This window comes from Bacillota bacterium (genome assembly GCA_013178415.1).
GTDB lineage: Bacteria > Bacillota > SHA-98 > Ch115 > Ch115 > Ch115.
In genome coordinates this window covers 115,344-346,029 of record JABLXA010000002.1, presented here as the reverse complement: position 1 = coordinate 346,029, position 230,686 = coordinate 115,344, and the positions used below count along the sequence as shown (strand labels likewise).

Annotated in this window: 213 protein-coding genes, 1 other RNA gene and 2 pseudogenes (2 of these 216 only partly in view); 187 read left to right on the top strand and 29 right to left on the bottom strand. The window is 52.0% G+C overall.

The features are described from left to right. The 3 genes from HPY52_02965 to HPY52_02955 all read left to right on the top strand — a co-directional run. Positions 1-169, top strand: partial view of an extracellular solute-binding protein gene (locus HPY52_02965; protein ID NPV79228.1) — the 3' portion only. The gene continues 1,160 nt to the left of window position 1, outside the view; the window shows 169 of its 1,329 coding nt (coding positions 1,161-1,329); its start codon lies beyond the left edge, outside the window; it ends in the stop codon at positions 167-169. Between the two features lie 105 nt (positions 170-274). Next, entirely contained in the window at positions 275-1,168 is an 894-nt protein-coding gene (locus HPY52_02960) for a sugar ABC transporter permease (protein ID NPV79227.1), read from the top strand. An 85-nt stretch (positions 1,169-1,253) separates the two neighbouring features. Further along, positions 1,254-2,147 carry a carbohydrate ABC transporter permease gene (locus HPY52_02955; GenBank protein NPV79226.1) on the top strand — a complete coding sequence of 298 codons (894 nt, stop codon included), beginning with the start codon at positions 1,254-1,256 and terminating at the stop codon, positions 2,145-2,147. A gap of 372 nt (positions 2,148-2,519) precedes the next feature. Here the strand turns inward: HPY52_02955 and HPY52_02950 are convergent, their stop codons facing one another. The 7 genes from HPY52_02950 to HPY52_02920 form a co-directional block, all read right to left on the bottom strand. After that, a complete protein-coding gene (locus tag HPY52_02950) occupies positions 2,520-2,786 on the bottom strand; it encodes a type II toxin-antitoxin system RelE/ParE family toxin (protein NPV79225.1) in 267 nt (88 codons plus the stop codon). Beyond that, positions 2,786-2,995 (bottom strand): hypothetical protein, encoded by a 210-nt coding sequence (locus HPY52_02945; protein ID NPV79224.1) that lies wholly within the window; start codon positions 2,993-2,995, stop codon positions 2,786-2,788. Before HPY52_02945 ends, HPY52_02950 begins: the two co-directional genes overlap by 1 nt. Further along, a complete protein-coding gene (locus HPY52_02940; protein NPV79223.1) occupies positions 2,992-3,177 on the bottom strand; it encodes a helix-turn-helix domain-containing protein in 186 nt (61 codons plus the stop codon). The genes HPY52_02945 and HPY52_02940 overlap by 4 nt, the downstream gene beginning before the upstream one ends. Positions 3,178-3,191: 14 nt before the next feature. After that, positions 3,192-3,395, bottom strand: a complete 204-nt coding sequence (locus tag HPY52_02935; protein NPV79222.1) for a hypothetical protein — start codon at positions 3,393-3,395, stop codon at positions 3,192-3,194. 494 nt (positions 3,396-3,889) lie between these two features. Continuing rightward, positions 3,890-4,531 carry a hypothetical protein gene (locus HPY52_02930; protein ID NPV79221.1) on the bottom strand — a complete coding sequence of 214 codons (642 nt, stop codon included), beginning with the start codon at positions 4,529-4,531 and terminating at the stop codon, positions 3,890-3,892. A gap of 487 nt (positions 4,532-5,018) precedes the next feature. Next, positions 5,019-5,165: a transposase gene (locus HPY52_02925; protein ID NPV79220.1), complete on the bottom strand. Its 147-nt coding sequence runs from the start codon at positions 5,163-5,165 to the stop codon at positions 5,019-5,021. 77 nt (positions 5,166-5,242) lie between these two features. Beyond that, positions 5,243-6,016, bottom strand: coding sequence for a hypothetical protein (locus HPY52_02920; GenBank protein NPV79219.1), 774 nt, complete (start codon positions 6,014-6,016; stop codon positions 5,243-5,245). A 389-nt stretch (positions 6,017-6,405) separates the two neighbouring features. Here HPY52_02920 and HPY52_02915 point away from each other — a divergent pair, with 389 nt between their 5' ends. Beyond that, entirely contained in the window at positions 6,406-6,573 is a 168-nt protein-coding gene (locus HPY52_02915; GenBank protein NPV79218.1) for a hypothetical protein, read from the top strand. On the opposite strand, the pseudogene HPY52_02910 reads toward HPY52_02915, so the two are convergent. Then, a pseudogene (locus tag HPY52_02910) lies at positions 6,551-6,679 on the bottom strand (IS110 family transposase). The gene HPY52_02915 and the pseudogene HPY52_02910 overlap by 23 nt on opposite strands. A 169-nt stretch (positions 6,680-6,848) precedes the next feature. After that, positions 6,849-8,366 (bottom strand): hypothetical protein, encoded by a 1,518-nt coding sequence (locus tag HPY52_02905; GenBank protein ID NPV79217.1) that lies wholly within the window; start codon positions 8,364-8,366, stop codon positions 6,849-6,851. A 362-nt stretch (positions 8,367-8,728) separates the two neighbouring features. Between HPY52_02905 and HPY52_02900 the strand changes: the two genes are divergently transcribed. The 12 genes from HPY52_02900 to HPY52_02845 all read left to right on the top strand — a co-directional run bounded on the left by HPY52_02900 (position 8,729) and on the right by HPY52_02845 (position 25,218). Next, entirely contained in the window at positions 8,729-11,074 is a 2,346-nt protein-coding gene (locus HPY52_02900; GenBank protein NPV79216.1) for a PAS domain-containing protein, read from the top strand. A gap of 126 nt (positions 11,075-11,200) precedes the next feature. Next, positions 11,201-12,601 carry a sigma-54-dependent Fis family transcriptional regulator gene (locus HPY52_02895; GenBank protein ID NPV79215.1) on the top strand — a complete coding sequence of 467 codons (1,401 nt, stop codon included), beginning with the start codon at positions 11,201-11,203 and terminating at the stop codon, positions 12,599-12,601. A gap of 200 nt (positions 12,602-12,801) precedes the next feature. Next, positions 12,802-12,999: a hypothetical protein gene (locus HPY52_02890; GenBank protein NPV79214.1), complete on the top strand. Its 198-nt coding sequence runs from the start codon at positions 12,802-12,804 to the stop codon at positions 12,997-12,999. Continuing rightward, positions 12,977-13,366, top strand: a complete 390-nt coding sequence (locus HPY52_02885) for a (2Fe-2S) ferredoxin domain-containing protein (GenBank protein ID NPV79213.1) — start codon at positions 12,977-12,979, stop codon at positions 13,364-13,366. The genes HPY52_02890 and HPY52_02885 overlap by 23 nt, the downstream gene beginning before the upstream one ends. A gap of 15 nt (positions 13,367-13,381) precedes the next feature. After that, a complete protein-coding gene (gene nuoF / locus HPY52_02880; protein NPV79212.1) occupies positions 13,382-15,247 on the top strand; it encodes an NADH-quinone oxidoreductase subunit NuoF in 1,866 nt (621 codons plus the stop codon). A gap of 49 nt (positions 15,248-15,296) precedes the next feature. Next, positions 15,297-17,066 carry a 2Fe-2S iron-sulfur cluster binding domain-containing protein gene (locus HPY52_02875; protein ID NPV79211.1) on the top strand — a complete coding sequence of 590 codons (1,770 nt, stop codon included), beginning with the start codon at positions 15,297-15,299 and terminating at the stop codon, positions 17,064-17,066. Positions 17,067-17,139: 73 nt separating this feature from the next. Beyond that, positions 17,140-17,634 (top strand): NADH-quinone oxidoreductase subunit NuoE, encoded by a 495-nt coding sequence (nuoE, locus tag HPY52_02870; protein ID NPV79210.1) that lies wholly within the window; start codon positions 17,140-17,142, stop codon positions 17,632-17,634. 148 nt (positions 17,635-17,782) lie between these two features. Next, positions 17,783-19,294: an IMP dehydrogenase gene (guaB, locus tag HPY52_02865; protein NPV79209.1), complete on the top strand. Its 1,512-nt coding sequence runs from the start codon at positions 17,783-17,785 to the stop codon at positions 19,292-19,294. A 227-nt stretch (positions 19,295-19,521) separates the two neighbouring features. Then, positions 19,522-20,358, top strand: a complete 837-nt coding sequence (locus tag HPY52_02860) for a DUF4384 domain-containing protein (GenBank protein ID NPV79208.1) — start codon at positions 19,522-19,524, stop codon at positions 20,356-20,358. Positions 20,359-20,451: 93 nt separating this feature from the next. Beyond that, on the top strand, positions 20,452-21,846 hold the full coding sequence (asnS, locus tag HPY52_02855) for an asparagine--tRNA ligase (protein ID NPV79207.1): 1,395 nt from the start codon (positions 20,452-20,454) through the stop codon (positions 21,844-21,846). 20 nt (positions 21,847-21,866) lie between these two features. After that, positions 21,867-23,807, top strand: a complete 1,941-nt coding sequence (locus tag HPY52_02850; GenBank protein NPV79206.1) for a tetratricopeptide repeat protein — start codon at positions 21,867-21,869, stop codon at positions 23,805-23,807. A 1-nt stretch (position 23,808) separates the two neighbouring features. Next, the gene (locus tag HPY52_02845) at positions 23,809-25,218 is read left to right on the top strand and encodes an NAD(P)/FAD-dependent oxidoreductase (GenBank protein NPV79205.1); all 1,410 of its coding nucleotides are present in this window, start codon (positions 23,809-23,811) and stop codon (positions 25,216-25,218) included. A gap of 1,029 nt (positions 25,219-26,247) precedes the next feature. Here HPY52_02845 and ilvC read toward each other — a convergent pair. Genes ilvC through ilvB form a run of 3 tightly spaced genes read right to left on the bottom strand, consistent with a single transcriptional unit; the run spans position 26,248 to position 29,442 of the window. Continuing rightward, positions 26,248-27,246: a ketol-acid reductoisomerase gene (gene ilvC, locus HPY52_02840; GenBank protein NPV79204.1), complete on the bottom strand. Its 999-nt coding sequence runs from the start codon at positions 27,244-27,246 to the stop codon at positions 26,248-26,250. A gap of 22 nt (positions 27,247-27,268) precedes the next feature. Then, a complete protein-coding gene (ilvN, locus tag HPY52_02835) occupies positions 27,269-27,769 on the bottom strand; it encodes an acetolactate synthase small subunit (GenBank protein NPV79203.1) in 501 nt (166 codons plus the stop codon). Further along, positions 27,766-29,442, bottom strand: coding sequence for a biosynthetic-type acetolactate synthase large subunit (gene ilvB / locus HPY52_02830; protein ID NPV79202.1), 1,677 nt, complete (start codon positions 29,440-29,442; stop codon positions 27,766-27,768). Before ilvB ends, ilvN begins: the two co-directional genes overlap by 4 nt. A 479-nt stretch (positions 29,443-29,921) precedes the next feature. Between ilvB and HPY52_02825 the strand changes: the two genes are divergently transcribed. From HPY52_02825 to HPY52_02660, 34 genes are all read left to right on the top strand, one after another. Further along, positions 29,922-30,152: a hypothetical protein gene (locus tag HPY52_02825; GenBank protein NPV79201.1), complete on the top strand. Its 231-nt coding sequence runs from the start codon at positions 29,922-29,924 to the stop codon at positions 30,150-30,152. 11 nt (positions 30,153-30,163) lie between these two features. Then, positions 30,164-30,364 (top strand): 50S ribosomal protein L31, encoded by a 201-nt coding sequence (gene rpmE / locus HPY52_02820; protein ID NPV79200.1) that lies wholly within the window; start codon positions 30,164-30,166, stop codon positions 30,362-30,364. Positions 30,365-30,464: 100 nt separating this feature from the next. Continuing rightward, on the top strand, positions 30,465-31,349 hold the full coding sequence (locus HPY52_02815) for a DUF1385 domain-containing protein (GenBank protein NPV79199.1): 885 nt from the start codon (positions 30,465-30,467) through the stop codon (positions 31,347-31,349). Between the two features lie 20 nt (positions 31,350-31,369). Next, a complete protein-coding gene (gene prfA / locus HPY52_02810; protein NPV79198.1) occupies positions 31,370-32,437 on the top strand; it encodes a peptide chain release factor 1 in 1,068 nt (355 codons plus the stop codon). After that, positions 32,430-33,335 carry a peptide chain release factor N(5)-glutamine methyltransferase gene (gene prmC, locus HPY52_02805; protein NPV79197.1) on the top strand — a complete coding sequence of 302 codons (906 nt, stop codon included), beginning with the start codon at positions 32,430-32,432 and terminating at the stop codon, positions 33,333-33,335. The genes prfA and prmC overlap by 8 nt, the downstream gene beginning before the upstream one ends. Before the next feature lie 42 nt (positions 33,336-33,377). Beyond that, positions 33,378-34,439: a threonylcarbamoyl-AMP synthase gene (locus HPY52_02800; protein ID NPV79196.1), complete on the top strand. Its 1,062-nt coding sequence runs from the start codon at positions 33,378-33,380 to the stop codon at positions 34,437-34,439. Positions 34,440-34,642: 203 nt separating this feature from the next. Then, the gene (locus HPY52_02795) at positions 34,643-34,891 is read left to right on the top strand and encodes a (2Fe-2S) ferredoxin domain-containing protein (GenBank protein NPV79195.1); all 249 of its coding nucleotides are present in this window, start codon (positions 34,643-34,645) and stop codon (positions 34,889-34,891) included. A 35-nt stretch (positions 34,892-34,926) separates the two neighbouring features. After that, positions 34,927-36,753, top strand: coding sequence for a 4Fe-4S binding protein (locus tag HPY52_02790; GenBank protein NPV79194.1), 1,827 nt, complete (start codon positions 34,927-34,929; stop codon positions 36,751-36,753). Next, positions 36,750-37,895, top strand: a complete 1,146-nt coding sequence (locus tag HPY52_02785; protein ID NPV79193.1) for a SpoIIE family protein phosphatase — start codon at positions 36,750-36,752, stop codon at positions 37,893-37,895. Before HPY52_02790 ends, HPY52_02785 begins: the two co-directional genes overlap by 4 nt. Before the next feature lie 38 nt (positions 37,896-37,933). After that, entirely contained in the window at positions 37,934-38,530 is a 597-nt protein-coding gene (nuoE, locus tag HPY52_02780) for an NADH-quinone oxidoreductase subunit NuoE (protein NPV79192.1), read from the top strand. Positions 38,531-38,547: 17 nt separating this feature from the next. Further along, positions 38,548-40,503 carry an NADH-quinone oxidoreductase subunit NuoF gene (gene nuoF / locus HPY52_02775; protein ID NPV79191.1) on the top strand — a complete coding sequence of 652 codons (1,956 nt, stop codon included), beginning with the start codon at positions 38,548-38,550 and terminating at the stop codon, positions 40,501-40,503. Positions 40,504-40,518: 15 nt separating this feature from the next. Beyond that, the gene (locus HPY52_02770; GenBank protein NPV79190.1) at positions 40,519-42,645 is read left to right on the top strand and encodes a 2Fe-2S iron-sulfur cluster binding domain-containing protein; all 2,127 of its coding nucleotides are present in this window, start codon (positions 40,519-40,521) and stop codon (positions 42,643-42,645) included. 37 nt (positions 42,646-42,682) lie between these two features. Further along, entirely contained in the window at positions 42,683-43,342 is a 660-nt protein-coding gene (locus HPY52_02765) for a redox-sensing transcriptional repressor Rex (protein NPV79189.1), read from the top strand. 107 nt (positions 43,343-43,449) lie between these two features. Next, the gene (locus HPY52_02760) at positions 43,450-43,914 is read left to right on the top strand and encodes a low molecular weight protein arginine phosphatase (protein NPV79188.1); all 465 of its coding nucleotides are present in this window, start codon (positions 43,450-43,452) and stop codon (positions 43,912-43,914) included. A gap of 5 nt (positions 43,915-43,919) precedes the next feature. Beyond that, entirely contained in the window at positions 43,920-44,381 is a 462-nt protein-coding gene (rpiB, locus tag HPY52_02755) for a ribose 5-phosphate isomerase B (protein NPV79187.1), read from the top strand. A 43-nt stretch (positions 44,382-44,424) separates the two neighbouring features. Next, the gene (upp, locus tag HPY52_02750; GenBank protein NPV79186.1) at positions 44,425-45,054 is read left to right on the top strand and encodes a uracil phosphoribosyltransferase; all 630 of its coding nucleotides are present in this window, start codon (positions 44,425-44,427) and stop codon (positions 45,052-45,054) included. A gap of 20 nt (positions 45,055-45,074) precedes the next feature. After that, the gene (locus tag HPY52_02745; protein ID NPV79185.1) at positions 45,075-45,569 is read left to right on the top strand and encodes a cytidine deaminase; all 495 of its coding nucleotides are present in this window, start codon (positions 45,075-45,077) and stop codon (positions 45,567-45,569) included. A gap of 54 nt (positions 45,570-45,623) precedes the next feature. Beyond that, the gene (locus tag HPY52_02740) at positions 45,624-46,682 is read left to right on the top strand and encodes an undecaprenyl/decaprenyl-phosphate alpha-N-acetylglucosaminyl 1-phosphate transferase (GenBank protein NPV79184.1); all 1,059 of its coding nucleotides are present in this window, start codon (positions 45,624-45,626) and stop codon (positions 46,680-46,682) included. A gap of 27 nt (positions 46,683-46,709) precedes the next feature. Then, positions 46,710-47,879: a UDP-N-acetylglucosamine 2-epimerase (non-hydrolyzing) gene (gene wecB / locus HPY52_02735; GenBank protein NPV79183.1), complete on the top strand. Its 1,170-nt coding sequence runs from the start codon at positions 46,710-46,712 to the stop codon at positions 47,877-47,879. Positions 47,880-48,004: 125 nt separating this feature from the next. Beyond that, a complete protein-coding gene (murA, locus tag HPY52_02730) occupies positions 48,005-49,294 on the top strand; it encodes a UDP-N-acetylglucosamine 1-carboxyvinyltransferase (protein NPV79182.1) in 1,290 nt (429 codons plus the stop codon). Between the two features lie 86 nt (positions 49,295-49,380). Continuing rightward, the gene (gene spoIID / locus HPY52_02725) at positions 49,381-50,394 is read left to right on the top strand and encodes a stage II sporulation protein D (protein NPV79181.1); all 1,014 of its coding nucleotides are present in this window, start codon (positions 49,381-49,383) and stop codon (positions 50,392-50,394) included. Positions 50,395-50,587: 193 nt separating this feature from the next. Then, positions 50,588-51,460, top strand: coding sequence for a M23 family metallopeptidase (locus tag HPY52_02720; GenBank protein NPV79180.1), 873 nt, complete (start codon positions 50,588-50,590; stop codon positions 51,458-51,460). 64 nt (positions 51,461-51,524) lie between these two features. After that, entirely contained in the window at positions 51,525-51,842 is a 318-nt protein-coding gene (gene spoIIID, locus HPY52_02715; GenBank protein ID NPV79179.1) for a sporulation transcriptional regulator SpoIIID, read from the top strand. Between the two features lie 36 nt (positions 51,843-51,878). Then, complete coding sequence (locus HPY52_02710) at positions 51,879-52,901, top strand: rod shape-determining protein (protein NPV79178.1); 1,023 nt, start codon at positions 51,879-51,881, stop codon at positions 52,899-52,901. A gap of 65 nt (positions 52,902-52,966) precedes the next feature. After that, on the top strand, positions 52,967-53,611 hold the full coding sequence (locus tag HPY52_02705) for a DUF1614 domain-containing protein (protein ID NPV79177.1): 645 nt from the start codon (positions 52,967-52,969) through the stop codon (positions 53,609-53,611). A 350-nt stretch (positions 53,612-53,961) separates the two neighbouring features. After that, the gene (locus HPY52_02700; GenBank protein NPV79176.1) at positions 53,962-55,482 is read left to right on the top strand and encodes an AMIN domain-containing protein; all 1,521 of its coding nucleotides are present in this window, start codon (positions 53,962-53,964) and stop codon (positions 55,480-55,482) included. Continuing rightward, a complete protein-coding gene (locus HPY52_02695) occupies positions 55,454-57,490 on the top strand; it encodes a hypothetical protein (protein NPV79175.1) in 2,037 nt (678 codons plus the stop codon). The genes HPY52_02700 and HPY52_02695 overlap by 29 nt, the downstream gene beginning before the upstream one ends. A gap of 185 nt (positions 57,491-57,675) precedes the next feature. Further along, a complete protein-coding gene (locus HPY52_02690; GenBank protein ID NPV79174.1) occupies positions 57,676-63,690 on the top strand; it encodes a hypothetical protein in 6,015 nt (2,004 codons plus the stop codon). Between the two features lie 184 nt (positions 63,691-63,874). Further along, positions 63,875-65,614, top strand: coding sequence for a BamA/TamA family outer membrane protein (locus HPY52_02685; protein ID NPV79173.1), 1,740 nt, complete (start codon positions 63,875-63,877; stop codon positions 65,612-65,614). 22 nt (positions 65,615-65,636) lie between these two features. Next, positions 65,637-66,167: an OmpH family outer membrane protein gene (locus HPY52_02680; protein ID NPV79172.1), complete on the top strand. Its 531-nt coding sequence runs from the start codon at positions 65,637-65,639 to the stop codon at positions 66,165-66,167. 72 nt (positions 66,168-66,239) lie between these two features. Next, entirely contained in the window at positions 66,240-67,580 is a 1,341-nt protein-coding gene (locus tag HPY52_02675) for a hypothetical protein (protein NPV79171.1), read from the top strand. 75 nt (positions 67,581-67,655) lie between these two features. Next, positions 67,656-68,702, top strand: a complete 1,047-nt coding sequence (lpxD, locus tag HPY52_02670; GenBank protein NPV79170.1) for a UDP-3-O-(3-hydroxymyristoyl)glucosamine N-acyltransferase — start codon at positions 67,656-67,658, stop codon at positions 68,700-68,702. 20 nt (positions 68,703-68,722) lie between these two features. Next, the gene (locus tag HPY52_02665) at positions 68,723-69,664 is read left to right on the top strand and encodes a hypothetical protein (protein ID NPV79169.1); all 942 of its coding nucleotides are present in this window, start codon (positions 68,723-68,725) and stop codon (positions 69,662-69,664) included. A gap of 36 nt (positions 69,665-69,700) precedes the next feature. After that, complete coding sequence (locus HPY52_02660) at positions 69,701-70,447, top strand: Nif3-like dinuclear metal center hexameric protein (protein NPV79168.1); 747 nt, start codon at positions 69,701-69,703, stop codon at positions 70,445-70,447. 100 nt (positions 70,448-70,547) lie between these two features. Here the strand turns inward: HPY52_02660 and HPY52_02655 are convergent, their stop codons facing one another. After that, positions 70,548-71,777: an aminotransferase class I/II-fold pyridoxal phosphate-dependent enzyme gene (locus tag HPY52_02655; protein NPV79167.1), complete on the bottom strand. Its 1,230-nt coding sequence runs from the start codon at positions 71,775-71,777 to the stop codon at positions 70,548-70,550. A gap of 321 nt (positions 71,778-72,098) precedes the next feature. On the opposite strand from HPY52_02655, the gene HPY52_02650 reads away from it, so the two are divergent. Further along, positions 72,099-73,097, top strand: a complete 999-nt coding sequence (locus HPY52_02650; protein ID NPV79166.1) for a fumarylacetoacetate hydrolase family protein — start codon at positions 72,099-72,101, stop codon at positions 73,095-73,097. A 53-nt stretch (positions 73,098-73,150) separates the two neighbouring features. Here HPY52_02650 and HPY52_02645 read toward each other — a convergent pair whose 3' ends face one another. The 4 genes and pseudogenes from HPY52_02645 to HPY52_02630 all read right to left on the bottom strand — a co-directional run bounded on the left by HPY52_02645 (position 73,151) and on the right by HPY52_02630 (position 77,174). Then, on the bottom strand, positions 73,151-74,263 hold the full coding sequence (locus HPY52_02645) for a geranylgeranyl reductase family protein (protein NPV79165.1): 1,113 nt from the start codon (positions 74,261-74,263) through the stop codon (positions 73,151-73,153). 5 nt (positions 74,264-74,268) lie between these two features. Further along, positions 74,269-75,633 carry a germination protein YpeB gene (ypeB, locus tag HPY52_02640; protein NPV79164.1) on the bottom strand — a complete coding sequence of 455 codons (1,365 nt, stop codon included), beginning with the start codon at positions 75,631-75,633 and terminating at the stop codon, positions 74,269-74,271. 25 nt (positions 75,634-75,658) lie between these two features. After that, positions 75,659-76,219, bottom strand: a complete 561-nt coding sequence (locus HPY52_02635) for a hypothetical protein (GenBank protein ID NPV79163.1) — start codon at positions 76,217-76,219, stop codon at positions 75,659-75,661. Next, positions 76,219-77,174: pseudogene (locus HPY52_02630) on the bottom strand (L-lactate dehydrogenase). The gene HPY52_02635 and the pseudogene HPY52_02630 overlap by 1 nt, the downstream one beginning before the upstream one ends. 322 nt (positions 77,175-77,496) lie before the next feature. Here HPY52_02630 and HPY52_02625 point away from each other — a divergent pair. The 42 genes from HPY52_02625 to rodA all read left to right on the top strand — a co-directional run bounded on the left by HPY52_02625 (position 77,497) and on the right by rodA (position 118,081). After that, positions 77,497-78,303 carry a DeoR/GlpR transcriptional regulator gene (locus HPY52_02625; protein NPV79162.1) on the top strand — a complete coding sequence of 269 codons (807 nt, stop codon included), beginning with the start codon at positions 77,497-77,499 and terminating at the stop codon, positions 78,301-78,303. Further along, a complete protein-coding gene (locus HPY52_02620; protein NPV79161.1) occupies positions 78,304-79,257 on the top strand; it encodes a hypothetical protein in 954 nt (317 codons plus the stop codon). A 137-nt stretch (positions 79,258-79,394) separates the two neighbouring features. Further along, on the top strand, positions 79,395-80,699 hold the full coding sequence (locus HPY52_02615) for a sugar ABC transporter substrate-binding protein (protein ID NPV79160.1): 1,305 nt from the start codon (positions 79,395-79,397) through the stop codon (positions 80,697-80,699). A 179-nt stretch (positions 80,700-80,878) separates the two neighbouring features. Then, complete coding sequence (locus tag HPY52_02610; GenBank protein NPV79159.1) at positions 80,879-81,784, top strand: sugar ABC transporter permease; 906 nt, start codon at positions 80,879-80,881, stop codon at positions 81,782-81,784. 16 nt (positions 81,785-81,800) lie between these two features. Continuing rightward, a complete protein-coding gene (locus HPY52_02605) occupies positions 81,801-82,631 on the top strand; it encodes a carbohydrate ABC transporter permease (protein NPV79158.1) in 831 nt (276 codons plus the stop codon). Positions 82,632-82,742: 111 nt separating this feature from the next. Further along, complete coding sequence (locus tag HPY52_02600; GenBank protein NPV79157.1) at positions 82,743-83,711, top strand: hypothetical protein; 969 nt, start codon at positions 82,743-82,745, stop codon at positions 83,709-83,711. Between the two features lie 128 nt (positions 83,712-83,839). Next, the gene (locus HPY52_02595; GenBank protein NPV79156.1) at positions 83,840-84,631 is read left to right on the top strand and encodes a hypothetical protein; all 792 of its coding nucleotides are present in this window, start codon (positions 83,840-83,842) and stop codon (positions 84,629-84,631) included. A gap of 526 nt (positions 84,632-85,157) precedes the next feature. After that, positions 85,158-86,714 carry a phosphoenolpyruvate carboxykinase (ATP) gene (gene pckA / locus HPY52_02590; protein NPV79155.1) on the top strand — a complete coding sequence of 519 codons (1,557 nt, stop codon included), beginning with the start codon at positions 85,158-85,160 and terminating at the stop codon, positions 86,712-86,714. 205 nt (positions 86,715-86,919) lie between these two features. After that, complete coding sequence (locus HPY52_02585) at positions 86,920-88,938, top strand: hypothetical protein (protein NPV79154.1); 2,019 nt, start codon at positions 86,920-86,922, stop codon at positions 88,936-88,938. A gap of 68 nt (positions 88,939-89,006) precedes the next feature. Continuing rightward, complete coding sequence (locus HPY52_02580; protein ID NPV79153.1) at positions 89,007-89,537, top strand: hypothetical protein; 531 nt, start codon at positions 89,007-89,009, stop codon at positions 89,535-89,537. 17 nt (positions 89,538-89,554) lie between these two features. After that, positions 89,555-89,905 (top strand): hypothetical protein, encoded by a 351-nt coding sequence (locus tag HPY52_02575; GenBank protein ID NPV79152.1) that lies wholly within the window; start codon positions 89,555-89,557, stop codon positions 89,903-89,905. Next, a complete protein-coding gene (locus tag HPY52_02570; GenBank protein ID NPV79151.1) occupies positions 89,902-90,366 on the top strand; it encodes an anti-sigma regulatory factor in 465 nt (154 codons plus the stop codon). The genes HPY52_02575 and HPY52_02570 overlap by 4 nt, the downstream gene beginning before the upstream one ends. 20 nt (positions 90,367-90,386) lie before the next feature. Then, entirely contained in the window at positions 90,387-91,790 is a 1,404-nt protein-coding gene (locus HPY52_02565; protein ID NPV79150.1) for a 4Fe-4S dicluster domain-containing protein, read from the top strand. A 43-nt stretch (positions 91,791-91,833) separates the two neighbouring features. Continuing rightward, positions 91,834-92,184, top strand: coding sequence for a serine kinase (locus HPY52_02560; protein NPV79149.1), 351 nt, complete (start codon positions 91,834-91,836; stop codon positions 92,182-92,184). A gap of 14 nt (positions 92,185-92,198) precedes the next feature. Further along, a complete protein-coding gene (locus HPY52_02555) occupies positions 92,199-92,945 on the top strand; it encodes a PHP domain-containing protein (GenBank protein NPV79148.1) in 747 nt (248 codons plus the stop codon). Then, the gene (locus HPY52_02550) at positions 92,938-93,543 is read left to right on the top strand and encodes a sensor histidine kinase (GenBank protein ID NPV79147.1); all 606 of its coding nucleotides are present in this window, start codon (positions 92,938-92,940) and stop codon (positions 93,541-93,543) included. The genes HPY52_02555 and HPY52_02550 overlap by 8 nt, the downstream gene beginning before the upstream one ends. After that, on the top strand, positions 93,527-93,961 hold the full coding sequence (locus tag HPY52_02545) for a SoxR reducing system RseC family protein (GenBank protein NPV79146.1): 435 nt from the start codon (positions 93,527-93,529) through the stop codon (positions 93,959-93,961). The genes HPY52_02550 and HPY52_02545 overlap by 17 nt, the downstream gene beginning before the upstream one ends. 277 nt (positions 93,962-94,238) lie before the next feature. Continuing rightward, positions 94,239-94,553 (top strand): (2Fe-2S) ferredoxin domain-containing protein, encoded by a 315-nt coding sequence (locus tag HPY52_02540; GenBank protein NPV79145.1) that lies wholly within the window; start codon positions 94,239-94,241, stop codon positions 94,551-94,553. 128 nt (positions 94,554-94,681) lie between these two features. Continuing rightward, entirely contained in the window at positions 94,682-95,176 is a 495-nt protein-coding gene (gene nuoE, locus HPY52_02535; GenBank protein NPV79144.1) for an NADH-quinone oxidoreductase subunit NuoE, read from the top strand. A gap of 101 nt (positions 95,177-95,277) precedes the next feature. Beyond that, positions 95,278-96,897, top strand: a complete 1,620-nt coding sequence (nuoF, locus tag HPY52_02530; GenBank protein ID NPV79143.1) for an NADH-quinone oxidoreductase subunit NuoF — start codon at positions 95,278-95,280, stop codon at positions 96,895-96,897. Between the two features lie 52 nt (positions 96,898-96,949). Next, positions 96,950-98,704 (top strand): 4Fe-4S binding protein, encoded by a 1,755-nt coding sequence (locus tag HPY52_02525; GenBank protein ID NPV79142.1) that lies wholly within the window; start codon positions 96,950-96,952, stop codon positions 98,702-98,704. Positions 98,705-98,846: 142 nt separating this feature from the next. After that, positions 98,847-99,707 carry a sulfide/dihydroorotate dehydrogenase-like FAD/NAD-binding protein gene (locus HPY52_02520; protein NPV79141.1) on the top strand — a complete coding sequence of 287 codons (861 nt, stop codon included), beginning with the start codon at positions 98,847-98,849 and terminating at the stop codon, positions 99,705-99,707. Continuing rightward, positions 99,692-101,104, top strand: a complete 1,413-nt coding sequence (gene gltA, locus HPY52_02515) for an NADPH-dependent glutamate synthase (protein NPV79140.1) — start codon at positions 99,692-99,694, stop codon at positions 101,102-101,104. Before HPY52_02520 ends, gltA begins: the two co-directional genes overlap by 16 nt. Before the next feature lie 24 nt (positions 101,105-101,128). Next, on the top strand, positions 101,129-102,802 hold the full coding sequence (locus tag HPY52_02510; GenBank protein ID NPV79139.1) for a formate--tetrahydrofolate ligase: 1,674 nt from the start codon (positions 101,129-101,131) through the stop codon (positions 102,800-102,802). Between the two features lie 94 nt (positions 102,803-102,896). Beyond that, positions 102,897-103,331 (top strand): nucleoside-diphosphate kinase, encoded by a 435-nt coding sequence (gene ndk / locus HPY52_02505; GenBank protein NPV79138.1) that lies wholly within the window; start codon positions 102,897-102,899, stop codon positions 103,329-103,331. After that, positions 103,328-104,656, top strand: a complete 1,329-nt coding sequence (rsxC, locus tag HPY52_02500) for an electron transport complex subunit RsxC (protein NPV79137.1) — start codon at positions 103,328-103,330, stop codon at positions 104,654-104,656. The genes ndk and rsxC overlap by 4 nt, the downstream gene beginning before the upstream one ends. Positions 104,657-104,672: 16 nt before the next feature. After that, entirely contained in the window at positions 104,673-105,629 is a 957-nt protein-coding gene (locus HPY52_02495) for an RnfABCDGE type electron transport complex subunit D (protein NPV79136.1), read from the top strand. Beyond that, a complete protein-coding gene (locus HPY52_02490) occupies positions 105,622-106,197 on the top strand; it encodes an RnfABCDGE type electron transport complex subunit G (GenBank protein ID NPV79135.1) in 576 nt (191 codons plus the stop codon). The genes HPY52_02495 and HPY52_02490 overlap by 8 nt, the downstream gene beginning before the upstream one ends. Before the next feature lie 21 nt (positions 106,198-106,218). Then, entirely contained in the window at positions 106,219-106,830 is a 612-nt protein-coding gene (locus HPY52_02485) for an electron transport complex subunit E (protein ID NPV79134.1), read from the top strand. A gap of 52 nt (positions 106,831-106,882) precedes the next feature. Next, entirely contained in the window at positions 106,883-107,482 is a 600-nt protein-coding gene (rsxA, locus tag HPY52_02480; protein ID NPV79133.1) for an electron transport complex subunit RsxA, read from the top strand. A gap of 62 nt (positions 107,483-107,544) precedes the next feature. Beyond that, positions 107,545-108,378: an RnfABCDGE type electron transport complex subunit B gene (locus tag HPY52_02475; protein NPV79132.1), complete on the top strand. Its 834-nt coding sequence runs from the start codon at positions 107,545-107,547 to the stop codon at positions 108,376-108,378. A 54-nt stretch (positions 108,379-108,432) separates the two neighbouring features. After that, positions 108,433-109,200, top strand: coding sequence for an NAD(+) synthase (gene nadE, locus HPY52_02470; protein NPV79131.1), 768 nt, complete (start codon positions 108,433-108,435; stop codon positions 109,198-109,200). Between the two features lie 56 nt (positions 109,201-109,256). Then, positions 109,257-109,847 (top strand): septum formation protein Maf, encoded by a 591-nt coding sequence (gene maf, locus HPY52_02465; protein ID NPV79130.1) that lies wholly within the window; start codon positions 109,257-109,259, stop codon positions 109,845-109,847. 110 nt (positions 109,848-109,957) lie between these two features. Beyond that, complete coding sequence (gene radC, locus HPY52_02460; GenBank protein ID NPV79129.1) at positions 109,958-110,653, top strand: DNA repair protein RadC; 696 nt, start codon at positions 109,958-109,960, stop codon at positions 110,651-110,653. Between the two features lie 36 nt (positions 110,654-110,689). Continuing rightward, entirely contained in the window at positions 110,690-111,727 is a 1,038-nt protein-coding gene (locus HPY52_02455; protein NPV79128.1) for a rod shape-determining protein, read from the top strand. Between the two features lie 50 nt (positions 111,728-111,777). Next, complete coding sequence (mreC, locus tag HPY52_02450) at positions 111,778-112,653, top strand: rod shape-determining protein MreC (protein NPV79127.1); 876 nt, start codon at positions 111,778-111,780, stop codon at positions 112,651-112,653. Beyond that, a complete protein-coding gene (gene mreD / locus HPY52_02445; protein NPV79126.1) occupies positions 112,653-113,174 on the top strand; it encodes a rod shape-determining protein MreD in 522 nt (173 codons plus the stop codon). Before mreC ends, mreD begins: the two co-directional genes overlap by 1 nt. Then, the gene (mrdA, locus tag HPY52_02440; GenBank protein ID NPV79125.1) at positions 113,155-115,011 is read left to right on the top strand and encodes a penicillin-binding protein 2; all 1,857 of its coding nucleotides are present in this window, start codon (positions 113,155-113,157) and stop codon (positions 115,009-115,011) included. Before mreD ends, mrdA begins: the two co-directional genes overlap by 20 nt. Before the next feature lie 33 nt (positions 115,012-115,044). Continuing rightward, positions 115,045-115,722, top strand: coding sequence for a septum site-determining protein MinC (minC, locus tag HPY52_02435; GenBank protein ID NPV79124.1), 678 nt, complete (start codon positions 115,045-115,047; stop codon positions 115,720-115,722). 4 nt (positions 115,723-115,726) lie between these two features. After that, entirely contained in the window at positions 115,727-116,527 is an 801-nt protein-coding gene (gene minD / locus HPY52_02430) for a septum site-determining protein MinD (GenBank protein NPV79123.1), read from the top strand. A 27-nt stretch (positions 116,528-116,554) separates the two neighbouring features. Next, entirely contained in the window at positions 116,555-116,887 is a 333-nt protein-coding gene (minE, locus tag HPY52_02425) for a cell division topological specificity factor MinE (GenBank protein NPV79122.1), read from the top strand. Positions 116,888-116,968: 81 nt separating this feature from the next. Continuing rightward, the gene (gene rodA / locus HPY52_02420) at positions 116,969-118,081 is read left to right on the top strand and encodes a rod shape-determining protein RodA (GenBank protein ID NPV79121.1); all 1,113 of its coding nucleotides are present in this window, start codon (positions 116,969-116,971) and stop codon (positions 118,079-118,081) included. Between the two features lie 28 nt (positions 118,082-118,109). Here the strand turns inward: rodA and HPY52_02415 are convergent, their stop codons facing one another. From HPY52_02415 to HPY52_02405, 3 genes are read right to left on the bottom strand one after another with little or no spacing between them, the layout of a single operon-like run. Beyond that, positions 118,110-118,763 carry an ABC transporter permease gene (locus tag HPY52_02415; protein ID NPV79120.1) on the bottom strand — a complete coding sequence of 218 codons (654 nt, stop codon included), beginning with the start codon at positions 118,761-118,763 and terminating at the stop codon, positions 118,110-118,112. Positions 118,764-118,770: 7 nt separating this feature from the next. Further along, positions 118,771-119,838, bottom strand: coding sequence for a methionine ABC transporter ATP-binding protein (locus tag HPY52_02410; protein ID NPV79119.1), 1,068 nt, complete (start codon positions 119,836-119,838; stop codon positions 118,771-118,773). 16 nt (positions 119,839-119,854) lie between these two features. Then, a complete protein-coding gene (locus tag HPY52_02405) occupies positions 119,855-121,051 on the bottom strand; it encodes a glycerate kinase (GenBank protein ID NPV79118.1) in 1,197 nt (398 codons plus the stop codon). A gap of 369 nt (positions 121,052-121,420) precedes the next feature. Between HPY52_02405 and HPY52_02400 the strand changes: the two genes are divergently transcribed. From HPY52_02400 to HPY52_02370, 7 genes are all read left to right on the top strand, one after another. Then, on the top strand, positions 121,421-121,585 hold the full coding sequence (locus HPY52_02400; protein ID NPV79117.1) for a hypothetical protein: 165 nt from the start codon (positions 121,421-121,423) through the stop codon (positions 121,583-121,585). Next, positions 121,582-122,619 (top strand): AI-2E family transporter, encoded by a 1,038-nt coding sequence (locus HPY52_02395; protein ID NPV79116.1) that lies wholly within the window; start codon positions 121,582-121,584, stop codon positions 122,617-122,619. Before HPY52_02400 ends, HPY52_02395 begins: the two co-directional genes overlap by 4 nt. Before the next feature lie 110 nt (positions 122,620-122,729). After that, a complete protein-coding gene (alaS, locus tag HPY52_02390) occupies positions 122,730-125,396 on the top strand; it encodes an alanine--tRNA ligase (GenBank protein ID NPV79115.1) in 2,667 nt (888 codons plus the stop codon). A gap of 29 nt (positions 125,397-125,425) precedes the next feature. After that, a complete protein-coding gene (locus HPY52_02385) occupies positions 125,426-125,695 on the top strand; it encodes an IreB family regulatory phosphoprotein (GenBank protein NPV79114.1) in 270 nt (89 codons plus the stop codon). Between the two features lie 29 nt (positions 125,696-125,724). Next, the gene (locus HPY52_02380; GenBank protein NPV79113.1) at positions 125,725-126,702 is read left to right on the top strand and encodes an aldo/keto reductase; all 978 of its coding nucleotides are present in this window, start codon (positions 125,725-125,727) and stop codon (positions 126,700-126,702) included. 34 nt (positions 126,703-126,736) lie between these two features. Beyond that, positions 126,737-127,204: a Holliday junction resolvase RuvX gene (ruvX, locus tag HPY52_02375; GenBank protein NPV79112.1), complete on the top strand. Its 468-nt coding sequence runs from the start codon at positions 126,737-126,739 to the stop codon at positions 127,202-127,204. A gap of 65 nt (positions 127,205-127,269) precedes the next feature. Continuing rightward, complete coding sequence (locus tag HPY52_02370; protein ID NPV79111.1) at positions 127,270-127,641, top strand: DUF1292 domain-containing protein; 372 nt, start codon at positions 127,270-127,272, stop codon at positions 127,639-127,641. A 181-nt stretch (positions 127,642-127,822) separates the two neighbouring features. Here the strand turns inward: HPY52_02370 and HPY52_02365 are convergent, their stop codons facing one another. From HPY52_02365 to HPY52_02355, 3 genes are read right to left on the bottom strand one after another with little or no spacing between them, the layout of a single operon-like run. Beyond that, a complete protein-coding gene (locus HPY52_02365; protein NPV79110.1) occupies positions 127,823-129,472 on the bottom strand; it encodes a methionine synthase in 1,650 nt (549 codons plus the stop codon). A 4-nt stretch (positions 129,473-129,476) separates the two neighbouring features. After that, the gene (locus HPY52_02360) at positions 129,477-130,571 is read right to left on the bottom strand and encodes an NAD(P)-binding domain-containing protein (protein ID NPV79109.1); all 1,095 of its coding nucleotides are present in this window, start codon (positions 130,569-130,571) and stop codon (positions 129,477-129,479) included. Between the two features lie 41 nt (positions 130,572-130,612). Next, positions 130,613-131,614, bottom strand: coding sequence for an ATP-grasp domain-containing protein (locus HPY52_02355; GenBank protein NPV79108.1), 1,002 nt, complete (start codon positions 131,612-131,614; stop codon positions 130,613-130,615). Between the two features lie 685 nt (positions 131,615-132,299). On the opposite strand from HPY52_02355, the gene mltG reads away from it, so the two are divergent. The 22 genes from mltG to HPY52_02245 all read left to right on the top strand — a co-directional run bounded on the left by mltG (position 132,300) and on the right by HPY52_02245 (position 153,661). Then, entirely contained in the window at positions 132,300-133,373 is a 1,074-nt protein-coding gene (gene mltG / locus HPY52_02350; protein ID NPV79107.1) for an endolytic transglycosylase MltG, read from the top strand. Between the two features lie 13 nt (positions 133,374-133,386). Next, positions 133,387-135,054, top strand: coding sequence for a penicillin-binding protein 2 (locus HPY52_02345; GenBank protein ID NPV79106.1), 1,668 nt, complete (start codon positions 133,387-133,389; stop codon positions 135,052-135,054). A 48-nt stretch (positions 135,055-135,102) separates the two neighbouring features. Beyond that, on the top strand, positions 135,103-135,810 hold the full coding sequence (gene sigK / locus HPY52_02340; protein NPV79105.1) for an RNA polymerase sporulation sigma factor SigK: 708 nt from the start codon (positions 135,103-135,105) through the stop codon (positions 135,808-135,810). 84 nt (positions 135,811-135,894) lie between these two features. Continuing rightward, on the top strand, positions 135,895-136,503 hold the full coding sequence (locus tag HPY52_02335; protein ID NPV79104.1) for a YqeG family HAD IIIA-type phosphatase: 609 nt from the start codon (positions 135,895-135,897) through the stop codon (positions 136,501-136,503). Positions 136,504-136,557: 54 nt separating this feature from the next. Beyond that, on the top strand, positions 136,558-138,642 hold the full coding sequence (priA, locus tag HPY52_02330; protein NPV79103.1) for a primosomal protein N': 2,085 nt from the start codon (positions 136,558-136,560) through the stop codon (positions 138,640-138,642). Positions 138,643-138,720: 78 nt separating this feature from the next. Then, on the top strand, positions 138,721-139,176 hold the full coding sequence (gene def, locus HPY52_02325) for a peptide deformylase (GenBank protein ID NPV79102.1): 456 nt from the start codon (positions 138,721-138,723) through the stop codon (positions 139,174-139,176). Positions 139,177-139,226: 50 nt separating this feature from the next. After that, the gene (locus HPY52_02320; protein NPV79101.1) at positions 139,227-140,186 is read left to right on the top strand and encodes a methionyl-tRNA formyltransferase; all 960 of its coding nucleotides are present in this window, start codon (positions 139,227-139,229) and stop codon (positions 140,184-140,186) included. Positions 140,187-140,211: 25 nt separating this feature from the next. Next, positions 140,212-140,904, top strand: a complete 693-nt coding sequence (locus tag HPY52_02315) for a zinc metallopeptidase (protein ID NPV79100.1) — start codon at positions 140,212-140,214, stop codon at positions 140,902-140,904. Then, entirely contained in the window at positions 140,897-142,324 is a 1,428-nt protein-coding gene (rsmB, locus tag HPY52_02310) for a 16S rRNA (cytosine(967)-C(5))-methyltransferase RsmB (GenBank protein NPV79099.1), read from the top strand. The genes HPY52_02315 and rsmB overlap by 8 nt, the downstream gene beginning before the upstream one ends. A gap of 160 nt (positions 142,325-142,484) precedes the next feature. Next, positions 142,485-143,948, top strand: coding sequence for a SpoIVB peptidase (spoIVB, locus tag HPY52_02305; GenBank protein ID NPV79098.1), 1,464 nt, complete (start codon positions 142,485-142,487; stop codon positions 143,946-143,948). Between the two features lie 33 nt (positions 143,949-143,981). Further along, positions 143,982-144,767, top strand: a complete 786-nt coding sequence (gene spo0A, locus HPY52_02300; GenBank protein NPV79097.1) for a sporulation transcription factor Spo0A — start codon at positions 143,982-143,984, stop codon at positions 144,765-144,767. Between the two features lie 70 nt (positions 144,768-144,837). Beyond that, positions 144,838-145,986, top strand: coding sequence for a hypothetical protein (locus HPY52_02295; protein ID NPV79096.1), 1,149 nt, complete (start codon positions 144,838-144,840; stop codon positions 145,984-145,986). Positions 145,987-145,998: 12 nt separating this feature from the next. Further along, positions 145,999-146,940 carry a copper transporter gene (locus HPY52_02290; GenBank protein ID NPV79095.1) on the top strand — a complete coding sequence of 314 codons (942 nt, stop codon included), beginning with the start codon at positions 145,999-146,001 and terminating at the stop codon, positions 146,938-146,940. After that, entirely contained in the window at positions 146,900-147,625 is a 726-nt protein-coding gene (locus HPY52_02285) for a glycosyltransferase family 2 protein (GenBank protein ID NPV79094.1), read from the top strand. Before HPY52_02290 ends, HPY52_02285 begins: the two co-directional genes overlap by 41 nt. A gap of 33 nt (positions 147,626-147,658) precedes the next feature. Further along, on the top strand, positions 147,659-148,480 hold the full coding sequence (locus HPY52_02280) for a glycosyltransferase (protein ID NPV79093.1): 822 nt from the start codon (positions 147,659-147,661) through the stop codon (positions 148,478-148,480). Between the two features lie 20 nt (positions 148,481-148,500). Then, positions 148,501-149,358 carry a deoxyribonuclease IV gene (locus tag HPY52_02275; GenBank protein NPV79092.1) on the top strand — a complete coding sequence of 286 codons (858 nt, stop codon included), beginning with the start codon at positions 148,501-148,503 and terminating at the stop codon, positions 149,356-149,358. Between the two features lie 83 nt (positions 149,359-149,441). Next, positions 149,442-149,870 (top strand): YjbQ family protein, encoded by a 429-nt coding sequence (locus tag HPY52_02270; protein NPV79091.1) that lies wholly within the window; start codon positions 149,442-149,444, stop codon positions 149,868-149,870. Between the two features lie 34 nt (positions 149,871-149,904). Further along, positions 149,905-150,366, top strand: a complete 462-nt coding sequence (locus HPY52_02265; protein NPV79090.1) for an NUDIX domain-containing protein — start codon at positions 149,905-149,907, stop codon at positions 150,364-150,366. Positions 150,367-150,637: 271 nt separating this feature from the next. Next, the gene (locus HPY52_02260; GenBank protein NPV79089.1) at positions 150,638-151,246 is read left to right on the top strand and encodes a sigma-70 family RNA polymerase sigma factor; all 609 of its coding nucleotides are present in this window, start codon (positions 150,638-150,640) and stop codon (positions 151,244-151,246) included. A gap of 3 nt (positions 151,247-151,249) precedes the next feature. After that, complete coding sequence (locus HPY52_02255; GenBank protein ID NPV79088.1) at positions 151,250-151,813, top strand: hypothetical protein; 564 nt, start codon at positions 151,250-151,252, stop codon at positions 151,811-151,813. Positions 151,814-151,815: 2 nt separating this feature from the next. Further along, complete coding sequence (locus HPY52_02250) at positions 151,816-152,433, top strand: hypothetical protein (GenBank protein NPV79087.1); 618 nt, start codon at positions 151,816-151,818, stop codon at positions 152,431-152,433. 43 nt (positions 152,434-152,476) lie between these two features. Then, positions 152,477-153,661 carry a DUF4097 family beta strand repeat protein gene (locus HPY52_02245; protein NPV79086.1) on the top strand — a complete coding sequence of 395 codons (1,185 nt, stop codon included), beginning with the start codon at positions 152,477-152,479 and terminating at the stop codon, positions 153,659-153,661. Between the two features lie 110 nt (positions 153,662-153,771). Here the strand turns inward: HPY52_02245 and HPY52_02240 are convergent, their stop codons facing one another. Continuing rightward, positions 153,772-154,602 (bottom strand): ABC transporter permease subunit, encoded by an 831-nt coding sequence (locus HPY52_02240; protein NPV79085.1) that lies wholly within the window; start codon positions 154,600-154,602, stop codon positions 153,772-153,774. Then, positions 154,583-155,677, bottom strand: coding sequence for an ABC transporter ATP-binding protein (locus tag HPY52_02235; GenBank protein ID NPV79084.1), 1,095 nt, complete (start codon positions 155,675-155,677; stop codon positions 154,583-154,585). Before HPY52_02235 ends, HPY52_02240 begins: the two co-directional genes overlap by 20 nt. A gap of 274 nt (positions 155,678-155,951) precedes the next feature. On the opposite strand from HPY52_02235, the gene HPY52_02230 reads away from it, so the two are divergent. The 24 genes from HPY52_02230 (at position 155,952) to HPY52_02115 (ending at position 185,089) form a co-directional block, all read left to right on the top strand. Beyond that, complete coding sequence (locus HPY52_02230; GenBank protein NPV79083.1) at positions 155,952-156,668, top strand: class II aldolase/adducin family protein; 717 nt, start codon at positions 155,952-155,954, stop codon at positions 156,666-156,668. Between the two features lie 26 nt (positions 156,669-156,694). After that, a complete protein-coding gene (locus HPY52_02225) occupies positions 156,695-158,206 on the top strand; it encodes a rhamnulokinase (protein NPV79082.1) in 1,512 nt (503 codons plus the stop codon). Positions 158,207-158,226: 20 nt separating this feature from the next. Beyond that, entirely contained in the window at positions 158,227-159,447 is a 1,221-nt protein-coding gene (gene rhaI, locus HPY52_02220) for an L-rhamnose isomerase (protein NPV79081.1), read from the top strand. A 226-nt stretch (positions 159,448-159,673) separates the two neighbouring features. Beyond that, positions 159,674-160,711 (top strand): extracellular solute-binding protein, encoded by a 1,038-nt coding sequence (locus tag HPY52_02215; GenBank protein ID NPV79080.1) that lies wholly within the window; start codon positions 159,674-159,676, stop codon positions 160,709-160,711. 92 nt (positions 160,712-160,803) lie between these two features. Beyond that, positions 160,804-161,712: a sugar ABC transporter permease gene (locus tag HPY52_02210; GenBank protein ID NPV79079.1), complete on the top strand. Its 909-nt coding sequence runs from the start codon at positions 160,804-160,806 to the stop codon at positions 161,710-161,712. Next, positions 161,696-162,580, top strand: coding sequence for a carbohydrate ABC transporter permease (locus HPY52_02205; protein NPV79078.1), 885 nt, complete (start codon positions 161,696-161,698; stop codon positions 162,578-162,580). The genes HPY52_02210 and HPY52_02205 overlap by 17 nt, the downstream gene beginning before the upstream one ends. A 231-nt stretch (positions 162,581-162,811) precedes the next feature. Then, positions 162,812-164,005 (top strand): protein translocase subunit SecD, encoded by a 1,194-nt coding sequence (gene secD / locus HPY52_02200; protein ID NPV79077.1) that lies wholly within the window; start codon positions 162,812-162,814, stop codon positions 164,003-164,005. A gap of 11 nt (positions 164,006-164,016) precedes the next feature. Continuing rightward, entirely contained in the window at positions 164,017-164,934 is a 918-nt protein-coding gene (gene secF, locus HPY52_02195) for a protein translocase subunit SecF (protein ID NPV79076.1), read from the top strand. A 269-nt stretch (positions 164,935-165,203) separates the two neighbouring features. Next, entirely contained in the window at positions 165,204-166,685 is a 1,482-nt protein-coding gene (locus HPY52_02190) for a magnesium chelatase (protein NPV79075.1), read from the top strand. Further along, positions 166,682-168,436, top strand: a complete 1,755-nt coding sequence (locus tag HPY52_02185) for a VWA domain-containing protein (GenBank protein NPV79074.1) — start codon at positions 166,682-166,684, stop codon at positions 168,434-168,436. The genes HPY52_02190 and HPY52_02185 overlap by 4 nt, the downstream gene beginning before the upstream one ends. Positions 168,437-168,462: 26 nt before the next feature. Next, on the top strand, positions 168,463-168,867 hold the full coding sequence (locus HPY52_02180; protein ID NPV79073.1) for a DUF1049 domain-containing protein: 405 nt from the start codon (positions 168,463-168,465) through the stop codon (positions 168,865-168,867). After that, complete coding sequence (recJ, locus tag HPY52_02175; GenBank protein NPV79072.1) at positions 168,864-170,591, top strand: single-stranded-DNA-specific exonuclease RecJ; 1,728 nt, start codon at positions 168,864-168,866, stop codon at positions 170,589-170,591. The genes HPY52_02180 and recJ overlap by 4 nt, the downstream gene beginning before the upstream one ends. A gap of 193 nt (positions 170,592-170,784) precedes the next feature. Beyond that, positions 170,785-172,887 carry a bifunctional (p)ppGpp synthetase/guanosine-3',5'-bis(diphosphate) 3'-pyrophosphohydrolase gene (locus HPY52_02170; protein NPV79071.1) on the top strand — a complete coding sequence of 701 codons (2,103 nt, stop codon included), beginning with the start codon at positions 170,785-170,787 and terminating at the stop codon, positions 172,885-172,887. A gap of 40 nt (positions 172,888-172,927) precedes the next feature. After that, on the top strand, positions 172,928-173,377 hold the full coding sequence (locus tag HPY52_02165; protein NPV79070.1) for a D-tyrosyl-tRNA(Tyr) deacylase: 450 nt from the start codon (positions 172,928-172,930) through the stop codon (positions 173,375-173,377). A gap of 153 nt (positions 173,378-173,530) precedes the next feature. Then, on the top strand, positions 173,531-174,748 hold the full coding sequence (locus HPY52_02160) for a tetratricopeptide repeat protein (protein NPV79069.1): 1,218 nt from the start codon (positions 173,531-173,533) through the stop codon (positions 174,746-174,748). Between the two features lie 5 nt (positions 174,749-174,753). Continuing rightward, a complete protein-coding gene (locus HPY52_02155) occupies positions 174,754-176,046 on the top strand; it encodes a histidine--tRNA ligase (protein NPV79068.1) in 1,293 nt (430 codons plus the stop codon). A gap of 69 nt (positions 176,047-176,115) precedes the next feature. Continuing rightward, positions 176,116-177,951 carry an aspartate--tRNA ligase gene (gene aspS / locus HPY52_02150; GenBank protein NPV79067.1) on the top strand — a complete coding sequence of 612 codons (1,836 nt, stop codon included), beginning with the start codon at positions 176,116-176,118 and terminating at the stop codon, positions 177,949-177,951. A gap of 76 nt (positions 177,952-178,027) precedes the next feature. After that, positions 178,028-178,215: non-coding RNA, 6S RNA (ssrS, locus tag HPY52_02145), on the top strand. A 42-nt stretch (positions 178,216-178,257) separates the two neighbouring features. Beyond that, positions 178,258-178,980 (top strand): tRNA threonylcarbamoyladenosine dehydratase, encoded by a 723-nt coding sequence (locus HPY52_02140; protein ID NPV79066.1) that lies wholly within the window; start codon positions 178,258-178,260, stop codon positions 178,978-178,980. A 46-nt stretch (positions 178,981-179,026) separates the two neighbouring features. Next, complete coding sequence (locus HPY52_02135; protein ID NPV79065.1) at positions 179,027-180,373, top strand: replication-associated recombination protein A; 1,347 nt, start codon at positions 179,027-179,029, stop codon at positions 180,371-180,373. 70 nt (positions 180,374-180,443) lie between these two features. Continuing rightward, on the top strand, positions 180,444-181,586 hold the full coding sequence (gene mnmA, locus HPY52_02130) for a tRNA 2-thiouridine(34) synthase MnmA (protein ID NPV79064.1): 1,143 nt from the start codon (positions 180,444-180,446) through the stop codon (positions 181,584-181,586). Positions 181,587-181,857: 271 nt separating this feature from the next. Beyond that, the gene (locus HPY52_02125) at positions 181,858-182,337 is read left to right on the top strand and encodes a MarR family transcriptional regulator (GenBank protein ID NPV79063.1); all 480 of its coding nucleotides are present in this window, start codon (positions 181,858-181,860) and stop codon (positions 182,335-182,337) included. Between the two features lie 5 nt (positions 182,338-182,342). After that, entirely contained in the window at positions 182,343-183,848 is a 1,506-nt protein-coding gene (locus HPY52_02120) for an MATE family efflux transporter (GenBank protein NPV79062.1), read from the top strand. A 125-nt stretch (positions 183,849-183,973) separates the two neighbouring features. Continuing rightward, positions 183,974-185,089: an HD-GYP domain-containing protein gene (locus HPY52_02115; GenBank protein NPV79061.1), complete on the top strand. Its 1,116-nt coding sequence runs from the start codon at positions 183,974-183,976 to the stop codon at positions 185,087-185,089. Between the two features lie 75 nt (positions 185,090-185,164). Here the strand turns inward: HPY52_02115 and glgA are convergent, their stop codons facing one another. Next, positions 185,165-186,616, bottom strand: a complete 1,452-nt coding sequence (gene glgA / locus HPY52_02110; GenBank protein NPV79060.1) for a glycogen synthase GlgA — start codon at positions 186,614-186,616, stop codon at positions 185,165-185,167. 41 nt (positions 186,617-186,657) lie between these two features. After that, the gene (galT, locus tag HPY52_02105) at positions 186,658-187,698 is read right to left on the bottom strand and encodes a galactose-1-phosphate uridylyltransferase (GenBank protein NPV79059.1); all 1,041 of its coding nucleotides are present in this window, start codon (positions 187,696-187,698) and stop codon (positions 186,658-186,660) included. A 528-nt stretch (positions 187,699-188,226) separates the two neighbouring features. Here galT and HPY52_02100 point away from each other — a divergent pair. From HPY52_02100 to HPY52_02090, 3 genes are read left to right on the top strand one after another with little or no spacing between them, the layout of a single operon-like run. Beyond that, complete coding sequence (locus tag HPY52_02100; protein NPV79058.1) at positions 188,227-188,691, top strand: YbaB/EbfC family nucleoid-associated protein; 465 nt, start codon at positions 188,227-188,229, stop codon at positions 188,689-188,691. A gap of 21 nt (positions 188,692-188,712) precedes the next feature. Continuing rightward, entirely contained in the window at positions 188,713-189,312 is a 600-nt protein-coding gene (locus HPY52_02095) for a hypothetical protein (protein NPV79057.1), read from the top strand. A gap of 29 nt (positions 189,313-189,341) precedes the next feature. After that, a complete protein-coding gene (locus tag HPY52_02090; protein ID NPV79056.1) occupies positions 189,342-189,698 on the top strand; it encodes a hypothetical protein in 357 nt (118 codons plus the stop codon). 92 nt (positions 189,699-189,790) lie between these two features. Here the strand turns inward: HPY52_02090 and HPY52_02085 are convergent, their stop codons facing one another. After that, complete coding sequence (locus HPY52_02085; GenBank protein ID NPV79055.1) at positions 189,791-189,982, bottom strand: 50S ribosomal protein L28; 192 nt, start codon at positions 189,980-189,982, stop codon at positions 189,791-189,793. 349 nt (positions 189,983-190,331) lie between these two features. Here HPY52_02085 and HPY52_02080 point away from each other — a divergent pair, with 349 nt between their 5' ends. The 6 genes from HPY52_02080 to HPY52_02055 all read left to right on the top strand — a co-directional run bounded on the left by HPY52_02080 (position 190,332) and on the right by HPY52_02055 (position 196,582). Next, positions 190,332-190,706, top strand: a complete 375-nt coding sequence (locus HPY52_02080; GenBank protein ID NPV79054.1) for an Asp23/Gls24 family envelope stress response protein — start codon at positions 190,332-190,334, stop codon at positions 190,704-190,706. A gap of 25 nt (positions 190,707-190,731) precedes the next feature. Beyond that, positions 190,732-192,462 carry a DAK2 domain-containing protein gene (locus HPY52_02075; GenBank protein ID NPV79053.1) on the top strand — a complete coding sequence of 577 codons (1,731 nt, stop codon included), beginning with the start codon at positions 190,732-190,734 and terminating at the stop codon, positions 192,460-192,462. Beyond that, positions 192,368-194,632, top strand: a complete 2,265-nt coding sequence (recG, locus tag HPY52_02070; GenBank protein ID NPV79052.1) for an ATP-dependent DNA helicase RecG — start codon at positions 192,368-192,370, stop codon at positions 194,630-194,632. Before HPY52_02075 ends, recG begins: the two co-directional genes overlap by 95 nt. 259 nt (positions 194,633-194,891) lie before the next feature. Then, entirely contained in the window at positions 194,892-195,452 is a 561-nt protein-coding gene (gene rsmD / locus HPY52_02065) for a 16S rRNA (guanine(966)-N(2))-methyltransferase RsmD (GenBank protein ID NPV79051.1), read from the top strand. 56 nt (positions 195,453-195,508) lie between these two features. Then, the gene (coaD, locus tag HPY52_02060; protein NPV79050.1) at positions 195,509-195,994 is read left to right on the top strand and encodes a pantetheine-phosphate adenylyltransferase; all 486 of its coding nucleotides are present in this window, start codon (positions 195,509-195,511) and stop codon (positions 195,992-195,994) included. Between the two features lie 30 nt (positions 195,995-196,024). Continuing rightward, positions 196,025-196,582 (top strand): hypothetical protein, encoded by a 558-nt coding sequence (locus tag HPY52_02055; GenBank protein NPV79049.1) that lies wholly within the window; start codon positions 196,025-196,027, stop codon positions 196,580-196,582. Between the two features lie 87 nt (positions 196,583-196,669). On the opposite strand, the gene ylbJ is transcribed toward HPY52_02055, so the two are convergent. After that, entirely contained in the window at positions 196,670-197,887 is a 1,218-nt protein-coding gene (ylbJ, locus tag HPY52_02050; protein ID NPV79048.1) for a sporulation integral membrane protein YlbJ, read from the bottom strand. Positions 197,888-198,190: 303 nt separating this feature from the next. Between ylbJ and HPY52_02045 the strand changes: the two genes are divergently transcribed. The 32 genes from HPY52_02045 to trmFO form a co-directional block, all read left to right on the top strand. Continuing rightward, complete coding sequence (locus HPY52_02045; protein ID NPV79047.1) at positions 198,191-199,060, top strand: serine hydrolase; 870 nt, start codon at positions 198,191-198,193, stop codon at positions 199,058-199,060. A 169-nt stretch (positions 199,061-199,229) separates the two neighbouring features. After that, positions 199,230-200,003, top strand: a complete 774-nt coding sequence (locus HPY52_02040; GenBank protein NPV79046.1) for a patatin family protein — start codon at positions 199,230-199,232, stop codon at positions 200,001-200,003. A 5-nt stretch (positions 200,004-200,008) separates the two neighbouring features. Beyond that, positions 200,009-201,019 carry a PDZ domain-containing protein gene (locus tag HPY52_02035; GenBank protein NPV79045.1) on the top strand — a complete coding sequence of 337 codons (1,011 nt, stop codon included), beginning with the start codon at positions 200,009-200,011 and terminating at the stop codon, positions 201,017-201,019. Continuing rightward, positions 201,009-201,851: a hypothetical protein gene (locus HPY52_02030; protein ID NPV79044.1), complete on the top strand. Its 843-nt coding sequence runs from the start codon at positions 201,009-201,011 to the stop codon at positions 201,849-201,851. The genes HPY52_02035 and HPY52_02030 overlap by 11 nt, the downstream gene beginning before the upstream one ends. 100 nt (positions 201,852-201,951) lie before the next feature. Next, positions 201,952-202,551: a DUF177 domain-containing protein gene (locus tag HPY52_02025; protein ID NPV79043.1), complete on the top strand. Its 600-nt coding sequence runs from the start codon at positions 201,952-201,954 to the stop codon at positions 202,549-202,551. 31 nt (positions 202,552-202,582) lie between these two features. Beyond that, on the top strand, positions 202,583-202,777 hold the full coding sequence (gene rpmF / locus HPY52_02020) for a 50S ribosomal protein L32 (GenBank protein ID NPV79042.1): 195 nt from the start codon (positions 202,583-202,585) through the stop codon (positions 202,775-202,777). Between the two features lie 305 nt (positions 202,778-203,082). Then, positions 203,083-203,661, top strand: a complete 579-nt coding sequence (gene fapR / locus HPY52_02015; protein NPV79041.1) for a transcription factor FapR — start codon at positions 203,083-203,085, stop codon at positions 203,659-203,661. After that, the gene (gene plsX, locus HPY52_02010; GenBank protein ID NPV79040.1) at positions 203,662-204,669 is read left to right on the top strand and encodes a phosphate acyltransferase PlsX; all 1,008 of its coding nucleotides are present in this window, start codon (positions 203,662-203,664) and stop codon (positions 204,667-204,669) included. Positions 204,670-204,713: 44 nt separating this feature from the next. Beyond that, positions 204,714-205,748, top strand: a complete 1,035-nt coding sequence (locus HPY52_02005; protein ID NPV79039.1) for a ketoacyl-ACP synthase III — start codon at positions 204,714-204,716, stop codon at positions 205,746-205,748. Continuing rightward, positions 205,732-206,703 carry an ACP S-malonyltransferase gene (gene fabD / locus HPY52_02000; GenBank protein ID NPV79038.1) on the top strand — a complete coding sequence of 324 codons (972 nt, stop codon included), beginning with the start codon at positions 205,732-205,734 and terminating at the stop codon, positions 206,701-206,703. Before HPY52_02005 ends, fabD begins: the two co-directional genes overlap by 17 nt. Beyond that, the gene (gene fabG, locus HPY52_01995) at positions 206,687-207,430 is read left to right on the top strand and encodes a 3-oxoacyl-[acyl-carrier-protein] reductase (GenBank protein NPV79037.1); all 744 of its coding nucleotides are present in this window, start codon (positions 206,687-206,689) and stop codon (positions 207,428-207,430) included. Before fabD ends, fabG begins: the two co-directional genes overlap by 17 nt. Positions 207,431-207,477: 47 nt before the next feature. After that, positions 207,478-207,741 (top strand): acyl carrier protein, encoded by a 264-nt coding sequence (locus HPY52_01990; protein ID NPV79036.1) that lies wholly within the window; start codon positions 207,478-207,480, stop codon positions 207,739-207,741. Positions 207,742-207,821: 80 nt separating this feature from the next. Continuing rightward, positions 207,822-209,063, top strand: coding sequence for a beta-ketoacyl-ACP synthase II (gene fabF, locus HPY52_01985; protein ID NPV79035.1), 1,242 nt, complete (start codon positions 207,822-207,824; stop codon positions 209,061-209,063). Between the two features lie 22 nt (positions 209,064-209,085). Beyond that, positions 209,086-209,880 carry a ribonuclease III gene (gene rnc, locus HPY52_01980; GenBank protein ID NPV79034.1) on the top strand — a complete coding sequence of 265 codons (795 nt, stop codon included), beginning with the start codon at positions 209,086-209,088 and terminating at the stop codon, positions 209,878-209,880. 75 nt (positions 209,881-209,955) lie between these two features. Further along, positions 209,956-210,216, top strand: a complete 261-nt coding sequence (locus tag HPY52_01975; GenBank protein ID NPV79033.1) for a stage V sporulation protein S — start codon at positions 209,956-209,958, stop codon at positions 210,214-210,216. Between the two features lie 186 nt (positions 210,217-210,402). Next, the gene (locus HPY52_01970; protein ID NPV79032.1) at positions 210,403-211,086 is read left to right on the top strand and encodes a sigma-70 family RNA polymerase sigma factor; all 684 of its coding nucleotides are present in this window, start codon (positions 210,403-210,405) and stop codon (positions 211,084-211,086) included. Between the two features lie 95 nt (positions 211,087-211,181). Continuing rightward, positions 211,182-214,748 (top strand): chromosome segregation protein SMC, encoded by a 3,567-nt coding sequence (smc, locus tag HPY52_01965; protein ID NPV79031.1) that lies wholly within the window; start codon positions 211,182-211,184, stop codon positions 214,746-214,748. Then, complete coding sequence (ftsY, locus tag HPY52_01960) at positions 214,745-215,776, top strand: signal recognition particle-docking protein FtsY (protein NPV79030.1); 1,032 nt, start codon at positions 214,745-214,747, stop codon at positions 215,774-215,776. The genes smc and ftsY overlap by 4 nt, the downstream gene beginning before the upstream one ends. A gap of 85 nt (positions 215,777-215,861) precedes the next feature. Beyond that, positions 215,862-217,205, top strand: a complete 1,344-nt coding sequence (gene ffh / locus HPY52_01955; protein ID NPV79029.1) for a signal recognition particle protein — start codon at positions 215,862-215,864, stop codon at positions 217,203-217,205. A gap of 66 nt (positions 217,206-217,271) precedes the next feature. Continuing rightward, positions 217,272-217,571, top strand: coding sequence for a 30S ribosomal protein S16 (gene rpsP, locus HPY52_01950; GenBank protein ID NPV79028.1), 300 nt, complete (start codon positions 217,272-217,274; stop codon positions 217,569-217,571). A 21-nt stretch (positions 217,572-217,592) separates the two neighbouring features. Further along, positions 217,593-217,820: a KH domain-containing protein gene (locus HPY52_01945; GenBank protein ID NPV79027.1), complete on the top strand. Its 228-nt coding sequence runs from the start codon at positions 217,593-217,595 to the stop codon at positions 217,818-217,820. A 3-nt stretch (positions 217,821-217,823) separates the two neighbouring features. Next, entirely contained in the window at positions 217,824-218,600 is a 777-nt protein-coding gene (trmD, locus tag HPY52_01940; protein NPV79026.1) for a tRNA (guanosine(37)-N1)-methyltransferase TrmD, read from the top strand. Between the two features lie 59 nt (positions 218,601-218,659). Further along, positions 218,660-219,013 carry a 50S ribosomal protein L19 gene (rplS, locus tag HPY52_01935; GenBank protein NPV79025.1) on the top strand — a complete coding sequence of 118 codons (354 nt, stop codon included), beginning with the start codon at positions 218,660-218,662 and terminating at the stop codon, positions 219,011-219,013. Between the two features lie 14 nt (positions 219,014-219,027). Beyond that, positions 219,028-219,630: a signal peptidase I gene (gene lepB, locus HPY52_01930; protein NPV79024.1), complete on the top strand. Its 603-nt coding sequence runs from the start codon at positions 219,028-219,030 to the stop codon at positions 219,628-219,630. Positions 219,631-219,673: 43 nt separating this feature from the next. Beyond that, the gene (locus tag HPY52_01925; protein NPV79023.1) at positions 219,674-220,300 is read left to right on the top strand and encodes a ribonuclease HII; all 627 of its coding nucleotides are present in this window, start codon (positions 219,674-219,676) and stop codon (positions 220,298-220,300) included. Between the two features lie 98 nt (positions 220,301-220,398). After that, positions 220,399-223,911 (top strand): pyruvate:ferredoxin (flavodoxin) oxidoreductase, encoded by a 3,513-nt coding sequence (gene nifJ, locus HPY52_01920; GenBank protein NPV79022.1) that lies wholly within the window; start codon positions 220,399-220,401, stop codon positions 223,909-223,911. Between the two features lie 202 nt (positions 223,912-224,113). Beyond that, positions 224,114-224,515 carry a YraN family protein gene (locus tag HPY52_01915; protein ID NPV79021.1) on the top strand — a complete coding sequence of 134 codons (402 nt, stop codon included), beginning with the start codon at positions 224,114-224,116 and terminating at the stop codon, positions 224,513-224,515. 15 nt (positions 224,516-224,530) lie between these two features. Beyond that, entirely contained in the window at positions 224,531-226,123 is a 1,593-nt protein-coding gene (locus HPY52_01910) for a YifB family Mg chelatase-like AAA ATPase (protein NPV79020.1), read from the top strand. An 18-nt stretch (positions 226,124-226,141) separates the two neighbouring features. Next, complete coding sequence (dprA, locus tag HPY52_01905) at positions 226,142-227,341, top strand: DNA-protecting protein DprA (protein ID NPV79019.1); 1,200 nt, start codon at positions 226,142-226,144, stop codon at positions 227,339-227,341. Between the two features lie 24 nt (positions 227,342-227,365). Further along, positions 227,366-227,836 carry a DUF494 family protein gene (locus HPY52_01900; protein ID NPV79018.1) on the top strand — a complete coding sequence of 157 codons (471 nt, stop codon included), beginning with the start codon at positions 227,366-227,368 and terminating at the stop codon, positions 227,834-227,836. A 138-nt stretch (positions 227,837-227,974) separates the two neighbouring features. Then, positions 227,975-230,134, top strand: a complete 2,160-nt coding sequence (gene topA, locus HPY52_01895) for a type I DNA topoisomerase (GenBank protein ID NPV79017.1) — start codon at positions 227,975-227,977, stop codon at positions 230,132-230,134. Next, positions 230,121-230,686: the start of a methylenetetrahydrofolate--tRNA-(uracil(54)-C(5))-methyltransferase (FADH(2)-oxidizing) TrmFO gene (gene trmFO, locus HPY52_01890; protein ID NPV79016.1), read on the top strand. Its footprint extends 784 nt past the window's final position; only the first 566 of its 1,350 coding nucleotides appear in the window; the start codon lies at positions 230,121-230,123; the stop codon falls past the right edge of the window. The genes topA and trmFO overlap by 14 nt, the downstream gene beginning before the upstream one ends.

Genomic DNA, 230,686 nt, shown 5'->3' with positions numbered 1-230,686 from the left:
GCAAGAAGAGGCGAGAGATATAAACGCCAACCTGAGCAAGTACATGCAGGAAGGTAATACCTTGTGGTTCAAGTTCTTCGCGGGGGAAATGGGCCCGGAAACCTACCTGGATGAACTAATAAAACTGCGGAAAAAGGCATGGGATCAGCTCAGAAAATTCGGAAAGTGACTTACTCGGTAGAAGCCGGCTCACTTTTTTGAGTGAGCCGGCTTCATAAAATTGACTGTGGGCATAGAATCGGCCAGAGGGCCGCGAGGTTGGGAGGCGAACATTTTGACCGCAAGAATGCAGCGCACCCTGTTGATTGTAAGTTTTCTGTTTATACCAATGACCCTTCATACGGTTTTTTTCGCTTACCCTGTTTTGAGCGCATTTAGGGTTGTCTTGTACAAGTGGAGCGGGCTCTCATGGGAGATGACATATATAGGATTGCGTAATTTCTTGCAGCTCCTCTCAGATCCAGTCTTTCCTCTTGCTCTAAGGCACAATCTGACGCTTCTCCTGGTTGCAGGTCCTATTGTGTACTTCCTCGCGCTATTCATCTTGTTTCTACTCAATCTTCCCTGGGTAAAGGGAAGGCGCGGCTTCATTTCCATATTCTATTTTCCAGCCATAATATCAGAGGTGGCAGTAGCCCTCGTCTGGGTATTTATATATAATCCTCAATTTGGACTGTTGAACGGGATTTTGAGGGCGGTAGGACTTGGGGCATATCAGCGTGCTTGGCTTGGGGAATCAAGGCTAGCCTTTCCTTCTATGATGGGAATAGTCATCTGGGGAGGACTCGGCGGGCTGATACTGTATCTTCAAGCAGGACTGCAGAGAATTCCTACTTCACTATACGAAGCTGCCAAGATTGATGGCGCAGGAAACCTGCAGATTTTCCTTAAGATAACATTGCCGCTTCTCTGGGAGATTCTCCGAATCCTGATCGTGCTTTCCGTGATCGGTTATCTCCAGGCGTTCGGCATATTTTTTGTGGCCAAGGAACTCGCAGTGGGAATAGATCTTAATACAGTTGTTCTCGGTACCTATATCTACTACCAGGCATTCCAGAATTTCAACTTTGGATACGCCACGGCAATAGCCATGGTAGTAATGGTGATAGTCATGGCCGCCACGATCCTTTCCAGGAGATTCACATCGGGGGAATCGGTGGAGATCTGATGGGTAATGGCGTCGCCTGGCGCCGGATCCGTCCGGGAGCGGCGGAGATTTATGAATTATAACATGCAGGATAGGGGGATAGATGATGACTGCTTTGATAGTCAAATTCAGGCAAGTAAAATCTGGACGCGTCAATGTGGGCAGGAGTCTTGGGCATATTGCGTCTTTAGGCCTCACTTATGTAGTACTTCTTGCCCTATCCTCACTCTACATATTTGTTTTCATATGGACACTCTATTCGAGCTTAAAGACTAATCCCGAGCTTTTCAGTAATGTCTGGGCGCTTCCGAAATCTCCGCAATGGAGAAACTATCTTACGGTTATGACCACCGGCAACATGCTGCTATATTTCATGAATTCAGTGAAATACGCTGTGACCATAGTGGTGGGACGGGTCATCCTTTCATCAATGGCCGCATATGTTCTAGCCCGATTCAAATTTCGCCTGGCAAACCCTATTCTCTACTACTTCCTCTCCTCTCTAATGGTCCCAAGCCTGCTGACGGTAGTGCCGTGTTTCATTCTTATGAAAAACCTTGGATTGCTGGGGAGCCAGTGGGCGTACATCATCTTGGCGCTGACAGGTCTCCCCTTCAACATTTTTGTGCTGATTGGGTTTTTCAAGACCCTGCCGCGGGAGTTGGCTGATGCTGCCTACATCGATGGCTGCGGCGAATTTGGGGTATTCTGGAGAATCATGCTTCCGCTGGCGCGCCCAGGCCTCTTGACTGTAGCAGTCATTAATACAATAGGCACGTGGAATGATTTCATGGGTCCACTGATTTTCATTAGAAACAAGGCTCATTACCCGCTTGCTACAGCCGTGTATTTCCTTAAGGTCACCATGCAATACAACGCCGACTGGGTGGCCATGCTGGCTTCAGTGGTAATTCTGATGGTGCCTGCCCTCATAATGTTCGTTGTGTTCCAAGACCAGGTCATGAGAGGGCTCAATCTTGGTGAAGCTTTGAAATATTGAGTCCGGATTTCGCAATGATTTGAAAAAAGGCGAGCAGGTCCTTGAGCTGAGAAATGGATCCTCCTCCATGGCCTCAAGGGCCGCGTCTAGCCTGGCCGCCGTATCCGTATCTACCCGCTCATAATGACGCCGCGCCTTGCGAGAAAGTTCAACCCAAAACCTTTGTCCGCCGGATCGCACGCCAGGGCACCACCTCTCAACGGGCTATTTCCGCTTTGGCTTCCTCTATCTCCTGCCGTTCCTCCGGGCTTAACCCCACCTTGTCGGCCTAGAGCCACCTGGTGTACTCGAGAAGTTCCTCCAGGTCCTCCTCGCCCATGGCTTCTATTATCCTCAATAGCTTCTCACGAACGCTCATCGTCCCGGCCTCCCTCAATGTTTGAACACATCACCACGGGGCCTTATCTCGTATATCTTTACCAACCGCGCCCGTTCGTCCACCTCGTAGAGGATACGCCAACCGCCCACCTGGTACCTATAGCACCCGGATTCCCCGGAAAGCTTCTTTACGTTCGGTCCCCAGGTCGGGTTAACCTCCAAATATGCGATGCACCGATCAATGCCCTTCTGAAGTTTCGCCGTCAGCCGTGCATAGGTCTTTCGTGCGCTCTTGGTCAGTATCACCTCATAGGATAACATCAGGCATCACCGTTTCGCTTTAGTTCACGCCACCTTACGTATTCCCCGCGGGCAAACTCCTCCCGGCCTCTTGCTATGGCCGTGCGTTCCTCTTCTGTAGGTTCCACCTCTTCAGGCTCCTGAAGCAGCCGCACATAATCGAGGACGGCTTCTAAGTTTTCCTCGTCCATGGCCTCTATAGCTTTTATAAGCTCCTCACGAATGCTCATGTCTGCTCCTCTCCCTTCAATGCTGGCCGGGAAAGAAAGGCCTGCAGGTCCTCTTCCCTAACTCGCCATACCCGGCCTATCTTCACGCCCTGCAGTTCCCCACTTTCCAGTAGGGAATAGACGGTCCTCACGGTAACCTTCAAGATATTAGCCACCTCTTGTGTGGTTAATAGCGCCTCCACATTCTCACCTCCGCTTACAGAATCGCCTGGTGTTTTCCCCGGGCTTCTATGCCAGCATACCGGTATTCCCCTTCGTAAAACTCTCTCCGGTCCAGAATCCGCTTTACCTGCATCTTGTGGAACGCACGGCCTTGCGCCGTTGTATGCCCCTCGCGGTTCAACTGATCTGCAATAGCCTGCAGGCTCCATTGTAGCGCCAGAAATCCCTTCGTCAGAATACACTCTCACCACCTCAAAACCCTGGGCCTTCGCGAAACCATCTATGGCCGTCCTCTGATCCGCCAGTCCAAATTTGTCCTCATACCTGCCCTTCTGTTGAAACCCTCAGGTATGCCGCCGCCCGCGTCATGGTCTCCAGTCCTCCTGCTTTAATGATAATTTCAACTTCCGTTACGATTAAAGTATAACATGAAAGAAGATGAATATAAATACCTAAATGCAAATTTGTTTCATGAGGTCTTATGAAGGCCTCCGATAGATGCAAGCAAGATAAATAACAAGGAGTAGCCACTCGGCCACTCATTTGGCTTTTTATGTCCTCTCGAAACTCTCAAAATTCCCTGCCTGCTTGATGGTCACTTTGACCTCTAGGCATCCCAATTTCGCTCCTACAGGCCTCCACACCCAGAGTAGGTATAATCCCTCCTTACCTACCTACCTTGCGTGCTTCCCCAAAGGGAGCAACAATTCGTGGCGCCTCAAGTCGCCGAGGTCAGACTACACCCACGGGCTCTTTAGCACCAAGTAAGATCCGACCTCCTTCAACCGGTTCATAGAATAACATTCGCCGTGGCCATATTTTCATCCTTTCGATGGTGCCGGCCCGAAGGCCGGCATGGGCGACTCCCCCAAAGAATTCGAAGCCTTCAACGTGGCATTCAAGCCAGTGACGCTTATCCATACGATCGACGACCTTGAGGAACATATGCCTGCTAAACGCAAGCACCATGATGAATGCCCATAGCCTGTAGGTGGTTCCGGTAACCGGATGACACCATCTTCCCAGATATCCGTAGTCAATTTGAACCTCCTCACCAGGAGGGACCTCCGGTCTATAGACCACCACCTGGTCAGGCCTGAGGCCGGCGTCTGGCATTGTAGCCCGAACATATCGACAAAAGGTGCTGATACTTACGTCAAGACCCGTCGCCTCACACAGCCGCTGCCATACTGTGCTCATGTGGTTGGTCTTGAGGCCTTCGGCGATGTAATCTCGGTACTGGTCAAGCTCGCCGAAGCGGCTTGAACGTACTGTCTGGTCCACGGTCTCTGGGAACTGCGCGCCACCGGGGTGGGGGAATTTCTTGATTGCCCCCTGGGGGAATTTCGTGATTGAGGGGTGGGGGAATTTCATGATCGGGGGGGTGGGGGAATTACGTGACGTTTTTTATCTCTTATGTGGGGGAATTACGTGATCGTCGACAGTAAATACAGATTTTACGCGGGTTTTCAGCCTTCGTTTTGGTATTTTTTGAGGTACAATTTGCCTCCATCGTACCAAATCAGGCACCGAATATCGGGGCATCGGGCGCCGACGACAACGAGATGCCCGGCCTTTCGACCGGGCACAAAGGGTGAACAGTCGATGTAATAAAGCTTCATCTACCAAGGGGGCCCTTTCTCCTTCTTGAGCCCCTTCTTCTCCTCTTTACACCATTATACGGGATACGGGCGCTACTCGCTTTTTTAAAGATTGGCGATTATGTTTTTCATGGTTCCCCATTATACATTTGCCGCAGGTTAGCCAGCATTCTGGGAGTTGCCTGCCATCATCACCCCGGCCTTGAGGGGTGCCACACTTCCTTTTCTCCCAGGGTCATGCCCCGAGAGCATCGAGCGTTCTAGCGGCGATATTTAGCTCTGTCCCCGTCGGACCGGTAGTCGCACCTGATGCACCTGAACCAATCCCGAGTCTTACGGTTGTACCAGGAAGCGTTCCCGCACCGCGGGCAAGTTTGGGAAATCTCCCTAGAGTCGACGTAGACCACGGGTACTCCAGCAAGCGCGGGTTTGTATTTCGGGAGACACTTTACAATTCCGTCTTAACCTTCAATTTGAAGCCCCGCTATTGTTCGACCACAACCTCCTGCTCCTCGGGCGCTTCCTCCTGCGTCACGGTCCCTTCCTCGGCTTGCTCCTCTTCCGCCGAACTCTCCTCCTCAACTGCTATTTCCTCTTCAGGAGCGGCTTCCTCTCCGATGGCTTCCTGTTTCTCAGGAGTTTCCTCTATAATAGCTTCCTTTTCCTCAGATTCGGGTGCGACCCCTTCCTCGATCTGCTCCTCGGGGAACTCTTCCTCCGATATTACTTCCTGTCCTTCAGTCGCCTCCTCCGGGACTACCTCCTCTTGCTCACCGGTCATCTCTTCTTCGGGGATGGATTCCTCTGTGATAGCCTCCTCTTCCTCAGGAACTCCTTCCTCTATGGTCTCCTCAGATTCAGGAGTAGCTTCTTCTACCGTGACTTCCTCCTCGGGGGCCTCTTCCCCTATTGCTGTCTCTTCCTCAGTTGGTTCCTCCGGGGCTATCTCCTCCTGCTCAACGGTTATCTCCTCCTCAGGAACGGTTTCTTCTTTCTCAAGTTCAGATGCGGTCTCTTTCTCGGCCTGCTCATCAGAGGCCTCTTCCTCTGCTGTTACCTCTTCTTCCTTGATAAGTCCTTCTTCAGCCGGAGCCCCCTCTTCAATTGCTTCTTCCTCAAGGGCCTGCTCCTCCGTTGCCTGTTCCCCTTCCTGAGTCGCTTCCTGACCTTCGTCCGCCCATGCAGGGATAACGTAGTAGACTGAAAGCACACCGACCAGCGTAGCAATCAAAATGACCTTTAAGAGACGCAGAACCATTTAATATACACCTCCTTGGGGATCTAGATGCGGTCACTGAGTTACTTTCACCCCACCGTGCCATATCAGAATATATTGATTCTATAATTTTAGAATAAACTCCTTCTTTGGGGTCATGAAAAATAAAGAAAATTTGGTTAATCATTTAGAAGATCGCGGTCTGTGACACTGGTTCCAGTGGGCAGGGATGCGGAGTTCCTCCCCGGCGAACTCGACGAGAAGCTCGCACCATACCATGCAAGCTCCTATGATGCTCTCGCCTTTATCCTGCTCCGGCAGCATAAATGGCCCTTATTATGAGGAAGCAGGGTGAGGACTATCCCTCTTTGTCTGGAACTTTCCGTGGGGAACTCTCGTTACTATACTTAATAGAAAGGGGGTGAAAAACTATGTTTAAGAAAGGAATTCCCTTACTGTTATTTGTATCTATCCTGTTGATCCTTGGGTTTGGAACCGCCTTTGCGGCCCCATGGGGAGGGAAGGCTGACCGGGGATGGTTTGGGCCTTCGTGGTTATCTCAAGGGATCCTCAAGTTTTCAAAATGTGATACACTATGATCAAAATCGTGTGTCCAACAGCTACTGTAGCTCTATTAGCCCGTCGCTTTGCAGCAATACGGTGATATTGAGCAGAAAGATAGGTGTTCTTTGTACGCGCGGCTGAACCGTGCGAATAATAACACTGGAATCACAATAGTCAAACATATCGGTGCCATCGAAGGATGAAAATATCGATCGGCTGCTCTCAGAATAGCGCAGCGCAATGCCACTCAATCGTCGCGCGTGGCCGTAGAATTGTGGCGTAAGCCTGCTTAATTACGGCACAGGGTCGCTCAGCTACCTGAGGACTTCCGGTCTATCTGGTAAAGGGCATCGGCGATTTCAGAATAGAGAGCGAAGCTCTTTTGGTAATGTGGGACCAATGACTCATCCGGCATAATGGTTTCTCTTATGCGAAGCGTCTTTTGCACAGCATCTTGTTCATCCCTGTAGACCCCGGCCCCGATCCCGGCGAGGATTGCTGCCCCCTGCGCCGTTGCCTCTGTTACTTCGGGAAGCATTATGGGCACATTCAATACCGTTGCCTTGATGGAGATCCAGAAGGCATTCTTCGCGCCGCCGCCGATGGCGATGAGACTGGGAATCGGCATCCCCGCGGCCTTTTGCAGAGCTTCGATGCCTAATTTGAGCTCAAAACATGATCCTTCTATGACTGCCCGGGCGAAATCTGATATGGTCGCATGAGATTGGACTCTCACAAATGCTCCGGTTGCCTGCTGGTCAGTGGTTGGAGGACCGCTGCCTCGGATCCTCGAGATAAATAGCGCTCCATGCGCGCCAGGAGGAGATTGACTTGCGATCCGGATTACATCCTCATAGGTTTGACGGCCTCCACTGAATTCCCGAATGAACCATTCCACAGCGCCGCCTGAGGCAGGCACCCCGCCCAGCGCATAGTGCATGTTCTTGATCACATGGTGGCCAAAGGTGAACCCGCTGCTGCATATGGCGCTTGCGAGAGACGTATCAGTGATGGGGAATAAGACGCTCTCCGCAGTCCCACAGGAATCAAGCACTTTCCCCGGCGTGATGACCCCAACTGCCAATGCTCCGCATACATGATCATGTCCTCCGATGAAAACCGGAGTGCCTGCGGTTATGCCAGTTTGCTCCGATGCCTGTGGCGTGATATGTCCAACGAGGGTCCCGCCGGGGACTGCCTGAGGAAGTATCTTTGGAGGTATTCCTGAGAGCTCTAGTAATTCATTAGACCAGCACGCCCGCGCCTGGTCGAAGAGCATCGTCCTAGAGGCTTGAGAATAGTCTATGGCATAGTTTCCGGTGAATCTGTAAGCCACATAACTACATACTGGTAACCATGTTGCGAGCTTTTCCCTCATAGACTCAACATTCTCTAAGAGCCAGAGGATTTTCGTGGCTGTATACATGGGCTTTATTGGCAAACCTGTAATTGCCGCAGTCCTGGCCTTCCCGATATTTTCATCCCACCAGCGTGCCTGCGGCATAGTCCTGGGGTCAAACCATGCAATTATCGGATACAGCGGCTGGCCATGGCGATCAAGAGGTACGCCTGATTCTCCCACGCTCGCGGCGCAGATCCCCACGATCTGGCCCGGTTGGATATCTAGTCCCCCTGTGGCGCCGCGGATCGCTTCCGCGACCTTACCCCATATACTTTCAGGATCCCATGTTACCCATCCCTGATCATTGGATGAATATGGAGTGTCCAACACCGACTTTGCTAGTTCTTTCCCGAACTCATCGAAAATGACGGCTTTGATGTGCGTCGTTCCTACATCGATTCCCAGGAGAAGTGGCTTCATATCCATGGACAATGTCTCACTCCCTCGGCTATTCTATAGCATGCTGAATCGCCCTATCCTCATATCTGAAGCAAAGAACCTGCGATGGCACATTTTCGGTCATTATTCCTGTGTCCCCGTGATGCCGCGCTGACATGTATAGCCCATTTTCCAGTCATTCTTTTGTCTTCGACGTGCTATATAATGAAGAACATATTTAATGTGTTCGACGCACCAGAACAATGTCCCTCCTGCGAACGAGACAAATGTGACTTTTATGCGACGAAACTGCCACACGTGCCCCTCAGGACTCAGGGCACTCCTGAGGACGAACCCCGTTGCCCAAATTCAGTCCAGGATGTAGAATTGACGATAGGGGAGGAGAAGCCGTGGGTGTCGTTTCTACTATTGAGGGAAGATGCAGGAGATGTTATTCCTGCGTCAGGAATTGCCCTGTTAAGGCCATAAAGGTTGAGAACGGCCAGGCCAAAGTGGTAGATGAATTCTGTATTTCTTGTGGCCATTGTGTGAGGGTCTGTTCCCAAGACGCGAAATATATACAGGATGATAGGGATGCTGCTCTCCGTCTGGCCTCGACCGGCAGGGCTGTGCTGATTCTGGCCCCGTCATTTGTAGCCGAATTCTCGAATCATGATCCGGGTGTCGTGGTGGCTGCCGGACACCTCTTGGGTTTTCCTCGGGTGGTGGAAGTTGCCTGGGGAGCAGAAAGGGTGACTCAGGAATACATCAAATTCCTGGGAGAGTCGCCTCGCTCCCGCGGGACCATCGCCACGCCATGTCCGGCTGTGGTCAACCTGGTGCAAAAGCGTTTCCCCAACCTCATACCACGGCTCGCTCCGATAGTATCTCCTATGATAGCCACCGGCAAGATGATCCGTGCCCTGTGGGGCCAGGATACGCCGGTGGTCTTCGTAGGCCCCTGTGTCGCAAAAAAGAGCGAGGTCGGGGATTATAGCGTATCTGGGGCCGTAGATCTAGCGCTGACTTTCCGTGAATTTCGGCAGCTTTTGGATCAATGTGGCATCCGTTTGGATAGGCTTTCGCCGGAACCGCCTGATGCTTTTCATCCGAGGCTTGGCCGTCTTTATCCGATTTCCGGGGGGCTATTGAAAAGCGCCGCCATTCAAGCCGATATCCTTGAGAACGATATCGTAGTAGTCGAGGGTAAGGATAATTGCCTTGAGTTTCTTGAATTGATGTCGAAAAAGAAAATAGACCCGGAATTCGTAGATATGCTCTTTTGTGAGGGGTGCATCAATGGCCCTATAATGACAACCCCTCTGGTCGGGCATGCAAGGCGAAAGATTGTTGTAGATTTTGTCAGGCAGAGAGATAAATCTACTATTTCTAGCCCCGGATATATTTCTCAGGGGGACTTCCCAGAAATTGACGCCAGGAGAAGCTTCCGCGATCAGAGTGTCAAGCTGCAGCATCCGACTGAATTGCAGATCCGCGAGATCCTGGCTGAATTGGGCAAGACCCGTCCAGAAGATGAGCTAAATTGCGGCGCGTGTGGCTATCCTACCTGCCGTGAAAAGGCAATCGCTGTGTTCAGAGGACTGGCTGAAAACAAGATGTGCCTGCCGTACCTCATCAGCGAGCTTGAGAAGACAAATGAGGAACTTGCCGCGCTCAAGGATTACAATAAAAACATTGTGGATAGCATAGCGGAGGGCATCATTGTGGTGGATTCCAACTGCGTCATAACGACATTCAATGATGCCGGCGGTAGAGTCACGAAGTTGAGCCAGGGCAGGGGTCCGGTGCTCAATTCCCCCCTGGACCTTGCCTTGCCCAAGCTGGGCACAGAAGAGTTCATGAAAATCCTCAGAAATACCATCGAGAGCGGCGAGCCTGCCCAGCTAGCCAACCATAATTATGATTTCAATGGAGAGTCAATCACTGTCAATATAAAGATCTATCCCTTACGGAATGGATCCGGAACGAAGCATGGGGCCGTGATAATCACGGAAGATGTGACCGAGAGGATAAAGCTTGAAAACCAGCTTCGCCAGGCGGATAAACTCTCAGCCCTGGGACAGATGGCGGCAGGCGTCGCTCATGAGATCAATACTCCCCTTACAATCATTTCTGGTTATACCGAGCTTCTCCTCAGGGAACTAAAGGCATTGGGTGTGCAAGGGGCAACGGAGAAACTCAAGATGGTTTCTGAGGAGGTTGACCGTATAGCGGAAATCGTCCGAAACTTACTGAGGTTCGCAAGGCCTTCTAAGATTTCATCTGATCATTGCAGTGTAAACGAATGTGTCAGACGCACCCTTGCGCTGGTGGAGAGGCAAATGGCTTATAGAGGAATAGCGCTTGAGATGCACTTATGTGATTCTGAGCCTGTAGTGATAGCAGATGCAGGCGAACTCGAGCAGTTATTTCTAAATATCGTCTTGAACGCAATACAGGCCATGCCTTCCGGCGGGTACCTCCGGGTTGCCAGCAGCACGGCAGATAGCAGGTCAGGCTCTGGCGGTCCCCAGGTATCAATTGAATTTCAAGATACAGGATGCGGTATACCAGGGGAAAATCTTACCCGGATATTTGATCCGTTCTTTACCACGAAGGAAGTCGGAAAGGGAACGGGCCTTGGGCTTTCTGTAAGCTATGGCATAGTGCAGAAATATGGGGGCAGCATTTCCGTTGCGAGCAAATTAGGCAAGGGCACCACATTTATCGTGAGACTCCCGCTATCTGCTGGTTGAGATCGGGGTCGTGGCGCCACCGGCGCTGGGCTTGAGGGAAGTGTATGGACTCGCGAAGAAGGTGCCCGTGTGGGGTGAAAAATCTTGGCTGGAGAGAAGATACTCGTGGTTGATGATGAACCCAAGATGTGTGATTTTTTGGAGATAGTCCTCAAGGAGGAAGGATATGATATTAGCTCCAGCACATCCGGCGAGGATGCGCTAAACCGGATTTCGCAGGAGGAATTCGATGTCGTAGTGACAGATCTCATGATGCCAGGCATAGATGGCATGAAGCTCCTGGAAAGAGTAAAGCAGATTTCTCCTGATACTACGCTCATAATGATCACCGGCTTTTCTACGGTTGAGAGCGCTGTTGAGGCCATGAAGAAGGGAGCCTTCGACTATTTACCTAAGCCTTTTAAAATTGACGAGATCAAAGTTGTCATCAGAAAGGCCCTCGATCAGAGGAGGATCCTGGCTGAAAATCGCAGGCTTCGTGATGAATTGCGCGCTGTACGGGGCAGATCAGCCAAATTGATCGGCAACAGTGAAAAGATGCAGCAGGTTTATGCACTGATAGAGAAGGTAGCGAAGTCGGACAGCAATGTCTTGATACGTGGTGAAAGCGGTACAGGCAAGGATTTGGTCGCACGGGCGATTCATGAGGCCAGCCATAGGGCAGATAAGCCATACTTGAGCATCAACTGTGCTGCTTTGCCTGAGACCCTCCTGGAGTCTGAACTCTTTGGTCATGCTAAAGGCGCATTTACTGGTGCCACCACCTCCAAGCGCGGGCTTTTGGAAGAGGCTGATTCCGGCACAATATTCCTGGATGAAATCGGAGATACCAGCATCGCATTTCAGGCAAAGCTGCTCAGGTTTCTACAGGATCGGGAATTTCTGCGTGTGGGTGAGACTACTCCCCACAAGGTGGACGTAAGGGTTATTGTCGCGACAAACAAGGACCTAGAGGGAGCCATTGCGAAAGGGGCTTTCAGGGAAGACTTGTATTACCGGTTGAACGTGATTACTATAAGCCTTCCACCGCTCAGAGAGCGGGTGGATGATATCCCAGTTCTGGCTAAATACTTCGCCGGGAAGATATGGCAGAGGACGGGCAGGGGGCCAACAAGGTTTTCAGAAGAAGCAATGGCTGCCCTCATGGCCTATAAATGGCCAGGAAATGTGCGGGAACTTGAGAATGCTGTAGAGAGGGCCATGATCCTGGGGGAAGGCGCCACCATTGAGCTCAAGGATCTGCCTGAGGCAGTCCGAAAAGCCACGGCAGAGGGAGAGACTCCTGCCCAGGAGGACGCGGCAGGCGACGCGAAGCCTGGTCTTGGGGTTGATACTAGCAAGGAACTCCCCTTCAAAGAGGCCGTCCTCGAGTTTGAAAGGAGATTGATACTCTCTGCCCTCGAGGAGACTGGGTGGATTCAGGCCAGGGCTGCTGAACGTTTGGGTATCAAGAAGACTACATTGAGTGAGAAGATGAAGCGGCTTGGCATTAGGGAAAGAGGCGATGGCGTCCAAAGTCTTGGATAGATATTCAAAAAAATGAACCCGAGATGGGTTCCTGTCCGATAATTTGAATTGGGGAAGAAGGGGATCTGTGTGAGACCTGGGAGGATCTTATGCAGATCCCTTTTATTTCGCCATTTTTCGCAAATCTGCTTTCATTTGGCTTGCCGGTCAGGTTGGCACATCCTATGCAATCATCTGATCAGCGACAGGGAGGGATGACCATGTCGCAGGAAATCAAGGTCTTAGAAATATCGGCGAGGAAAAAACTCTCAGGCGGTTCGTCCGCTGATGAAGGCTATGCCAGAATCCAGGCTCGCTATGATTGCCTGGAACCCAATATAGAATGGTTTGCCAGGGCCGAACGATTAGAGCGAGAAATCAGAGAGGCCCGAATGGATGAAAGATTCAATGAGAATTGAGCAAGGCGGCGATAATATGCGTTCCTTATCAGATCTAGAGCGGATAAGGCAGGGAGCCATACAACAGCTTAACCCGAGAGTTGTTGATAAATCCCCCAGGGTCACCTTCATTGTTCATATGGGCACTGAGGGCATAGCTGCTGGGGCCAGGGATGTGCTCCTTGCGATTCTTGATGAGCTGAAATCCAGGCGCGTATATGATTGCCGGGTGACGCAGACGCACTTTACCGGGTTCGGCCTTAGGCCGCCTGTACTAGACATCATCATCCCAGGACGCCATGTCGAGACGTATTCGGGTGTGACTCCTGATAATGCTCGACAGATAGTGAACGACATATTGACTCAAGCTCGGGCGGCCGTGGGTTAGGGAGGAATATTTTATATGGAGAAATTTTACAGGGCACATGTCCTGGTCTGCGGTGGGGCCGGGTGCGTGTCCTCAGGGTGTAAGGCTGTGGAAAACGCGCTCAGAACTGAGATCGCCAATCAAGGGCTTGAAGAGGAAATATGCGTGGTTGTCACGGGTTGCATAGGATCATGCGATCTAGGCCCGGTCATGGTCATTTATCCTGAAGGCGTATTCTATAGGAAAGTCCGCCCCGAGGACGTGAAGGATATCGTGGAGGAACACCTCCTCAAGGGAAGGCCTGTGGAACGATTGATGTATCGCGCGTCAAACCATGAGGCCATACCACAACTGGATGAAATCGGATTTTTCACGAAGCAGCGGAAAGTCGTGCTCAGGAATTGTGGGATCATCGATCCGGAGAATATCGAGGAGTATATCGCGCGTGATGGTTACGAGGCTCTTGCTCGTGTGCTGACGGAAATGACCCCTGAGGAAGTCATCGATATCGTCAAGAAGTCGGGTCTCAGGGGCCGTGGCGGCGGGGGATTCCCCACAGGTCTCAAATGGGAATTTTGCGCTAAAGCTACTGGGAGACCTAAGTATGTAGTGTGTAATGCAGACGAAGGCGACCCGGGAGCATTCATGGACAGGAGCGTTCTTGAAGGCGATCCACATAATGTGTTGGAGGCTATGGCGATAGCAGGAAGAGCCATTGGTTCGAGCCAGGGCTATATATATGTAAGAGCCGAATATCCGCTGGCGATACAGAGACTGAAGGTAGCGATCAAGCAGGCTCGTGACTATGGGCTATTAGGAAAGGACATATTCGGGACGGGTTTTGACTTTGATGTAGAGATAAGGGTAGGAGCTGGGGCTTTTGTATGCGGTGAGGAGACTGCCTTGCTGCAATCTATCGAAGGCAAACGCGGAATGCCTCGTCCAAGGCCGCCTTTCCCTGCAAATGAAGGGCTATGGGGCAAGCCCACGCTGATCAATAATGTTGAAACTTACGCAAATATACCTGCCATAATTCTCAATGGGTGGGAGTGGTTCGCAGGCATTGGGACAGAAAGAAGCAAGGGGACTAAGGTGTTCGCCCTTGCCGGCAAGATCGCCAACACAGGGCTAGTTGAAGTGCCCATGGGCACTACCTTGCGGGAAATTGTCTACGATATCGGCGGCGGCATCCTCGGAGGAAAGAAATTCAAGGCGGCTCAAACCGGAGGTCCTTCAGGTGGATGTATTCCAGCAGAATTTCTAGATACGCCCATGGAATACGATACCCTCATCAAGCTAGGGGCAATGATGGGATCTGGTGGACTCATCGTCATGGACGAGGGAACTTGCATGGTAGACATAGCAAAGTTCTTCTTGCAGTTTACGCAAGACGAATCTTGTGGGAAATGCATCCCTTGTCGGGAAGGGACCAGGGCGATGCTTGATATCTTGACCCGCATCACTGAAGGCAACGGTCGTGAGGGGGATATAGAGCTCCTCGAAAACCTTGCCAAGACTGTGAAGAACACCGCCCTTTGCGGACTCGGCCAGACAGCGCCGAATCCAGTGCTGAGCACCATCAGGTACTTCCGTAATGAATATGAGGCTCACATCAGGGATAAGAAATGCCCTGCCGGGGTGTGCAGCGCTCTGGTGCGCTATGAGATCATTCAAGATAAATGCAAGCGGTGCGGCCTATGCCGGAGACAGTGCCCGGTAAACGCCATAGAAGAGGTTCCTGAGGCTGAATTGGTGAGTGTGGGCGTTGGTTCCAAGGCTGACACAGGCTCAGCTGGCGCCGCGAAGTCCCGCCGTATGCCGCTAGTGATCAATCAGGACCGCTGCATCAAATGCGGCGCCTGCATGAAAGAGTGCAGGTTCCAGGCCATTGCGCGGCACTAAGTTGGAAGGTCTAAGCAAAACGGCTGGACAGAGACGGGAGGAAGAGTAAATGGCGAAGATCAAATTGACTATAGATGGTCGAGAAATAGAAGTTGAAAAGGGGAGCACCATACTTGAGGCTGCCAGAGAGGCCGGCATCGATATCCCTACCCTTTGCTACCATCCGGCGGTAGGGCCTTCAGGAGCATGCAGAGTATGCGTCGTTGAAGTTGAAGGGGCAAAGAGCCTTGTGGCATCCTGTGTCTATCCTGTAGCCGAGGGAATGGTTGTAAGGACCAACTCTCCCCAGGTCAGGGATGCCAGACGGATGGTGGTGGAGCTTCTGATTTCCACTCATCCACAGGATTGTCTCAGCTGCGACAAGAATGGAAAATGCGAATTGCAGGCGCTGGCCCGCCGGCTGGGTGTGAAGGAAGTAAGATTCAGGGCGCAGAAGCCGCACCATAAACCTGATACATCTAGCGTTTCAATACTACGTGACTCTGATAAGTGCATCCTCTGCGGTCGTTGTGTGACCATGTGCAGAGATATCCAGGGCATAGGCGCCATAAGTTTCGCGTATCGCGGGCGCCGGACCCTCATTACTCCTTCATTCGAACATGGGATAGGAGAGAGCGACTGTGTCAATTGCGGTCAGTGTTCAAAGGTCTGCCCGGTCGGCGCGATAGTTGAACAAGATGAGACAGAGGCTGTTTGGCATGCTCTCGATAATCGAAATCTGAAGACTGTTGTCCAGGTCGCCCCTGCCGTGCGGGCAGCGCTGGGTGAGGAATTTGGACTTCCAGCCGGGACTTCTGTTACCGGCAAGCTTGCCAGGGCGCTTCACCTTTTGGGATTCGACGCTGTATTTGACACCCAGTTTGCGGCTGATCTCACCATCATGGAGGAAGGTCATGAATTTCTCGAAAGGCTGAAGTCAGGTCACGATTTGCCGCTCCTCACTTCTTGTAGTCCGGGATGGATCAAGTATTGTGAGACATTTCATCCGGAATTTCTGGATCACATCTCTACATGTAAGTCCCCTCAACAGATGATGGGGGCGGTGATCAAGTCGTATTACGCCAGGTTGAAAGGGCTCAAGCCCGAGGAAATCTTCAGCGTCTCGGTCATGCCATGCACCGCTAAGAAATATGAAGCTAGACGTCCGGAAATGAACGCCTCTGGCGTCAGGGATGTAGATGCCGTGCTCACTACACGTGAGTTGGCCAAGATGATACGACTAGCGGGAATAGATTTTGTAAATCTCGAAGATGACGATTTCGACTCGCCTTTGGGTGAGTCTTCAGGTGCCGGCACCATCTTTGGGGTAACGGGCGGCGTAATGGAAGCGGCTCTCAGGACTGTCTATGAAATGGTCACAAAGAAGACCCTAGATGCCATTGACTTTACTCAGGTCAGAGGATTTGCGGGCGTGAAGGAAGCAGAAATATTGGTCGGTTCCGCTAGAGTGAGAGTCGCCGTTGTCCATGGCCTGGGCAATGCAGGAAAGTTCCTCGAGAGTCTAAGATCCAGCGGCGATCGCTATCATTTTGTAGAGGTAATGGCTTGCCCTGGGGGCTGCATAATGGGAGGAGGCCAGCCTGCTTCACTTGATGCGGATATCGCTCAGAAGAGGGCTTCGGTTCTCTATCGTGAGGATATAGGCAAGGCTGTCCGGAAATCCCATGATAACATGGCTGTGCGCAAGATATACGAGGAATTCCTGGGTGAGCCTGGCAGTGAAATAGCTCACAGGCTGCTCCATACTTCATATGTCGCCCGCGGCCGTGCGGCGGCGCAGGAGCTGGCCGTTCTAGCGGGCTATGTGGCTGGGGCATAAGGTCCGGCGGTCTGGTATTAGATACAATGGCAGTGTATATTGTTGGCTGCATGCGATGAAAGGATGATCGGTTATGTCAACTGCGACATGCAAATGTGGCGGAACGCTCACAGATGATAGATGGATGAAGCTTGATCAGATAATTGAGAGGCATCGAGGCAAGAGGGGGGCACTTATACCTATATTGCATGAGGCTCAAGAGCTATTCGGTTGCCTATCGGAGGATGTCCAGCTCAGGGTGGCGGAATCTCTCGGGATCTCGCCGGCAGAAATATATGGAGTCGCCACATTTTATTCTTTCTTTACTTTACAGCCACGTGGAAAACACAAGATAGCCGTCTGTCTTGGGACAGCCTGCTATGTGCGCGGCGCTTCTGAGATATTATCAGCTCTGAAGAAAGAATTACAGGTCGAGGTCAATGGGACAACATCAGATGGGAAATTCAGCCTCGAAGTAGTAAGATGCCTTGGAGCATGTGGGCTCGCTCCGGTCATGATGATTGGGGACAATGTATACGGACGAGTAAAGCCTGACGAGGTTCCAAACATCTTGAAGGAATTTAAATAATAAGATATCTCCGCCCCACGCATATGGAGGAGGTCCGAGGGAGCCGGGCCTTCTCCTTTTTAATCGACAGAATGTCCTTGTCACCCTTGAGTTTGGATAACCTGTCTGCTATCATGGGACTAATAAGGGCGGCAGGGAGGTTTATTCGATGAATTATAGTCATAGAAATCAGGACAGTGCAGGAGCGCAGAATGAATTGCCTTTGGGTCTCACTTTTGACGATGTTTTGCTCATCCCCAATGAATCAGAAGTGATACCTAGAGAAGTAGATATAAGCACCTATCTTACGAGAAACATCAAATTGAATATCCCGGTATTGAGCGCGGCTATGGACACGGTCACTGAAGCTCGCCTCGCTATCGCCATTGCCAGGGAGGGGGGGCTTGGGGTCATTCACAAGAATATGTCCATTGAAAAGCAGACCTCTGAGGTGGATAAGGTAAAGAGGTCAGAGCATGGGATAATTGTGGATCCGATCTACCTTTCGCCACACAATACGATACGGGAAGCTTTGGCCATAATGGAGCGGTATCGGATCTCTGGGGTCCCGATCACAGACAATGGGAAATTGGTGGGGATACTCACAAACCGTGATTTGAGATTTGAGACGAATTTCGACCAGCCCATCGAAAATGTAATGACAAAGGAAAACCTCATAACGGCACCTGTCGGGACTACCATCGAGGAAGCGAAGGCCATACTACAAAAACACAAAATCGAAAAGCTTCCTCTGGTAGATGAGAACTTTATGCTGAAGGGGCTGATCACCATCAAGGATATCCAGAAGGCCATCCAATACCCGAATGCTGCCAAGGATGCGAAGGGAAGGCTGAGAGTGGGAGCCGCCATCGGTGTCGGAAGAGACACCTTTGAGAGAGCAAAGGCGCTGGTCAAGGCTGGAGTCGATGTCCTGGTGGTAGATACGGCCCACGGTCATTCAAAGGGTGTTGTGGAGACTGTACGCAAGGTCAAGGAACTTTTCCCTGATGCGGAGATCATCGCTGGCAATGTGGCGACTGCAGAAGCGACACGGTCCCTTATAGAAGCAGGGGCGTCTGCTGTCAAAGTTGGTGTTGGGCCCGGGTCCATATGCACGACCCGTGTCGTTGCCGGTATCGGGGTGCCGCAGATTACAGCCATCTCCTGGTGTGCCAAGGAGGCCTCCAAATATGGAATTCCGGTGATAGCGGATGGCGGGATCAAATATTCCGGTGATATAACAAAGGCCCTGGCGGCCGGCGCAAACTGCGTCATGATCGGAAACCTCCTCGCTGGGACGGAGGAAAGCCCTGGCGAAAGGGTGATCTATAAGGGACGCAGTTTCAAAGTCTATAGGGGCATGGGATCCATTGGCGCCATGAAGGAAGGCTCGCGTGACCGTTATTTCCAGGAGAATGCTGAGAAATTAGTGCCAGAAGGAATTGAAGGGCGGGTGCCGTATAAAGGTCCCCTTGCGGACACGATCTTTCAATTGGTAGGGGGACTCAAAGCAGGAATGGGTTACTGCGGCGCGCGAAATATCGAGGAATTGCAGACAAAGGCGCGATTCATCAGAATAACCAACGCAGGCCTTCGAGAGAGTCACCCGCACGATGTGGTCATTACTCAGGAAGCGCCCAACTACAGCCTGACTGATACCGAAACTCAGGATTACTGGTGAGTCGTTGGTAGATCAGCCCTCTTTTATCAGAACGGGTATTGATGACTCTCTGACCTCCGCTGGGGCAAATAGGATCATATGGTGAAATGAGACAGTATTGGGACCTCGGTCACGAATATTATATAGGCAGGCCAATGTATCTCATGTCGAGCACGAGGCTCTTTGATATCAAGGCATGGGTGCATTAGAATGCGATGTAGTGATTTCGGTAGAAAGGAGTGATATGAGTGAGACTTGCCAAAGTGCGCTGGCTGATGGCCGTGGCCATGCTTCTCGTATTGGTGCTTGTCCCGGTTGCCGGTCGGGCAGATGAGCCAAAGCTCAAGCTTTTCGTCAACCCTATGCCGGTTTTCTCTACGAATATTTGGGTGGATCGAGGCGAGGGCAGCACCTATTACCCAGGGGAAAACGTCAGGATATCCTTCCGGGCCACGAGGGACTGTTATGTCTACATCCTGGATGTAGACCCCGCCGGTGTGTATCGCTGGCTTCTACCAAGTGTGTGGTGGGGAAACAACTACATCAGGGCCAACCAGACCAGGACATTGCCAGAGGGCCCGTATGAGCTGACAGTGGGCGGTCCTCCTGGAGTGGAGCATCTCTACATCTTTGCCTCTACTCGGCCCCTGGACATGCCATATCTGGAACGTTCCCTCAAATCCGGCCAATTTGCGCCGCGGATAGAGGCACAGGCGGAGATCATTGAAAAAGAGATAAAGGCCAGGATCAATGTGGTTCCAAGTTCGTCGTGGGTAAGTGATTCAACTTACTTCTATGTAGGCGGAAATAGCGCCTGGCCACCGGCTATTACACCCCCGCCTCCACCGCCACCTCCGGCACCGCGGGGCGCGATCAATGTGACCTCCTCACCATCAGGCGCGCGTGTGTTCCTGGATGGCCAGGAAAAGGGGTATACGCCGTTGTTCATCAGAGATGTGCCCCTTGGGGATCATGAGATAGTCCTGGTGGTGCCGGGGTATTACGCCGTAACACACCAGTTTGAGATGAGCTATCCCGGAACATTTTACATAAGCCGTAGCCTCAGGCCTATTCCGAAGAGGTAAAATGTCGGGATCATGAAGTGAAGATCGGCTGGAGATGCTGCCGTTCCCTGTAACCGATAGATATTACGGGGGACGGCCTTTTTATGCCATGATATGGAGTGGTATAATAGCACTGTCTGGATTAACCTGACTAAAGAGGAAGGGGGCGAGGCGCGTTCCTCCTGGCGAACCCGGAGGTCTACCGCGCCGAATTCTGTGAAACGCGTTCATATAAGCGATCTCGGAGCACATGAAGGAGAAGACGTGGAAATTCGCGGGTGGTTATATAACAGGAGATCCAGCGGCAAGATCCAGTTTTTGCAAATCCGGGATGGCAGCGGTATTGTCCAGTCAGTGCTCGTGAAAGGGGAGGTCGATGACGGGCTATATGATTTGGCTGACAGGTTGACCCAGGAATCTTCTGTCATCATTCGTGGCACGGTGCGTAGCGACAGGCGAGCGCCAGGCGGATATGAACTTGCCCTCAGAGATCTCGAAGTCGTGCAAATTGCCGAACCTTACCCGATAGCGCTCAAGGAACACGGGATCGACTTCTTGTTAGATCATCGTCATCTATGGATTCGTTCGCCGAGGCAGGCGGCTATTCTTAAGATACGTAGTGATCTTGTCAAGGCAGCCAGGGATTTCCTTGACGATAAGGGATTCGTTCTCCTCGACGCGCCAATTCTTACGCCATCTGCCTGTGAGGGAACCACCACTCTCTTTGAGACGGATTATTTTGACACTAAGGCCTATCTTACGCAAAGTGGGCAGCTTTATATGGAAGCTGGGGCCATGGCTCTCGGGAAAGTATATTGCTTTGGACCAACCTTTAGGGCAGAGAAATCCAAGACGCGCCGACACCTCATAGAATTCTGGATGCTGGAGCCAGAGATGGCTTACACGGAACTGGATGAGAGCATGGAACTCCAGGAGGAGCTCATTTCCTTCCTTGTGCAGCGAATCTTGGATAAGAGAAAGGCCGAGCTCGCTCTTCTAGGGAGAGATATCTCGCTGCTGGAGGATATAAAGCCTCCTTTCCCGAAGATCACGTATGATGAGGCAGCCGGCATTCTCAGGCGCCACGGTGTGGATTTCAAATGGGGCAACGATTTCGGTGGGCAGGATGAGACCATTATCTCCAATGAATTCAAGAGGCCCGTTTTTGTACACCGGTATCCTGTGGAATGCAAGGCCTTTTATATGAAACCGGATCCGGCAAGGCCTGAGGTCGCGCTCTGCGCTGACCTTCTGGCGCCTGAAGGATATGGAGAGATAATAGGCGGAGGACAGAGAATTGATGATCCTGAGCTCCTGGCGGAGAGGATCAAGGACAATAAACTGCCAGAACATGCTTATTCCTGGTATCTGGATCTCCGCAGGTATGGTTCGGTTCCACATTCAGGATTTGGTCTGGGTATAGAAAGAACCGTGGCATGGATTTGCGGGCTGGATCATGTCAGGGAGACTATTCCCTTTCCTCGTTTGCTCAACAGGATCTATCCATAGATGGGGGTGATACTCAGCTGATGTCTCGAATCATATTCATCCGGTCAGGTCAGGGTAAGGGTATCCTTGTGCTGGCGGGGATATGCCTTGCTTTCCTGGTCCTACTTTGTTCGCATGTACGCGCTCAAACACATTTAGGCCTCGCTGAGAGCTATTTCGACAAATCAGGGGCCCAGTCGGCAATCGATTATCAGATCGGCCTCTGGACAGAACCCTATTATGTCGCACGCTATTCTCTGAAAGGAGCGTCGCCCAAGGATAAGGGGTTTCTTGAGAGGTGCTTGCGGGAGTATGAGATTGCTGCATCAGAAGACCCACGCAATGTGGAAGCCCTGGTAGGGATGGGCTGGGCCCAGTTTGCCTTGAAGGACTATGGGGCCGCGGCACAATCTTTTGAGATGGCTTACTCCCTATTGAAAAATGCTGGGGCGCCAAAGTCAGACCAATCCCGCGGAGATGTTGCAGTGGCCCTGGCCTCAACGTATTTCCAGTACGGTAGGATAGAACAGGCCAAGGCCTTATTTGAGGAGGCAGTTGAGCGAGAGAAGTTGTCCAAGCGAAGCATGGGATTGGCCCACTTCGGACTCGCCATGATAGGCTACTGGAATATGGACTTTGACGGGGCAGCGGCTCATTTATCTGAAGCCGAGAAATCCCTTGGTGGAAGGATCTACATAAGGCGTGCCAGGGCATCATTGCTGGCATGTAGCGGAAAGCTGTCCGAAGCGGTGGATGCCCTCAAGCAGATATTGAAGGACGCCCCTGAAGATACTCTGGCCCATGATATGCTTGCCAGCATTTTGATGTCGCCGTGGCCTAAGAATTCTGGCTCCAAGCCGGATATCGAGCCGGAAGTGCATCTCAAGGCGGCTATTTCTGGAGATCCGGGCCTTATCAGAGCATATTTCATGCTTGCCAAGCTATATCGGGAAAAGGGGCAGGTTGACAAGGAGATAGAGCTCCTGCGCTCCGCCCTAAAGGTGGCGGACGAGCCGGACAGTGAGGTCATTCAGCGTACTCTGAGGTCAATTACTGAGAAAGAAAAAACCAGCGAGTCCAGTCCGCCATCTGATACTGGGAAATCCAAGGATGAGCCGGGCAAGAGCCAGCTATCCGAGCAATCATCAAAAATATATATGATAATCAATAATGGCACTCGGTATTCCTTGCACAACGTAATCCCAGTGGTATTCAGGGGGATTAATGCAAGGCGGGTATATGGAATCCGAAGCGAATCAGGAGATAGGATCGACTGGAGCCCATGGTACAGGCCCGTCCTGTGGGTGAGGCTGCCTTCGGGGGATGGAAAGAAGAGGCTAGATTTCTCATTGGTTGATGTTTCCGGCCGGGCTGTGACTGTTCAGGGAGAGATCATCCTGGACGTTTCCCCGCCCCGCGGACAGATAGAAATCATAGCTGAAAGAGGGGTTACTTCATCCCGCACCGTGACCCTTGAGCTCCGTGCATATGACGAGGGAAGCGGGGTTGAGGCTGTGAGCTTTGCGGAGGATGGGATGCCTTGGGGACCCTGGGAAAAGTATTCCTTCAGGAGGCCATTCACCATTTTCGGCCCGGAAGGTGAAACGTGGGTCTATGTTAGGTTTAGGGATAATGCCGGCAATGTCTCTCAGGCTTACGGGGATTCCGTCATCCTAGACCTCACTCCTCCCAAGATCAAGGCTGTGTCACCGGCTTCTATAAAAGGAGGGAGCGCGACCATATCCTGGTTCACTGACGAGGAATCTGATTCCCTTGTGGAATATGGCACTCGTCCGCGTGAATATACCCGCCAGGCGAGGGACGGGAAATATACCACCTGGCATGTCATCACGCTGGAAGAATTAGAGCCAGGTGTAACATACTATTGTCGCATTAGATCCAGAGACCTGGCGGGCAATCCGTCCGAATACAAGGAATTAAGATTTACAATGCCGGCACATTCGACGAAGGCAGGGATCTAACTTGGCCAATGACTCGAAGGCATATGATGTCATAATCATCGGCGCGGGCCCTGCAGGCATCTTCGCTGCACTTGAGCTTGCGGGTGAAGCAGGTCCTGCCCCGAGGGTGTTGATTCTTGAAAAGGGGAGGAGCCTGGATGAAAGAGTCTGTATCTCGCAAGAACATCCGGGAACCAGTTGCAGACGATGTTCACCATGCAGGGTAGTATCCGGTTGGGGCGGGGCAGGGGCCTTCAGCGACGGGAAGCTGACGCTCTCCCCGGAAGTTGGGGGAATGCTGGATTCGTACATTTCCAGCTCCGAGCTTTCAGCCTTGATTCGTTATGTTGATGATATATATCTGAGATTTGGGGCGCCGGAGCAGGTTTATGGAGAAGACAGCGAGGCTGTAAGCGAGCTCGCGCGAAAGGCTACGCTTGCAGAATTGCGTCTCATCCCTTCAAAAGTCAGGCATCTTGGCACCGGCCGCACCAAGGAGATTCTCAAACGGATGCAGCATCATCTCGAGAGTAGGGTTGACATCCGGCTTGGCGTGGCTGCTTCCAGGGTTGTGGCAAAGGACGGAGAGGTAAGGGGAGTAGAAATCCAGGACGGGAGATTTATCCCCGGCAGATACGTGGTTGTGGCTCCGGGGAGAGAAGGGGCACAGTGGCTCGCCTCTCAAGCCAAGGGCCTTGGGCTCCAAATGGCCATCAATCCTGTAGACATAGGCGTCCGTGTTGAATTACCTGCCATCGTAATGGAGCCTCTTACAGATGTAACGTACGAAGCGAAACTCATTTACCATTCCAGATCTTTTGATGATAAGGTCCGGACTTTTTGCATGTGTCCTTATGGAGAGGTCGTGACAGAAAGCAGCGACGGCCTCATAACAGTCAACGGGCACAGCCATGCGCACAGGAAGACATCAAATACAAACTTCGCTCTGCTTGTGAGCAAGACATTCACGGAGCCCTTCAAGGAACCCATAGCTTATGGCAAATACGTGGCGGGTCTAGCTAACCTTTTGGGCGGCGGGGTCATTGTACAGAGACTTGGAGATCTCATATCGGGCAGGCGATCAACTCATGAAAGGATCCGTAAGGGGACGGTAAACCCTACTCTTGAGGATGCAACGCCCGGCGACTTGAGCCTTGTTTTCCCTTACCGCCATCTCATAGATATACTGGAAATGCTCCGGGCCCTTGACTCTTTGGCGCCGGGCGTCTATTCCCGCAACACTCTCCTTTACGGCGTGGAGGTAAAGTTCTATTCCTCCCGCCTTAGCCTGAGCAATGTCCTCGAGACACAGATCAAGGGACTTTTCAGCGCAGGTGATGGAGCTGGGGTCACGAGAGGTCTCATGCAGGCCTCCATCTCAGGCGTCATCGTGGCAAGAGAAATACTCAGGCGATTTTCCGGAGACCGATGATGCTCGAATCTTGTGCAATATCAGCTGGGCCGTCCCCAGGCGGGTGTTGAACTGTTGGCTAAGACGGACCGCAGAGCACCCGCCCTTTCTTTGGCGGCTGAATCGCTGGATTTGGCGCGGCTAAAGATGTATAAGCTTGGTCTTGATTCCAGCTGAGAGGCAAATCCCAATCTTGTTCTGTCATAGGACGTAATTCAACAGCCACACCCCGAGCCGATTTTCCCATTAATCACATATTGTGTTCTCTGATTGCCTGCACAGGACCTCCCCCGTTCATTGATCGTTTTCCAGGTGTTATAGGACCGGTGCTCCGTCTACAAGATAGCCAAGACTCTCGCCACCTTACCTTAGAGCAGAGACTAGCAGGATTCTAGTCCAGGTTCCACGTTCAGAGGGGCCAGAATATCGCCGGCTCTAGCCAATATATCCTATAAAATTCCTTATTATGGATGACCGTACCTTATAATTTTCCGACTCAAGGGTAGGTGGTAGGATTTTCGCCATTTGAAAGTAGAGGCTGACGAGACTCCAGCCACCTCCGCGTCCAAACTGGCCAAATTCTCGCCACCTCCAGCCAATGTATTCCATAAAGTTCCTCTTTATGGATGATTGCAACCTATAATCTTCCAATTTGGGAGCAAAGTAGCGAGAAATTCGCCACCCTGAACCAGGGGCTGGCGAAATCTTGACCACATTTGAGCAAAACCTGCCTGAATTTCAGCCACCTCAAGGTGAGATCAACCCAGAATTTGCCAAGATATCCCCGACCTGACGGAAATGTCGCCACCCTGGTGAGGAAGCTGACGGATTTTCAGTCACTTCTGCGGGGGACCTGCCTATAATCTTGTCATCCTCGGTCTAAGCTGACGAATTCTAAGCCACTTCCACGCGGGACCTGCTTGAAAACTCGTCACCAGCGATTTGAGATGACCAGAAACTCGCCACCCACGGACGGGGCGGCATCACCATCCCCGGCTACGCCGCCTCCGTCATACTCCCGGCAGGACAAGACGGCATATCCGCCCCAGATTACTTACTCTTCTTGATCCAGGGCATCATGTCGCGGAGCTTCTTACCCACTATCTCAATAAGATGGTTCTGCTCTTTTTTCTTCATAGCATTATAGACTGGACGGCCGGCCTGGTTTTCGAGAATCCATTCTTTCGCGAATTTGCCTGTCTGTATATCCTCCAGGATTCTCTTCATTTCCTTACGGGTCTCCTGAGTGATTATACGCTTGCCCGCTGTCATGTCACCGTATTCGGCCGTATCGCTGATAGAGTATCTCATCCAGCTTATGCCGCCTTCATACATGAGGTCAACGATCAGTTTCAACTCATGCAAACATTCGAAATATGCGATCTCGGGCTGGTAACCTGCCTCCACGAGGGTGTCAAAACCCGCCCGAACCAATTCTGTGCAGCCACCACACAGGACTGCCTGCTCTCCAAATAGGTCGGTCTCAGTTTCTTCCTTAAAGGTGGTCTCGATGACTCCTGCCCTGGTCGAACCAATTCCCTTCGCATAGGCCAGAGCTATATCCATAGCCTTGCCAGTATGATCTTGATAGACTGCCACCAATGACGGGACTCCTACACCATTTTCGTACATCCTTCGGAGGAGATGACCGGGGCTCTTGGGCGCGACCATGAATACATCCACATTTTCCGGCGGGACGATCTGACCAAAATGAATGTTGAAACCATGGGAGAAGCCAAGTGCCTTGCCCTCAGTTAGATAGGGAGCTATCTCATTCCGGTAGAGGTCTCGTTGCAGTTCATCTGGCACCAGTATTTGAATGATGTCCGCCTGTTGAGCCGCTTCGCTTGCCGATACAGGATTAAAACCATCTGCCACTGCCTTTTTCCAATTAGCCGAGCCTTTTCTATTGCTTACTATTACGTCAAGCCCGCTATCTCTTAGGTTTTGCGCCTGGGCATGCCCCTGGCTCCCATAGCCTATGATGGCAATTTTCTTTCCTTTCAGCACTTCGATATTTGCATCACTATCGTAATAGATCTTCGCCATTACTTTTCCCTCCTGGATCTTATTATTTTGTTTCCACAGTTGTTGTCTTGGGCCCCCTCACCATGGCAATCTTTCCGGTCCTCACCAGCTCCTTGATGCCATAAGGTCTTGCCAGTTGAACGAAGGCATCGATCTTATTTTCATCCCCGGTGACCTCGATGATCATGGCCGTCTCGCTCACATCTACTATTTTGCCCCGGAAGATCTCCACCACCTGAAGGATCTCAGAACGATTCCTCGAGTCGGCGCTTACCTTCAGCAGGGCTAGCTCTCTGTCGACAAAATCATCGGAGGTGATATCGCTGATCTTGACAACATCGATCAATTTATGAAGCTGCTTTGTGATCTGCTCAAGGGTGGCGTCATCTGCCTCCGAGACTATGGTCATCCTGGATAGCCCGGGAAGCTCTGTGCGTCCCACCGCGATGCTCTCTATGTTGAATCCTCTTCTACTGAAGAGTCCTGCGACTCTTGCGAGCACTCCTGACCGGTTCTGCACAAGGATTGCCAGAGTGTGTTTCATCTTACACCCTCCTCTAGCATGTTATTGAGAGTCCCATCCGGTGGGACCATTGGGAATACATTTTCTTCTGGCTCGATCCTGAAGTCCAGCACAACTGGCCCGTCCAAATCAAAAGCCCACTTCAAAGCATCATGGATTTCATCAGGCTCGGTGACCATGCGTCCATGTGCGCCATATGCCTCGGCAAGCTTCACAAAGTCTGGGTTGCTCTTCGCGATGATGGTGTGAGAATATCGTCGTTTGAAAAAGAGCTCCTGCCACTGTCGCACCATTCCAAGGCAGCCATTATTCAAGAGAACGACCTTGACTGGAAGGTTGTATCCTACGGCTGTGGCAAGTTCCTGAATGTTCATCTGGAAACTGCCATCGCCTGCAATGTCTATGACCAGCTTGTCGGGACATCCCACCTGGGCACCTATGGCCGCCGGGAAACCGAAGCCCATGGTACCTAGCCCACCCGATGAGATGAATGTTCGCGGATGGATTGGCTTGATGATCTGGGCGGCCCACATTTGATTCTGGCCAACCTCGGTGGTAATTATGGCTTTACCGTCTACCAGTTCATTTATGGCTTCTATGATCATCTGAGGCCGAAGTTTCCCGTCTTTCTTATAAGTTAAAGGATAACGGGTTTTCCATTCACTTATTAGAGCTTTCCATTCAGGATGGGATTTCCTCTTGACAAGCGGAAGAAGCGCCTTGAGTACCCTTTTTGCATCTCCCACGACTGGAATATCCACGTGGAAGTTTTTGCCTATCTCGGCTGGATCAATGTCTATATGAACTACCCGGGCCTTTGGAGCGAATGCCTCCACCTTGCCAGTGACGCGATCATCGAATCGAGCCCCTACGGCGATGAGCAGGTCGCATTCGCACACCGAATAGTTTGCGGCTTTTGTCCCATGCATTCCCAGCATCCCAAGGGAAAGCTCATGGGTGGCAGGAAAAGCCCCTAGACCCATTAATGTCATTGTAACAGGGATGTCTGCCAATTCAGCAAGAGCGCGAAGCTCTTCATGCGCTCCGGATGTTATGACGCCTCCACCCACGTAGAGAAGAGGCCTTGACGCCTCCTCGATCGCCTTGGCCACACGCTGGATCTGCATGGCATGACCATCATATGTGGGCTTATAGCCAGGGAGACTGATCTCTTTCGGATGTGACGGCCTTATTTGAGCCGCAGAAACATCCTTGGGGAGGTCTATCAGCACAGGTCCAGGCCTCCCTGTAGTTGCTATATGGAAAGCCTCCTTTACTATCCTCGGAATATCTCTGGCATCCTTGACCAAATAGTTGTGTTTGGTTATAGGGATCGTTATCCCAGTAATATCTGCCTCCTGAAAGGAGTCTTTCCCTATCATCGTGGTTGCGACCTGCCCGGTGATGGCCACAATTGGTATGGAATCCATATAGGCATTGGTCAGGCCTGTTACCAGATTTGTCGCTCCTGGACCAGATGTGGCCATTACGACACCAGGCTTGCCCGTTGCTCTTGCATACCCGTCAGCTGCATGGGCGGCACCCTGTTCATGTCTTGTAAGTATATGGCGTATTGGGCTATCAAGGAGAACATCATATAGGGCCAGAACCGCCCCACCAGGATATCCAAAGACAACATCTACTTTCTGTTCCAAGAGGCTTTCTATCAACGCTGCTGCGCCACTTGTCCTCATTCTTCTCCCTCCTTAGTATCATGTGGTGAGTAATGTAGTTATAAAAAAACGTCCCCGCACGTTCACCCTTGGAACGTCCGGGGACGGAAAAATCTCCGTGGTACCACCCCAAATTCATAGCGCCTTTCTCTAAGAAGCCGGAGATAAACAGCATCATAGGTGATCATGATGAAGAAACATGACAGTATAGAGAAGATCGCGCTATCTCTGATCTATAACGGATATCCCTCGGACCGATCACTATTTGGAGCTTCCAACCTGTGACCGCCTTCGTGGAATCACCCGGCAAGACCTACTGAATCCGGAACCGACCCGGGATCTTTCAGCCCGCAGCTCCAGGGGGAGATTCGAACCTGGCAGTGGCGCTGCTTTCCACCATCCGCAGCTCTCTATATCCCTTCGCCAGGCCTACTGGCCCTTTCATTGCCTTTCTGACTATGGAATGATATTATTCAGAAGTATATCAGGCGATTCGGGGAGTGTCAATAGCCTCGGCAGAATTTGTTGCATTTGCTGGATTTGCTGCCGCGGGATTTGAATGCCGGGCCAAAATGTGCTATAATACGTGCCGTATGCCCCGTAAGGGAGCTAGAGAATCTGCTGGAGATACGAAAAATATAACCGCCACCCCGGGTCATGAGCTGGACTCCATGCGTTGTGAGCTAGGTCTCCTGACATTGGGAAACAGGGGCATCAGGGCGGGGAAGTGAGGGTGAGCTAGTTGAAGAAGGATATCCATCCAAAGTTTTATATTACTACTATCACCTGCGCATGCGGGGAGAGATTTGAAGTCGGATCTACCAAGAAGGACCTCAAGGTTGAGATATGCTCCAAGTGCCATCCGATGTTTACCGGCAAGCAGCGCATCGTAGACACAGGTGGACGAGTGGAGCGCTTCAAGAAGCGGCACGGGATTGCCTGAGCCTACCGCTGCAATCGCTGGTACTCGACTTGAACCTTTAGGACAGAGCCCGGGGGATAAGCTCGGTTGCTCTGTCTTTGCCAATTAGGGGGGGTGGCCGTTGAGACAGGATTTCCAGTATGGTGGGCAGGCAGTGATCGAGGGCGTTATGATGAGGGGCAGAGATCATATAGCTGTCGCGGTAAGGAAAGGGAACGGTGAAATAACCGTCATGAAACGTCCCTTGAATTCTTCGCTGGCCAAGAACAGATTCCTCCGGCTGCCCATCATTCGCGGCGTGGTGGTGCTGATAGAATCTCTGGTCATTGGGATTCAGGCCCTCATGTATTCTGCAAATGAGTTTGCCGGAGAAGAAGAGGACATGAAGCTCAAGCCCTGGGAGACGACGGCCGCCATGATTGGCGCGTTTGCCCTGTTCGTAGGGCTCTTTGTCATACTCCCGAACTTCATTGCCGCAGGAGTTCAGCGCCTTGGTGCGGGGCCCATAGGAACCAGCGCTAGTGAGGGAATTTCCAGGATCGTGATATTCCTTCTATACATTTTCGGGGTATCCAGGATAAAGGATATAAAGAGAGTGTTTGAATATCACGGAGCGGAACACAAGGTCATATACACATATGAGGCGCAAGAGGAGTTGTCAGTGGAGAATGCCCGTAAATATAGCACTCTTCATCCCAGGTGCGGGACCAGCTTCCTCTTGATCGTCATGGTAGTTATGATATTGATTTTTTCCCTTATTGGATCCAGGACTTTGCTCGTCCGCCTCGGGCTCAGGTTGATTCTCCTGCCGGTGGTGGCTGGGATATCCTATGAGTTTATCAAATTATCAGGGAGAAGGACCCTGCAGAGGGCGACTTGGTTTCGCTGGCTGATAGCTCCCGGTCTCTGGCTCCAGCGGCTTACCACGAGAGAACCAGATGATTCACAGTTGGAGGTGGCCATCAAGGCCCTCACCATGGTCCTTGAGGATAGTAGCGCTTCCTGACGGGGGGTGAATAGGTGGAAATATTTGAGAGATTACAAGAAATTGAATCGCGTTATGAGGATCTGGAAAAGGAACTCGGGGACCCCGAAGTTGTAGCCGATCAAGAACGATTTTCAAAGTGCGCCAAGGTTCACGCCGAGCTCGAGGAGGTTGTCAGCGTTTATAGAAAATACAAGAAAGCGGCTGAGGACCTTGATTCGGCAAAGGCCATGTTATCTAGCCATGTTGACCGGGAATTTCGGGAATTCCTGGAGTCAGAGATCAGCACCCTCAGTGAAGAAAAAGAAAGCCTTGAGAATAGGCTGAAGATCCTCCTGTTGCCTCGGGATCCGAATGATTATAAAAATGTGCTGGTGGAGATCAGGGGCGGGGCCGGTGGCGAGGAGGCAGCCCTCTTTGCGGCGGATCTTTTCAGGATGTATTCGCGGTATGCAGAGCGCCATGGCTGGAGGACCGAGATGATGAGCAGCAATCCTACAGATCTCGGGGGATTCAAAGAGGTTATCTTCATGGTTGAGGGGCGCGGCGCATATAGCAGGCTAAAATATGAAAGTGGGGTCCACAGGGTCCAGCGGGTGCCCACGACAGAGGCGTCGGGCCGAATCCATACATCCACCGCTACGGTGGCGGTCCTTCCCGAGGCAGAGGAAGTTGAAGTTGATATAAAACCTGAGGAACTGCGTATTGAAGTTTTTCGTTCCACTGGCCACGGTGGGCAGAGTGTCAATACCACCGACTCCGCGGTGCGCATCGTTCATATACCCACAGGCCTGGTTGTCACCTGTCAGGATGAGCGCTCGCAGCTCAAGAATAAGGAAAAGGCCATGAGGGTCCTGAGGGCTCGTCTCCTGGACATGGCCCAGCGTGAACAAGAGGCCCGTATTACAGAGGCCAGGAGGTCTCAAGTGGGCACGGGGGACCGCAGCGAGAGGATACGGACATATAATTTCCCTCAAAACCGTGTGACAGACCATAGGATCGGTTTTACGACCCACAGACTCGAGGCGATCCTCGATGGCGACCTCGATGAGCTGGTGGATGCCCTGCTGACAGCAGATCAGGCTGAGAAGCTGAGGAAGATTGGCTGAGGGGAAGAAAGTAGAGATAATATGGAGAGCAGGAGCTAGAGCAGGGGTGACGATTGCCGAGGCCCTACGAAAGGCCACCATGAGTTTGAAGAAATACGGGATTCCTACAGCCAGACTGGACGCAGAGGTGCTGCTTGCATTCGTGCTTGCATGTCGCCGGGAAGATTTATATGCTCATCCTGAGAGGGTGGTCGACCATTCAAAGCTGGATGAGTTTCGGAGTCTTCTGGAAAAGCGGATCAACAGGGTGCCCGTGGCATACCTACGTTCGCTGAAGGAATTCATGGCTATGGAGTTTCTGGTGACACCAGCAGTGCTCATCCCAAGGCCTGAGACAGAGGTGCTTGTCGAAGCCGTTTTATCGGAATTCGCTTGCCGCTGCAGGAGGGCTCTCATAGCAGACATCGGGACAGGCAGCGGGGCCATTGCCGTGGCCCTGGCATACCGGCTGACCGATATTGAAATCGTGGCCACAGATATTTCTCCGTCAGCCATTTCCATAGCAAAGTTGAATGCCAAGAGGCATCATGTGCAGGACCGGATTCGATTTGAGGTCGGTGATCTTTTGGAGCCCTTGTCGAGACTTGGGCTTGAAGGCAGATTAGACGCTATCGTTTCCAATCCACCATATATAGCTAGCTCTGAAATGGGAAGTTTGCCGCCGGAGCTTTCATTTGAGCCAAAGATCGCGCTGGACGCCGGGGAAGACGGGCTTTCCCCATTCCGGCGGATGCTTGCAGGCGCGGCAGAATTCTTGAAGGACTCAGGTCTGGTCGCGTTGGAAGTGTCAAGCCTCAGAGCTTCGGAAGTGGCTCGTCTTGCCGAGAATCTGGGATATAATGTCAGTATCAGGCAAGACTATGCCGGCAGGGATAGAGTCGTCATGGCCCGTAGATGAACTGTTGATACGTAAATTGAGAAGAAGGCAATATCGATTGATATGGAGAAGGCAACAGAACTACTGGTGGTGAATCCTGATAAACCGGATACTGCCGCCATAAGATACGCTGCCGATGTTCTGAGGCGCGGCGGGCTAGTGGCGTTTCCTACCGAAACAGTATATGGACTCGGCGGCGATGCCACTGACCCTGGCGCCGCTTCTGCGATATTTGCGGCAAAGGGACGCCCTCAGGATAATCCCTTGATAGTGCATATCGCAAAGCGCGAGGATCTTTGGCTGGTAGCGAGGGATGTGCCGGAGGCGGCATTAAGGCTCATCGAGCATTTCTGGCCCGGCCCGCTTACCTTGGTCTTGCCCAGGACCCACCTCATCCCTGATGAGACGACAGGGGGTCTTGATACTGTGGCCATCCGCATGCCCGATCACGGCATTGCCCTTGCTTTGATTGCTGAGGCGGGCGTGCCAGTGGCGGCGCCTAGCGCAAATACATCCGGTAAGCCGAGTCCGACAACTGCTGATCATGTCATGGAGGATCTGGCAGGTAAGATCGATCTTGTGATCGATGGAGGGCCCACTTCGATAGGGGTGGAGTCCACAGTCGTGGACATGACCGTATCCCCTCCCATGGTGTTGAGGCCGGGAGGCACCACGCTGGAGGACTTGAGAGAAATCCTGGCCAATATAGAGGTGAGCCCCAGCATCATCCATCCCGGCCGCATGCCCATCAATGGCGCGCCTCGTTCTCCCGGCATGAAATATACTCATTATTCACCTGAGGCTGAGGTAATGCTTTTTGAGGGGGACCCGCAGGATATAGTATCGGGGATTCGCCGTTCAGCCATCGACCTTATTGCTCAGGGGAAGAGGGTCGGGATCCTGGCGACCCATGAGACTCACGACCTGTATAAAGACCTCGGAGTATTGTTGAAGGTATCGGGAAGCAGAGAGGACCTCTCGCGGATAGCCTCGCATATCTTCGCTCTTCTAAGGGAATTTGATCATGATAAGGCCGATGTGATTCTTGTGGAGGGCGTTCCTGAAAACGGTCTTGGATTCGCTATAATGAACCGCCTCAGGAAGGCCGCAGGATCTAAGGTATGATCCGTTCCAATGTAGTCCCCCTGGCATGACCCCTTTTGTCATCATCACTGTCTCCCTGGAGATGCTTTTTGCATCGTCCCATGCCTGTGAAAAGGGAAAAAAACTAGCAAATAATGAGCGAGATTATTGCATTCAGTACCGCTTTTATGATAATATAATTCGTGAAAAAAGTTACGAAGTCTTGGCAACTTCGGGGTGATGATATGCTAAATGTTTCCGTCTGCGTGGGAAGTTCGTGTCACCTGAGGGGCGCCTATGACGTGATCCGCGCGCTACAGGATCTCATACGTACATATGGTCTTTCCGACAAGATCGATCTTTCGGCAACATTCTGTCTAGGACATTGCACAGAAGGTGTCACGGTCAAAATCGGCGAGACCATAGTGACATCTGTCACTCCCCAGATTGTAGAAAGGATCTTTGAGGAAAAGGTACTCCCATCGGTGGGGTAAACCGATGAGCATTACCGGGAGTGGGGGCGAGAGGAATGGGCCTTATCACCGTAATTGAAGCCAAATGTAAAGATTGTTATAAATGTGTGAGATCATGCCCCGTCAAAGCCATCAGAATACATCAGGGACATGCTGAGGTCGTGGAAGAAAGATGCATACTCGATGGACGATGCATCACGGTATGTCCGCAGCATGCCAAAAAGGTGGCAAGTGACGTGGATCATGTCAGAGGGCTCATATCGTCAGGCGCTAGAGTCATAGCAGGACTTGCGCCTTCCTTTATATCGGCCTTCCACGAATACGGCCCCCGGAGGCTGGTGTCGATCCTCAAAAAGTTGGGATTCCAGGATGTGCAGGAGACGGCATTTGCGGCGGAATTCGTCGCCAGAGAACATGCGAGGGTGATCGCGGCGGGGAGGCGCCCGCTTATTTCTTCGTCGTGCCCTGCAATTGTGAATTTGCTCGAGCAATATTATCCCCATCTCCTCGGCTATCTGGCTCCTGTTGTGTCCCCCATGGTGGCCCATGGAAGGCTTATAAAACGTTTCCTTGGCGAGGATGTAGCTTATGTATTCATCGGGCCCTGCGTAGCAAAGAAGAATGAGGCGAGAGACAAGCATGTCAAGGGAGCTGTAGATGGGGTCTTGACCTTTGATGAACTCGCCGCCTGGATTTTGGACGTCGGCCTGGATCTCGCCGAGCTCCCGGAGGAAGACTTTATGAGCATGGGGGATCTCTATGAGCGCATGGGCGGCTACTGTGATGAGATTTTGCGGGAGGCAAGATATTTCCCAATGGCGGGAGGGCTTGCCAGGACGGCGGGTATAGAGGCGGGGCTGCTGGCAGAAGATCTCGTGACCATCTCAGGAATCGAAGAGTGTATGGACTATTTCTCTAAGTTCCCCATTGAGGATGGGCCGGATCTTGTAGAGGCTCTAGCATGCAATGGCGGATGTCTCGCTGGTCCGGGACTTTATGACATCGGCCTTCAAACCGGTGATGACCTGTATAGTCGCAGGAGAAAATTGCTGGAATATGCAAGACTCAAGACGCCATATGGAGACTTGGGGTCTCATGGTGGTGTGGGAAAGACCGAGGCAGGGGAGGATGGGATGAAAGGCTGGCATCAGCAGGGCCCCATCATTCTACCCTTGAGAAGAACCTATGGACCTCGGGATATCAGGGCGCCTCAGCCCACGGAAGAGGACATCCGGAAGATCCTGGCGGCCACGGGCAAATTGACGCCCGAAGACGAGCTCAATTGCGGGGCTTGCGGCTATGACTCCTGCAGGGCAAAAGCCCTTGCCGTTTTTCAGGGGATGGCCGAAATCGAGATGTGCATCCCTTATATGCGCAAGAGAGCTGAATCCATGGCTCAGGTCACGTTCAACCTGACCCCGAACGGAATCATCATAGTAGATCGGGATCTCAAGATCCTGGATATAAACCCGGCCATTGAGAACAAATTCCAAATGAGGCGGGATGCCGTGGTCGGCAGACATCTTGAGGATTTTCTGGATGCTAGGGTTTTCCGTAATGCGATAGAGAAAAATGGTCTTGCTTCAGGTGAAGTGGAGTATCCGGCATATGGGCTCGTGACCTCTCAGACCGCAGTATATGTGGAGGATCAGGGACTGGTGGTCGGCGTCATAGCTGATATCACCCAAGAACGGGCCCAGCGGGACCGGCTTAGAAAGATGCAGGAAGAGACTCTCATGGGGGCCCAGGAGGTCATCACCCGGCAAATGAGAGTGGCCCAGGAAATAGCCGGGCTTCTCGGGGAAACCACCGCGGAGACTAAATTGGTGCTGACCCGGCTTATGAAGCTCATGGGACGTGGCGGGGATGGTGACGATTCATGAGTCTATTCATCGAGGTATCCCAATTTAGCCTTTGCAAATATGGAGAAGAGCTATCAGGGGACAGCGTCCATGTAGCCCGGACTCCTGACTCTACCATCGTTGCCATGGCTGACGGGCTGGGGAGTGGGGTCAAGGCGAATATTCTTTCTACGCTCACGACCAGGATCGCGGTGACAATGCTGAAGGGAGGGGCAGATCTGAGTGATGTGGTAGAGACCATGGGGAACACGCTTCCCATATGCCAGGTAAGAAAGATCGCCTACTCCACATTTACGATAATCCAGATATTGAATACCGGGCAGGCATACCTGGCGGAATTTGATAACCCCCCAACCTTCATCCTCAGAGAAGGGAGTCTCATGATGCTTGATTTCGAGGAACGGGAAATCTCCGGAAAAAAGATAAGAGAATCCGAGTTCCGGGTCCTCGAGGGAGATGTCATTGTGGTGGTGAGTGACGGAGTGATTCATGCGGGAGTTGGAGGAGTGATGAATCTAGGCTGGCAGTGGCAAAATGTAGGTCAATATCTTCAGGAAATCTACCGCGAGGGTATGAGCGCAGGGGCGATATCTGAGCGACTCTGCAGGGTTTCGCAGCATCTTTATGGAGGATGCCCGGGGGATGATGCCACCGGGGTCGTCTTGAAAGTTCGGAGGCCTCGCTCTGTTACTGTTCTGGTCGGCCCTCCAAAAGACAAGAAAGATGATCCAGTCGTCACTCGAGAGCTTTTTTCTGAGCAAGGTAAAAGGGTCATCTGCGGCGGCACCACGAGTCTCTTGGTAGCGCGGGAAATCGGGAAGACATTGCAGGTCGACATGAAGGCGATATCTCCAGATCTGCCGCCTCCTGGTAGCTTGGACGGTGTAGATCTGGTCACAGAAGGGATAATTACGCTCTCCAAGGTGGTTGAGATCATCCAAAATGCAGAAAATGCGCCTCGTACAAGGCGAAATGCTGCGGAGGAATTGGCAGCCATCCTGTTGGAAAGCGATAGCATCAAATTCCTGGTCGGAACGGCAATAAACCGGGCACATCAGAATCCCAGCCTTCCTCCAGGTTTGGCTCTTAAAATGCAGGTAGTCTACAGGCTGGCAAGATTGCTGGAAGAACGTGGGAAGCAAGTAAAGCTCAAGTTTTACTGACACCGGCTCTTTGATTTTCATCGCAGGAGGGGAGTCAAATGTCACAGGTAACTGAAAAAAGCCAGGATGTTCTTGGCGCAGAGTTGGAGGAACATGCAGGCGGTCAAGCAGGAACCAGGCAGAGGCTATTTGAGAAGGTCAACGAGATACTCTCTAAATATGATAGGGAACCTTCTGCCTTGATATCCATATTACAGGAGGTGCAGGCCGAGTACAGGTATTTGCCTGAGGAAATCATGACATATATCGCTACAGCCTTGGGGATACCCCCATCAAAGGTGTTTGGCGTTGCGACGTTTTATGCCCAATTCTCTCTTGAGCCACAAGGGAGGTACGTCATAAGGATGTGCGATGGAACTGCCTGTCACGTGCGAGGTTCGTCCAAAGTCCTGCAGGCGGTCCGCAAGAAGCTGGGGCTCTCCGGGAAGGAAACAACAACTAGTGACATGCAATTTACCATAGAAACGGTATCATGCCTTGGGGCCTGTGGGCTTGCGCCTGTAGTCATGGTAAATGATAGGGTATATGGTCAGATGACTCCGGAGAAGGTCGACCGGCTTCTTGATGAACTTATGAGTAACTCTGGGGACGACGTCAATGCACAGCCACAGGTGGAGAGGAGTGAGGCAAAGTGAGTGAGATGCAGGATGTCATGCGCCCGAAATCAGACGGAATATTGAAAGGTGACGGAACATTTTTCATCGGGTCAAGTAAAGACCTTGATAGGGCTAGGGAATCTTTTCAAGAAGATCTGGCAAGGGCGCAGAAGAGAGTCCTTGTTTGCGCAGGCACCGGGTGCATGGCTAACGGGTCCGAGCTTGTATACAAGGAGATCAAGAGGATCTGCCATGAGATGGGAGTCGAAGTAAAGGTCGAATTCGATAAAGAGGACGGCCATGGAAAGACCCAATGCGGAGTCGGATCTGGACAGCCGCTGGTGGATGTCGCCATCAGCGGTTGCCATGGCTTCTGCGAGATGGGCCCCCTTGTGAGAATTGAACCTGGAGGCATTCTTTATATGAAAGTCCGGCCTGAAGACGCTCAGGAGATCGTAAAAACTACTCTTGTGGATGGGGGCGTAGTTGAAAGGCTCTTGTATCATGGCGCAGACGGCAAGCCTTACAAGCGTGAAAGTGAGATTCCCTTTTATATCAGACAGAAGCGCTGGGTGCTGTCTAGATGTGGAAATATCGATCCGGAAAATATCCGGGAATATATCGCCAGAGATGGATATCGCGCTGCTGCCAAGGCTCTCATTGAAATGACCCCTGAAGAGGTGATCGATGTTATCACCGCCTCTGGGTTGAGGGGCAGAGGAGGTGCTGGATTTCCGACAGGAAAGAAGTGGGATTTCACGAGGCGTGCCTCAGGCGACGTAAAGTATGTGATCTGCAACGGTGATGAAGGTGACCCCGGGGCATTCATGAATAGAAGCGTCATGGAAGGGGATCCACACAGAATTCTGGAAGGAATGATAATCGCCGGGTATGCGATAGGCGCCAGTGAAGGATATATCTATGTCCGGGCCGAGTACCCGTTGGCGGTGAAGCGCCTGAGGAAGGCTATCAGAGATGCGAGGGAATGGGGCTTCCTCGGGACTAATATCCTGGGGAGCAAGTTTTCCTTTGATATAAAGATCCGGGAAGGCGCCGGCGCCTTCGTATGCGGCGAGGAAACCGCGCTTTTGGCTTCCATCGAGGGCAAACGCGGGATGCCCCGGCCAAAGCCGCCATTTCCTGCCACCCACGGACTTTTTGGAAAGCCGACGGTGATAAATAATGTTGAGACCTTGTCTCATGTCCAATCTATAATCTTGAACGGAGCAGACTGGTTCAGATCAGTGGGAAGCCAGGATAGCCCGGGCACAAAGACATTTGCCCTGACCGGCCAAGTCACGAACACTGGGCTAATCGAGGTGCCGATGGGGACTACCCTCAGAGAGATCGTCTTTGATATCGGTGGCGGCATACGGGGTGGCAGGAAGTTTAAGGCCGTGCAGATTGGAGGCCCGTCAGGGGGATGCCTTACCACGGAGCACCTGGATCTTCCGCTAGATTTTGCCTCCCTTGCAAAAGCAGGCGCCATGGTCGGTTCAGGCGGCATTGTGGTCATGGATGAGTCTACTTGTATGGTGGAAGTTGCGCGATTCTTCATGAACTTCACTCAGAACGAATCCTGCGGCAAGTGTGTGCCATGCAGGGAAGGGACTAAGAGGATGCTCGAGATCCTCGAGAAGATCGTAGCAGGAGAGGGCACTTTGGAAGATCTAGATCTTCTGGAAGAGATAGCATGGACTGTAAAATATGGTTCACTATGTGGTCTGGGCAAGACAGCGCCCAATCCGGTCCTCACTACTCTCCGGCATTTCCGTGATGAATATCTAGCTCATGTGGTAGATAGGCGCTGCCCGGCCGGGGTATGCCAGGCGCTTCGGAGGTTCATGATTACCGGCAAATGTCGTGGTTGCGGCAAGTGCAAGCGAGTCTGCCCAGTCGGTGCCATAAGTGGGGAAGTCCGCAAGCAGCATGAGATAAATCCCGCTATATGCATTGGATGCGGGACATGTGCTGACGCCTGTCCATTCGGTGCTATCGAGCTTTCCAAGTAAGGAGGGAAGAATGAAATGGGAAAGATAACAGTTGACGGTCAGGTTGTAGCCCTGAATGGAGAGCAGAATCTGCTCGAGGTGATCCGTAAGGCCGGGATCGATCTTCCAACTTTTTGTTACCATTCAGAGCTTAGCATATATGGTGCCTGTAGAATGTGCCTCGTGGAAGTAGATGGAGGAGCGCCTGTCGCCGCTTGTTCTACCCCTCCTAGAGATGGAATGGTTGTGGAGACAAATACCGAACGATTGAGGCATTTGCGTAAAATGATCTTGGAGTTGCTCCTGGCTAATCATAGTCGCGACTGCACCACATGCGAAAAGAACGGGAATTGCAGACTGCAGGAAATCGCGCGGAAGATGGGCGTTCGTGAGATAAGGATGGGCAAGAGGGATACCAAGCTCCCTGAGGATGCATCGAGCGTTGCCTTGGTGAGGGACCCAAACAAATGCATACTATGCGGAGACTGCGTGCGCATGTGCGAGGAGGTCCAGGGTGTAGGCGTGCTGGACTTTGCCTACCGTGGATCCAAAGCCACAGTTGTGCCTGCCTTTGGCAAACCACTTGCGGAGGTGGACTGCGTAAACTGCGGCCAATGCGCTTCAGTCTGCCCGACTGGCGCAATTGTAGTGAAGTCCCAGGTGGAAGAGGCATGGAAGGCAATTCACGACCCCAATAAGGTAGTTGTGGCCCAGATAGCTCCGGCGGTAAGGGTCGCGGCTGGTGAGGCGTTTTCGCTGCCGCCGGGGGAGGCGACTACGGGCAAGATAGTCGCAGCCATGAAGCGGATCGGATTTGATCAGGTCTTCGATACTTGCTTTGGCGCTGATCTCACCGTAATGGAAGAGACCACGGAATTCATAGAGAGAGTCGCATCAGGCGGAAAGCTCCCTCTGTTCACGTCATGCTGCCCTGCATGGGTCAAGTTCGCCGAGCAATACTATCCTGATATGGTGCCGAACATATCCAGCTGCAGGTCACCGCATCAGATGTTTGGATCCGTGCTGAAGAAGTTCTATGCTAGGGAGCGGGGCTTAAAGCCTGAGAACCTCTATGTGATCTCTGTGATGCCATGTACTGCCAAGAAATTCGAAGCCAGGAGGCCAGAATTCAAGACAGACGATGCGCCAGATGTGGATCTGGTTCTTACAACCCAGGAATTCATCAAGATGATCCAGGAGGCAGGCATCTCATTTGAAGATCTCGAGCCAGAGGCATTTGATGTGCCCTTCGGGTTTGCCAGCGGCGCAGGTGTCATCTTCGGCGCCACTGGAGGCGTAGCGGAGGCGGTTTTGCGGGCGGCTTCCGACATGCTGACGGCAGATGCTTCTCCGAAGGTGGAAGGAGACGGAATTGGGCAGATCGACAAGAGACGTGGTTCAGTAGGTGTGAATTATGTGGATGTGCGCGGCATGGACGGACTCAAAGAAGCAACCGTCAATGTGGGCGGTCATGAGATCAAACTGGCCGTCGTAAATGGCCTCGGCCGCGCGCGCAAGCTTCTGGACGCCATCCGGCGCGGAGAGGCTGCTAAATATGATCTGGTGGAGGTCATGGCCTGCCCTGGAGGCTGCGTTGGAGGGGCAGGACAGCCCATCGCGCTGGAAAGCAAGGTAAAAGAAGCCAGGGCAAAGGGACTCTACCGGCTCGATCGGGAAGAGCCGATAAGACGCTCGCAAGATAATCCGTTTATCAAGGAAGTCTACGGTAAATGGTTGGAGAAACCCGGGAGCCACGTGGCGCATCAGGCGCTTCACACTTCATATGCTTCCAGGAGAAGGATAGCGGATGAGAGGATCCAGCTCCTGCCCGAGAAAGAACCATGTCCTGTGGATGTGGGAGTCTGTGTCGGAACCTCCTGCTATCTCAAGGGGTCATATGTGGTTCTCAAGAATCTGGTTCACCTTGTGGAAGCCTCAGGCTTGTCCGATCGCGTGAATCTGCATGCGACATTCTGTCTTGAAAATTGCGACAAGGGCCCATCTGTGAGCGTGAACGATCAGATCATCTCAGGAGTTACCCCAGAGAGGGCTAACTGGATCTTTGAAAATCTGATCAAGCCCCGAGTTGGACATGATTGCCGGGAGACTCCTCCGGATAAATGTCAGAAATCAGAGAACTCTGGAGCAAAGGCCCAGTCCTAGACTGGGCCCTGGGCTTCACCCAGTGGAGGATGAGCACATGGCTGCCGAGATAAAGATCTCTAAACAGGCATTGAGAAGGTTGCCTTTATACTATCGTTGCGCCGTAAGGTGCCGTGAGACAGAGCGACAGTTTGTTTCGTCAGAAGAGATCGCGAGAGAGGCGGAGGTCAATCCAGTTCAGGTCAGGAAGGACCTTACCCAGCTTTTTGGAGAATTTGGCAAGCCCGGTGTGGGATACAATGTTGAGCAGTTGTGTACTGCTCTTGAAGAACTCCTAGGTTTTCACAGCCGCAACGAGGCAGTTCTCGTCGGCGCTGGGCGCCTTGGATCCGCCATTGCCAGTTATCCTGGGTTTGCTAAATATGGATTGTCCATCGTGGCCTTGTTCGATACGGACCCGGAGAAAATAGGAACAGAAATCTCTGGTAAACGGGTTTTTCCAATGAGTGAGCTTCCTCATATAATCAGGAGACTCCGGATCCAGGTCGGAATAATCACCGTTCCCGCAGTCCAGGCTCAGTCTGTTGCCTCTGAGCTTGTGCAGTCGGGGGTTAGGGCGATATGGAATTTCGCGCCGGTGACTCTCAGGGTCGATCCAGGAATAGTGGTCAGAAATGAAGATCTTGCGGCAGGTCTGGCTACATTGTTCCATCACGTGGCAGGCTCTTGTCCAATAAATCTTGCTGCCAAAGGCTGAAAATTGAAAGGAAATTCGCCCGCAAGGGCGAATTTTATTTAGGACCATCCCCTCGAAATAGGGTATAATAGCGACCAGAGAGATCTACCTTTCGGGTGGTGGAGTCAATCAAGAGGATTCTTCTGATTTGCTCTGGAAATACATGCCGTAGCCCGATGGCAGAAGCCATTCTGAAAAAAGAGCTCAAAAAACGATTTGGTGGCGAATATAGTCTTGAAGTGACTTCAGCGGGAATCGGTGCCCGGCCGGGTGATCCGGCGTCGCCTCATGCCGTGACAGCCATGGCCGAGAAGGGCATCGATATCTCTGGTCATAAGGCCTCTCTCGCGACGAGGGAAATGGTCACGGCCGCAGATCTCATACTGACCATGACTGTGAGCCACAAGAGGGCTATTCTATCCCTCGCGCCGGAGGCCAGGGGGAAGGTTTTCACCCTTGGGGAATTCGCCGGGAAGGGCGAGCAGCACGAGATCAGCGACCCCTTCGCGGGAAGTCTAGATGACTATCGCAAGGCGGCGGCAGAGATCGAAGAATTGCTCCAGGTGGCGATAGACAAGCTTTTGAAGGGCTGATGGATTTGAGGGTAGCTATTGGATCTGATCATGCGGGTTTTTCTCTAAAAGAAGACATTAAAAGGCATCTCGCGACCATGGGGGTGGACTTTGAAGATTTTGGTTGCTATTCGCCAGAATCAGTGGACTATCCTGATATAGCCAAGGTGGTCTCCCGTGGCATCGCAAACGGGGAATATGAGCGCGGGATATTGATTTGCGGAACAGGAATCGGCATGTCCATCGTCGCAAACAAAATTCCAGGGATAAGGGCGGCTCTCTGCCATGACGAATTCTCCGCCAGGGCGGCGCGACAACATAATGACGCAAATATCTTGGTCTTTGGCGCCCGGGTCATTGGCCCGGGCCTTGCCGCGGACATAGTGGAGATTTTCCTCAAGACAGATTTTCAGGGGGGACGGCATGCGAGGAGGGTCTCCAAGATAATTGAGCTCGAAAAGCAGTGTAAGTCGGTTGTCCCTGATTGAGCAGATTTGCATCCTGCAGCGAGGAGAGGAGAGTAGAATTTAGGTGTCACAAGTCCTTGTTATTGATCATCCGCTTATCCAACACAAGCTTACCTTTATCCGCGACAAACATACTGGCTCCAAAGATTTCCGCGACCTGATAAATGAGGTCGCTACCCTCATGGCCTATGAGGTAACTCGAGATTTTCCCCTCGAGGAAACAGAGGTTGAGACCCCGATATGCCGCGCAAGAACAAAGGTCATCGCAGGCAGAAAAGTCGGGGTTATTGCTATCCTCAGGGCAGGACTCGGGATGGTGGATGGGATCCTCAAACTCATCCCGGCAGCCAAAGTGGGGCACATAGGAATCTATAGAGATCCAGAGACCCTAAAGCCAGTAGATTATTATTGTAAGTTACCTACGGACGTATCAGAGCGGGATCTCATCTTAGTGGATCCTATGCTGGCCACAGGGGGTTCTGCTAATGCCGCCATACATTTTCTGAAAGAGCGCGGGGCACGTAACATCAAGCTCATGGTCTTGATAGCGGCTCCGGAAGGTATCGCCGCCGTTCAGCGGGAAAACCCCGACGTGAATATCTTCACAGCTGCGGTGGATCAATGTTTGAACTCACATGGATATATAGTCCCGGGGCTCGGAGATGCGGGTGACCGTCTCTTCGGTACCAAATAGTGGAAGGCGGAATGTTGAATATGGATGATAAGTCCAATGGTGACGCCACGGTAAGACTACCGGGAGACACAAGACCATCATGGGATGAGTATTTCATGGAGGTCGCCCATGTAGTGTCGAAGAGATCCACGTGCCTTCGCAGACACGTGGGTGCGATCGCCGTTAAGGATCGTCGCATCCTTGCCACCGGTTACAATGGAGCTCCTTCTGGCACACCGCATTGCGCAGAAGTGGGGTGCCTCAGAGCCCAGATGGATGTGCCATCAGGGGAAAGGCATGAACTATGCAGAGGTCTGCATGCGGAGCAAAATGTTATCATTCAAGCGGCATTTCATGGAATATCTATTAATGGGGCAACTATATATGTTACGACTCAGCCGTGCAGCTTGTGCGCGAAAATGCTGGTAAATGCCGGCATAAAGTTGGTGATCTTTCAGGGAGATTACCCCGATCCCCTTGCCATGAAGATATTGACCGAGGGCGGGGTAAAGGTTGTCCGTTTCAATGCTGGTTGACCTGGCAGTTGACTCGAGTTAGAATGGGTGGAGTGGGGAACTGGGGGTATCGCTATGAAGTATTATATTCTGGCTCTAGTGCAATCATTGGCCATCGTGCTCGTTACTACACCGCTCATTCGAGCTTTCGCGTTGAAGGCAGGATTCATAGATAAGCCCTCAGAAAGAAGGGTTCATGATCACGACATTCCTCTTCTCGGAGGGATCTCCGTAGCAATTGGATTCGTGGTCACCACGCTCTGCTGGCTGCCTCATGATGGCGTTGTCCGGGCCATACTGGCCGGAGGCGTCGCGATTCTGGCCCTCGGGGTTCTGGATGATTATAAGAAATCCCGCGGGGAGCTTTCTGCAAAGGTGAAATTTCTGGGTCAGATTGTCATAAGCACCCTCGTGGCCATATTTGGAGTCAGGATCCAGTTCGTCACTAATCCGTTTGGCGGAATGTTCTATCTGGGGGCATTGAGTGTCCCCATAACGGTGCTGTGGCTAGTAAGTATGACAAATGTGGTAAATTTCATGGACGGACTCGATGGTCTGGCCACAGGGATCTCCGCAATAGCCGCTATTTCTCTATTTGTTGTGGCATCTGGCAAGGGCCAGGAGACCTCCTCCGTCTTGGCCGCCGCTCTTGCAGGGGCTACCTTAGGTTTCCTGCGGTATAACTTCAACCCGGCGAAGATCTTCCTGGGGGATGCAGGCGCAATGTTCATAGGGTTTACGCTAGCTGGGGTTTCAGTCATCGGCGCTCTAAAGGGCCCTGCGACTCTATCATTGACGATCCCATTTCTGGTCCTTGGCGTACCTATTTTTGATACAGCCTTTGCAATCATCAGGAGATGGCAGCAAAGGGTGCCCGTTTACGTGGCGGACAAGGGGCATATACATCACAGGTTGCTAGACATGGGACTGTCTCAGCGGCAGGCGGTTTTGACCCTGTATTCATTGACCGGGCTCCTTGGTCTCAGCGCTGTCTTGTCAGCTAAATTGGGAATTGAGTCTAGTTATATTACTATTGTAATCGTCGCCATAGTTCTTTCCATATTCTTCCGGGAGTTTGGGGGATATAAGTCGCGGAGGAATCAGGGATCGAGCCGCAGTCAAACGCTCAGTTGATCTAGTTTTGCAGGATCTTGGGTGGTGATGGTCTCTTTGGGCAATGGCAGTAATAGGAAGAAAATCATGGTGATATTCGGAACTAGACCTGAGGCAATAAAAATGGCCCCTTTAGTCATAGAACTCAAGGGGCATTCATGTTTTACCACCATTGTAGCAGTTACAGCCCAACATCGTCATATGCTGGATCAGGTGCTAGATCTTTTCGATATCGCCCCAGACTATGATTTAGATATAATGTCAGAGGGTCAGACGCTCACAGATATAACGATAAGGTGCCTTTCGGGGCTCGCGTCCTGTTTAGAGGCAGAATCGCCAGATCTGGTGCTGGTCCATGGCGATACATCAACGACCATGGCTGGCGCGCTGTCGGCTTTTTATCATAAAATCCCAGTGGGGCATGTGGAGGCGGGCCTCAGGACAGGGCAGAAATACAGTCCGTACCCTGAAGAAATGAACCGCCAGCTTACCGCCGTCCTGGCTGATCTTCATTTTGCTCCCACCAAGAATCACAAAGAAAATCTCATAAGGGAAGGGATTTCGCCACAGAAGATCTTTGTCACAGGCAATACGGTGATCGACGCACTGCTGGCTGCAACAGCCAGAGATTTCTCCTTCCGGGATCCTGTCCTGGCGAGCATTCCATTTGATAGGTATCGCATGGTTCTGGTGACGGCACATCGTCGCGAAAATTGGGGGCGGCCTCTGGAGGAGATTCTCACGGCCATACGCGAACTGGTCCATACATTCCCTGATCTGATCGTGGTGTTCCCTGTGCACATGAACCCACAGGTCAGGAGACCGGCCCATGAAATCTTGGGCGCTGAAGAAAGGGTATATCTCATCGATCCGGTGGACTATCTGACCATGGTGAACCTCATGAAAAGATGCTATCTCGTATTGACCGATTCCGGAGGTATGCAGGAGGAGGCCCCATCCCTCAATAAACCGGTGCTGGTATTGAGGGATGTCACCGAGCGCCCCGAGGGTCTAGCTTCTGGCACCCTTAGGCTAGCTGGCACCTCAAAAGAACGGATCCTCAAAGAGGCAGTGAGGCTGCTTTCTGATAGGTCGGCATATGCCGAAATGGCTTATGCCGGGAACCCTTATGGTGATGGGCAGGCCTGTCAGAGGATCGTAAAGGCTATAAAGTACTACTTCGGGATGGAGGATTCACCGCCTGCGGATTTCGTCTGATCCTGGGATCATTGGCAACACTTGGCGCTTGCCGCCCTAGCAGGGAAAATGGTAGACTGGGAGGTGCGGTGACAGGGTGAAATAGGCATAATGGGGTTTTGATTTAGGGTCGGAGGGAAATTGAATTGGAGCGATTGATCATCAGAGGCGGTAACAAGCTACGGGGCATGGTTATGATAAGTGGAGCAAAGAACGCGGCACTTCCGATACTAGCAGGTTCCATCTTGGCCGGCGATGAGGTGGTTATAACTTCTGTTCCTGATCTGGATGATGTGAAATCAATGCTGGAGCTGTTACAGGCTCTTGGAGCAAAGGTCAAACGCTCTGGTTCAAAGGTTGTCATAAATCCCGCAAAAGTGGAAAAAGACGAAGCCCCTTACAATTTGATCCGGAAAATGAGAGCCTCTTTCCTAGTGGCCGGGCCTCTCCTGGCGAAACTCAATTCCGTAAGGATCCCACTCCCCGGAGGGTGTGCTATAGGTTCAAGGCCTGTTGATCTGCACCTCAAGGGTTTTCTGGCTATGGGCGCGACGATCACGCAGGAATCCGGGGTGATCCAAATGGATGCCCTGGGCGGTCTACGGGGGGCTAGGATTTATCTAGATGTCCCTAGTGTGGGCGCTACGGAAAACCTTTTGATGGCCGCTTCTCTTGCGATGGGGGAAACTGTTATAGAGAATGCGGCGCGCGAGCCGGAAGTCGTTGATTTGGCCAATTTCCTTAACAACATGGGCGCAAAGATACGAGGGGCCGGCACGAGCGTCATCAAGATCGACGGCGTATCTGGGTTATCGGGGATCTCATATCCGGTTATCCCTGATCGCATCGAGGCCGGGACTTATATGATAGCCTGTGCCGTCGCAGGGGGAGATATCACCCTGCAGAATGTAGTGCCTGAGCATCTTACAGCGGTCATTGCCAAGTTGACGGAGGTCGGCGTGACGATAGAGGATCTTGGGGGAGGGCTCCGCGTCTTATCCGACAAGAGACCCTATTGCACAGATGTCACCACCACTCCTTATCCAGGATTCCCCACGGACCTACAGCCCCAAATGATGACTCTTCTTTCTATTGCCTCAGGAACAAGCGTCATTACCGAGACGATCTTCGAAGGCCGTTTTATGCATGTGGCCGAACTCAATCGCATGGGCGCCGATCTCAGGATCGAAAATCGCAGCGTGATTATCGAGGGTGTGAGACGTTTATCAGGAGCTCATGTCAGGATGCCTGACCTCAGAGCCGGGGCTGCTCTGGTGCTCGCCGGGATAGCCGCAAATGGCGAGACGGAAATCCAGGATATTTACCATCTCGACAGAGGATACGAGGCGATGGACCGTAAGCTGGCAGGCCTAGGCGCTGATATAGCCAGGGTGTATGATGAAGCCCAGCAGGAACCTATAGCGCAGGTCCTCTAACGGGGATTTAGCGCTCCTGACATTATATCATGGTTCTAACCTGACCATGATGGGCGTATAGATCCTTTAGACAGGGGGATAAGCCCATGGGTCGGGTAATAGCAAGTACCATTGCCTTTTGCTTGATCGTCATCATAATCATTCCGGCAATCCTCGTTCGGGGATGTCGCCCCGTTGAGCCCCCTCAATCGGCGCTGGGTCCTCCAGTCCGCGTATTCATTTCTGATGATAACCGAATGGTTGAAATGCCCCTTGAACTCTATCTTGTAGGCGTTGTGGCGGCAGAGATGCCTGCTTCCTTCCCTCTGGAGGCGCTCAAGGCCCAGGCTGTGGCCGCAAGGACTTTCGCTGTAAAACGGATGAAAATCTATGGTGGCACAGGATGCCAGGAACACCCAGGGGCGGACGTGTGTACGGATTATAGACACTGCCAGGCATGGCTTTCTGAGGCCGGCATGGGCAGAAAATGGGGCTATCTCGAAGGGCTCATATGGAGCCGTAAAATCGCTCACGCCGTTATGTCCACAGCAGGCCTTATCGTGACCTACAATGGAATTCCCATAGATGCAGCATTTCATTCCTCATGTGGGGGATATACAGAGAATTCCGAGGATGTCTGGTCAACCCCCGTCCCATATCTTCGTTCAAAGAGATGTGAGTTCTGCTCCACACGGTCTCCATTCAATGAGGTAAAGCAGTTTTCAATCTCTGACATTGAAAAACGACTGGGTGTAGACCTCAGGGTAAGTTCGACCAAGACTCATAATATAGCTGGCCGCGCCATACGTGTCACCACCAGCGAAATGATGCAAAGGCCCATTACAGTGCTGGCTAGTTCACCCACCGGGAGAGTCAAGACGATAAGCATAGGGGGGAAGATCCTGAGCGCCATGGAGATGAGGCAGGCTCTAGGTTTGAGATCATCTAAGATTTCCTGGCAGATATCAGGACAGAACATCAGGATATCTTCAACAGGATATGGCCACGGTGTCGGTCTATGCCAGTATGGCGCATCAGGGATGGCCGCGCAAGGCAAATCGTTTGAGGAAATTCTCAGATATTACTACACCGGCGTAGACATCAAATCCATATATCCCTAAGATGGATATCCTTAGGATGGCACCGGCGCATGCCTGACAGGTTTCTCTATGCGGCGGCCAGATTGCGGATCCAATCTTACAAATTCAGGGAATTGTGTGGTTATAGGCCCATTAGCTGGAAAGCTCATGGTTTTTGAGGCTCCCGATGCATAATCATCCAAAATGTGGGGAAGATTTGGATGGAGGTGGTAGTGTGACATCCAGATCTTTGATTATGCATTTGAGGAGGTTCTCAAATAGGGTCCGCTGTCTTGCATCTTCTCCGGTGAGATGCCTGTGCGACGCGCTAGCCTCGTTCTTCGGGGACCTACGTAAAGCCTGGGGTTCCGTCATGGCCCGGAGGGGCGCGAGAACAGCCCTTATCCTTGTGGTGGTGGCAGGCATTACCGCAGGCTTCAGTCTGGGACTTCGTTCCCATTACTTTGCCGGCTCTGATGAACCAAACGGGCCGCCTGCTATGGGGAAGCTACCTGCCCCAGATGATCCGGCTGCCAGAAAGACACGGGCAACTGTCGAAAAGGAAATCGTCGAGCCGGAGATTGCTAAACAGGGTTCTGCTAAACAGAGCACTGTTGAACAGGGTGCCATCAAACGCGATGCAATCGAACGGGGTACCGTCAAACATGAGAACGACAAGCCGAAGGGAGATCTGTCTGCAAAGGCGGAAGATGCTACGCTGCCGAAAAACGAGGAACTCATGATGCCCGTGCCTGGCAAAGTGATACGCTCTTTTGGGTGGTCTCGCCATCCAGTATATGGCGACTGGAGATTTCACCCTGGACTTGATATAGAAGTTCCTCCAGGGACTCCCGTGAGGGCCGCCTTGTCTGGCAAAATCGTGCAGGCGGGAAAGGTGGCTGACTATGGCATGGCCATCTCCATATCCCATGCTGGCGATATTTCCACCTTTTATGGGCATCTTGGCTCCATAACCGTTCATGTTGGAGATATGGTCAGACAAGGAGAGGTCATAGGAGTATCAGGGGATACAGGCGTTGCAACGGTCCCTCAGGTCTATTTCGAGGTGAGAAAAGGCCAGGAACCCGTTGAACCGGATAAGCTTTAAAGCGGAATACCGGCCATCCCCCCGCATATACATGTAGTAAATACCATGCGGGGAGGCTGGCTCGATGAGGGACTATATTCGTCGCCGGGTAGTCGACATCGCCAACTATATAGTCGAGAATAAGGCCACTGTAAGACAGGCGGCGCGTTCCTATAATGTTAGCAAGAGCACGGTCCATAAAGACGTCACTGACCGACTGCCGACCATAAGCAAACCCCTATCACGCAAAGTGAAGCGGATTCTAGAACAAAACAAAGCTGAGCGTCATATAAGAGGTGGAGAAGCCACACGCAGAAAATACCTGGAGAACAAGACAGGCGCCGGAATGAAGGTTTCTCTAAAACTAGTGGAAAGAAAGGTTGAAGGCGCAGAGAAGGTCTAGGGCAGGAGGGAAAAAGACGCCGGGAGGGACCGCTTCGTGCTTGGGATATTCTCAGGTCTCGGCATAGATCTCGGAACGACAAATATCAGAATATACGCCAGAAGGCGTGGCATTGTCGTGCAGGAGCCCTCGGTTGTGGCTCTCGACCCTGCGACTGGCAAGATTTCCGCGGTCGGGGAAAAGGCCCGCAGTATGGTTGGCAAGACCCCGGTAGGTATCTGGACTTTAAGACCCATGAAGGACGGGGCTATAGCCGACTACGCTGCCGCGGAGGCCATGCTTAGGCATTTTATCCGGAAAGTGTATACCAGGCGGAATATTCTCCGCCCTGAGGTCGTGCTATGCATTTCATCAGGCATCACGGATATTGAGCGGCGGGCCGCGTTGGAAGTTGTCACGTCTGCGGGGGGCAGGAGGATACACCTCGTAGATGAAGTGATAGCCGCTGCCCTTGGCGCCGGACTTGATATATCCAAACCGAGCGGGAACCTTGTGGTCAATTTGGGGGGAGGGACAACCACTGTAGCGACCATCTCCTTGAATTCCATCGTGGCTTCTCGTTCCCTCCGGATTGGCGGCGATAAGTGCGATGAGGCAATAGTCAGGTATGTGAAAAAGACATATAATCTGTTGATTGGTCAACTTACGGCAGAGGAGATCAAGATAGCGATTGGCACGATATATAAGGTCTCAGAACGACGAAGCGCTGAGGTACGCGGGCGCGACCTTGTGACAGGTCTCCCCAGGAGCGTCTCTATTTCTTCCGATGAGATCCATGAGGCGCTTCTTGAACCTATCAGCATCATCGTGGAAGCCATCAAGGCAGTTCTCGAGGAGACACCACCCGAGCTTGTGTCAGACATAGCAGACAGGGGAATCATCTTGACAGGCGGTGGCGCGCTGTTGCATGGTCTACCCAGACTTCTTTCCCAAGAGACCGGAATCCCTTCATATGTGTCTGAAGATCCTACAAATTGTGCCGTAAAGGGGGCGGGCCGCATCCTGGAATCACCATGGCTGCTTTCAGAGGGCTTGCTTGCCAGGGTAGGGGAATTGTAAAATCTCATTGGATAGATCAAGATAATACGGGTCGAACTATATCTCCGCAGATAGGATGATGAAATATGTTTGGATTTATTCCCCTATTGATTCTCGCCCTATTGTTGTTGCCAGCCCTGATCTTCTTATTCTATTTCAATGTCGCAGCCATTTCCTTTACCAAGTTGGGTCTCACACCTTCTGGCGCCATCTTGCTTTTCGGGTTATCACTCCTGGGGAGTGTCATCAATATCCCCCTCCACAGGCAGAGGTTTATAGTAGAAGAGAGACCGGTCCTCTGGTTTCCCTTCCTTTTCTATTACCCGCCACGTGTCCGGGAGCAGGTCATCGCAGTAAATCTGGGCGGCGCCATCATCCCTGCGGCCTTTTCTTTGTACCTTCTCACTCGGACTCCTATTCCTCCGGTGATCCTATCTACGCTGGTTGTGGCATGGGTCTCCAAGTCTCTCGCGCGCGTGACACCAGGTGTCGGCATCGTGCTTCCGGCATTCATCCCGCCCCTTGTTGCGGCCTCAGCGGCTCTTATTCTCGCGAGGCAGGACGCGGCGCAGGTTGCATATATTTCGGGCGCGCTGGGGACGCTCATAGGCGCGGATATTTTGAATCTGGGCAAGATCAGACGTCTTGGCGCGCAAGTGGTCAGTATCGGCGGCGCGGGGGTTTATGATGGCATTTTCCTGGTTGGAGTAGTGGCGGCGCTCCTCGCATGAAAATGGCCGAGGTGTAGGCGATACCGTCTCGGGGTTCCACTACATATCTGCCGCGGCAGCACCAGCAGAAGGATGAAAATCCCCCGAAGCGGGCGCCGCTATCTTCGGGGTAGGGTCCCCTCCCCCAATCGTCCTAACCCCGTCAGCCCTTGATATCATCAAGTAATGACAGGCATTATGGGATAATTCAGGCAAGAGAAATTTATTGATTTCTGATCTCCTAGAAAGGAGCTACGCGCTTTCAGGCGAAATCATTGTAGAGTATATTTAAACGGGCGTGATCCGATATGCTGACCATGGGTTCAATTCGATGGCGCATCCATCGCTCCGGTCTGTCCGCGAATATATGGATGCGAATCATGCTGTCGTTATGTCTTGTTCTCTTGATATATCGCGTTCCAATGGCCAGGGCGTATGATGGCATTTCCAGCCTTCCCTTTGCCCGCTTTCTACAAAGTGTGCGGTATAATGAAAATGGGGAAAAGGTCAGGGTTATATTTGAATTTTCAGATGCGATTCCAGAATACCATTTCTCGCAAACCCGTAATCCCAGCCGGATAGTCTTAGAGTTTCCGCAGGCCCGGGCCATCGAGATCGATGAAAACATCCATAAAATAGCGTTATCTGGTATACGTGTCACGATGCCTTCGCCTGAGCTGACGCGCGCGGTCATAGATCTTGCATATCCACTGCCTACGGCATCCGTGTTCGCGCTCGAGGATCCTCCCAGGATAGTGGTCGACATACCGAAACTCTATGAAGAGAAATCGAATATATTCGTAGCTCCCGGCATCAGGTATATCCAGCTAGAGCGGGGAATGGCAGATGGCCCGCTGAGGGTGGATGTCTTAGACATCGACCTGAATGATCCAACTATCTCCGTGCGTCCGGCGCTCGCAGGCGATCGTCTCTCGAGCCGCGATACCGTGAGCGGGATTTCCCGCCGCTATGGCGCCATCGCCGGCATTAATGGAATCTATTTTGCGCCTGACGGTCGGCCTTTGGGACTCATGGTCATAGACGGATACATCGTTTCAGGACCTCTTTATAGACGCAGCGCCTTTGGTATAACAAGTGATAGAAAGGTGTTGATTGATAGGGTCGACCTTCAGGGCCGGATCATCCTGCCGGGCGGCCGTGAGATCAAAGTAAGCGGCGTGAACAGCCCTCGCGGAACAAACGATGTGATAATATACACCTCCCATTGGGGTGATTTCACCCGCACAAATGGATTTGGTCTCGAATTTTCAGTCGTTGACAATACGGTGGTGGAAATAGGCCGGGGGAATCTGCAGATACCGAGAAACGGCTTCGTGGTATCATGCCACGGGAACTCGGTTGCCGAGCTTGGCGATATTGCTATGGGTGACCAAATACATTTGGATCTGCGCCTTGACCCTGATTGGATCTCTCAGGGAGTCATACATGCGGTTGGCGCTGGCCCCCGGCTTGTCGCTAGCGGAGTCGTGACAATTACATCACAGGAAGAATTGTTCAAGCTAGATGTCACGGCTGGCAGGGCGCCAAGGACCGCTATCGGAGTCACAGCCGACAATCATTTGATCATGTTGGTCGCTACAGGCAGGCAGCAGGGGATCAGCGTCGGCCTCAGGCTTGATGAATTAGCTCGCCTCATGATAGAGTTTGGCGCAGTTGATGCCATCAACCTCGACGGGGGAGGTTCGTCTACTCTCGCCATACGTGGACTTGTGATGAACTTGCCTTCAGAGGGGAGAGAAAGAAAGGTTGGCGATGCCATCCTTGTGTTCAAAAACGAAACCCTTCTTCCCCGCGCTTATGACTCGCTGCCAGTTGACACCGCTGAAGTGGAGGTAACTTATAATGAGACGGACACCCATTATGGACATTAAAGTAGGGCAGCCACGGAGATATTTGATCGAAGAAATTATCTTGTTTTTTGCGCTCCTGATCTGTGTGGCTGTGTTTCCTTTCGGCGCTGGCGCGAATTCTGAGGCGGGTTCAAAGGGAACGAAAGTCGATCTCAAGGTGCCCGAAATAATGCCGATGTCTGAACTAAGGCCGGGGATGAAGGGTATATGCAAGACCGTGGTGAGTGGCACTAAAATAGAGGATTTTGAAGTCGAGGTCTTGGCCGTGCTGGAAGGCGATGCTCCTGATAGTTCTTTGATTCTTGTCCGCCTCGGCGGAGATCTGGTGAAGCGTACAGGCGGCCTAGCTGCAGGAATGAGTGGCAGCCCGATATATATTTCGGGGAAACTCGCAGGGGCGCTCTCCTATGGATATGAATATGCGGACCATAGTGTGGCTCTCGCGACACCTATCGAAGAAATGATGCGGCTTTTCGACCTACATAGCCCTGATGAGACTAGAGTCTACACCCTCAAGACACCGATCTCCATCAACGGACGAAGGATATCTCGGATAGTGCTCGAAGGCAGATCCGGATCTCTAGGGAGGACATCCTTTCCTAATGCGGCAAGGATCATTCCTGTTGAAACGCCCGTCATGGTGCAGGGGTTGAGCGGGAGATCCCTCTCTATGCTAAGGCAACGTCTTGGGGGCCCTGGATTGCAGTTCATCCGGTCTGGTGGCGCGCAGGGTTTTTTCGACCAAGATGTTCAAATGGCCCCGGGTGGTTCCATCGGTGTGCAGCTGATGAGAGGGGATGCATCCATCACCGCTGTGGGAACCATGACCTATATTGAGGGCGATAGGTTTCTAGCCTTCGGGCACCCCTTTTTGAGTAAGGGGGATGTGGGGTTCTACGCTACATCAGCCTTCGTTCATCATATAGTGCAAGGGCTTGCTATGCCTTTCAAGGTCGCTTCTCCTGGGAAGATCATCGGAGCAGTTGTGCAGGATCGGCTGCCGGGCATCTCAGGGACCCTAGGCAAGGGGACGCGGAGCATTCCGATTTCGGTAACTGTCGTGGATGAGGATCATCTTTCCACCAGAAATTTCAGCGCTGAGATGGTTGATGATCCTGAAATCGCGCCAGATCTTGCCGCCGCCTTTGCCCTTCAAGCCCTCGATACCACACTGGGCAGGATAGGCTCGGGGACTTCTAGGGTCTCCTTAAAGGTGGAGATTGACGGACAAAAACAGGGGGTCGAGCGCGAAAACTTGTATTTTAGTGATAGCGACATATCAATGGCTTCACTGGATGAATTACCCCAGATAGTGGGTGCGATCTGCAGTAATGAATTTCAAGAGGTATCTATAAAATCTATAAGCATTGCCGCTAGAGTTGAAAGTAAGCGAAAGACCGCCGTTATAAGTGGCGCGAAGATCCTGGAGAAAAGCGTAAGGCCCGGAGAAACAGCCCATATCGAGGTAAGTTACCGGCCATATAGGATGCCTGTCCGGACTGAGGTGCTAGGTGTCACTATTCCGAAAGATACGCCTCCTGGCATCATATATCTCACGGTTCGCGGGGGAGGCACCCCGGCGGCTTATGCGTCAGCGAATGGCAACAGTCAGACTGATGCGGCGGCGCAGGAGGGACCTAAGAAAGAGTTCGAGAGCCTAGAGGACCTTCTTTTGAGTTTCACGAAGCAAGAAAAGAACAGCGACATAATTGTGGAGTATCTGCCTCCGGGGCAGGGGGACGGGACGCCTGCTGACATGACCAGCTCGGAGGAAAAGAGCATACGAGAGAACGAGGATACTGCTCCTATCCACCGGGCAGCGCAAGACAAGATACCTCCTGAGCGAAAGGGAAAAGAGCAACCCGGAAAACCACGCACTGGCCAGCATGAATTAACGTCTGGCGGCCTTATGAGATTTTCTTTTCCTACTGAATTCGTGATTGACGGTGCCGTAGAGGTTGAAGTTACCGTGGAGGATGATCAAGGGAAGGACTCCGATGGAAATCCTGGGGAAGGCAAGGGGGGTTGATCCAGCTTGTCCTTTGATTACCTGAGATCATAGAACAATCTTTCTGGCTTCTTTAAAGGAATGACACGCTTCAGTGTCGAATTTCATTTATATAATTGAACATTTGCAGGGATTTTTCGATGATTTAGCTCCTCTTGTCTATGCCAGGGGAGCCGGGTGGAGATTTTCATATGCGAAAAAGATGGATGGTATCATTTGCTATCATAGCAACCATAGTGACCTTGCTGGGGGGGGCAGGCCTCTATTTAATTGCGCGAACACTGCACGGCGGCGGAACCATAGGCCAGATCGCCGCAGCCGCATTAGAAAGCTCCCTGGGAGCTCCTGTCAGAATCGCCAGGGCGAGCTTCGTGCTACCTAATCGTCTCAAGTTCTATGATATAGTCATTTCAGAGGGAGTGGCCGGCGAGGGGGCTTCCCGTGGCGCAGAAGGAGCGGGCATTTCTCGCAATGGATCCGCAGATGTGGCCATGGCTGCCATGCCTAATCGTCCCATCTCGCCCATCTTTCGAGTCAAAGAGGCAGAGGTGGAGATGGATCTTCTAGGTTTTATTTTTCGCAGGCGTCAGGCCACAGCGGCCATTGAAACCATATCTATGACCGGTGCAGAGGTGAACGTGAGGCGGAACAGCGATAGGACTTGGAATCTGGCGCGTCTGGCCCAGGAATTAAAATCGCGGGCAACGGTGAATGATGTAGATAGCCTGAGTTCAAAGGTACTGATCAAAGACGGGATAGTGAAAATCGAGGATATGGCGGGAGGGAAAGGCAAGCTGTCCCCGGTGGCCGAGATAAGGAATATAAATGGATTCATCGTATTTGACAAGGGGACAGTGAATATCGGAGACATGTCAGGCACCCTCTCAAAAGGTGACGCGCATCTTTCGGCCAAAGGCTGGATTAGACAGAATGACAATACATTCTCATTAGATGGCACGATAGATGATATCAAGGTCGGCGATGCTTTGAACTTCCTTGATTTCGTCGGTAGACCCCCCGCTGTTGAATGGCTGGAAGGGCTTCATGATCAAAAGATCGACGCGCAGGTGCATGCCAGCTCAAATCCAAATGCCAAAGGGATCTCATATTCCGGCGAAATAGCTCTGGATGCTTCCTCATTCAAGAAAGATGCTGCCATTGGGCTCATCCCGCGCTTGTTCCAGTTTACTATGGGCAGCGGGAAGGATGCCCAAACCGTAAATGTCTATATTGACGAACTGACGGGTGTCAACCTATCGAAGCTGGAGTTTGAAGGCCAGCTAGGTTCCGGGGCAAAGTCGCATAGCGGCGCAAGCGCGGCAGCCCCCGGCTGGTATCGGGGCACGATAACCCTAAAGGATGCTTCTGTTAAGGCCCGTTTGGTGGCCCCGGCATTTCAGGATCGATTGAGCTGCAAGGTGAATGGCGATCTGATATTTGAGGCGAAGGATAAGGCAGCCCCGAAATTCAAGGGTGCTGTGAAGCTCTCCAATGGGATCTCTGATTTGCAGGTAACTGGCGGTAAATCAGGCGCTGTGGGCGGAGGCAACTTAAAGGCACAAGGTGCCCTATCCGGCGACATCAATTTCGATACGGATCCTCAGGGGATCTTAGGCTTCAGCGGGAAACTCAATATTACTGGTTGGCAGGCATCATCTACAGGTCTCGTCAAGGGCCTTGAAAAGATCTCCGGCAACCTGAATGGCAATATCTCTTTTGATGGAAAGGTGAACATAGGACAGGCGGGGAAGAGCGCGACTTCAGGTAAGCAATCATATGGAGCAGGGTTGAATCTTAAATATACGGGTGTAATGAATTTCGCAAATGGGGAAGTTGTCGCAAAGCAGATCGTGGATGGTCTGGAGAGCCTTTCCGGAATGTGGAAGGGCAGGGTTGATTACAATGGAGAGCTAAAGGGTCATGATTCTGAAGGGATGGCAGGACAAACCCGATTTAGTGGCACTGTTCAGCTGTTATCAGGAAATCTTAAATTTGGCAACAAGGATCTTGGGGTCGAGAGCATGGCGGGCAAAGTGAGCATGGATGCCAGCTTCTCTGGATCTACCTCAGGTGGACCGCTTAGCTTCGACTCAAAAAAGGTCGACTATAAAGGCAAGATCAATCTGGATGACGTGGATGCCATCCTATCTGGCGGTCCGCTGGCATCCATTGGGCCTATATCTGGAAAGGCCGGAGGAGAGATCACATTTGAATCCAGGGGAGGGGAGATGCCGAAATATAAAGGGGCTATTGAACTCAAGGAGGGCAGTCTCGCAGTTCCTTCCATCCTCAAGGAACCCGTGGGAAATATCTCGGCGACCTTCCGCTTTGATGAGTTCTCTTTGCATATTGGCCAGGCTATCGGGGTTATCGGCAAGTCTCCTGTAGCCCTGGCCGGGGACATTTTCTTCGGCCCGCGCCCAAGATTGGAGTTAAGCTTACGATCTCCGGCTCTGGATATCTCAGAGATCAAGGCCGGGGGCTTGATCCCCGGCTTGACTGATCTCAAGGGTTCTTTAGCGGTTAACTTTACCGCTGCTGGATATTTAGGCTCTCTGGTGTATTCTGGCGCCATAAAGGCCACAAATGGGAAGATCAGGTTCTCCAACCTAGAAAAGGATATAACCGACATCAATACCAGTATTATCCTATGTGGACAAGAGCTGCGAATAGAGGATTTTTCTGCGAATGTCTTCGGCGGAAAACTGCTTGCGAAGGGCAAGGTAGTAGAGCCAGGTCGGAACCCCATTATACAGGTAGATGCTTCTCTCACAGGGGTTTCTCCTTCTGAATTCCCTGTAGGACTTATGGACCCGCACCGGAAGGCGGGCGCGAGTCTACCCATTGAAGGTGCTGGCGATATTTCCGTTCGGTTATCCGGGAGACTAGATAGTTTGTCGGCCAGGGGAGATTTCTCTTTCCCTTCCATCAATATCTATGATGGGAGGCTGACCGCCTTGAAAGGAAAGATCCTCTATGATGATGGGGCGCTCTCCATTCAGGACATATCTGCGAATATCGCCAAGGGGACCATCCGGGGGGGTTTAGTGGCGGATCTGGATCTAGGATCAAATTCGGGCCATAAGGGCCTTCGCGAGTTGACCGCGACGACGGCCTGGGAGGGCTTGCATCTCGAGGAGCTTTCACCATTCTTCAAGCAGCCGGATGCCCGCCTCCCCGGCAAGGTAGCGGTCAACTGGAGCCGGATCAGAGGGAACCTCTATGGGAAGGCGGTGGTCTCCTGGAAACACGGGTCTATCTCATCTGTGGGAAGTCTCTCCGCGCGTTCATTTGATTTTGACGGCTTCAGGTTCGATGCAGTCAGAACGAATTTCAGACTTCAGGGCGCAAGTCTTTACTTGAGTGATTTTGTTGCTGTCAATAAGGAGGCTAATCTCGCTGCTGCTGGGGTCATCGATCTGGCACGGCCGGCCATTGACATGGATATATCCGGCAAAGGGCTTGACCTTGGGACCATCGCTCCTGCGTTAGGCTTCTCTGGAAGTGAGACAACAGGCATAACTTCGCTGTCCGGCAAAGTATCAGGGCCTTTTGACAATATGAAATATGAGGGGATCGTCAAGGTAGAGCGCGGGAAACTCCTTGGCAACGGATTCGAAGACTTGAGTGGATTTGTCGTGGCGGGTCTAGATGGAATCACCCTTGATGATTGCCGTCTATCGGCTGCTGGTATATATAGGGCTTCAGGCAAAATCGGCAAGGAGGGGATGAATCTCTCAGTCGTCGTTCAGAAAGCAGATGTCAAAAGGCTTCTTCAGATCTCCAAGACCTCATTCGATGCCGGGGGATGGGCAAATGGCCGGGTGACTATTAAAGGGAAGATCAATGACCCCGAGGTTTCCGGGCAGCTTGAGTTTGGGGATCTTATTCTCGCAAAACAGAGAATGGGTTCTGCCAGTCTTGATTTCACGTTGGCAAGGGGCCTGATGACAATCCGGCGCCTGACACTCGGTATTGCTGGAGGGACACTGGTCGCATCCGGACGGGCAATGATGGGAAAGAACATAGACATGGACGTGGGACTGGAGGGGGCAGACGCTGGAGAAACGCTGAAACTGATTGCACTTTATTCCGGGCTAGCCCGCCCCTTTGATATCATTTCCGGAAAAATCCGATTTCAGGGTAAGGTTGAAGGCGTCTGGAATGATCCTGTGGTCTCAGGGGCTTTGAGCATGAATGGCATGAAGTTAGAGCGCTCGGACCTTCAGAGTGTGTCAGGCCTGATATCGGCGAGTCGAAGATACATTGAATTCTCTCCCGTCGATGTGGCCGATGGGAGCGGGACAGTTAGGGTGACAGGCAGGGTCAACCTTGTCGGCAAAAAGGGGATGGATCTCAAAGTAGACATAGCTGGCATCGATATTAGCACGGTGAGTGGAGTCTTGGCCGTTCGCTATCTTGATCCCATCGCCGGGAAATTGAATGGCTCGGCCGTCGTTAAAGGATCCATGTCAGAGCCTTCTTTCTCTTTGTCCATTGCATCTGATAAGGTCACCATGGAAGGGAGCGACTTGGGGAAATTGCTGCTTCAGGCAGCGGGGGATGGAAAGACTGTATCTCTCAAATCCCTCAAGATCCACCAAGGCAAAGGATATCTGAGCGCCCATGGCTCATATAACCCGAAGGGCGCTGTGGAGATCAGCCTCGTCACACGATCTTTCGACTTAAAGTCCGCTGTGGGAGCAATGGGCATGAGACATAATGTGACAGGGCTTCTGAATCTTGACGCCATTATCACTGGCCTTGCGCGCTCGCCGGTGGCGACCATCTCCGGGAATCTGGTAAATGGAAGCATTGATAGGCTTTACTTTGATAACATCTCCGGGAACTGCAAATATCAAGGTGGTAGATTCACGATAGAAAAAGCGACTCTCAAGCATGGCGCTCATAGTGCCTCCATATCAGGCACCCTGCCAATTCCTGAGAAGTACCTCGAGGCCCTTGGAATCTCTCCGCCATCGAGACCAGGCGCCCTCGACCTGGGGGTGACGATGAGTAAGGCCGACCTGAACCTCCTCGGATTGCTGACTGATGAAATTGAATGGGCGCGGGGAATCGCGGATGTCTCAGCCCGAATCGAAGGGGATTTGAGGGCCCCTATGCTTTTTGGGCAGATAACCTTAAATGGCGGGGAGATCAAGATCCGGCCCATTGCCGATGCAATTACAGACATTGCCGCAGATATCGAATTCCGGGGCAATGAGGTAATGGTGAGGTCCGTGAGGGGAAAGATTAGAGCCGGAGGGATTTCATGCCAGGGCAGGATAGGGCTTGCGCAATTCAAACTATCTGCGGTGGATCTTTCGCTTGCGGCGAACCAGCTGCCAGTGATCGCTGATTCCATTGCGACTTCGGTCACCGGCAGTGTAAGGGTTCACGGCCCGGCCAAGCTTCCTGTCGCCAGTGGGAAGATACGTTTGAATAAGGCTGAGATCAATCCATTTACTCTGAAAACGTCGGGGAAGATCGCAGGCAACCTGGGTCTTGACCTTGAACTTGATTTCGGGAACAATGGACGGCTGCTGAGTAAGGAGATAGATGTACTCTTTGGCGGGAGTATACATGTCCGGGGAGCATTACAGGAACCTCAGGCTACGGGGACTCTGTATGCGCATCGAGGATCATTTGTATATTTCGGGACCGAATTCAATTTAACGGATGGGAGGGCTGACTTCTCAGAGGGCAATGGCATTGTCCCAAACATCGAGGTGCACGGAGAGACCCGCGTGGATCACACACGTGTCATGCTGGCGTTGACAGGGAGACCTGATTCTTTGAGGATGAGGTTCTCATCCGATCCCCCTATGCAGGAGGATGAGATCATGGCCCTCTTGAACTATCCTTCTGCCGTGACCCGGGTTCTAAAAGGAGATGTGGAGGGGGCTATCAAAGATGAAATCCTCAGGATCATTGACCAAGAACTCCGCCTCCAGGTGGTCGGAAGCATGGAAAGAGCGCTGAGGCAGGCACTCGCCCTCGATGAGGTGAAGCTGGAACGGAATGAGGAAGACAAGTTTACCCTAAGGCTTGGGAAATATGTTGATGAACATCTCTTCGTTTCGTATAGCGCTCCTCTTTCTCCGGATACCTTAGGCAAGCTTAAGTTAGAATATCTCGTTTCTCCGGGGGTAGTGCTGAGCGGCCAATTTGAGGGAGAAGACCGTTATTCCGTAGGTCTCGAGGCCAGGCTCAAATTCTGACCATTGGAGCAACCTTCCCATGACGGAATTAATTGCCTTAGTAACTCGGAAGGATTCACGGGTTCTCAGGCGAATATGTGTGATGTATCTTGTTATGAACCGGCGGAAACAAGAAAAGGTAAGTTATGGCACAAGCGCATGATAGATGCGAAGCGTGTGTCCACCTGTGAAGGAGGCGGAGTAATTGTCCAGATCAAGGATCTTATGCAGAACGATAATACATTGCTCTCTGATGGCTGTGATGCTGATCGTCGCGTTGGGGATTCCGTGCATGGCTGCGGGAGCGACTGATGAACCCACCATCGTGGCGATCGATGTGGAGGGCAATCAGAATATCCCTAAAGAAAAGATCCTCGAGGTCACCCAAGTCAAGGTGGGTGACAAGATTTCAGAGCAAAAGATCAAAGAGGATCTTCAGAGGATCAATGAGATGGGATGTTTTTTCAAACCCCCCACGGCCAGGACCGTTGCGCATAGAGATGGCGTCAAACTGATCTTCGAAGTAATTGAAAATCCCAAGGTATCAGGCATCGCCTTTACTGGTAACAAGGTGATGACGGAAGAGCAGCTGAGGTCGCTGATGACTGTAAAGCCTGGGGAGGTCCTGAATGTCAAGCAACTAAATGGAGATCTCGAGCGCATCCTGAAGTACTATTACAATGCTGGTTATTCTACACGGGTCACTGACGTGAGTATATCCTCCTCTGGGCTTATAACTATTCAGATCAAAGAACTCACCGTCGGTGACATAAAGGTAGACGGTAACAAAAAGACCAAACCCAAGGTTATCCTGCGGGAGAGTATGCTCAAGCCAGGTGATGTCCTCAATATCAATAAAGTGCGCGAGGACCAGAGGCGCATCTTCAACCTCGGGATCTTTGAGTCGGTCGATGTCAAGCTCGATCTAAATTCAGATAAAGATGCATATACCATTACCTATGTGGTGAAGGAAAGGCGCACCGGCACGGCCAACCTTGGGGTGGCATGGAACTCGAGTCAAGGTTTCATTGGCTACATAGATGTATCGGAAGACAATTTCCTTGGCAATGCCCAGCATATAAACGTCCGCTGGGATTTTGGGGCAGGGACGACCAACTATGAGCTTGGATTCTATGAACCATGGCTGGATGCTAAGCGAACATCTTTCGGCCTCAACTTGTATAGCAGGCGTAATCAGGTAGAAAGAAAATATGACGCGGATTACCACATTCTTGATCCTGGAGTTGCAGAACCGGACAAGGTAAAATATACAGAGTACAGGAAAGGTGGCAATGTGCAGCTTGGCAGGCCTATCGCCAAGGACACGAGGCTCTATCTCACCCTTAGAATAGATGATACGAGTTTCTCCCCCGTGACTCCGGGCTTGAAGGAAGTCGTGGGCGGAGGGGAGATCAGGAGTATCACTCTGAGCGGAGTAAATGACACTCGGGATAACTTCCTCAACCCGTCGAGCGGGAGCCGTAAGCGCGTTTCAGTTGAATTGGCTGGCGGCATGCTGGGTGGAGATTATACATTCAACAAGTATGAGCTAGAAGGCAGCGTGTATCATCAAGTGAGGAAGAACCAGATACTCGCCCTTAGAGTCTCATCTGGTTTCTCTTCCGGGGAGTTGCCGACTCAGGAGCAATACCGCATAGGCGGGGCGGAGACCGTAAGGGGCTACAAATACGGACGGTTCTATGGCGATAAGATGATCTATGCTAATGGTGAATATCGCTTTAGAATAGTGGATAAGCTCCAAGGTGTGCTTTTTGTCGATGCGGGCAACGCATGGGCTAGCGACTCGCCCATCAGTATGCAGGATTTCCAGACAGGATACGGCGTGGGTGTGAGGATAGACACGCCGATAGGGCTCATCCGCATTGATTACGGCACCAGCAAGGAAGGCGGCCAGGCTTATCTGAGCATCGGTCAAATGTTCTAAATCAAAGGAGGATATTCGGTTGATGAAGATTTCGAAGGGGATTTACAGGGCTTTTGTTCCAGTGGCTATACTTGTGATAGGGGCAGTGTTGATCTGGATTGGAGGAGGACTCAAGGCTGCTTCCAATGGCGGTGACATTGGATTCGTTGACGTGCAGCGAATCATGAATCAGCACAAGGATTTTAAGGATGCCTCCGCTTCCCTTGAGAAAGAATTTGCCAGGCTGCAGGAGCAATTGAATTCTGAGGCGGCCAAGCTTCAAAATGAATTAAATACGAAAGTCAAGGGAATGCAGGATCAGGAGAAGATCGACCAGCTGCGCAATGAATATGCCGCGAAAATCAAGAAAATCCAGGGGGATTATCAAAGTCAGCTAGATAAGCAAAAGGCAGATGTTCTTAAAAATATAGAGACAAAACTTGACGCTGCCATAGCGAGCGTAGCCAAGGAGCAGAACCTGCAAGTGGTGTTGAAACGCGAAATCGTCCTATATGGGGGAAAAGATGTCACAGATACTGTGTTGAAGAAGTTGGAAGCCAACAGCAAGAAGTGATGACCGGCGATAAGGTTCATTGGTATCTGGCCTGCAGTTGGATTTGCCCAATCTAAAGGGGGTGGGAAGCAGGTGAACGCGCCGGATTCAATAAGAGGATCTCACTGCTCCCTAGATGGATTTTCACGCCCCAGGGTCTTCGCCCTGGGGCTTCGACAATGTGATAGTTTATTCAGGCACTGGTACAGCCTGCTGAAACCCCGGAAGGTACTATGGGTGATCGCCATACTTCTGGCGCTGTCTATGTCCATTGGCGCGCCCATCCCCATAAGTGGCGCGGCTACTGAAGACAGTGTTCAGAAGGTTCGCTGGGTCGACCTAAACGCTCTCTATTCCTTGCATCCCATGTGGACGCAGTATCAAAATGTCATCCAGGTCATGGAAGCAGAGGAAGAAGAATGGAGAGACTACATCGATCGAAGTCAGTTGCTCAGCGATCAAAACAAGAAGTTCTATGAGGGGATCCTGAGTTTCTTAGATAGCTTCCTTCCCGAGAGTGACAGGTCGGCAAAGGAGCAGAGCGCGGAAACAACGGGACAGAGCGGGGAAACACAGCAGACTGCGGATGATCCGATTATTCAGGATCTGCTCAGCCAGTTTGAAGCCGATCTGCAGGACCTCATCGCTGGAAAACTGGAAGAGAAGTCAAGAGCGATCGAGGCTGGAATCCAGGACGAGCTATATACGATAAGAGGCGAGATGAACAACGAGTTGGATGCTTATGTCAAGGCCATCCAGCAGGAATATCTTCCCTTGACTCTTAATTTGCAGCTCAAATTGGAGTTGGCTGATCTTAAACCCGAGGACAGGAAAAAGGTCGAATCTGAGCTGCTGCGGCTGGAGACGGAAATAAACGACAAGATATCTGCAAAGAAAAAAGCTCTTGAAGAGGAGTTCACGAGAAAGGCAAACGAAAGGCAGGCAGCAGCCGATATTGAACTGATGCGATATAAAGTCAAATTGGTGGATGAGACTAGATCTGCCGTAGAGCAGGAACGCGCCCGTCTCTTATCCCGCTATGGAGTCATAGAGGATAGCAGGAAGAGGAGCATTTCAAAAGGGCTTCAAAGCGAAGTGGGCAGCCTATCGCATGAATTCATGGGGGAACTGCAGACCAGGATCGAGAAAAAGCGAGCGGAGTTTCAGGCTCGGCAGGAGGAGTTTGAGATGCGCCAGAGGGCCTTGCTAGAAAAGAGAGATGCGCTTCTCGAAAAGATCCATAAGGATATACAGAGTCTGGTCAGAATATACGGCAAGGCCAATGGCTTTGAGATAGTCACCATCGCCTCGCCGCGGGACAAGGAGGTGCTTATGGCAGACGCGTCGAAACAATATCAGGATATTAGTTCAGAGGTATCCGAATTCATCCGTCATTATTTCAACTCTGAGGGTTCTACGAGGCAGGGCAATTGAGGATCGGTTCTTTCTAGTTGAACATCCGACCTTCAGGGTAGCGAGCTTTCAGCCTTTCAGCAAGGAGGGGTCCATGTGACCTTAGGCGAAATTGCAAGGGCCGTAAACGGGGAGATTGAAGGAGATCCTGATATCGTCATCGAGGGTGTGCGCGAGATAGAAGAAGCTACGCCACATGACATTGTTTTCGCCTTTGATCGCCATCACGCTCTTGCTGCCAGCCGGTCACAGGCCGCTGCGGCGGTCCTGAAAAGGGGGTATTCCGTTCCCGGCAAACCAGTTGTTATAGTGGACAATCCCAGACTTGCCATGGCTATCATTCTGGACCATTTTCGTCCCCCATTGTCCGCCCCTCACGGCATAGATCCTACAGCTCATATTGGCGAGGGCGCGAAGATAGCCCAAGATGCTAGTGTAGGCGCATATGCAGTTATAGAATCAGGCGCTACCATTGGCGCTGGCTGCATTATATTCCCGGGCGCATACATTGGGCGGGATGTGGTGATAGGCGATGGGACTGTCATCTTCCCAAATGTCTGTATCGGCGAACGCGTCCGGGTCGGTAAGAGGACCATCATTCACGCCGGGGCGGTTATAGGCGCTGATGGATTCGGTTTTGTACGGGATGGGAATATCAACAAGAAGATCCCACAGATCGGCACTGTAATTATAGGAAATGACGTTGAGATCGGCGCGAATGCGTGCATAGATCGAGCCACGATCGGAGCGACCATCATCGAGGATGGCACGAAGATAGATAATTTGGTGCAAATAGGGCATAATGTCAAAGTTGGCCCTCATGTGATCATTGTGGGCCAGACGGGCATTGGCGGGAGCTGCGTTATAGAAGAGAGGGCCATTCTTGCTGGTCAGGTCGGAGTTGTTGATCATGTATCGATCGGCGGTGGCGCGACAGTAGCAGCTCGATCATTTGTCACCAGCAGGGTGCCGCCAGAGGAGATGGTTTCAGGCTCGCCCGCAAGACCCCATAGAGAGGAACTTGAGAGTGAGGTGGCCATTCGCCGTCTGCCACGCATGATCCAATCGCTGAGAGCTCTTGAGGAGATTGTGTCAGATCTTCAGAAGAGGATAGAGCAGCTCGAGAATTCTTTGAGCAAATAAATTCGAGCGGGGAGATTGCTGTGCTGTCCAGGCTGAATCTGAAACGTGGAATTTCACATGCCTTTCTAATTTTCGACCTCGTGGTTTTATCCACGATGCTGGCAGTGAGCCTCAATGGCGAGGCTTGCGTTGGAGCCCGCGCCCTGGGAATGGGTGGGGCCTTCATTGGTGTGGCAGATGACGCGGAGGCAGTCTATTGGAATCCCGCGGGGCTTGCTCTTTCCCACCGGCGGGAGGTGACCTTCACCCATACCATCAACAATCGTGACTTTTACAATTATGATGAGTTCCTTGCGGTTTCACTCCCTGGCGGGTCCGATGGCGCTCATGGATTCGGGTTGATTCAGGAGAGTTATCTCATTCATCCGGACCTCCTTCAATCAGGCCGGCGTCCCAGGGATAAGTTCGAGGGAGGATGGCTCACATATTCATATGCTACTGCAGCCGCACGGCCTCTTGCCGTTGGCTCCACCTTCAGGTATGAACGCTATTCTTTGACCCTTGGCGAACGAGACCCTATTTCAGGCAGTCGATGGGCAATGGACCTGGGACTACTTTTCCATGCCTCACCTAGATTGTCCCTGGGCATCTTATTTCAGGATCTCAATGGTTCCCCCATTCGGTGGGAAGATGGAGTCCTTTCCTGGGTGCCAATAAATGTGAGGCCGGGTTTAGCATACAAATTCAGCAACAATGATGTAGTGGCCATCGATATATACGATCTTACAGGAGAGACCCAGGGGCAGAGGACATTAAGAGCTGGCTATGAAAAGAAATTTGCGCCTTTTGCTTTGCGGTTTGGTTATTATGGGCTCGGGGTTGGCAGAGGGGCACCGACATTGGGAATAGGCTACGAAAGGGGCCCATATCGGATAGATTATGCCTATCTGGGATATGGTCTCATTCCAGGAGATCCCGGCCTGGGCGGGACTCACCAGTTGGGCGTCGGGGTGAGATTTTGATCATGGAGATGAGTATTCGCGGGAGGACAATATGAAATGAGAAAAGTGGAGCTGGCCAGGTATCTCGATGGTTTTCTCAGAGTAGCGGAAATTCCTGACTCTTGTGTCAATGGGCTGGAGGTCGAGGCGGAAGGGGATGTCTCCAAGATAGCTCTTGCCGTAGATGCAACTCTCGAGAATTTCATGCGAGCCAAGGAGCGTGGGGCTGACTTCATTCTGGTCCACCACGGGATGATCTGGGACAAAGCCCCTATTTCTGGCCTCCTTTATAAGAGAGTGAAGTTCCTGATAGAGAATGATCTTGCGCTTTATGCCGCCCATTTGCCGCTGGATCTCAATCCAGAAGTGGGCAACAACGCCGAGCTTGCAAGGATCGTAGGGCTCAAATCCCGCGCTCCATTTGGGGTCTATCACGGCCAGGCTATAGGATTCAAGGGTTATATTGATCCCATTAGATTTGATGATCTTGTCCGGAAGATCGGGAATTCCCTTGGTCATGAGGCCCAATGGATTCATGCTGGGTCCGATATAGTGGAGAGCATCGGGATATGCAGCGGCAGCGCGCCAGAACTCTTCAAGGAGGCGGTAAAGGAAAATCTCCAGGTTTTCCTGACAGGCGAGGTTTCCCACCAGCTGGTGGGCGAGGCTGAGGATAGCGGCGTAAATATCATCTTCGCGGGGCACTGGGCCACGGAAACAGTTGGGGTCAAGGCCCTCGGGCGTCATATCTCTGAGAAATTCGGCCTGCCTGCCGTTTTTGTCGGTGAGGATACAGGCTTTTGATCATGAAAATCGCGATTTGAAAACAGCCATGCGGCTACTGCCGATTGTAGCCGCATGGGGTTGGTGATATTTCGATAGTTTGATTCGCTCTGCGGCTATTTCAGCGTGCCGCAGACTCAACAGTGAGATTTGGCTCAGTATCGAGGCCCAGCCTTGAGCGGGCTCTGCTGAGCGCATCCAGGACATAGTCGATATCTTCGGTTGTATGTGAGGCCAGCACATTTGCCCGCAGCCTACACGTCTTGGGTGGCACTGCAGGTGGGAGTATCGGACATATGAATACCCCATCATCATGGAGGAGTCTTGTCATCCGAAGGGTCGTGGTTTCGTTCCCTATCACAATGGGGATCACAGAGCTCTTGGTCCCTAGGGTGTTGAAGCCCAGTCTTTTCAAGCCGCCTACGAATCTGTCGATATTTCCTTTGAGTTTACTCCTCCGCCATGGCTCCTCCTCGATTACATCCAGCGCAGCCTTTGCGGCGGCCACGGCAGCCGGAGGAAGTGCTGCCGAGAATACAAAACCCCTTGCTGTATGTTTGAGGAAAGAGATGAAGTCGGCCCTACCGGCCACATACCCGCCTACGGCGGGGATCGTCTTGCTTAGAGAGCCTGTAAGTATATCGATTTCTCCGGGCGCGAGGCCGAAGTATTCCTGAATCCCGTGACCTGTTTCCCCTAGAACGCCAAGAGAATGAGCTTCATCTACCAAGAGCCAGGCGTCATGCTTTCTGCAGAGCTCGATAAGATCCGGCACGGGAGCAATATCTCCATCCATGCTGTATACGGCGTCAACGATCACCAGTAGCCCACGGTGAGTCTCTTTTGCCTCCCCAAGCACCCTATCGAGGTCAGACGGATCGTTATGTTTGAACCAGAGGAAGTCAGCTCCGGAGAGCCGGCAGCCATCCACTAGGCTCGCGTGGCTGAGTTGATCGACGATAACGGCATCGCCTTTACCCACAAAAGAAGAAATCGTGGCCACATTGCCTATGAACCCGCTGCTGAATGCGATAGCATCTTCTGTCCTGTTGAACTCCGCCAACCTTTTCTCTAGCTCGACATGAAGCCTGGTGGTGCCCGCCAGGATACGAACTCCGTGGGTCCCGGTCCCGAATTCCTTCACGGCTTCCTGGGCCGCCGCCTTTATCTTGGGATGGTCGATGAGGCCGAGGTAGCTATATGAGGAAAACATCAGCATTTCTCGTCCGCCTATGGTTACCCTGGCATCATGTAAAGAGTCAATCTGCTGCAGATAAAAATAGAGATTTTCCTGCTTGAGCTTGTTTGCCCTGCTGCAGTAGGCATTTAATCGTCGTTGAAGGGAATTCACAGAAATTCCTCCCCTTATGTTCCTGAGGCCATCGGTTCACCGCCGCCTCTCGAGTCACAGTCTACCACGCAGGGATTCTATTGTCAACAAAATTGTGCACAACATGCTCATAAGGACCGGAACGCTGCGCCAGTCGCCTATTTCGGCCATTGAGCCGCGTTCCGTATAAGAATGGTTTTGCCAGTCATGGATAATCTCGGTTATAATACAAAGGACAAGCTATGAGTCGAGTGCATGTTTTTTGACTAGAGCGACTGAGTCTTGATGAAAGGGGGCACGGGCATCCCCGCGATGCTGCAGGGCCGATGCCCACGGCACAAAATGAAATTAGGCAGTTTCAGGTATGATGGACGAACCTTTGTTGGGACTATATTTGAACCAGCGCAGTCCGAGATTGGGCAGGCGGTGGTTGATCTTCAGGCGGCTTTCATCGCCTACCTCAGGGAACGTGGAGAGTCAGATCCGCAAGCTCTTGGCAAAGCGGCCTTGCCGGACGATATCCTCGGGTTTCTTCGCGGCGGCAAACGGTGCCTCGATTGCGCAAGGATTGCTCTTGGGTATGTGGAAGAGTCATGGCATCTGGATCCCGATGCGTTCCGGCAAGCGGCAAGTGAAGGCGATCGCCCAATAGTGCATAGGAGAGATTCCGTGAGACTTATGGCGCCAGTTCCTTGCCCGCCAAAGCTGATCTGTATTGGGTTAAACTATCGAGATCATGCCAGAGAAGCCAACTCGCCGATTCCGAAAGCCCCTGTCCTGTTTTCAAAGTTTTGCAATGCCATCGCAGGACCTAATGACCCCATAATCATCCCCAAGGTCTCTAGTGAGATAGACTATGAGGCGGAATTAGCCATTGTAATAGGCAAACAAGGCAAGCATATTTCCCGCGATGATGCTCTGGGTTATGTAGCCGGCTATACCATCTTAAACGATATAAGCGCAAGAGATCTTCAAATGAGCGAAGGCCAGTGGTTGAAGGGCAAGACCCTCGACTCCTTCGCGCCAATGGGGCCTTTCCTTATAACCAGTGATGAAATCCCAAACCCCGGGGAGCTTGACATAAAGCTCTGGCTCAACGGCGCCCTCATGCAGGATTCAAACACAAGAGAGCTGATCTTTGATGTCCCCGCTCTTATTGAATACATATCGAACCTCATGACGCTTACGCCCGGAGATGTGATAGCCACAGGTACACCCTCCGGTGTCGGATTCACGCGTAAGCCGCCAATATTCCTCAAGCCCGGGGATACGGTGTCGATTGAGATCGAGAGATTGGGCACCCTGACGAATCCTGTGATAGCAGAGGAGAATGACCAGTAGCGTTCTTCTCCCAACCAGCATGGTCGACCCGACAGGATCCGATGGCGCTGAGTTTACGTTCCCCCGGTAATGATATCAATAAGGCGCTTCGCGATCCTGGGGTCGTGGCGGAGAAACCAGAAACCTATTTTATTCTTGTAGCCAGAGGTGAATGCCCTTATTGCCGAGAGACGGAATTCCTTTATAAAGTGGGAGTAACAGAGGCGCTGGTACCCCATGGCGATGTCCGCGGGATGGGCGTAAGATCGAATGGCCCTGGCAACGGTCTCCGCGGCCATCGCCCCGCTCTTGATGGCATAATATATCCCTTCCCCGGAAAAGGGGTCAACCATCCCGGCGGCATCGCCAGCCAATAGTATTCTGGACTTCGCGATTCTCCGGGTGAATCCGCCGGCGGGTAGTATATATCTTTTCCGGCATTGTGATAAATTCCTTATGCCCCACTTTGTCTTCAATCTTTCGAGAAAGGAATGAAAGACCGGGGGTATGCGCGATGAGAAAGGTCCCCATGTCCCAATGCCCACGTTGGCACTATCGCGATATGGGAACATCCACCCAAAGGAACATGGTAATTCTGGAAGGCAATAAAGGTGCATAGCCTCCGGCGGGGCCTTGCCCAGGGTCGTCTCTATGTAAAGGCCGACACCCAATTCGATTCTTCGCCATTTCCTCCGGATCCCTGACAGTGCTGCAACCTTTCCCTGAGCTCCGTCTGCGCCAATGACAAAAGAAGCTCTTACATTTTCTGCAGCTCTCGGGACATTTCCTAGACTGATCGAGACAAACCCTTCATGTTCATCCAGGTCCAGAACCTCAGTATTATCCCTGAACTCGGCCCCCGCGCCAATGGCGAGGTCAACAAGAAATGAGTCGAAGACACTTCTACGCACAGTTACAGCGATCGGGGCGCCGGTCGATTCTTGTATCAGGAAATCGCCCGGGCCGCCCAGGATGAGGCTTGTGATCTCTCTTTCTATCACATTGCCCGGAAGAGGCTCCGGGATTGCGGCCAGTGCCTTCCGGGACACTCCGCCAGCACAGCGTTTATCGCGCGGGAACCTCGCTTTATCTATGAGCAGAACGCGGAGTCCCAAATTAGCTGCCACCCTGGCGGCTGAGCTGCCTGCCGGCCCGGCGCCGATCACCACTAGATCCCAAATGTCCATGATCCTCAGACAACCTCGGTTCCCCTGATCGTCATTCTCTGCACCTTATGTTCTTGCCCGGTCACGGCGTCAATATACGAGAGGTACACCCTGCCATCGAGCCTTATGAGGAATTCATAGCATAATTTCTCATTGCCCATATCGTCCATTATCACCACAGGTCTGACCCGTACGACCTCCACTTCAGGGCTGAATTTCGCGGCCAATTGCGACGAACTTACTTCAGGAGCCGGAAGGGTCCTTGTATGATGGAATGTCAGATAGCCTGTGGCCTCGACACCCAGTACGGAGCCATTATCAAGAGCGATCCGAAGTTTTACCTGATCTGGATATATCACAATCCCGTTCTGGACGTAAGCATAGGTAATCAATGCTATATTGTCGAGCTTTTCGCGGAAGACAGCCTTCATATTTCTATATCCACGTGATTCAAGAAATCTCAACCCCAGAGCTACTGCATCGTCCATCGAGATCTTGGTGGCCATCGGAGCCTTGTCGTCCAGCATCCATAGGACCTTCCCGCCTCGTCTAGACACATCTAGCATGATCAGTCGGTAGGGCAGGCCTCTGGCAGGCCTTACCTCAACCCTATAGGTCTCGGGGTCAGTACTGACGGTGGATACCACCCTGATTGTCATTCCCGAGACACGCTCGGCGCCCAGGAAATCCCTCGCTATCCGCACAGCGTCGTCAGGCCCTATCATAGGACCTGTCAGGGCCTTTGGGGCTACCTTTTCTGGGGGTAGAGTCCCACTGTAATCAGGTTCTGGGAATCGCTTCATTCCATCTTCTACCATTTTCAGACCTTTTGAAACTGGATTAACGGGCTCCGGAGGTTGCCTCTCAGGTTTCACTTGTGTGGAAACATGTAAAGCCCGCCCCACCTGGTGCCATCTAATTCCCTTTCTATCCAGATCATCTCTCAATCTGGTGATTCTATCGCTAAGATAGCTCGCCTGTTTTTCAAGATCTCTGAGAGTCTTTTGTTCTTGAAGGGATACCGGCTTGCCTTCTATCTCCTTTTGAGCTATCGCATAAGTGAATACCCCAACTTTTCCCAAGAATTTCTCTGTGGCAACTAGAGGGGCAGGTCCTATGGGAAGTTGACCTATACTTGCCTGGGCAGAGTATGCGTGCCGCCATACATCTGAGAATGCTCGAGCGCGCTGAAGCGTCGAGGTCGCCACCAGCGCTTTTCCGATCTCGGTCTGGAGGCTGTCCAGGTGAAACGCGAGTTCCTGAAAAGCGCGTTGATATTGGTTTTCTGCCTGGACCTCCATATAACGCCTTAAGGAATATTCTCTGAGCCCCCACAAGAGGGCAATGGCCAATGCAGCTACCATGATGATCTTTTGCCAATTGCGCTTCATTTAAATTCCTCCCTTCATCTGTCAATCATCGGGTGAAGATATGATTGCCTATGCGAGTTATCGGCGGCCTGGTCCAGATCCATGGGCTGGTGGCCCGGGCAGGGTTATAGTAATAAAGCGCCCCTCCAGTCGGATCCCAGCCTGATAAGGCGTCCCAGGTAGCCCGGTACGCCGTTCTGTCGGGGGTATGCCACCAGATCTCACCTGTCGCCACGACTGTAAATGCCCATGGTTCAAATATGACTCCGGGGATCGTATTGGGAAACAAAGGGCTTCTGACCCTATTCAGGATCACGGCGCCAACCCCTACCTGGCCAGGGTATGGCTCCCCTCTGGCCTCGGCATATATGACTCGGGCCATGAGACTGGTATTGTAATCATATGCACCTTGCACCATCTCTACATGCCTCGGCGGTTTCCTGGCCTCTTCTTTCTCAAGGTGCATCACGGTGTTTTGGATTTTCCTCTGGACCAGCCTCTCAGGGCCAATCCAGAGAATATAATACCCAGCAATTAGGACCGCGAATGTTGCAAGAATCTGAATGAATATCCTGGAGGTCCTGCTGTTTGGAAGATATTTGCCCATCACAGCACCTCTTTCAAGACTCCCTTAATGATCCTGGCCGAATTGCGGAAGGCTTCCTGTTCTTCCTCATTCAGCTGGATCAGCACTGGATGAACGACACCTGTGCGATTCAAAACGGCTGGCACGCTAAGGCACACATCATCTACTCCATAGTATCCATCAAGGAGAGTCGAGACAGTCATCACCACATTCTCATTTCGCAGAATAGCCCCCACGATCTCCGTCATCGCCAGCCCTATCGCCCAGTAAGTAGCTCCCTTCCGGTCAATGACCTCATATGCCGCACGCCTTACATCATCCAGCAGTTCCTCCCGAAATTCAGGCCGGCAGGCTTTCTCGCACAATGGACAGTATTCAGCCAGCCGCATGCCCGCTATGTTGGCCAGGCTCCATACCGCAACTTCACTGTCACCATGCTCTCCGATGATATAGGCGTGAACATTCCGCGCGCTCACATTGCAGTGTTTGCTCAAGAGATACCGGAATCTCGCCGTGTCAAGCGCTGTGCCCGAACCGAGAACCCGGTTCTTTGGAAAACCTGAGAATTTGAGCGCTATGTAGGTCATGATGTCCCCGGGTTTGTGACCACAAGAATGATTGAGTCAGGCGCATATTTGACGACCTCTGGAATGAGCCCCTTGAATATCGCGGCGTTCCTGCTCACAAGGTCAAGGCGGGTTTCCCCCGGTTTTTGGGCAGCTCCTGCCGTGATCACAACAAGGTCTGATCCTTCGATATCTTCCATTTTCCCTGCCCTCACCACAACTGGGCGCACAAAGGGCACTCCGTGACTCAGATCCAGGGCCTCGCCTTCCGCCTTTTTGAAGTTCACATCCACGAGAACGATCTCTGACGAAAGCCCACTGATCATAAGACAATAGGCAAAGGCCGACCCAACAAATCCTGCGCCAACAATCGATATCTTCGTAGCTCTTCCGGAACGAGGTTGCTCCATCACCACATCACCACCATCAATGGAATTTCATTCACCCGCGACCGAAGTCGGGAATCCAATGATTAGTTTGCCCACCAGTCCGTCTATCTTTCAATAATGGCCAGGCAAAGGCGGGAAAATTCGATGGGACTTTCTTGAGGCTGCGACACTCATTGTCAAAAGACGACCGGAATTCATAGGCATGGATTCAGGATGAAATCCAAAGTGAAAGATTGCGAAAGAAAGTTAGAATTAAAAGAAGGAAATCGAAGGTCGGATGTTGAATCTATTATACAGATAGGGGGGTAGTTATGCCAGGACGACGGTAGCCTGGCTTGCGTAGATGGCGAGGATGCTATCAGTCTCACGGAGGCAAGAAATACTGGATCTCATCAGACGGGATGGGACGGTAAGCGTTTCGCAATTGAGCCGGCTTTTTGGGGTGTCCGAGGTTACCATTCGCACGGACCTAAAGGTCCTGGCAGAAAAAGGCTACATAGTGCGTTCGCATGGAGGAGCGAGTTCCCCCCAGCTTGAGGTCAACGGACAGTTGCCGTCTCGGGTGCGCGAAGGGATGCTTCCTGAGGAGAAGGCGCGCATAGGCGCTACCGCGGCCAGATTGGTGTATCCGGGGGATGTTATTAGCCTTGATTCTAGTACCACTGCATTGCAGCTGGCAAGGCGCGTCAAATCCATAAGGAACTTGACAGTTGTCACGAATTCACTCGAGGTGATGATCGAGTTAAGCGGGATCCAAAGCCTTACGGTCGTCGGTGTAGGCGGGATCTTGAGTGAGACAACGAGGTCATTTCTTGGGCCTATGGCGGAGGAAGGGATATCTAAGATTCATGTTAACAAAGCCTTTATTTCTCCCAAAGGGGTGTCGGTGACATTCGGGCTATCTGATTACAGCCCCCTTGAGGGGCAGATCCGCCGGAAAATGATGGATGTTGCGGATAAGGTTATCATGCTGGCGGATCATAGTAAATTCAATCAACTGCTGTTTAGTAGTTTTGCGCCTTTGGATTCCGTTGATATGGTTGTGACTGACGCGCCCCCGCCGCCTGAGTTCGCCGACTTCCTTTCTAAGAAGGGGATAGAAATTGTCGTGGCCGCGGGGGAGATTTACGGAGCTGTTGCCGCAGAATGAATGAAGGGGCTGTCTTCATCTATGGGGACGGGATCTGAAGAAGAGAGATATGTAATCGGGATAGATGGCGGTGGAAGCAAGACCGCATGCGTAGTGATGCGCTATGACAGGCAAATTGTGGGGCGCGGGGCGGGAGGACCTATAAACACAAATTTCGTGGATCCTGAGACAGCAAAGCAGTCTATTGAATCTGCCGTTAGAGAGGCTTTGTCAAAAGCAGGCTGTAAAGAGTCACAGATTGACGCTGTGTGCATCGGAGGGCCGTCCGATCGTCATCTGGTTGAGGAGCATCTCTCTCACATCCTTCCCGGCGTTAGGGTCATGGTGGCCGGGGAGTTTGAGGTCTGCAGGGCAATTGCAGGATCGCCTGAGGTATGCGTCGTAGTCGTGGCGGGCACGGGATCCGCGGCCATAGGCAGGAACGCTAACGGAGAGACGGCCTCGGCAGGGGGCTGGGGGGCTTTATTTGGAGATGAGGGGAGCGGCTATGATATTGGAAGGAAGGCACTGATAGCCTGCGCAAAGGCCGAAGACGGCAGGGGGGAGCCCACGATACTGACGGATTTGATCACTTCGCATCTTTTCCTTGCTCGCTTTCCTGATATCATCAACTGGGCATATCGGAATGGCAATCGAAATCGGCGGGATATAGCCGGGCTTGCGCCTCTTGTGACGCAGGCCGCAGCTCTGGGTGACAGGGTAGCCAGGAGGATCTTGGATGACGCGGCCGGCGAATTGATAGATGCCGTCCGGAGCGTTGTTCGTCGTCTTTGTATAACAGATGTTCCCTTTGACGTGATTGCATGCGGGGGGATGTTTCGTAGCGGCGAAATATTTACCGGGCCTTTCCGGGAGCGGCTCAAGTCTGAGTTCACTTCCGCCAGCCTAATTGTCCCGGAAATGGGGCCCGAGGTCGGCGCCGCGCTTCTGGCGCTCGAACATGTAGGTTGCTAGATCAGCAAAGGCGCCATATATGATAAGGTTGATGAAAGGGGTGGTAGCAGGCAAAGCGGTAGCCGGATCAGTAGTACGGATTGGTATTCTCAAGCATGCACAAACAGTTTCAGACATGACACAAGGAGGCGATGCAAATGTCTAGAAGAATCTGGTTGGCCTACGGAATGGCCATGCTTCTCATTGTTGCGCTATCTTCCCAGATTTTTGCTGAGAAAATCACCCTCCAGGTTTGGGACTGGGGCGACATCAAGAGTCAGGAACGCTGGAATCAGTATGCCGAGAAATATTCGGCAATCAACCCGAATGTTAAGATAGAGGCAAAGGTGCTTGATTTTGGAAGCTACATGCAGAAGCTGCCGGTGGCGATAGCTGGTGGCACTGCTCCTGATATCATCACCACCGCTACTGAGACCAGCAACTTTGTAACTGTGGCCAAGCTGGGCGGTTTCGTGGACCTTAAGCCATTCATCGAAAAAGATACTGAGGTTTCCCTTGATGCGTGGCAGCCGGGCGCCATAAGTTCGTTTACGATCGACGGAAAGCTCTATGCTTTGCCGAGTGGTTCCAACTATCCTGATATGGTATGGTACAATGCCGACCTCTTGGATAAGGCCGGGCTTGCATACCCGACCCCGAAATGGACCTCTGACGATTTCCTCACCTATGCGACGAAGCTTACCAAGAGGGACGCAGGCGGCAAGGTAACCCAATGGGGTCTGTGCATGTTCGACCTGACTGGCGTATATAGGCAGTGGCTGTGGGAAAACGGAACATCCTTGTTTAACTCTTCCATAACGGAATTTACCGGGGCCAGCCCCAAGGCAAAAGAAGTATTTGAGAAAATAAATCACATCCTGTTCAAATCTGGGGCAGTTCCAGATGCCGGGGTCTTTGAGGCCGCCGGAGTTCCCAGCTATGAATTCTTCTCAACCGGAAAGCTTGGCATGGATGTATGGGGACACTGGGTAGCGCCCAGGTTCGCCAGGATGAATAAATTCCGCTGGGCCGGAGTATCCGTGCCGCTGTTCAAGGCAGGCGTGCAGCATATGCCGGCCCTTGACGTGCAAGGCTTCGGTATTTCTGCGAAATCAGCGCATAAGAAGGAAGCCTATGAGTTCATCAAATGGTATATAACCCAGAGCCTGTCGGACCTCCTCAAAGGGCCATATGGGTCTAATGTAGTCCCAGCTTTCATTCCAGTGGCTAACAGCCTTGACTGGCTCAAGAGCCCTCCGGGGATCGCGACGAACATGATCATCAACAATGATGTCAAGATCGGGCGTCCCAATCCTGCGACCGTGAAGGAATGGAAGGCCATCGATGTTTTCAACCAGTACGCCGGGACCACTATTTTCAGCAAATCCGTGGATAATGTGGGGAAGCTGCTGGATGAAGCTAAGGTCAAGATTGAGAAGTGGCTGAAGGAATATAAGGATTAGACCGGCAGGAGTTTTATGGTCGCGTAGGCGTCATAGCCGATTATGGGCGGGAGGGTTGCGCTCTCCCGCCCCTCATGGCGAGATATCTCAATTCTCCAGGTGTGACATTAAAGGTCTTCAGAGACCCTATCCGCGCCTGTCATGGCGGTTTTGTTTACTCTTGGAAGGTGGGGAGGTCAATGAATAAGAGTCCAAAGACGCGAGGTTCGTTGTATCGCGATCATACCATAGCCGCATGGATAATGCTGGCGCCAACGGTCATCGGAATGGTGATATTCACCTTTGGCGCTATGGTTTATTCATTCTATCTCGGGTTTACAAATTATTCTCTCATAAACATTCCGAAATTCATTGGGTTCGCCAATTATAGCCGGGTGTTGACAAGTGATATTTTCCAAAAATCGTTAGTGAATGTGACCTACTATGTAATTCTATCCATCCCCACGTCGATTGCTATGGCACTTCTCATAGCCATGCTCATGAACATGAAAATCAAGGGAATCACACTATTTCGAACGATCTATTTTACCCCTGCAGTCGCATCTACAGTGGTAGTCGCAATGATATGGGGAACGGTCCTGAATTACCGCTATGGCATTTTGAATAGGCTACTTTCATTGATAGGCGTCGCGCCTGTTGATTGGCTCAATACGCCACAATGGACCATGCCAGCGCTTGCCCTTGTTGCCATTTGGAGTGGCATTGGAGGCAATATTATCATATATCTTGCCGGATTGAAAGGAATACCGCGCACCCTTTATGAGGCTGCCATAATCGATGGCGCCGGCAGTTGGGCGGCGTTCAGACATATAACTATTCCCATGATGACACCGACAATATTCTTTTCCCTCACCCTTGGACTCATTGGGGGGTTCCAGCTGTTTGAGCTTCCTTATGTGCTGACTAAGGGCGGACCGCAGTATGCCACCATTACACCCGTATACCAGATATATGAGAGCGGATTTACCTATTTTGAGATGGGGCGCGCATCGGCCATGGCATGGATAGTCTTTGCGGTGATTCTGGTGGTTACTGCAATAAACCTGCGCCTGAGCAATAGATGGGTTTTCTATGCCGGGCGCTGACCGGAGGTAGAGTCCTGTGATTCAACGGAAGGCGATGAATACCGCTCTTGCCTATACGGTGGTCTCTCTGGGCGCGATCATTATGATCCTCCCATTCTTCTGGATGGTGTCCACCTCATTGAAGGTCTATGAGCAGCAGGTCACATTTCCACCGACATGGATCCCAAACCCTGTGACCTTTTTGAATTACGTGCATGTGTGGAAGCTCGTCCCGCTGGCGCATTATTATTTTAACAGTATCAAGATCACTGTATTTGTCCTTCTGGGTCAGATTTTGTCGTGCTCGCTTGCAGCCTTTGCGCTGGCGAGGCTCAGATTCAAGGGACGCGAATTTATGTTCGTTCTTATTCTGGTTACAATGATGCTTCCTTATCAAGTCACCATCATCCCGAGATTTCTACTGATGAAAGCCCTGGGATGGCTGGATACCTATTATCCATTCACTGTCACGGCCTTTTTTGGGGGTGCGTTTAATACCTTTCTCCTCAGACAGTATCTTATGACACTTCCCTCTGAACTGGATGAGGCTGCCAGGGTTGACGGATGCACGCCATTTCAGACTTATTGGAGGATCACCTTGCCCCTGGTCAAGCCAGCCCTGCTTACAGTGGGGATTTTTACGTTCATGGGCAGCTGGAATGATTTCTTCGGGCCATTGATCTACATCAGCAGTAGCGATAAATATACGTTACAGCTTGGCCTTGCATTCTTGAGGAATTATGGCGACGTGGAGATGGGACTCTTGATGGCAGCATCTGTGGTTGCAGTGTTGCCTATTCTTATAATATACTTCCTGGGGCAGAGCTATTTTGTAGAAGGAATAGCTCTGACGGGTTTGAAGGAATAGGTCCAGGATTTCTGACCTTCTCGGCGCGCGACAGACGCGGGCCTGCTGAAACGATTGATAGGAGGTGTTTGGCGCTATATCCGTTTACTGCGGAGGAGACGCCGGATTCTGATGAGCATTCGGGATAGAAAGACGGGTAATGAGGGTGGTTCAAGGGCGACGGTGGTGATTGCCATCGCAGCCATCCTCGTCCTTGCCGTCGTAGGCATATGGTACGGTGCACGTCCAAAGGGCGGCGGGCAAAAGGCAAGTTCAACGCCTCAGACTGCTGCGGGGCAGGTGGATTCTGAAAAGATACTTTTTGTATCCGACCGGGATGGTAATGAAGAAATTTACATCATGAATAGTGATGGGAGCGAACAGGCGAATCTCACTCAGAATAACGCTCAGGATCGCGATCCGGCCTGGAGCCCTGATAGGACAAAAATCGCGTTTGCGTCTGATCGTGAGGGCATGTTCCAGATCTATGTGATGAATTCCGACGGGACAAATGTGGTGAGGCTCACATCGCCTGACACTCTTCTGAACTATTCACCTGCGTGGTCTCCTGACGGGAAACAAATAGCCTTCGTCTCGGCGCGAGATGGAAGCGCTCAGCTTTATGTGATGAATGCTGACGGCAGTGATCAAAGACGCGTTGCTGTGACGAAAGGCGATGTTGACAACCCCAGCTGGTTCCCTGATGGAAAGAGCATTCTCTTTACTGCGAGTGAAGGGAATGGATGCGTTGAAAGGGTAAATCTGGATGGGAGCGGCCTTGAGGTACTTACGAAACCAGACCAGGTGGTAAAGGGTGGGGCATGCTCTCCCGATGGCAAATATGCGGCAATGACCACATACAATAGGACGAATAGGAGCCAGGCCGTGACTATTCTCACTCTGGCGGATTTGTCAGCGAATGTGATATCCAAGGATTTCAATGTGGTGGAGGCAGACCCTGCATGGTCCCCGAGCGGGAAATATATTGCATATTCCTCTGACAAGGGTGGCACGAGTCATATCTATATCATGCCTGCCCAGGGCGGGGAGCCGGTCCAGCTGACTTCCGGAACCCATAATGACAGGTCGCCTGCGTGGTGATGGCGTGATGGCGCCGTAAGGGCGTGGCGCCATCAATCATCCGATTCCGAAAGTAAAAAGTATGGCAAATCTCTGCGCTTTTGCTCAGGATTCCTTTTATGAAAGGGGATAGTATCGTGATATTAGATGTGCCAAAATTTGACACAGTCGGTATTTTCTTCAGCGAGGATTTCCAGAAGAAATTCTATTGGGATCATCACCAACGCCCCAGGGAAGATAAGCGGGATCATCTTGAGAGAACCCTGGATTATATGGCAAACAAGATTGGATTTAATTTCATAACCTATATGACTTCTTCTCATGAGAATATTCCTCTTGTTGCCAAGTATTTCCCAAAGATAGCCCTGGGAGCGGGGGGTGGGAATCCGCCTACGCTGTTGGAGGAGTTGCCAGAATTCCCGGGAGTGGACGCCGAGTTTTATTTCCATATTGATGAGCCTGAGCTTGCCCCGATGGATATGGGGAATCTGAACGAACATATAACTCGCTGGATAAATCAGGGATACCGGCCGATCCTGAATTTCTGCGGTCTTCGTCGTAACAGGAATGATATCCAATATGCAAAGGAATATCTGAGCAGATACGATCTTTCATATACCTCGATTGACCTCTATCCCAGCTATTACGATGGCACGGATTGGGACTTTGCCTTGAATTATCTCAGGGAGATCAGACCATATGTAAAGGGGAAATTCATCGCGATAATTCAAGCCTTCGGGAAGCCCGGGGTCTGGCGATATCCTACGACTGATGAAATAGTAAGGCTGGCATGGGAATGTAAGAACCAGGGTGTGGAATGGCTTGAGTTTTTCTTGTGGAACTCATGCTATACAGGGCCTGGCGGATACGATGAACTCCTGACAGGCCTCGATGTCTTACCTGTTGAGTACCATGAGTTGATCGCGAGGATGAGGAAATAGATGGCAAAAAAGAATTGTTGACAGCCAGACGAATGATCTATATACTAGAAAAAACACTTATCGGAAAATGATACAACACCTCATCTCCCCTGGGGGTGAGGTAGAGGCGCGGTGAGTCATCAGTACTCTCCCGGAGAATGGCATCGGTGAGGGGGGAGGAAAGGGGCTGCCGCCGAAGCACGATTTCCCGCCGCGGGAATCGGAGCTGGGGCTGCATCGAATAGATGCAGAACTGTCACCGGTCAGAACGCCCTTTGTGCCCGGTGGAGAGCTATCTCTTGAAGAGGGGGGTGCGGTGTTATTTTTTACCCTTGAAGGGGGTCATTTTTGAATGGCCAAATGGCGTCGCGCCGCCTCGCAGGTTGGCCCTTACAAAATACTACTAGCGTCAGCAGAAATGCGCGTATTATCCCCAAAGGAGTAGGAGAGCAGAGGAGAAGGGAGGAAAAGAGTCATGTCAGGTAATCTGGCTAGTCAACTGGAAAAAGTTCCCGGACGTGAGGGAGAAGCGGAGTTTCCGGTTACAATGGTTCCCGGGTTTAAGAACGCTCACCGCAACATGGCCGTTTCGGCTCTTATTGAGAAGGCCATCACGCGAGGAGAAGGCATATTAACATCAACAGGCGCGTTGAATATCCTGGGAGGAAAATATACAGGGCGGTCGCCCGGTGATAAGTTCATAGTGGATGAACCCGGTATACATGATCAGATTAATTGGGGTTCAACTAATGTCCCTTTTGACCCGGCCAAATTCGACGAGCTTTACCATCGCCTGTTATCTTACCTTCAGAGGCGGGAGGTATTTGTTTTTGATGGTTTCGTAGGCGCTCATCCTAAATACCGGATGCCTATTCGCGTGGTGAATGAGTTCGCCTGGCAAAATGCTTTCGCTCATCAACTCTTTCTCAGACCTTCCCCTGAGGAACTTGATTATTTTGAGCCTGATTTCACCGTGATCAGCGCTCCTGGTTTCAAGGCCGTTCCCAAGACAGACGGGACAAGATCAGAGGCATTCGTTATCATTAGTTTCGAGAGGAAATTGGTTATAATAGGCGGAACAAGCTATGCAGGGGAGATAAAGAAATCGATATTCACCGTGATGAACTATCTCCTGCCACAACGGGGTGTCTTTTCCATGCATTGTTCTGCCAACGTGGGATGTGATGGAGATGTGGCTTTGTTCTTTGGCCTTTCCGGCACGGGCAAGACTACCCTGTCTGCTGATCCCATGAGATTCCTCATTGGCGATGATGAACATGGATGGTGCGATGATGGAGTCTTCAACCTTGAAGGCGGTTGCTACGCAAAATGCATTCGCCTATCCAGGGAGAATGAGCCACAGATCTGGGATTCAATCAAATTTGGCGCAATTCTCGAAAATGTTGATATAGACCCGGTGACGCGTGAACCTGATTTCAATAGCGAGAGATACACCGAAAACACGCGAGCTGCATACCCTGTCGATTTCATTCCCGGCGCGGTGAAAAACGGATTTGCAGGCCATCCGAGGACGGTGATCTTCCTTACCGCTGACGCATTTGGCGTAATCCCGCCCGTGTCAAAGCTTTCGCGTGAACAAAGCATGTACCACTTTCTTTTGGGCTATACCAGCAAACTGGCTGGTACCGAACGTGGGGTCACCGAACCTCAAGCTACCTTCTCCTCCTGCTTCGGAGCGCCATTTCTGCCCTTGCCGCCTATAGCCTATGCGAGACTTCTGGGGGAGAGAATCGAAAAGCATAATGTCTCCGTCTATCTGGTGAATACCGGATGGTCCGGCGGTCCCTATGGGATCGGCAAAAGGATTGGTATCAAACATACTCGTGCCATGATCCGAGCAATTCTGGAGGGCGCCCTGGAGCCGGAAAAAGTGAGATTTACACTCCACCCGATCTTCAATGTTATGGTTCCAGAGAGCTGCCCAGGCGTGCCGGAAGAGATTCTTGATCCTGAGAAGGTCTGGCCATCAGCCGAAGCCTATCAGAGACAGGCGCGCGAGCTTGCCGCGCGTTTCGCCGCAGCATTCAAGAATCTCAAGGATGTGCCCCCCGGGGTGGCGGAGGCCGGGCCGAGGGTCGAATAGATGCCGGATCAAGGGCATTCCTTCGCCGAATGGAGGGCAGCCGGGGGCGGCGATATCGTTCCATCTGACGTGGCAAAGTGGGTGATGGTGGTACCGCCCCAGCGGACATCTCTGGGCTGGAATCGCCCAAAAAGGAGAGAGGAGCGGCGGCCCTCCTCACGTTTGAGGGGCGGAAGGTTTTCTTCCGCCTATGGTGGAGGAAGAAATGAATTACCCAGAATCAATAGATTATCTCAATACTTTTGGCAGGTTCGGGGTAAAGCCTGGACTTGAGCGTATCCAAGCGCTCCTTGAAAGGATGGGCAACCCACACGGAGGTCTCAAGGTTGTCCACGTAGCTGGAACCAATGGCAAGGGTTCAGTCTGCAGCATGATAGAGAGCATTCTAAGAAAGGCAGGGTATAGGACAGGACTCTATACATCGCCCCATCTCGTGTCTTTTACCGAGAGGATCAAGGTCAATGGTCAGGAGATCCCCAAGTGGAGGTTGGCCGAGCTTGTGACCAGGTTCAAATCCTTGATCGAGGAATTCAGGTCGGGGAACGATCCTGGTCTCCCTACAGAATTCGAGATCATAACTGCCTTGGCTTTCTATTATTTCGCTCAGATGCAGGTTGACCTGGCTGTTATCGAGGTGGGTCTTGGCGGCAGATTTGACGCGACAAACATAGTGGACCCTCTCATAAGTGTTATAACGCATATCTCCTTCGATCACACAAAGATCTTAGGCAACACCCTCGCGGCGATAGCAAGGGAGAAAGCTGGAATCATAAAGCCTGGAAGACCTGTGATCTCATCCCCCCAGAGCATGGAGGCCTTGGAAGTCATTGAAAGGACGTGCCATGAGAGAGGCTCAAATCTCATCCTGGTTGGGAGAGATTTCAAATTCTCAGTTCAACCTACAACTGCCAATGAGATGGTGGATGGGTTCTTGGAGGGAAAAGTGTGCGATCTTTCCGGCAGGCGTCAATACCAGAGCATTCGCGTCCCCTTTCTGGGGTTCCATCAGGTTGAGAATTGCGCGACGGCAGTGGCTGCGATCGAGGCATTGGAGCAGCAGGGCATAAAGATAGGCGATGATGCAATAAGGGAGGGCCTTGCTTCTGCGAGGTGGCCTGGGAGGCTTGAGATCGTCTCGAGGAATCCTTACTTCATCCTGGATGGTGCGCATAACCTTGATGGCATCAACAGGCTCTGTGAGACCCTGGACGAGGCTACAGACTCAAAAGATTTTACGGGGAAAGTGCGGGTGGTCATCGGCATCTCCAGGGATAAGCCTGGCAAAAAGCTAGTGGGCAGGCTCTCACAGAGCGTTGATTATGCAATATGTACTATGGCTAGGACCAGCAGAGTGGGCGGCTATGCTCCTGCGCAGATCCAGTCTTGGTTCGAAGAAGAAGGGATTCAGGCAGAAGCTATTGATGATGCCGCTGCCGCAGTCAGGAGAGGAATGGAGCTGTCGGCGCCAGGCGACATGCTTTTCATCACAGGCTCACTTTATCTCGTAGGGGAAGTATACCCGATTTTCAGGCCGACAGACGAAGTTCCTATTTCGAGGAAAAGAATTCTGGTGGTGACAGGGGCCTTTGGGAGTGGCAAGACAGAATTCGCTATCAATTATTCTCTCATGCTGTCATCCAGGGGTGAAGATGTGGCTCTCATCGATCTTGACTTTGTAAACCCATATTTCAGATCACGGGATTTGAAAGCTCTTCTTGAGAGTCAGGGTATCCGGGTCATTTCTTCAAGAGAAGGGGCAGACTTTGCGGATCTTCCCGCCCTATCTCAGGGCATTTATTCCATTTTTGATAATGATACCCTATTTGCGGTCTTTGATGTGGGCGGAGATCCGTCCGGAGCGCGGGGACTCGCGCGATTTCGCGATAGATTCGAGCGCACTGATTACGAGATGGTAGCGGTCTTGAATGTAAATCGACCTTTCACGAGGGATGCTGACGCTGCGGAAAAGATGATCAGAGAAATAGAGCTCTCGAGCGGGCTCCGGGTATCCGGGATCATAAGTAATACTCATCTTTCCGGAGATACATCATATGGTGATATCGTAAAGGGCGTCGAGGTAGCGAAAAAAGTCGGCACCAGGCTTGGGATTCCGGTCAAGGCTGTATGCTGCGGAATGGATCTTGCAAGAATCGTCGGAGATGAGATCGAAGGCCTTCCCGTATTCCTCCTCGATCGTTTTATGCTTCCGCCCTGGGAAGGATAAAGGAGGATCGTTGACCCGCATTCGTGTATTAGTACCGGAGAAGATTCCACAAGAAGGAGGAAAAGAGGATGCCAAGAACCGAAGATGGACGTCGTGGCGAAGGCCTTTTGCTCGTTGTCAGCCTTGTGATCTTTGGCGCTATAGCCATAGGCCTCGGCTATCTCCTGGGAGAATATGCGTTGAACACCCTTGTGAAGCCCCAGCCCAAGGAGTCAGTGGCCACAACTCAGTCTCCTATGCCCACCACCTCGACTTCTGCCATAACAAACGGACAGGCCAAAGAGCAGGGCAAGCAGATAGGCAAAAAGACGGATACCTCCCAGACCGTTGCGCAGCCTGAGGTACAGGAGGGCCCGCAGAGTCCCAATTCGAACCTCCCTGATTCCGTAACCCTCTATCGGGTGCAGGTCGGCGCATTTCAGGAAAGGGCAAATGCAGAGAGATTGTCAGAGACTTTGAAATCTGAGGGGTATCAGGTATATGTAACGAGTGAAGCGCCATTCAAGGTGCAGGTGGGGGCTTTCTCGAAGGAGGAAAATGCGCAGGCCTTGGCGAAACAACTAAAAGATGCTGGTTACGAGGCCTTTGTAGCAAAATAGGGCCGGTGGTGAGAGCTGTGACTCTCCTGGAGGTTAAGAATATCCTAAATGCAGAGGTCCTGACCTGTGAGGGGGATTTGGCTTCTATAGACGTGCCACGCGGTTGCGGGTGCGATCTGCTCAGCGATGTACTAGCCTTTGCTGAGCGAAAGACCATGCTCCTTACCGGGCTTACAAATCCTCAGGTGATTCGCACTGCAGAGATGAACGATCTGGTAGCTGTGGTATTCGTTAGAGGGAAAAGGCCGCCCGATGAGGTCATCGAAATGGCTAAGGAGCGAGGGATTCCTCTCTTGAGAACGAACTACCCGCTGTTTGAATCATGCGGTCTTCTGTTCAAGGCTGGCCTTCATGGACATTGCGCATGACGGGTTTGTCTTCAGGGGGGAGGATACTGGATACTTGCCGGCAGCCACTGTTGGAATTGTCTTATAAGGTGCAGGGCGGTGATTTCGCGTCCGGGGGCGAGGCTGCGACCAGGATGAAACGCGCCCTGAAACAGATAGGCATAGACCCGGATATCACGAGAAGGGCTGCCATCGTTGCATATGAGGCAGAGATGAATATAATAATCCATGCTGTCGCGGGCAATCTCATGCTTAGGGTGACCCCCGACCAGATAGAGATAATCGCCAGGGATGAAGGTCCCGGGATCAGGGATATAAACCTCGCTATGCAGGAAGGATATTCTACTGCCTCTGAACAAATCAGGGAGATGGGGTTCGGGGCAGGGATGGGTTTGCCGAATATGAAGAAGTTCTCCGATGAGCTCTTGATCGAGTCTGAGGTAGGGAAGGGGACCGAGGTTATAGCCCGTATCCATTATTGAGGCACACGGAGGATTCTGTCATGCCTTCGCGGTTTCACTCGGTTTATCTCATAGAGGAGAAGTGCCGGGGATGCACAAACTGCATAAAGAGATGCCCTACCGAGGCTATTCGCGTCCGGGAGGGGAAGGCCCGGATAAATGCTGACAGGTGCACCGATTGCGGCGAGTGCGTCAGGACCTGCGACAACCACGCGAAAGCGACAATCACGGATAACCTTGATTCTATCAGAGGTTTCAAATATTCTATTGCAATGCCTGCTCCATCCTTCTATTCTCAATTCTACGAGATTGGCAAAGATAAAGATCATATACCGGAGAAGATCCTGGGCGCTCTTCTGCGGATGGGCTTTGATGATGTGTTTGATGTAGCTCGGGCAGCGGACATAATGTCATATGTCACGAGGGTCTATGTGAAGGAGCATCCTGGGGGGCGACCTTTTATCTCCCCTGCATGCCCCGCTGTTGTGAGGCTGATCCAGGTAAGATTCCCGAGCCTTCTCGACCGGATCGTTCCGGTGGATGCACCGGCCAGGGCAGCGGGAAAATTAGCGCGGAAAAAAGCTGTAGCTGAGCTACATCTTGCCCCGGAGGATGTCGGAACATTCTTCATTACTCCTTGCCCTGCCAAAATGACCTGGGTCAGGGATCTTTTGAGCATCGGAATAAATGACATAAGCGGCGCCATCGCTGCAAGTGCCATTTATTCTGAGATCAAAAGGAATTCGGATTATATGAACAATCCTGGTATCCAATATACATCAGCCTCATCTTTCGGCCTTGGATGGGGGAGTTCCGGCGGAGAGAATCGGGCGGTAGCCCTTAAGAATTCTCTTGTTGTTGACGGGATTCACAATGTGATAGCGGTGCTGGAGGAGATGGAGCTCGGGAAGTTGGACAGGCTTGACTTTATCGAGGCGCAGGCCTGCGTTGGTGGATGCGTCGGCGGAGCTCTCATGGTCCGTAATCCTTTTTTGGGGCGGGTGGCTCTGGAGCAGCTGGCCTCGAGCGTTGGACGCAAAGATGATAGGCCGTATGGGGGAGATGAAACGAAGGATAACGGCGGATATCTTCATGATGATTATTTCCCTCTGCCTGAGACGGTTGGGAGGGAGATACACGAACTCTACCGGCAAGGGTATTTCAATGGAGCGCCTTTAGTGCCTCAGCCCGCATTCAAATTGGATGAGGATTTGGCGAGAGCCATCGCGAAGATGGAGCGCATGGAGCAGGTCCTTGAGAGCTTGCCAGGGTTGGACTGCGGCTCCTGCGGGTCCCCGAATTGTCGTGCCCTGGCCGAAGATATCGTGCAGGGACTTGCAGTGGAAACGGACTGCGTATTCAAGCTGCGTGAACAAATCAAAGCTCTGGCGGAAGAGCTTTTTCATTTGGCTCAAAAGGACCCTTCCGCTATTGGCAAGAAATAGCGCAGGAAATGGCCATTTTGCGTTTCTGAACGGGGGAGTGGTTGTGACAGTAAATGAGGTGATCAAGGCCCTCGACCTTGAAGTGGCAGCTGGTAGGTCGGGGTTGGGGCGGGAAATCAAATGGGGCTACGCGTCGGATCTCTTGAGCGATGTGATGGCTCATGCTCTTGAGGGCACCATCTGGGTCACGAGCCAGGCTCATCAGAATGTTGTGGCTGTGGCTCTCGTGATAGATGCCGCATGCGTGGTGATAACAGAAGGAATCAAACCCGCAAGTGATACTATAAAGAGAGCGGAATCTGAGGGCATTCCCGTTCTTCTCTCTGATCTTTCCACATTTGAGGTGGTGGGGAGGCTCTATCAGCTTGGGATAAGGGGCGGCCAGAGAAGCTAGCGGCCGGGGAAACGATGAGTGCGGGATATTCTCCTATTACTGCAGATCTCCACATCCATACAGCGCTGTCACCTTGCGCAGAGGATGAGATGACGCCGGCCAGGATCGTCGAGGCCGCCATAAGCAGGAGATTGGGCTGTATAGCCATAACAGATCATAATTCCGCTGAAAATGTATCAGCTGTGATGGCTGCAGGCGTGGCGAGGGGACTATGGGTGATTCCTGGCATGGAGGTCCAAACGATCGAGGAAGTGCATATCTTGGGTCTTTTTCATGATTTGTGGGATGTCCTGGCTTTTCAGAATGTCATATATTCAGCTCTCCCCCCTGACCGCAATTGCGAGGAATTCTTCGGACAGCAGCTGCTGTTGGACGACCATGATACCATTGTTGGAAAGTGCGACCGATTGCTCCTGGCTTCCACCGGCCTTTCGTTTGAGGGGGTCTGTGACGTCATTTCGGAATATGGGGGAATCGCCATCCCGTCCCACATTGACAGGCCAGCATTCAGTGTGATAAGGACTCTCGGTTTCATTCCCCCGGAGGCGCGAGTCTTTGCCGTCGAGGTATCCCCCCGAACGTCTGTAAAAGAGGCCACTCAGAAATTTCCGGAGATAGCGCGGTTCCCCATCGTTATATCGTCAGATGCTCACAGGCTGGTCGACATCGGCCGCGGTTTCACGACTCTTGAGATCAGGGAGCGTTCTCTTGAGGGCTTAAAAGAGGCTCTCATCAGAGAGAGGGGACATTCTCTTGCGTGAGCTGTCCTTGCATGTGCTGGACATCGCCCAAAATTCGCTGGAGGCAGGGGCGACATACATCGAGGTGACCGTCCATGAAGACCGCATATCAGACAGGTTGACGATAACCATCAAAGACAATGGCCGGGGCATGCCTCCAGATCTCCTTGTGAAGGTCAAGAATCCTTTTGTAACCACGCGACAGACCCGCAAAGTAGGATTGGGCTTGTCCCTTCTTGCTGCAGCGTGTGAGGCTTCGGATGGGCGCCTAGATATCTCGTCCGGGTTGGGGGCTGGCACAGTTGTCGTCGCTACCTTCAGGCTCAGTCACATTGATAGGGCGCCACTTGGTGACATGGCTTCCACCATTGTGGCGCTATTGGCGTGCAACCCCGGACTAAGGGTAAGATACGAGCATATACTTGTGGCGTCGCCTGGCAGGTCGGGATGTGCAGGCGATGAATACCGGAAGTTCATCTTCGATTCAGATGCGCTTGTCAGGCTACTTGAGAATGTGCCTGTGTCGAACCCGAGAGTTCTGTGCGCTGTAAGGGAAATGATAGAAGAGGGGATTGCTCACATGTATCAGGAGGAACATCAAGATGCAGGAAATGGGTAGGGTTGTCAAGGTTGATGGAAATATCGCGCTGGTTGAGATAGAACGCAGGACGGCTTGCGGGAGATGTCAGCTTTGTGAGGTTGGAAGAAGGGGGGCAAGCTCCATCGAGGCATACAATGCAGCGCGGGCATCTGTTGGCGATATAGTGACGGTGGAGATGGAAGGAAGGAATGTTCTAGCTGCTGCCTTCATTGCATATATGGTGCCTCTCATCTTCATGTTTGTCGGTTTCTTCGTGGGAGACGCCATCGCCCCTTTCGCAGGTCTTGAAGCAAATTCACAGACTTTATCTGCGGTCTTGGGAGTTGTGTTCCTTGTCGGATCATATGGCATAGTGCATCTATATGATAAAGCCATTTCCCGGAGAGGGACCAAGCCTAGAGTGGTTGAGATCATTAACGCAAATTCGGGAGCATGACGGATCCCCAAAACTTGCGAGAAATCCTTGAAACTGGCGATATATCGTGATATTATTTCTTCAGGCGTGCCACGTGCGGTTTTTTGCCGAAGTTCGTAACAAAAGGAACGAATTCTAGGGCTTGGATGGTTTTGGATGGCAAGCTATTGATCTGAAATCTCGCACCAGGCAGTATACGGCGTCTCAGGCGTAAATCGTGGGGATTGGAGAAAGCGGGAGGTGCTCTGAAGTGAAGTCGCTAGAGGAGTTAGAACGTATCAAAAAAGAAGCACAAGCAATGACTAGATTAAGGGAGGGGAAAGAGACAGTAAAGATCGTAGTCGGAATGGGGACATGTGGGATAGCCGCAGGTGCCCGCGAGACTCTTGCCGCGATCCTGGATGAACTGGCCAAGAGGAATCTCCAGGACGTAGTCGTGACCCAAACCGGCTGCATCGGGCTGTGCGAACAGGAACCAATAATAGATATCATCAGGGTTGGTCAACCCAAGGTTACATATGGTCGTGTAACAGGGGAAAGGGCTCGCCAGATCATAGCAAACCATGTGGTAAACGGGCGTATCATCGGTGAGTGGGTGATTTCTACCCCATAGATCAGCGGTCTTATTCCTTTGTCTTAATCTTCCCATGAGACGACTAATCATTGATCTATCCCGGATACGCCTGAGAGAGCCTTCTGCCGGCCGGTTCTATGCAATCACGTGCAAAGGAGGAGTCTGTGATGCAAGGGTCCAAACGGGAGTTTCCCCTGCATGATCAGGGAAGAGATGATGAACATATCTTCATGGCTCTGGAAAGATACCGGGGCGCGCCTGATGCCCTCATTCCCGCTCTTTATGATGTCCAAAGAGAATATGGCTACATTTCGGAATCCGCCGCCGCCGCAATAGCGGAGATCCTGGGCATCCCTCTCAGCAAGGTCTATGGAGTGGCCACCTTCTATACCATGTTCCGAGTCAAGCCTGAGGGTGAACACATCATCTGGGTTTGTGAAAGCGCCCCATGCCATGTCCTGGGCGCTATGGATATCCTGAGGACGCTCGAGACAGAGCTAGGAATAAAAATTGGTGAGACGACATCTGACGGGAAGTTTTCTCTGAAGTTCACCAGTTGCCTTGGAACCTGCGGGGTAGCCCCTGCCATCATGATTGACGATGTTGTCTACGGTAACCTCACCCCCGAGAGAGTTCTTCATGTTCTAAGTGAGTATCGGTAATCGCCGGTGCCAGATCGGATATTATGACTGCACAATGAAAACCAGCAGGCTGGTTGCCTGAGTAGAGTCAAGAACGGCATGAACAAAAGGAGGTGCAGAAGTTGAAGTTTTATCGTTCGCATGTCCTGGTTTGTGGAGGCACGCCGTGCGTCTTGGGGGGGTGCAAGGCTGTCAGAGATGCCCTCATTGCGGAGATAGAACGATTCGGCCTGCAGGATGAGATTCGTGTAGTGGAGACTGGTTGCCTCGGTCCCTGCGATATGGGACCCATCATCGTGGTCTATCCTGAGGGCATAACCTATGGGCAAGTCAAAGTGGCGGATGTCCCTCTCATAGTGGAAGAGCACCTTTTCAAGGGACGACCTGTTGAGAACCGGATCATGACTCATGAGGCGCCATCGAAGGGCGTCAGCTCCTTGAAGGAGCCTCCCCATGTAGAGCTACAGAAACGTGTGGTCCTTAGAAACTGTGGTGTGATCGATCCTGATTCAATCGAGGAGTATATTGCGAGGGACGGTTATAGGGCCCTTGCCCAGTGCGTCACACAGATGACTCCTGATGGCGTCCTAGAGGTTGTTAAAAAGTCAGGCCTTCTGGGAAGGGGTGGGGCTGGCTTTCCGACAGGTGTGAAGTGGGGATTTACCGCTCGTGCCGGAAAAGGTCAAAAGTATATAGTCTGCAATGCAGATGAGGGCGAACCGGGCACATTCAAAGATCGTCTCATACTGGAAGGTGATCCCCATAGCATCTTGGAAGGCATGGCAATAGCAGGGTATGCAGTAGGGGCGGACAAAGGTTTCATTTACATAAGAGGAGAATACGCGCTCTCTATCCAGAGGCTGCGAAATGCCGTTGAGCAGGCGAGAAAATACGGGCTTTTGGGCGAAAATCTATTTGGATCTGGTTTCAGATTTGATGTGGAAGTGCGGATCGGCGCCGGGGCATATGTATGTGGTGAGGAAACGGCTCTGATCGAATCGATGGAAGGCGACAGGGGAGAACCAAGGATCAAACCTCCCTATCCTGGCGTTGTGGGCCTATGGGGCAAACCCACGGTGGTCAACAATGTGGAGACTCTGGCCAATGTTCCTCCGATCATCCTTTTCGGCCCTGAATGGTTTCGCAGCATCGGCACTGCCGAATGTCCGGGCACCAAGGTATTCACATTGACAGGAGATATCAATAACAAGGGGCTCATCGAAGTCCCGATGGGCATCACATTGAGGCAGATAATCTACGAAGTCGGCGGGGGAATACCCAGAGGCAGGCAATTCAAAATGGCCCAGACAGGCGGAACATCAGGTGGATGCCTGCCTGAAGCTCTCCTGGATACCCCAATGGATTATGTTTCTTTGGCGAAGGCTGGATCCGCCTTAGGGTCCGGGGCGCTTCTCATAATCGATGACAGCCATCCCATCATTGACATAGCCTGCTGCTTCATGAAATTCTTCAAGCATGAATCATGTGGAAAATGTGCGCCCTGCCGTGAGGGCGTAGACAGGCTCTACGACATCGTGACAAAGATCGCCGAAGGAAAAGGCAGACTTCAAGATCTGGATCTTATACATGAGATCTGTCAGGTTATGCAGGTCACAAGCCTTTGCGGCCTCGGCCAGGCGGCGCCCCTTTCTATCATCACCATGTTGAGACATTATGGCGATGAGATTCGCGACCATATCACCAACAAGAAGGCATGTTTGATAGGAACACATTCGGTCTAGCGGCCCCGGGCTCCCGGGTATTGAGAATCCACAGCAAAAGGGAGTGACGCAAGTGGTCAATTTGACTATAGACGGACAGAAGGTCACCGTCCCTGAGGGGACGACCATCCTTGACGCAGCCAAGACCATTGGCATCGAGATCCCAACCCTGTGCCACCATCCCGACCTGGAGGCACGCGCTGTTTGCAGAATTTGTGTCGTTGAGATCGACGGGCAAAAGCTCCTCCAGCCGTCATGCGCATATCCTGTCTCAGAAGGAATGTCGGTCCGCACCAACACGCCATTGGTAAGGCAAGCCAGGCGGGTGACCCTCGAGCTCTTATTAGCCCGTCATCCACAGGATTGCCTGCAATGTATACGAAATCAGGTGTGCGAGCTCCAGGAGTTGGCTGAGAGATTGCAGATCCGCGAGGTAAGGTTTGAAAGGAAGCTCCGCAGCCTGCCAAAGGACGAATCAACCCCTGCGATCGTCCGGGATCCTAACAAATGCATATTGTGCCGCCGCTGTGTATCCATGTGCCATGATGTCCAGGCGGCAGGGGTTCTATATCCCGTAAATCGTGGAGTTGATACCCTGGTTGTCCCCGCGTATGAATCCGAATTAGATGAAGTGGCATGCGCGCTATGCGGCCAATGTATCCATGCCTGTCCTGTGGGCGCGATCTCCGAACGTGATGACACTGAGAAGGTGTTTCGGGCCCTCAATGACCCCGACATGCACGTGGTAGTGCAGACTGCGCCGGCTATCCGAGTGAGTATTGGCGAAGAAATGGGCCTTCCGGTGGGGACGATCGTGACTGGAAAGCTGGTCAGCGCCTTGCGACGACTTGGATTCGACAGGGTAATGGACACAGATTTCACGGCGGACCTCACCATAATCGAGGAAGGCAACGAACTCCTGAGACGCCTCAAGGGAGGGGGCGTCCTCCCCATGATAACTTCCTGCAGCCCGGGCTGGATCAAATTTGGGGAACACTTCTACCCGGACCTGCTTCCCCACATCTCAACATGCAAATCACCGCAGCAAATGTTCGGGGCTCTGGTGAAGACGTATTATGCCAGGAGGGCAGGGATCGATCCATCCAAGATCTTCTCGGTATCACTTATGCCCTGTACTGCCAAGAAATATGAGGCTGATAGGCCTGAGATGCGCTCGTCCGGGTACAAGGACGTAGATGTGGTCCTCACTAGCAGGGAGCTCGGCAGGATGTTCAGGGAGGCAGGAATTCGATTTGAGGAGCTTCCAGAAGAAGAACACGATGATCCCATGGGCATATCCACCGGAGCGGGTGCTATCTTTGGGGCAACGGGCGGTGTTATGGAAGCTGCCTTGAGAACCGTTTATGAGGTCGCTACTGGCAAAGAGCTGGGTGAGGTCGAATTTCATGCGGTCCGTGGTCTCGAGGGCATAAAGGAGGCCTCTGTAGACCTAGATGGTTTCGAGGTCAAGGTGGCTGTCGCCCACGGCCTTGGAAATGCTAAGAAGATATTGGAATTGTTGAGAAATGGTGACGCTCCATATCATTTCATCGAGATCATGTGCTGCCCTGGGGGGTGTGTTGGCGGCGGCGGGCAGCCCATACCCACCCGTATGGATATTCGCGCCAGGAGAGGAGAGGCCCTGTATCTAGCGGATAGGAGCCTCCCCTACAGGAAGTCCCATGAGAATCCCGCCATAAAGGAAATCTACAGAGAATTCCTTGGGGAACCTCTGGGGGAGATGTCGCATCATCTATTACACACTACCTATACCTCCAGGGGTAAATATCCGAAGCTGTCCAAGACTCAGATTGCAGCCAGAGTGTAGTTCCGCATTATGTCTGATTATGTCTGAATTCCATAATTTGTCGAGAGGAGTGCGTCAGCCTTGTATGGGTTGGTGCACTCCTTGACAATGGGGGGTAAATGTAGGAAGATACGAATGGTGGCCACAGGGGGGATACATGTCGATGTACAGGATTCTAAGCAAGGAAGTCCTTGCTCCTCGGATCAAGTCATTTCAGATCGAAGCTCCAGAGATAGCAAGAAAAGCCCAGCCAGGACATTTCGTCATCGTAAGGTTAGATAAGAAGGGCGAACGCATCCCTCTTACCATTGCTGACCACGATACAGACGCGGGCACGATCGAATTGGTGGTGCAGGAGGTAGGCAGGACGACCGTCCAGATGGGGCTCATGAAGCAGGGGGATTACATCATGGATATCATGGGGCCGCTGGGAATTCCCCTGCACATCGAAAAGGTTGATTGCGTCGTGTTTGTGGCCGGAGGTTTGGGAGTCGCGCCCATATATCCGAAGGCAAAGCGTCACTTTGAAGTCGGAAGCCACGTCATATCCCTTATTGGGGCTCAGAGCCGGGATCTCATCATCATGCGTGATAGGATGGAAAAGGTGAGTCACGAGGTTCGTTACAGCACAGATGATGGAAGTTTCGGCCACCATGGTTTTGTGACAGACATCCTGAAAGAGATCCTCGAACAGAGCACTAAAGTGGATGAAGTAATAGCGGTGGGGCCACTGGTCATGATGAAAGCCGCCGCAATGGTGACCAGGCCGTTTGGGGTGAAGACGATCGTGAGCTTGAATCCCATCATGGTGGACGGGACCGGTATGTGCGGTGGCTGCCGGGTGACAGTTGGAGGTCAGACTAAATTTGCATGTGTAGATGGACCGGCCTTTGACGGTCACCAGGTGGACTTCGACGAGCTCATCGCCCGGCAGAGTCGATTTCTTGAACAAGAGAAAACTGCAATGCAATCTTTCCTGGAGCCTTCTTCTGGACAGGAGGAATGTAGATGCCATCGAGGTTAGTCCGCAATCCAATGCCAAAACAAGATCCGCAAGAACGTATACGCAACTTTTCTGAAGTTGCATTGGGGTATCCGGAGGAATTGGCCAGGCAGGAGGCGGCGAGGTGTATCAAATGCCCCAAGAGGCCTTGTGTCTCTGGTTGCCCCGTGGGAGTAGATATACCTGATTTTATTGAATTAGTCACCAAGGGGAAATACCTGGAAGCCGCGCAGAAGATAAAAGAAAAGAATAGCCTCCCCGCGATCTGCGGCCGGGTTTGCCCTCAGGAGACCCAATGCGAGATCCAGTGCACTCTCGGCAAGAGAGGAGAACCTGTGGCCATTGGCGCCCTTGAACGTTTCGTTGCTGATTATGAGCGTGCCCATGACGACCGAGATCATACGGTGAGTGGAGACCCGCCGGATCTACCGAATGGTGAGATGGTGGCAGTGGTGGGATCGGGACCTGCGGGCCTTACCTGCGCAGCCGACCTTGCAAAGCTGGGTTACAGGGTTACCCTCTTCGAATCTCTTCATGCCCCTGGAGGCGTCTTAAGGTACGGGATACCGGAGTTCAGGCTGCCCAAGGCTATTCTCGATGAGGAGATCTCTTATGTGAAGAGCCTTGGGGTAGAGATCCGGTTAAATGCGCTCATAGGCCAGATTTATTCTATAGATGATCTGTTCAAGATGGGATATAAGGCGATTTTCATCGGCGTCGGCGCCGGACTCCCTCATTTCCTTGGCATTCCCGGCGAAAATCTGAGCGGAGTATATTCAGCCAACGAATTCCTCACCCGCTCAAACCTTATGAAAGCCTACCTCTTCCCCGAGTATGCAACCCCAATCAAAGTGGGGAGGAGAGTGGCAGTGGTGGGGGCGGGGAATGTGGCTATGGATTCGGCCAGGACAGCGCTCAGGCTGGGGGCCGAAGAGGTCACCATCGTCTATAGGCGCTCTCGAAAGGAGATGCCCGCAAGGCATGAGGAGATCATAAATGCTGAAGAAGAAGGCGTGAAATTCGCCCTTCTGACTAATCCCATCCGAGTCATAGGAAATGAGAAAAAGTGGGTAAGCGGGCTTGAATGTATCAAAATGGAATTAGGAGAGCCGGATGAGAGCGGCCGTAGGCGGCCGGTGCCTGTCCCAGGGTCTGAATTCGTGATGGAGATAGATACCATGATATCTGCAATAGGGACTGATCCCAACCCCCTCCTGCCCAAGCTCATCCCTGGGCTCAAGGTCGGGCGCCACGGAAACATCGAGGTGGATCCAGAAACCGGAATGACCAATATTTCAGGTATCTTTGCGGGTGGTGACATCGTAACCGGTTCGGCGACGGTGATTGCTGCCATGGGGGCAGGCAAGGTGGCTGCCAGAGGCATAGACCGGTATCTACGTGGGAGTAAGGAACAGTGATGAATTCCCGGGGGGCTGGTTTGGGTGTTGTCTGATATTGAGATTGCCCATTCTGCGAAATTGAGGCCCATTTTAGACATAGCGCAAGATCTGGGATTATCTCACGAGGATATAGAGCTATATGGAAGGCATAAGGCCAAGGTAGGACTCGGCATCCTGGAGCGTCTCAAGGAAAAACCTTCTGGCAAACTCATTTACACAACGGCCATTACCGCTACTCCTGCGGGCGAAGGGAAGACTTGTACAGCGATTGGGCTCACGCAGGCCCTCGGGAAATTGGGCAAGCGCGCGGCAGTCGCCCTCCGTGAACCATCACTGGGCCCGACCTTCGGGGTCAAGGGTGGAGCCGCGGGCGGCGGTTATTCTCAAGTGGTTCCCATGGAGGATATAAATCTCCATTTTACCGGTGATATACATGCTGTTGGTGCGGCTCACAATCTCCTGGCGGCGATGGTTGACAACCATATCGTGCATGGTAATTCACTGAGGATCGACCCGCTCAAGATAACCATCAGGCGCGTTACAGATATAAACGATCGGGAGCTGCGTCATATTGTGGTGGGTCTGGGCGGCAAAGCCAACGGGTTCCCGCACGAGAGCGGGTTCGATATCACTGCGGCTTCTGAGGTCATGGCGATTCTTTGCCTTTCCCGGTCCATAACAGAGCTCAAGTCCAGATTAAGCCGCATCATTGTCGCATATACGTTTGATGGTGAGCCAGTGACAGCAGGGGACCTGGGCGCGGCGGGAGCCATGGCCGTCATCCTCAAGGATGCCATAAAACCCAATCTAGTCCAGACTCTTGAGGGCCAGCCTGCATTCATTCACGGCGGACCGTTTGCCAATATAGCCCATGGCAACAACAGCATCCTGGCCACCGAGATGGCGCTGAAGCTCGCAGATTATGTGGTGACCGAGGGTGGATTTGCCGCAGACCTGGGTGCGGAGAAATTCTTCGACATCGTGCTACGTTTGACTAATATAAGGCCCAGTTGCGCAGTGGTCGTCGTTTCTGTTCGCGCCCTCCACCATCATGGAGGAGTGGCCAGATCGAAATTGGCTGCGAAGAACATGGAGGCTCTCGAGCGCGGCATGTCCAATCTTGATCGGCATCTCGCGAATCTACGAGGAGAATTCGGAATGCCGTGCGTCGTGGCTGTCAACAGGTTCCCTTCGGACGATGAAGGTGAGCTGCAGTACATTCTAGATCACTGCGACAAACTTGGGGTCAGGGCGGCTATCTCTGAGGTTGTAGCGCGCGGTGGGGAGGGGGGCCTGGACCTGGCCAGGGAAGTACTGGCCGCCATTGAAGAAGAGAAGCCGAATTTCAATTTTCTTTATGACCTGGGGGCCCCCATAAAGGATAAGATCGAGACGGTGGCGCGCAGGATCTATGGAGCGCAAAATGTCGCATATACACCAGAGGCGGAGAAGGCCATCAAGGTCCTATCACAGCAAGGGTTTACAGATCTGCCGGTGTGTATGGCCAAAACCCAGCTTTCTTTTTCTGATGAACCTTCCCTGCGGGGCGCGCCGACCGGATGGACATTGACTGTCAGGGAAGTCAGGATATCGGCCGGGGCTGGTTTCATCGTGGTTCTCTGTGGGAACATGATGACCATGCCAGGGCTGCCTGAACATCCTGCTGCTGAGCGGGTAGATATCGATGATAGCGGAAGGATCACAGGGTTGTTTTAGGATAGGGAATATTGGTCGATGATGGGCGGGTCCGTTCCCCTGTATGTGATTGCGCATACGTGGCGGGCCCCGATTTTCGAGGAGGCTATGGTAGATGGAGAGAACTTTTATAATCGTCAAACCTGATGGTGTGGCAAGAGGCCTTGTTGGAGCAGTGCTTGAAAGATTTGAAAGACGTGGGTTTAAACTCCTCAGGTTAGAAGTAAGGACCATTGACAGAACCCTTGCTGAGGAACATTATAGTCATTTGAAGGGCAAGCCCTTCTTCCCGGGACTCCTTGATGCGATCACTGAGGGCCCAAGTGTGGTGGCAGTTCTGGAACGGGAGGATGCGATCAGAGTCGCGAGGAATTTGATCGGATCCACTGACCCTAGGGAGGCTCTGCCTGGCACTATACGTGGTGACTTTGGCGGATCTCTGCCTCGCAATGTGGTCCATGCTTCAGATTCAAGGGAAAGCTATGAGCGGGAGGTTCGGCTCTTTTTCCCGGGGCAAGGTGAGCTCATTGAAACTTCAGAGGGGAGATAATCGTGAGATCCAGAACATTCAAAGGCGGCGTTCATGTTCCGCATTTCAAAGAATCGACAGAATCCAGACCTATCAAAAGCACTAGACTTCCATCCACGGTAGTGGTCTCACTGCATCAGCATACTGGAGCCCCCTGCGAGCCTCTTGTCAGAGTGGGAGACCAGGTCAAGGTAGGCCAGAAGATCGGGGATAGCCAGGCTGCTCTCACGGCCCCAGTTCATTCTCCGGTATCAGGGAAAGTAGTCAAGATCGGCCCATATTTGATGAGCGGAGGAGTAGAGCGGCCGGCCATCACTATTGAATCCGATGGCCTGCAGGAGGTAGCGGATACGGTAAGGCCATATGGCAGCCTGGAAAACCTCACGCGGCAGGATCTGATAAATCTGATCAGAGAGGCTGGTATCGTCGGGCTGGGGGGAGCGGCTTTTCCAACTTATTTCAAGCTTACCCCTCCGCCAGGCAAGAAATTTGATACGCTTATCATCAACGGAAGCGAATGTGAGCCCTATCTCACCGCAGACCAGAGAATCATGATGGAGCGGCCGGAGGATGCAGTGCTTGGGGCTCGCATCTTGATGAAAGCCACCGGAGTAAAGCAAGCGTTTATAGCCATCGAAGATAGCAAACCAGAAGCTATAGCGGCCATGGAAAAGGCGGTCAGCAAAGCGAAGGGGATACAGGTGGTGCCCCTCATGGCCAAATATCCACAGGGGGCCGAGAAACAGCTCATCAAGGTCCTGTTAGGCCGAGAGGTTCCCTCGGGTGGTTTGCCCGTGGATGTCGGCGCTGTGGTCAGCAATGTAGGGACCGCTGTCGCTGTGGCCAATACATTGAAGACAGGTATGCCTCTCATAGAGCGGGTGGTTACTGTAACTGGGCGCCCTCTCAAAGAGCCTTCCAATCTATTGGTTAAAATAGGGACCAAGGTCTCTGATCTGGTCAATGAATGTGGAGGGTTTGTCAGGGAGCCTGCCAAGGTCATCGTTGGCGGCCCTATGATGGGTATTGCCCAGTTTACCCTGGATATCCCCGTCACCAAGGGCGTCTCTGGTATCCTCTTCCTGGATGCCGATGAGACCTCTCTTGAGGAACCAGGTCCATGCGTGAGATGTGGTAAATGCGTGGAGAATTGTCCAATGCGTCTTCTTCCATTATTCATAAGCCAATATGCAGACGCCGGGAGATTTGATGATGCGGCAGCCTACGGGGCCTTGGATTGCATCGAATGCGGGACATGCAGTTTTGTGTGCCCCTCAAGGCGTCATCTTGTGCAATCCATCAGGCTTGCAAAGGCTGAGATAGTTGCCCGGCGCAGGAAGAAATAGAAATGGGGAATCTTGCATGTCGGTAAATCAATTCATAGTATCTTCCTCTCCTCACATCCGATCTCCCATCTCTACTGCTGTTATTATGCGGGATGTCATATTTGCACTACTGCCGGCATCTTTTGCCGGGGTATACTTTTTTGGCACCCATGCGCTGGCGGTCATAGTGACAGGGGTGGCCACCGCAGTCATATCAGAGGCGATAATTGAGAAACTCACTCACCGGCCTGTCACCGTTGGGGATTTCAGTGCAGCAGTGACCGGGCTGCTGCTGGCGTTGACGCTGCCGCCGGACCTTCCTCTTTGGATAGTGGCAGTGGGGGCAATCGTGGCAATCGGTTTGGGGAAACAGGTATTTGGCGGACTAGGTCATAATCCGTTCAATCCAGCTCTCATCGGCAGAGCTGTACTGCTCGCCTCCTGGCCAGTGGCCATGACGACATGGCGATGGCCAATTACAGAGGCCCCGTGGTTCGGCCAGGATTTTGACGTGCTCACCAGCGCGACTCCACTTGCTGCCATGAAGCTCTCTGGGGTAAAGACACCTTATTTGCCGCTATTTTTTGGATCCGTCGCAGGGAGCATAGGTGAGACATCGGCTGTAGCTATTTTGCTAGGAGCAGCATTCCTCCTCCTAAGAGGGCACATCACCTGGAGGATTCCTGGGTTCTATATATTGACAGTGGCCATCTTGTCCATCCTCTTTGGGCAGGACCCTGTCTTCCATATCCTTGCTGGCGGGCTTCTTCTCGGGGCATTCTTCATGGCTACCGATTATGTGAGCACCCCTGTCACCCCCTTGGGACAGGCGATCTTCGGCATCGGATGCGGGGTTTTGACCGTGCTCATCAGGCTCTATGGAGGATATCCGGAAGGCGTATGTTATTCTATTCTCATCATGGATGCAGCCACCGCTCTCATCGACCGGTTCACCCGGCCGCGGAGATTCGGGGAGGTGAAGCATAGTGCGTGATGTCATAAGGTATGGCCTGGTATTGGGACTTATCTGCATCGTGGCCGCTGGCATCCTGGCTTACGTAAATGAGGTGACCCACAGTCGCATTGAGGCCCAGAAGGTCATTGAAGAGGAAAGGGCGCTGGCGTCTGCTTTGCCTGACGCCGCAACCTTCAAAGATGAGACTGGCGCTATCTCAGACCTGCTGGCGCAGCCACAATTCAGCTTGATAAAGGGATTTTATGAAGGATATTCCACAAGTGACCAGCGGGTAGGCGCTGCCATCAAGTTCTCTTCGCCTGGGTACAGCGGAGATATAGAGGGGATTGTTGGAATAACAAATGACGGAAAGATATCTGGCGTAGTCATCCTCTCGCAGCAAGAGACCCCTGGGCTTGGGGCGAATGTGACTACTGAGGGATTTAGGAAGCGTTTCCTGGGAAAGGATGTCCATTCATCCATCAAGCTCAAAAAGGATGGAGGAGACATTGATGCGTTGACTGGGGCCACCATCTCCTCCCGGGCAGTTGCGCGCGCTGTGGATGCCGCAGGTAAGCTTTTCGGAAGGCTGGCGGCTGGCAGGTAAGGTAAATGAGAGGTGAATTTTATGCGGTTTTTCTCAATCCTCAAGAATGGCATCGTTGATGAAAACCCTACATTTCGACTCTTGATTGGCATGTGCCCGGTGCTGGCAACCAGTCTGGCTGTCACCAATGGCATCGGCATGGGCATAGCTGCCACATTCGTTCTGGTGGGCTCCAATCTTATAGTCTCGGCTTTGAGGAGCATAATACCTCCCAAGATCCGGATACCGTGTTTCATTGTCGTCATTGCATCCTTTGTGACAGTAGTGGATCTGGTGATGGCAGCCTTTACGCCCGGCCTTCATGAGGTCCTGGGCATCTTCATTCCTCTCATCGTAGTGAACTGTATCATTCTCGCCCGGGCAGAGGCCTTTGCCTCGAAGCATTCGGTGGTGGCATCCATCGCTGATGGGATAGGAATGGGGCTTGGTTTTACCTTCGCGCTCACTCTATTGAGTTTCATCCGGGAAGCAATCGGAACCGGGACAGTCCTGGCCGCCCCGGATTTCGGGTTTTCTGGCATACATCTCTTCAGCCAAGAGTACAGTCCGGTCATGATGCTCCTGCCGCCAGGCGCCTTCATTACTTTGGGTCTCTTGATCGGGCTCATAAATACAATTACCCGAAGGAAATAGGCGTATGGGACCAGACGGGACGGATAGCGGCCGGAAGGAGTGATGGATTCTTATGAAAGAATTACTAGTGATATTCCTCGCTGGGGTTCTTTTGAACAATTTCATATTGTCTCGATTCCTCGGCATATGTCCATTTATCGGGGTCTCCAAAAGGACGGAGACCGCCATCGGGATGGGTATGGCAGTGATCTTCGTAATGGCGGTGGCATCAGTGATCACCTGGGCGGCTCAGTATTATCTATTGGTTCCGTTGAATCTTGAATATCTCCAGACTATAGTTTTCATCCTGGTGATTGCTGCGCTTGTGCAGCTGGTCGAGATGGTGATCCTCAAGGTCAGCCCGAGCCTCTACCAGGCACTGGGGATATATCTGCCGCTCATCACCACCAACTGCGCCGTCCTGGGTGTATCGATCCTGAACATTCGTGAGGGCTACAATATGATACAGACAGCAGTAAATGGCGTCGCCGGCGCGGCAGGATTCACCCTTGCCATCGTGCTATTTTCAGGTATCCGCGAGAGAATGGATTTTGCTCCTATACCCGCCGCGCTGCGGGGATTTCCAATTGCTCTCATCACAGCCGGTTTGATGTCTATAGCGTTTCTTGGCTTTACCGGCTTCAAACTCGAGGCGCTCCTAGGTATGGGATAAGAGGGGCACCTATCCCCGACGCAGGCAGAAGGTAAGGCACTGCAAGATAAGAGGTGATATAAATGGTTTACCTTAAAGCGATTCTGGCGCTTGGCGGGCTTGGAGCCCTCTTCGGTGTAGCCCTTGCTCTTGCGGCCAAGAAATTCGCTGTTGAACAGGATCCAAGGATTGAAAAGATAATAGAGGTGTTGCCCGGGGCAAATTGTGGAGGATGCGGCTATCCTGGCTGTAGCGGGCTTGCTGAGGCGATTGCGAAGGGGCTGGCTCCAACTTCATCATGCCCGGTAGGGGGAGCCGCCGTCGCGGCGAAGATCTCCGCCATCATGGGACAAGAACCAGTGAAGGAGTATGTGCGCAAGGTGGCTCGCGTGATGTGCGGCGGTGACCGGGCAAACGCTTCGTTACGTTTTCTCTATTCAGGCATCCAAGATTGCAGGGCGGCGGAGCTCGTATCCAATGGGCCAAAGGCTTGCGTCTATGGTTGCCTGGGGTTTGGTTCATGCGTTGCCGCCTGTCCTTTTGATGCTATGAAGATGGGAGAAAACGGGCTACCTGTGGTGGATGAAGCCAAGTGTACCGGGTGTGGCAGGTGTGTCATCGCATGCCCGCGACATATCATGGTGCTGTTGCCGGAGAAGAGTCGGGTCGAGGTCCGGTGTAAATCAGAGGCCAGGGGCGCTGATGTGCGTAAGGCGTGCAAGGTCGGGTGCATAGGTTGCGGGCTTTGCGTGAAGGCCTGCCCCAATTCCGCCATTGTCCTGGAAAATAATCTCGCCAGGATTCTCCCTGAAAAATGTGATGCCTGTGGCTTATGCGTGGAAAAATGTCCTACCAAATGTATCGTGATGAGGGATGGGGAGAATTCCCGGGCGATGGAATGTGTTGTGGCCTCCTGATAGTGGGGGCCATTCGTCCTCATTCTGCATTAGTTTTCTGGAAGGGGTTTTATTATGGATTGCAGTCAGGTGACAGCCAAGCTGGTAGAATGGATACAGGATCAGGTTCACGCCGCGGGGGCAAAGGGCATTGTCGTGGGTCTCAGCGGAGGAGTAGACTCGGCTGTAGTGGGGGCACTGGCTAAGAGAGCGTTCCCTGATAATGTTCTGGGATTGATCTTGCCTGCTCATAGCCACCCTGATGATATCCACGATGCCATGGCCGTGGCTGAGGCTTTTGATATACCAGTAAGGACTATAGATCTAGGTCCGCTTTATGATCTTGCCCTTGCTGTTTTCAATCCTGACGGCGAAAATGAGAAACGGAAGAGCGGCTCCAGCCAGAGGATTCCCCTTGCTGAAGCAAATCTCAAGCCAAGGTTGCGGATGATGGCCTGGTATTATTTTGCCAATAGACTCGACTATCTTGTCGCTGGAACTGGAAACCGAAGCGAAAGGGAAATCGGGTACTTCACTAAATATGGAGACGGCGGAGTCGATATTCTTCCTATAGGAGGCCTTGTCAAGACACAGGTGTGGGAATTGGCTTCATTCCTTGGGGTGCCTGAGCAGATTATTACAAAAGCGCCTAGCGCAGGGCTTTGGGCCGGGCAGACAGATGAAGGGGAAATGGGCATCACTTATGAGGCTTTGGATCGCTATTTGCTCACTGGCGTCGCTAGCGAGGATGTGCGTGAAAAGGTCCTGACTATGCATAGGCGCAGCGAGCATAAGCGGAAGCCTGCCCCGATACCGGTGTTGCCCCCAGATATTTTATGCTGAAATCTATCTTCTAACCAAGCATTTTGGGGTTGTAAATCCTTAGGAGGAATGTTAGACTGTACGAGGTAGTGCTCGCATCTCAATCTGTGGGCAGAAAATGGATTTTTGAACTTCTGGGTTTGCCATTCAAGGTCATCCCCAGCGGGATCGATGAGAATGCCTTCAGCGGACTCCCGCCGCACCGTCTGGTTGAGGAATTGTCTCTGGCCAAAGCCCGAGAGGTGGCTTCGGAAATGAGGGACCGCAAGCGACTTGTGGTTGGAGCCGACACTGTGGTGGTGACCAATGATGGCGAAATCATGGGAAAACCTGCTGACGAGCGGGAGGCCCGGGAGATGCTGTTGCAGCTTCAGGGCCGGTCACATTACGTGATGAGCGGCGTCGCGGTGGTGTTATCCGATACTATGGAATTCAGGGTGGCCCATGATAAGACAGAAGTAAAGATGCGACGCATCTCGCCTGAGATCATCGAAGGCTATATTCGTTCAGGCGAACCTCTTGGCAAGGCAGGCGCATATGCGATCCAAGGTAAAGGGGCTCTGCTTGTTGAGGGCATTTGCGGTTGTTATTTCAATGTCGTTGGATTGCCGTTGGCAAAGTTTGCTGAACTCACTCAGGATCTTGGGATAGACCTCATGGATCTGTAGGACTGCCTGAAGTCTACCTGCCCTTCATCAGCTGGAAGAAGACCCACAGCCGGTCATGGCTTATGGGTCGGAACCCCGCGACAGCTATGTAAAGGCGGGTGTCTGCAATAATGAGCGTGGGTAATATCACCATGAAGGATCTCCCAGAGGATGAAAGGCCTCGCGAGAGGCTCATACGCCGAGGTAGTGCCGCTTTGTCGACGTCCGAACTCATTGCCATCATCCTAAGGACCGGGTCCAGGAAGTCAAAGGCAATTGATGTGGCAAATAGTCTCCTCTGCAAGTTTGGCAATCTCGGCGGTCTTGCTGAAGCTAGTCTGGACGAGCTAGCGCAAGTTGACGGAATTGGCAAGATAAAGGCTGCGGAATTAAAAGCTTCGCTCGAGTTAGGTTTGCGTCTAATGGCTTTTGTTCCAGAGGATCGCCCCCAAATATTGGGAGCAGATGATATCGCAGCCTTATTGATGCCCGACATGAAGTATCTTGATAGGGAGCATTTCAGAGCCGTTCTTCTAAACGCAAAACATCGCGTTCTGGGGATATCGAATATATCCATAGGATGTCTCAACTCCTCTCTTGTTCATCCGAGGGAGGTGTTCAAGGACGCTATTCGCAGATCAAGCGCCGCGGTGATATTGGTGCATAACCATCCCAGCGGGGATCCATCGCCAAGCCATCAGGATATTGAAATAACGAAGCAGCTGGTAAGGGCCGGTGAGATCCTCGGAATTCAGGTGCTAGATCATGTCATATTGGGGGACGGCCGGTTTGTAAGTCTCAGGGAAAGAGGGCTCGGCCTCGATTGATTCCCGGCCTCTGGACTTCGAAGGGAGAATCTGCAGATGATATTAGATCCAATCTTCAGGTTGTTTTCAAAAGACATGGGAATAGATCTCGGCACCGCAAATACGCTAGTATATGTGAAAGGCAATGGTATTGTGCTCCAGGAGCCCTCTGTAGTGGCAATACGGAGGGAAACCAACGAGGTGTTGGCAGTCGGAGAGGAAGCAAATAAGATGGTAGGCCGCACCCCGGGGAGCATAGTTGTCATTCGCCCCATGAAGGACGGCGTCATCGCTGACTTTGATGTGACAGAGACCATGCTCCGGCATTTCATCAGAAAGGCGCATGGCGGCAGAGGTATTGTGAGACCGAGGGTGGTTGTAGGGGTTCCTTGCGGGGTCACAGAGGTAGAGAAAAGGGCGGTCATAAACGCAGCACTCGAGGCAGGGGCCAGGGAAGCCTATCTTATAGAGGAACCGATGGCAGCAGCCATCGGCGCGGGGTTGCCTGTCCACGATCCTTCGGGCAGCATGATAGTCGATGTAGGTGGTGGCACCACGGAGATCGCCGTCATTTCACTGGGCGGCATAGTGGCAAGCCGTTCAGTGAGGACCGCCGGGGATGAGATGAACGAGGCTATAGTCCAGCATGTCAAGCGAACATATAGCCTTATGATCGGCGAGCGTACCGCAGAAGAGGTCAAGAGAGTCCTGGGCTCAGCCTGTCCTTTTGAAGGGGAGGGTTCTATGGAGATCAAAGGCCGCGATATGGTCACGGGGCTCCCCAAGACTGTTTCCGTGGAGGCTGCTGAAATCAGGGACGCTCTTCAAGAACCTGTGCGCGCTATTATAGATGCCGTTCGCGTAACCCTGGAACGCACGCCGCCTGAACTTGCCGCTGACATCATGGACAAGGGCATAGTCATGACCGGCGGAGGTTCCCTCCTGAGGGGCATTGACAGGCTGCTTGCAAATGAGACAGGGATGCCTGTCCATCTTACGGAGGACCCGATGAAGTGTGTAGCTCTGGGCACCGGCAAGTGCCTCGAGAGTCTGGATGTTTTCAGAAAGGTCCTGCTGACTGATACCAGGGCCTGAACGGGCCGGGTCGGATTGCCGATTCCCATTTGCTGCAATGAGGGGGTAAGATGCACCAGTTCATAGTTAGCAGGCGGATTTGGGGCTATATTGTAATCTTTTTTCTCCTGGTATCAATAATTTATGTCACGGCCAGGGAAAGGGGCCGATTGACCTTTGCGGAGGAGATGATCTGTGAGGCTCTCAGGCCCCTCCTGTCCTTTTTTTCAGAAATAGCCTCTTATGTAAATCGTGCTGTATGGACCGTGGGGCATATCGGCCAGCTGAGACGAGAAAACCTTGAGCTAGCCCGCGAAGTCGCGAAGCTTAATGCGGAGCTGATGCAATTATCTGAATATAAGGCGGAGAACGAAAGGCTAAAGCAACTTCTCGGGTTCAAGGAGGCCGCTCCCTACAATACAGTTGCTGCAAGAGTTATCGGTCGCGATCCATCCAGGATCACATCTAGTCTGATTCTCGATAAAGGTAAGAGGGATGGAGTCAGAAAAGACATGCCTGTCATCTATTTGGGAGGACTGGTTGGCCGCGTGATTTCCGTTACGCCAAGCACTTCCACTGTCTTACCCATTATAGATCCAAAGAGCGCTGTGGGGGGAATAGTTCACCGGACACGGGATCTGGCGCTTGTGGAAGGCCAAAGCCAGGAGACGGCTCTCTGTCGCTTGAAGCCGCTTAGCTCGGATGCGGACCTGAGGGTTGGCGATCAGATAATTTCGTCGGGACTGGGTGGGATATTCCCAAAGGGGCTCCTAATTGGGACGATAATCGATGTGAGCGCAGGGAAATATCTTGTTGGGAAAAACGCTCTCGTCAAGCCGGATGTAGATTTTGCCAAATTGGAGGAAGTCCTGGTCATAACTAGTAAGGTCTTGCCCTCGGCAGAGGGAGACATAAAGGGGGGAACGAGCTCCTCATCTGGACAATAATGAAGTATGGCAAAGTTCTTCGCTTGGTATCCCGGGTACTAACCTTGTTTTTTGCGGTTGCTTTGGAATCGGCGGTGATTCCACGTTTTGCTCCACCGGGCGTTCATGCTGATCTTGTGCTCATACTCGTGATTCTTTATAGCCTTGACCGTGGATTGCTAGCAGGGCTCGGCTGGGGCCTCGCGGGCGGTCTTCTTGAAGATATGCTGGCAGGTGGGGTCATCGGCATTTCCGCCCTAAGTAAAGTGACCTGTGGTTATCTTGCCGGGGCTATGCATGAGATATTGTTCAGGGACAATTTGGTGGTGCCGACCCTCTTGGTAGCTATGACTGGCATTATAAAGGTCGCCATCACATTGGGACTCTGCATATCTTTGGGCATGCTTGACGGAAGTCTTTTACATTTTATCCGTGTTGAAATATACTCGCTACTGCTTACCGTGTTTCTCACTCCCGCAGTAGCAATCTGGGTGGCGTTTTCTGGCAATTGGGAGGCATCGCATGTCGGAACAGAAGCCTGACCGAAGACTCCGATTAATGAGCATAGTTACTATCGCCATCTTTTTGCTTCTTTTGGGGAGGCTCTGGCAGCTTCAAATAGTACATGGGGATCTCTATGCAACTCTCTCTGAGGGAAATCGCATTCGTCTCATCAGGATCCCTGCACCCAGGGGAAGGATTCTCGATCGAAATGGAATTCCTATAGCCTCGAGTCGTATGGCTTATACTATCTCCGTCATACCGCGCGAATTAGATAAATCGCCGGAATCTCTATCCTGGCTGAGTCGAATTTTGGGAATAGATGTGAAGGATCTTAAGAAGAAGATATCTGATTCTGGCGAACGATCTTTCGAACCGGTGCGGCTCGTTATCGACGCGGACCCGGCATTGATCACTGCCATCGAAGAGAGAAGATATGAGCTTCCTGGCGTGATCGTAGAAGAACTGCCGGTGAGATATTATCCATTTGGAGATCTGGCATGCCATCTCTTGGGCTATATAGGGCAGATCGGTCCGTCTGAACTGAAGGAGTTGAGCAGCCACGGCTATAAGCCGGGCGATATAATCGGAAAAACTGGCATCGAGGCCACATATGAGAAATATCTCCATGGCCAGGACGGCGGACAGCAGGTCGAGGTCAACAGCCTTGGCCGGCCTGTGCGCGTGCTGGGCGACCGTAATCCTATTCCTGGCGATGATATAGTGCTCACGATAGATGTAAAGCTGCAGAAGGCGGCAGAAGAAGCGCTTTCTCGGGGACTTGAAAGTCTCCAGGGCAAACAGGATACTAAGCATGTGAAAGGCGGGGGTGCCCTGGTGGTGGACCCTAGAAACGGTGATATCCTGGCTATGGTGAGCAAGCCGGGATTTGATCCAAATGATTTTGTAAGGGGGATATCACCTGCCAAGTGGAAAGCGCTAAATAACCCGACGAATCCGCTGGCCAATCGGATTACCATGTTTTCTTATCCACCTGGCTCCACGTTCAAGATAGTCACTGCCACCGCCGCCCTTGAGGAAGGAAAGGTCACGATCAATGATAGATTTGTATGTCACGGCAGAGACCCGATCTCGGGGAAGGCCTGCTGGATTTTGGCTAGAGGGCAGAGCCATGGCGTTCAGAACCTGGTTGACGGGATAAAGAATTCATGTAATATAGTGTTTTATGAGCTTGGACGCAGGATAGGCATTGATTTGCTTTCCAAATGGGCCAGACTGTATGGGTTTGGTATGCCCACAGGGTTCAGCGTGATCCCGAGAGAAAATGCCGGGCTTGTCCCAGACAGGGAATGGAAGGAACGAACTTATAAAGGATCGGACAGGATATGGTATCCAGATGAAACCCTCGATGTGGCCATTGGCCAGGGGGCTCTATCAGTCACCCCTATTCAGCTTGCCATGGCCTACGTTGCCCTGGCCAACGGAGGATGGCTATATGAACCGCATGTTGTATCCAAGGTGTTGGATTCCACAGGTCAGGTGGTCTGGCATTCCAAGGTACGGGTAAACGGCCATGTCCCCATATCTCCTGAGAATCGGGATATCATCATCAACGGTATGAAAGCAGTGACCTCCCCTGGTGGAACTGCAGCCGGATCATTTTATAGGTTTCCCGTTCCTGTGGCGGGCAAGACCGGGACGGCACAGGCGCCTCCTGGACCGAGCCATGCATGGTTTGCGGCCTTCGCTCCTGCTGACAACCCCGAGGTTGTTGTGCTGACCTTCGTGGAACGAGGTGTCTCCGGAGCCGCAGCCGCGGCGCCAATAGCCAGGAAGATACTTCAAGCTTACTTTGATGAAAAAGCGCCCAAGAGCCCAGAAAAGGATTTGGGACAAGGGGGAGGATTTTCACAATGAATGAGGAAAGTACACTGGGCCGGGGGGAGCTTCATGCGAACAGATCAGGTTGTTTTCAAAGGAACTAAGGAAGGTTTGCTCGTGGTCATCCCGCGCAATCAGAGCATTGACGCTCTGACGCGCGATCTCGAACAAAAGCTCTCAAGGCGCGATCACTTTTTCGCCGGAGCTAAAGCCATCTTGGATCTTGGTGATCGTTCATTAGATGATGATATCATCGTGCAGCTGACTGATGTCCTGCAGCGACATGGGCTCAAGTTGACAAAGGTCGTTGGGCCGTTTGGAATCAGGATGAAAGAGCTTCAGGAGCCCAAGATCCATGAAAAAGAGCCCGGCACGGATGATAATATACTGCTGCCTACGGCGCTCCCGGAAGAAACGTTGCTTCTGCGCCGCACGATTCGCTCCGGGCAGCAAGCAACCGCTCCGGGCAATCTGGTAATCCTCGGGGACGTAAACCCAGGAGCTGAGGTGATGGCGGGAGGGGATATAATCGTAGTGGGCGCCCTAAGGGGTTTAGCTCATGCTGGCGCGCCAAACAACGAACAGGCCGTGGTGGTTGCATTTCGCCTTTCTCCCACTCAGCTCAGGATCGCGAATATGTTGACGCGCTCGCCTGATGGGAGATCTAGAGGGCCAAACGTTCCTGAAATAGCTCGTATCAGGGATGGCACAATTGTCATTGAGTCGTATTTCCCTGTGGGGAGGTAGGTGCATGAACGGCGAGGTTATAGTCATAACTTCTGGCAAGGGCGGAGTTGGAAAGACTACCGCCACCGCTAATTTGGGTACCGCCCTTGCCATGCTGGGCCGGAGGGTGGTTCTGGTAGATACAGATATTGGCCTCAGAAATCTTGACATAGTAATGGGACTTGAGAACCGCATCGTCTATCACATCGTGGATGTCATCGAGGGGCACTGCAAGCTTCGCCAGGCCCTCATAAGGGACAAGCGTTTCGATAATCTATTCCTGCTTCCGGCCCCGCAATCCCGTGATAAGGATGCGGTGAATCCTGAGCAGATGAAATCTTTATGTGATGGACTCAGGGCTGAGTTCGATTATGTGATGATCGACTGCCCTGCGGGTATCGAAAAGGGTTTCAAGAATGCCATAGCCGGAGCTGATCGTGCCCTCATAGTGACCACCCCGGAGGTCTCTGCCGTGAGGGATGCTGACAGGATAGTAGGGATCTTGGAGGCACATGATTTGAAGGCCCCTGAGCTAATCATAAACAGGGTGAGACCGGATATGGTGAGACGGCAAGATATGCTGGATATAAGTGATGTCCTGGATATTCTGGCTGTAAATCTCATTGGTATCATACCGGACGATGAGAGTATAATAGTATCTACGAACAAGGGGGAACCAGCTGTCCTTGATTCGCGCGCAAAAGCCGGGCAGGCCTTCAGGAATACAGCAAGGCGTATTACAGGGGAAGAGGTTCCCTTTATGCCTCTTACGGAAAACAATGGTCTTCTCAGCAAATTGCGGCGTCTCGTCGCTTTTGTGAGGTAGGAAAAGGATGCGGAGGGGGCGACTTTGATGTTTGAACTTCTGGGCCGTTTCTTAGGAAGGCGCTCTGACATCCCCAGCAAAAACATAGCCAAAGAAAGGCTGCGCATGGTCCTTGTGCAGGACAGGGCCGGAGTTCCGCCTCAGATCTTTGAGAAGCTTAAGGTAGACCTCATCCGGGCAGCCTCTAAGTATATGGATGTGGACGAGGGCCGCACGCAGGTGCATCTAGATAACGACCGGGGTGAGGCTATGGCTCTCGTGGCGAATATCCCAGTATTGAGGCTAAAGTCAGAGAATGGTTCTGCCAGGCGCTCTTCTGGCAAGACGAAGATATCGGCTGGTTCCGAAAGGAGACATTGATGGACGGGCGGATCATGATTGTATGGATGAGAAGGATTTTATGCCATACACGGTATCATAGCCTTCGGGAGTAATTGGAGGATGCTCTTTGATAAGAGACTTCTAAAGAATCTAGATTTTATCCTCCTTATAGTTGTCCTGGGGATGACGGCCCTGGGGGTAGTCTTCGTCTACGGCGCAACAAAGTCTAGCCCTCTGGCGGCTGGCGACCCTCTATCCTTCTTCAAGCGACAGTTGCTATCCGCGATTCTCGGCGTTTTTCTGATGTTGGTGGCTATTAGCAGCGATTACCAGGTATTTCAGCGCATGTCCGGTATCCTATATTGGGGAAATATCGGGATGCTCGGACTGGTGCTCTTGATAGGCCGCAGTGTCTCAGGAGCCCAGGCATGGATCAGGCTAGGTCCGCTCTCCTTTCAACCTTCCGAATTTTCTAAACTTCTGGTCATCATGACCTTGGCGAATCACCTGGCGGAGAAAGAGGACATCCAGTCTCTCGGCGGGCTCATCTCTCCTCTGGTTCATGTAGCTGTCCCCATGGGACTGATCCTCCTCCAAAATGACCTCGGTACCGCACTTGTTTTCCTGGCGGTGCTGTTAGGAATGCTCTATGCTGCGGGGGCCAGGGTCAGGGATCTTCTCATCCTTGTGGGGAGCGGGGCAATCGCGTCTCCGCTGGTGTACTTTTTCTGCCTCAAGGACTACCAGCGGGCAAGGCTTCTGATCTTCATCAACCCATATAGAGATCCGCTGGGCGAAGGTTATAATGTGATCCAATCGACTATTGCCATTGGTTCTGGGAGATTTTTTGGCAAGGGTCTTTTCCATGGGACGCAGGGGCAGCTGAATTTCCTGCCTGCCCATCATACTGACTTTATTTTTTCAGTCGTTGGCGAAGAGCTGGGTTTCATTGGCGCAGCAATCATTCTATTGGGATTCCTGTTTATCATCTCGAGATCTCTAGCCGCTGCAGCCCAGGCCAAGGATGATTATGGTCGCCTGATTTGTTCAGGCGTGGCATCTATGCTTCTATTCCATGTCATGGTAAATGTAGGAATGACCATGAGCATAATGCCCGTCACCGGAATCCCACTCCCATTCATGAGCTACGGCGGCAGTTCGCTCATGGCAAATCTGGCCGCCATGGGACTCGTGCTCAGTATTCACATGAGACGCCAGAGAATATTGTTCTGAATTTGGAACAAATGGACGGCCCTGCACGCTATCGATGGTCTAGCTTCCGAGCTATCCAGTCCCCCGCCATTTGAATGCCCTGCACAATCAGGACTAGCTCAATTACAGTCACCAGCATCACATCGGAGCGGAAGCGCTGGTATCCATATCTGATCGCCAGGTCTCCTAGCCCGCCCCCTCCTATGGCTCCTGCCATTGCTGAATATCCTACCAGGTTTATGGCCGTTATTGTGGCGCCCAGGATCAATGATGGCAGAGCCTCTGGTATCAAAACCTTGCGGATGATCTGCCATGGCGTGGCCCCCATGGCCTGAGCGGCTTCGATGACCCCTCCGCTGATTTCCTTGAGGGAACTTTCCACCAGGCGCGCCACGAATGGAATGGCTGCAATAGCCAGCGGGACGATGGCGGCCGTTGTTCCGATAGACGTGCCGACCAGCGCCCTGGTGAATGGGACGACCGCCACCATCAAAATGATGAAAGGAATAGAACGCCCTATATTGACGATCCAGGATAAGACCGAATATAAATACCTGTTTTCAAGGATGCCATTTGATTCCGTGCATATCAGTAGGATCCCCACGGGGAGCCCAAGAGGAACTGCTATGGCGCTAGAAAGCCCGACCATATATAAGGTTTCAATAGTCGCTTGTTTCAATAGAATTAGAATCTGGGAATCCAGCATTTCTTTACTCCACCTCCTCTTGACTGAGATTTTTCCCGGACCGGGTTGAACCGATATTGTTCTTTATGATTTCGATTTCCAGGCCGAGCGCTTTCATATGTTCGATTGCCCTCATCACCTGGAAATGATCGCCAGAGAGGGCGATGAGCAATGTCCCAAAAGGCGTTTCCTGAATATAATCTACCTTCCCAAAGAGGATATTGGCATCAATAGAAAATTCCCTCACGATAGATGAAATAAGTGGTTTACCTGCGGACTCACCTATGAATGAGATCTTGAGCAGTTCACCCTCGATTCCCTCGTTGTTTTTGAACAATTGTTCAGGGATTTCAAGGTTGAGAATACCACGAGTAAATTCCTTTGCGGTCTTGCTTTTTGGATGTGAAAATACATCCAGCACCGTTCCGACCTCTACAATCCTCCCATCCTGAATTACCGCTACCCTATCGCATATTTCCTTGATCACGCCCATTTCATGAGTGATCAAGATGATGGTCAGCCCCAGTTTACGGTTTATATCCTTGAGAAGCTCCAGGATTGAATGAGTGGTAGTTGGGTCCAACGCAGAGGTCGCTTCATCAGAGAGAAGAACCTTCGGCTCTGCTGCAAGAGCGCGGGCGATACCAACCCGCTGTTTTTGTCCCCCACTCAACTGGGCTGGATAGGCGTTCCGCTTATCTTCCAATCCTACCATTGCGAGGAGCTCATTCACCCTCGACTTTATTTCATTCCCCTTGAGGCCCATGATCTCCAGTGGAAATGCCACGTTCCCGAACACTGTCCGAGATGAAAGTAAATTAAAATGCTGGAAGATCATGCCTATCTGACGCCGCGCAAGTCTCAAATCCTTGCCATGAAGCCGGGTTATATCAGTCCCGCCTATCATGATGGAACCTGATTGTGGGCGCTCAAGCATGTTTATGCATCTCACGAGAGTGCTCTTGCCCGCGCCGCTGAGTCCGATCACCCCAAAAATTTCTCCAGAATCAATAGTGAGATTGACATCATCTAGCGCTACGATTTCGTGACCATTTGATTTATAGACCTTTGTAAGCCCCTTGATTTCGATTATGGGACACACCCCCAGCTTAAAAAGAAACCTGTTTCAAAACCCTAGTTTTCTCCCTGCCTGCTCCGTTTCCCATCTCGGCACCTATTTTAAGGACGCAACCTATTGCGCGGGCGGTATCACGCAGCAGCGCAGCAGCTTGTCCCATAGCATCATCCACTGTCATCGGTTTGCGCACAATGCTGAACAATGCCTTGATGCCATGGCCATATAAGCTTTCAGCCCCCTCCTCGATCCCACCGCCGATAGCTATGCATGGCACATTATTGCGGGCAGCCACTTTTGCCACTCCAAATGGTGTCTTCCCAAATGCCGTCTGGCCATCGATCCGCCCCTCACCTGTTATGACTAGATCCGCGTCTCTTATGGATTCTTCCAGCCGGGTTGCCTCTATCACGATTTCGATGCCGCGCTTCAGCTTCGCATCTAAAAACGCTATGAGCCCCGCGCCCAGGCCACCTGCGGCGCCTGCGCCTGGAATTGAATCCACCTGTTTCCCGAGATCGCGCCGGATGACATTTGCATAATGAGATAATGCTGCATCCAGCATCTTGACCATCTCGGGGGTCGCGCCTTTCTGCGGGCCGTAGACGGCTGACGCGCCTCGAGGGCCTGTGAGGGGGTTGTCTACATCACAGGCAACCACTACCGAGACATCGCCTTTTCGGATCTGGGGAAGCATATCATCGACAATTATACGGGATAACCTTATGAGTTCGCCACCCCCAAATCCGATTTCCTTCCCGCCCTGGTCCAGGAGACGAGCGCCCAGCGCCTGCGCCATCCCTGCGCCGCCATCATTTGTAGCGCTCCCTCCGATGGCTACGATTATATGCTTGCAGCCTTCGTTGATGCAAGCCGCAATTAGTTCGCCGACCCCGTAGGTGGTAGTCAGCAGCGGGTTGCGCATCTTCTCAGGTATGAGAGTGAGGCCTGATGCTTGGGCCATTTCTACGATGCCGGTCTCCCCGTCACCCAGGACACCAAAGCAGGCCTTTACCGGATCTCCCAGGGGACCTGTCACCGTATGCTCTACCTTTCGTCCCCCGGTTGCCTGAACTAGCGCGTCAAGAGTCCCTTCGCCCCCATCAGCCATTGGCACTGAGACAATGCTCGATCCTGGTAATGCCATGCTAAGTCCTTCTTGTATGGATTTACAGACTTCAAAACTGGAAAGGCTGCCTTTGAATGAATCTGGAGCAATGACGATTTTCATATGAAGCGCGTCAAGAAACTGCCGAATTTCGTCGGCAGAGAAATGACATTCCCTCCTTGCTTCGTTGGTTTGCGGGTCATTTGTCATTTAGCGCGAAAAGCGAAAATCACCCATGGATCTTTTATTTTTTCGACTTATTGCAGACGATTCCTTCAGGGAAAGCCCCTATCCATAAATTGATATTTTGTCGCTCGCGGGTCAATACTAGAAACAGGTTCGGTTAGGGCAAGATACGGTGAATGATCTTCTAAGGAAGGAAGTGATAATAGGATGCGCAGGTTTTGGAGATCGCTCCTCACTGGGGCAGCCATTGGCGCCTCCATTGGGATATATATGTACGTTCGATCCCTCAGACGGAGGAGTTCTATGATGACCGACAGTGTCGCAAGAATGGGGTCGAGGACAAGGAGGACCGCAGGTAAGGTGGTGAGATCTATCAATCGGGCGAATGAAAGAGCTATGGAAGGCGCCTCTGGCCTCGGAATGCGCGTTCTCGGGTTAGGTCGCAGACTCGGCCTGGGAAGGCTTGAGTGAGACGCATCTGGAGATATTTGGTCTTTATCTTGCTGGGGGCCGCGCTTGCGGCCTTTTTATATCGCATAAGGGCAGTGCTGGCGCCTTTTTTCCTGGCCGCAGCGTTCGCTTACATGATCGATCCCGTCGTCACCTTTTTAGAAAGGCGGGGCGCTCCCAGGGCCATTGGGACCGCAATAGTATATATCGCAATAATCATCTCGATGTCGCTGGCGTGCATATATTTCTTTCCGCGTTTTCTGAGCCAGCTGGAGCAGATGGTCATCATCCTGCCATCTCATGCGGCAAGGTTGCAGCTAGGCCTTGCGGCTTTATATGACCGGTTTGATAGATTTTATATTCCTATGGCGCTCCGTGCGGCCATAAATGATGCGATCAACCGCGGTGAACTATATATCCGGGACCTGGCCAAGGAACTGGTAGAGACCCTTATGGGGATTCTGTCTCATTTTCTAGGGATCATAATCGTACCAGTGCTGGCCTTTTATTTGACTAAGGACATAAACAGGATCCGGGGGAGGATCGCGGGTTTCCTCCTGGCGAAGGGCAGGGGAGATATAATCGCGCTTGTGGGGCAGATAGACGGCATTCTGAGCAGCTATGTGAGAGGTCAGTTGCTTGTTGGGGCCATCGTGGGAATTCTCACAACCATCGCCCTGGCCCTCATGGATGTGGATTTCGCTCTAATTGTTGGTATACTGGCAGGCATCTTGAATGTCATACCATATTTTGGCCCGATCTTAGGGGCGATCCCTGCCGTATGCGCGTCTCTTTTGAAATCGCCGTGGACCGGCCTATGGGCAGGAATTGTTTTTATCTTGATCCAGCAACTCGAGAGTTCGCTCATTGCCCCTAAGATCCTCGGCGACCGTGTGGGTCTTCATCCGCTCGTCGTAGTATTTTCCCTCTTGGTTGGGGCTGAACTCCTAGGTTTCACCGGATTGCTCATAGCAGTCCCGGTGACCGCCGTGTTGAATGTCCTTGCGGGTTTTATCTGGGAAAGGGCGATTGGGAACAAGATTGACAACAAATAGCGTATTTAGGTATGATAGTCCTAGCTCAACAGGCGGTGTCCAGTGATCGAAAGGAGGCATGCTGCGGCTTTTCCATGAGTCTACGCAGGGCAGATGCCGCGGCAAGGAATATGTCCGGGATCTTGAAAAGACCTAATAATCTATCCAGCCAGGAATTAAGAAAGAGATTTCTCGATTTCTTTCGTGGCAAGGGACATCTTATTCTGCCCAGTGCCTCTTTGATTCCAAGAGGAGACAAGACCCTGCTCCTGACTGGGGCAGGTATGGTCCCATTTAAACCATACTTCCTCGGGACGGAAGTTCCTCCTTCCACGAGGATCAGCACGTGCCAGAGGTGTCTTCGCACGGCTGACATCGATAATGTGGGCAAGACTGCGCGTCATTGCACATTCTTTGAGATGCTTGGCAATTTCTCCTTTGGGGATTATTTTAAAGATCAGGCTATTCCGTGGGCATGGGAATTCGTAACGCAAGGCCTCGGCTTCGATCCTGGAGATCTGTGGGTGACCATCTATCTGGATGATGATGAGGCATTTGAAATATGGAACAAAGTCGTTGGCGTTCCGGCCCATAAGATTGTTCGCCTCGGCAAGGACACCAACTTCTGGGAGATTGGCGTAGGGCCGTGTGGGCCGTGTTCTGAGATCTTCGTAGATCGCGGGCCAGAACATGGATGTGGCAAGTCTGACTGCGGCGTGGAATGTGATTGCGATCGGTTCATGGAGATCTGGAATTTGGTCTTCATTCAATTCAGGAAGGATGAAGAGGGGAATTATCATCTGCTGGAGAAGAAGAGCATCGACACCGGGATGGGCCTCGAGAGAGTCTCTGCCATTCTCCAGGGGGTAGAAACGGTATTTGAAACGGACCTCTTCGAGCCTGTCATCGCCAGCATAGCAAAAGTCTCTGGCAAGAAGTATGGGGAAAAGGAAATATGGGATAGATCCTTCCGAGTTATCACTGACCATATGAGAGGGGTCACCTTTCTTGTGAGCGACGGCGTGGTTCCCTCGAATGAAGGCAGGGGATACGTCCTGCGTCGGCTGCTGAGGCGAGCGGTGAGGCATGGAAGGCTCATTGGCATAGATAAACCATTCCTCGCGATGGTGGCGGAAGCGGTCATGGATACTATGGGTAGTGCCTATCCAGAACTCACCGAACGCCATGATCATATTCTACGAGTTATAGAGGCGGAAGAATCTCGTTTTATGGAAACCCTTGAGCAGGGCACTTCATTGCTCAACGGATTGCTTCAGGGGCTTAAGGCAAACGGGGAAGACAGCCTTCCCGGAGCTGATGCATTTAGGCTTTATGATACCTATGGTTTCCCTTACGAACTCACCGAGGAAATATGTCACGAGGCCGGGCTGTCTGTCGATCACAAGGGATTTTTGCGGCTTATGAATGAGCAAAGGGAAAGGGCGCGTGCCGCAAGGCAGACCGCAGGCTATCTTGGTGATATGACATCGAGTGCGGAAAAATTGGCTGGGGTCGAGACCCAATTCATTGGATATGATGTTCTCACGACAGAATCGGAGATACTTAAAATATTCGGTAAGGACGAAGATACAGAGGTCCTGAATGAAGGTGAGGTAGGGCAGGCGCTGCTCGATCGAACCCCATTTTATGCTGAGTCTGGCGGCCAAGTGGCGGATGAAGGTGTCATTGAAGGGCCGAATGGCGTCGCAATGGTAAAGGGTGTCCATCGCATTGGCGGAGCGATTCTGCATGAGGTCGCGGTGGAAAAAGGATCTCTTTCGACCGGTGATTTGGTGACTGCGCATGTTGACCGGGAAAGGAGATTATCGACCGCCCGCAATCACACCTCTACTCATCTTTTGCACTCTGCGCTCAGAAAAGTCCTGGGTGAGCATGTGTTTCAATCGGGTTCTTTGGTGGCTCCCGATCGCCTCCGTTTTGATTTTTCAAGCTCTGATACCCCAGATAAAGGTCAGCTGTCGGCCATAGAGGATGCCGTGAATGAGATGATCATGAGCGATCTCCCGGTGGAGACCTTCGAGACATCATTAGAAGACGCCAGGAAAATGGGGGCAATGGCACTATTTGGCGAGAAATATGGCGATAGAGTGCGGGTAGTCAGGATTTCCGATGTGAGTCTGGAATTATGTGGTGGAACCCACCTCATGCGCACCGGTCAGATTGGGATCTTCAAGATTCTTGGCGCCACCAGCATCGCCGCCGGGGTGAAAAGGATCGACGCGGTGACCGGGCCATATGCTCTTGCCTACGTCAGGGATCTCGAAGCCGCGCTGGAGGGAGCGGCTTCTCAGATGAAATCCACATATAGTGAGTTGCCTTCACGCGTTGCGCTTCTCCTTGAACACCAGAAGGAATTAGAAAAAGAGATCGCGTCCTTGAGGTCGCATTTCCTGAAAGAAAAGGCGGACAGGCTGGTTCAAGATGCTGAGAACATTAATGGTGTCAGGGTGCTCGTAGGCCGGGTCGAAGGACTCAAGGCTGATGAATTGAGGACCCTGGGTGATTTGATCAGAGATAGGCTCGGATCTGGCGTGCTTGTTATTGGTTCAAGGGTGGATGGACATGCTGGTTTCATTGCGATGGCCAGCAAAGATCTCACTAGTAAGGGGGTCAATGCCGGGGAGATCGTAAGGACGGCTGCGCGCGCGGCAGGTGGCGGGGGCGGCGGCAAACCTGAGATTGCCGAGGCAGGCGCTCGAAATGTCGAACTCTTGGATGCAGCCCTGGATGCCGCCAGGATTGCTATACAAAAGCAATTGGGCAGCTTCTTGCAATAAGGAATTGTCAGCAGGAGGTGTATGGTCCGGTGAAAGATATTCATGAGGAAACCCAGACATTTAAGGTGGTTTCCGAGGAGGCAGCTTCCATTCGGGCGGCGCTTCAGCAGGTATATCTTGCCCTTCGAGAAAAGGGCTATAACCCTGTGAATCAACTGGTCGGTTACCTCCTCTCCGGGGACCCTACCTATATAACCAGTCACAGAAATGCCAGGAACCTGATTCGCAAGATCGACAGGGATGAAATCCTCGAGGAACTGGTGCGTTCCTATCTTGCGCCCTTTACCAGAGAGGAATGAGGGTTGGTTAATTGAATAGAAATCAATGCTTGGTAAGAAGGAAGCTGGGTTCAACTGAAATCGAGGTGTCGAAGCTCTGTTTTGGGACGTTGACCATTGGGCCGCTTCAATGTAATTTATCAGTTGATGCCGCAGCTCAGCTATTTCTGGACGCCATCGAAGCGGGCGTCAATTTTTTTGATACTGCAGAGCTTTACAGGACATACCCCCATTTACATAAGATGCTTATCGAGGCGCGTCGTGAGGATGTGGTGATTGCATCCAAATCCTACGCCTACACCTATGACGGAATGAGAAAAAGCGTTGAGCGAGCCCTCCGGGAATTGGGCACCAGCTATATTGACATATTTATGTTGCATGAGCAGGAGTCCAGGTTGACCCTTAAAGGCCATGAAGATGCTCTTCGCTATCTTGTAGATGCCAAGTCTCAGGGGCTCATAAGGGCGGTCGGGGTGTCGACTCATGCAGTTGAGGTAGTCAAACAGGCGGCTTTGATGCCGGAGATCGATGTTATTCATCCTCTCTTGAATATGATGGGCCTGGGGATCATAGATGGAACAAGGTCTCAGATGGAACTTGCAGTAAAGGATGCGCATAAGGCAGGCAAGGGGATCTATCTGATGAAGGCCCTCGGGGGAGGCAACCTCCTGCCAAAATTCCATCAGGCCATATCCTATGTGAGCCGACTGGAATACGTAGATTCAATCGCCATTGGTATGCAGTCATCGTCTGAGCTCATGGAAAACCTGAAGCTGCTGGGTGGAGATATAGCTTTGGACGTTGAAGATGAAGAGGTCGAGGTTGAACGAGCGGTGGTCTATCCCCGATCCATTGGTAAGACTATTCATATAGAAGATTGGTGCCAGGGTTGCGGCAGGTGCGTGGAAAGGTGCCGTTATCATGCCTTGAGGCTGGAGGGCGGCAAGCCTGTAGTTGACAGATCGCGCTGCATCTTGTGCGGGTATTGCGCCTCAGCGTGCCCGGGATTGCACATAAGGGTCTATTGAGATCCCTTTCCGGGCATTTGATGGGGGTGATATCATGCGAACTATCGGCCTCGATATTGGTCGTAAGATAATAGGGGTTGCAATTAGCGACCCGACCGGGATGGTTGCTCAGGGTTATGGTCGTATCCTTCGTAAATCCAAGCGGCAGGCTATAGAAGAGCTCAAAGCGATCATACATGAAACCCAGGCGCAGCGGGTTGTGGTAGGGTTACCCAAGAATATGGATGGCACCCTGGGAGAAGCGGCCAGGGACGTTCTCAAATTTTGTGAGGAAGTGAAGAAGGAAATCTCTGCTTCAGTCGAGACCTGGGATGAAAGGCTTTCTACGGTGGCAGCTGAACGGGCTATGCTGGAAGCGGACGTAAGCCGGCAGAAACGTAAGCGGAAGCTGGACCAGATGGCCGCGACGCTGATATTACAAAGCTACCTGGATTATGTGCATTGCGCGGACTATCTAGCTAAAGGCGAGACTGGGCATGTCGACCAGGGTGAGATCGTATGAAATCTGGCTGTTGCGGGCAAGATAGCTACTGCTCGATGCAGGTAATCGGGGAAGGGGGTATTGGGATGCCGGATCAAAATCTGACAGATGAGGATGTCATAACACTCGTTTATGATGATGGGCAGGAAGAGACCTTTACAGTGCTTGATACCATCGAGCTGGACGGCAAGACCTATGCTGTGCTCTTGCCTGATGTTTCCGACTCTCAAGTGGCTAATGACGATGAGGATTATCTGGAGGAAAGGATCTTCAGAGTCGAGCATGAAAACGGAGAGGAAATCCTCGTTGATGTAGACGATGACGAATACGAGCGCGTGGTAGACGCTCTAGATGAGGCATGGGCTGAGGAAATGGAAGCCATGGACGAGGATGATGACGCCGATTCTACTGAAGATGAGGAAGACGAGGAGGAAGACGAGGAAGATGATGAGGGCTAGAGATAGATTAATCACCTTGGGTTGACCCCACTATAGGATTGAAGATCATAGCATGAAATTCTTAGGGAGCGGTATCGCTGTCTACCCGCTCCCTGAGAACCATTGCCGTATTTGGCGATTCTACTACGAGGTTCAGCCAATCAGCAAACTGGGAACTTCATATATGGCGAGATTATGGCGCCTATAGCCCAAGGGCACGAATTCTCTGGCCTTCAGTGACGGGTTCTCCGGTATGCGGGTCGCAAGACCAACATGCCCCGTCAATGATCCTGGTTGTGATCTTCCCGCAGGCTGCGGGATTGCCCACCAGATGTGGAGCGTCAAGTATGCCAAGCTTCACCGCCGAAGCAAGAGTCTCTGGATCAGACCATGGATCAGGAGAACCCTTGCCAATTGTATAGATAGCATCCAGAATCACACCGGCCTCCTTTAGCAGAAACTCCTTCCTTTCCATTATGATGGGGTCATTTTGGATATCTATCGAGCCATCCAGGATATTGTGGATGGTGCCTGCGGCTATCTGGACGCTTTCTATGACCTCTTTAGGTCTTGCTACATCATATGCTTCCGAGAAGCCTACCACGTGAACAATGTGCGGTCTCAGGAGCATGCCCAAAAAGGTGCTGGCTGCCAGCTGTCCCTTTGCAAAATCTTTCTCTGGCGACATGCTGGCCAGTCCCCCACGTACCTGCCGGTATGAGATGAAATCATTGTCATGGAGGGCCTCTATAAGCTCTATCTTAGCCAACATCTTCGCAAGATCCATCCTGGCGTATGTTGCAGGTGGTGTATTGAGCATGTACTGAGCCACATAGTGCTTTACTCCCATCTTCTTGGCGTTGTAAGCGGCGAGAAATGCAGTTGCCACCGCCACGGCGTCGGGAGCGTTCCTGAGGCTCCAGTGATGGGCTTCGTTCACTTCGACCGGTATGCCCCTGTCTGCATGCCATTTCATCACTTGCTGATTCTCGGATATGGCATCTTTGAGCGGGCGTGTGCTCCTGCCATCGAGGACGTTATACCAGAAAAGGGGCACCGCGCACCAGGCGTTGTGTATGGTTTCCTTGAGGACAGCAGCCATTTTGATGATGTCGCGGGTTCCGCTATAGCATCTGACCAGCGGGTGATTCCCACATCTGGAGGCTTCATATATCCTGATGAAATCTTCTCTTGTTCGAACTGGGACCCCGCCTGCTCCGTTTTGCGCAGGGTCCATGTCTTCTGGATGGAAGAAGTGTTCTTGGGCATTCTGGTCAGGACCTAAGGAGAGCACATCCAAGACGCCTGCCATCGCTATCTCCCGGGCTCCCTTTACTGTCTCTTCCACCGTGGGAAGGCCGAAATGATGCCTTAGCAGAGGGAAGGGCTTCTTTCCTTCGATCCTTTCTATGAGGTTTTTCGCATGAGCTTTATTGGCCTCCGGCTGAGCCTGCTCCTGCAGGAGAATCACCCGCACCTCATCAGGAGATTCTCCTCCGGTGAAGATATGAGAGAAGATCCCGGATTTCTTGGCAATCTCGCCTGTTGCAGGGGTGCCGCCAAAAAGAAGCCTAGTCCCCTCAATCCTAGCTTTCGAGATACCTTCCTTGAATTCAGAAAGCAGGTTGCCAAGAGCAGATGGATCTAAACGATAGCTTATGGCAATGATGTCAGGCTTGAGTCTTCCTGCCTCTTCCAGCAAGGATGAGACAGGAACCGCAGGCCCCATGAATGTCGTCTCGAAACCATGACTTCTTGCGATATCGAGGAAAGCCATGACTCCCGCCACATGGACGCAATCTCCAATACAAGCCGCAAGAATGACGCCGTTCTCCGGTCCTTTCCCCTTCATATCTTCACTTCCTTCCATGAAAGACCCATTCTTGAATCTCGCCAGCTGACATACCCGCAATGCCAAGTTTTTCTACGGTGCGCCCTTCTCGCCAGTAATCTATTCCATGCACCAGGCAACCTATCTGCACCAGCGCCGAGATGGTCGGGGTGGGCACATTGAGCTGCGCTCCGATGGATGCTATGGGCACCAGGCTTGCGGGTATATCCTCAAAGAGATATCGATTTCTGATCGTGGGAGGAGCCTTGATATTGGCATAACCTTCATTGTTGTGCATCGCCTCATATAGGCTCTCGCCAGTCGCCGCATAGGCCATCTCAAGCCATTCCAGCGCACTTATGGCTTTTATACCGAGGGCTGCAGCCACAGACACTCGTTCATGGTCGACCGCTTCGAGGACTTTTGCTACTGATGAGGTTACCCCTTCAAAGTAGAAATCGAATTCTCCCGCCCGGGCTTCGATCCATCCGGTATTCAGCAATGTTATAGTTGGGTGAAATACCGCCCCCATATTGTCCAGACTTGTATTTAGGACGCTTCGGGCGGGAACAAACTGAGGATAGGCCTCCCTGACTTTTTCAAGCAATCTTTGAGTATCTGCGGCAGGGAGCGCCGCCACAGGCACTGTATTCTTGATCCTGAAGATGCGCGACTGGGCAGGGCCCATGTTCCGGCTGGCATAGATGAATGTTTGAGCTTCACCTACGACTGGCATTGACTTGCATCCTGCCTCCCGCAGCACCTTTACGAATTCCATGGCCCCGCCAGTTCGCCCGGGGTTCAGCAGGACAACCTGACTCTCGTTAAGATAAGGGGCAAAGGTCTTGGCGATCCAGGAATGTCCCGAGGCCGGCACGACCACCATGACTACGTCAGCCCCATCTACTGCTTCTTCCGGGTTAGATGTCACTACCTGTGGCGCGCCAAAACCCGTCACCTCCCCGGTCAATTCTATTCCTCCGCGCATCTTAATGGGCTCTATCCGGTGCCAGCTGCGGTTGAAAAGCTTGACCTCAAACCCCATGAGAGCCAGGTGACACGCCATGGCCTGGCCCCCGTGACCAGCACCAAGGACCGCAAATCGATTTGGCCTTTCCATTTTTTCACCCCTGTTCTAGGGCCTATGGCCCATCTATTGATTCAACCATTCTCCTGGTCCTGAGATTTTCCATCAAGAGCATACTGAAGAATTCTCTCAATCAATACGCCATAACTCATCCCCGCCGCCTTTGCTATTCTAGGAAATTCGCTGAATCCAGGCTCAAGTCCAGGCAGGCTGTTTACCTCAAGAACACATGGCACACCTTTCTCATCTAGACGAATGTCCACGCGTGCATATCCACGACAGCCTAACGCTCTATACGTCTTCAGAGATATAGATTTTATTGCATCTTCCAGAGCCCTTTCGATTTTCGCCGGGCATACGGGTGTTATGGCATCCCTCCTTTTCACATCACGCGTATATAGATGTCCGGTAGGATCTCCCGTCCCTTCATCAAAGACTATCTCTTCCGGCGGCAAAGCGACAGGATCTTCGTTGCCCATCACTGCGACAGTGAATTCGCGTCCCGGGAGGAAATGCTCCACTAGGATTGGCCCTGGATATGTATTAAGCATGGAAGAGATGAGGGTTTTCAGCGCGGATGTGTCTTCTATCACGGATTCAGGTCCTATTCCGGCGGATGAACCTTCACTCGAAGGCTTTACTATGACGGGAAAGTCAAGAACTGTATCCTGGGAGATATCTGTTGTGTCATAGATCCGGAAAGCCGCGGTTGGTATACCATGGAATTTCATGACCATCTTTGTGATATGTTTGTGAAGGCATAGAATCTGAGTGGTAAGGCCTGACCCAGTAAACGGCATTCCAAGGGATTCTAAGAACGCGACATAGTTTGCCTGTTCTCGCTTGGTTCGTGAACCGGTCGCCAAGTTGAAGACTACATCATAGTTACCTGAAGCGAGGGAATGGAACCCTTCGATGGTCGATGGCAGAGGTTCAGGGTAATGTCCCATTTGCCGCAGGGCTTGTTCCACCGCAGTAACTGTATTTTGTGTCTGGTCATGCCATGTGGCATCGCGGGACGAGAGGGCGCTCGCCCTAGCCCTAGGGCTGTAAAGTATGGCTACCCGTAGTTTCATCGTCTTTCAGGCCTCCATCAGGCGGCCTCGCCATGACGCAGGTGACGGTTTCGGCAGGATCCTGCGGAAAAGGGAAATTCCTATGAGGGGAAACCAGAGATGCACCTTAAGGTGTAAAATGTCTCATTTAGGGCGCTCGAATAGTCAAAAAGGAGGAAGAAAAGCCATCCTCGCTCTTCAACGCTTACGAGGTGAGCTGACGGGTTCGGGTCGAAAAGCTAACCCTACCCGGACCCCCCGGTCCAGGATTCACCCCTGAGCCCGTAAAGGAACATGAATGGTTTTCGGGCTCCGAAATGGTTCCCCCGATCTCCCTTCGTTTCGAGGAAGATTCAGCGTCTAAGGTGGCCGCGAATAATGATTATTTAGCTTTACCTACATGATAGCAAAGATAAAAGCCCCATGTCAAATCTAGCGTTCCAAAGTTCCAAAGGGAATGGGACCAAGGCTCCTGCGCTGCCAATAGGTTCAGCTTCTGGGTCATAGAGAAGCTATGCACCTGCAGCCTCGACTCCATTTTCAGAAAGGGCAGGTGACATGATATAATATGGTGGGGGGTGGGCCTGAATTGCTTTCCCAGTTACCTTCAACACTACATCCTTCGCCGCAGCCACAGATACATCCTTTGATAGGCCGCTTCCCGCTGAGCAAAGAGAGAAGACCGCGGCTCCTTCTATTTATTGTCATGTTTTCTGGCTTTATTCTCGTATTTGGGACGCTATCCATACTTCTATGTCTTACGCCTGTCTGTGAGGCTCCAACAGCACATGAAGAGATAGTGCCAATCCATCGGGGAGAAACCGCCAGGGTTGTCGCGGACCGCCTCTATAAGGCAGGTCTCATAAAAAGTAGGCGAATCTTCATGGCTTATCTTAAATTCAAAGGAGTGGACCGGCGCCTTCAGGCGGGCTATTATAAAGTATCCGAGAGAATGAGCATCCCGGAAATCACAGCCATGATAGACCAGGGCCGGGTTATCAGGGCAAGCCTCACCGTCCCCGAGGGATTCACGGCAAAAGAAATAGCCGGAGCGCTGGCGAAGAAAAACCTGGTCGATGAGACCCACTTTCTGGACCTGGTTTCATCTCTGACTCTCTCTGATCTCTTTGGGCCAAGGATTCCCTTCACAGATGAATTGGATGAAGCCACTATCAGCGCCATCCCGGTACATACCCCGGGGCTGGAAGGCTATCTTTTCCCTGACACTTATGAAATCCCTTTGGGCACAAGCGAAAGGGAGATAATCAGGCTCATGGTGATGGAGTTCTTCAGGAGAGTGGTCCCCGTGCTCAAAGATACCGGCATCATGCCTCCCTTTTCCCTTAGGGATGTGATCATAATCGCGTCTCTGGTGGAGAGAGAGGCCAGACTTGATTCAGAGAGGCCCCTTGTGGCATCTGTATTCTATAATCGTCTCAAGCTCGGCATGCCTCTCGGATCCTGTGCCTCCATCCAGTATCTCCTGCCCCATCCAAAGGCTAGGTTGACCTTGGATGACCTCAAGGTTCCCTCACCTTATAACACCTACCTGCACCCAGGCCTCCCTCCAGGGCCTATAGCAAACCCAGGCCTTTCCTCCATATGCGCCGCGCTTCGTCCCGCAAAAACACAGTATCTCTATTTTGTCTCAGATAACCAAGGAGGGCACATCTTCTCAGAAGATTATTCAGATCACATTAAAGCCACAAAAAAGGTCCAAACTAAGGTGCAAGCGACAAAGGTTGGAGGAATAGATCCCCGCTCCAAGGAAATCCGTTGAGGTGAGTTATTGAGTGCTTCAAGAAGGAAGGCTGCGGCGCCTATGCTTTTGCCTGTTTTTGTGCTTCATTGTGCTCTTGGGGAGGCTTTTCTGGATACAGGTCTTTACAGGCCACGACCTTATGGTAAGTGGAATCAAGCAGCGGACCTTGTCAATAAACTTATCTCCAGCCAGGGGTGAGATTCTTGATCGCAAGGGCAGGAAGCTTACCTCCGTTTATGCTGAAGACCGTCTCGTGGTATTTCCCGCCCTTTCTCATGATGATCAGCGGCTCTCTTCGCTTCTCAGCAAGATCACCCGGGAATCTCAAGATAATCTAAAGAGAAGACTTGAAGATGGGGCCCCATTTCTCCTTTTCCCTCGTAACTTACAACCACTTGCAGGAGCATCATCATGGTTGAGAGAAAATGGCGTGATCCGCCATAGATTGAGGCTGCGATATTCGCCAGGGGATATGGCCGCCCATCTCATAGGATATGTGAGCCCAAAGGACGGGCATGGGATCATGGGGATTGAATCAGCGTTTGATGATTATCTCGCCTCGGATTCGGCTTACAAATTGCTAGCCTATGTGGATGCTAGAAATATGCTCATCCCTGGCCTCGGATATCGTATTGTGGCTCCCTCCGGCCAGGGAGGATGGAATCTTGTCCTTACAATCTCCTGTGATATCCAGGAAATCGTGGAGCATGTGGCTGACGAAAGACTCCCTCGAGGAGCCATAGTTGTGATGGACCCGCATACAGGAGAAATTCTCGCCATGACCACTCGTCCGACCTTTGACCCAAATAACCCATCTGCAGCCTTTGGGAAACCTGGAGCCCCTTTTGTCAATCGTGCTGTCTTGCCATATCCGCCCGGATCCATCATGAAAGTCCTGGTTGCGGCCGCTGCGCTACAAGAGGGCATCGTGACTTGTGATGAAGAGTTTACAGACAAGGGTTATGTTGATGTTGGCGGTGTACGTTTCAAATGCTACAAAGCAGATGAAGGAGGGCACGGGCGCATCTCCTTTACAGACGCGATGGCCGAATCCTGCAACTCTGTTTTCATTGACGTAGGGCAGAGACTTGGCAGGAGGAAACTCATTGAGTATATGGAGGCCTGCGGCTTGGGCGGGATCACGGGGCTTGGTATACCCGAGGAGCGCCCAGGGAGCATTCCGGATCTATGGCATATGTCCCTCCAGGACCTGGCTAATGCATCAATAGGCCAGGGCCAGGTGACTGCCACTCCTCTTCAGGTAGCCACGCTCATGTCTGCTATAGCGAATGGCGGCGAGGTTGTAAGGCCCAAGGTGGTCCTGGAGGTCAGGGGGAATGATGGCTTACTTTTAAAAAGTTTCCCAACTGTGCAAAAAAAGAAGGTCTTTAGACCCGAAGTGACCGCGCTGGTAAGACAGATGCTGCGGCAGACGGTGCTTTCAGGAACTGGGAGGGAAGCTGAGACGATATGTCCCTCCGGCGCTGCCGGCAAGACTGGCACGAGCGAAACCGGAAAGGTAATTGATGGAAAGCCTGTGACTCACGCCTGGTTCGCTGGTTATGTGCCTGCTGATGAGCCAGCGATGGTGATTGTGGTTCTTTCTGAAGAAGGTGGCAGCGGAGGAGGCGTTGCAGCTCCTATTTTCAGAGAAATAGCAAATAAGGTCATATCGCTGGTGGACACGCACACTTTCTGATATCCGATTCATATGATTTTTAGTGAATCTCATTTCGGAGGTGGGCGTATGCTGCCAGCGGCCATCGCGTTAGGGGTTTCCCTCATCAGAGGCCTTTTTCTCCTGGTCTCATATGTAACATCAGGCAACATTTTCCCAGATCCGCTCACCGAGGAGGAAGAAGCGCGCCTTCTCGAACTCAAAGAAAAAGGTGATGAAGAAGCTAGGAATACTCTGGTGGAGCGCAATCTCAGACTCGTCGCTCACATCGTGAAAAAGTTCGACGGCAAAGCCGAAGAGATAGATGATCTGATCTCCATTGGAACCATAGGGCTCGTAAAGGCCATAGATACTTTCAACAAGAAGAAGAAGACCCGTCTTGCAACTTATGCAGCCCGCTGCATAGAGAACGAAATCCTTATGCATATGCGATCCGTTCGGAAGAATCGCGGTGAATTGTTCCTCTATGATACCATCGGCGCCGATAAAGAAGGGAATGAGATAACCTTGATGGATGTCTTGAGTTCCGAGGGAGATGACATCTCAGAGAGTGTCGAGGTATTAGTGGAAGAACAGAAACTGCAGGATAGGGTGGGACGTCTGAGTTTGCGTGAGCGTAAGGTGATCGAAATGAGATACGGACTTCTTGATGGAATCAGCCGTACACAACGTGAAGTCTCGAAGAAACTGGGCATTTCCCGTTCTTATGTTTCTCGAATCGAAAAACGAGCTATTGGCAAGCTACAAAAATATATGATGGCAGATGAATGCCATTAGCTTTCATCGCTCATGAGATACCTCCCGTTTCTGGGATATTTTCCCTGACTGGTAAAACCAATGGAATTTATGATATAATCAGGAATGAAGGAGCGGATAGCGGTTATTTCAATGATCAGTGATGTGAATGAGAACGGGGCGCGGCGGGATAAAGAGGGGCTCGCGAGGTTCCTTTGCCCAGACCTGTGGCAAAGGAATCTCGCGGATATCGATGTGGACGAGCTCAGGGCTATGGGTATCAGGTCCATCATTCTTGATATCGATAATACTTTGGCATTTTGGGGCAAGTCCGATATCGAGGATGCTGTCTCGGGCTGGATTCACCGGGCCAAGGCCGCGGGGCTCAAACTATGCATCGTCTCAAACAATGTATCGTCCAGGATAAAGGCTATTTCCGATATGACCGGGATTCCTGCGGCGCTAGGGGGGCTCAAACCCTTTCCATCGGCATTCAAGAAGGCCCTCACAGTCCTTGGGACAGACCCGCAAAATACGGCAGTGGTCGGTGATCAGCTTTTTACTGATATCCTCGGGGGCAACCTATGCGGCATGTTTACGATCCTGGTCGCGCCGCTATCTCGCAATGAATTCATCACGACAAGGATCGTGCGTCGTCTCGAGCGCGTTGCCCTCAAATGGCTCCTGGCCAGGGGGATCATCTCCCCTGAAGACCTGAAAATGAGGCAGATATAGAATTGGCGAGACTTGCCCTGATTTTACGGGGCAGAGAGCGTAGGGATTTTGACTATGTCTTTTTCTGCAGCAGACTCAAAATATGCCCGTGTCGTCGTAGATGTTCCGACTCAGGCTCTAGACAGGGCCTTCGACTATATTGTCCCGCCATCCTTGAAAGATGATGTGACGATTGGAAGTTATGTGGTGGTGCCGCTTGGCAGCAGGAAAGTGGGGGGCTATGTCATAGAGCTGGGCAACGCCCCGGCCATCGCCGAACCCACAAAACTCAGGGAGATTATCTCGGTCTCAGGTTCAAGCCCGCTTCTCACCCCTGATATGATCGATCTGGCCCTTTGGGTGAAGGACAGGTATGCCTGCCGGGCCGTTGATGTGCTGCGAGCTATGCTTCCTCCGTCAACGCGCGCCTTGAAGATTTCTCAACGTCCTGCGAAAAGAAGGGTCCCGCCAGCAGCGCAGGCTTCCGATGCTAAAGCTTTTGGCGAGGCGGGTATGAAAAGCCCTTTTGCGCTCACTCCAGCTCAGGAAAAGGCTCTCTCATTCATTGAGGAAGCTCTCCTTCGGAAGGACCCAAAACCTATTCTATTGCATGGAGTTACAGCCAGCGGGAAGACGGAGGTATACCTCAGGGCAATCCAAACCTGCATCGCGCGGGGAAATTCCGCAATTGTCCTGGTTCCCGAGATCAGCATCACTCCCCAAATGGTAGATCGCTTTCGCGAAAGATTCGGAGACCTGGTGGCTGTTCTCCACAGCAGGCTTTCTGGCGGTGAGCGGGCGAAGGAATGGGAAAGACTTGCGCGGGGCGAGGCTATGGTGGCCATCGGAGCCAGGTCATGTGTATTTGCGCCATGCCGCAAGCTGGGGTTGATAGTCGTTGATGAGGAGCATGAAAGTTCTTACAAGCAAGAGGAAGCTCCGAGGTACCACGCCCGTGAGGTTGCCATCAAAAGAGCGTCCATTCAGGGCGCAGTGGTCCTCCTGGGAAGCGCGACACCATCCATAGAGACAAGCTATCACACGATTTCAGGGGACTATAGGCTTGTATCCCTCCCGGACAGGATCGACTCAAGACCGCTTCCTCATGTGGAGATCGTAGATATGAAGGAAGAACACGCATCTGGCAATAGAGGAGTTTTCAGCCGCAGATTGAGCGCTGCCATTCGTGAGCATCTGGAGCGCGGTGAATCCATAATGCTTTTCCTGAATCGAAGGGGCTATTCTACCTTTGTGTTGTGTCGCGAATGTGGACACGCCTTGAGATGCCCTGATTGTGACGTTTCCTTGACTATGCACTCTGATGAAGGAGTCATGAGGTGCCACTGGTGCGGTCATGAAGAAGCTATTCCCAATATATGCCCTAATTGTAAGGGGCATCGCATAGGCCAGTATGGAATAGGCACAGAGCGAGTGGAAAAGGAAGTCCTCAGAGCTTTTCCAGACGCCAAGGTGCTGAGGATGGATCTTGATACCACAAGGCGTAAAGGGAGTCATGAGGCCATACTTTCCGCTTTTTCCAGGGGGGAATACAACGTCTTGGTAGGCACCCAGATGATCGCAAAAGGACTCGATTTCCCAAGCGTCACCCTGGTTGGAGTCATATCTGCCGATATATCTCTCAACCTCCCTGATTTTCGATCATCGGAACGTACATTTCAGCTCCTGGTGCAGGTGGCTGGAAGAAGCGGGAGAGGTAATACCCCTGGGAAGGTTGTGATTCAGACTTACTGTCCTTCGCATTATGCTGTCCTTTATGCAGGACGATATGACTATGAGGGCTTCTATGCAAAGGAACTCGCGCTGCGGCAGGAACTGGGGTACCCGCCGTTCTCTCATTTGATCTCTGTGATGACGACCTCAGAAGATGAGGGCAAGGTAGTACAGGCGGTGGGACAGCTTTCTTCTAGGTTTCGCCAGATAGCGTCACAACAGGGAAATCCTTTTCTCCAAGTGCTGGGTCCATCGCCATTGCCGGTGAAACGGGTAAAACGCGTATATCGATGGCATATCATCCTAAAGGTTTCCAATGTCATTAAAGGATCCGAAATTGCATATCGGATTGCGTCAGAGACCGCGAAGGCATACGCCCGTCAAGGCGTAAAGGTCGCTGTAGATGTAGATCCGCAGAGCATGATATGATATATTTATATGATAATGGCAGTAAATTGGATTGAGCAAAGGCAATGACTATTTATCCTGGTATTGGAGGCAAGCGATTTGGTTTTAGAAATCAGGAAAGAAGGGGATCCTATTCTGCGAATGGCGGCGGCGCCCGTCACCAGGATCACCCAGGATGTCAAGAAGCTGGCCCAAGACATGCTTGATACAATGTATGCCGCTAATGGGGTAGGGCTCGCGGCTCCGCAGGTGGGGATCCCGCTCAGGCTCATTGTCGTTGATGTGGGTGACGGCCCCATTACCCTTATAAATCCCGTCATTTCTGAGGCTTCCGGCGAGGTGTGCGATAGAGAGGGGTGCCTTAGCATTCCAGGCATTACTGGTCTGGTGACAAGGGCTGAGTTAGTGACGGCTGAAGGGCAAGATATAAATGGCACTGTTCGAAGCGTTAGGGCGCAGGGACTGTTCTCACGGGCTCTGCAGCATGAGATAGATCATCTGGATGGGATACTGTTTATTGACAAGGCGAAGGATCTTATCAGGGAAGATGGGTAGGGGCGAATTCGAGACTGAGTTCGTCAGCATATCAGATGGGAGCGCAGTAGATGCGTCTAGTTTTCATGGGGACACCCGAATTCGCGGTGCCTTCTCTTGAGTTGCTTATACAGCGGCATAATGTGGCTTCGGTTGTTACACAGCCAGACCGACCCAGCGGGCGGGGCCAAAGAGTGGGTTCCAGTCCAGTAAAACGTCTGGCGCAGGGTCACGGCATTTCTGTGCTCCAACCACGGAATGTCAAGGACCCGAGGTTCATCAAGGAGATCTCTGGTCTCAACCCTGAGGCCATCGTGGTAGTTGCCTTCGGTCAGAAGATACCCGGGGATCTCTTGAGATTGCCTAAATTCGGGTGTATCAATGTGCATGCTTCTCTTCTCCCGAAATATCGCGGAGCTGCCCCGATTCAATGGGCCATCTTGAACGGTGAACCAAAGACGGGCGTCACTACGATGCTTATGGATGAGGGATGGGATACAGGAGATATACTTCTACAGCGAGAGGTGCCCATCCGTGATGATATGACTGCGGGGGAACTCCACGATATTCTGGCGTGTGAGGGAGCCTGCCTCCTTCTGGAGACTATCGAAAAACTCGAGAGAGGAACTCTCAGGCCTATGCCTCAAGCTGATGAAAAGGCTACCATGGCTCCAAAGCTAACAAAAGAAATGGCAAAGATAGACTGGAGTCTCCCTGCCTCAAGGATTCATAATCTAGTAAGGGCTATGGCGCCAAGCCCAGGCGCGTTTGCGTTTCTTGATGGGGAGAGGATCAAGATATTGAAGGTCCAGGTATTATCAGAGGAGGATGAGCCCCGGATCTCGGATGGCTTTGGATGCGCCCAGGCGCCAGGACAGGTGGTGGAGGTTGATCGCAATCGGGGGATCACCGTTTCAACAGGAAAAGGACTTTTGAGGCTGCTCGAGGTCCAGCCCGAAGGGGGCCGCCGGATGGAGGTCCAGGCGTTTATACTGGGCCACAGGATTTCGCAAACAATGCGTTTTGGGTGATCAAGTCTGTTGGGGGGGAAAAGATATGTTTTATTGGGATCCAACCTATATCCTAATTCTTCCGGCCCTGGCATTTGCTATGTATGCCCAGGCTAGGGTGCAGGGAACATTCGCGAGATATTCAAGAGTGGGAGCTAGGCGCGGCATAACAGGAGCTGAGGTGGCCAGGAGGATTCTTGATAGCTATGGTTTGACAGGCATCCGGATAGAGCAGATTCCTCAGCATCTGGCAGATCATTATGACCCAAGGGGCAAGGTTCTCAGGCTTTCACCGCAGGTTTACGGCTCGACATCTCTCGCAGCCCTTGGGGTAGCGGCTCATGAATCCGGACATGCTGTGCAGGACGCAAGGGGATATGTGCCGCTTGCCATCAGGTCAAGCCTGGTGCCAGTGGCCAACCTTGGATCATCCCTTGCGTTTCCTCTCTTTTTCATTGGATTCATCTTCGCTCAGTCAGGGTTGGCCTGGCTCATGACACTTGGGATTTGGATCTTTGTGGGTGTAGTGGCATTCTCTATCGTAACATTGCCCGTGGAATATAACGCCAGCCAGCGTGCCCTTGCGGCCCTAGACTCAGGCGGCTATTTGACGCATGATGAAATTGGCCATGCACGTGAAGTCCTGAATGCCGCAGCCCTCACATATGTAGCCGCGGTGGCCGTGGCTATAACGCAGTTGCTTCGACTTCTCATACTAAGGGGCAGCAGGCGTGACTGACAAATCACCGGGAGAGCATGACCGCCATGGACATGGACGTGGCCATGAGAAATCCGAGGCGGCCCCCGCAAGGATCGCTGCGCTGAAAGTGCTTGACGCCGTAGAGGCCCGCGACGCTTTTGCGGGCCTCACCCTTGATGAAACCCTTGATCACATGGATCTTCAGGGACCTGATCGGGCCCTTGCCACTGAATTGGTCTATGGCGTTCTGCGGTGGCAGGGCAGATTGGACTGGATACTTCAGCAGTTTTGCCATCGTCCCCTTGCTGAGATTGACCATTCCGTCCTCAATATCTTGCGGATCGGCCTCTATCAGATCCTTTTCTCTGATAAAACGCCTCTTCATGCTGCAGTACATCAGGCTGTGGAGCTTTCAAAGCGAATCCGTGGAAGGAGCGGGAATCCGGCTGGATTTGTCAATGCTGTTTTGCGTTCAGTCGTCCGTGGGCTTGATGGAGTGAAGCTCCCCGACCCTGAAGGCGATCCGGTCCGCTATCTATCAGTGCGTTTTTCGCATCCTGAGTGGCTTGTAAGGAGATGGATCAGCCAATTCGGCCTTGATGAGACTATGAAGCTGGTTGAAGCTAATAATCTGCCATCTCCCCTTTCTATTCGAACCAATACTTTGAAAATCAGCAGGGATGAGCTTATGGCCGCCCTGGGAGAGGAGGGCATCTCCTGCACTCCCAGCAGAATTGTCTCTGAAGGGATCATAATTGCTTCGTTACCGACGCCGGTAACAAAACTCAAATCTTTTCAGAAAGGTTTCTTTGTGGTTCAAGACGAAGGGTCGATGCTCATATCACATATTGTCTCCCCATCGCATGATGACATTGTGATCGATGCAGCAAGCGCACCGGGCACGAAGACCACGCACATGGCTGCCCTTATGGGAAATAGAGGCAGGATCATTGCCGCTGATGTAAACAAGCGCCGGTTGGCACTTGTGGCGCAAAATGTCAAAAGACTTGGGATCACTAATGTAAGAACCGTGGCGTCAGACGCAAGGGATTTGCCAAACTACTATCCTGGCATGGCCTCGAAGGTTTTGCTGGATGCGCCCTGTTCAGGGACGGGTGTCTTCAGGCGTAGGCCGGATTCCAGGTGGAGGAAGAGGCCGGAACAGATCAAAGAGCTAGCCGCTCTTCAGCTCGAAATCCTGTCTAGAGTTAGCGAATGCGTCAGAATCGGCGGAATTCTAGTTTACTCCACATGTAGTCTGGAAAGGGAAGAGAATGAGGATGTAATAGAGAGGTTTTTGAAACGGCACCCCAGATTTTGCCTTACAGACCTGAGAGATATCATTCCAAGAGAATTTGTCTCATCATTTCCCCTGCAGAATCCCGTATTCCTCCGTTTATTTCCCCATATTCATGGTACCGACGGCTTTTTTTGCGCGAGGCTTCTGAGGCAGTTCTAACCCTGCCTGCCAAAGTTTTGGCGGAATAAACATCCATAGCATGGGCATTTTATTTGTGCGTGGCCCGTGAGCATCTCATATGTGGCGTCTCTTTCGCCACATGGATGTTTTCGTTGAGATCTGTGAATGGCTTTGTCGTGGAAATTGGAGGGATAGTAGTTTGCGTTTTGGGGACAGGCTATGGTCAAGAATAAGAACACTTAGATTCCTTATCTTGCTCTGCATCATCACCAGTTCAAGCTTTCTGATCTCAACCCCACTCTTGGAATATCTTTCCGGCATACCTGAGGAAATCAGGTTATCTACCGGTGAACCCAGGGAATTGGTAGTTGGCTTGCCCTTGGATATTTCATTATCTGTAAATGAAGGGAAGATCATTCGTTTAGGGACTCCCGACCTAAAGACAAATCTAGCAGAGCAGAATGATCCTTCGACGATCAGGGTCTTTCGTGGTCAAAGGCTCAGGATAGATCCGATAAGCCCGGGCGCCACCCAACTCTATGTGAAGTTCGCCAGGATATTGCCAGCAAGACGTGTCCTCGTGAATGTAGTGCCTCAACTCAAGGTCATGGCTGGGGGACATGCTATCGGGGTTTTGTTGGCACCCCAGGGGGTAATTGTTGCCGGACTTTATCCGGTGATCACCGAGGATGGTAGAAGGGTTCACCCAGTGGCTGATGCTGGCATACAGGTAGGCGATGTGATCCTGCAGGTAGATGGAATTGATGTTCAGGGAACGTCCCACCTTGAAACTCTCATCAACCAGGCAGGACTACGCGGCAGGCCGGTAGAGCTGACCCTGAAGAGAAATGGTGCGCAGATAAAGACCATGGTTACTCCAGTGAAATCCAGGGAGGATTCACCAGGCGATCCTAAGGGGAATGGATTTGCCTATCGAATCGGGGTCTTTGTCCGCGACAATGCCGCCGGAGTGGGGACACTCTCCTTTTATGACAGTGAAACTCATACATATGGGGCTCTCGGCCATATAATCACAGATTCTGGGACTAATCGAGAGGCTAATATCAAAGAGGGGCGCATCGTTCCGGCATGCATAGTTGGTATTCATCAAGGTGAACGCGGGCAACCGGGCGAGAAAATCGGAACTTTTGACGGCTTAAAAGAGTATCTAGGCACCATAACCAAGAATACTAGGCTCGGAATCTTCGGCAGACTTACCAGGCCTCCGGAACCAAATCCGTTCTTCCCCAATGGCATTCCCGTGGCACTGGCAGAAGATGTGACAGTTGGAGAAGCAGATATGTTTACGGTGATCGATGACGAACATATAGACCGTTTTAAGATACAGATCGAAAGGGTGCTACGAAACAGGTCCCCGGGAGCGAAAGGACTGATAATTCGGATAACCGATCAGAGGCTTTTGGGGCGTACTGGCGGGATAGTGCAGGGCATGAGCGGGAGTCCGATCGTCCAGAATGGGAAACTCGTAGCTGTCGTTACCCATGTATTTCTGGCCGACCCGACGCGTGGGTATGCTACTTTGGCCGAATGGATGCTTAGAGAAGCTGGACTCATGGGAAATACGGAAAAGAAGGCTTCCTCCCGGGGTGCCGCCTTCACAGTACCTCCACTGGCGGAGGGAGGACTTCCGATGGTCGTGTAGAATCTATTCCCTGCAGTGTGAGGTGGTGGTATTGTGGAGAACAATTGTGCTCGTATCATCATTGCCGATGACAATGTAAGCCTGTGTGATGCCTTGAGTGAATTCATCGACCAACAGCCTGACATGAAAGTGGCGGGGATTGCGTATGATGGGCTAGAGGTGCTGGAAGAGGTTGAAAAGAACTGCCCGGACGTTTTGCTTCTTGATATCGTCATGCCCCGTCTAGATGGCATAGGGGTTCTGGAGCGCTTGAATAGGCTGGGCTTAGATAAGAAGCCCAAGACAATCATGCTTACCGCCATCGGTCAGGAGACTATCACCCAGAGGGTCATCGAGTTGGGCGCAGATTACTACATAATGAAACCGTTTGATATCACCAGCCTTATAGCCCGTATTCGGCAAGTGCTCGGCACTGTGCAGGATCAGCCGCAGACACGACATAATGGAAAACCAGGCCATTCATTTGGCAATCTTCATGCAAGGGTGACTGAATCTATCCATGCCCTGGGCATTCCCGCCAACATCCGGGGTTACCAATACATAAGGGAAGCCATACTTATGGTTATCGAGGATTCGGGGCTTCTTGGAAGGGTAACCAAGGAATTGTACCCCCGTATCGCTCAGAAGTTCAACACCACTCCGCCAAGAGTCGAACGGGCAATCAGGCATGCAATAGAGATCGCCTGGTCAAGGGGCAATATCGAACTACTGAATAGCGTGTTTGGTCATACCGTGGATCAGGAACGAGGCAAGCCAACGAACTCCGCATTTATTGCCCGAATAGCGGACAAGCTTCGATTGGAAAAGAATGCTGGATAATCTGGGTGTACCTCTCCTTTCTGGTTATTATTTTGCTCCTTTTCCAGAATACTATATCCTTAATAGGAATATGAAGGATGAGGTGGCCCTTTTGGTTTCCATAAAGGGTGTGGCGAGAATTGGCTTCAAGACCAAAGACCTCGTGAAGAGGCTCGGTCCAGGGGATATTGCTGTCATTGACCATAAAGATGTAGACGAAGTGGCGTGCGAGGCGTTGATCAGAAGCGGCATCAAAGCTATAATCAATGCCGACGAGTGCATAAGTGGAGAGTTCCCCAATACGGGTCCGGCTCGACTTCTAGAATCCGGGATACATGTGGTCGACAAGGTCGGCCGGGATGTCATGACCCGTCTCTCTGATGGTGATAGGATCGAAATCCGGGGTGGCGTCATACTGCATCGAGGGAAGACCATAGGAGTAGGTGAGGTCCTAGGTAAGGAAATCTACAAGAGAAAGTTGGAGGAAAGTCAACAAAACCTCGCCGGCAGCCTGGAGAAATTCATACAAAATACGCTTGATTATGCAAATCACGAGAAGGCACTCATCCTTGGGGATCTCAAGATTCCGGACATAAAGACCCAGATAGCGGGAAAGCCTGTCGTGGTCGTCGTGCGTGGACATGATTACCGGGAGGACCTGGTCGCAATTGCCCCGTATATCCGCGAGGAACACCCGGTGCTGATGGGGGTGGATGGGGGCGCAGATGCTCTGGTAGAGCTTGGGTACAGGCCTGATATCATCATTGGTGATATGGACAGCGTTTCAGACCGTGTCCTTGGATACGGGGCTGAGGTCATTGTCCATGCGTATCCCGGGGGCAGGGCCCCTGGTCTTGACAGGGTCAGGAAATTGGGAATTGATCCGGTGATTTTTGCGGCTCCGGGAACGAGCGAGGATATAGCGCTGCTATTGGCTTATGAAAAGGGAGCCGATCTCATCGTGGCAGTCGGCACTCATTCCAATATGATTGATTTCCTTGAAAAAGGAAGGAAGGGGATGGCCAGCACATTCCTGGTAAGACTGAAAGTGGGCCCGAAGCTGGTGGATGCCAAGGGTGTGAATAAACTTTACAAAGGCAGGGTCAGGATCAGCTATGTGGCCGGGATCGTGTTAGGCGCGCTCCTGCCTTTCACTATCGTGCTGGTCATGTCGGGCGGCCCGAAGCAATTATTTCGATTGTTGTTCATGTGGGTTAAAGTGATGCTGAATATATACTAAGCGAGGATACAAATGGTTATTGATATCAGACAACATATAATCACCATTGCTGCTATTTTCCTTGCCCTTGGGACGGGAATCCTAATTGGTATGGCCCTTGTGGAAGACCGTACCATGGTGGAACAGCAGCAAAAGCTCATAGACAGGCTCGAAGCCGATTTCGAGGAACTGCGGCGGGATCGTGATTTATCTCGCGCGGAGCTTGCTCGCGCGCAGTCGGAGCTTATGGTGAGCAGGAGATTTGAGGAACAGGCTTTTTATGCCTTCGCAAAGGACAAGCTTGTTGGCGAACGCATAGCCATAATCATGGGAGAGAACTCCATCAGCGAGAAAGAGCTAAAGTCCATTCAAAAGGCCATCGAATATTCAGGTGGCTTCATTTCTACGATAATCCGGGTGAGAAGGACATTTTCAATCAGGAAAGATGATAATGCCGGTGAGCTCATGGCTCTGGTGGGAAAGGGAATTGATCAATCTAATGAATTTGCAAAACTCCTGGCGGGAGATCTCATTTCAGCCATTTCAGGGGCCGGTGGTTTCACCATCGTCCCTGCGCTAGAAGCCATGGGTTTCATATCTGTGGATGGGGAATCTGGAAGATCTGCTGACCAGATTCTGATTGTGGGAGGGTCGAGGACGAAACTTGACAAGGAAGGCGCAGCTTCGAAAGAAGGGACATCCCTTACAGATTTCTTTAAGGATACAGGCCTTCTTCTGGCAGAGGCAGCTAAATCGCAGGGGATCAGGGTTGTGGTGGCGGAAGCCTCCAGCGTGACCGCATCCCACATGAAAAGTTATGCATCCCGGAGGTTTACTACCGTGGATAGCATCGACACTCCTCTAGGCTATATATCTCTTATTTACGCTTTATCAGGCGTCAATGGTCATTTCGGTGTGCGTGAAGGGGCTACTGATGGTGTGCCAGACATATTCCCAGGCCCGGACTCTCGATAACCGGGATTTTACGGTATCAGTTGTGATACCCGCATATAATGAATCTCGAACCATCGGGAGTACTGTGGCCGCTGTTATTTCTACCGGGCTTGCCAATGAGGTCATTGTCGTAGATGACGGCTCGACTGATGATACCGCACGCAGGGCTGAAGATAGCGGCGCTAGGGTAATCCGGCTGGAACAAAATAAAGGGAAAGGCTATGCAATGACTGTCGGGGTGAAGTCCTCGACGTCAGAGTTCGTGGCGCTTCTCGATGGGGATCTCGGGGACAGCGCGAAGGGATTTACGAAGCTACTGGAGCCCATCATTGCCGGACAGGCTGACCTTTGCATAGCTTCTTTGCCATCGATGGGAAAGGGCGGCGGATTTGGCGCAGCAAAGGGACTTGGCCGATTTGGAATCTGGGCGCTCACCGGGTACAAGGCCAGCTCCCCTCTTTCAGGACAGAGGGCGGCCAGGAAGGAGGACCTCCTCAGGATCCTGCCATTTGCCTCCCGCTGGGGCGTTGAGGTTGGAATGACAATCGATGCTCTAAGGATCGGGCTTCGCGTGATCGAGGTGGAGACCGATATGAGACATAGAGTGACGGGAAAGAGCCTCCCTCATAGCCTGCACCGGTTGAGACAGTTTCGGGATATAGCATTGGCTATCCTGTTTCGCCTTTTTCCCCGTCGCAGATCTTGATCCCGGTCCAGACCATTAGAGAAGAGTGGAAAAATGACAGCATTACTGGCATTATGGTTGGCTTTCATTCTATCACTGGCGATGACCCCCATCGTCATCAGGATCTTAAAACGTCAGGGGCATACAAAGAAAAACTATTTAGGTCTGGACATACCCACTTCCTGCGGCATTTCACTGGTTTTCTCGGCCATGATGGCCATATTGCTCGGTTATTTCTTTGGATGGCTGCCTTTGTCTCTATCGGAACTCGTTGTGCCGCTTTTTCTTGTGTCATCAGCCGCCTTTGCCGGGCTTGTTGATGATATCTGGGGGACTCAAAGCGTCAAGGGTTTCCGGGGCCATCTGGGAAGCCTGATCTTCGCCCGCCGCCTTTCTACAGGCGCGATAAAAGCCATTGTTATATTCGCCAGCAGCGCCATTGTCGCCACGGCGATATCATCGCGTTTAATAGAGGCCGTGGTAAATACCTTCATCCTGGCCCTATCGGCAAATATGTGGAATTTGCTTGACCTCCGGCCCGGAAGAGCTATCAAGGCCTATTTGATTGTGCAACTTCCGGTTTCATTGCTCACGTCCCCTTCATCTGCCACCATCCTGGCCTTCTCAGTCCTTGGCGCAGCTCTGGCATATCTGCCGGCGGAATTGAAAGAACGCGGGATGTTGGGAGATACAGGTTCAAATGCCCTTGGAATCAGTGTTGGACATCTGATTGTCCTCAACCTCGGGCCATATCCTAAGATCATTTATCTTTTGATGTTGCTGCTGTTGCATCTTTACTGTGAGAAATATCCGCTTTCTCGCTTTATAGAGAGAAATCCGGTGCTGAGATTTCTCGACCAGCTTGGGAGACGGTGATGGGAGAATGGAGGATTTCTATGAGGTTTGGCGTTCATGTTTCTATTGCGGGAGGAGTCGATAAAGCCCCTGACAGGGCCATTGAGATCGGGTGTGAGACCATGCAAATCTTTTCCAGAAGTCCCAGATCTCTCAGGACCCGGGACCTGGATCCGGAAGAAGCCGGTTCCTTCATGCGGAAGATAGATTCCACGGGGATCTTTCCTGTAGTAGTTCATATTCCATATTTATTGAATCTGGCGTCACCAAAGGATGATCTTTACGCATTATCGGTCCAGGCTTTAAAAGAGGATATGGCAAGATCTCGGACTCTCGGCGCCAGATATCTCGTCATACACCCCGGGAGTCACCTTGGCCGGGGTAGGCAGGAAGGTATACGTAGGATCTCGGAAGCCATCAATGAGGCTCTGGATTCAGATGAGGGAGAAGACATACCTGTTATCCTGCTGGAAACGGTGGCGGGATCAGGCACAGAGATCGGCGGGACCTTCGAGGAGCTCCAGGAGATCATATCAAAAATCCATGATGATTCCAGGTTAGGAATATGCATTGACACATGTCACCTGTGGGCGGCAGGGTATGATGTGGCAACTATTCAGGGGTTGGATGACACTCTCGTGCATCTCGACCGGATCATTGGGATGGATAGGGTCAAGGTCGTGCATGCCAATGATTCGGTCTTTCCCAGGGGTTCGCATAAAGATCGCCATGCAGACATTGGAGCCGGCACGATAGGTGATGGCGGCTTTCGCGTCATATTGGGAAACCCGCGGCTAAAAGACCTGCCATTTATCCTGGAGACTCCCCGCGAGAACATGGAGGATGATCGCAGGAATCTTGCCCATATGAGGAAACTTGCGGCGGAGAAGGTATCTTGACCGCGGTAGTCAGGCCGGCCATGAGTGATCACCCATGATACAATGGGGTTCGATTCAGAGTAAGATCACGGGGGTGACAATATATGGGAGAAAGTGTGACATTTTACGGGCAAATAAGTGTCCCAACCAGACGGCGGGTACAGATGATCGATATCACCGGGCAGGTGCAGGAGATTGTCAATAAGAGTGGGGCGGGGGAGGGAGTCGTCTACCTCTCAGCGCTCCATACAACGGCGGGCCTCACGATAAATGAAGATGCAGATCCTGATGTCCGCGAGGATTTACTGGCGCACCTGGAACGACTTGTGCCGGTCAACTCGCAATTTCGTCACGTGGAAGGCAATTCTGACGCCCATATAAAGGCCAGCCTTGTGGGGACAACCCTGTCTGTGCCCATTCATGAGGGACGACTTGTCCTTGGGAGGTGGCAAGGTATCTTCCTGTGTGAATTCGATGGCCCCCGGACGCGCTCGGTGGCGGCGCAGGTTATGGGGGTATCGCCAACAAGCTGAAAAAGGTCATATTCTCGGCGGGTGGTGGGATCTCATGAAGAATATCAGAGTTTCTGCGAAGGCTGTTATCATACAGGACGGCAGGCTCTTAGTCACAAAGAACGTCGATCAGTTCGGCACTTTCTATCTCCTCCCAGGAGGGGGGCAACTACCGGGAGAAACCTTGATTGATGCGCTAAAGCGGGAATGTCGTGAAGAAATAGGAGTGGAAGTGGACGTCGGAGAACTTCTTTTTGTTCGCGAATATATAGGATGTAATCACGAGTTTGCATTCTGGGACGGCGATATTCACCAGGTGGAACTGATGTTCGCATGCACAGTCCGGGATGGCCAGGTTCCCCAGAAAGGGGTAGAACCTGATAGGTACCAGGTTTCTGTAGAATGGCTCGACCTGGACGGCCTCGACTCGCGCAGGCTCTATCCTCAGGCCCTGAAGCGTTACGTCGCGTCTTCCCGCCGGGAAGAGCGCTGCATATATATGGGCGATGTCAACTAATATCCTGGGTGCTGTTAGCTAATGCCCAAATAAAGACTGCATCTACATCCGCAGTTCTAACCTGTATCCCCAGATATCCAGATAGTCTATCCATTGACACCCGGTTGGCGCCGGGGTCCACCGCCTTGATTGGCCGTTTTCTGGTGAAGTACTTATTCTTGAAAAGGCGTCAATACCAGATGGAAAGTGGCGAAGGGAGAACATCGGTTGTATCTCGATGAGCTATGCGCCCCCGGCGGTCCATGTCTAGGGGCCTGAGGGGTATGAGAATATGAGAAAAGAGTTCCCCCTGGACGAGGATAGCGCCATTGTGGCAAGGATAGCGTCGGGAGATCTATCCGCCTTTGAAGAAATGGTGAGGAAATACCAGGCGGCTGTGTATAGATTGGCGTTCAGGGCCACATACAACCATGAGGATGCCCGCGACCTAACTCAAGAGGTATTCCTCGATGCATTCCGGTCTATCCGCGGATTCCGCAGGGATTCAAAGCTGGGCACCTGGCTCTACCGGATCGCCACAAACAAGACTATCGACTGGTGGCGGAAGCAACGCAGGCAGGGAGCCAGAGTCATCTCCTTCACATGCCTTGAGGAGGTTTCATGCCAGGATAATCCTGAGGGGCATAGCGGGGAGTTTGATCCCCCTGACGATGATATAGGGCCTGAGGAGATCGTCATAAACAGGGAGAGGGCCGAGCTTCTGTGGCGGGAGGTAGCGGAGCTGCCGGAGAACTACCGTATAGTCATCATTCTATATCATTATGAAGGTCTCTCGTATCGTGAAATCGGCGAGATCCTTAAGCTTCCGTTAAGGACAGTTGAGACGAGGCTATACCGCGCCAAGAAGATTCTGCAGAGCAGATTAGTGGGGGGGCGGTAAGTTTTGAGATGCGACAAGGTCGAGCGTAATATTCATTCATATATCGCCTTTAAGAAGGGACGGATTCCTCGCGAAGAATTGATATTTGACATCGCTGCATTTGAGTCCCATATGGGCTTGTGCGACAGATGCCAGGCAAGGCTTGTTGAATGGGAAAGATTTGAGAGCATATTTGAAGAACTCCCGGAATTGGATATGCCTGAAGATTTGGCTTCTGCGATCTTTCAGGCGGCCGGGAGCCAGGAGGAAAAGAAGAGTAATACTTTGCCGTGCTGGGGTTACGCTCTCCAGCGGTTGCGACACATGGCCCCCGCATCAGGAATCGACCTGGCTTTTCTCGGGGCCGCCCTGGGAGTGTTCCTGGTGTTCATATGGTCGACTCTGGGAGCCGGGGAATTGTTGCCACATTCAGTTTCCATTGAAATAGTAAGATCAGATGCCGCAAAGATGACAGCAGCCTTACTCTCTAGGAGTGACTCTGTAGCGGAAATCGGCGTCTTACTTCCCAGGCTCTTTTCTGAGGGGGCCGGGCTGATAATGAGTCTATTGCGGTTTGGAGGTGTTTGATTGTGAATACATCAGATTCCAATCCAACTGAGGGTAACTTGCCTGGTGGAGCTAGTGCGACGCCGGAACAAGTTGCCGCTGGCCAGAAGGTTGAAATCACCGATCCTAAGGATGCGGAGGGCGGCGCTACTCTGAGAACTGAAAGGAAAACCTCGAGTGAAGCAAAATCTAGTTTTCTGGTATTCTTATTTGCCCTCATCCCTGGGGCGGGGCAAATGTATCTGGGGCTTATGAACCGCGGATTACAGATCATGGCATTCTTCTTTGGGGCGCTTTTTATAGCAGGCGCGGTGGGCCGTCCATTTGACCAGTTATGGTCCGTGCTGGTGGCCCCGGTTACATGGTTCTACAGTTTCTTCGATACTTTCCAAATATCTGGAAGGCTCGCTCGTGGAGAGCTGGTGCCAGATCTTGGCATATTTTCGCAGGATTTTCTCAGCAGGAATTCCAATCTCATTGGCTGGGTCCTGGTTGCGCTGGGGGCGATAGGGATCCTCAACAGGATCAGCTACTTCGGGCCGTATTTGAGGTCAAGCTGGATTACCGCTGTGATCTTGCCCATTGCAATGGTAATCCTAGGGGTTTGGCTCCTCACCAGGGAGCGTTCAGCACGCAGCTGATATCAATTCCCGAGAAAGGGGGAACGGGAGTTATCCCGACAACATGGCCATAAAAACCAGCCGCGCCGGCACCATCACTCTTGCAATTACCCTAATATCGGTGGGCGTTTTGTGGCTCATTTCAAATATCACGGGGCGCGATATGATATGGCATGTCTTGAGGCTATGGCCTGTGGTCCTGGTGATGTTGGGCATCGAGCTATTGATGAAGGACTATTTGGCCCGTAAGAGGGGGGACCAACCTCCGGGGTTTGATTTCGGGAGCATATTTCTGATTGTTGTCATCGTGGTAATTCTCGTGGGGTTGGGCGCGGTAAGAGGCTTGGGATATCCATTTTCAAAATTCGAGATCTTTCCCGGATATGTCGGTATACATATCGGGGACAGGGCCGTGAAAGCCTCACGGGAAGCGCGAAAGAGCATGAAAATACCCGGCAATGCAAAGCATGTTAGGATTATTAATCCCTTTGGCAAGGTGGTGGTCTTGCCGGGCCCTGTAGGGGAGATCTCAGTAGCATCCGAAATCACTGGCTATGGGCCAACACCAGACCTTGCTCGAAAGGTTGCAGAAGAGGCCGATATTTCCTTGGCAATACAGGGCGAGACGGCGATGATCCAGGTTAGTGATCCGGGGGGATCACTAATTAGTCACCTGGAAGCTGGTCGCGAGCGCTCAAATAGGATAGCGGTCGACTCTACCATCGAGGTGCCGCCAGGTCTACAGGTGGAGATTCGGAATTCCTTTGGCAAGATCCTGGCCCGTGGCCTTCGTCAGGACGTTTCCATTGAAAATAGCCTTGGCAATGTTGATGTAGAGAACGTGGAAGGCGCTCTCAGCGTTAGAAATTCTTACGGAGCGATCACGATGACAGGCGTGGCAGGAGATATTGAAGTCTCAAATTCCTTCGGGCGCGTGGAAGCAAAGGGGCATTTAGGGAAAACTTATATTCGCAATTCAATGGGCAGCGTCAGGGTAAAAGCCCTCAGCCCCATCAGCGAGGACTGTTATATATCTACCAGATTTGGCTCCATAGATTTTGCCTTGCCATTTGACTCCGTCGCCAGTATACGCGCCGAAACCGAGTTTGGGAGAATAGAGAACAATCTTGGTCTCCCAGTAGAAAAGGAGGTCACAACTCAGAGAGTGAGGGGAACCTTGGGCAAGGGTGGGGGCAATATAGTCTTGGAAACAACCCATGGCAATATTCAGATAAGAGCTATGAAATAGCCCGGGAACCATGTGCCGAGTAGGGCAGCCATACCCCGGGCTGCAGGCTCGATTGCCTGGTGATGCCAAATCGCATGTGGAGCTAGGCGACTAGACTAGAGCAACTTAATTTAACTCAGTTGCTGCCGGCGAAATATTTCCATCGACCCCACGGCAAAGGCCATGAGCCACGCTGTCAGCGTCAGGAATGCTCGCGCTGCTTCATGTGTAAGTCCGCCATAAACCCCTTTTCCCTGCTCGATGAGAGCTATTATCTGGTTTATATTCTGCCCGATAGTATATGGAGCGATCCTGCCAACTATGGAGAATTTGCTCGCGAGAAGCCCAATTAGGTTCCCTTCCAGGAAGAACACCAAGAGCCCCGTGGCAATTGCTGAGGCAGCGGACCTGGTGAGGGTAGCAAGGAAAAGGGCGAATATCGAGTAGAATCCCAAAGTGAACCAGGCAATGCCAATGCTGAATATGGCCTTGCCGAGAAATGCCGCTGTGAGCATGTTTAGAGCCAATGGCCTCCCGGATATGAGGGTGAAGATAATTGAGATTATGGAGCCTGCAAGGAGGGAGCCTGTGAGCAGGAATAGTGAAGCAACGATAACTCCCTCTATCTTGATGATTATATATCTTCGCCTGTCCAGGCCCATTGAAACCAGCTGTCTTGCCGTGCCTAGCGCATATTCATCCCCAACTAGGCGAGATGCAAGGATCAATGCCAGAAGCGGCCCAAAAGAAGCAATGAAGCTTAATGTCGGCGGTATGGATGAAGGAAACGTGGTGAGCACGATGGCGCCTTGGCGTTCCTTGGCCGGCATATTCTGAGCTTCAGGCGAATTCCGCGCTGCATAGCCCAGACCTATAATCATAAGGAGCTCCATGGCAATCATGATAGACATCAGGATCCACGCGATCCTGAGGCGCTTTAACTTATGCAATTCTGCCGTCAACATTTGTCTCCTCCTTTGTGACGTCAAAGAATATCTCCTCCAGCTCCCTTTTTTTGGGGCGGATCTCATAGGCAAAAACGCCGTGACTGACGAGAACAGCGTTCAGATAACCTGCAATTATGGAATATTCCTCCTCCTGCGTGCTGGCCCGCGGCGCCCCATCTGATGGTGACCGGCCAGAGTCCGCTTGGCCGGAGTCATCGGCTTTCTTCATAGTCATATCATTGATAAATCCGCTGACATATTCGATGACCAGGCATTTCCCATTACGCTTCACTTTTTTTACTTCAGGGAGTTGCTGCAGGATTTCCTCGGCGATATCAGGCCCGTGCACCATCATCTCAATGGCAGGGGTTTGCCTGAGAAGCTCCTCAACTCTTCCCTGGGCCAGAATAGTCCCGCGTTTGAGTATGGCGACCTTGTCACATATGATTTCGACCTCATGCAGGAGATGGCTTGACAGGAATATCGCCTTACCTTGCGCGGCAAGTGCTTTCATGAGATCCCGCATCTCTTTTATGCCGGCTGGATCGAGCCCATTGGCCGGTTCATCCAGGACCAGGATCTCAGGGTCATGTAACAGTGCCAGGGCCAGGGCCAGTCGTCTTTTCATCCCATGCGAATAGCCGCCGACTCTGTCCTTTGCCCTTTGTGCAAGCCCGATCAGATCCAGAACCTCGTCTATCCTTCTGGCGGGAACATCACCGAGCATTCGAGCAAATACAGAGAGATTTTCTCTCGCGGAAAGGTATGGGTAGAGTTGCACCCCGTCCGGCAGAGATCCTATGTGCCGGCGGATCGTGGCGTTCGACCAGGGAGCCGGCTGCCCCAGGATTTCCACCTGCCCTGCGGTTGGACTGATAAGACCCAGGATCATGTTGATAGTGGTGGTTTTCCCAGCGCCGTTCGGACCGAGAAACCCAAAGACTTCGCCTGTCCGGATCTCAAGGTCCACAGAGTCAACGGCTCTGAGCGTGCCAAATATCTTGGTCAATCCCAGGGCGCGGATTGCGACCCGGCCTGAGGATTGGTCTTGCATCCGGCCTGGTGAGGCCTGGGAACTGGTTAGAATCAAAATAATCCCTCCGTTTCTATGCCTTTGAACACAGGCGGTTCCTGCTGCCGGAGCAACATAGGCAACTGGCGCGTGCCATTACCTTTGGGGATTTCTGACAATATTAGACGCATGATCAGCATTTATATTCACATAAAACATCCGGCACCAGATGTGATGAAAATACCTATTCGGAATCTACCGAGATCTTCATGAACATGGTAGAATAGGGTCGAGGTTACAGACAGCCCGGAAAGGTATCCTGCAATGTCTTTATCTAATGAGGTGACATCATATGTTGAATATTGAGCAGCAACTTCGCAAAGAGATCGTGGATGCAGGACGTTGGATCTATGAACGTGGCTATGTAGCGGCAAATGACGGTAATATTTCGGCACGCCTGCCAGATGGCTCCATACTGATGACTCCAACAGGAGTGAGCAAGGGGCGCATGACCCCTGACATGCTGGTGAAGGTGGATGCTCAAGGGAACCCGATAGAAGGTTACCTCAAGCCATCCTCAGAAGTGAAGATGCATCTTGCCGTTTACAGAAAACGTCCTGATGTTGGCGCTGTGGCGCACGCTCATCCGCTGGTAGCCACGGCCTTTGCCGTAGCCGGAATCTCCTTGGATCGTTGTATCCTCCCGGAGGTCATCATTAGTCTAGGGTGGATTCCCCTGGCCAGATACGCGACACCTTCTACGGATGAATTGGCGCATTCGGTGGAAGAATTCATCGAATATCACGATGCGGTGCTATTGCAGAACCACGGCGTATTGACTATGGCCGAAGATGTTACCCACGCAATGTATAAGATGGAAACTGTGGAGCATTTTGCGCGCATAAGTTTCTATGCGAGACTGCTTGGGGGAGAAAATGAGTTGTCTAGTGAGGATGTGGCAAAGCTCATTTCTCTGAGGAAAAAGATGCGAATTCCGGGACGATATCCTAATTTGGGTATGCGTCCGTCCAGCCATCCGGATAGACTAACCGGCACCGCCGGTAAATAAAGGATTGTTTATGGAAGGTGGTGTTCATGAAACACCTGAATTTGCTGGCCTTCGACCTTGGCGCGGAGAGTGGCAGGGCTATCCTTGGCAAGTTTGATGGCGAGCATCTTACCATCCATGAAATCCACCGTTTTCCTAATGAACCGGTGGAGCTCCCTTCGGGATTACATTGGGACATATTGCACATTTTCCGCGAATTGAAGCATGGCCTAGCTTTTGCCGCGCAAAGGGAAGGACATGTAGATTCCATCGGAATCGATACTTGGGGGGTTGATTTCGGGCTCCTTGATGACCGGGGTGAGTTATTGGGCGCTCCCTATCACTACCGAGATTCCCGTACTTCCGGCATCCTCCAAAAGGCATTTTCTATCGTGCCCAAGGAGGAGATATTCGCCTACACAGGTATCCAATTCATGCAATTTAACACGCTATTCCAACTATTAGCCATGAGACTGCAGAATAAGAGGATGCTTGATACAGCACATAGGCTGCTATTCATCCCTGACATTCTGAATTTCTTTTTCACCGGCCTTACGGTAAATGAATATACAATCGCGAGCACCAGCCAAATGTTGGATGTAAAGGGCGGGGGATGGGCCGGCGACCTCCTGGCGAAAATGGGGATCCCTACCCACATCCTTGGCGATATCATCCCTCCTGGAGCCAAGATTGGCACGATTCGGGACCCCATAGCGCAGGAGACCAGCGCAATGGGCGTTTCGGTGGCGCTACCTGGCTGCCATGATACAGCTTCAGCAGTAGTGGCCGTCCCAGCCACTCCAGCCAAGCATGAAGATGGTATGGCAACAGGCAATTACGCGTATATCAGCTCTGGCACCTGGTCCTTGATGGGCGTCGAAACGAAAAAGCCATATCTGGGGGAGCATGTGGCTCAATTCAACTTCACCAATGAAGGGGGAGTCGGTGGGACATTCCGCTTTCTCAAGAACATAATGGGTCTATGGTTGATACAGAGGTGCAGAAAGGAATGGCAAAAGGAAGGGGAAGCACTTTCTTATGATGCATTGACCCATCTGGCGGGTCAGGCCAAACCCCTAGTATCTTTTGTGGACCCAGATGATGATTCATTTCTGAACCCGCCGAGCATGCCTGCTGCTATACAGGATTTCTGCAAGCGCACAGGCCAGCTTGTGCCTGAAACCAGAGGCGCGATCTTGCGTTGCGCCCTGGAGAGTCTGGCGCTACGTTATCGGATGACCCTGGAACAATTGGAGATCATAACTGGGCGCCATATAGACACCATCTACATTGTCGGAGGCGGGTCCAAGAATCACCTTCTCAATCAATATACAGCAGATGCCACGGGCCGAATTGTGATTGCCGGGCCTGCTGAGGCGACAGCTATTGGCAACCTGTTGGTCCAAGCTATGGCATTGGGCGAGGTAAAGGATATGACAGAGATTCGCCAAATAATCCGAGCTTCGTTTCAGCTCGAAGAATTCGAGCCGCGCGAGGAAGCAAGGGGCGCATGGGAAGAGGCATATGCGAGATTCAAGATTCTCATCGAGCGGGGTTGATCATCGTTACTCATCATTGAATTGACGGGAGGTCTTTTGCGATGACGGATGCTTGGGAGACTCTTCGAGGGCGGGGAATAAACCCTGAGACTTTTAGAGAGAGGCTTCGCGATTTTAAGGTGGAAACTCCATCATGGGGATATGGAAATGCCGGAACCAGATTTCAGGTGTTCCCACAGCCTGGGGCGGCTCGGGATATATGGGAAAAACTAGAAGATGCTGCTCTTGTGCATCAGCTGACAGGCGCTTGTCCGTCTGTGGCTATACATATCCCATGGGATAAAGTCGATGACTATGGGGCCCTGAAGCGCAGGGCTGAAAGCCTGGGACTCAAGGTTGGTGCTGTGAATCCCAATCTTTTTCAGGATCATGAATATATGCTAGGGAGCCTCTGCCATGCGGATGCCAGCATCAGGAGGCGGGCCAGGAATCATCTTCTGGAATGCGTCCAGATAGCCAAAGAGGTGAATTCATCTATGATCAGCCTGTGGCTGTCCGATGGTACGAATTTCCCTGGCCAGGGGAATTTCCGCAAACGTCGTGAGTGGCTTATAGAGGCTCTGGAGGAGACATATGCGGCGATGCCGGAGGGGATGCGCCTCCTGATAGAATATAAGCCCTTTGAGCCTGCGTTCTATCATACCGATGTCGCAGATTGGGGATCAGCCTATGCCTTGGCTATGCGCCTTGGCCCCCGAGCCCAGGTATTGGTTGATCTGGGTCACCATTTGCATGGAGCCAACATAGAGCATATCGTTGCGACTCTCATATTTGAGGGCCGGTTGGGCGGTTTCCATTTCAATGACCGGAAATATGCTGACGACGACCTGATTACCGGTAGCAGCAACCCCTATCAATTGTTCCTGATCTTCAATGAACTGGTAGATGCGCTCGAAGATGATGATCCTTCAATTTCCGACCATGCCTCCCGAATAGGGTATATGATAGACCAGAGCCATAATATAGAGCCAAAGATTCCTGCCATGATCCGCTCTGTCATCAATATTCAAACGGCACTGGCCAAGGCGCTTCTTGTGGATCGTGTCGCCCTTGCAAGGGCCCAGGCGGACGGTGATGTGCTGGGAGCCGAATCCATACTGCGAGATGCTTTTGAGACGGATGTGCGCCCGCTCCTGGCCAAGTTCCGGGTAGAAGAAGGTCTGCCGGAGGATCCGATAGCTGCCTATTATTCAGGCGGATATCATGAGAAAATTGTATCTACTAGAAATGTGTCAAAATAGCTGCCGGATTTCGTTACTCAGGAGGAAAATCTATTCCAGAGGAGAATTAAATAGAATAGTTGGGACTATTTGGAGTAGGTCAGGCTTTGGATAGAGTCCTGGCCTATTCCAGGCGAAAAGATGGGAGCTTAAGATCGTCCCGGGATCGGAGGTGATATACGCTTCGCCGTTCTAGCGATAGCGCCATGTCTTTTCACATATGGATCATGCCATTCGTGGCATGAATATGGATTTGACCTCCCTCGCCAAGAAGCATGAGAAAACCCTGCGGATGAATGATTTCTACAAAGTAGCCCTAGAAGGCGCGACTTATAAGGACCAGCTACGCGGTATCCCATTTCTTCAAGCATACACAGCTTGCTTCTTCAATGCGACATTGTTTGATAAAGCCGGAGTCTCCTATCCTCCGACCGACTGGGCGGATAAAACCTGGACATGGGAGAAGATGATCGAAACCGCGAAAAAGTTGACGCGGGACGTGAACGGAGACGGCAGGATAGATGAATATGGAGTCGTTGAGACGAGGGATATCTTCGAACTTGCCTGGGGTTGGGGCGGAGACATGTTTCCCAAGGAATCCTACATCTCGGGTCCACCCACCAAGGTCGCCCTCGATGACCAGAAAAATTACAAGGCTTTGGTAACCGCGCTGCAGAACAAGGCTGATCTCACATACAAGCACAAGGTGAGTCCCACTCCTGCGCAGTTGCAGGTCATTGAGCAGATGGGCCCTGTTCTCAAGACAGGCAAGGTCGGCATGGTCATGAGCGGCGACTGGGCCATATGGCAGCCGCTGCCCAAGAACTTTAAATGGGGAATAGCGGCAGTCCCATATTCTCACCCTGAAAGAAAGGTCTGCCTATACACAGATCCTATGGAGATCTCCAGCAAGACAAAACATCCTGAAGAAGTATGGGAGTTTGTCCAGTATCTGGTAAGCGACGAGGTGCAAAAGATCTTCGGGCAACGCACCGGCAGGATAGTGTCGCGTCCGTCTCTGAGGGGAATGTACATCGATCATATAAGCCCATATGTAGTGAATACCAAGGAACAGCTTGATCAGGTCCTGGATGGAGCGTTCACTTATGCTCAGGAAGACGCGGAACATACCATATTTGGCTTTTATAAACTCCAGTCAATTTGGAATGCTGAAATCGATCCTCTATGGCTTGGCAAAAAGAGCGCCAAAGAGGTTGTTGACACTATGATACCCAAGCTCAACAGTGCCATAAAGGAAAATCTCGAGAGCCTGCGCAAGAAATAGGCACTATCCAGGTCTTCATAAATCCGGGCCATGGCATAAACCTCTTATGCCATGGCCCCCAAAATCTAATAATAGGCAGGATTGATCAGGCTATGAAGACGCATCTCAGCCATATGGCGAGGCGGGAAGAGGCTGCATTTTATCTCTTTATTTCCCCATGGTTGATCGGATTTATCGCATTTACGGCCGGCCCCATCGTAGCATCACTCTTTTTTAGCTTTTGCAACTATGATATCGTGAACCCTCCTCAATGGATTTGGCTCGGGAATTTCGCAAAGCTGTTGTCAGATCCTCTATTTTGGCAATCGCTCAAAGTCACGGCTATTTACTCTTTCTTTGGCGTGCCTCTTGACATGATGGCATCGCTTGCCATAGCCCTGTTGCTCAACCAAAAGGTCCGTGGCCTTGCCTGGTTCAGGACGATCTTTTACATGCCATCGGTTATTTCTGGCGTTGCTGTATCTCTATTGTGGATGTGGATATTCAACCCCGAATTCGGGATACTCAACTATCTTCTTTGGATCCTCTTTCGCATTCATGGGCCTGCCTGGATAATGAGCGAAGAGTGGGTGTTGCCGGCATTGATCATCATGAGCCTTTGGGGCATCGGTGGAGGTATAGTGATATATTTGGCTGGGCTTCAGGGTGTGCCCACGGAATTGTATGAAGCAGCCGAGATAGATGGGGCCACCCCATGGAATAAGCTTATGAGAATCACTCTGCCCATGATGAGTCCTGTAATATTGTTCAATCTCATAATGGGCATAATCGGCTCATTTCAGGTCTTCACCCAGGCTTATGTGATGACAGGTGGCGGCCCGCATTATGCGTCTCTCTTCTATGTGCTCTATATATACCAGAACGCATTCCAGTTCTTTAGCATGGGCTATGCCTCAGCTCTGGCATGGATCCTATTTCTGATAATATTGGCGCTTACTCTCCTGGTATTCAAGTCTTCGCCGCTCTGGGTATATTACGAAGGCACTGCCCGCGGGCGATAGGCCGGGAAGGGGGTTGAATTCGTTGGCTAGAAGCAAACGTAAGACAGAATTGCTAGGCCGGATATTTGTCTATGCTACCCTGGTCATTGCAAGCATAGTTATCCTCATTCCGGTTTTCTGGATGTTATCCACCGCCCTAAAGGAGGATGGCGAAGTCTACCTTTTCCCGCCTCAGTGGATTCCCACTAAGTTCCTCTGGGGCAACTTCGTCCGGGCTCTTACATTCCTACCATTTGGCCGGTATTTCACCAATACCGTAATTGTCACCTTTTCATCTATGTTCGGCCAGCTCCTTTCCTCATCGCTGGTAGCCTATGGTTTTGCTAGATTGAGAGCACGAGCCAGAGATATGCTGTTTATCTTGGTGCTGGCTACCATGATGATTCCGTCTCAGGTTACCATGATTCCGCTGTTTGTTCTTTTCAAACAACTGAATTGGGTAGATACTTTCAAGCCATTAATAGTGCCCAATTTTTTCGGCAGCGCGTTTTTCATCTTCCTTCTCAGACAATTTTTCATGACCATACCCATTGAACTCGATGATGCGGCCAAGATAGATGGGTGCGGTTACCTGGGCATATACGGGAGAGTGCTTATGCCGCTCACCAAGCCAGCTCTGGCGACAGTTGCCATATTCGGGTTCATGTGGAACTGGAATGATTTTATGGGTCCCCTCATCTACTTGAACAGCAGGGATAAGCTCACGGTAAGCCTGGCTCTGAGCCGGTTTACCGGCATGTATGGCATGACGGCGTGGAACCTCCTTATGGCTGCGTCATTGGTAGTCGCTCTTCCATGTCTTGTGCTGTTTTTCTTTACACAGAGATATTTCATACAAGGGATCGTGATAACAGGACTCAAGGGGTGAGAGCAGGGCTTCGTGATTGCCGGAAAGACGAAAAGGCCTGATCCGCTGCTCTTATAGTGCACAATTCCTTTGATTGACAAGCCTTCCCCTGCCCTATATAATGAGTTTGTGCGATTTTGACCGAAGGGGGGAGTCGTCGCGGTCCTCTCTCGATATCCTCGGGGTTTATGGTATATCTTTTGGATCTATAGTCTCTGAGATTGGCAGGAGGGGATAGCTGGCGGCGGATCGATGAATAGAACCAATTTATGGAAGCTCATTGGGATCCTGGTTTTAACGGTATTTTGCGCTGTGACTATCTATTATCGTCCGTTAAATCTGGGCCTGGATCTCAGGGGCGGCACGAGGCTCGTGCTGGAAGCCCAGGACACTGATGCCGTCAAAGTGGACGAGGACGCAGTCATGCGGGCAAAAGAAGTCATTGAGAGGCGTATCGATCAGATGGGACTCGCTGAGCCAGTGATTTACCGCCAGGGTGACCGTCGCGTGGTGGTGGAACTGGCAGGAGTCAGAGACCCTGATCGTGCCAAGAAGATTATCGGGCAGACAGCCCAGCTTGAATTCAAGGATGAATCAGGGAGGGTGGTCATGACCGGGGCGGATTTGCGCAATGCCACTGCCGGTCCTGATGAGTACGGAAGACCCTCAGTGCATTTTGAGTTAACCCCCGAGGGGGCTAAGAAGTTCGAGATCGCAACTAGGGAAAATCTGGGGCGCAGGATAGCAATACTTCTGGATAACCAGATGTTGAGTAACCCGCAGGTTCAGGCGGTGATCAAAGACAAGGGGATCATCCAGGGGATAGAGAGCATGAATACTGCCAAGGACCTGGCGATGATGCTCCGGGCCGGCGCCCTTCCCGTGCCGATGAAGCTGCTCCACAGCGAGGTGCTCGAGCCGATGCTCGGGAAGGAGTCGATACAACAGAGCGCTGTTGCAGCCGTAGTCGGTGTCGGATTGGTGTTGCTGTATATGCTCGGGATATATAAGCTGCCAGGGCTCATGGCTGATATTGCCCTGCTCATATATGGCGTTCTTGTAATGGCATCTCTCGCCGGATTACATGCGACTCTCACGTTGCCAGGCATCGCGGGTCTGATCCTTTCAGTCGGAATGGCTGTTGACGCCAATGTAATAATCTTCGAAAGGATAAAGGAAGAGATTCGCGGCGGCAAGAGACTAGGGGCTGCGATAAGAGCGGGTCATGACAGGGCGCTCAACTGTATTCTGGACTCCAATATTACGACCCTGATTACCGGAGCGGTTCTATATCTATATGGAACTGGTTCTGTCAAGGGTTTTGCCGTTACACTCGGGCTGGGCGTCTTGATCAGCATGTTTACCGCCGTTGTGGTGACGCGAACGATAATGAGCGCGATAGTTGACAGAAACCCCGACAAATATGTAGCCTATTTCGGGGCATAGGAGGTGACACGATGGGCATAGATATTATCGGCAAGAAGCGACTTTTCCTTGCGATCTCAGGCATTTTGATCCTGCTGAGTGTCATCTCCTTGTCCATAAAGGGGCTCAACCTGGGGGTGGATTTCACTGGCGGGTCGTTGATACGGCTTAGATTTGAAAGCCCTGTGAGTGCGGCGCAGGTGATGAACGTACTGGTAAGTCAGGAATTATCCGATCTTCACCTGGATAAAGCAGTTGTCCAGCCGGTAAAGGGGACCAGTGACGTCCAGGTCCGTGCCCATGTAAATGGCCGGCCATTCAACGATGAGCAACTAGAAAGGGTCCTCAATGTCCTGGGTGAGCGTCTCGGTAAGGTAAATGTCGTTGAGTCTGAAATGGTTGAACCTATAATCGGCGGCGAGCTTCTGAGGCGGGCGCTGGTTGCCTGCATAATTGGTTCGATAGGTATTCTGATATATGTGAGCGCCAGGTTTGAGTTCAAATTTGCGACTGCCGCTGTAATAGCGCTGGTGCATGACGTCCTGATCACGCTGGGCGCGTTCTCCCTCATGGGACGTGAGGTCAATAGCCCATTTATGGCAGCCATCTTGACTATCCTAGGGTACTCGATCAATGACACGATCGTGGTTTACGATAAGATAAGGGAAAATCTAAAGATCAGGAGAAGAGGGGAAGGTCTCGCTGAACTTGTGAATAGGAGTATACTCGAGACAATGACTAGGACTCTTAATACGCTTATCACGACGCTCCTGGCAGTAGTCGCTGTATATATGTTCGGCGGCGCTACCATAAGGGATTTCGCGCTGGCGCTCATCATAGGGCTTACCTCGGGAACCTATTCTTCCATCTTCATTGCCTCTAGCATATGGCTAGACTGGAAGAACTGGGAGCGCGAGCGAGAGAAGAGGGCCGCCCTGGCGAAGGCATAGTCAGTGTTTATGGGTTACTCTCCGGACGAGATTGAAGAATCTGTCGAAGCCCCCGGAGTTCTATAGAAGGCTATGGACATCCGGAGGGCTTTCTTTTTGTCTCCAGGATTTACATAATGAGCCATATCTCCTTTTACAGTTTCCGGTATGTCACAGAGTGGCAGTGGCCATAATACTAATGCTGATTTCTTACGCCAATATTGGCCATTGGAGGTGCTACCGGAAGATCCGGATATCAGATAGCGGTGATGTCCGGATGATACGGGACGATGATGGGCAGATACTTCAATCTCATACGACATGATGGCAACAGATCGCTTTTTACAGCTCTGGAGATTTCGACGCTCTCCCTCCTTGGCGGCCTTCCGATTCATATACATGTCGAAGGTCTACGGGGCACCGGAAAGACGACGATAATCCGCAGCGCAAAGGATATTCTTCCTCGTATAGAGCGGATAAAGGGATGTCCCTATAATTGCGACCCAGCTTACCCACATTGTCCAGTACATCGTTCCATGACGCAGGATGAGATTCGAGGGATTGGCACAGAATGGATCAGGATGCCATTTCTGGAGATCTCACATTCCGCCAAGATAGGCACTGTCGTCGGGAGTATTGACCTGGGCCGCCTCGCATCCGCTGAGAAAGCCGAGGCAGCGCTCCTGCCCGGGATCCTCCCAAGGGCCAATAGGGGCATAGTGTTTGTAGATGAGATAAACCGTCTTGCAGACACATCCCCTGAGCTTACTGATATATTGCTAGATGTCATGGGCACCAAACCCGGCAGGCTCCAGATCGAGGAAGTGGGCTTTGCCAGCTTCGAGATGCCAATTACACTCGCTGTGTGGGGAGCCTCCAATCCGGATGAGGAACCAGGTCCGCTGGAGGACGTAAGGCGGCAGCTTTCAGATAGATTCGATTTTTTGGTGACGATGGGGCGTCCAGGAGAGGTGGATACCGTAAAAGAAATCCTGGAAGCCAATTCTATATTGAGATATAGAGAGAGACCCGGCGGGGACTTGCCTATCCAAGCTGACCCCGGACTATCATTCCGGGAACTTCTGCTTCAACGTTCCGGGGAGATGGCGAATGTCGACTTTGGCACTCAATTCATGCGACTGCTGGCGGAGATTTACATAGATTTTGGTCTCGAGAGTCTGAGGGCTATAGAGTCGATAAGGCTGGGCGCTATAGCCAGGGCGGCGCTGGAAGGCAGGCGGCAGATCAACCTGGAGGACATCAAGATCGTCGCTCCTTTGGCCTTGAGACACAGGGTCGATATATCTACTCTTACCAATATTTTAAAATTTATTGAAGAACAGGGTTCAAATTCCAGGGAAGGCCGGGAGGCCGGGATGCTTGCAGGTGGGGTAGCAGAGGGACAGAAGGGCCAATCTGAGCCAGATTCCCCGCCAAAGACGGCACCGGAACAACGACGGATGACCACAGGTGGTTTCTCTGAGATATTGAGTCGTATCACCCGGAGCCTGACTGGAAGCGCAAGGGCGTCATCGAAATATGATGTCCATGTCAGGGCTGTCATGCCAGAGGATTCAACTGGCCGCCAGGGTACCAGCGGTGATGGCTCATTTAGAGATGCCAGGGAAGGGATCGGGCAAAGAGGAGGAGAGTCAAAACTCACGGAACCTCCAGAAGATGGCGTGCCTTCCCCGCCCATCCCCGCAAGACCTATAAGCTCCTTTGAGATCTCACGCCTCATCTTTACTGAGGAGGACCTCAGAGCAAAATGAGAGATGATGTGGGGTCTTCAGACCTTATGCGCCTCTCCAGGCTGCTTCTTGCCGAGCTGCGTCAGGATCGCGGAGTGAGAATCGGGGAGTCAACGGTGCTCAGCCGCAAGGTCCATACCCTGCTCCCTCAAGAGCCCACAGTAGTCTATATAAACGCATTGAATGACGCAGGGCAAGTATTCTACTTCCGACCCAGGAAAGATGAAGTTCTGCATATGGACATCTTCCACGAAGTCGGAGAGGTGGATCACATTGCCGTTGCCGAGGCCGTTCGGCATACGGTCACATCATGGTTCGGGGATCCGATGTTTCAGAAAATAAGGGGACTTGCTATACCCTCCACCAGCGAGATACTGGATTTCATCGATATCCAGACCGGCACTGGAGGAGGAAGGGTGACTGGAGCCCTTAACTATGGCAAGAAGCCTTCTCTCCTGCGGGCTCATAAAAACCATGTCCATCTTGCTCTCATGGTTCCGGAATCATGTCTTTCACTGTTAGTCTTTTTAGCAGATGCGATTGAGAAGGTGATCATGCGCCAGGGGCTTGAAATCCGGAAAATAGAGAGAATCGTCGGCACAGGCGAGACAAAGGGGACCCCACAGAATCTTGAGCAATACTCAAGTCTCTTTGATTCAAAGCTCACATCTCATAGTGCCTCAGGAATGGGGGCGGACTGGGCGGCCATGGGGGCTGAGATGAAACTGGAGGCGATCTCCGGTCTCGCCGAGGAATTTGGCGGGGCGGCGAATCTCCTTTCTTTCCTAGAAGCTGTCAAGAGCTCAATGGCAGTCATGCCTGCGGATGTGACTCAAGATATCGGCGATGTGGAAGATCTTGCAGGGAGGCTGGAATCTCTGGGACTTGTAAAACGAGATAGGTTCAGAACGATACTTACCGAAAGGGGTGCGGAGGTAGAGACACTGCTTAGATCCAACTTCATATCGGTAGAGGCTGGTGTACGCAGGTTGCTCAGGAAGATTCCTTTATCATGTGGATTTCATGCGACAGAGAAGGGCCCTATGAGGACCCATAGAAGGGAATACGGCCGATTGTCAAAAGAGGCGCGTCCGCTTATGGAACATGAATTGGCTGATGCGATCGCTGTGCCGGAGACTGCCATAGCCGCGCTGGTCCGTCGTGGAATGACCGGAGATACGCGCTCTTTTCTGACCAGGGATGATCTTAGAGTGGGAAAACGTCGGCCTTCCCGGGGGCCGGAGATCTGTCTATTGGTGGACTCCAGCGCCAGCATGGTGGGGAAGAGGATCAGAGCTGCGAAGCATCTGGTCAGGCATCTTGCATTGGCCACCGATTTTCGTATCACGGTTCTCACATTCCAGGAACGGGCCGTTTCGCTGAGGATTGCGTCAACCCGCAATCCCAGGGTAATCGAAAACGGTCTATCTGCAATACGTCCCGCGGGGCTGACCCCGCTCGCCTCAGGGATTTGCGAAGCGTTGGATTTCATCAAGGCCAAGAAATTGAAGAATATCCTCATGGTTTTGATCACTGACGGAATTCCTACTATGAATCGATGGACGGCCGATCCTGCCAAGGATGCGATAACGGCGGCGAAGCGCATTGCCCAGGAGAAGGTCCCATTTGTCTGTATCGGACTCCAGCCAAACCGTGAATTCCTCAGGCGGCTCTGCGAAGTGTCCGGCGGACGATTCTATGTCCTCGACGAATTCGATCGCGATATTCTAGTAAGCCTCGTCAGAAAAGAAGGCTCTCCTTTTAGGATATAATCCTCTTGCAGGATCCCGCGCATTTGGTGCAGAATAGAGTTGTTGTCCAGGATAATATTTTGAGGCAAGGTGGCGGTAGCGTGGTCTTTTATGTGATCGCGGCGCTCGTCTTCGGGCTCTTTGTCGCCGTATTTGCTGTACAGAACCCTACTCTTGTAGCTGTGAGGTTCCTGAGGTGGGAAGCCGAGACATCTATCGTTATGGTGATACTCACATCTGCGGCTGCTGGTGCGGCAATCATGGGCTTGACGGTGCTGGCGAGGCAAATCAGATTGACCTTCCGGCTTCGTCAGTCTGAAGGACAGAGGCGCAGGCTGGAGGTGGATGCCGGGGAAATGATGCAGGAGATAGACAGGCTCGAACAAGAGGTCGCCAGCCTCAGGGCTCAGTTGAAATCCGTAAGGCATTTTGATCAGGAGGTCAATTTGTGAAAACGAGAGAGTGGCTTTTTCATACTGCAGAACCGGAGGCTATTGATAGGCTGGTTAAGAGTCTGGGGGTCTCTCCGGTTACTGCGCAGATATTGATCGCAAGAGGAATAACTGACGCCAATGAAGCCAGAAATTTCTTGAATCCTGACTTGAGTCAGCTCAACAATCCCTTTCTGCTAAGAGATATGGACAAGGCCGCCATGCGTGTGGCTACCGCAATTCGAGGCGGAGAACAGATCAGGATTCATGGAGACTATGATGCAGATGGAATAACCGCAACGACATTACTTGTATCCTTTCTGAGGCAGTTTGGAGCCAATGTTGATTATCATCTTCCCCATCGTCTCGAAGATGGCTATGGGTTGCATATGGATGCGGTGGAGAAGGCTGCCGCCGATGGCGTCTCCTTGATGATTACAGTCGATTGCGGAATAACTGCTTTCGAGGAAGCAAGACGCTGCCGAGACCTGGGGCTGGATCTTGTGATCACAGACCATCATGAACCCCACAATGTGATGCCTGATGCCATGGCCGTCATAAACCCCAAGAGGCGCGATTCTGCTTATCCTTTTCATAATCTGGCAGGGGTCGGAGTTGCCCTCAAGTTGGCGCGGGCAATAGAACTAACCCTTGCGGGCCATCTGACTGACGGGACGATGATTTCTGAATATCTCGATTTGGCTGCGTTTGGGACCATAGCCGACGTGATGCCTTTGCTCGGAGAAAACCGCGTAATCGTCAGAAATGGCCTTGAAGGCATATCCTCCGCGAAGAGGCCTGGAATGGCGGCTCTACTGGCGACATCAGGGCTGTCTGGAAAAAAGATCTCGAGTTGGAATGTAGCCTTTGGCCTTGCTCCAAGGATCAATGCTGCAGGCCGTCTTGCAAGCCCAGAACTGGGCATATCGCTTTTTCTCACAGATTCGCCTGATGAGGCATATCAAATAGCTGAGACATTGAATTCGATCAATCAGGAGCGCCAGGCAGTGGAATCTGAAATCCTCCAGCAAGCGCTGGCCAAGATAGAAACAGAGGGTGACATGTCGTCACAAAAGGCCATCGTCTTAGCTCAGGAGGGATGGCATCCGGGTGTCATTGGGATAGTTGCATCGCGGCTTGTGGAGATATTCCATCGGCCCGCTATTCTGATTTCCATCGACGGAGATGAGGGACGTGGGTCAGGTCGCAGCATACCGGGTTTCGATCTTTACCAGGCCCTGAATGACTGCAGGGAGACCCTTATCGGATTTGGTGGACATGAGCTTGCTGCGGGCTTGACGATACGTGCTCAAGATATCGGGGTCTTCACTAGGAGATTCCTGGAAACTGCCGACTCCAGGATCCCTTGGGACCTGATCCGGCCGCCAAAGCTTTATGTTGACGCTGTAGCGAGCCTTGAGGAGATAAGCGAGGGCCTGGCGAGCGAAATGGAGCTTCTCAGTCCCTTTGGCGCAGGTAACCCGGCGCCCGTAGTGGCGGTCAAAAACGTAAAGGTGCTGGAGTACCGTCAGATAGGCGCTGATGGGAAGCATATCAGGATGAGGGTCGGGGATGGCGACCAGATCAGGGATGTAATTGGTTTTGGCATGGGGGACCGCGCTCAGGACCTTTATCGCTTAGGCGGTGGCACCCTGGATATCGCATTTTGTCCGGAGATCAACGAATGGAATGGGACGAGGAATGTCAGACTCAATGCAAAAGACTTCCTCGCAAGTCAAGGGTGAGTCGGTCGGAAGCCGTCGCTCGTCAAGCGATGAGTCGCCGCTAATGCTGGCACTGTGGATCCGTCCTGGAGCTAGACTGGCCCTGTTGAATGAGATATAATGCCATTGAGGGGGATAGTCTGTGGGGTCGACGGTGGAGAGTGTCCTCGAGAAAGTCAGGAGCTATAACCCTGATGGTAATATAGACATCATAATGAGAGCGTACTGGTTCGCCGCGAAAGCGCATGAAGGACAGTACCGCGACTCGGGGGATTCTTTTATCTTTCATCCATTGGGTGTGGCGGAGATTCTCGCGGAAATGGAACTCGACTCTACAACTATTGCCGCTGGGCTGCTTCACGATGTCATCGAAGATACCCAGACTGCCTTGGACGATATCAAGGCCGCATTCGGCGATGAAATCGCCCTCCTGGTAGACGGGGTGACCAAACTCAGCAGGTTCCCGTTCATGACCAGAGAGCAGCAACAGGCTGAAAACCTTCGTAAGATGTTCCTGGCCATGGCTAAAGATATCAGGGTCGTACTCATAAGGCTGGCCGATAGGCTTCATAATATGCGTACCTTGCGCCATCTTCCCACAGAAAGACAGAAAAGGATCTCCAGGGAGACTCTGGAGATCTTTGCTCCCCTTGCCCACCGGCTTGGAATGTGGCGGGTCAAATGGGAGCTCGAGGACCTGGCCTTTAGATATTTGCAGCCCGGGGATTATTACAGCCTGGTCGAGAAGGTGGCGGAGAAGCGCAGGCAGCGCGAGGGATATATAGAAGAGGCTAAGTCGATACTGGCCAAGCAACTGGCAGAAGTGGGCATCCATGCCGAGATTCAGGGTCGCGCAAAGCATCTTTACAGCATCTATGAAAAGATGACGAAACGGGGACGCTCCTTTGAGGAAATCTATGACTTGATAGCTATAAGGGCGGTGGTAGATACTGTCAAGGAATGCTATGAGGTCCTGGGAATAGTGCATAATCTATGGAAGCCAATTCCTGGCAGGTTCAAAGACTATATTGCTATGCCGAAATCTAACATGTACCAGTCCCTCCATACTACAGTGATCGGTCCTGCTGGGGAACCATTGGAAGTCCAGATCCGCACATGGGAAATGCACAGGACTGCCGAATATGGTATTGCTGCCCATTGGAGGTATAAGGAAGGACAGCGCCAGGACAGCGAATTTGAGCGCAAGATCGCGTGGCTCAGGCAATTATTGGAATGGCAGAGGGATATGAGGGATAGCCAGGAATTCATCGAAACCCTCAAGATCGATCTATTCGAAGATGAGGTATTCGTCTTCACCCCTAAGGGCGATGTCAAAAGTTTGCCGGCCGGATCGACGCCTGTTGACTTCGCTTATGACGTTCATACTGACATTGGCAGTAGGTGCATAGGCGCGAAGGTAAATGGCAAGATCGTCCCTCTTGACTATAGGCTCCAAAATGGTGACATCGTGGAGATCTTGACGTCTAAGGTCGCAAATGGGCCGAGCCAGGACTGGCTGGCCTTTGTCAAGACATCAAAGGCCCGGAACAAGATACGACAATGGATCAAAGAGGGGCATCGTCAGGAGATAATACCCAGAGGCAGAGAACTCCTGGAAAGGGAAGCAAAGAAACAAGGTATCGATGGTCATGATGTGCTAAAAGAGGAAAGGCTCCTTGATGTAGCCAAGAGGTTCGGATTCCTATCGAGTGACGACCTGCTTGCCGCGGTGGGGTACAGCAAGCTCTCGCCGCAGCAGGTCATAACAAAGATCTTGCCGCTCTTGCCGGTGCCCAAGGAACCGGAGGTCCTTCAGCCGGTTCCCCAGCTGCCAAGGAAAGCAGTCAGCAAGGGCCAAGGGGTTAAGGTGGATGGGATGGATAACGTCCTCGTCCGGCTTTCCAAGTGCTGTAATCCGGTTCCCGGGGATCCCATCGTCGGCTATATCACCCGCGGCCGCGGAGTCTCCATCCATCGCGCGGATTGTCCCAACGCGAGGCTATTGATCGCTGCTCCTGAGCGCAGGGTACCGGTGGAATGGGATCTGGGCTCTGCGGCATCGTATCCGGTTGAGATCGAAATCGACGCGCTGGATCAGGTCGGTCTTCTGTCCAATATCATGAGCGCCGTGGCAGAGGTCAAGACGAACGTCAGCTCCATGAGCGCTAAGACAACCCCTGATGGCATGGCCTTCGTAAATATGGTGCTTGATATCGAAGATGTTGAGCATATGAACAATGTGATGAACCGTATCAGCCGCGTGAAGGGGGTCCTTGACGTACACAGGGCGGAGCGATCGATTCGGATTGCCAATTGACGTGCATGAGCTCTTGCCGGGCCAGAGTGTATGGTTTGACATGAGAGCCGTAATTCAGCGCGTAAAATGCGCCAGTGTAAGTATTGATTCCCAGATCACATCGTCGATCCAGCGAGGACTCGTTGTACTGGTAGGCGTGGGACGAGACGATCGTCAGGAAGACGCGGATTATCTGGCGGAGAAAACAGCTAATATAAGGATTTTTGCAGATGAAAATGGGAAGATGAACCTTTCGGCTCTTGATCTCGGGGCCGAGGTTCTTGTTATTTCCCAATTCACTTTGTACGGAGACTGTCGCAAGGGGAGGCGCCCTGGATTTTCGGATGCCGCGCTTCCGGATCATGCCTTGGCGCTGTATGAATATTACGTGGAGAGATTGCGAAGTCTTGGTCTTGCGGTCAACACAGGGGAATTTGGCGCTAACATGCTTGTCGAGATTCACAACGAAGGACCTGTTACTATCCTCCTGGATAGTAAGAGGCTCTTTTAGCAAGGGGCGTGCCGCCAAAGAAATCCCACTTCAGGGAAATCCGGGCGCTCCTTTGCTATCGAGACGGGCCACCGGGACGCCGTCGAGATATCCATTGACATCCTTCTGGAAAAACAATACAATAAACTGGTGCAGAGTAGGGGAGGGGTTTTTTTGTTTAGAGGATTCAGTAAAAAAACCAAGTCGCGGGTGGCAACTGGCATCATATCATTCATTATCGTTACCTTCGTTGGGAGTCTCCTGTATACCGGGATCAGGTTAGGTAGCAGACATCCTGTAGAAGGAGAAGGAAGTGCTATAGCAATCGTAAACGGGCAGCCTATATCAAGGGTGGATTTTGAGAATCTATATCGTAATACCTTGCTCTCTCAGCGAGAACAGGGGGCCACCATTTCATTGGATATGTATGGTCCTATTCGTTCTGCCGTCCTGGATCAGATGATAACTAGATCACTATTGAATGATGCGGCGAGAAGGGACAGGATCAAGGTTCCTGCTAAGGAGGTAAGGGCAAAACTAGATGAACAGAAGAAGCAATTCGCCAGTGAAAAGGAATTCAACGCCGCCCTTGCAAGAGCCGGAATCACTGTGCCGCAGTTGACCCAAGCCATCCGGGAGCAGCTTACTCTTGACGCGTTGATCGAAAAGGTGAAGGGGAAGGCTGTGGTCTCCGACGAGGCCGTAGCCAAAGCATATCAAGAAAAATACAAGAAGGAACCTAAGGGGCCTGAATTTGACAAGGCCAAAGAAGGACTCAGGAAGGAGCTTCTGACTGAGGCCCAAGCCAAAGAGCTTGACAGATGGTTTAGAGACCTGAAGGCAAAGGCTGACATCAAAGTCAATGATAGGCAGATAGAAGGCTTCATGAACCTTCAGAAGGGTGATATTGATAAGGCGATAGCTTCTTTCCAATCTGCCGTAAATGGAGATCCTGAAAATGCTGAGTATCACCTGAATCTGGGCTTGGCCTATGAACGGAAGAACGACCTGGATTCTGCCATAAGAAATTACGAGCAGGCTGTAAAGCTCGCTCCGGATGATCCCTATGTCCATTTCTATCTTGGGGAGGCCTATCGCAGAACTGGTAAGCCGGATTTAGCAGCAGCGGAACTCAAGAAGGCATCTGATTTGTCTTACACTGATATGCTCCTGCACTTCCGGATTCAATCTGCCTATAGAGCCATGGGCAGGGATGCCGACGTGAAGGCTGAGACATCGAAGATCCAGGAGATCCAAAAGATCCTGGAGCGCATGCAAGGCTCAAGCTCAGGGCAGGCTCCGAGTTCGAATGCGAGCCAGTCTCCGAGTTCGAATTCGACTTCAAGCCCGAGCCCGGCTTCGAGCCCGAGTTCCAGCACAGGAAGGAAGTAGAAGACGTGAGTGTCCCAGATGAACGCCAGAAAGAATTCAAGGCGCCGCGAGGTACGAGGGATATTCTGCCGGCTGAGATTGAACCTTGGCGCGAGTTGGAAAGGGTTTGCCGTAGTGTTATGGAGGCCGCAGGATACTTGGAGATCCGGACGCCTATCTTCGAGCATACTGAATTGTTTCAAAGAGGTATAGGGGAGACCACGGATATAGTCGAGAAAGAGATGTACACCTTCCTCGATAGGGCGGGGCGGAGCATCACGCTGAGACCGGAAGGAACGGCTTCTGTAGTGAGGTCATACCTCGAACATAAGATGTATGCTCTGCCCCAGCCAATAAAGGTTTATTATATCGGCAGGATGTACAGATATGAACGGCCGCAAGCTGGAAGGTATAGAGAATTTCGACAGTTCGGAGCCGAGGCCATCGGGGCACAGGATCCAGCCATCGACGCCGAGCTGATAGATGTTTTCGTCGAGATTTTGTCTAGAATGGGCCTCAAGGATTTGGAAGTTCATGTGAACTCCATTGGTTGCCCTGAATGCCGGCCGAAATATCGAGATGCAATCAGAGAGGGCCTGGAACCCGTAATGGGCAGGCTATGTGAAGACTGTCTGCGGCGTCTCACAAGAAATCCCCTGAGGATCCTGGACTGCAAGAATCCAGAATGCCGGGACCTTACAAAAAACGTTGCGAATATCTTTGACCATCTGTGCGATGAGTGCAGGGATCACTTCCAATCTTTTAGCAGATTCCTGGACATATCCGGGATTCATTATGTTGTTGATCCAAGGATCGTAAGAGGGCTTGATTATTACACCAAGACGGTGTTTGAGGTGATCTCACGGGATCTTGGGGCTCAGGATGCTGTCGGTGGCGGCGGGCGATATGATGGCCTGGTGGAGGAGTGTGGGGGATCCCCTACACCTGGCGCAGGGTTTGCCGCCGGGATGGACAGGATCATCCAGCTCATGACTGCGCGGAAAGCCCCCGACGAGGGCGTCTCTGGCCCTGATGTATTCATCGCGGCCCTTGGTGATGATGCCAGGCTTATAGCGTTCAAGGCAGCGATTGATCTGCGGAGAGCAGGGGTTTCCGCCGACATCGATCATATGGGAAGAAGCCTGAGAGCACAGATGAAATTCGCAGATAGAGGGAAGTTCAGGTATGTGGTGATCCTGGGAGAGGACGAGATCGCAGCAAATGAGGCCACTATCAGAGAGATGGCAACTGGAGCGCAGACGCGTGTTTCCTTCGATGGACTAGTGGAAGCATTAATAGGAAGATGCCTCAGGAGTTGATTGTTTCATATGAAACCGAATTGTAAAGATGATGTGCCGCTTTCAAGGAAACGATGCACGGACTCGCATATGGCTACCAGCATCAGGTCCGCCATGTGTGGAACGGTAAATCTTTCCCTCGTCGGGGAACATATAACGCTAGCGGGTTGGGTCCATAGGAAGAGGGATCTCGGTGGATTGATTTTTGTAGACCTCCGCGATCGCTCAGGCATAGTCCAGATCGTATTCAACCCTGACGAGGAGCCGGCAGCTTACAAAGTTGCCGAGACACTTAGAGGGGAATATGTCATAGAGGTGGAGGGACAGGTCTCTGCGCGTCCGGAAGGGACTGTAAACCCTGACATTCCTACGGGGAATGTGGAAATACATGCGAATTCCATAAAAGTCCTGAATACCTCGAAGACTCCGCCCTTTTATATTGTAGAGAATGTGAATGCTGATGAAACGCTGCGTCTCAAATACCGGTACCTGGATTTGAGACGTCCTGATATGCAGAGGAATTTACAGCTTCGTCACAGGGTCTGCATGGAGATCAGGAAGTATTTGGATCAGCAGGGGTTTTGGGAGATCGAGACCCCTATGCTTACTCGTAGCACTCCAGAAGGGGCCAGGGACTATGTGGTTCCAAGCCGGGTGAATCCCGGCAGGTTTTATGCTCTCCCACAATCACCCCAGCTTTTCAAACAACTTTTGATGGCCGGGGGCATGGATAGATATTTTCAGATAGTCCGCTGCTTCCGTGACGAAGATTTAAGGGCTGATCGCCAGCCAGAGTTTACCCAGCTGGATATCGAGATGTCATTTGTCACCAGGGAAGATGTCATGAATTTGGCGGAGGGCCTCATATCGAGCGTAATCGAGGCAGCTACGGGGGTAAAGGTCCACACCCCGTTCCCGAGGATGAGCTATGATACTGCTATGTCCAGATATGGTCAGGATAAGCCCGACATCCGGTTTGGCATGGAGCTCGAGGATATCTCTGAAGTCGCCGCCAAAGGGGAGTTCAAGGTCTTCCGGGATGCCATAGCACATGGCGGACGGGTAAAAGCTATAGCCCTAAAAGGTGGCGCGGCCTTTACCAGGAAACAGCTCGATGATCTCGGGGAGTTTGTGAAAGAATTTGGAGCGAAGGGGCTCGCCTGGATCGCGCTGGATGCTCCTGATGGAGTTATCGACGCGGGAGAAGACGCTGCTACAGATGATTGTAAGAAAACACAGAGAAACGACGCGCTGAAGGTGAGGTCTCCAATAGCAAAGTTCCTGAGCCCAGAGCAAATAGCAGAGATCAATGGTATATGCAAGGCAGGCCCGGGTGATCTGATCCTGATCGTGGCGGGGCCTGTTGATGTGGTAAATGAATCTCTTGGCAGGCTCAGAATATATCTGGCCCAAAACCTGGGCATGATACCTGAGGGGAAGCTCGCTTTTGTGTGGGTGACAGAATTCCCTCTCCTTGAATATGACGAAGAAGAAGGAAGGAATGTGGCTGTCCACCATCCTTTCACTTCCCCCGTGGAAGGTGGTCTTGACCTCCTCGCCACAGACCCTTTGTCGGTGAAGGCACAGTCCTATGACCTCGTGCTAAATGGGGTGGAGCTTGGGGGAGGTTCAATCCGGAATCATAGGCGAGACACCCAGGAAGCCATTTTTGATGCTCTCGGGATTTCCCGGGCTGAGGCAGAGGATAAGTTCGGGTTTCTCCTGGAGGCGCTCGACTACGGGTGTCCACCGCACGGTGGCATAGCCTTTGGCCTTGATCGGTTCATCATGCTCCTGGCGGAAAGGGAATCAATCCGCGATGTAATTGCTTTTCCAAAGACTCAGAAGGGCACTTGCCTTCTCACAGGAGCGCCTTCTGAAATTTCCCGGCGCCAACTAGATGAACTTCATATACGAACCATGTGAGTTGATCTATGGAAAGTGCATGGATATTGAAATTATGAGTGTCTTATGATATTATCGTTACGGAGCAAAGAAATGAAATGCCCTACCGTGTGCGAAGCGGGCTAGACAGTTTTGTTCCAACACCGACACATCGGGAGCCTGGTCTCCGGCAGTGGAGCGCATGCCACCTCGGGTCTTAGTGGACGCGCAAAGCTGCCGGGAGGGCACCCACCTGCAGAGCGCAGGGATATAAACAGTCGGCCGACACGGCACGGTGGGGTTTTTGGCATTTAGAGGGGGCTAGGCTGGGCCTTGAATGAACCTGACCTGGGGTGGCTTTCCCGGACGGCCCTTCTTATTGGCGAAGATGGAATCAGAGGACTGCAAAAAAGCAGAGTAATTGTCTTTGGATTAGGCGGCGTGGGTTCTTTTTCCGCGGAAGCCCTCATAAGAGCTGGCATTGGATGTCTCACCATCGTTGATCATGACGTCATCGAGCTTTCCAACCTGAATCGCCAGTTGGTCGCCACCAGGAGCAGCCTAGGTATCCCAAAGGTTGAAGCCATGAGAGAAAGGCTCCAAGATATCAACCCGGGCGCTCAAATCATTCCCATACGCAGCAAAGTATCATGTGATAATATCCATGAATTCCTGGAGCAGAAGATTGATTATGTGGTAGATGCTATTGATGACGTGAATGCCAAAGTCGCTATAATCAAAGCGTGCAGGGATAGGGATGTGCCGGTTGTTTCGGCCATGGGGACGGGAAATCGGTTTGATCCCACAAAGTTTCGTGTAGTAGATATTTCCGACACCCACACATGTCCCCTGGCCAGGGCCGTGAGATCCCTCTTGAGGAAGGCAGGTATCCTTTCAGGCGTTAAAGTGGTGCTTTCCGCTGAGCAGCCACTCAAGGTTGTAGGAAGGACCCCGGGGAGTATTTCATTTGTCCCTCCGGTGGCAGGAATGGTGCTTGCATCGGTGGTCGTGAGAGACCTCCTGGGGAGGGACCTGCCAGGTGGTGATCAAATTGAATCGCAGCCTATTTGACGGAAGTGGCCCCTTTCTAGATGAGAGCGATGGAGGAAAGTCCTCTATAAAGGGTGAGCATGGAAGTGAGGCCACCGTTAGCAAGCCCAGGCAGAATCTTGATCTCCCGCTCGCTGCAAGGTTGCGTCCAAGGACTCTCGACGAATTTATAGGTCAGGAACATGTCATCGGCGACGGAAAACCTCTTCGCCGCGCCATTGAGCAGGACAGGCTGTCTTCCCTCATCCTCTACGGGCCCCCAGGTTGCGGTAAGACTACTCTCGCGAGAGTCATTGCCAATACCACCAGGTGTGAATTCATACAGATCAACGCGGTGACGGCTGGGGTCGCAGATATCAGGCGAGTCGTGGAGACCGCAGGCAAATTCAAGTCGGCTCTTGGAAGGCGCACAATTCTGTTCATAGATGAGATCCACAGATTCAACAAATCTCAGCAGGATGCCCTCCTGCCCGCAGTGGAGGATGGGACCGTGATCCTCATCGGCGCCACTACCGAAAATCCTTTCTTTGAGGTAAATCCTCCTCTCGTCTCGCGTTCGCGTATCATCCAGTTGAGGCAACTGACTGATGACGAGGTATTGAAGATCCTCAGAATTGCGCTGGAGGATCCAGAGCGTGGTCTCGGTGGCATGAAGATCAGTGTCGACGATGAAACGCTTATCTATATGGCCCAGGTGGCAAACGGAGACGCGAGGGTGGCCTTGAATGCTCTGGAATTAGCGGCCAATACGGCGATACCTGACGCGGACGGGGTAAGAAAGTTGACCATTGAGATAATACAAGATGCCGTGCAGCGAAGATCGATCATCTATGATCGAGCCGGAGATGCCCATTATGATACAGCTTCTGCATTCATCAAGAGCATCAGAGGGGGAGATCCCGACGCGGCCATTTACTGGTTAGCCAGGATGATCGAGGCGGGGGAAGATCCCAGGTTCGTGGCGCGGAGGCTTGTCATTTCGGCCGCCGAAGACATTGGTCTTGCTGACCCGCAGGCTCTGGTCATCGCGATGGCGGCGGCCAATGCTGCTGATTTCGTTGGGTGGCCAGAGGCAAGGATACCACTGGCGATGGCCACCATATACCTCGCCTCAGCTCCAAAGAGCAATTCCGCTTATCTTGCCATAGAAAAGGCTCAGGCCGACGTGAGAAATCAACGTCTCGAACCAGTGCCCATTCATCTCAGGGATTCATCATATAAAGGGGCCGCCAGACTTGGCCATGGTAAGGGGTATCTCTACCCCCACGATTATCCCGGCCATTATGTCCCCCAGCAGTATCTTCCCGACAATCTTGTGGGTAAGATATATTATGAGCCTCAGGAGAATAGTTCAGAGATGGCTATCAAGGAAAGGTTGCTCCGCACATCGAGGGAAGCCCGAAAAGAGGTGTAGAAAGGAGACTATCTTAATCTCAATAATGCATTCCAATAATGAAGTCGGCACCATCGAACCAATAGAAGAGATGGGAAAGAGCAAGAAAAAAGTCGTTGTCGCCATGAGCGGAGGGGTCGATAGTTCCCTAGCCGCCGCGCTTCTTGTGAGGCAAGGATATGACGTCATAGGCGTGACAATGAGGCTATGGGCCGAACCAGGAGCTGAACAGGAGAATACCGAGAGAAGTTGCTGTTCGTTGGCCGCAGTGGAGGACGCGAGACGGGTGGCGGCCAGGCTCGGCATTCCTTTCTATGTGCTCAATTTCGAAGAGGAATTCGAGAAGAGGGTCGTCAGATACTTTGCCTCTGAGTACGAGAGGGGACGGACTCCAAACCCATGCATACGATGCAACGAGGAGATGAAATTCGGGCTTTTGTTAATGAGGGCTAGGGAATTGGGGGCCGATTATATTGCCACTGGTCACTATGCGCGGATAAGGTATGATGAGAATAGGGGAAGGTATTTGCTGAAAAGGGCCGAAGATCGGCGAAAAGACCAGACTTATGTCCTCTATGGTCTCTCACAGGAGCAGCTGGCATCCACCCTCATGCCGTTGGGAGATTTCACCAAGGACAGGACCCGCAGGTTAGCTGCGGAGCTTGGATTTGACTGGGTGGCGAGAAAATCCGAAAGCCAGGAAATCTGCTTCATCCCTGATGATGACTACAGGAGATTTCTCGAGACTTATTCTCCAGGAGTCGCAAGGCCGGGGCGGATTGTGGACTCGAGCGGAAAGGTGCTCGGCATTCATCGCGGTATCGGGTTTTACACGATAGGCCAGCGTAAAGGCCTTGGTATTACTGCCAGTGAGCCTCTTTACGTGATTGACATCGACGCTGCTACAAATACACTTATCGTGGGCACGGTTCGAGAGGCGTTTTCTGAGGGGCTCATTGCCACCCAGGTCAACTGGATAGCTATTTCCGAGCTCAATGCGCCACTCCGCGCAGAGGTCAAAATCCGCTATACCGCGGAGCCTGTTTGGGCCATCGTATCCCCATATGCCGACCTCCCGGCGGATAGTGGCAATCGGGATTCTGAAGGGCATCATACACATCGGATAAAAGTCACCTTTGAGGAACCTCAACGGTCAGTTACAGCCGGCCAGTCCGCTGTCCTATATTCGGGCGATGTTGTGCTCGGCGGAGGAATCATCGAAAAGAGACTCTGAGCCGTGCGCTGCGGCCTTCACCTACTTCACCTGGCTGATGGCGTCGTTATGGCGCTATAGCACTTCTCCAGAAATTCTCCAAAAAGACTCCATGATTCTCCGAGAATGCCTTGATAATCCTTGACTTATGATTCTTATGGGAGTAAAATATTTCGTACCCAGATAATTTCGTATTACGAAATAATATACCCCTTCTTTGAATGAAACCCTTCTGAGGCAACCCTTCCGAGATTGCATCGTTTGCCATGAAGGTATTGAAGGAGGCATTTGAATGGAATGGGAAGCGGGGATACAAGATGATCTTTCCTCGGAGTCCGTGGCTCACGTCGATACTCTGCTTCGCGAAATCAGCCTGATGGTTCGAAAGAAGGGCAAAGAGGCGCTCTCGGATTATGGAGTCACCCCTCCTCAGTTTCATGCTCTCCTGGCCCTCAAGGACGGGGCCCTATCCATGGGCGAACTATGCGAGAGCATGTATCTGGCCCCTAGCACTATTACGGACCTTGTCGACAGGATGGAGGCAACCGAGTTGGTTGAGAGGATCAGAGATCCTCTCGATCGCAGAGTGGTAAGGATCAGGATAAGGGATAAGGGCAGACGACTGCTGGAGGAGGTCTTGGCGAGAAGACACATCTATCTATCGAGCGTTCTAGTTCACCTGTCATCCGCAGAGCGCGTTCAGCTCGTTCGAAGCCTTGAGAAACTCCACGAAATAATGTTCTCACCTGATAAGGATTCAAAAAAGGAGTAGGCATAATGGCGCAGGATGCAAGTTATGATTCGTCATCAGAAACGGTGGCCTCACCGGGGACCGGGTTATCTACAGGATTATCTATAAATAGGTCCGATAGGGCTGATAGAGTTGCGGAAACCAAATCTGGGCACGCTGTTGGGGCGCCTATTTCCCCTGGGACTGCTGAAATCACATCTGACCTCAGACGGAGAGTCATAGCGCTCTCCGGACCCGCCCTTGTGGAAATGTTTCTTATGTCTCTTATCGGGATGGCAGACATGATCATGGTCGGGCGCATGGGGAGTCAGGGACCGGCTGCTATAGCTGCCGTAGGTCTCACCAACCAACCCATGTTTTTTATACAGGCGGCCTTCATGGCCCTCAACGTTGGGACTACAGCCATTGTGGCGCGGTCTATAGGGGCGAGGGATCGAGCTACTGCGTGCAATGCCACGAGACAGACGCTCACAGTTACCATCGTTATGGGGCTCATGACAAGTCTTCTGGGAATATTGATATCCCACTCTGTGATAGTGTTGATGGGCGCGGAGGAGGAAGTGATCCCCCTTGGCACATCATATATGCAAATAGTCTCCGCAGGGATGATATTCGCAACCATCACAATGGCAATCTCTGCAGCCCTTAGAGGTGCTGGTGATACCAAGACCCCCATGAAGGTGAATGTGACAGCGAACATCGTCAATATAATAGGGAATTACCTGTTGATATATGGCAATTTCGGATTTCCTCGTCTTGGAGTCGCAGGCGCTGCCATAGCGACGAGCTTCTCCAGGTTTGTGGCCTGCATAATGGTTCTCAGGGTTATATATTCTGGACATTTCATCCTGCACTTGTCGCTGAAAGATTCTTATAGGCCGGATTTTCCTCTTATAAAGAGGATTCTGCGGGTCGGGGTGCCTGCGGCGATAGAGCAGTTCATATTACGCGGCGGTCAGCTTGTCTTTGTTAGGGTAGTGTCGAGCTTCGGAACCGTGGTCTTTGCCGCTCACCAGATCGGAATGAATATCCAGTCTCTATCCTTCACGCCGGGCCAGGCTTTCAGCATAGCCGCAACCACCCTGGTAGGTCAGGGACTGGGAGCGAAGAAAACGGCCCTGGCAGAGAAGGGAGCCATGGAGGCCAGGAGGCTGGGCATGATCGTGTCAGGGTGCACCGCGCTTATTTTTATATTCTTCAGCAGGCAGATAGCCTCTCTCTACACCAGTGACCCGGCCGTGATCTCCAGGTCTGCCATGGTCCTCAAGATCTTGGCCCTGGTGCAGCCTGCACAGTCCACGCAATTTATACTGGCGGGAGGGCTCAGGGGCGCAGGGGACACCAAATGGCCATTATATTCGACATTCATTGGCATTTGGGTGGTCAGGGTGGCATTGGGCTACTTTTTCGCTGTAGTCCTCAACCTTGAGCTATTGGGAGCTTGGATGGCCATGGCGATGGATCAGTTGGCCCGTTCTGCCATAATCTATGCCCGGTTCAAAGCTGGAAAGTGGAAGAGGGTAGCAGTCTAATTTCGATATTTTCCGCTATATAGGAATAAGAACTTATATAATTCGGCATATATCAGCAGGAATTTTCGATGCAAAAAAAGAAACCTCAGATGTTGTGGTGGTGGCGGCAGCGGAGGCGGTAAGAGATGAGGCTTATGTCCCTAGATAGAGTCACACCAGGGATGCGCCTGGCAAGGCCAATACATGGACCTGATGGGCAGAAATGGCTTGCCAGGGGCGTCGAACTCACCAGCGGATATATCGATCGTCTTATGGCTCGCGGGATAATGATGATTTATGTGGAAGATGACGCGACCTATGATGTAGATTCGAGGGATGTCATCAGTGATGAGATCAGGGCGCGAGCAATCAACGTGACCAGAGAGATACTCGACAAAGCTGCAAGTGCCAAGTTCTCGTCTCGTAGGCATGTGATCCATTCGGAGGTCTACGATATAGTCGGCGCCATAATTGATGAGCTCAGATCACGGATGAGGACCATCGTATCCATAATAAGCCTCAAATCCTATGATAACTATACATATGAGCATTCAGTAAACTGTGCCGTCCTGGGGATGATATTGGGCATAGGGCTTGACTATAGTGATGCCAAGCTTCGCAACCTCGGCATCGGTCTCTTGATGCATGATATAGGGAAGATGAGAATCTCGAAGGATATTCTCAACAAGGCTGGAGCCCTCGACCCATGGGAGTTTCAGCAGGTGAAGGCTCACCCTGAGCTGGGATTTGAGATTCTGTCTGAGGATGATGAGGTATGTGCCGTCTCGAGGGCAATTTGCCTTCAGCACCATGAGAGATGCGATGGTTCCGGGTATCCCCGGCGGCTCACACTCGAGTCGATCCAGGAATTCTCGCGAGTAGCCGCAGTCGTTGATGTATATGACGCGCTGACATCTGACAGGATTTACCGAAGAGCCTATCTGCCATCAGAGGCACTGCAATTTCTCAAAAAGGAGGCGGGAAAGACATTTGATGCCCGGCTGGTTCAGATGCTTTTCTCCTATATACCTCCGTATCCCATAGGTACCCTGGTCAGCCTCTCAACTGGCGATACTGCCGTTGTCGTGGACATAAATGGAGACAACCTGGAGCGGCCGGTAGTAAGGATCCTGCGTGACGCTCCTTCGGGCAAATCCCATCATGAGGGTCCAGAAGGCCGATCAGGAAGATGTGCTGGGGTAATAGAGATCGACCTTTCCAGGCACCGGGATATTACAATCCTTCATGGCCTTAGATCCTAGATCAAAGAGTCCGCCCATGACCCCGCGGAGCGGGGGGCCGTAGAAAGGGCCCCACCTTCGCCATCGCGCGGGGCACTATGTTATGGCCAGGGTTTTCAGTCGGTTTCTGGCAAGCCCATAAAGAGCCATATATTCTACCGCTGACTTGTTCCACGAGAAATCAGATTCCATGGCATGGCGGACCAGTCTTTCCCATGTTGCCCGGTCTCGATAGATCGCAAGGGCCCTCTTCACTGCGTCTATTAATGCTTCGCCTTTATACTCCACGAAACTGAAGCCATTTCCGATGCCGCGTTCGGGTTCATAGTTATGTACCGTGTCTGCGAGTCCACCTGTGGCTCGTACTATAGGAATGGTTCCATATCTCAGGCTTATCAGCTGGCCCAGGCCGCATGGTTCAAATTGTGAAGGCATCAAGAACATATCTGAACCAGCATAGATCCTCTGGGCGAGAGCCGAATTGAAGCCTACTACGGCGGCAACCTTCTCAGGATTGCGCTTCTTCAATGAAAGAATGAGTTCCTCATACCTGTCTTCGCCTTTCCCGAGGATCACCATCTGTAGATTCATGCCGAGGAGTTCGTCTATCACTTCGTCCAGCAGGTCAAAGCCTTTTTGCGCTACAAGACGTGACACCATTCCGATGACCGGCACATCTGCTGTCGGGAGTCCTACCTCCCTCTGCAATTCATATTTGTTCTGGCGTTTACCATTTAGGTCTTCCAGGCTGTAATTCTTGTATATCCTTGGGTCGGTCTCAGGATTGAATTCATGGTAGTTGATCCCATTTAAGATGCCGAAGAGATCCTGCTGTCGTTTTCGCAATACACCATCCATTCCGTATCCGAATTCCGGCATCTGAATTTCTTTTGCATAAGTTTTGCTGACAGTGTTTATTAGGGTGGAATATAGTAAGCCTGCCTTCATATAGCTTATATTTCCATAGAACTCGAGAAGCTCAGGGGTATAGTATTCATCCCCCACGTCTAGGAGTTGCAGGCATTCGCGAGGGAAATTGCCCTGGTACTGAAGGTTGTGGATGGTGAAAACAGTAGAGATCTGCCTATAGAAAGGATCTTGTGAATAATGTTCCTTGAGTAAAAAGGCTACGGGGCCCGTTTGCCAATCGTTGAGATGAATGATGTCGGGGCAGAAATTGATGACCTTCAACATTTCTAGGATCGCTTTAGAGAAAAACGCGAAGCGCTCGCTTTCATCAAAATAGCCATACAGGTTATCCCGATCGAAATACTGGTAATTGTCGATGAAATATACCGGGATCATTTTCTCGATGTCATCCAATTTGGCCCGGATAAATGATTGCCTGATTATGGCAGTCTCTTTTCTCCATCCGATCCATACCGGGAGATCGGCCAATGTGGAGACATCAGTGATCCCCCTATAGCGCGGCATTACCAGCCTGACGTCATTTCCATGGATGGCGAGGGCTTTGGGCAGGGAACCGGCTACATCTGCGAGACCACCTGTCTTCGCGAAAGGCGCGATTTCGGAAGATGCTATCAGAATCTTGAATGTATCGTCGAATTCCTGTTTCCTGTCGATATCCACTATAGTTCCTCCCTTGAGCGGACAGCAGAAACCAGATCATATCTCAGTTCCTCGGCTGCAAGCTCCGGAGCCGTAGGGTTGATATAAAATCCGGTTCCAAGCTCAAATCCCGCTATGATAGTGAGCCTAGGCAAGATCTCGATATGCCAGTGATAGGTTTCCCCATACCCTGGCTCCCAAGGCGCGGTATGGAGCAGGAGATTATAGGGAAGAAATTCAAAGGCATCCTCCAGCTTTGCCATTACCCCCTTGAGCAGCTTTGAGAGCCCGGCTAGCCCCGAAGGATCATCATACAAGGCTTCAAAATCGTGGCTGTGTAGGATGGGGAAGATCTGGATCTCATAAGGGAAACGTGAAGCATATGGACAGAATGCCACAAAACTTGAATTCTGATCAACGACTCTCGTGCCTTCCTGCCTTTCCTTTCGAATTATCGCGCAGAATAAGCACTCACCCGTCGCCTCGTAATATTCATGTGCTGTGTTGAGTTCATCACGCACCGCCACAGGAATTATAGGTGTTACTATTATCTGGCTGTGGGCGTGCTCAAGTGATGCCCCGGCAATCCGTCCGGAGTTCTTGAAAAATTGAAAATATCTGAACCGTCCATCTTTCCTAAGCTCTTTCATGCGAAGGAGCACCGCGCGAAAGATATCTTCAAGCTGTCCATCGCTGTAGCTTCCCCATGTGGCGTCGTGGTCGGGAGATTCTATTAAAACCTCATGGGCTCCCACTCCGGGCATGTGACGCAGGAGTCCATCCATGGCGACTGGGGAATCCTCCTCATTGGGCGAGACAGCAGGGAATTTATTGGGGACGACCCTCACTGACCATCCAGGACTATCCCTCAGGTCGGTATTTCGTCCCAGGGCTAATACTTCGGGCGGGGTCATGCCTTCATTCCCCTCACAAAATGGGCATACCCTCGACCCCCCTTGCCGGACTTCCCTTTCAACTTTGAAGTCGTGGGGCCGTTTTCCTCTCTCTTTTGCGATGATGGTCCAGCATCTTGAAATAGGATCCGCTCTCAATTCACTCATTGGATGTCCTGCTCACCTCATTCTATGTTATAAGGTCCGGCAGAGCAGGTGATTTTATTCATTCGCGACCTGCGGAGATTTCAAAAACATTGTATAGTATATGCTATAACATGTCCATCGTAAGACGATTCGTGGTACATATGGGATTGCCCGCGCCATGAAGGGGCCGCGGGCAATGGACCGAGAAACGGGTTTTGGGACTCCCATGGACTCTCCCCTAGAAGATTATCAGAAGCAAGATCACCAGGACTGCCACCCAGATTATCCAGGACCAGAAGATTATCCCTTTGGTTTCCATGATCCTTCCTCCTGCGAGAGATAATCGAAACTAGACTTTGGGTCACGAGACAGGTCATTATTCCTTTTCGTCAGCAGGCTCAGTCTTTTTCACATCAAGGGGAACCAGGAAGAAAAAGAAGAAGAACAACAACAGGATGATTATTATCAGCCAGAAGAAATCGGGATTGAGCGGTTTCATATCGTCTCCTCCTTTCTACAGAATCGAGCGGCGTTTATGTATGCTCATTTATGCAGGTCACGATTCCTCGCAACCTCGCCTTCGCTTACATAGTATGGTGGTTCATCCTCAAATGTTACTGGGTTGTGCAGGATATGAAACATCCTGGAACTAAGGCGATGGCACCTGAATATACTCTTAATGTGCATGAGAGGAGGGTCTTTATGGGGCAGGACTTCAGTAAGTTTCTAGATGGCTTGCAAAATATCCAGGGCAAGGCTCAGGATATTCAAGCCGGTCTCAAAGCTAAAACAGTTGAAGGTGTGGCTGGTGGTGGTCTGGTAAAGGTCACTGCAAATGGATTTGGTGAGGTATCCGACATTGTCGTCGATGGGAAGCTTCTGAGCTCAGAAAATCTGCCGATGCTTCGCAAACTTCTATTGCAGGCTATCAATGAGGCCATTGGCAAATCTAGGGGACTTGCTGTCTCAGAGGTATTCAACGCCATGGGCGGCCCACCGAATGAGACCCCATGAATGGCAAGGAGGTAAGGTGGGATGGCCGATGATGATTATCGTCTATTCTCCATTTTGAGGGAGTTGGTCCTGTCCCGTGGACAGTCAGCTCTCACCGGAGACGAACTTCTGGAAATGCTGAGTCTCCTCAACCTGCTTGGGATAGTGGATCTCATAAGATCAAGGCGTCCCGCCAATCTGGGATGTGTCCCCGAGTTGGCTCATGATGCTGATGACAAAGCGGTGGATGCGCCAGGGACTTCTCATATGGTCTCGTCGCATGAAGGTACGGCGCCAGATCTGATTTCGATCATCTCGAACCTTGCCGGCCAGTTGGGTTTGGGTGACAAGGTGTCGCCGGCGATGATACAGACTATGGCAAGTTTGCTGGCAAATCAGATGTCGGGCGCGGGGCAGAGGAAACTCACCAGCCTGAGCAAGCCTGCGGCTGGGAAATCGCCTCCCGAGAAAACCGCCGTCGAGAAATCCATCTCTGAAGGGGATCAATCCAAAAGCCCCCAGCCAGCGACCGAAGGGGACCAGACCAAAAGTCCGCAAAAAGCCGAGACTCATTCTGGTGAAGCAAGGGAAGCCAGCCGAGATAGTCCCCTAGACTGGCGCAAGCAGTGGAAAAGAGGATGATACTCAGAGATACGAGGGGGGATGGCAAGATGGCAGGGCCTCGTACCATTACCGAGGATGAACTCAATCTGATCGCGGCCCTGAGGCCGTTTATGAGACCCAGGGCCCAGCAGTTGATCGATACATTCTTGGAGATCGCCAATCAGCAGCTCCAGGCGACAGGTCAGAAAGAAATCGACACCCGAGTACTGCAAAATGAGGTAATGGGGTTAATCAAACAACAGATGGAAAATTTCATTCTCCTGGGTGCGATTTCAGGAATATTGACGATACCAGAGTTGCTTCCGGATAAACGTGAGGAAAGCGTGAACCAAGACAACACGCTGGTAGAAGAACCCATGGAGGACAATACCACCCTGGATAATGGCACTCAGGCGATCATGTAGTCAAAACCCATCTGCATTCACAAGCGCCGGACAGTGCGCCGGCGCTCTGAATTTCCTCTCTAAATCCTCTTTGGAACTTGTCGCCTAGGCTTTCAGATCGCCCTCTTTACTTTTCCCGCCTTGAGGCATTTAGCGCATACCCTGATATGTCTCACGGTTCCGTCGACAACCGCCTTTACACGGCGGATATTCGGGCGCCATTGCCGCTTAGTCTTGATGTTTGAGTGGCTGACTTTATTCCCTGTCTGTGAATGCTTACCACAAATATAGCAAATCTGGGGCATTTAACGGCCTCCTTATCATGTACGCTTGATCATGCAAAATGACACGCTTATTCTATCACACGCCCCAGCGTAGCGCAACCGCAATCCTTAGCATTTTCGCCGCATCTTTGCCGGGATTTCCACTTTCATCATCAGCCATCATCGCCTCCTTCACGCGTCTCTGTGCGAGGAAATGAGTATGTCTTGCCTTTTACGCCAAATGAATATAATCTATTTAAGGAGCAAGAAGCTTTTGAGGGAATCAGCTTTCCATTTCGTGGTGGCTCGGACATTGTCCGGGACAACTCCCAAGAGGAAATGCGCGGCAGGCGGCGAATAGTTTCGTTGCACGAGGGCGGAGGGATACGGCATGGGCAAGGAAATGAGCACAGAACTCGGTCAGATAAACATCTCCGATGAGGTCATAGCCGCCATTGCTGGCATGGCAGCAACTGAATGTTATGGCCTGGTGGGCATGGCTTCAAGAAATCTCCAGGATGGGATTGCGGAGCTTCTAGGTAGAGACAATCTGGGTCGAGGTGTTGAGGTAAAGCTCGATGGGAATGAGGTTGCTATAAGCCTCTATGTTATCGTCGAATATGGCGTCAAGATTCCTGAGGTCGCCAACAATGCCATGAGCAAGGTCTGCTACGTGGTGGAAAGCATGACGGGGCTCAAGGTGCGGCGGGTAGATGTCATTGTGCAGGGAGTGAGGGTGGGGTCAGTTGGACAGAAAAAGGGTTAGACCTGCCGATAGGGAGGTTCCTTGCTTGAATTCTGAATACCTTACCGGGATGGATCTAGCGAAGGCGATTTTGTCCGGCACAGATTGGTTGGGCAAGAATGCCGGCATCGTGGATGAACTGAATGTATTTCCTGTGCCTGATGGGGATACGGGTAAGAATATGTACCTGACGTTGACGGCGGCGGTCAAGGAGGTACAGGCGCTGGAGGACAGGATGCCAAGGGTGGCCGAAGTCTCGGAGGCTGCTTCTACCGGTTCACTCATGGGAGCGCGAGGGAACTCAGGCGTGATCTTCTCCCAGTTGTTTCGCGGTTTTTCCAGCTCTCTCAAAGATCAGGATGTGATGACGGCTCAGGATCTGGCAAGAGCCCTTCAAGAGGCTGCCAGGGTTGCATACAAGGCTGTCATGAAACCTGTGGAAGGGACCATGCTGACTGTGGCCAAAGAAGCTGCCAGGGGCGCATATTTAGCCAGCCTCGGCACCAAAGACATATGTGAGGTGGCGAAAGCCGCGCTTAAGTCAGCCCAGGAGGCCCTGAATAGAACACCCGAACTCCTACCAATACTCAAGGAGGCCGGGGTTGTGGACGCCGGAGGCAAGGGCCTGGTGATCTTCCTCGAGGGAGCCATCGCGGGTCTTACCGGAGTCTATCAGTCACTCGATGGCGCAAGGGAGCATGTCGTTGCCATGCCACGGAAAAGGGGTCAGACGAAAAGCGAGCCTCAGCGCATGGGGCGGTATGCCCAGACCCCAATCGTAATTCAGGAGGGATCGCGCGCTCCAGCTCAGGAGCTTGCAGCCAGGGCTCACCCAGAGACACTGAATTACAAGTATTGCACAGAATTCATACTAAAGGGGCGTGGACTGCCTCTCGATAATATGCGGCAGGACCTTGCCGCTTATGGAGACTGTCTCCTTGTGGTTGGAACTCAAGATGTGGCCAAGGTTCATGTCCATACGAATGATCCGGGGATCGTGCTGCAATACTGTGTCGGGCTCGGAGATCTGACCGAGATACAGATCAACAACATGGTGCTCCAGAATAAGGAAGTCTCGGAAAAAGCCCGAGAGACAAAAGCTGAGGCCCCGGAGGCTGAGAAAAGATTTGCCATAGTGGCCGTAGCGTTTGGCGAAGGGCTGCGGGAGATCTTGAGAAGCCTTGGGGCGGACGAAGTGATCGAGGGCGGTCAGACTATGAATCCGAGCATCGAGGATATAGTCAAGGCTGCCGAAAAGGCTCCTTCCAGGCGCGTTATCGTGCTGCCCAACAACTCGAACGTGATCCTTACTGCAGAGCAGGCAAGGAACGTTTCCGAAAAGGAAATCCTGGTCGTCCCTACGAAGACCATTCCCCAGGGGATTGCGGCGCTCCTCGCCGTTGGACCAGATGCGGACCTTGAGTCTGCCAGGGTAAAAATGGAGAGACAGATTGCAGGTGTCAGGACAGGGGAAGTCACCTACGCTGTCAGGAACTCCGCCGTTAATGGGTTCACCATTGAGGAAAATGATATAATCGGGTTGGCGGACGGGGACTTGAAGGCGGTAGGAAAGGATCGCCAGAAGGTTGCACTTGATTTGGTCAGGGAAATCATAACTGAGGATACCGAACTTGTGACGATCTATTATGGGGAAAAGATGACTCAAGAGGAGGCCAGCAAGCTTGCCGAACGGATCCAGGAGGAGTATCCCAACTGCGAAATTGAAGTCCAATATGGCGGCCAACCACTCTATTTCTACATCATTTCAGCTGAATGACATCGGCCGAAAATTGTTTGGCTCTTCTGGCATCCGTTCGCATCTCGATGATCCTATCTCTTCAGTGCGTGGAGTTGGACAAGCCAGGGCTTCCAGTTTTATGGCGCTTGGGATCGAGACAGTGGATGACATTTTGTGGTATCTCCCGAGACGTTACGTAGATTTCTCCACCATAAAGCCCATTGAACAGGTGATCGCCGGGGAAACGGTGACCGTGATGGGCGAAGTGATATCAGTGGAAGTAAAGCAAAGCGCCCGGGACCGCCGTCTCTGGCTCAATATCGCCCGAGTACGGGATGACACTGGAACGATAGATATCGTATTCTTCATGAGAACAAGGAATGCTAAGATGCGCCCAAGGTTCAGCATGGCGCCCTCAAAGGGCGCTCTGGTCTATGTCAGCGGCGTCGTCCAGCATTCATATGGTCGCTTGGCCATGGTGAACCCTGATTTTGAAGAAATACATGGCGCTCGAAGGGATGAACAGAAGGCAGGTCCTACCAAAGTATCTGCAGAGGACGAACTCCTTTCTACTGGCAGGGTGGTGCCTATATATGGCCTGACCCGCGGGCTCGGGCAAAGGACGATGCGCAAGATCGTCTCAAATACCCTTAAGTCTTACAGCGATGAGCTCGATGAAGTGATCCCGATCGAGATCCTGGCGCGTCATGGATTGCCAGAGAGACACTGGTCTTTTGCAAACGTTCATTTCCCAAGGAATTTGGATTGTGCCGAAGAGGCAAGACGCAGGCTGGCTTTTGAGGAGCTATTTCTGCTGCGACTGGCCCTGCGGCTGCGAAGATCCCAATACAGGGTTCCTGGTAGCGGGATGCCCTGTATTTCGGACGGAGATCTTGTCAGAAGGTTCAGGGGACTCTTGCCATTCAATCTTACTCGGGCTCAGGAGCGCGTCATCGGTGAGATTCGCGACGACATGGAGAGGGATGTTCCCATGTCGCGGCTCATTCAGGGAGATGTAGGGTCAGGGAAGACCATAGTCGCAGCTTTTGCCATCGTCAAGGCGGTAGAAAGCGGATATCAGGCCGCGCTCATGGCGCCCACCGAGATCTTGGCCGAGCAACACCGTAGATCGCTAGAGCGACTGTTACAGCCACTGGGGATCTCCATCATTTCCTTGACTGGGGGATTGTCCGCCAGGGAAAGGAATCTGTCTCTTGCAGAGATAGGCTCAGGCGCATCTCAGGTCGTAATTGGAACGCATGCCCTCATACAGGATGATGTGACGTTCAAGCGCCTGGGACTGGTTGTCACCGATGAGCAGCACCGTTTTGGGGTCAACCAGAGGATCATGTTGGCTTCCAAGGGCGAAAACCCTCATGTGTTGGTCATGTCTGCCACGCCCATTCCAAGGACCCTGGCGCTCGTCGTCTATGGGGACCTTGACATCTCCATAATAGACGAACTGCCTCCCGGCAGGACACCCATCGAAACCCATTGGGTGAAACCCTCCGGGAGATCTAAAGTCTATGATTTCATCCGCGGGCAGGTGGCCTCTGGCAGACAAGCATATATCGTATGCCCACTGATAGAGGAATCTGAGGATATGGATGCCCGTGCCGCGACGGCCGAGGCCGAACGACTCAAGGCAGGGGTATTCCGTGATATGCGGGTAGGCCTGCTTCATGGCAAAATGGGAGGACGCCAAAAAGAAGAAGTGATGAGGCAATTTCGTGACGGGAAGCTGGATGTCCTGATTTCTACTACTGTCATCGAGGTGGGAGTCGATGTCCCGAATGCCACCGTCATGGTCATAGAAGATGCGGATCGATTTGGGCTCGCGGAGCTTCATCAATTGAGAGGTCGTGTCGGGCGGGGCCCGCATAGATCATATTGCATATTGATAGCCAGAGCCGATAATCCGGTCTCCAGGCAGAGACTTCAGGCCATACAGAGGACCACCGATGGCTTTCTGATAGCCGAGGAGGATCTGCGACTCAGAGGACCCGGTGAGTTATTTGGGGTAAGACAGCACGGGATTCCCGACCTCAGAGTGGATATCTCTACAAAGGATCTGAGCATTCTTGAGAGTGCCGCGGCTGCCGCCCTTGAAATCGATATAGATGAGCTCTCCCCGGGAAGATGTCTTGAGAGGCTTGGTAGAGAAGTTTTTCGACGCTTTATCTCGCTGCTCCCGCAGGCAGGGGCCTGATTTCGGAAAAATTTCAATAGTTGATGATGTCCCGGGGATCTGCCAGACAAAAAGATGACGGCCCAATGGCCGCCACCTCGTGGGAGAGGAGAAACCGGAGGAAGAGCTTATGGGGGAGGGTTCTCCTGAGCATGTGCCTCTAGGATCACGCCTCCTCATCGCTTCTCTCAGTGTTATTTTGCTCGGCATAATTGATTTTATTCTTTTTTGTTAATAGTAAATAATGGGATCCAACCTGCCACTGGGGGTAAGTTACATGGTGAGGATCATCGCCGGAAGCGATAGGGGGCGTAGGCTCAAAACACCTTCGGGGCGTGGTGTCCGCCCTACCATTGACCGTGTGAAAGAGGCTCTTTTCAATATACTCGGGGATCTTGTGGTCGATTCCCGCTTTCTTGATCTCTTTGCAGGTGCAGGTGGGGTTGGTATCGAGGCCTTGAGCCGGGGTGCAAACCAGGTCGTGTTCGTGGAGCTGGATGCGCGCCATGTGGAGATTATTCGTGAAAACCTTGAGCTGTGTGGATTTTCCGACAGGGCTAGAGTGTATCGAAATGATGCGGCGAGGGCTTGCCAGATATTAGGTCAGAAAGGCGTTCGATTCGACATCATCTTTGCGGATCCGCCATATGGACGGGGGCTTCATTCATCTATCCTGGGCCAGATAGATCAGGCCGGGATCCTGCGCGCCGGCGGAGTTGTTGTGCTGGAGCATGGCAGTCGTGATTTGGTTCCGTCTTCAACCGCTCATTTGAAGTTCTCTCGCACAGAGAGGTATGGAGACACGCAGTTGTCATTCTATTTGCGCCAGGATGAAATCTGAAGGATTTGCACGACAAGATAGGACTATACGTAGAAACCATCGGGAGATGATCTTGGGTGTTTAGAGTAGTGTACCCGGGTAGCTTTGATCCCGTAACTTGTGGCCACTTGGACATCATTGAAAGAGGTCATCAGATGTTCGACGAGATCATTGTGGCGGTCCTGACAAATCCCGCCAAACAGGCCTTGTTTACGGTAGAGGAACGCACCGACATGCTAAGAGAAGTTACGCGTCATCTTGATAGGGTCACCATTGAATCATTTGATGGCCTTCTCGTGAATTTCGCTCGAAGCAGGGGTGTACAGGCGATTTTGAAGGGCCTCAGGGCTATATCTGATTTTGATTATGAGTTTCAAATGGCCTCGATAAACAGGAAACTCGAGCCTTCTATAGAAACTATCTTTATGATGACCAATAATGAATATGCATTTCTCAGCTCAAGCGCAGTCAAGGACCTGGCGAGATTCGGCGGATGCCTACGTGGGCTTGTTCCAAGGCCAGTGGAAGTCAGACTCCGGGAGAAATTCCGGAAGAATCAATGAAGATCATGGGAAGATCCTGGGGGTGTTGAGATGACCGGCGCAAAGATAATGGAGATTCTGGATGCTATCGAATCTTTGATCGAAAGGTCTAAGAGGGTACCGCTTTCCAGCAAGGTTATTGTTGATGCTGAGCAGCTTCTTGACCTTGTGGATGACCTTCGAATAGCACTTCCTGACGCTATCAAGGACGCCCAGACTCTTTTGGCGGATCGCGACAGGCTCCTTACCGATGCTCGGATGGAGGCCGAAAGACTCTTGGGTTCCGCTCGCCAGCGGATGCAAGAGCTTATTAAGGATTCCGAAATAGGCAAGAAGGCGAGAGAGTATGCCCAGGAAATCGTGACTGAGGCCAGAAGCCAGGCGGAGGAAATAAGAAAGGGCGCCGACAGTTATGCCGCTAGCACTCTCAAAAGTCTGCTGGAGAGCTTGGCCCGCGCCCAAAAAGTCGTGGAAAAGGGCATAGAAGAACTGAATAAGCGCGAGATGCCTTCAGGGAATGCTTCCGGGTCGACCGGGACGCCTGTGCCGAAGGCTGAAATGTCAGCGCAAGGCGGTGCAAATCATTCCAAGTTGGTTGCTGCCAAGTAATGTAAGTCTTACTCATAGGACGAACTGGATGCCGGGGCGACATCGCCCATACGCTGATACTGCCGGGAGCGGAATGGATATTCCGGATCATTTCCTGGTCTTTTGCACTACCCAGAAACCGAAGATCCTGGCCGTCCTGGCTATCTGTACGATAAGGGCGGCAATCAATAGGTAGCCGAGGGTCGTGGCAAGGTATGCGCTTGACCATGTCATCCTGGCAAGGATATTCATTCTTGGTACAGAGATGTTGGCGACGATGGCCGGAACCACAACCCCTCCTATGGTTGCCCCCGCAGGCCCCATGAGGAGCAGCGTGATCAAGGCCGCGATGAGCGCATGGAGCACCCTGGCGATTATATATGGCTTGATACGAATATCTGTACCATTTGTCATGCTCGTGACTTGCGCAAGCACCGATAGTCCGCTCCACGCGATTATGGCTGAGGCCGCCATGACCTTGAGTGTCATCGCACACTCGGCGCGGCTTGCCAATTCAGTTCCTATCGTTATCTCAAATATGCCGCTCACGAGGGCCGGGGCCAGAGACTGGCTCATCCCAAGGCTCGATAGCAGCCATGCGACGGGCCTGGAAACGATTTGTATTATATTTGCAGCGGTGAGCACCTGGATGATCACAGAAAACATCATGATGAAGCCGCCAATTACAAGGAGCGTTGTGACAGAATCTCGCACCGCATCTCCGAAAAGCTGACCGAAAGGACGGCCATCAGCTCTGCGGGCGTTATAGAGATCATCAAACGCTTTCTTGAAATAGCCCTGCCGCATGGAAGGCCTCACGAACGCCGGTCGTTCCTGTACATTTGGTCCGTGGAGACGCATGATCACACCCATTATTATGCTCGATATATAGTGAGCGCCTGCAATGATCCCTCCGAGTGATGGCGAATGGAACATGCCTACAGCCACGGCTCCGACCATAAAGACAGGATCGGCAGTATTGGTGAAGGCTACGAGCCTTTCAGCCTCCACCTGTGTGCAGAGGTTTTCCCTCCTGAGTCTGGCTGCGATACGGGCTCCGATGGGATATCCAGAGGCTAGACCCATTGCCATGGCAAATGCCCCGACTCCAGGGACGTCGAAAAGGGGTCTCATAAGGGGTTCGAGCAGGGCTCCAATGAAGTGAACGACCCCAAGCCCCATAAGCACCTCGGCGGCTATGAAGAACGGCATGAGGGCTGGAAATACAATTTCCCACCATACCCTTAAGCCATCGAGGGATGCCTTGAATGCCGGCTCTGGATATATGATAATGGAAATCGTTACGAGAAGACCAATTGCGGCCATAAGATATGCAGTTTTACGATCACTCACAAGGCGTCTTCTCAAGACAGATCCCTCCTCTATGCTGATACTATGTATATTTCTGGAGTAGGACGGCTATGCCGCAATGGATGTATTTCCAAGTTTTCTCATTGGCAGCGGCACGCCGGGTGGATTATAATAAAACAAACTGGCGTCAAGAATGCCCCAGGGGCTTTTCCTTGGGGTTTTGTTTTGCGCAGTGTGATAACAGGGGGTGAGATGGTGCGGAAATTCGTGTCATTTCTGAAGAAATTTATGGCAATTGCTGCCGCGATTTCAGCGCTGATGCTCGCATTAGCGGGAATCGAGATATATACTGATCGCCAGCATCTTGAGCCACCATCCGCAGTTATGTCTCGTCATGAGCCGATGCCTGCCGGGGCTCGAGAATCGTCTCCGGACTATGAAGCATTGAGGCAGCAGCTGTTATCTTATACAAATAGCAGGGATGCTATCTATGGGGTATACTTCAAAGATCTGAAATCAGGTCGCACTATAGAGATCAACGCCGATCAGCCGATTCCTGCCGCCAGCACTGTGAAAGTGCCGGTGGTCCTTTATCTCAACAAATTGGTGGCAGAGGGGAAACTGGATTGGGACACGAGAATCGCATATGATAGCGAGCTCGACTATCAGGACGGCGCAGGAATCCTTCAATTCGCCGCAAGGGATGGTGACACCTATTCATTGAGGACCCTGGCGAGTCTTGCCATAACCATAAGCGACAATATCGCCAACAGGATGCTGATGAGATACCTGGGCCGGGACAATATAATAGAGTTCATGAAAGATCTCGGGGGAGAGACCGTCTATCCTGACGGTCAGAATATCACGACGGCCAAGGATATGGGAAAGTATGTCGAAGCCGTGCTGGCATTCGCGGAAAAGCACCCGCGCGAGGGTAGCAGGCTGCTCGACGATATGGCCCATCCAATATACCATGTGGGTCTTCCTGGTGAGCTTCCTCCGAATATCATCGTTGCTCACAAGGAGGGAGATATCTCCGGAGTAGCGAATGATGTGGGCATAGTATTTACTGATAGGCCATATATACTGGCTGTGTTATCCCAGGGTGTATATGACGTTGACGAGGGTTTCTCCAATATAGCGCATATATCCCGTATTGTCTACGATTACCAGACGCGACTCGGTTAAAATCTGGCAACGCTAAAGACTGGACATATCAATGGTATAGGGCGCCTGCTCTGAGTAGGTGCCCATACCGTCATCATGGCGCCACCGTCGTTATGGTTGCGCTGCCGAATAGATAGAAATAGCCTCTACATGAGGGGGGAGTGAGATGTCGCAATATGTCAGGCCGGCTATGGATAGGCCGAGGGTGGGTCTGGCCCTCAGCGCTGGCGCGGCCCGCGGATTGGCTCACATAGGAGTGCTCAAAGTCCTGGAGGAGGCAGATATACCCATAGACTACATAGCGGGCACCAGCGCCGGCGCTCTCATTGGAGGCATCTATTCTGCCACCCGTGATCTCAAATCCATCGAGAAGCTTGCCACCAGCATCAGGTGGGATCTCCTTGTCGACTTATGTGTTCCAAGAATGGGACTTGTAAGTGGCGAGAAAATAAGGGAGTTTGTCCGGTTGCTCACACACGATATGAGATTTGACGAACTATCCATCCCATTTGCGGCGGTTGCTGTGGATATTGAATCTGGCGAGGAAGTGGTATTAAAGGAAGGCCTCGTGGCCGACGCAATCAGGGCCAGTGTGAGCATTCCAGGAGTCGCCGTGCCTTTGCGCCTGGGGAACAGGCTTCTGGTAGACGGGGCGGTCCTGAATCGTGTGCCCATCAATGTCGTGAGGGAAATGGGAGCGGATCTGGTGATCGCATCCAGTGTATTTGGCAGGGCAGCCAGGGAAAAGATGCGAAGTATATTTGATGTGATTGCTACGGCAATCGAGATCATGGAAATGGAGATACTGAAAAACCGGATCGTTGAGGCGGACGTGGTTATCCCAATAGACGTGACCGGAATAGGGCCCACTAGACTGGATATGGCTAAGGATTTGATCAGTATGGGGGATGCGGCTGCCAGAAAGGCTCTTCCAGATATTTTGAAGGGAATAGGGAGGATGTAATTCCTGTGAAAAGGAAGGCTCTCGGGGTTCTTCTCTCCGGACTGGTTCTCGTCATGTCGATACAGGCATTCCTTTATCAGCACTTTCTCGTGGTGATGCCTGGCCTTGCTGTAGACCTCAAGGATATGGTGACCGTGGAAACCGGGTGTAAGGAATCAACCGGCAAGTTCCTTCTGACCTCAGTATCCAGCGAGCCTGCAACCATTTTCTCCATCATTGCTGCGGCCATGTCACCTTATGTTGATTTCGTGCCGAAGACGAGGGAAATACCTCCAGGCATAACCATGGAGAAGTATCTAAAGATAATGGAAAACCTGATGAGAGAGAGTCAAATGATAGCCGAGGCCGTGGCTTTGAGGAAGGCGGGCTATGAGGTAAAGACGTCTGTTCAAGTAATGGTGGAAGATCTTATGGAGGGTAGTCCGGCCCATGGGAAAGTGAGGCCTGGCGATGTAATCCGTGAAGTGGATTTTAGGCCGGTCAGGACCGCGCAAGAGGCCATTGAAGCTATCCAGCGGCACAAGGTTTCAGATGAGGTATCTCTCATACTGCTTCGCGATGGCAAGGTCATATCCACCAGAATCAAGACGATTCCCAGGCATGATGATAAAAGCAAAGCTGCTATCGGGGTGCTGATAGCTCCTTACATTGAATACGAATTTCCGGTAAAGATAGAAGTAAGATCAAAAGATATACGGGGGTCTTCCGCCGGTTCCATGTTTTGCCTGGAAATGCTCGACCAACTCACTCGGGGGGATCTGACCTCGGGGCACATCGTGGCAGGGACCGGGACTCTTGATATCGATGGAAAAATAGGGCCGATTGCAGGGGTGAAGCAAAAGATAAGGACGGCAGAAAAGGCAGGAGCTGAATTCTTCTTTGTGCCAAAAGAAAACGCTGAGGAGGCGAGAATGGCGGCTACCACTGTCAAGGTGATCGAGGTATCCAAAATCGATGATATGCTAACGTTTTTGGATAGACTTGCAGGGAGGAAAAAGCATTCTGATGGTGAATGAGTTGTCATTGGGTGTTCTTACGGAGGTCATAGGTTTCAACCCTGAAGTCATGACCTCTGCGTGGCGAAAGGATGGTGAGGCAAACTTGGCCTTGCGTGGGGGTCGCCGGCTGACCATAAATATCATTTTGCTGCTCCTGTTCCTTTTATCCCCGGTGAGTCAGGCTGGCAGCGAGATGACAAAGGCCGATCCCGTCACCAGCGCGCCGCTATTGCGTATCGGCATGCGGGGCGAATCGGTGAGGCAGCTACAGGACAAGCTCAAGAAGCTAGGTTTCTATGGAGGCGCCTTGGATGGTTACTTCTGGAATGGCACAGAACGCGCCGTAAAGGCATTCCAGAGGTCACGCTCACTCTACGTTGATGGCGTCGTAGGGCCCAGCACATACAGGGCCCTAGAGCTCGCACTTTCCTCAAAGGGTGTTTCTTCCAGGGGAAAAGAACATGGGATCGAGATCATTCCCTGGACGATGGCAAATAAGATCCTGCAGGGAGTATTCAAGGTTACTGATGTGGAAACCGGGCTTCAATTTACAATGAGAAGGCGCGGTGGTCATCTCCATGCCGATTGCGAGCCGCTCATGGCCGAGGATACCAATAGAGTGAAGAGGGCCTTTGGCGGCAGGTGGAGTTGGGAAAGACGGGCCGTCATCGTGCATCTTGGATCCAGGCGTCTTGCAGCCTCGATGAATGGAATGCCTCATGGAAATGGCGAGGTAAAGGGAAACGGCATAAATGGCCATTTCTGTATCCACTTCCTTGGCAGCAGGACCCATGGATCGAGACGTGTGGACCCGGAGCATCAGAGGATGATATATTTGGCGGCCAAATAATCATCCATGGCGTTGCGGCATTGCAGCATTGCAGTTGCGGATTGACATAGGGTGCCGCTGCCTCTATAATTAGACGCGGTGGCTTTGAGGGTGTGTTAGAATGGAACTAGATGTTCGGGATGTTCTCAAAGAAAAGGGCAATAGCAAGCGATTTTCCCTGCGGGAGAGGATCGGTTCATTATTTGCCAATGGCAGGGAAGTGCAGCTTGACGAACCAGTCGAGATCGACGTTACGGCCACTAACACCGGTAAGTTGGTTGTCTTACATGGCAGATTGAATGCTATAGTGCCCATGATTTGCGATAGGTGCTTGAAGGAAGTCGCCCTGTCGATCGAGGCCGAATTTGAAGAGGAATATCGACATATTCACAAGCCTCCGTCCCGTGGAGCAGATAAGGGACATGAAGATGAGGGACAGGAATATGGAGATGGCGCGCCGGAAGATGTGTGGTCAGATGACCCTGAGATAAGGACTTTCTATGACGAAGTCATTGAAATTGAGCCTGCCGTTAAGGAAACCTTGAGTATAGCGATTCCCATGAAGGTAATATGCAAAGAGGATTGCAAGGGATTATGCCCCACCTGTGGGAAGGATTTGAACGAAGGTCCATGCAATTGTGAGCCCGTTACCCAGGATCTCAGGATGGCTCCACTTGCAGAAGCTTTGAAGAAGCTAAGATCACCAGAGCAAAAGGGATGACCCTTGCGCTTGGCGAGGAGGAGGTGCGACTATGGCAAATCCCAAAGGACGTTTTGGCAAATCAAGAACTCGCAAACGGCGTGCAAACTGGAAAATGGAGGCCCCCAGGCTCGCTGAGTGCCCAAAGTGTCATTCACCGAAGCTACCACATAGGGTGTGCCCGGAATGTGGATTTTATAATGGCCGGGAGGTCATAAAGGTGAAAGAGCCGGCAGCTGGCCGGTAGCGGCTGTTCCAGCCCAGAAGTTCGTTTCCGCGACCCGCTCGCTATACGAGTTCCCGGCAGGAGAAGTCTTGCTTTGCGAGAGTCTCTCCTGAGAACGGTATAGTAGCGGGTCGCTTTTCCTTCCAGGCTGACCAAAGATTCGTAACTAGCGATTTTTTGTAGACATTCCTGTTGCGGAATCTCATCATATGCTATATACTACCGTTAGTAGCAGGTCCTAATAGCTGGTCCTATAATCGTGGGCGGACAGCCATGGCGAAAGGTGATTCTTGCGCCGCTGGCACTCCGTCCTGGGGGGCGACAGAGTGGGTTCTTCCGGATCTTTCGCAGGGAAATCGAAGATAGAGCGCCAGAAGGCCCTTGCGGATGTGATCTCCCAAAATCCATTTATAACTGATGTTGAACTGGCATCCAGGCTCGATGTAAGCGTGCAGACGATACGACTCGATCGGTTGGAGATGGGGATACCTGAGGCCCGGGAACGAATCAGACGGTTGGCTCATGAGGCATATTCAAAGGTCAAGGCACTCACTGCCGGTGAAGTCATAGGCCAGCTCATCAGCGTAAAGCTGGGGGAAGAAGGAACTTCCATCCTCGATACAACTCCCGAGATGAGTTTTACACGCACCCGGATCGTCCGAGGGCATCATATCTTTGCCCAGGCCAACTCTCTGGCGGTGGCCATCGTGGATGCAGAGGTGGTCCTGACGGGCTCAGCCAGCATCAGATTCAAAAAGCCTGTATATGCAGGAGACAGACTTATCGCGACCGCGCGAGTAATGTCAAAGGAAGATGGTAGACATAGAGTCCATGTTGTAACCAGAGTGGGAAATGAAGAAGTGTTTTCAGGGGATTTTGTCATGTTCACTCGGGAGGGGCTCTAAATGAAAATAGCTTTAGATGCCATGGGAGGAGATTTTGCTCCGCAAGAGCTTGTTCGTGGGGCCATCGAGGCTGTGAAAAGTCTAGGCGTAGAAGTTGTGCTAACAGGAGATAAGGAGAGGCTTGAGTATGAATTAGAGAAATCAGGGGCTCCTTCTCAAGGATTAGAAATCGCCCATGCATCCCAGGTTGTTCCCATGGATGAACACCATCCGGCCGAATCTTTGAGGCATTATCGCGATTCTTCGGTGATGGTGGCAAGCGACCTGGTGGCGCGAAACGGCGCTTCCGCCATGGTCTCTGCAGGCAATACCGGCGCTGCGTTTGCAAGCGCGCTCCTCCGGATAAAGCGTATCCCCGGGATAGAGCGACCAGCCATTGGCACGGTTTTCCCAACAGTGGACGGGTGCTGTTTCCTCATCGACGCTGGGGCAAATGTCGATTGCAGACCGCATCACCTGGTGTCATTCGCCATCATGGGAAGTATATACATGAACAAGGTCATGGGCATCGATCATCCGCGGGTCGCGATTTTGAACAATGGTGAGGAAGAAGGAAAAGGTAACCAATTGACGAGAGAGGCCCGGGAACTCATCGCCGCAACAAGTCTCAATTTCATCGGGAACATCGAGGGCAAAGATATCCCTCATGGCGGCGCAGATGTCATCGTGACTGACGGTTTTACAGGAAACATCGTTTTGAAACTAGCGGAAGGCCTTGGGACTGCCATCGTGGCTATGATCAAGGACGGTATAGAAACCACCGGGCTCCGGGGCAAGGCTGGCGGTCTCTTGCTCCTACCCGTCCTCAAGGGCATAAAGAGGAAGATGGATTATTCAGAGTATGGGGGGGCGGTGCTTCTTGGCCTGAACAATGTCGTGGTGATCGCGCATGGTAGATCAAATGCTAGGGCCATCAAGAATTCCATCAGAGTTGCCAGGGATTCGGTGGAGGCACAGATCATTGAGAAAATACGAGACGGGTTGAGTGAAATCAAAGAAGCAGAGTAGAATAGCAAAATCCATCAATATATACTGAACCAGGTGATGTAAATATGGCCTCTGTGATTTTCGAGAAGACTTCGACGGTGGCGAGAGGGGTTGAGATCGCAGGCACTGGAATGGCTGTGCCAGACAAGGTCCTTACTAATGCCGACTTGGAGAAAATGGTGGATACCAGTGACCAATGGATTACCGAAAGGACAGGTATACGTGAGCGTCGCATAGCTCCGGAGGGAATGACGACCTCTGATCTTGCGGTGGAGGCCGGGAGGCGGGCCCTCGAGGATGCGGGTGTCGACGTCAGGGATGTTGATCTTATAATCGTTGCCACAGTGACTCCTGATATGTTCTTCCCATCCGCTTCATGCCTGACTCAATGGAAGCTTGGGGCAATCAATGCCGCGGCCTTTGATATCTCAGCGGGCTGTTCCGGGTTTGTATATGGCCTCGTGAATGGCGCCCAATTCATAAGCTCGGGTTTCTATGACACCGTACTGGTAATAGGCGCAGAGACCCTCTCTCGAATTGTCGACTGGACTCACCGAAACACCTGCGTCTTATTCGGCGATGGGGCAGGAGCTTGCGTTCTCCGCCCAGCATCAGGCGAACCGGGGCTCATCTCTGCCGTGCTTGGAGCGGACGGAAGTCATGGAGAAATGCTGAAGCTGCCAGCTGGAGGATCACTGCTTCCGGCATCCCATAAGACCGTAGATGAGCGACTTCATTACTTGAAGATGGAAGGCAATCCGGTATATAAATTTGCCGTCAGGATCCTTGCGGATGCTTCTCAGCAGGCGATTGAAAAGGCTGGTTTATCCCCTGATGATATATCCTTGTTCATCCCTCACCAGGCAAACAGAAGGCTCATGGATATAGCGGCCGAGAGGCTCGGCGTCAAAGACAAGGTCTATTCTAACGTAGAGAGGTATGGAAATACATCTGCGGCTTCCATACCCATAGCCCTTGACGAGGCAGCGCGTGAGGGGGCTATCTCTGATGGAGACATGGTATTGCTTACAGCATTTGGTGCAGGACTCACCTGGGGATCTGTCGTATTAAGGTGGTGCAAGCATGAACGCCGGGCATAGAATAGCCTTCCTCTTCCCCGGCCAGGGGTCTCAGTACGTGGGAATGGGGGAATTCCTCAGATCTAGCGGCCATGAGGTCATATCGACATTTGATGAGGCTGACGCCGCTCTGGGCTTCCCTTTATCCCAGATCATATCTGAAGGCCCGGAGGACAGACTAACGCTGACAGAGAATGCGCAGCCTGCGATATTGACAGTGAGTGTGGCCATGTTGAGGCTCCTCGCCTTGCATGGAATCAAGCCCGACATGGCAGCGGGGCACAGTCTCGGAGCATATAGCGCGCTTGTCGCGGCAGGCGCCTTACAGTTTCAGGACGCTGTGAGGCTGGTGAGACAGAGGGGACAGCTGATGCAGCAGGCGGTGGAGCCTGGAATGGGAGCCATGACAGCCATCCTCGGCCTCGATGAGGAAAAAGTCCGTGTCGCGTGCGAGAGGGCGAGCCATATAGGGATAGTTGATCCTGCCAATTTCAACTGCCCCGGCCAGATCGTGATATCTGGCGAGAAGCGTGCCGTGGACTTTGCCACCCAGGTTGCCATGGAGCTCGGGGCAAGGAGGGCCATTCCTCTAGCAGTGAGCGGCCCGTTTCATTCTAGACTCATGGCAGGAGTAGTGCCTGAGCTGTCCCGCATCCTCCGCCAGACCCCGGTTGGGAGGCCTGAGACGCCATTCGTGTCTGATACAGAAGCGAAACCTTTATCTGATCCGGAGGATATCAGGGGATATCTTGCGCGCCAGGTGGAGAGGCCTATAAGATTTCAGCATGTTATGAGCTTCATGATTGAAAGTGGGATGGACACTTTCATCGAGGTAGGTCCCGGAAAGGTCCTGACCGGATTCTTGAGGCGGATGCCCCAAAAAGTCCATATGGTCGCCCTTGATGCCCCAGGATATTTAGAATCACTACTTGAGATCCTGAGGGAGGATTGTATGCAACATGAAGCTAATGAATAAGGTAGCAGTGGTTACCGGTGCCTCCAAGGGAATTGGGAGGGCTATTGCCATTGAGATGGCCTCTCAGGGGGCCAGTGTGGTGGCCCTCGGCAATACAGACCCGGCTGGAGCTGAGAAGGTCAGGGACGAGATCATGGCCCGCGGCGGAAATGCCATAGCCATGAAGATGGACGTAACCAACGCCGCTGAGATCGAGACCATGTTAAAGGCATGTCTTGAACATTTCGGCAAGGTCGATATCCTGGTGAATAACGCTGGCATAACCAGAGACAATTTTATATTCCGGATGAGCGAAAAGGATTGGCAGGAAGTACTGGATGTGAATCTCAAGGGAGCCTTCCTGTGCACGAAAATAGTCGGGCACCAGATGTTCAGGCAAAGGTCCGGAAGGATAATCAACATCTCATCGGTGGTAGGCATCATGGGGAACCCAGGCCAGGCCAATTATGCGGCCTCCAAGGCGGGATTGATAGGCCTTACCAAAACTTCTGCGCGGGAGCTCGCGGCGAGGGGCGTGACCGTCAATGCCATCGCGCCTGGGTATATCGTGACCCAAATGACTGAAAGCATGCCAGAAAAGGCAAGAACGGCCCTTCTCAACATGGTTCCCATGGGGCGACCCGGTATGCCCGAGGAAGTCGCCAAGGTCGCTGTCTTCCTGGCGTCAGATGATGCCGCATATATAACCGGGCAGGTAATTGCGGTGGATGGCGGAATGTCCATGTAAGGGTTCTTATCCTAATAGATAGAGTTCCTCGAAGGGAGGTGACAATCATGGGAGAACTAGATCCCAAGGCTGAGGCCATTTTCGATAAAGTGAAAGAAATCATTGTCCGTGAGGCACGGGTTGATGAGTCTCTCGTCACCCTCGACGCCACCATGAATGATTTATATGCAGACTCGGCCACCAGGATGAGCATCGCTGATGAGCTTGATCGCGAGTACAACCTGGGAGATCTCGATGTTGACCTGGCTGAAGATACGACCGTCGGCGACATCGTTGATTTCATCCGGGAGCATCTCGAGGAAGAGGAATAAAGCGTCGAGGAGAGGCGCCGCCGAATGCGATATGGACGTCTATAATAGACAATCGGAGACTAGGGTCTGGGGTGAGAGGTTTGAGCCATCGAGTTGTTGTAACCGGCATAGGTGTGATCAGTCCAATAGGTTCTGGAAAGGACGCGTTTTTTGAGGGTTTGTCTCAGGGTAAAAACGGCATAGGGAAAGTGGAAAGCTTTGATGTCTCCGGATTCCGGACTCAGATGGCAGGAGAAGTCAGAGATTTCAACCCAGATGACTATATGAACCCTCGAGAAGCCTATCGACTTGATAGATTTACTCAGTTTGCGATAGCTGCCGCAAAGCAGGCGGTGGTAGATGCAAATCTCGACATCAACCCAGAGCTTTCGCATAGGGTCGGCGTGATCATGGGATGTGGCATAGGCGGCATACGGATATTTGAAGCACAGGCGGGGGTCCTCCGCGAGGAGGGTCCCCGCAGAGTAAGCCCTTTTTTCATTCCCATGATGATCCCTAATATGGCATCCGGACAGGTTGCAATCACACTGGGAGCCAGGGGGCCTAATTTCACGTTGACTACAGCATGCGCTGCCTCTACTCACGCTATCGGTGAGGCATTTCGCATAGTCTCGTCAGGGGAAGCTGATGTGATCTTCGCCGGCGGAACAGAGGCTGGCATAACGCCCTTGAGCTTTGCCGGATTCTGTGCGCTCCGCGCCATGTCCAAGCGCAACGATGATCCCGCCCATGCCATGAGACCTTTCGATAAGGAGAGAGATGGTTTCGTCATGGGCGAGGGGGCCGGCATCCTGGTCCTTGAATCGTTGGAATCGGCCATGCGCAGGGGTGCCAGGATCTATGCCGAGGTAGCCGGGTTTGGGCAGAGCTGTGATGCCTACCGCACCGTCGAACCAGACCCCACGGGCAGAGAACCCGCAAGGGCCATGTCACTCGCTCTTAAAGATGCCGGCCTGGCCCCGAGCGATGTGGATTACATTAATGCCCACGGGACGTCAACCCCGCTCAATGATAGATGCGAAACCCTGGCTATCAAGCAGGTGTTCGGGAAACATGCCTATAAGCTCAAGGTGAGTTCCACAAAGGGAATGACAGGGCACCTTTTGGGCGCCGCAGGGGCGGTGGAGGCTATAGCCTGTATTTATTCCATCTCATCTGGTATGATTCCGCCTACTATCAACTATGAATTCCCTGACCCGGAGCTCGATCTGGATTATGTGCCAAACCAGCCAGTGCAGGCGGACGTAAGAGTGGCGATGTCAAATTCGTTCGGTTTCGGGGGACATAATGCCAGCATCGTGCTGAAGAGGTTCGAGTCATGAAAATAGGAGGGGTTCTTCCAGGGTGAACGCTGATCCGGGTGCCCACGATCTTGGTGAACTTGAGAGGATTTTGGGAGTCTCCTTCAGAGATAAGAGGCTCTTGCTCCGCGCCACCACCCACAGTTCGTTTGATGGGGAGCCGAATGTCGGTAACAATGAGCGCCTGGAGTTTTTGGGCGATGCGGTGCTCAAACTTTGTGTCACGGAGCATGTTTTCGAAAGCTACCCGGGTGAAGATGAGGGAAAACTTTCTAGTCTCGTGGCCTTTGCCGTGAGCGAAGCAACCCTCTCGGGCATTGCTTCGCGGCTTGGATTGAGCAACTTCTTGCGCCTGGGCAAGAGCCTCGAGATCACAGGAGGAAGATATCAAGCGTCGATCCTGGCGGATCTCTTTGAAGCCATCGTGGGCGCCATGTATCTGGATAGAGGGTTTGGCGTGACATCTCATTTCGTGCTGCGAGAGATCTCCCCGTCGCTCCCTTCTTCGGGACATATAAGCGCCTGGAAAACCCCCAAAACTAGGCTCCAGGAGCTTATTCAAAAAGAGGTCAAGAAATCTCCGACGTATAGATGCATTTCCCAGGAAGGGCCAGACCACGCCAAGATTTTCCATGTCATGGTCGTTCTCGACGGGGATATCCTTGGTGAGGGCAAAGGAAAATGTAAGAAAGAAGCCGAAGAAGATGCCGCCTCCCACGCCCTGGACAGGATATTGAGACGTGAGGCGCTCCTTTCCCATAACTGCTTCCCGGGGAATTTCGATCGGCCATCGCTATCATCTAATGAATCCCGAGAAAATCTGCATTCAGAAGGATAATCTGGGAGAGTGTTGAATAACAAATAACAGATAGCAAAAGCGACTGGTTACGGGAGACCTAGGGAGGGTAGGTGAATGGAGATACTGAAAGTATCAGCCCAATCTAAGCCCAAGTCTGTAGCGGGTGCCCTTGCTGCTGTCCTCAGGGAAAAAGGCTCGGCAGAAGTGCAAGCGGTGGGGGCTGGAGCAGTAAATCAAGCTGTGAAGGCCATTGCGATCACAAGAGGTTTTGTCGCGCCCAATGGAATCGATCTTGTTGCAATCCCTGCTTTTGCTGAAATTCAGATTGATGGGGAGGAGAGGACCGCAATCAAGTTCATTGTGGAGCCTCGGTAGGCCCGAACGGGGGAAACAATCCGAAAAGCTGGTCCGATAGTACATGCTGGTCCAATAGTCTGGCCCGTTTATCCTGGCGTCAGGATAGCGGGCTTTTCTTTTGGAGCGCTTCAGCGAATATATCCCGGCGGAGGCAAATATACATTTATCAAAGGCTTGACCACATCTGCCTCCGGAGGGATCAATATGACGAACCAAGAAGAAGACAAGAAGCTATTGAGCCGGGCCAGGGAAGGCGATGAGCAGGCAAAGGAGGCTCTCATAAAGAAATATATTCCCATGGTGAGGCATATTGTGAAAACCTCGTGTCCAAGGGGCAAGGACAGTATTGAAGATATGATACAGGAGGGTTTGATCGGTCTGCTGGATGCTATAAAGGAATATGACAACCGCCAGGATAAGACTAAGTTTAGCTCATTCGCCTATCTTTGCGTCATGAGGAAGATCTATAACTACGTCCGACGCGTCAATAACAATAAACAGAGGGCCTTGACGGGCGCTCTATCCCTGCAGGCTCACCTCGACCATGAGGAAAATCGCACGATACAGGATCTCCTTGGCAGCACGGAGCTTGACCCCGTGGAGATCTATGAGAATAAATGGATCAGCCAGAGACTGACCCAGGTCCTCAAAAACCATTTGTCATTATTTGAATATGCGGTAGTGGTGTTGCTCGCCAGAGGATTTTCCCTCAGCGAAATAGAACGCAAGGTTGGAGTGGACGCGAAGTCGGTGGACAATGCGCGCACCAGGGCGCGGGCGAAAATTGGCAGGATCATTGACATGTACGGTTCCCTCGTGAGTCCCCAGGTGCCAGACAACGTCAGGAAACGGGAAGATCTGTATCTGAGAGTTCGAGTTGTCATATGAGGGTTTCCTTTCCTGCACCCGTATGCTAGAATCATTCTGTAGCAAGAGAATAACCGCCCCGATATCGTTCATGTCGGCGCTGCGGGGGATTGATATTGTACATCAAGCGTCTCGAGATTTATGGATTCAAATCCTTTGCCAATAAAGTTGAGCTTGAATTGATCCCTGGTTTTAACGCCATAGTGGGGCCCAATGGAAGCGGCAAAAGCAATATCCTGGAGAGCATTCGATGGGCCATGGGAATCGACAGTGCACGGCTCATCAGAGGCGCCAGAATGGAGGACGTGATATTCTCAGGCAGTGATGGGAGGAAAGGGCTGGGGCTAGCTGAGGTCACGGTCATCCTGGATAACAGCGAAAATGAAATGCCTTTGGGATTTTCGGAGATATCTGTGACCCGCAAGCTCTACCGTTCAGGTGAGAGTGAATATTTCATAAACAAGGCGCCTTGCAGGTTGCGCGATATTCACCGGCTTTTCGCTGGCACCGGGCTTGGGCGGGAAGGGTATTCGGTGATCGAACAAGGCAAGATAGATGCCATATTGAGCGCGAAACAGGAGGACCTCAGGGCTTTTTTCGAAGAAGCGATCGGTATCGCTGGCGCCAGGGCAAGGGGAAACGAGATCAGAAGAAGGCTGGATCAGGCGAAGATCAATCTTCTGAGACTCAATGATGTCATAGGCGAGATCGAGCGCCAGCTTGGGCCCCTATCCATAAAGGCCCGCGCTGCAGAGGAATTCTCGCGGTGCAGGTCTCAGCTCGAGTCTCTCGAGGTATCCCTTTATTCTTATGACCTGGTCGCCTCACTTGATTCTATGAGAGAATGCCTTGAGAACAAGGCTTCTCTAGAAGATAAAATCAGGATCCTGGAAGGAGAATTGAAATCAAATCAGGAACGCCGCGCTGCCCTGAGGGAAAGCATAGCCACGGCCATTTCTGACAAGGATGCTCTTCAGGCTGAGCTTCTCGAGAAGACATCCGAGGTTGAAAGGGCAAGAAAGGATGCCGCCTGGTCAAGGGAAAGAAAAGATTCACTGCTGCAGCAGTTGGAGATAGCGATTCGAGACAGGGACAAGGCCGTCTCGAGGCGGGATTCTTTGAGTCAGGAGCTTGACCAGCGCGCAGCTAGACTTGATGCCATCGAGACTCAGCTCAGAATTCTGGCAGAGGAGATGGCGACTCTTGAAAAAGAAAAAGCCGAGGTTGTCCGGGATCTAGAAGAAATATCCAGTGAACAAGAGGCGGCCAGGGCAGACGTCATCGAGGTCCTTGCCTCAGAATCAAAGCTGCGAAATGACCTTCGCGCATCAAAGGATCTGATGGCATCTCAGGAAAATGCCATCCAGAGGCTGAAAAGAGAATACCAAGAGCAGGAATCCGAAAGGGACAGGCTCATGGAGCGACTGTGCCAGTTGGAAGAACTCCTGCGGGATGGCAAATCGGAACTGGAAAAGAGCCGGGACCAAATCTCAAATCTCAGGCGGGAGGAGAAACGCAAGGAAGAAGAAAGGGCTCGACTTGTCAAGGAGCAGGAGAGCCTTCTAGCATCTGTCGCCAGACTCAGATCCGAGGTGGATGTTCTCCAGAAGGCTTTAGAGAGTCACGATGGCTATTCCAGCGGGCCGCGAGCCATCCTCGCTCTTTCGGCTCGTGGGATTCTTGAAGGTGTGATCGGGTCTTGCGGCGAGCTATTGAAGGCAAAGGAAGGATATGAGGTGGCCATTGAGGCGGCCCTCGGGAGGGCCGTTGAGGATATCGTGGTTCGAAAGACCGAAGATGCCAAGGCGGCTATCAGGCATCTCACTCAAAACCTTGCCGGCCGGGCAACTTTTCTTCCCCTTGATCTCATAGCGCCCCAGGGGCTCTCCGGCGAGGATGTCAGGGTGCTGCGTCTTCCGGGGATCATAGGGGCGGCATCTTCTTTGGTTGAATGCCAGGAGGCGTATCAGTCTGTGCGTGACCATCTCTTGGGCAGGGTAGTGGTGGCGCGGGATCTCGATGCGGCAGTCCATGCTGCAAGAGAGATGCATTCCCGGCTCAAGATAGTAACGCTGGACGGCGATATCATCTTCCCAGGCGGGGCCATAAGTGGAGGCCGCAGCAAGGCTTCATCCGGAGGGATCTTGAGCCGGCGGAGGCTTCTCGAGACAAAGAAGGCGAAGCTGGATTCACAGTTGAGGCATGTCAGAGAACTAGAAGGACTCAACGGATCTCTCCAGGCCAGACTTGCCGAGTTGCGAAAGAAGATATTCGATGAAGAGAAAAAGATAAGCGACTCGAAAGAAAAGATGATCCGGCTGGAGGCAGAGAAGTCCCAGGTTGAACAGTCTATATCCAGGATATCAAAGGTCATGGTCTCATGCCAGCGGGAACTGGAAGGATATGCTGGGAAATCCTCTGATCACCATCAACAAGAGGCTATGATAATGAATTCCCTGAAGGAACTGGAAGAAAAAAGGCGTAGCCTCGAGGGAAAGCTAGATGCACTGGCATCCGCTAGAACTTCGCTAAACGAGAGATTATCTGATATCAATGACAGGATTACTGAATCCAAGATCAAGAGAGCGGGCCTGAGCCAGGAAAAGTCAGGTATCCTGGATACCATTGCAAGAGTTGAAAACTCTATAGCTGAGGTTTCCGCTGCGGTAAACCAGGCTGAGAAGGAGATACATGCCATCCATGGACGCATTACCGATGCTGAGCGAAAGATAGCAGAGAGTGAAGAGCTTTGTTTTGATGTAACCGGCAGAATTGAGGCTCTCAAGGCGCGTCTTGGCAATATGTCTGAGTCCATTCGCCTTATGGAAGATCAGAGCAAAGAGGTTGAAGAAAGGGCCGGCGCTCTTCGCCTCCAGATAAGGACCTTTCAGGATCGCGCTCATTCGGTTGACATCGAGGGTGCGAAACTGGCATCTGACGTAGAAAGGTTGGGGGGATATCTCCTGGAGGAATATGGCCTTACGCGGGAGGATGCCATGAGGCTTGCGCCTCCATACATCGACAGAGATAAAGCAAAGAGTGAGATCGATGAGCTCAGGCAGAGATTGGAATCTATCGGCCCTGTGGATTTACCCTCTATTGATGAATATAAGAATCTGCGGTCGCGTCATGATGAACTCTCCAGGTGCAGAGATGACCTCAAGATGGCAATAGAAGGTATAGATTCAGTGCTCGAATATATGAGTGGGATCATGGCGAGGAGGTTTCAACGCGCCTTCCAATTAATTAGACGGGAATTTCAGTCCATATTTCTGAGGCTTTTCGGGGGAGGTCGTGCAGATCTCGTTCTGCAAGATCCTGATATGCCTCTCGAATCCGATATATCCATCGTATCCCAGCCGCCAGGCAAGCGTCCCACTTCTTTGTCCTTGCTATCTGGAGGCGAAAGAGCTTTGTCTGCCATTGGGCTGGCGTTTGCGGCCATTAATATCGGGTCGGGTCCCGTGGCAATACTTGATGAAACGGATGCGGCCCTGGATGAGGCAAATCTCAATCGTTTCGTCGATTTTTTAAAGGACTTTTCCACGAAGTCCCAACTTATTGTGATAACGCACCGCAAGACCACGATGGAAGCCGCTGAGGCTATATATGGGGTCACCATGGAAGAATCCGGCGTATCAAAGGTGATCTCTCTGAGCCTTGGTGATCAGGCAACGGCATGATATATGATAATAGTCGACAACAATCAGGACGAGAGAAGGAATACTCAGTGGAGCAGACAAAGGCGGCAAACAAAGGATTTTTCGCCAGACTCAAGCAGGGACTATCCAAGACCCGGGAGGGCTTCATCGGGCGGATAGTGGCGGCGGTGAGCGGCAAGAATAAATTAGACAGGGAATTGTTGGATGAGATCGAAGAGATACTTATTGAATCCGATATAGGGGCTGCACGGGCCTACAGATTCATCGAGGAGGTAAAACAACAAGCATCAAAATCCGGCAACAATGGCGGGCAGGTACTCGAGACTTTAAAGAAAGAGATCCTGAACATCCTTAGCGGGGAGAGCGCGGAGATAGCTTCAGCAGGGCATGGGGCCCTCACGGTCATCATGTTCGTCGGGGTCAATGGGACGGGCAAGACCACCACCATTGGAAAACTCGCGGCAAAATACAGATCTCAGGGCAAGAAGGTCATGATAGCGGCGGCCGATACGTTTAGAGCTGCGGCCATAGAGCAAGTCCAAATCTGGGGAGAGAGGGCGGGGGCCGTCGTCATAAGCCACGAGGCCGGAGGAGATCCAGCCGCGGTGGCCTTTGACGCTGTGGAGGCCGGAAAGGCTAGGGGCATGGATTACCTCTTGATCGATACTGCAGGTCGCCTCCACACTAATGTCAACTTGATGGAAGAATTGAAAAAGGTCAAAAGAGTGGTGGGAAAGGCCCTCCCCGGGGCACCTCATGAGGTATTGCTGGTTTTGGATGCCACGACCGGCCAAAATGCCATTTCGCAGGCCAGGACCTTTGCCGAAGGAGTGGGAGTGACCGGTATCGTTCTCACAAAATTAGATGGTACTGCAAAAGGAGGCATCGTAGTGGCAATCAAGGATGAGCTTGGCGTCCCGGTGAAACTGGTCGGCGTCGGGGAAGGCATAGAAGATCTACGGCCTTTTGATCCCGTGATGTTTGTGGAAGCGCTTTTTGATCAGAGCGATACTGTCGCGATGCTGGATAATGGTGGGAACCGGTATTGACTTTGCGCTTCCAGGATTGTATACTCTCTTTGTTCATAGAAGCAATGTTCAAAGATGAGAGCCGTAAAAGGGAGAAGTGCTATTCATGTTCGAAAATCTTACTGCGAGGCTTCAAGAGGCATTCAAGAGGCTGAGATCCAAAGGTAAGTTGACGGAAAAGGATGTCGACGAAGCCCTCAGGGAAGTGCGTCTTGCCCTTCTCGAGGCTGATGTGAATTTCAAGGTGGTCAAAGATTTCATAGCCCGGGTCAAAGAAAAGGCCATCGGGCAGGATGTCCTTTCCAGCCTCACGCCTGCGCAGCAAGTCATAAAGATCGTCTTCGAGGAGCTGACCAACCTCATGGGTGGCGGGGAGAGCAAGATCTCCTTTGCGTCTAATCGCCCAACTATTCTCATGATGGTCGGCCTTCAAGGGTCGGGGAAGACCACCACTGTTGCGAAGCTAGCCCGTCTGTTCAAGGCTCAAGGGAAACGTCCCCTCATGGTGGCCTGTGATACGCAAAGACCTGCTGCCATCACCCAGCTCCAGGTTCTCGGGGAGCGGCTCAATGTACCGGTATTTTCAATGGGGGATAAGATTGACCCGGTGAATATCGCGAAAGCGAGTCTCGCAAAGGCGAAGGATATGGCGTGTGATGTGGTGTTGATCGACACCGCGGGGCGCTTGCACATAGATGAAGAACTGATGGAGCAGCTGGTGGAGATGAAGCGGGCGGTCACGCCTGATGAGGTCCTCCTTGTAGTGGATGCCATGACCGGACAGGACGCATTGAATGTGGCAAAGACATTCAATGAAGCTGTTGGGGTCGACGGTGTCATCCTGACCAAACTGGATGGAGATGCAAGAGGCGGCGCGGCTCTTTCCTGCCGGGCAGTCACATCGAAGCCTATTAAATTCGTGAGTGTCGGGGAAAAGCTTGATGCATTGGAGTCATTCCATCCCGACCGTATGGCCTCCAGGATACTTGGGATGGGGGATATTGAAAGCCTGTTGGAAAAAGCCCAGGCCGCCATAGATGCCGAATCTTCGAGGCGGCTTGTGCAAAAGGCAGTCTCAAAGGAATTTGGGCTGGATGACTTTGTAGATCAACTGAACCAGGTAAGGCGTATGGGTCCTTTGGATCAGCTCCTGGCCATGATACCAGGTTTCGGGACATCAAAGGCACTTAAGGATCTCAAGGTGGACGAGAAGCAGCTCAATCGTATCGAAGCCATTATATCGTCCATGACGCCGCAGGAAAGAAGGAATCCAGCCATCATCGATGGCAGTCGCAGGCGGCGGATTGCAAAGGGCAGCGGTGTCTCGGTGCAGGACGTCAATTCTCTCCTTCGTCAATTTGAGCAGGTCAAGAAGCTGATGCGACAGATGGGGGAGATGGAGAAGGCGGCAAAACGGGGGTTGCCTATGAATTTCCCGTTTTTTAGGTGATATGGGATGATATCGGAGCAGGATTCTTTTATTAATTCTCCTTATTGCTTGAGAGGAGGTGAATGCATGGCAGTAGTGATACGGCTGGCAAGGGTTGGAGCTAAGAAACAGCCACATTACAGAGTTGTGGTGGCGGATTCTCGCTATCCGCGCGATGGACGATTCATAGAGATTCTTGGGCATTATAATCCCAGGACGAATCCTGAGACTGTAAAGATCAATGAAGAGAAAGCGAGGGAATGGCTGAGCAAAGGGGCCCGCCCTTCAGAGGCGGTTTCTAACATTCTCTCTAAGGTTGGGATTTTAAATCGAGCAAGCGGGGCTGATGAGGCGGGTGGTCAGGGGGCCACGGCGCAGGAAGCCTGAATTGTACGGAGGTCCTATTGAATGAAGGAACTAGTTGAATATATTGCAAAGGCGTTAGTTGACAAGCCGGACGAAGTGCAAGTGAGCGAGACAGAGAAGGAAGACGCGACCGTTATCGAACTCAAGGTATCTGCGGATGACATGGGAAAGGTGATCGGAAAGCAAGGCCGGACCGCCAAGGCGATACGACTGCTGGCCAAGGCGGTGGGAGCGCGTGATGGGAAAAGGGTAATGGTGGAGATCGTGTAAGCGATGATGAAGATAGATATCTTGACCCTCTTTCCGGAAATGTTCAATGGTCCCTTCTCTGAAAGCATATTGAAGCGGGCTCAGGAAAAGGGGATCGTCGAGATATGTATCATCAACATTCGTGATTTCGCCCTTGATAAACATAAGGTGACCGATGATTACCCTTTCGGCGGTGGCGCAGGCATGGTTATGAAGCCTGAGCCAGTCTTTGGTGCAATCCGGCATCTCAAAGGGCGCGCCGAGTCTGAGGGAAGGCCCGGGCCACGGGTTATCCTCATGTCTCCTCAAGGACGGAGATTTTGCCAGGCCATAGCCAAAGAAATTGCCACGTACCCGTACATTGTGATAATAGCAGGCCATTATGAGGGCGTGGACGAAAGGATACGGCAGTGTCTGGCAGATGACGAGATCTCTATCGGGGATTATGTTCTCACCGGCGGTGAGTTGCCCGCCATGGTCTTAGTGGACGCTGTAGTGCGCCTGCTGCCCGGCGCTATCAGCCAGGAGTCCGTTATTTCGGAGTCTTTTTGCGATGGGCTCCTTGAGTATCCTCAGTATACGAGACCCAGAGAATTTGAAGGCATGAAAGTCCCTGAGATCCTTTTGAGCGGAGATCATGAGAAGATAAGGCTCTGGAGGCGTAAAGAATCACTGCGCCGGACATTGCTGCGAAGACCCGATCTCATAGACTTCGGATCACTCACGGCCGAAGATCGGATGCTCATCCGTGAGGTCGCCCAGGAGGAAGGGCTTTCCCTGGGGGAAGAAGGTACGATATAATAGTTTTCGGCATTTCTGCGGGTTTTTTGTGGCAGCGCAGGTAGAGTTGGGGGGTGTGGCTGTTGGACATCATTGATACGATAGAGCAAGGTATGTTGCGAGACGATATCCCTGATTTTCGCCCCGGAGACACGGTGCGTGTCCATGTCAAGGTGGTAGAAGGCGGACGTCAGAGGATACAGGTCTTCGATGGGGTCGTCCTGCGTCGAAGCGGAAAGAAGGCTACCGAGACATTCACCGTCAGGAAGGTTTCTTCCGGCGTGGGAGTAGAGAGGACCTTCCCTGTTCATTCTCCTAACCTGGAGAAGATCGAAAGAGTGCGTGAGGGAAGGGTTCGTAGGGCGAAGATCTATTACCTAAGAGAGAGAGTCGGCAAGGCCTCTCGTGTCGCGGAAAAGAGACGTAATGGATAGGGATGGCGGCAAAAATGAAAGAAAGCACTTCTACCACAGATAAAACTGCCTCAGGAGAGCGGGGTGGCCATTCTACGCTTAAGTCCGAGGTTCTCGAATATGTCCAGGCGTTTGTGGTTGCCATCATCCTTGCGGCATTTATCATTACATTTGTTGCGCAGTCCTTTGTGGTTCAGGGTAGCTCGATGGAGCCTACCCTCCACAATGGTGAAAGGCTTTTGGTCAATAAATTCATCTACCGGTTTGCCAAGCCCGCCCGGGGACAAATAGTGGTGTTTCGGTTTCCGGCAGACCCAAGGCGCAAGTTCATCAAGCGAGTCATCGGCGTCGCCGGGGACGAGATACTCATACGCAACAGCACAGTTTTCTTGAATGGAGAGCCGCTGGAAGAGGGGTATATCCTAGATTCGACGCTGGGTGATTGGGGGCCGGAGGTTGTTCCCGACGGGAGGATCTTCGTTTTGGGGGATAACAGGAATAACAGCGAGGATTCTCGGTTTTCTGACGTAGGATTTGTGCCGCTCAGAAACGTAGTTGGGCAGGCATTTTTGATCTATTGGCCACCCGGCAGGATGGGCTTGATACGCAATCCTTTGACGGCAGAGGCATCTGAATGAGGGCTTGAAACCGAGCCGAGGCCTAATGAGATCGGATTTCGATATGTGGGATATTGAGGAGAATTTGCGCAAGGAAGGTCACAGATTCATCGTCGGAATCGATGAGGCGGGCCGCGGTCCTCTGGCTGGTCCGGTGGTGGCTGCGGCTGTTGTCATGCCAGTTGGGTTAACCATTCCCGGCCTGCGGGATTCGAAGAAAATGACCCCGCGACAGAGAGAAGAAATCTACCAGTGCATCTTTGGCTGCGCGCAAGCAATTGGCATAGGCATCGTTTCTCACCGCATGATCGATAAGATCAATATCCTGCAGTCGACCTATCTGGCTATGAAGAGGGCAATAAATCGCCTGACGGCGCCAATCGACTATGTGATCGTTGATGGATATCCCATTCCGGGTCTGAATTACCCGCAGAAAGGCATAATCCATGGCGATGCCTTCTGCTTTTCAATAGCGGCAGCCTCTGTGGTAGCAAAGGTGACGCGAGATCGGATCATGGTGCGAATGGGCGATTTTTTCCCACAATACGGTTTCGCGGTTCATAAGGGGTATCCGACTCAATCTCATCTAGATGCCCTCGCCCGATATGGGCCCTGCCCGATCCATCGCTTTTCATTCTCTCCGGTCAGACGCTGCTATGAGCGCCGGTTGCCAATGAATGCCGGCGTCTGAAAATCTGGCCTGAAAATTGACTTCTGATCCATAAGAGTATTATAGTTAGAATTGGCATGGCCCAGTGATTATTGTTCTTAAGGAGATGAACGGTGACTATGCACAAAGAAACAATCGATGGGAATACAGCTGCGGCTCACATTGCCTATGCCTGTAGCGAAGTTGCGGCCATTTATCCCATCACTCCGTCCTCGCCTATGGCTGAAGCCTGTGACGAGTGGGCTGCTCATGGGCGCAAAAATATCTTCGGGGAGACCTTGCGGATCGTGGAGATGCAGTCAGAGGCTGGCGCCGCTGGCGCAGTGCACGGATCCCTCGCTGGTGGTTCCCTCACTACAACATTTACAGCCTCACAGGGCTTGCTATTGATGATTCCTAACATGTACAAGATCTCCGGAGAGCTTCTGCCAGGCGTATTTCATGTATCGGCGCGGGCCCTTGCCACCCATGCGCTTTCCATCTTTGGCGATCACTCTGACGTGATGGCTACGAGGCAAACCGGATTTGCGCTCCTGGCCTCCGCATCTGTTCAAGAGGTCATGGATCTGGCCCTGGTGGCGCATCTTTCTGCCATAAAGGCAAGTATCCCATTCCTTCATTTCTTCGATGGTTTCAGGACCTCCCATGAGGTTCAGAAAGTTGATGTCATCGAGTATGATGAAATCGCGAAATTATTCGATATGGAGGCGGTTAAGGCCTTCCGGAAACGCGCGTTGAACCCTGAATATCCTCATCAACGCGGCACAGCGCAAAACCCTGACATCTACTTCCAGGGCCGTGAGGCCGCAAACCCGTATTATTTGAAAACGCCCGGGATTGTGGAAGCAATGATGAAGCAAGTGGGCCAGCTCACCGGACGCAAATACAACCTCTTCGACTATATCGGAGATCCTGAGGCTGAAAGAGTCATCGTATGTATGGGTTCGGGCGCCGAAGCTGTGGAGGAAACCGTAAATTATCTCAATGATAGGGGCGAAAAGGTCGGCCTTATCAAGGTTCGCCTGTACCGGCCATTCTCTGTAGAACACTTCCTGAGGGCAGTTCCTAAGAGCTGCAAATCCATTGCAGTGCTTGACAGGACTAAGGAGCCAGGATCCCTCGGGGAGCCTCTATATGAGGATGTAGTGGCCGCCCTGGCTGGCCGGGGGGAAATGCCGCTGGTGGTTGGCGGACGCTATGGGCTCGGCTCCAAGGAGTTCACGCCATCAATGGTAAAGGCGGTCTTTGATAACTTGCGCCAGGCCTCGCCAAAGAATCACTTCACAGTAGGGATCACGGATGACGTTACAGACACATCCCTTCCCGTGGTCGAGAAAATCGATGCCGCGCCGAAGGGCGTATTCCGCTGCAAGTTCTTTGGGCTTGGTTCAGATGGAACAGTGGGCGCTAATAAGAATTCTATCAAGATCATCGGAGACCATACGGACATGTATGCCCAGGGATATTTCGTCTATGACTCGAAGAAGTCTGGCGGGATCACTATTTCGCACCTCCGCTTCGGGCATACCCCGATCCAGGCACCTTATCTCATCGACCAGGCTGATCTTATCGCCTGCCATAATCCATCTTATGTGACACGGTATGATGTGCTCGAGGGTATCAAGCCATATGGTGTCTTCCTCCTCAACTCCAGCTGGAGCGCAGAGGAGATGGAGCACAAGCTCCCGGCTTCCATGAAGCGGACCATAGCTGAGAAGAAGCTCAAGTTTTATAATATCGACGCAGTCAAGATCGCCCAGGAAGTAGGTCTCGGAGGCCGCATAAATGTCATAATGCAGACGGCTTTCTTCAAGATAGCGAATGTCATTCCCTTTGAGGATGCAGAGAAATATATCAAGGATGCCATAAAGAAGACCTATGGTCGAAAAGGCGACAAGATAGTCAATATGAACTGGGCGGCAGTTGACAGGGCAGTTGAGGCCCTAGAGGAGATTCACTATCCTGATAGCTGGGCCAAGGCTGTTGACGAGGCTGCTGCATCCAAGGATGTACCTGAATATGTGCAGAATGTCATTTACCCGATACTCTCCCTCAAGGGTGATGACCTCCCTGTGAGCGCATTCAACCCAGATGGCACGGTTCCCACTGGTACGACTAAATATGAGAAACGCGGGGTCGCCGTCGATGTTCCGAGATGGATACCTGAAAACTGCACTCAGTGCAACCAGTGCTCCTTTGTGTGCCCGCATGCGGCCATAAGGCCTTACCTTGCGAAACCTGAAGACCTGGCAAGCGCTCCTGAATCTTTTGCCGCAAGGCCTGCCATTGGAAAAGAGCTCTCGGGGCTCAAATTCCGAATCCAGGTGTCACCCCTGGATTGCACTGGGTGCGGCAATTGCGTCGATGTTTGCCCTGCCAAACAAAAGGCGCTGGTCATGGAGCCTTTCGAGAGCGTCGTAGAAGCGGAATCGGCGAATTATGAATTTGCCGAGAGACTTCCGAAGGTTGACGTCGAGGTCAACCCCAATTCTGTCAAAGGAAGCCAGTTCCGGCAGCCGCTCTTTGAGTTTTCAGGCGCATGTGCCGGTTGCGGCGAGACCCCGTATATCAAGTTGATCACACAGCTCTTCGGGGATCGGATGATCATCGCAAATGCTACGGGTTGTTCATCGATCTATGGCGGCAGCGCTCCCACCTGTCCATATACAGTGAACGCGGAAGGCTTTGGGCCTGCATGGGCCAACTCGCTGTTTGAAGACAATGCCGAGTTTGGCTACGGCATCGCCCTTGCTACCACGGCGAAGCGTGACAGGCTCGAGACATTGGCCAGGAAAGCCCTTGACATGGCGGTTTCCCCCGAGCTGAAGGATGCTCTCCGCGGCTGGATCGAGGGAAGAGAGGACGCCGAGAAATCTAAGGAGTATGGATATAAGATCAGGGCTCTATTGAAGCAGGAACTCCCGTTAGCGAATGGGGAGGTAAAGAATGTCCTGGACGAGATCAATGGGCTCAGCGATTACCTGGTCAAGAAGTCTATCTGGATCATAGGCGGCGATGGCTGGGCATATGATATCGGCTATGGCGGGCTAGACCACGTACTGGCATCAGGCGCAGATGTAAATGTCCTGGTGCTGGACACTGAAGTCTACTCCAATACCGGCGGGCAATCATCAAAGTCTACTCCGACTGGCGCTGTGGCTAAGTTCGCAGCTGCGGGCAAGAGGACTCGCAAGAAGGATCTCGGGCTCATGGCCATGTCCTATGGATATGTATATGTCGCGTCTGTTGCCATGGGAGCAAGCCAGCTCCAGCTGATGCGGGCAGTCACAGAAGCCGAGAAATATCATGGCCCATCCCTGATAATAGCCTATGCGCCATGCATCAACCATGGAATCAATATGAGCCTCAGCCAGCGTGAAGCAAAGAGGGCCGTCGAAGCCGGATATTGGACCCTTTACCGGTACAATCCGGATCTTGCGGCCGAGGGCAAGAACCCATTTATCCTTGACTCTCGCGAGCCTAAGGGAGACTTCAAAGAATTCCTCATGGGAGAAGTCAGATATGCAAGCTTGAAGAAGCAATTCCCTGAGGAGGCTGAGCGTCTCTACGCTAAAGCGGAGGAAGATGCCAAGGCCAGGTTTGCCCAGTATACGAGACTGGCTCAGGGTTGATGTTGGTTACAGGGCCGTTTGTCCGGCCCCGATCTGGTTTCGATAGAATGGCCAATGGGATACCAGTAAGATACAAGGAGGCTCATCAGCCGGCACAGCCGGGAGCCTCCTCTTTTATATAAATTTTTCCTCTATAGGCAGGAATATATCATCCAAGGTAGAATAAAGAATTACAGGAACAAGATGGATTACAATGAACGAGATGAGCGGGGTGAAGTCTTTGCCTCCTGGACAGGCGGGCATACTGGGCCGGCGAGGAGAGGACATAGTCGCATCCTATCTTGAATCCCTCGGCTGCAGTATACTCAAGCGCAATTATCGCACAAGGCGTGGTGAGATAGATCTCATTGTTTCAGAAGGGCAAACCACAGTCTTTGTCGAGGTCAAGAGCAGATCTTCTCTCTCCTCCGGAGACCCTGGAGAAAGGGTCGGAATGCGCAAGAGACGGCGAATAATTCGCGCAGCCATCTCGTACCTCTTGACCGCGGGCGGGCTTGATGTCCCGTGTCGTTTCGATACTGCTATCGTGGACTTTCATAAGGGTGAAAGTGCGCCCATAATAACGCTCATCAAGAACTCTTTCGATTTAGACGCGCAGTCTTGACCAGGAGGCCGGTTCATGTTGTCAACTGTCTACAGCGGTGGAGTGACAGGGGTAGATGGATATATAGTCGAGGTGGAGGTGGACGTGTCTAAAGGGCTTCCAGACTTCACCATAGTTGGGCTCCCCGACACCGCTATCCAGGAATCCAGGGAGAGAATAAGGGCGTCCATCCGCAATTCGGGTTGGGAATTCCCTGCTCGCAGGATAATCGTCAATTTGGCGCCCGCCGTCATGAAAAAAGGGGGGACAGGCTTTGATCTTGCTATAGCTCTTGGGATCCTGGCATCACTTGGACATATTCCGCAAGATGCTCTGCGGAAATTCGTGGTCATGGGCGAACTTTCCCTCGATGGCAGTGTGCGGCCTGCCAGGGGCGCTCTATGCATTGCTGTTTCAGCCCTGGAGTCAGGTCGGAATTCTCTGCTGGTGCCGGCGGAAAACGCAAATGAAGTAAGAGCCTTGGAGGGCATTACGGCACTTCCGGTATCGTCCCTCGAGGATGCCTATGATGTTCTAAATGGAAGATTTGACGGGAGTCTCACCGTTGCATGTAAAAGGACCGGTGATTCCACCACTGACTTTCGGCCGCGCGATACTCTGGCCGACCATCCATCAGACTCAGATCCATTGGAATCAGCGGAGTCCCTGGATCTCTCAGATGTGATCGGCCAGATGCACGCCAAGCGGGCCCTGGAGATCGCCGCGGCAGGATGGCACAATGTTCTCATGGTCGGGCCGCCGGGCTCTGGAAAGACGATGCTGGCAAAACGTCTTCCGACCTTGATGCCGCCTCCGACCCAAAGTGAGGCCATCGAGATCACAAAAGTCTACAGTGTGGCAGGGCTCCTGAAGCCGGGGCAGGGACTCATCACTAAACGCCCGTTTCGTTCCCCTCATCATACCTCATCCTATGCAGGACTGGTGGGGGGCGGCCCCATGATAAGGCCTGGAGAGATCAGCCTGGCTCACAGAGGAGTATTATTTCTGGACGAGCTTCCCGAATTCAGGCGAAGTGTCCTGGAAGCGATGCGGCAGCCCCTTGAGGAGGGTAAGATCACCATATCCAGGGCCTCAGGATCGGTTACTCTCCCGGCCATGAGCCTTATGGTAGCATCTTCCAACCCGTGCCCTTGTGGTTGGCGGGGTGCCCATGGACGCGAATGCAGCTGTTCACCAAGGGCCGTTGCATCTTACGCGGGAAGGATCTCTGGGCCCCTTCTCGATAGGATAGATCTTTTTGTCGAGGTGCCGAGGCTGGATATCCAGGACCTCTATGGGGGCGTGAAGGGGGAGACTTCTCGCGAGGTTCTGGCGCGCGTCATGTCCGCGCGGGAGATTCAGGTGAAGAGGTTCGAGGGGCTGAAGATATCTTTCAATGGGGAGATGAGCTCTCGCGAAGTGGCCCGATTCTGTCGGGTAACAGAAGAAGGTCGAAAATTGCTGATGAAGGCTTTCGAGAGCTTTTCCCTTTCCTCTCGATCTTATAATAAGATCCTGAAGGTCTCACAGACTATCGCGGATTTGGGTGGGGATACGGTCATAGATAAGAAACACATAGCTGAAGCGCTGAGTTATCGCGCGATTTTGCCATGGAATCGTAGATCCTGAGAAGGAGACAAGCGCGCCATGTGGAAATATAACGACGACGGCGTTTTCATAGACACAGGGCCAGAGGGGATATTTTGGGTCCTCTTCAATATGGTACCCGGTCTCGGGATCAGGAGGATGATGTCTCTTCGCAGGTTCTTCGGCACCTTGAGGCAGGCATGGGAGGCGCCGGCCTCTCAGCTCAGGATGACGCCAGGTATACCTGATAAGGTAATTGATAATATCATAGAGCATAGGAGCACGGTCGAGATCGATCGAGAGTTGGATAGGGCCAGAAATGCGGGGGCGAGGATTGTCACTCTTGATAGCCCGTCTTATCCGGCCAATCTGAAACATATTCATGACCCTCCTCCGGTGCTCTACATCATAGGGGATCTATCTCAGCGCGATGATGCTGCCTGCGCTATAGTTGGGACAAGGCGGGCGAGCCCATATGGCGAGGGAGTTGCCTTCAGGTTTGCCAGGGATCTTTCTTCGAGCGGGATCACGATAGTAAGTGGCATGGCCCTCGGTATCGACTCTGCCGCGCATAAGGGGGCGCTTGCGGCAGGAGGCCGCACCGTTGCGGTCCTGGGAAGTGGGGTGGATGTGGTATATCCACCGGAAAATCATGATCTTTATAAAGAAATTGCTCTGAAAGGAGCGGTTCTCAGCGAATTTCCCATGGGGACCCTCCCGCAGAGGGGCAATTTTCCGTGTCGCAACAGGATCATAAGTGGTCTTGCCCTAGCGTGTTTGGTGGTTGAAGCCCGGGATAGGAGTGGCGCGCTTGTGACGTGTGGATTTGCAGCAGAGCAGGGAAGACCTGTGTTTGCAGTTCCGGGCGACATTCGCAGGCCGCAGGCTGCTGGTCCCAATAAGCTGATAAGGGACGGGGCTTCGCCGGCGCTGGACATCGAGGAGATCAGGGAAACCATCGAGGCAGAGGTCGGGAGGGTTCTGCGCCCCGCGGGGCCGCAATCCAGGACATCGGATACGAAGATGATCGAGAAGCCTTCGGGCCCATCTGCCTCAATGGGCCTGTCAGGTAACCAGAAGCTGATCCTAGATGTCCTGGAATATGAGCCCATGACACGGGATGAGATAATCGAGCGCACTGGCGCTAATGCTTCGGATGTGGCCAGTGTTTTGATCGATCTCGAGCTTTCAGGCATCATAAGGTCTCTTCCGGGGGATTCCTTTATGAGGCATGAGGAGGATCCTTTTCAAAGATCTTAATCTAGCAGAAGTGGAGGATCAATGTTGAACGAGAGAGTCATGGAGATTGTAAACCTGCTCATAAAGCTCATTTTACAGGGTGGGAAGCTCCCTGAGAGTGGGGCTACATTGGTGAACGACCTCCTTGCCAGGGGTTATAATGCAGCGGAAATCGATGCGGCATTCAACCTGGTGTTTTCCTTGCCCGAGGATACAAATATGCATGATGGTCAGGATTCATTACCTGTAAGGCGGGTCCTGGACCCTCAGGAGAAGATGAGGCTAACATTAGAAGCTCAGGGCCAACTCGAAACCCTATCAAGATTAGGCTTGATAACGCCATCCGAGATCGACGAACTCCTCTTCTACTTGAGCCAGATGGATGCTATCGGCCTCGATGTCTCAGATATCAGCTGGCTGTTCGATCGTATAATAAAAGACCAGGACCGTCTGGTGATGCTTCTTGGGTTTGACTGGTCGAACAGGAAGAAGCGCCCGCGCAGGAACGTCCATTAAATAGCCCGTTGCGTGATTGGGACCAGCCTGTGGAATTTTGGATGCGAATGGGAAGGCCATCCTTATATAGGATGGTTGATTTTTTCTGAAAATGGGGATATCATCATTGATTGACAGAAAGCCTGAAGAGGTGGTCAAATGGCGGATTCCATCATAATAGTCGAATCTCCTGCGAAGATGAAGACCATATCGAAGTTTCTCGGAAGGGGCTATCAGGTCAAGGCTACGATGGGCCATGTGAGGGACCTGCCCAAAAGCGCCCTTGGGGTGGATGTGGAGAATGGCTTTCAGCCGAAATATGTCACCATTCGCGGCCGTGCCAAGGTGGTCAATGAATTGAAGGAGAGCGCGCGAAAGGCTAAGAAAGTGCTCCTCGCCACGGACCCTGATCGTGAAGGCGAGGCAATTTCCTGGCATATTGCCGAGATTTTGGGGCTAGATAAAGATGCTCCATGCAGGATCGAATTCAATGAGATCACCAAGAAAGCCATAACAGAGGCTCTCAAGAAGCCAAGGGGGATAGACATTGATCTTGTGGAGGCCCAGCAGGCTCGCCGGGTCCTGGATCGACTAGTAGGGTATAAGCTCAGTCCACTCCTATGGAAGAAAGTTAGAAGAGGGCTTTCCGCGGGGCGCGTTCAATCGGTCGCCGTCCGCCTGATCTGCGACCGTGAGCGCGAGATCAATGAATTCAAGCAGGAAGAATATTGGACCATCGAGGCCATACTTGCCCCGGATGATAATGAGGAGACCAGCTTCTCGGCGAGATTGGTGAAGGTATCCGGGAAGACCCCTCATATAGGCTCTAAAGACGAGGCCGATAGGATCGTAGAGAGCGCCAGAGGGCTTGATTTCATCGTTGCGGATGTCAAGAAGAAGGAAAGGAAGAGGTCTCCTTCACCGCCGTTTACCACCAGCACAATGCAGCAAGAGGCCTCGAGGCGGCTGGGTTTCAGCGCAAAGAAGACCATGCTCCTGGCCCAGCAACTCTATGAGGGCCTCGAGATCGGCGATGAAGGTAGTGTCGGCCTTGTGACGTATATCAGAACTGATGCCGTGAGGGTAGCCGCAGAGGCGCAGGAGATGGCGCGAGACTTTATACGGCAGCGCTATGGGGCAGAGTATGTACCTGAAAAAGCTCCTCACTATAAGGCAAAGGCCACTGCCCAGGAGGCGCACGAGGCCATACGTCCCACAGCGGTCACCAGATCTCCTGATATGGTGAAACAGTATCTGTCGCGAGATCAATATCGTCTCTACAGGCTCATATGGGAACGTTTCGTGGCGAGCCAGATGAAGCCAGCCGTCTTTGACATGACAATCGTAGACGTAACTGCTGGTGAATACCTTTTCAGGGCCACTGGTTCTCAGATGAAGTTTCCGGGATTTTCTATAGTCTATACAGAAACGAGGGACACTGATACCACTATCTCCGATGATGAAAATGATCAGAGGATCCCGGAATTGGCCGCTGGAAATAAGCTGCGCCTGATAAAGTTGACCCAGGACCAGCATTTCACACAACCGCCTCCGCGGTACACCGAGGCAAGCCTTGTTAAGGCCCTGGAAGAAAAGGGCATAGGGCGTCCGAGCACGTACGCACCGATCATTGACACCATTCTGAGGCGAAACTATGTGGAGCTTGAAGAGAAGAGATTCCGCCCTACGGAGCTTGGATTCGCAGTGGTGGATCTGCTCAAAGAGTGGTTCCCCGACGTGGTCGATATCGAGTTCACAGCCCGGATGGAAGACCAGCTCGACCAGATAGCAGAGGGCAAGACAGAATGGGACGGTGTGGTGCGAGATTTCTACCAACCTTTTGAAAAACTCATTGAAACTGCTGAGAAGGAACTCGCTCATGTAAAGATAGCTGATGAGGTCACAGAAGAAAAATGCCCTAATTGTGGGCGCAATCTTGTAATCAAATATGGGCGATATGGCAGATTTCTGGCTTGCCCAGGGTTCCCGGAATGCAGGTTTACAAAGAATATCGTGCATGAGGTCGGGGTGCCTTGTCCGAAATGCGGGGCGGCTGTAGTGGAGCGCAGGACCAAGAAGGGGAGGAAATTCTATGGTTGTTCTCGTTACCCTGAATGTGACTTTGTGACATGGAACCAGCCCACAAATAGGACCTGCCCGAAATGTAACGCATTTCTGGTCCAAAAAGGGCGCGGTAAAAGCGCCATATATCAATGTGTCAATGGGTCATGTGGATACACCGAAAAGCCGCCGGAAGGCGAGGCCTCCGGTGGATCGAGAAGGAAGGCTGCGGCTGGAGCAGACGATGATGAGGGATGATCGACAGAGGGTGGAATCTGATAGACTGATTGTCATCGGGGGAGGTCTCGCAGGGGTGGAGGCCTCCTTCCAGGCTGCAAGACGTGGCATCCGGGTGGATCTTGTGGAGATGAGGCCGATTGAAATGACTCCGGCGCATGAGACCGGTTATCTTGCAGAGCTCGTTTGCAGCAACTCTCTCGGATCCATTCTGGACGATACAGGTGCCGGACTCCTCAAACGAGAGATGTCGATGCTGGGGTCCATCACTTTGAAGTGTGCATATGCCTGCCGTGTCCCCGCAGGCAGCGCCCTGGCTGTAGAAAGGAAGTCATTTGCGAGGCTTGTAACTGAAGAAATAGAATCTCAAGGCAACATCAGGATCATTCATGAAGAGGCCAGGGAAATTCCGGCTGGAAGACCCGTGATAATCTCTTCCGGCCCCCTCACATCCCCTGCACTGGCGAAGGCGATAGCGGCATTGACCGGCCAGGAACATCTATACTTCTACGATGCTGTGGCGCCCATCATAACTAGAGAGAGCATCGACGAGAGCAAGGTATTCTGGGCGGC

Excerpts from the sequence above, each read along its gene's own strand:
- HPY52_02955 (NPV79226.1), top strand. The coding sequence starts at position 1,254 with ATGACTGCTTTGATAGTCAAATTCAGGCAAGTAAAATCTGGACGCGTC.
- HPY52_02950 (NPV79225.1), bottom strand. The coding sequence starts at position 2,786 with ATGTTATCCTATGAGGTGATACTGACCAAGAGCGCACGAAAGACCTAT.
- HPY52_02945 (NPV79224.1), bottom strand. The coding sequence starts at position 2,995 with ATGAGCATTCGTGAGGAGCTTATAAAAGCTATAGAGGCCATGGACGAG.
- HPY52_02930 (NPV79221.1), bottom strand. The coding sequence starts at position 4,531 with ATGAAATTCCCCCACCCCTCAATCACGAAATTCCCCCAGGGGGCAATC.
- HPY52_02920 (NPV79219.1), bottom strand. The coding sequence starts at position 6,016 with ATGGTTCTGCGTCTCTTAAAGGTCATTTTGATTGCTACGCTGGTCGGT.
- HPY52_02915 (NPV79218.1), top strand. The coding sequence starts at position 6,406 with ATGTTTAAGAAAGGAATTCCCTTACTGTTATTTGTATCTATCCTGTTG.
- HPY52_02905 (NPV79217.1), bottom strand. The coding sequence starts at position 8,366 with ATGGATATGAAGCCACTTCTCCTGGGAATCGATGTAGGAACGACGCAC.
- HPY52_02895 (NPV79215.1), top strand. The coding sequence starts at position 11,201 with ATGTGTGATTTTTTGGAGATAGTCCTCAAGGAGGAAGGATATGATATT.
- HPY52_02890 (NPV79214.1), top strand. The coding sequence starts at position 12,802 with ATGTCGCAGGAAATCAAGGTCTTAGAAATATCGGCGAGGAAAAAACTC.
- HPY52_02885 (NPV79213.1), top strand. The coding sequence starts at position 12,977 with ATGAAAGATTCAATGAGAATTGAGCAAGGCGGCGATAATATGCGTTCC.
- nuoF (NPV79212.1), top strand. The coding sequence starts at position 13,382 with ATGGAGAAATTTTACAGGGCACATGTCCTGGTCTGCGGTGGGGCCGGG.
- HPY52_02875 (NPV79211.1), top strand. The coding sequence starts at position 15,297 with ATGGCGAAGATCAAATTGACTATAGATGGTCGAGAAATAGAAGTTGAA.
- nuoE (NPV79210.1), top strand. The coding sequence starts at position 17,140 with ATGTCAACTGCGACATGCAAATGTGGCGGAACGCTCACAGATGATAGA.
- guaB (NPV79209.1), top strand. The coding sequence starts at position 17,783 with ATGAATTATAGTCATAGAAATCAGGACAGTGCAGGAGCGCAGAATGAA.
- asnS (NPV79207.1), top strand. The coding sequence starts at position 20,452 with ATGGAGTGGTATAATAGCACTGTCTGGATTAACCTGACTAAAGAGGAA.
- HPY52_02850 (NPV79206.1), top strand. The coding sequence starts at position 21,867 with ATGTCTCGAATCATATTCATCCGGTCAGGTCAGGGTAAGGGTATCCTT.
- ilvC (NPV79204.1), bottom strand. The coding sequence starts at position 27,246 with ATGGCGAAGATCTATTACGATAGTGATGCAAATATCGAAGTGCTGAAA.
- ilvN (NPV79203.1), bottom strand. The coding sequence starts at position 27,769 with ATGAAACACACTCTGGCAATCCTTGTGCAGAACCGGTCAGGAGTGCTC.
- ilvB (NPV79202.1), bottom strand. The coding sequence starts at position 29,442 with ATGAGGACAAGTGGCGCAGCAGCGTTGATAGAAAGCCTCTTGGAACAG.
- HPY52_02800 (NPV79196.1), top strand. The coding sequence starts at position 33,378 with ATGGAGAAGGCAACAGAACTACTGGTGGTGAATCCTGATAAACCGGAT.
- HPY52_02795 (NPV79195.1), top strand. The coding sequence starts at position 34,643 with ATGCTAAATGTTTCCGTCTGCGTGGGAAGTTCGTGTCACCTGAGGGGC.
- HPY52_02790 (NPV79194.1), top strand. The coding sequence starts at position 34,927 with ATGGGCCTTATCACCGTAATTGAAGCCAAATGTAAAGATTGTTATAAA.
- HPY52_02785 (NPV79193.1), top strand. The coding sequence starts at position 36,750 with ATGAGTCTATTCATCGAGGTATCCCAATTTAGCCTTTGCAAATATGGA.
- nuoE (NPV79192.1), top strand. The coding sequence starts at position 37,934 with ATGTCACAGGTAACTGAAAAAAGCCAGGATGTTCTTGGCGCAGAGTTG.
- nuoF (NPV79191.1), top strand. The coding sequence starts at position 38,548 with ATGCGCCCGAAATCAGACGGAATATTGAAAGGTGACGGAACATTTTTC.
- HPY52_02770 (NPV79190.1), top strand. The coding sequence starts at position 40,519 with ATGGGAAAGATAACAGTTGACGGTCAGGTTGTAGCCCTGAATGGAGAG.
- HPY52_02765 (NPV79189.1), top strand. The coding sequence starts at position 42,683 with ATGGCTGCCGAGATAAAGATCTCTAAACAGGCATTGAGAAGGTTGCCT.
- HPY52_02745 (NPV79185.1), top strand. The coding sequence starts at position 45,075 with ATGGATGATAAGTCCAATGGTGACGCCACGGTAAGACTACCGGGAGAC.
- HPY52_02740 (NPV79184.1), top strand. The coding sequence starts at position 45,624 with ATGAAGTATTATATTCTGGCTCTAGTGCAATCATTGGCCATCGTGCTC.
- wecB (NPV79183.1), top strand. The coding sequence starts at position 46,710 with ATGGTCTCTTTGGGCAATGGCAGTAATAGGAAGAAAATCATGGTGATA.
- spoIID (NPV79181.1), top strand. The coding sequence starts at position 49,381 with ATGGGTCGGGTAATAGCAAGTACCATTGCCTTTTGCTTGATCGTCATC.
- spoIIID (NPV79179.1), top strand. The coding sequence starts at position 51,525 with ATGAGGGACTATATTCGTCGCCGGGTAGTCGACATCGCCAACTATATA.
- HPY52_02705 (NPV79177.1), top strand. The coding sequence starts at position 52,967 with ATGTTTGGATTTATTCCCCTATTGATTCTCGCCCTATTGTTGTTGCCA.
- HPY52_02700 (NPV79176.1), top strand. The coding sequence starts at position 53,962 with ATGCGAATCATGCTGTCGTTATGTCTTGTTCTCTTGATATATCGCGTT.
- HPY52_02695 (NPV79175.1), top strand. The coding sequence starts at position 55,454 with ATGAGACGGACACCCATTATGGACATTAAAGTAGGGCAGCCACGGAGA.
- HPY52_02690 (NPV79174.1), top strand. The coding sequence starts at position 57,676 with ATGGTATCATTTGCTATCATAGCAACCATAGTGACCTTGCTGGGGGGG.
- HPY52_02680 (NPV79172.1), top strand. The coding sequence starts at position 65,637 with ATGAAGATTTCGAAGGGGATTTACAGGGCTTTTGTTCCAGTGGCTATA.
- HPY52_02660 (NPV79168.1), top strand. The coding sequence starts at position 69,701 with ATGAGAAAAGTGGAGCTGGCCAGGTATCTCGATGGTTTTCTCAGAGTA.
- HPY52_02650 (NPV79166.1), top strand. The coding sequence starts at position 72,099 with ATGAAATTAGGCAGTTTCAGGTATGATGGACGAACCTTTGTTGGGACT.
- HPY52_02645 (NPV79165.1), bottom strand. The coding sequence starts at position 74,263 with ATGGACATTTGGGATCTAGTGGTGATCGGCGCCGGGCCGGCAGGCAGC.
- ypeB (NPV79164.1), bottom strand. The coding sequence starts at position 75,633 with ATGAAGCGCAATTGGCAAAAGATCATCATGGTAGCTGCATTGGCCATT.
- HPY52_02635 (NPV79163.1), bottom strand. The coding sequence starts at position 76,219 with ATGGGCAAATATCTTCCAAACAGCAGGACCTCCAGGATATTCATTCAG.
- HPY52_02625 (NPV79162.1), top strand. The coding sequence starts at position 77,497 with ATGGCGAGGATGCTATCAGTCTCACGGAGGCAAGAAATACTGGATCTC.
- HPY52_02620 (NPV79161.1), top strand. The coding sequence starts at position 78,304 with ATGAAGGGGCTGTCTTCATCTATGGGGACGGGATCTGAAGAAGAGAGA.
- HPY52_02615 (NPV79160.1), top strand. The coding sequence starts at position 79,395 with ATGTCTAGAAGAATCTGGTTGGCCTACGGAATGGCCATGCTTCTCATT.
- HPY52_02610 (NPV79159.1), top strand. The coding sequence starts at position 80,879 with ATGAATAAGAGTCCAAAGACGCGAGGTTCGTTGTATCGCGATCATACC.
- HPY52_02600 (NPV79157.1), top strand. The coding sequence starts at position 82,743 with ATGAGCATTCGGGATAGAAAGACGGGTAATGAGGGTGGTTCAAGGGCG.
- pckA (NPV79155.1), top strand. The coding sequence starts at position 85,158 with ATGGTTCCCGGGTTTAAGAACGCTCACCGCAACATGGCCGTTTCGGCT.
- HPY52_02585 (NPV79154.1), top strand. The coding sequence starts at position 86,920 with ATGAATTACCCAGAATCAATAGATTATCTCAATACTTTTGGCAGGTTC.
- HPY52_02580 (NPV79153.1), top strand. The coding sequence starts at position 89,007 with ATGCCAAGAACCGAAGATGGACGTCGTGGCGAAGGCCTTTTGCTCGTT.
- HPY52_02570 (NPV79151.1), top strand. The coding sequence starts at position 89,902 with ATGACGGGTTTGTCTTCAGGGGGGAGGATACTGGATACTTGCCGGCAG.
- HPY52_02565 (NPV79150.1), top strand. The coding sequence starts at position 90,387 with ATGCCTTCGCGGTTTCACTCGGTTTATCTCATAGAGGAGAAGTGCCGG.
- HPY52_02555 (NPV79148.1), top strand. The coding sequence starts at position 92,199 with ATGAGTGCGGGATATTCTCCTATTACTGCAGATCTCCACATCCATACA.
- HPY52_02545 (NPV79146.1), top strand. The coding sequence starts at position 93,527 with ATGCAGGAAATGGGTAGGGTTGTCAAGGTTGATGGAAATATCGCGCTG.
- HPY52_02540 (NPV79145.1), top strand. The coding sequence starts at position 94,239 with ATGACTAGATTAAGGGAGGGGAAAGAGACAGTAAAGATCGTAGTCGGA.
- nuoE (NPV79144.1), top strand. The coding sequence starts at position 94,682 with ATGCAAGGGTCCAAACGGGAGTTTCCCCTGCATGATCAGGGAAGAGAT.
- HPY52_02520 (NPV79141.1), top strand. The coding sequence starts at position 98,847 with ATGTACAGGATTCTAAGCAAGGAAGTCCTTGCTCCTCGGATCAAGTCA.
- gltA (NPV79140.1), top strand. The coding sequence starts at position 99,692 with ATGCCATCGAGGTTAGTCCGCAATCCAATGCCAAAACAAGATCCGCAA.
- ndk (NPV79138.1), top strand. The coding sequence starts at position 102,897 with ATGGAGAGAACTTTTATAATCGTCAAACCTGATGGTGTGGCAAGAGGC.
- HPY52_02495 (NPV79136.1), top strand. The coding sequence starts at position 104,673 with ATGTCGGTAAATCAATTCATAGTATCTTCCTCTCCTCACATCCGATCT.
- HPY52_02485 (NPV79134.1), top strand. The coding sequence starts at position 106,219 with ATGCGGTTTTTCTCAATCCTCAAGAATGGCATCGTTGATGAAAACCCT.
- rsxA (NPV79133.1), top strand. The coding sequence starts at position 106,883 with ATGAAAGAATTACTAGTGATATTCCTCGCTGGGGTTCTTTTGAACAAT.
- HPY52_02475 (NPV79132.1), top strand. The coding sequence starts at position 107,545 with ATGGTTTACCTTAAAGCGATTCTGGCGCTTGGCGGGCTTGGAGCCCTC.
- nadE (NPV79131.1), top strand. The coding sequence starts at position 108,433 with ATGGATTGCAGTCAGGTGACAGCCAAGCTGGTAGAATGGATACAGGAT.
- radC (NPV79129.1), top strand. The coding sequence starts at position 109,958 with ATGAGCGTGGGTAATATCACCATGAAGGATCTCCCAGAGGATGAAAGG.
- HPY52_02455 (NPV79128.1), top strand. The coding sequence starts at position 110,690 with ATGATATTAGATCCAATCTTCAGGTTGTTTTCAAAAGACATGGGAATA.
- mreC (NPV79127.1), top strand. The coding sequence starts at position 111,778 with ATGCACCAGTTCATAGTTAGCAGGCGGATTTGGGGCTATATTGTAATC.
- mreD (NPV79126.1), top strand. The coding sequence starts at position 112,653 with ATGAAGTATGGCAAAGTTCTTCGCTTGGTATCCCGGGTACTAACCTTG.
- mrdA (NPV79125.1), top strand. The coding sequence starts at position 113,155 with ATGTCGGAACAGAAGCCTGACCGAAGACTCCGATTAATGAGCATAGTT.
- minC (NPV79124.1), top strand. The coding sequence starts at position 115,045 with ATGCGAACAGATCAGGTTGTTTTCAAAGGAACTAAGGAAGGTTTGCTC.
- minD (NPV79123.1), top strand. The coding sequence starts at position 115,727 with ATGAACGGCGAGGTTATAGTCATAACTTCTGGCAAGGGCGGAGTTGGA.
- minE (NPV79122.1), top strand. The coding sequence starts at position 116,555 with ATGTTTGAACTTCTGGGCCGTTTCTTAGGAAGGCGCTCTGACATCCCC.
- rodA (NPV79121.1), top strand. The coding sequence starts at position 116,969 with ATGCTCTTTGATAAGAGACTTCTAAAGAATCTAGATTTTATCCTCCTT.
- HPY52_02405 (NPV79118.1), bottom strand. The coding sequence starts at position 121,051 with ATGAAAATCGTCATTGCTCCAGATTCATTCAAAGGCAGCCTTTCCAGT.
- HPY52_02400 (NPV79117.1), top strand. The coding sequence starts at position 121,421 with ATGACCGACAGTGTCGCAAGAATGGGGTCGAGGACAAGGAGGACCGCA.
- alaS (NPV79115.1), top strand. The coding sequence starts at position 122,730 with ATGTCCGGGATCTTGAAAAGACCTAATAATCTATCCAGCCAGGAATTA.
- ruvX (NPV79112.1), top strand. The coding sequence starts at position 126,737 with ATGCGAACTATCGGCCTCGATATTGGTCGTAAGATAATAGGGGTTGCA.
- HPY52_02370 (NPV79111.1), top strand. The coding sequence starts at position 127,270 with ATGCCGGATCAAAATCTGACAGATGAGGATGTCATAACACTCGTTTAT.
- HPY52_02365 (NPV79110.1), bottom strand. The coding sequence starts at position 129,472 with ATGAAGGGGAAAGGACCGGAGAACGGCGTCATTCTTGCGGCTTGTATT.
- HPY52_02360 (NPV79109.1), bottom strand. The coding sequence starts at position 130,571 with ATGGAAAGGCCAAATCGATTTGCGGTCCTTGGTGCTGGTCACGGGGGC.
- HPY52_02355 (NPV79108.1), bottom strand. The coding sequence starts at position 131,614 with ATGAAACTACGGGTAGCCATACTTTACAGCCCTAGGGCTAGGGCGAGC.
- mltG (NPV79107.1), top strand. The coding sequence starts at position 132,300 with ATGTTTTCTGGCTTTATTCTCGTATTTGGGACGCTATCCATACTTCTA.
- sigK (NPV79105.1), top strand. The coding sequence starts at position 135,103 with ATGCTGCCAGCGGCCATCGCGTTAGGGGTTTCCCTCATCAGAGGCCTT.
- HPY52_02335 (NPV79104.1), top strand. The coding sequence starts at position 135,895 with ATGAAGGAGCGGATAGCGGTTATTTCAATGATCAGTGATGTGAATGAG.
- priA (NPV79103.1), top strand. The coding sequence starts at position 136,558 with ATGTCTTTTTCTGCAGCAGACTCAAAATATGCCCGTGTCGTCGTAGAT.
- HPY52_02320 (NPV79101.1), top strand. The coding sequence starts at position 139,227 with ATGCGTCTAGTTTTCATGGGGACACCCGAATTCGCGGTGCCTTCTCTT.
- HPY52_02315 (NPV79100.1), top strand. The coding sequence starts at position 140,212 with ATGTTTTATTGGGATCCAACCTATATCCTAATTCTTCCGGCCCTGGCA.
- HPY52_02295 (NPV79096.1), top strand. The coding sequence starts at position 144,838 with ATGAAGGATGAGGTGGCCCTTTTGGTTTCCATAAAGGGTGTGGCGAGA.
- HPY52_02290 (NPV79095.1), top strand. The coding sequence starts at position 145,999 with ATGGTTATTGATATCAGACAACATATAATCACCATTGCTGCTATTTTC.
- HPY52_02285 (NPV79094.1), top strand. The coding sequence starts at position 146,900 with ATGGTGTGCCAGACATATTCCCAGGCCCGGACTCTCGATAACCGGGAT.
- HPY52_02280 (NPV79093.1), top strand. The coding sequence starts at position 147,659 with ATGACAGCATTACTGGCATTATGGTTGGCTTTCATTCTATCACTGGCG.
- HPY52_02275 (NPV79092.1), top strand. The coding sequence starts at position 148,501 with ATGAGGTTTGGCGTTCATGTTTCTATTGCGGGAGGAGTCGATAAAGCC.
- HPY52_02270 (NPV79091.1), top strand. The coding sequence starts at position 149,442 with ATGGGAGAAAGTGTGACATTTTACGGGCAAATAAGTGTCCCAACCAGA.
- HPY52_02265 (NPV79090.1), top strand. The coding sequence starts at position 149,905 with ATGAAGAATATCAGAGTTTCTGCGAAGGCTGTTATCATACAGGACGGC.
- HPY52_02260 (NPV79089.1), top strand. The coding sequence starts at position 150,638 with ATGAGAAAAGAGTTCCCCCTGGACGAGGATAGCGCCATTGTGGCAAGG.
- HPY52_02245 (NPV79086.1), top strand. The coding sequence starts at position 152,477 with ATGGCCATAAAAACCAGCCGCGCCGGCACCATCACTCTTGCAATTACC.
- HPY52_02230 (NPV79083.1), top strand. The coding sequence starts at position 155,952 with ATGTTGAATATTGAGCAGCAACTTCGCAAAGAGATCGTGGATGCAGGA.
- HPY52_02225 (NPV79082.1), top strand. The coding sequence starts at position 156,695 with ATGAAACACCTGAATTTGCTGGCCTTCGACCTTGGCGCGGAGAGTGGC.
- HPY52_02215 (NPV79080.1), top strand. The coding sequence starts at position 159,674 with ATGGATTTGACCTCCCTCGCCAAGAAGCATGAGAAAACCCTGCGGATG.
- HPY52_02210 (NPV79079.1), top strand. The coding sequence starts at position 160,804 with ATGAAGACGCATCTCAGCCATATGGCGAGGCGGGAAGAGGCTGCATTT.
- secD (NPV79077.1), top strand. The coding sequence starts at position 162,812 with ATGAATAGAACCAATTTATGGAAGCTCATTGGGATCCTGGTTTTAACG.
- secF (NPV79076.1), top strand. The coding sequence starts at position 164,017 with ATGGGCATAGATATTATCGGCAAGAAGCGACTTTTCCTTGCGATCTCA.
- HPY52_02190 (NPV79075.1), top strand. The coding sequence starts at position 165,204 with ATGATGGGCAGATACTTCAATCTCATACGACATGATGGCAACAGATCG.
- HPY52_02185 (NPV79074.1), top strand. The coding sequence starts at position 166,682 with ATGAGAGATGATGTGGGGTCTTCAGACCTTATGCGCCTCTCCAGGCTG.
- HPY52_02170 (NPV79071.1), top strand. The coding sequence starts at position 170,785 with ATGAGAGCGTACTGGTTCGCCGCGAAAGCGCATGAAGGACAGTACCGC.
- HPY52_02165 (NPV79070.1), top strand. The coding sequence starts at position 172,928 with ATGAGAGCCGTAATTCAGCGCGTAAAATGCGCCAGTGTAAGTATTGAT.
- aspS (NPV79067.1), top strand. The coding sequence starts at position 176,116 with ATGGCTACCAGCATCAGGTCCGCCATGTGTGGAACGGTAAATCTTTCC.
- mnmA (NPV79064.1), top strand. The coding sequence starts at position 180,444 with ATGGGAAAGAGCAAGAAAAAAGTCGTTGTCGCCATGAGCGGAGGGGTC.
- HPY52_02125 (NPV79063.1), top strand. The coding sequence starts at position 181,858 with ATGGAATGGGAAGCGGGGATACAAGATGATCTTTCCTCGGAGTCCGTG.
- HPY52_02120 (NPV79062.1), top strand. The coding sequence starts at position 182,343 with ATGGCGCAGGATGCAAGTTATGATTCGTCATCAGAAACGGTGGCCTCA.
- HPY52_02115 (NPV79061.1), top strand. The coding sequence starts at position 183,974 with ATGAGGCTTATGTCCCTAGATAGAGTCACACCAGGGATGCGCCTGGCA.
- galT (NPV79059.1), bottom strand. The coding sequence starts at position 187,698 with ATGAGTGAATTGAGAGCGGATCCTATTTCAAGATGCTGGACCATCATC.
- HPY52_02100 (NPV79058.1), top strand. The coding sequence starts at position 188,227 with ATGCAGGTCACGATTCCTCGCAACCTCGCCTTCGCTTACATAGTATGG.
- HPY52_02095 (NPV79057.1), top strand. The coding sequence starts at position 188,713 with ATGGCCGATGATGATTATCGTCTATTCTCCATTTTGAGGGAGTTGGTC.
- HPY52_02090 (NPV79056.1), top strand. The coding sequence starts at position 189,342 with ATGGCAGGGCCTCGTACCATTACCGAGGATGAACTCAATCTGATCGCG.
- HPY52_02085 (NPV79055.1), bottom strand. The coding sequence starts at position 189,982 with ATGCCCCAGATTTGCTATATTTGTGGTAAGCATTCACAGACAGGGAAT.
- HPY52_02080 (NPV79054.1), top strand. The coding sequence starts at position 190,332 with ATGGGCAAGGAAATGAGCACAGAACTCGGTCAGATAAACATCTCCGAT.
- HPY52_02055 (NPV79049.1), top strand. The coding sequence starts at position 196,025 with ATGACCGGCGCAAAGATAATGGAGATTCTGGATGCTATCGAATCTTTG.
- ylbJ (NPV79048.1), bottom strand. The coding sequence starts at position 197,887 with ATGGCCGCAATTGGTCTTCTCGTAACGATTTCCATTATCATATATCCA.
- HPY52_02045 (NPV79047.1), top strand. The coding sequence starts at position 198,191 with ATGCTCGCATTAGCGGGAATCGAGATATATACTGATCGCCAGCATCTT.
- HPY52_02040 (NPV79046.1), top strand. The coding sequence starts at position 199,230 with ATGGATAGGCCGAGGGTGGGTCTGGCCCTCAGCGCTGGCGCGGCCCGC.
- HPY52_02030 (NPV79044.1), top strand. The coding sequence starts at position 201,009 with ATGGTGAATGAGTTGTCATTGGGTGTTCTTACGGAGGTCATAGGTTTC.
- HPY52_02025 (NPV79043.1), top strand. The coding sequence starts at position 201,952 with ATGGAACTAGATGTTCGGGATGTTCTCAAAGAAAAGGGCAATAGCAAG.
- rpmF (NPV79042.1), top strand. The coding sequence starts at position 202,583 with ATGGCAAATCCCAAAGGACGTTTTGGCAAATCAAGAACTCGCAAACGG.
- plsX (NPV79040.1), top strand. The coding sequence starts at position 203,662 with ATGAAAATAGCTTTAGATGCCATGGGAGGAGATTTTGCTCCGCAAGAG.
- HPY52_02005 (NPV79039.1), top strand. The coding sequence starts at position 204,714 with ATGGCCTCTGTGATTTTCGAGAAGACTTCGACGGTGGCGAGAGGGGTT.
- fabD (NPV79038.1), top strand. The coding sequence starts at position 205,732 with ATGAACGCCGGGCATAGAATAGCCTTCCTCTTCCCCGGCCAGGGGTCT.
- fabG (NPV79037.1), top strand. The coding sequence starts at position 206,687 with ATGAAGCTAATGAATAAGGTAGCAGTGGTTACCGGTGCCTCCAAGGGA.
- HPY52_01990 (NPV79036.1), top strand. The coding sequence starts at position 207,478 with ATGGGAGAACTAGATCCCAAGGCTGAGGCCATTTTCGATAAAGTGAAA.
- HPY52_01975 (NPV79033.1), top strand. The coding sequence starts at position 209,956 with ATGGAGATACTGAAAGTATCAGCCCAATCTAAGCCCAAGTCTGTAGCG.
- HPY52_01970 (NPV79032.1), top strand. The coding sequence starts at position 210,403 with ATGACGAACCAAGAAGAAGACAAGAAGCTATTGAGCCGGGCCAGGGAA.
- ftsY (NPV79030.1), top strand. The coding sequence starts at position 214,745 with ATGATATATGATAATAGTCGACAACAATCAGGACGAGAGAAGGAATAC.
- ffh (NPV79029.1), top strand. The coding sequence starts at position 215,862 with ATGTTCGAAAATCTTACTGCGAGGCTTCAAGAGGCATTCAAGAGGCTG.
- rpsP (NPV79028.1), top strand. The coding sequence starts at position 217,272 with ATGGCAGTAGTGATACGGCTGGCAAGGGTTGGAGCTAAGAAACAGCCA.
- HPY52_01945 (NPV79027.1), top strand. The coding sequence starts at position 217,593 with ATGAAGGAACTAGTTGAATATATTGCAAAGGCGTTAGTTGACAAGCCG.
- trmD (NPV79026.1), top strand. The coding sequence starts at position 217,824 with ATGATGAAGATAGATATCTTGACCCTCTTTCCGGAAATGTTCAATGGT.
- lepB (NPV79024.1), top strand. The coding sequence starts at position 219,028 with ATGAAAGAAAGCACTTCTACCACAGATAAAACTGCCTCAGGAGAGCGG.
- HPY52_01925 (NPV79023.1), top strand. The coding sequence starts at position 219,674 with ATGTGGGATATTGAGGAGAATTTGCGCAAGGAAGGTCACAGATTCATC.
- nifJ (NPV79022.1), top strand. The coding sequence starts at position 220,399 with ATGCACAAAGAAACAATCGATGGGAATACAGCTGCGGCTCACATTGCC.
- HPY52_01915 (NPV79021.1), top strand. The coding sequence starts at position 224,114 with ATGAGCGGGGTGAAGTCTTTGCCTCCTGGACAGGCGGGCATACTGGGC.
- HPY52_01910 (NPV79020.1), top strand. The coding sequence starts at position 224,531 with ATGTTGTCAACTGTCTACAGCGGTGGAGTGACAGGGGTAGATGGATAT.
- dprA (NPV79019.1), top strand. The coding sequence starts at position 226,142 with ATGTGGAAATATAACGACGACGGCGTTTTCATAGACACAGGGCCAGAG.
- topA (NPV79017.1), top strand. The coding sequence starts at position 227,975 with ATGGCGGATTCCATCATAATAGTCGAATCTCCTGCGAAGATGAAGACC.